This is a genomic window from Parabacteroides faecis (assembly GCF_014647375.1).
GTDB lineage: Bacteria > Bacteroidota > Bacteroidia > Bacteroidales > Tannerellaceae > Parabacteroides > Parabacteroides faecis.
This window is the reverse complement of the sequence record NZ_BMPB01000001.1, coordinates 1-230686: the sequence shown is the minus strand read 5'-3', so window position 1 is coordinate 230686 and position 230686 is coordinate 1. Positions and strand designations below refer to the sequence as shown.

The window sequence follows — 230686 nt, the reverse complement described above, 5'->3', positions numbered from 1 at the left end:
GTAGTCGGCTTCGCCCAACTGAAAGAAATCGACACCAACCTGAAATGGGAAACGAATACACAGACAAATATCGGTCTCGACCTGGGCTTGCTTAACAACGACCTGAACATTACGATGGATTATTTCATCCGTGACTCCAAAGACCTTCTGCTTTATCGCAACATGCGCCCGTCTACCGGACACGGACAGGTTTATACCAACGCCGGACATATCCAGAACAAAGGATTCGAGTTCAGTGTGTCCTATAACAAACGTTTCGGCGACTGGAACCTCGGTGCTACACTGACCGGCTCTACGTTGAAGAACAAAGTAATCGAAGTGGGCGACCCTATCTACAACAACCTCGATGCGAACGGCGATTTGATCACCGACGACGGCGATAACTGGACTAACCACTCTGTAACGATGGAAGGTCACGCAGTCGGTTCCTATTACGGTTATGTAGTGGAAGGTATCTTCCAGAACCAGGCCGAAGTAGATGCTGCGAATGCCCTGGCAAAGGAGAACGGATACGACGCTTACCAGGTAAATGCTACCACCGTGGGCGATTTTAAATACAAAGACCTGAACGGCGATGGTCATATCGACGGTGACGACCAGAAAGTATTGGGGAACGGTTTCCCGAAGCTGAACTATGGCCTCACCCTGAATGCCAGCTGGAAGAACTGGGACGCCATGATCTACATGTACGGTGTTGCCGGTATGAAGATCAACTCGTATGCCGCCATGAAAATGACGCAATTGTATAAGACGGGCGGTGGTGTACAGAACACATTGAAAGAATACATCAACAATGCCTGGAGCGAATCGAACACGAATACGATGTATCCGCGCATGACAATGAATGATAACAATACAAACATGAAAGCCTCCGATGCCTACGTGAAGAAAGGTGATTTCCTGAAAATAGCGAACATCCAGATCGGTTATACCTTCCCGAAACGTTGGTTGCAGCCGCTCCGCATGGACAATGCACGTATCTTCGCCTCTGTCGAGAACCTTGCATGCTTCTCCGGCTATAATAAATTCGGCGATCCGGAAGTCGGCAATGCAGCAGTCCTGCAAACCGGTTTCGACGGCGGCCGTTACCCCTATCCGCGTACATTCACATTTGGTTTGAGCGTACAATTCTAATTATTTAATCTTATAATTCGAGTCTTATGAAAAAAATAGTTATATCTGCCTTATCGTTACTCCTTTTGCTTACGACAAACAGCTGTAAGGATTATCTGGAAGTAGACCATTACGATATTTTGCCGGGCGACTTCATGTTTCAAAGTGAAGACAACGTGGAAGGTGGCCTGATCGGTTGTTACGATACCTTCTATCCCTCCAAAGAAGACAACGAGGCCGGTGCCGACGGTTCCATGTGGGGCTTTAAGCCACAATACATGCTGTCGAACCATCCGACCCTCGACACACAGGCAAGCGGTTGGGATAAAGCCTATTGTACGGAAGATTGGACCTCTTCCAGTTCCGAATTCCTCTCTTTATGGGTAGGCTGTTATAAGGCGATTTCCCGTTGCAACACCTTACTCGACGGCCTGGAAAGTATGGACAACGATCTTTTCAGCGAAGGCGAAGCCGGCAAGAAGAAGATCGAAGCGCAGGCACGTGCTATCCGTGCTTACAACTACCTGGCTCTGGCGAAAAACTTCGGACGTGTGCCCATGCTGATGGCTGGCGAGACGTATGTAAATACACCTTCCAAGCCGCGCCCGGATACGGAAGATGAAACATGGCAGGTGATTATCGACGACCTTGCATTTGGTGCTTCCGTTCTCGACTGGACACCGATCAATGGCGAATACGGACGTATAACAAAAGGTTTCTGTTTAGGTTATCAGGCCGAGGCCCTGATGTATCAGGAAAAATATGCCGAAGCTAAGACTTTGCTGAAAGAAATAATCGACAGCAACACCTATTCACTGGTTCCATGCTTCAGTTATTTGTATGATCCTGAAAAAGCATGGCAAACAGAAGACGTCTTTGCCACAGTGATGTGGACAGACAATGGTAATAACATGTCGGGTGTGCAAGGGTGGTCGCCAACGGAAGATCATTATATGACAGCATGCTATTGTGCCGCTTCGATGGAGTATAACGGTTGGGGTTCCTTATTTGTTTCCTGGGAATGTTACAACTCGTTTGAGGATGGCGACCGCCGCCGTGCTGCCTCTATGGTGGCTTTGGGAGAAACAAACCCCTGGACAGGGCAAACGATCGGTGCAAACGGTGCCCCGAATGTGAAGACTGGTTCCGAATATATGCCGAATATCTCCAGTTTGAAATACTGGCGCGCCAACTGCGACTATTGGACGACGATCAACCAGCCGTTTACCATGCACCTGCTGCGTTATGCCGCCATCTTGCTGAATTATGCAGAATGTAGCTTCCAGACCGGCGACGAAACAAGTGGTTGGGATGCGATCCGCCAGATACGCGAACGTGCCTGGGGTAACCATGAGGTCAGTCTGAGCGATGCTGAATATCCGATTCCGATGCAGACTGAAACAGTGGCAGTGCCTGACGCTAAAACCTATTACACGAAATACAAAGCGGAAAAAGGTTACTCTTCCGAAACCTGGATGGTTGCCGTCAATATGGAACGTCGCCATGAGTTCAATGCGGAATTTAGCCTGTTTTATGATTTGAAGCGTACCGGAATGATCGAGGAGTTTATCAACCTGGAATATCCGAAGGGAGTAGGTACTGCTCCGGGATCGGATGCTGCTTATCAGGACTGGCGCACTTATCGTACATTCGATTATAACAAGGATAAGATGCTTTATCCGATTCCTTATCAGGAAATCTTAACGAATGCGGAGATCGGACCGGAAGATCAGAATCCTGGTTATTGATTGTAAGTGTTTATTGTAGTTTAGTAGTAACTCTTCCCTTTGGAGAGGAGGCAGGGGTGTTAAAGTCTGTTGTAGGAAAGACCTATAACACCCCCTTTATTTCCTTTTGCGGAGGAAAAACGTTACTATCAAAATGACATTGCCCTATCGGGTAAATCAGATTACTATACCATGTATTTCAGATTACCTCACCGGGTAATATTTTTTAACGTATCAAAAAGACGGTAAAATAACTTGTTGCATTTCATTATGCTATTTGGGATTGATAGGTCTTTATTAAATCTTATTCACATGAAACGAACACTTATCGGCATATATTTACTGGCTTCTGTCTTCTCCTTGACGGCTCAGGAGTTCAAGCTCAATTCATCCGGATACTTCAACAACGGGGGAGTAGATGTAATGTCGTTCAACGATTTCTATCCCGAAGGCCATCAGGGAGGCGTCAGCCTTATCATGCATGGTAACCGGATCGCTACCAACGGTGATATCCGTCTCGAAGCAACACCGGGACAATGGCAGCCGGTGCCAAAACAACTGGATCGCATTGTAGATAATACTTCCAACACGATCATCACGCGACTTTCCTATCCCGATTCTTCCCGTCATATGACAGGTTTTAATCCGATGATCTACCCTGACCTCCAATTCAATTATACGGTCCGTGTAGAAGGGAAAGGCGGGAATATCGTAGTGACAGTCGACCTCGACGGACCTATCCCGGCAGACTTCGCAGGTAAGGTCGGTTTTAATCTCGAACTTTTTCCGGGCGATCTTTTCGGCAAACCCTGGATCATGGATGAACAGGACGGTATTTTTCCACAACAGCCTAACGGACCTACTTTAAATGTACGTTCCAATCATCAGCATACAGGTGATTACTGTTCTTTTACGAAAGAAAGCGGCCTCTTGGCTGACCGGAAACAGCTGGCGGGAGACGGTTCATCTTATAATCCCATCGTCGCCGACGATCTGATAGCCGAACCTTATGCGGTTGGACATTGTTTCACCGTCCGCCCTGACGATGCTTACAACAAATTTACCATCTTATCGGAAAACACAGAATTAAAATTATACGACGGACGTATGAACCATAATAACGGTTGGTTTGTCGTCCGCAGCGAAATTCCTGCCGGAGTGACGAAAGGCGCTGTCTGCTGGACTATCACTCCGAATGTAGTAAAAGATTGGCTGTATACGCCTGTTATCCAGACTTCACAGGTCGGTTACCACCCGGCGCAGCCGAAAGAGGCGATAATCGAGTTGGATAGCCGCGATAGCGCACGTCCTGAAGCTATATTATACCGTCTTACGGCAAAAGGAGAGGAGAAAATCCATGCCGTAGCCCCACAGCCGTGGGGAAACTTCCTGCGTTACAACTATCTTAAATTTGATTTCACGGACGTGAAGGAGGAAGGGCTTTACCGGATTCGTTACGGAAACTCGGTCTCTTCTGTTTTCCGCATCGCCCGGAATATCTATGAACGGGGCGTATGGCAGCCGGTCCTGGAATATTTTCTTCCGGTACAAATGTGCCACATGCGGGTGAACGAAAAATATCGGGTATGGCACGACTATTGTCATTTGGACGATGCCCGTATGGCTCCCGCCCTGAATCATATCGACGGATATACGCAGAATGCTTCTACTTTGACAAAGTATGCCCCGGGGGATATCGTTCCGGGATTAAATATCGGCGGATGGCATGACGCGGGTGATTTCGACCTGCGCGTAGAATCGCAAGCCGGTGAATCTTATATCCTGGCATTGGCTTATGAGGCTTTTCGCGAGGATTATGATGTCACCTCCATCGATCATCATAACCGGATTACCGAGATCCATCAGCCGGATGGTAAACCGGACCTGTTACAACAGGTCGAGAATGGTGCCTTAACCGTAGTGGGAGGCTATCGTGCCCTGGGCCGCCTGTATCGTGGAATTATTTGCACCGACCTGCGCCAGTATGTCATGCTGGGCGATGCCGGTGCCATGACCGACAATGTGATCGGTAATGCCGACGACCGCTGGGTATTCACCGAAGATAACCCTTCCCGCGAATTAAGCACTGCCGCCGCCCTGGCTACCGTCTCCCGTGTGTTGAAAGGCTTCAACGATACCCTGAGCGTACAATCTTTGCAGGCCGCCCGCGAATTGTTTGATCGGACTCGTGTGACCGATCGTTCGGAAATAAATAAGTTACAGGCTGCCGTAGAACTTTATCTGGCAACTCACGAGGATGGATACAAAAAATATATCCTTGGCCAACAGAAACTGATCGTTGATAACATCGCCCGTACAGGCTGGTTTATCGGACGCGCCGATCAGGCCATCAAGGATAAAAAATTTACAGAGAACATACGCAAGGCACTCGCCGCTTTCCGCCGTGAACTGGAAGAACAGAAAAAGGAAACCCCGTATGGCGTCCCTTATAAGCCGAGCATTTGGGGAGCAGGCTGGGATATCCAGTCGTTCGGCTATCAACAATATTTTCTCGTGCAGGCTTACCCTGACCTGTTCGGGCCGGAGTTGCTTTACAGCGCGCTCAACTTCGTGCTGGGTTGTCATCCGGGCAGCAATACCGCCTCCTTCGCTTCGGGTGTGGGAGCCAATTCGGCAACGGTAGCCTATGGATTGAACCGTGCAGATTGGTCTTATATCCCCGGTGGTGTGATCTCCGGGACTGCCATGATCCGTCCCGACTTCCCCGAACTGTTGACTTTCCCTTTCCTCTGGCAACAGACAGAATATGTGATGGGAGGAGGTTCCTCGCACTATATGTTCCTGGTACTCGCCGCCCGTCAGTTATTGGGAAATAAATAAAGGCTAACAAACAGATACCAACATATAAAAGAATACATATCATGAAGAACATATTGACAAGCATCGGCTTATTAGCATTGATACAATTCCACCCTCTTCAGGCGCAGGAATTCAAACTCGATCCTGCCGGTTATCTTCGTAATGAAGGTGTAGATGTAATGGCTTTCAGCGATGTCTATCCGGAGGGCAAACAAACCGGCGTAACTATTATTATGAACAACAACCGTGTGGCTGCCAGTGGCGATATCCGTCTGGAGACCTCTCAGGGGCAATGGCAACCGCTTCCCGTTCTGCGGAGCCGCCAGGTGAATGAGGCGGATAACAGTATAACTGTTACGTTAAGTTATCCCGATTCGTCCAGGCACATGACAGGTTTTAACCCGACCCTTTATCCGGATTTTGTATTCCAGTACACGATCCGTGTAGCAGGAGAGGGTGACAATGTCATCGTAACAGTCGATCTGGATACCCCCGTCCCTCAGAAATATGAAGGAAAAATAGGTTTTAACCTCGAGCTTTACCCGGGTTCCCTTCTGGGAAAACCCTGGATCATGGATCACAAGGCCGGTATTTTTCCTGCACAGGCGAATGGTCCGACAATCTCCTGCGAATCGAATACCCAATGGCTCGGTAACTTTAATCCGGAAGGAAAGGTCGACCTGAAACATCTTTTGGGTGACGGCACCTACAACCCGATGATTGCCGACGATATCATAGCCGCCCCTTATGCCCACGGTAAGAAATTCACCATGAATCCGGCTGATCCTTACAACAAAGTGACGGTCCGTTCAGAAATCGGAGACCTGATCCTCTATGACGGACGTATGAATCATAACAACGGCTGGTTCGTTCTGCGGACAGAGATACCGGCGGGCGTTTCCAGGAATGCGATCAAGTGGGTGATCACTCCGAATGTAGTAAAAGACTGGATGTATACGCCGGTAGTACAGACCTCGCAGGTCGGTTACCATCCGGATCAGCCGAAGATGGCTGTGATCGAACTGGATAGCCGTGATAAGCAGATCGGTGAACCGGCTCTTTATAAAATTACGGATGCAGGTGAAGAGCTTATCCTGGACGGACCGGTACAGGAATGGGGTAAATTCTTGCGGTACAACTATCTCCGTTTCGACTTTTCGTCTATCCGGGAAGAAGGTTTGTATCAGGTTCGTTACGGTGAATCCGTTTCTCCTGTATTCCGTATTGCCGAAGACGTTTATGAACGTGGCGTCTGGCAGCCGGAACTGGAGTACTTCCTGCCGATCCAGATGTGTCATATGCGGGTGAACGAAAAATACCGTGTCTGGCATGACCTTTGTCATATGGATGATGCCCGTATGGCTCCTGTGAACCTGAGCCATATCGACGGATATTCTTCAGGTGCGTCTACACTTACTAAATACCAGCCGGGTGATATCGTACCCGGTCTGACCATCGGTGGCTGGCATGATGCCGGTGACTATGACCTCCGCGTGGAATCGCAGGCGGGAGAGGCTTATATCCTGGCATTGGCGTATGAACATTTCGGTATCGATTACGACGCGACAACGATCGACCATCATAAAAGGGTTACCGAAATTCATCAGCCGGACGGCAAACCGGATTTATTGCAGCAGGTGGAGAACGGTGCATTGACCGTTGTGGCAGGTTATCGTGCTCTCGGACGTCTTTACCGCGGGATTATCTGTAACAGTGTCCGCCAGTATGTCCATCTGGGAGATGCCAGTGCCCACACCGACAATGTGACTGGAAATGAAGACGATCGTTGGGTATTCACAGAGGATAACCCGTATCGCGAACTGACGACTGCTGCCCAGTTGTCAGCAATCTCCCGGGTTTTGAAAAACTTTAACGATACATTGAGTACACAGGCATTGGATGCTGCGAAAGAACTGTACCGGATCACCCGGACTGATGAGCGGACCAAAGGAGCTAAAATACATGCGGCAGTCGAACTGTATCTGACAACCGGCGATAATTCCTATAAGGAATATGTGCTGGCCGAACAGGATTATATCGTTCAGCACATCGATCGTCTCGGCTGGTTTATCGGTCGTTTCGATAAAGCGGTGAATGATAAGAAATTCTCGCAGTCTATCCGTAAAGCATTGGTTACCGTTCGTGACCAGTATGAGAAAATGAAGTTGCAGACTCCATACGGCGTACCTGAAGATCGTGGAAACCTGAGTTCTGGTTCCTGGGATGTGCAGACGCTAGGCTATTATTACTGCTTCCTGCAGGATGCTTATCCTGATCTGTTCACTCCAGACTATATTTTCAATGCAATCAACTTTATCCTGGGCTGCCATCCGGGAAGTAACACGGTCTCTTTTGCTTCCGGTATCGGAGCGAATTCGGCAACAGTGGCTTATGGGGTGAATCGCGCCGATGGTTCTTATATACCGGGTGGAGTTACTCCGGGAACAGTCCTGATCCGTCCCGACCTGCCGGAACTGGTGCCGTATCCGTTCATCTGGCAGGAAGGTGAGTATTGTATGGGGGGCGAGGCTTCTTACTTTATGTATATGGTGTTGGCTGCCCGGAAGATACTAAATGAAAAATAGGATTGTAAAACGCATTTATTTCAATGAATATGAAACGAATATATTATCTTCTGTCAGCATTGCTGATCTCTTCTTCCATTTTTGCCGGTAATTACCGGAGCTTCAAAGTCTCGGTTTATACCCGTGCATATGAGGTAGAGAAGATGAAAGATCTTGCGTGGCTGGATTCCACCTGGAATATAATCTCTCAACAGGTAAAGGTCGATAAAATCTATTTGGAGACGCACCGTGACCTGTTGATCGTTCCCGATGAAACCCTGGAACAGGCAAAGAAGTACTTCCTTGATCGGGGAATCGAAGTGGGTGGCGGCATCACCTATACGATCAATGAAGCGAATAACTTTGAAACCTTCTGTTATTCCGATCCCGAACATCGGAAGATGGTACAGGAGATAGCTGAACATACAGCCAGGCATTTCGATGACTTTATCCTGGATGATTTCTTCTTTACCAGCTGTAAATCGGATATAGAAATCAAGGCCAAAGGCAGTCAGAGCTGGAGTGATTACCGCACTAAACTGATGACTGAAGCCGGTCAGACGTTGGTTCTGAAACCGGCAAAGAAAGTCAATCCGAATGTAAAGGTGATTATCAAATATCCGAACTGGTACGATCATTTCCAGGGATTGGGATTCGATCTGAAGAACGGTCCCCGGTTGTTTGACGGTGTATGGACCGGAACGGAAACCCGTGATCCGGGTAATGCACAGCATTTGCAAAATTACCTGAGCTATAACGTGGTTCGGTATTATGAGAATCTGCGCCCCGGTCATAACGGAGGTGGTTGGGTGGATGCCGGTGGTTCCGAACTGGGGATGGACCGGTATGCTGAACAACTTTGGCTGACCATGTTCGCCAAAGCCCCTGAAATGATCCTTTTTGCCTATAACCAACTGCTGGATGTAAAGATCAAACCGGAGCACCGTACTCCCTGGCAGGGACAAGGGACCAGTTTTAATTACGATGAGATGATGAAGCCGGTCAGATCAGCCGCCGGACAACAGGTGCAGCCAACTACGATTGCCCGTGCAGCCGGTGTGACTTTCGAACAAATAGATAAGTTTGTCCATAAGCTCGGGAAGCCGATCGGGATTAAGTCTTACAAACCTTATCATTCGCTGGGGGATGACTTTCTTCCGAATTATCTGGGAATGATCGGCCTGCCGATGGATATGTATCCCGAATTTCCGACAGATCAGCAAGTCGTTTTGCTGACTGAACAGGCTAAATATGATCCGGTGCTGCTTCCAAAGATGAAGGCCCAGTTACAGAAAGGCGGAGATATAGTGATTACCAGTAACCTGTTGAAAGCTATACCGGAACAGATCGCCGAGATTGCTGAATTGCGTTGTTCAGATCTGAAAGCATTGGTGAATGATTTCGGGTCTTTGGGTAAATCCGGTCGTGACCTGTTGATTCCTCAGGTTCGCTACCAGACAAACGATGCCTGGGAGCTGGCAAGTGCCGGGCGTCCTCTCAAAGGTGGTGTCAGTGGATATCCGATGTTGCTTCGGGCTCTTTATTCGAAAGGTAGTTTGTACGTGATCACTATTCCGGACGATATGGGAAGTCTATACGATCTTCCCGAAGGCGTACTGAATATATTCCGCCGGGTGATGAGCCAGGATCTGCCTGTGCGTATCGAGGCACCGTCCAAAGTGAGCCTGTTTCTTTATGATAACGGGACATTCATTGTGGAATCATTCAATGATGAGCCTGTCACGATCCGGGTGATCACAGATGAGGGAATAAAGCAACTGACTGATATCGTCGACGATTCCGTTGTGGTTCCGGTGAGTGAAGAAACTTCGTCCAAAAGGTTCCGCCTGACGCTTATGCCTCATTCGTACCGTGTATTCAAATATTAAAAACAGATAGATTATGAAAAATAAGAAATTATTTCTGTCATTAACTTTGGCTGCTTTGGGTGGATTACCTTTGCAGTCACAGGCACAGCTTCAGATTAATTCGGGTTCACAGTATCTGATGAACCAGGCGAAAGATATGAGCACCGATTTCGGTGATTTCACCAACATCTTTTTCTTTGCAGATGAATTGTCGTCATTTGATGTAGCAAAAGCCAGCGGTACCGTTCGATGGAAACGGTACACGCTGGAAAGCCGCCAGGCGTTCAATACAAATACAGTATTGCCTGTACCGCTGAAAATGCAGGATTTCCCCTTTACAGCTTATGTAAATGATCCCGAATTAAGATTCTCTATCGACTTTGTCTCTCCCCGTACGGTCCGTGTCCGGATGTTAACGACACCGGTGGAACCGAAGGATGAAACCTCCCTGATGCTTGCCAAAGAACCAGGCAAAGACAGCTCCTGGAAGGGAACAGAAACGGGGAATGCCGTGACATATGCAAATGCCAACGGCAGTATAACCATTGAAAAGAACCCGTGGCGTATCGTTTTGCGTGATGCGAAGGGCAAGATTATGACGCAGACCCGTACATTGCATGATAACGACTCGACCCAGGCTAAGATTGTCCCGTTCAATTTTATCAAACGCGGATCGGATAACAGCCGGAGCATTAATCCAGTATTCTCTCTGGCTCCGAACGAAAAGATTTTCGGTTGCGGTGAGTCTTTCGGCCCTCTGAATAAAGTGGGACAGAAAGTACACCTGTTTGTAACCGACCCCCAAGGACCCGAAACCGACCAGCAATATAAACCCATTCCTTTCTTTATGAGTAACCGCGGCTATGGTATGTTCATGCATACCTCCGCCCCGGTGACCTGCGACTTTGGTGCGACCAATATCAATGTCAATAAGCTATTCATGGGTGATGAGACAATGGACTTTTTCGTTTTCTTCGGAGAACCGAAAGATATTCTGAATGAATATACGGAGATTGTGGGTAAGCCGGGAATGCCGCCTCTGTGGTCGTTCGGAACCTGGATGAGCCGCATCACTTATTTCTCACAAAAAGACGGATACGACGTAGCAGAAAACCTGCGTAAGCATAAGATCCCCTCTGATGTGATTCACTTTGATACCGGCTGGTTTGAAACCGACTGGCAGTGCGATTACCAGTTTGCTCCGAACCGCTTCTCCGATCCGCAACTGATGTTGGATGATCTGAAAAAGAAAGGCTTCCATACTTGTTTGTGGCAGTTGCCTTATTTCACGCCGAAGAACCGTTTCTTTAGCGAGTTGATTGAAAAGGACCTGTATGTGAAGAATGGTAAAGGAGAACTTCCTTATGAAGATGTTGTATTGGATTTCTCCAATCCGAATACGGTTAAGTGGTACCAGGACAAACTGACCAACCTGATTAAGATGGGGGTAGGCGCTATCAAGGTCGATTTCGGTGAAGCCGCTCCGTTCAATGGCATTTATGCTTCCGGTAAAAGCGGGTTTTATGAGCATAATCTTTATCCGTTGAGATATAATAAGGCTGTTGCCGATATTATCAAGGAAGTACATGGCGAAAATATTATTTGGGCGCGTAGTGCCTGGGCAGGCTCACAGCGTTACCCGTTGCATTGGGGCGGTGATGCAGAGAATACAGATATGGGTATGTTGGGAACATTGCGTGGCGGTCTGTCCTTCGGTTTGAGCGGATTCTCTTTCTGGAGCCATGATATCGGAGGCTTTGTAACATCTACTCCGGAGGAACTCTATCGCCGCTGGTTGCCGATGGGATTCCTATGCTCTCACACCCGTGCACACGGTGCACCTCCTACAGAACCCTGGTTGTATAATGAAGGATTCCTGAAAGCTTTCCGTCAGAATGCGGAATTGAAATATAAACTGATGCCGTATGTCTATGCACAGGCAAAAGAATGTACGGAGAAAGGTCTTCCGATGATGCGTGCTCTCTTTGTGGAATACCCGCATGATGCCGGTGCATGGCTGGTTGAAGATGAATACTTGTTCGGTAGCCAGATGTTGGTCGCCCCGATGATGGAAAGCGGTTCCGAACGCGATGTCTATCTGCCGGAAGGTAAATGGATCGATTACCAGACCGGAAAAACGTATGCCGGAGGTTGGCATACTATTCAGACAGGAACAATACCTGCTGTGATCCTGGTTCGTGACGGTTCCGTATTGCCACATATCAAACTGGCACAAAATACAGATGAGATGGATTGGAGCCAGCTCGAACTGAAAGTCTATGCTTCCGATGCAACCGAAGCAACCGGACTGGTTTGCCTGCCGTCAGACAATCAGCTTCATCCGTTGACAGTCTCTGTAAAAGGGCATCAGGTGAAAGCCGACGGCCTGGAAGGAAAAGTGAAATTTAAAGTGACAGACTAATAAGATAGAATATGAAACAAGCGATTGTATGTCTTACCTTCGGAACGCTGTTGTTCTTTGCCTGCCATTCGGATGCTGTCCGGCAGACAGAGAATGGAATAATCGTCCCTATTACTTCCGGCGAGACAAAAGCCGTTAAACTGGAAGTGATTACCGACGATGTAATCCGGGTGATGGCATCGCCAACAGGCATATTTGAAGAAAGTGTAAATCTGATCAAAGACACGCACCAGTTACCTGTCCCTGCTTTTGAGATCACCCGGAACGGGGATACCATCACGCTTGGAACAGCTACTTTACAGGCCCGTCTATTACAGAGAACAGGCGAAGTCTGGTTCACGGATAAGGCAGGGAACCTGATCCTCCGTGAACAGAATGGAGGTGGGAAAGAATTCACCCCGGTACGGGTGGAAGGAACCAATGGTTATTCGTTTCGTCAGGTTTTTGAAAATGACGAAGAGGAAGGATTGTATGGTCTGGGACAACATCAGAGCGACGAGTTCAATTATAAAGGAAAAAACGAAGAACTGTTCCAGTACAATACGAAAGTAAGCGTTCCTTTTATCGTTTCCACCAAAGGGTATGGAATACTCTGGCATAACTATTCCCTGAGCCGTTTCGGGGATAAACGCCCCTATGCTGAACTGGGCGATGTCTTTAAACTGTATGATAAGGAAGGGCAGGCCGGTGCATTGACCGCTACTTATTATAAGGATCGGACCTCTTCGGTACAACCTTTGATCCGAAAAGAGGACAAAATCAATTATGAAGATCTGGTAACGATCAAGAATTTCCCGGAGAAATTTCCTTCCAATGAGGCTTATGCCACCTGGGAAGGAGAGATAGAACCAACAGAAAGTGGTGTACATCATTTCAAACTACATTATGCCGGATATACGAAAGTCTTTATCGATGGGAAAGAAGTGGTCGCCGAACGCTGGCGTACTGCCTGGAACCCGAACGATTATAAAACCAAAGTTCGTCTGGAAAAAGGAAAGCGTTATCCGATCCGGGTCGAATGGCTTCCGGATGGTGGTGTCTCTTATTTGGGATTGAAGGTGCTGAGTCCGTTACCCGAGGCCGAACAGAACCGTTTGGCATTCTGGAGCGAGATGGGTGATCAGATCGACTATTACTTTATCAACGGTAAAAATATGGATGAGGTGATCAGTGGATATCGTTCCGTAACCGGAAAAAGCCAGGTGATGCCTAAATGGGCCATGGGGTATTGGTTAAGCCGTGAGCGTTATAAAACACAGGATGAATTGCTGACCGCATTGAATGAATACCGGAAACGCCAGGTCCCATTGGATGTGATCGTTCAGGACTGGAGTTATTGGCCGGTAGATGCCTGGGGAAGCCATGAATTCGACAAGGAACGTTTCCCGGACCCTGCCGGAATGATCAGGGAGATACACGAGAAGGATGCCCGTTTCATGATCTCCGTATGGCCTAAATTTTATATGACGACAGAGCATTACAAGGAACTGGACCAACTGGGAGCTATGTATCAGCAAGCGATTAAAGACAGCATCCGCGACTGGATCTATCCGGGATATATCGGCTCATTCTATGACGCCTACAATCCGGAAGCACGTAAATTGTTCTGGAATCAGATGAATGAACATCTCTACAGCCTGGGTGTCGATGCCTGGTGGATGGATGCCTCCGAACCGAATGTACAGGACAATACGGATATGAATTACCGGAAGAAGTTGTGCGGACCGACTTATCTGGGCCCTTCTACCAAATATTTCAATGCCTATGCCCTGATGAATGCGGAGGCAATCTATGACGGACAGCGTGGCGTAAACCCGGATAACCGTGTTTTCCTGTTAACCCGTTCCGGTTTTGCCGGACAGCAGCGGTATTCGACAGCTACCTGGAGCGGTGATATCGGTACCCGTTGGGAAGATATGAAAGCTCAGATAAGTGCCGGTTTGAACTTTGCGATGTCGGGTGTCCCTTACTGGACGATGGATATCGGCGGATTCTGTGTGGAGAAACGTTATGAGCACGCGGAAGAAGGAAGCGAAGACCTGAACGAATGGCGCGAATTGAATACCCGTTGGTATCAGTTCGGTGCATTCTGCCCGTTGTTCCGTAGCCATGGTCAGTATCCGTGCCGGGAAATCTATAATATCGCACCGGAAGGAACACCTACCTACAAGTCAATGAAATATTATACCGAATTACGATATCGCCTGATGCCTTATATCTATAGCCTGGCAGGTATGACCTATTTCAATGACTATACGATCATGCGTGCCCTGGTGATGGATTATGCGGAAGATAAGAAGACCTATACTATTGATGACCAGTTTATGTTCGGTCCGGCCTTTATGGCTTGTCCGGTTCATCAGTACAAGAAACGGGACCGGGAGGTCTATTTCCCTGCCGGAGTCTGGTACGATTACTATACCGGTAAAAGTATGACCGGAGGAACTTCCCGCACTATAGCTGCTCCGTATGAACAAATGCCGTTATTTGTACGCGGCGGCTCCATTATCCCTGCAGGTAAACTGATCCAGTCGACTGCCGAAGAACAAAAGGACCTGACGGTCTACGTGTATACCGGTGCCGATGCCTCTTTCTCCTTATATGAGGATAATGGGGTGACTTATGCCTATGAAAAAGGTGAATACAGTACGATTCCGTTTTCTTATGAAGAATCAGGAAAGGAACTGACTATCGGAACCCGTTCCGGTTCTTTCCCTGAAATGGCTATGGAACGGAATATAAAAGTTATCTTTGTTACACCTGAATATCCGGCGGGAAAGGAAGTCTCTGCTGTATATAAAGGCGAACAGTTAACCATTTCGTTACCCTGATAAACTAACATGTATGAAACAATTAGCAATTGTATTCTTTAGTCTCTTGTTGGCGGCCTGTTCGGCCGACCGGCAGGGACGTGAGAGAACCTCCTTTAACAACGACTGGCTATTCTCGCTGACAGACAACCAGGCGGATCTTTCCGCTCCGGATGCCGACGATAGCGGCTGGAGGCAACTGAACCTTCCGCATGATTGGAGCATCGAAGCAGATTTCTCCAAAGAGAATCCGGCGACACCCGGGGGCGGAGCCTTGCCCGGTGGTATGGGCTGGTACAGGAAGCATTTCAAGATACCGGAAAGTGACCGGGGAAAGCAGGTCTATATCGACTTCGACGGTGTTTACCGTTGCAGTAAGGTATGGCTGAACGGTCATCTGCTGGGATTCCGTCCGAACGGATATATCTCGTTCCGTTATGATATGACTCCTTATTTGAAATACGGTCAGGAAGAGAATGTACTGGTTGTACAGGCTGACAACTCGCAGCAACCTAACTCACGCTGGTATTCGGGATCAGGTATCTACCGGAATGTCTGGTTGGTTAAAACCGGTCAGGTTCATGTGGATCAGTACGGAACGAATATTACAACTCCGGATGTCGCACAGGAGAGGGCGACGGTAGTGATTGAAACGACACTGAAGAATACTTATGCAGCTGTAGTTACTGCCGAGTTGACGACAATCATTAAAGCCCCTTCCGGAAAAGTTATTGCACATACCTCTCTTCCGGTCGAACTACCGGAGAACGGTAGCGATATTATTAAACAGACTCTTGAGGTAAAAGCCCCTGAATTGTGGGGAATAAAAAATCCCGCATTATATACTGCTGTAACTGAAGTAAGATCCGGAAATCAACTGACCGACCGATATGAAACAACCTTCGGTATCCGTACTTTCCGGTGGGATGAGGCAACCGGTTTTTATCTGAACGGAGAACCGACAAAGGTGTTGGGTGTTTGTCTGCATCATGACCTGGGATGCCTGGGTACGGCCGTTAATAAACGTGCGATCGAGCGTCAGTTGCAGATAATGAAAGATATGGGTGTCAATGCGATCCGTACCAGCCATAATCCACCGGCTCCCGAATTACTGGAACTATGCGACCGGATGGGACTGCTGGTACAGGATGAGTCGTTCGATATGTGGAGAAAACGAAAATCGCCTTACGATTATGCACAATACTTTGACGAATGGCATGAACGGGACCTGACCGACCAGATCAAGCGTGACCGTAACCATGCCTCCGTTTTCATGTGGAGTATCGGAAATGAGGTACTTGAACAATGGTCGCATGCGGATGCCGATACACTGAGCCTGCAGGAAGCGAACCTGATCCTGAATGCCGGTCATAAGATAGATCCGGCTTTGCTGGAGGATAGCACAATGAGTGTCCAGTCGTTGATCACGATCGCTTTGGCTGATATTGTCAGAAAGTTGGATACTACCCGTCCGGTAACTGCCGGGAATAACGGTGTAGATCCGGCCAACCATCTATTCCGTTCCGGTGCACTCGATGTGTATGGTTTCAACTACCATGAGAAAGACTATGCCCCTTTCCCACAGGTCTATCCGGGCAAGAAGCTGATCGTCAGTGAATCTACATCGGCTTTGATGACACGCGGTTATTACCAGATGCCATCCGACGAAATGTATATCTGGCCCGAATCATGGGACAAGCCTTTCGATCGTCCTGAACACCTTTGTTCTTCTTACGACAACTGCCATGTTCCCTGGGGATCGACCCATGAAGTAACCTGGCACGAGGTAAAACGTTTGCCGTATGCTTCCGGAATGTTTATCTGGACTGGTTTTGATTACCTGGGTGAGCCGACACCTTACTGGTGGCCGAGTCGCAGCAGTTTCTTTGGAGTCGTCGACCTGGCAGGATTCCCGAAAAACGTTTATTATATGTACCGGAGTGAATGGACTGACCAGCCGACCCTGCATCTGTTCCCGCATTGGAACTGGAAAGAGGGTGAAGAGGTAGATGTCTGGGCCTATTACAACCAGGCGGATGAGGTGGAACTATTCCTGAATGGTAAGAGTCTCGGCACGAAAAGTAAGAATGACAGTACCTACCATGTATCCTGGCGTGTTCCATTTACACCGGGTACGCTGAAAGCCGTATCGCGTAAAGCCGGAAAAGAAGTGCTGGCACAGGAAATCCATACTGCAGGCGAGGCTGCCGAGCTAGCATTACTCCCTGACCGTCGGGTTATTCAGGCAGATGGTACGGATCTCTCTTTTATAACCGTTGAAGTGAGGGACAAAGCCGGTAACCTGGTTCCCCGTGCCGATAACCTGATTCGTTTCTCGGTGGAAGGAGACGGGTTTATTGCCGGAACGGACAACGGTGATCAGAATGATCCCAACAGCCTGAAAAAACCGGAGAGGAATGCGTTTTACGGAAAAGCTCTTGTCGTTGTTCAAAACACAGGCAAAAAAGGGGTTATCCGTGTAAAAGCAACAGCTGCCGGACTACCGGATGCTGTCACTGAAATAGAAGTTGAATAAATAAGAAAACATGAAGAAATTAATGACTATGGCTGTGCTTTCCTTTTGTATGACCACTGGGGTATCGGGTACACAGCCTATAAATAAAGAGGATCAGCAGATAGAAAAACAGATCGAGAAGCTGATCCGTCGGATGACACTGGAAGAAAAAGTTAGTTTGTTACATGGAAATTCCAAGTTTTATGTCTCGGAAATCAAGCGTTTAGGTATTCCGGAATGGAGCCTGAGCGACGGTCCTCATGGGGTCCGTGCAGAGATTAACCGGCATGACTGGGGATATGCCAACTGGACTACCGATTCGTCGACCTATTTTCCGACAGGTACGGCTTTTGCGGCTGCCTGGAATCCGGAGCTTGCCTATTACCGTGGGGAAGTACTGGGTGAAGAAGCCCGCTGGCGTAAAAAAGACGTATTGCTCGGTCCCGGTGTGAATATTATCCGTAGCCCGTTGTGCGGACGTAACTTCGAATATATGAGCGAGGACCCTTATCTGAACTCTGTACTCGCCGTTCAGTATATCCAGGGACTGCAAAGCCGTGATGTCGCATGCAGCGTGAAGCATTTCGCTTTGAACAACCAGGAAACGGACCGTACCACTGTCGAGGTGGAATGTAGCGAACGTGCCCTCCGTGAAATCTATCTGCCTGCATTCAAAGCAGCAGTACAGGAAGGCGGTGCCCTGACCGTGATGGCCGCCTATAACAAATATAAAGGCGATTGGTGTGCAGAAAACAAATATCTGGCACGCGACATCCTTCGTGATGAATGGGGCTTTAAAGGAGTGTATGTGACCGATTGGGGGGCAGCCCACAGTACGGTAAAATCCGCTATTGCCGGTCTGGATCTGGAAATGGGGACCAATATTGAAAATTATGATGACTGGTATTTTGCCAATCCTCTGATAGAGGCGGTAAAGAAGGGTGAAGTGGCTGAAAGCCTGGTGGATGAAAAAGTAGGTAATGTACTCCGTGTCATGATCAAAACGAAAGTTCTGGACCCAAAGAAACGTTTTAACCGGGGTTCTATCAATACGCCGGAGCATCAGCAGGCTGCTTATCAGGCCGCTGCCGAAGCGATTGTGTTATTGAAGAATAAAGAAAACCTGCTGCCGTTGGATATCTCGTCGGTGAAAAGCATTGCTGTGATCGGCGATAATGCTACCCGTCGGCATTCGGATGGTGGACTGAGTTCCGAGATCAAGTCTTTGTATGAAGTCACTCCGCTGGAAGCAATCCGTATGAAACTGGGTGACCGTGTGAAAGTCAATTTTGCACAGGGATATGAAAAACTATCCACTTTTATCGAAGGAAGTAATAACGGGCAGAATGCCGGCAGTTTTACTGATGGAAATCAGGTAAACGAGAAGTTATTGAAGGAAGCAGTCGACGCAGCCCGCAACAGCGATGTGGCGATCGTTGTCGGAGGGTTAAATCATGATTATGATACGGAATCGGCAGATCGTCAATATATGGAATTGCCTTACGGTCAGGTGCAATTGATCCAGGAAGTGATCAAAGCCAATCCCAGAACGATCGTGGTGATCGTTGCCGGTTCGCCGGTGAATATGGCTGCTTTGGATATCTGTGCCCCGGCAATCCTTTGGGGATGGTATAACGGAATGGAAGGTGGAAATGCCTTGGTGGATGCCATTACCGGGAAGGTGAATCCCAGTGGCAAAATGCCTTTTACCACCCCTGTTACACTGGAACAATCTCCGGATATGGCTTTAGGTAATTTCCCCGGAAGAGATCTGAAAGTAAAATATGAAGAAGATATCCTGGTAGGTTATCGCTGGTATGACACGAAACGGTTACCGGTGGTCTATCCGTTCGGCTATGGTCTGTCTTATACTGACTTCTCTTTTGGAAATCTGGCTACCGACAAGAAAACGTATGGCCAGGGGGAAACGATCAAAGCCACTTTCACATTGACGAATACCGGAAAAAGAGATGGTGCCGAAGTTGCCCAACTCTACGTAAGCGATCCGGAATGTTCAGTCATGCGTCCGGTAAAAGAACTGAAAGGTTTCAGGAAAGTTTTTCTGAAAGCAGGTGAAAGTAAACAGGTAGAAATAGATATTCCGGTAAGTTCTTTGGCTTTTTACAGCGAAGCACAGAAACGATTCGTTGTAGAACCGGGTACTTTTGTCTTACATTTGGCTACCTCTGCAGAAAATATAAAGTCTGATATGTCTATCGAAATCCAGTAGTAAACTTTCCCTTCTGGAAGGGAGCAAGGGGTGTGTTATTGCTTTGTTATATAACTAGCTTTAACACACCCCTTATCCTTTTAATTCTTCTTCAGCGTGTAATCTGTAATTCCCAGCGCCTCATAAGCCTGAAGCAGTGCTTCGTCATTATCGGAAATCATCAGTAGCTTATCATTCTCCATCAGGACCGTATTCCCTTTAGGTATGAAATAACGTCCGTCACGCATGACCATTACCGCCAGCGTATGGTCGGGCAGGGTGAGTTCCATCAGTTTATTCCCATGCGTAAGTACTTCGGGAGTTACATCGATCTCGCTCATCGCGCTCTTGATACCTTCCGGCAGTTCGATACCGAATACATCCTTTCGTTCCGGTTCATCTATCATATCCAGCCATTTGGCAGCCTGTGTTACTGTTGTGCCCTGTATCAGCAGTGACAAGATCGTGATAAAGAATACCACGTTGAATATCAGCCCGGCATGCTCTACTCCTGCAATCAGCGGATAGGTGGCGAAGATAATCGGTACGGCTCCTCGAAGCCCTACCCACGAAATATATAGTTTCCCTTTGAAAGAGAAGTTCTTATATGGGAGCAGGCAGAGGAAAACACTGATCGGACGGGCGAAAATGATCATAAAGATACCGACCGTCAGACCGATGGGAGCTACCGGCAACAGTTCGTGCGGATTGACAAGTAATCCCAGCGTAAGGAACATCACGATCTGCCATAACCAGGCAAAACCGTCGAAGAAAGTACCGATACTCTTCTTGTGTACGATCTTCGCATTTCCGACTACCAGGCCAGCGATATATACAGCCAGGTAACCGTTCCCCTTGCAGAGCGAGGTAGCGGCGAAAGTAAAGAAGGCTGTTGCCAGCAACAGGATCGGATACAGCGACTCATTATCGATGTCAATTTTATTGATAATGATTACGGCCAGTTTTCCGAATAAGAATCCGGCTATGGCACCTACCGACAATTGGATCACCAACGACAAAGCAGCATCGGCCAGATTCATGCCGGCTGTCTGGATATAAGCGATCAACAGTAGGGTAAGCATATACGCCATCGGGTCGTTACTACCACTTTCCAACTCCAAGGTTGGTCGGAGACGCTCTTTCAGGTAGACTCCCTTGCTTCGCAGGATGGAGAATACGGAGGCCGAATCGGTTGACGACATAACGGCAGCCATCAGCAGGGACTCGGGGAGTGTGAGCGTTTCATAACCGGTCACGAGTTTGGACAGATAATAAATGAATCCCCCCGTAATGAACGTAGTTGCCAGTACACCGACTGTTGCCAGAATGACCCCTTGCGACGCAATGGGTTTTACCTCGGATATCTTCGTGTCCATACCACCTGAGAACAGGATGATACTCAACGCTAGCATACCGATGAACTGCGCAATATTTGGATTACTGAACTGGATTCCCAGCCCGTCGCTACCGAATAACATACCGACTCCCAGAAACAGCAACAATGCGGGAAGTCCGAAACGATAACCTGCCTTACCGGCGAAAATACTGAAAAAAAGAATGACGGAAGCAATCAACAAGATTCCCTCCGCATTGTGTAAGAGTTCTAAATCATGGAACATAAGCGGAAACGGTTTACTCAATTATCCTTCAAAATAACAAAAAAAATCTGAAACAACAATGGAATGAATGCCGAAATATATGGCTCATATACTGACTAATGAATATATTACGTATATTTGTCGGGATAAAATTAACACTATGCATAAAACACAATTATTCGCACTATTGTTCATCCTCCTGATAGGGACGGCATGTAACAAACAGCAGCATTTCATCTCTGACGATGCATTCAGAGCTGAAGTGGAGAAAGATTTCCAGGCCAAACAGGCGGCTTTGCCTGACGGAGATCTGTTCACAGTTTTCAATCAACAAATGACGCCGGAAGAAAAAGAGGCACTTACATTTCTGTATGCCTATATGCCGATAGGCGACATCACCGATTATGATGGAAAACTTTATCTGGATAATATCCGCAGTTCTTTCAAGGCAAAAGAAGAAATGCCCTGGGGCGACAGCATCCCTGAGGAGATCTTTCGCCATTTCGTTCTGCCTATCCGCGTGAACAACGAGAACCTGGATGAAAGCCGTATGGTCTTTTTCGATGAACTGAAAGATCGTGTGAAAGGCTTGTCTTTATATGATGCCGTGCTGGAAGTGAACCACTGGTGTCATGAAAAAGTAATTTATACGCCGTCGGATGCCCGTACAAGTTCTCCGCTGGCTTCTGTAAAGACTGCTTACGGACGTTGTGGTGAGGAGTCGACTTTTACGGTGGCAGCACTTCGCTCGGTAGGCATCCCTGCCCGCCAGGTATATACTCCGCGTTGGGCACATACCGACGACAACCATGCCTGGGTAGAAGCCTGGGTAAATGGTAAATGGTATTTCCTGGGTGCTTGCGAACCGGAACCGGTTCTGAACCTGGGATGGTTTAACGGCCCGGCTTATCGTGGTATGTTGATGCATACGAAAGTATTCGGTAAATATCATGGTCCGGAAGAAGTCATGCTTGAAACAGACGGTTATACAGAGATCAATGTGATCGACAACTATGCTCCGACAGGTAAAGCGATTGTTACTGTAGTGGATGAGGAAGGCAAGCCGGTATCCGGTGCCGATGTGGAATTCAAAATCTACAATTATGCCGAGTTTTATACTGTTGCCAATAAGAAAACAGATGCCGAAGGAAAGACATTCTTGACAGCCGGTAAAGGGGATATGTTCGTATGGGCAACCAAAGACGGCAAATTCGGTTTCGATAAAGTCTCCTTCGGTAAAGGCGATGCAACCATCAAGCTGGATAAGAAGCCTGGTGATGCCATCGGAGCTGTAGCCCTCGATGTTATTCCTCCGGTTGAAGGTTCTATCGCTGTCGAAGTAACTCCTGAACAAAAGGAAGCGAATGCAGCCCGCTTGTTGGAAGAGGATGCGATCCGTAATAAATACGTTGCCACTTTCTATACGGAAGAAAAGGCCGAAGCATTGGCAAAAGAGCTAGGACTCGATCCGTTGAAAACAGCTGATTTTATGATCGGTAGCCGTGGTAACTGGATGGAAATTGAGAAGTTCCTGCGTGAGAATAAAAATTATGGGAGAGCAATGGCCTTGTTGGATGTGATTTCTGCAAAAGACCTGAGAGATACTCCTGCCTCTGTTTTATCGGATCATTTGAACAATACGGTTGCTATTCTTACCGATTATATGCCTCCAAAAGAAAAAGAAGAATTTGGAGATATCTATGTACGTTATGTCATGAATCCTCGTGTTCAGAATGAGTTCCTGACTCCGTATAAGAAATTCTTTGCAGAGAATATCGATAAGGATTTATCGGATAAGGCTATCAATGATCCGATGGCATTGGTAGATTGGGTGAAGAAGAATATCACCATCAAGAACGAACTCAATTCACAGCGCATCCCGATTATGCCGATGGGTGTATTCAAATCGCGTGTGGCTGATACCGGATCGCGTGATATCTTCTTTGTAGCCGTTGCCCGTAGTCTGGGTATCCCCGCACGTATCGAACCGGTTGCCCGCAAGGTGCAATATTGGAAAGACGGCAACTGGATGGACGTGGATTTTGAAGCTGCTGTTCAGACGACGGCTAAACAGGGTAAGGTTGTCGCATCCTATGCTCCGATCAAAGCATTGCAGGATCCGAAATATTACAGCCATTTCACTATTGCTAAGATATTACCGGATGCTAAGTTGCAGACCCTGAACTTTGAACGCCGCGGCAATGTGGATATGGGTGTAGGCGACACCTGGAGCAGCATGTTGAAGACTCCGTTGAGCATGGACGAAGGTAACTATATGATGGTTACCGGAACCCGTATGGCTAACGGCAGCGTATTGGCTGAAGTTTCTTTCTTTAATGTGGAACCTGACAAGACGACCTCCACAAAACTGGAAATGCGTGAAAACACTGACGAAGTACAGGTGATCGGTAATTTCAATTCGGAAAACAAGTTCAAACGTGCCGACAACGGCGAAGAAACCAGCGTACTGGCAACGACAGGCCGTGGTTATTTCGTTGTCGCTATCCTGGGTGCCCGTCAGGAACCGACCAACCACGCTATGCGCGACATAGCAGCTGTGAAGAAAGACCTGGAAGAATGGGGCCGCAGTATGGTACTTCTGTTCCCGGACGAAAAGGGTTACCAGAACTTCGATCCGAAAGAGTTCGGCGATCTGCCTAGCACGATCACTTACGGTATCGATGCTGACAACCATATCCAGAAGGAGATTGCATCGGCCATGAAACTGGCAAATGCCAGCCAGCTCCCTATCTTTATCATTGCAGATACTTTCAACCGTGTTGTGTTCGTCTCTCAGGGATATACCATTGGTTTGGGTGAACAGTTGATGAAGGTGATACATAAGTTGTAAAATACTTCTGAAATAAATATCCGACCCCGGTTGTCAGTAGATGAACTATTGATAATCGGGGTTTTTGTGTTAGTGTATTTTTACATTTTTTGTACACATCAACTTTTTATAAGAATAATGAACCAAGGCTGTCGTTTCGAACGATGGCCTTTTTTGTGATTGAAAATACCTGTTTTTCTCCATGCAAACAGACTAAAATATCTCCATTTAACAATTCCTTTGGAATAGCTAAAATGAAGCATATTGATTAATAGTAAGTTATGAATCGTAGATAACCTATTTAACTCTAAATATAGATAGCTTGAATAATGGTTTAATGTGAAGTAATATAATTAATTACGAAGTCTAAGTAGTGACTAAAAGAAAGGTTCCTTTTTTCTCGCCAGCAAAGTTAGACATAAGTTTTAAACCTACAATTCTTTCCCATAATTTTTTTTCAATCCTATCCTCTTTCTTATCAATTGAATAGCAATTAGAGTACAAAAATCGGACTTCTTATTACCAAGACAAGATACTACCTGAAAAATGGCGAGAAAAAAGGAACGTTTAATCTAGTCATTTACTCTCAGAGGCGTTCCAAATCTAAGGTTAAAAGGCTTTTTAAGTAACACTATTATTAATATTAAACAAAAGATTATGAACAAAAAGTTTTCTACTTTGGTGGCCGGTATGTTACTGGCGACAACTGTTGGGACTGGTTATGCTCAGACTCAGGATGTGTATACTAAAGCTACGGCTCCTTCTATAGAAGCTGTATCTAAAGTTACAGATGGTAGAGCTTATCAGTTATCAGATGGTTATAATGTGCTGGTTATGCAGAAAGTAAAAGATCTGCAAGGCGGCGGTTTCCACTATGAATTGGCCTTTGTTCCTTATTTTCAGGCTAATATTGGAGAATCTCTTTGGACTGTAGAAAAAGATTCTAATGTAGACAAATCCAGAACTGCTTTTATTTTCAGAAACCTGGCTCATCACCTTACTTTGTCTTTCGATCCTGCAAAGGCGCAGGATTATAAAGGTGGAGCGTGGACTGCTTCCCATTTAGGCGGAAAGGATGTTTCATGGACATGGATGCTTGATGAGGCTGGTGAAAACCTGACAATCGCAAGAACTCCGGAAACATATATTCATGCAGACTCTATCATGACTTTGCTTCCTGCATCAGATGGTTCTGGTAAAGTGGCTGCTGTCAAGTATGCAACAAAAGATGTTCAGGAAAGAGTCGATTTTTTCAGAATCAAACCGGTAGTAGCTGGCCCGGTATGGTTAAGCAAGTATGATTTGAACAGTAAACTTCAGACTCAGGCTGATGACAAAGTAGCTTTCGCATTTGCAAAAGGTGTCTCCGATGGTATGCCTAACAAATGGGTAGAACAAGAATATGAAGCTGTTGATCCGAAGCCGGGTACATTGTCTTATGGTGAAGTGGCTGATGCCTATGAAGCTTATGAAAAAGCTTATGCTGTTTACGAAGCTAAGGTAAAACTGGTAGACGCCGCTTTGGAAGCATTAAATGATCAGAAAGAGGATTATGCTGTAACAGCGAAGATGCTGAAAGAAGAGAAAGGAAACTATAATGAATTGGTAAAACAATTACAGGAAATTAGCGTTTCTTTGCGGGGACATAGATATGACCTAGAAGATCTTAATAAAAGATTGCAGTCTATCGATGAATCCATAAAGAACAATGCAAACATCAATGATGATCTGAAGAAGAAGATTGAAGGTTTACATACAACTTTAGTCCACGCGGTAGATGCATTGGAAGAGGCTCAAGCTCTTGTTGATACTCGTAATGATGAGTTGAGTGCAGCTAATGAAGAGGTAATGGCTGCAACAGAGGCATGGAGCGTGGCATTGAGTAAGAAAAATGTTGCATATCAGAAAGATTTATTAGCAAAGAAGTATTTTGATGCAGTAAAGACAAATACAGATAACAAATTCGATTTAGTAACATTATCCCTTTTTAATACTGTATATCTTGATGATACAAAATCTTGGAATGATTTTTTTGCTCTTGTAGATATTGCGACTGAATCTGATAAAGAATTGTTCTTTGAACTTGCGAAAGAGTTATATGATAATGCAAAGACTGCTGGTATTGATGAAACAGTTGCTATAACATCTGATATCAATGATGTAAATACAGGTTTAGGAAAAGTAACGAACGATTATGTAACATCAGTAAATGACGCTTACAAGGTTACCGAACAAGAAGCTGAAGATGCTGCTTCGGAACTTGAAAAGTGTACGGTTGCTGTAAATGAGAGTGTCGCTAATAAAGCTGACGCAGAAGAGGCTTTAGAGACAGCTAAGGCTAAAGAGGAAAAGGCACGTACTGAATACATCACTGTAAGAAATAGTATTATTCATAATAACGAATTAGATAAGGACCTCTTAGCATTGTTAAATAAACTGGAAGATCAAAAATCTGAACTGGAGGCTACAATTGAAAAGGAAGAAAATGAGGAAGCTACCCTGAGAAAATCTTGTACTACTTCGATAGATAGAATTCTTGCCTTAAGCCAGGATCTTGAATTCGACAAGGGTGATGTTATTTATCACATGCATAAATGGGCCCTTGCTGATAGAGCTGCCGCTAAAGCTGCCCGTACTGCCCAGGGATTGTATGCAGTTTATGCTAATTTGAATGCTGTTAAAACTCCGTACTGGTTATCTCTAAAAGCTGATGATGGTAAATACCTGATGGTTGATACGGCTTATCTGTCTGAAGAAGTAGCTGGTATAAATCATCTGACATTCAATACAAGAGAATATAAGAAATTTGAAAATCCGAATGCACCGCTTGCTGCTCGTGATATTAATGGTCGTTTCAACTTCCGTTTCTTGTATTTCCCGACTCAGGACTCTTTACGTATCGAAGCTGACGGTTACAACCAGAAAGACGTTACAACAACTTATTGGAAAGACCGTGCAGACAGCGAGATCCGTTACAAGGCTTCTTACGCTCCGGGCTTCGAACAGAATTTAGTGAAAGTAGCTGTTCTGGGTAACCATCGTGAAGTAACGGTTGGTAGCTCTGAATATATCAAACGTCCGAATGCATTGGAATGGACAATCAATGACCGTATCGGTTTAAGTCTGGCTGGTCCTGTAAATGTTATTAATGTTCCTGCAGGTTTGTACTATCTGGATATTGTAAAAGCAAACACTCAGGAAAACGGTGCCCGTTTGATGTTGGATGTCGATAATTATTCATTGACGAAAGTGACTCCGGCAGATCAGGGTAAGATGGATTTTGCTCATCTTCCGGCTGCTAAATGGTATGTAGAAGCTACTCCGACAGACTTCGGTGGTTATCCGAATATTTACAATATGGAAACAGGTGAAAAACTGAACCTGGGTGCTTATACTGTAGAAGAAAAAGACGGTAAATATTATGTAACAATCAGCCAGTATATCTATCAGGGTTCTGTTGAAGAGAAAAATGATACATTCGTATTGAGTGTTGCTCCTGAAAGTGAAGAAGGTTATTACCGCACAGCAACAGGAGATCCGAGAGCTCTCTTTACACTGGGTTATCTGAATATTTCTTCCGGATTGAATGTTGAAGTTGGTAATAAAACTATCAATAATGATTCTGTTTTAGTTGTATCTGCTGATTCTGAAGATAAATTCAGATTGCACAGAATTGGAGACAACAAAGAATATGGTTATGGTAATTCTCTGGAACGTGGTCTGTATCAGATCAGCCTTTATAATCCGAATAAGTTGAATCAACATAACAAATATGTACAGATCACAAATGTAGATGGAACAGAAATGATGGTAGTATCCAATGCCGCTTCTGCAACTAACTTCTATTTGAAAGAAGTGAATGATGTGGATGGTACTCACTATTATGCTTTGATTAATGCTGCTTGGGATAAGAAAGCCGGTGTGGTTGATGCAACAGGTTTGATCAAAGCTGAAGATATTACTGCTGAAACACGTACTTCTGCATTTGCTTTAGTCGTTGATTCAACTCGTTACTATCGTGAATTTACTAAAGAAGAACTGGGTGAAAAGAATATCTTGAAGTTCTATCGCACACGTTCAACTGATAAAGAATATCTGTATGCTTCTGAAGCTGCTGAATTGAATTTGTTGGCAGTGGAAGGTAAGGGCGATAACGCCGAAGCTTTGGCTGAAATGACAGTAATACCGACAACAGAAACAGGTGTATTGATGCCTCAGTACTTTATTGCTCGTAATGTAACGGAACAGAAAGGCTCTGTTAAATGGTGTGGTGAAGATCATACTTCATTAGCTGATTCTTTGTCTTGCGATCATACCCATGTAACTCCTGATACACTCTTTGGTAACTTCTTGGTTAACTTGAAGATCGATGCTAAATATAACAAGTATAACTGGGAGAACAAGTATACTCGTCTGGCATTCCTGAAAGGGTATGTTGTGAAAGAAGAAGGTACTATGCCGGGTACAGGTAACTATACTAAATTGTTTGTTGATGGCAAACAGGTTACTATTGCTGAAAACAAGCATAATGCTGCTAAGTTTGAATTCCGTTTGATCAATGATGATGAAGCTCAAGATTTCTTGATCGAATCTGAATCTTGGAAGAATGACAATGCATTTGCCGGTGCTGCTCGTCCTATGACTGAAGGCGGTTGGTTGAAAGTCCAGAACGGTGTTCCTGTAATTGTAAAAGACAACTTTGAAAACTTCGATGCTTCATCTGCTGATATCTACAATGTAGAATCTTCAGAAGGTTCATCTGTCGCTAACGAAGATATCACAACTTCTACTATCACTGTAATTGCATCTAACGGTGCTGTAATCGTTAAGGGTGCAGAAGGTAAGAAAGTTGTTATCAACAACGTCCTTGGTCAGACAATCGCTAACACAGTAGTTACTTCAAGCGAAGCTACAATTGCGGTTCCTGCCGGAGTAGTTTATGTGAAAGTTGAAGGTGAAGCAGCAGTACCTGCTATCGTAAAATAAGAAATTATTTATAATCAATAAATTTAAATTGACTGTGTGCCGTAGGGGTGGGGTTCACCCACCTCCATGACAAGTACCCTGCGACAGGCGAACAAGCGGTCGATATTAATACTAAAGTAATGAAATAAAGTTCTTCTGTTCTAGCTCTGTGAAGAGCGAAAACAGGCAAAACAAGCCCCGGAAGAGATATCTTTCGGGGTTTCGTTGTGTGGACCTTATCACTGCCTTCGGGCATAAAATAAATAATATGGACAAAAACAACAACAACCTACAGCGCTCCTTTCATTGGATGCGTTGGTCGGCGAGATCGAACGTCTGCGCCGGATGAGAGTAGAGATCGCCTATAGCCCCTATATCAGTGAGCAGAATGGCGATAACCGCGAGCAGTACCGCCGTAACCTGATCTCGATAGGAGAAGAAATAGTCCGCCTGATGGATATGTATGATTGGGTAGGAAAGGAGGCGGCATGAATCGAGTGATGTTTTTATTTCTGACTATAATATAAAACAACAACATTATGAACAAACTAAGACAAATCTTGCAATTTATTAAAGCTCTGCTGGGCTTTTTGTTGAATCTGAAAAAGAAGGAAACAAATGACGAAGAACGAAGAAGTGGTTGTACCGGGCAATCAGCCCGAAGTGGCTTGTGTGTTATCTGGTGATACTGGATGTGATGGCTTTGTGGACGGACCGTACGGAAATCGTCCTAGCTTGCATCGGGGCCTTGTTGACACTCTCGGGGTACGGAAACGGTTCAAAGGAGAGCGGCGAAAGCAGTTCAGAGGAGAATTCGGACAGTCACTAACCGTTCTTGCCGGATATGCGTTGATGGTGTATGCGGCGGGCAGACCCCGCCCCTACATTCATTTCTGATAAATACTGAACCAGTTGCTATTTTCATTGGCACATTGCCTCATAGGCATATTGGCACATTCTTTATCGTCTGCGACGTACGCTGCGTACCGGAGAGGATTTCTCGGCTTTCGGAGCTTTTGTCTTGATGGTCTTTTCTTTGGTTTCTTTCGCTTTCTCGGTGGTTGCGCCTCTCTGTCCGCGAGCGGAGGCCTTGCTGGCCTTCTTAGCTGCTTTCGGATCTTCTACCTGGGTAGTGTCGGGCTGGAACCAGAGTGACTTTTCAAAGGCAACCAACTGGCCTTCGATACGATCCTGCTCTTTCTTTATTGAATCCGGAGTCGGACAATATGCCTGCAACGGTAGGTTCATCAGATTCTGTGTCTTGAAAATATCACCTTCGAACATACGGCGGCGGAAATAATCGTCGAGTGTGAAGGTCATCGCGTTGTTGATGTTCGACGTCATGATGAACGCTGTATTGATATACGGGCGGATATTTTCGTAAGGGATCCAGAACATCGGCATCGTCAGCTCTCCGACATCACCGGAAGTGGTCATGATCGGGCAGATAGCCAGTGTCTTTACGTCGAATACGGAATTGTTCTGGTCGAAATACCAGGCTTCCTTCACGTAATAAGAACGGACATATTCGGAAGGTATATCGCTTTCGTTGATAACGAACGTCGTTCCCTGATTACCTTGTCCGGCTATTTCTTCGTAGTAGATACCGAAGCTGTCGAGCATCTTTTTCAGGTCGATCTTGTTACCTTCGCTGAAATCTTCGTAACCGTCTTCGTACTGGTACGCATCTATTTTGCCTTCACTGATCAGACTGAAGATGATGGAGAAAAGGTTCATCTGTCCGTTCATCGGTGTGACGGGATAATAAAGCGGGGCATTCTTTTCTTTCATCAGGTCGATCTGACGATAGATGACACGCATCCAGCGGGCGTTTCCCACTTCCTGTGTCATACGCTCGTTCATATCCTGTGCCCGTACGGTCAGTTCGGGCATACCGGTGTCTTTTTTATCGTTTGCCCGTTCTCCGCGGGAGGCTTGCGGGGTTCTTCTTGCCCGTTGCTGGGTGTTCTCCGATTCTTCCTGTGCCTGCATGGAGGTAGCAGTGAAGAACAGGGCGCTTGCAATTGCCAGTATGTAATAAAAACGTTTCATATTTTATATCCTTATTTGGGACAGTTCGCAAACCGCCCCTACATTTAATTTACAATGACTTCGATCGGTGTAAGGGTACGTTCCAGACCGTCGGGACCTTTGGCCACCACGCCTCTGATGTAAAAACGTTTGCCTCTTGTCAGACGACGGATCCTCTCCTTCTGACCGTCGGAGAAGCGGGGACCCTGTGATACTTCAGGGATCGCATTTCCCATCGAGTCGAAGAAGATCAATTCGAAACGTAATACATCGAATTTGATATTCAATATGTCGTCGTCGATAGCAGCCTGCAGGACTTCGGTGTCGACCAGGTTACGCTTGGTCATGTTTCCACCGCGGAATTTACGCATGTTGCCATTCTGATCCTTATATTCGATATACGGCATCGGGTCGGGCAGGGCACGTACGCGAAACGTATTCTTTGCCATTTCCACACTGCGGCCGTCAGCCATACGGGCGCTTACCGATATGACGGCATCGGTTCCAACTTTCGACGGACGGGCTTCCCAGATGTCGCCTTTGCGTGTCAGGGTTCCGTTGGTCATGCTGGCCGTGATGTTTCCGCTCGGTACACCCGGTACGGCGATACGCATATCGTTGGCGATACCGGCATATAATACGTTCATCAGCAACGGTGCTACGGTAGCACTCGGCTCCGTAACGAAGTATTCGCTTTCAAACTCCTGGTGCATCACGCTGCCGTCGTTGTTCGGCATCTCGATATATCCCTTGACGGGATAAGTACCCGGAGCACCGGCAATGGCTGTAAACTGGCCGCGGCTGTCTGCTGGCAATTCCTTACCGTTGACAAACACGGTCGGACGTTTCGTCGAATCGACGGCAGACAGGACGATGTTCGCCTTGTACTGTCCTCCGCGCATAACGATCTGGCTTTCCGGGATGACCTGTGCGGTCATCTGGTTCACACGGTAGTCACCTACGTCGACGCTGTTCAGCAGGTTGTTCAATACTTCGCCTTCTGCATAACGGATATCGCTCTGCAACTTGGTCAGCAATGTCACAGCGGCTGCGACCGGCATATTTTCAAACAACGCCTCTTCCCAGGTACGGGTATTGATACCGGCTTTGTGGGGAGGGGTTGTGCTCAGGCTCGCTTCCAGGATGCGGGTCTTGGCGCTATCTTCCACCATTTCACCCATCATGGTACGGTAAGAGTCGATGGCTTCGCGCAGCTTTTTACCTTCGCCGGTAACCGGGCCGAGCATGATGCGTGAAGCGGCTTCGAGGTCGTCTTTATGTTCGATCTTATTTACGTTGGCATCTTTACCGTCGGCAATCTCTGCGATACGTTCTTTCAGGTTCTGTACGTAGTTGTACAGGCTGTCGGAGGCATGCTTTACCTGTATACCTTTGTCGTACCATTCTTTTACCTTTTCGGGATTGGACTGGTAGTAGGTATTCAGTTCGCCGGCCACGATATCGTTACGATGCGTAGAATTGTCGATAGAAGTGCGCAAACTGTCTTCCACTAGCTCGAAACCGTCGAGTACCTCCGATGACACATTCAGTGCCATCATGGCGATGAACACCAGATACATCAGGTTGATCATCTTCTGACGGGGCGAGTTGGGATTATTAGCTATTCCGGACATCTTTCTTTTGTTTCGTTTGTTTGTTATCTACCGGCTTGTTGCTGGCCTGGATTATTTGTATACGGAGCCTGCTGCTGATATCCGTACGGTTGCTGGTACGGCTGCTGATAGGCAGTCTGCTGCTGGTAATTAGGCTGCTGGGGCTGCGAAGCCGGTTGCTGGTAGGCTGGGGCTGCACCCATGTTGACCGTCATCGCCTGTAGCAAACGGCTGTATACCTGGTTCAGTTCGGCCAGCTGACGGGTCATCTTTTCCGTTTCGTTGCGGAAAACAGAGCTGTCGGTTACCGAACCGTCGTACATTTCGCGGATGCGGTTCAGGCCGCCGTTGATATGTTCGATGGATTCGATCTGTGAACTGATACTTTTCAATTGTATTTCGTAGATTGTATTCAAGCCGGAAATATTACGGTTCAGCATTTCCATCTGCTGCACGTAACCGCGTGAGTTCTGGTTGATACCGTCTGAATTGTCCGTAATGCTCTTATAGGAATTAAGCAGCGTGTCGGATACGTTGGTCAGCGAGTTGGTCACATGGCTGAAACGTTCCATATTTTCCGACATACCCGACAGTTGTTCCAGGTATTTCTGGGTTGCTTCGGTCAGTTCTGCCATCTTTGAGATCTGTTCGGCGGCACCACTCAGTTTCTTGATGCTTTCGCTCAGGTTCTTTGTATCTTCTTCGCTGACATCGAGGTTACCCAGAACGGATGCTCCGCTCAGGTCGCCCGCAATACCTGCTCTCTTGGCAGCACCGACATTTATATTGATACCTCCGCCGGCATTGTCGTCTTCCATATTTTCCGACGAATTGATCAGGTTAGACATGCCTGTTCCGGCAAAGTCCGGGCGGTCCATCGGATTCTTCGATTTCAGGACGGGGAATACTTCTTCCCAGTGATATTCGTTTGAAGGATGTTCAAAGGCAGAGATAAAGAATACCAATGCTTCCACTGTCATGGCGATGAACAGGATCTGGTTACCGTACGGCAGGTGCAGCAATTTGAACATGGCACCTATAATAACGATAGATGCTCCCCAGCTGTAACAGAAGTTCAGTACTCTCTTTCCCATATCGCTGGAAAGGAACATCTCTATTCTGTTTTTATATCTTCTATATTTTCCCATAATGTTGTATGTTTCTTATATTATTTCTTTCCTTTTGAACGGGAGAAACCGATCTGTGTACGTGCGCAACGGAAACCGATATACGAACGTGTTTCGTTCTGATATTCGAATGTACGCATATCCGAGCGGATGAATTGTGCCACGTCTTTCCATGAACCGCCGCGTACGACTTTCTTCTTCATGGCATACGGGTCTTCTTTCGCTGCGTTGTAGCGCAGATCCGGGTTCATGTCGCTCATTTGGCTCGGTCCTGATTCGGAATACATGGTAGAAGTCCATTCTGCCACGTTACCAGCCATGTCATACAGGCCGAACTGGTTCGGGGCGAAAGAGCCTACACGTGAGGGGATCAGGTGACCGTCTTCCGTATAATTTCCTTTTCCGGGTTTGAAGTTCGCCATGAAACAACCTTTGGCATTCTGCAGTTCGTCGGTCGACCACGGGTATTTGTTCTCGTTCTTTCCGGCACGGGCGGCGTATTCCCATTCGCCTTCCGTCGGTAGACGGAACGGTTCGATAGCCTGTCCGGCAGGGAAGTTCAGCGATTGCTTGAACATATCGGTACGCCATACGCAGAATGCGGTAGCCTGTTCCCAGGAAACACCCACGACAGGATAATCGTCATATCCCGGGTGCTGGAAGTACATGCGCATGTATGGCTCGTTGTAAGCATTATTGAAGTCGTTCACCCAGCAGGTTTCATCCGGGTAAATGTTTACGATGCGGGTGTGAAGGAAGTCCCACGGACCGCTCAGCGGGCGGGTCAGGGTTTCGTTGATGATGTTGCCGTCGTCGTCGATATAGGCGGTATCCTTGGAGATCATGATCACCTCGTTCGGGTTTACCTGGATATCTGTGTTGCGGACACGTTCGCCCGGGTCCAGGCGGTTTTTGCGAAGGGCGGCTCCGGTATAGTCATACCATTCGTATTTGTAGACCATCTGCTTTTCGTCCAGACGTTTCTCGCCGGTGATCGGGTGTACGTAATAAACGCTTTCGATGGCGCGCAGCTCATCCTCGTTCGCCCGTTTCCAGGGGATCGGACGGCTCCAGTCCAGATGCGGGGTGACAGGTTCGCCATACCGGTCTTCGGTAATCTTGAACAGGTCGTTGCCACCGTAAGCCGGGTCTGCCAGGCGTTCGCGGATAATGGAGTCGCGCACCCAGTAGACGAACTGGCGGTATTTGGCGTTGGTTATTTCCGTTTCGTCCATCCAGAAAGCGTCAAACGAAACACCTTTTGTTTCAGGATTGATCCCCCACAAGGAGTCTTTGTCTGCCGGTCCCATCTCGAACGAACCTCTTTTGATCAGAACCATGCCATAAGGTGACGGTTCGTTAAAAGCCACAGATCTTACCCCGGTAACTTCTCCTCCCGCTCCGGAAAGGGATTTACCACATGAGGTAAGCAAGGCTACTGCCATAAGTACTAATAATACTTTTTTCATATACTATAATATACGTACACTTTTATGTCTGTTCTTTCCTGTTTTTGTCTTCTTCAACTTCAACTGGTAGCGCACCAACACTTCGTGGCTACCGGAACTCCCTTTTAACATGGCCGTGGTAGGGAAATCGTAAGCATATCCAACCTGCAATCTGCCGAATGTGGCTCCCAATAATACTACTACCGACTCGTTTATACGCCAGGAAAGACCTCCGTTAAACATTTTATTATAGACCATCCGTGCGGTGATATCCGCCTGGAAGGTTTGCATATCTGTCTTCAAGAAAACAGAAGGCTGTAATTCATACAACGGGTTCCTTAGCTGAATATTGTATCCGCCTGTCAAATTTAATCCCATAGGAATGTAATAATTTGTCGTTTCACCCAATGCCATTTCCGGGGCTGTCAGGTGAGTGGCTCCGAAACCCGCATAGAAATTCTTATGCGTGTAATAGATACCGGCATTTACATCGAGGGCCATCGCTTGTACCGAAGTGGTCGGCAGGGCCGGGTCGGATTCAGCAGGGGTATGGTCCGGGCTTTCGGGGATATGTATCTTTGTTCCGTCGAAACCGACGTTGTATATACCTCCCTGCAGTCCGATACTCAATGTCCCTCCGAACAATTTCTGCTTATAGGCGTATTGGAAAGCGACCTTCGTGAATTGGAACAATCCGATGCTCTCCGTGTTGACAACCAATCCGATACCATTGTTTAAGCTACCTAGTTTCAGCGGCATATCGGCAATGACAAAGAAGGAGGTACCCGCATTGGGTATGCCTATCCATTGCTGGCGGAAAAGACCGAGCATATTCAGGTCGCCGGTTGTTCCGGCATAGGCGGGGTTGTAATATCCCATTCCCAGGAAGTACTGGCTTAACTGCATATCAGATTGGGCCCGTACGCTCATCGTACAGGTAATCAATGCAATAATAAACAGGAAGACTCTCTTCATTTAACTATAACTAACGAGGTGAAAGATGTTTCACCCCTACAATAACGCGGCAAAAGTATATAAATTGTATTTTCCGCAAAAAAACAAACGAGGCAGGGGACTTCGCAAGCCCACTACCTCGCCTATATTTCAATACTTTGTGTTAAAGCACATCAATATTCCTCTTCGTTGAAGAAGAAGTCTTCTTTACTAGGATAGTCAGGCCAGATATCTTCCATGCATTCGTAAATCTCACCTTCGTCTTCCATCTCCTGCAAATTTTCTATTACTTCTAACGGCGCACCAGAACGTTGTGCATAGTCAATCAATTCATCCTTGGTTGCAGGCCAGGGCGCGTCTTCCAGCTTCGAAGCTAACTCTAATGTCCAATACATAGTTATCTAGTATTAACAACTGCCCGAAGGCAGTCAGGTTCTCAAATTTTCCGCAAAAATAAAACAATATTTCTTAGATGCAAGTATAATCCCAAATAATTTCTTTGCCATTATTTTTTATACATTCCTTCCGGGCCAGAACAAACAGATAATCAGAGAGTCTGTTTACAAAAATAAGAACAGGCTCTTCTACCGGATTTGTTTCGGCCAAACGGTATATCTGGCGTTCCGCGCGACGGCAGACGGTACGGCAGACATGTGCCAGTGAAGCGGAACGGCTGCCACCGGGCAAAATGAAGTTCTTCATCGGAGGCAGTTCGTTGTCGAGACGGTCGATCTCCCGTTCGATGCGTGCGATGCTTTCGGGAGTAACCTTGCTTTCTATTTTCAGTTCGGTCGTCTCCTGGTCGGTTGCTAGGTAAGATCCGATGGTGAACAGCTTATGCTGGATGAAAGAGAGGAAGTCGATATCCGCCTGGTCATCGAGTGCCGTGATAAGCAGGCCGATGAATGAGTTCAGTTCGTCGATCGTTCCGTAACTTTCGATGCGCTGGTGCGCTTTCGATACCCGCTGGCCTCCTACGAGGGAGGTCTTTCCCTTGTCGCCGCCACCGGTATAAATAAGGCTTTTTTTCATATACTTCTTTTTTTATTCAATATTCTTAATATAGTGTCGTTGGTAGGGGCGGTTCGCGAACCGCCCTTACAGTACCGCCGTTAGAAGTAGACTATATAGTCTCGCTTGTGCAATTTCTTGTTAAAGAATACGATACCCATCGAATAGAGGTCTATCGTTACCGTCACCTCGGGATGGGCGCATACTTCTTTCCAGAACTCCCTCATCTTACGGCTTGCCTTGATTCCTTCAAAAACAAAGATCGTATCGTTATGGATATGCTTTGTACATTCATTAAACAACCAAACGTTGTTATGTTGTTCATATAATGTATTAAAAAATACAAAATCGACTTTCCCCATGTCTTCCAATGCCTGGGGGAGCAGCTCTTTATACGTTCCTGTGCGCAGGTCCACCGGGTTGCGTGCCGCTTTATCGAAAGCGATCCGGGCGATGGAGGCAAACTCCGGGATATTCTCAAGGGCAATACATTTCAGTCCGGGGGCGTAGGAGGTCAGATAAAGGGTGGATAACCCCATCGACGGTCCCAGTTGAAGTATGTTTTGCGACTTGAAATAGTTCGCCAGGCGGAAAAGCAAAGCACCGTGTTTGGGTTTGATCGCTTCGCGCTCCACAATCTCTCCGATCGTACGGCGGCGTATCCCTTTCTGCTGTCGGTCCGGATAGGTGATGATATTGTCGCGGAAAAGCAGTTGTTTCCGGATCAGTTCTATATCATAAAAGCTATAATAGGAACAGCGTTCTTCTATCACCTTTGTTATCAGGTTGAAGACGAAAGGCGAATGTACTCCGTAACCGCGGCGGTAACGGATGCCCCGGTATAAAAGTACACTTTTTCGTAAGGTATTAGCTTTGGGAATGATTTGCATTTCTCTTTTCGTATTTGTCACACAAAAGTAAGATATTCTTATTTATTGGCAATAATTAGCATCTACAGATTCATGTCGGAAACAAAATATCTATATATTTGTCGCCGGATTTAGGTTTATTTTGCAGTAATATAAGAGTTTGTGAAGGCAGAAAGAAGAAAGCGTATTTTTCTGGCATGGTTGTTATTCATGGCCATGCTTCCATTCTTTGTCGCGAAGATCACGCACCGGCATGATCCCGACGAGGTGGTTTGCTGTTCTTCCGGCCCGCATGAGACGGATAGCCATTCGCAGAATCCGGATCACTGTCTGCTCTGTAATTTGCTCCTTTCTCCTTTCCTTTCAACCGATTCATTCGATTTACATTTTATATTGACGCTCAATCCCGTTGGGCGGATCGATTACCCGGATGAGAAAGTCTATCTGCTTTCTTACTCACATTACCTGCGTGCGCCGCCTGCCGCCTGATACATATCTTATCCAATTAATTTTTCAAATTAAAACAGATTGTATTTATGCGTATCGGAATGATTCCGGGTATGCTGGTGGTATGCTGTACAGGTACCCTTCATGCCCAAGAACCCGATTCACTCCGTAATGTGTCGCTTTCCGAGATCGTGGTTACTGAAAACTATCAGTATCTGCGGAACAGGAATACGACGCTTCATCTGGATGTGGTAGGGAAAGAATTTCTAAAAGAGCATTTTTCCGGCAATCTGATGCAGACCTTGGAACAACTACCCGGTGTCCATTCTATGGATATAGGTTCCGGCTTTTCCAAGCCGGTGATCCGGGGTATGGGATTCAACAGGGTGTCGGTGACGGAGAACGGAATCAAGCAGGAAGGCCAGCAATGGGGTGCCGATCACGGGCTTGAGATAGATGCTTTTAATGTCGAACAGGTCAATATACGAAAAGGGCCGGCTTCGTTGCTTTACGGAAGTGATGCGATGGGCGGTGTGGTGGAGATCACGCAGGCAGCTCCTCCGTTTGACGACCAGGTGTTCGGCGAGGTGAGTTTGCTCGGCAAATCGGTGAACGGTTTGTTCGGCGGCTCTGTGATGCTGGGTGTTAAAAAGGACCGTTGGTTCACGAAGCTGCGCTTTTCGGAGCAGCATTTCGGTGATTACCGGATACCGGCGGATACGATCGTTTACCTGACTCAGAAAATGCCTGTGCATGACCGCAGGCTGAAGAATACGGCGGGGTTCGAACGTAATGCCAGTTTGTTTACCCAATACCGGAAAGGGGCGTATATGAGTGATTATATGGTGAGCAACGCTTATCAGAAGGTCGGATTCTTTCCGGGTGCCCATGGTATCCCCGACCCGTCGCGGGTAGAGGATGACGGGAGTGCACGGAATATCGGGTTGCCTTATAGTACTGTCAATCATTTGAAGGTGACGACCCATCAAGAATATGCCTGGGAGAATATCCTAGCTCAGTGGGACCTGGGGTACCAGAATAATCACCGGGAGGAATGGAGCCTGTTTCATACACATTACGGTTCGCAGCCCGTCCCTGAAACGGACCCGGACAAGGAGCTGGCTTTTGTCCTGAATACCTTTAGTTCGGGTATGAAGGCACGGTTTACCGGGTCTTCTGTCTGGGATCACCGTATGGGGTGGGATGTGCAGTACCAACGGAATACGATTTCCGGTTATTCCTTTCTTTTGCCGGAGTATAGCCGTTTCACGACAGGGATAAGCTGGCTGACGACCTGGAAGCCGGATGAAATGCTGTCTGTCAGCGGAGGTTTACGGTATGACTTCGGTAAAACGGATATCCGTTCGTTTACGGACCCCTATCTGGAAACGTATCTTCGTGAGCAAGGGTATAGCGAAGAGATCGTGGAGAAAAGCAAGACGCGTAGTTATCCGGTCAAACGGGACTTCGGTGATTTCTCCGGGTCGCTGGGGATCGTATGGGCTCCGGCAAAAGCGCATTTACTGAAGGCGAATGTCGGTCACAGTTTCCGGCTGTCGGGTGCGAATGAGTTGGCATCCAACGGGGTACATCATGGTACGTTCCGGCATGAGCAAGGTGATCCTGACCTGGGGTCGGAGCGGGGATGGCAGCTGGATGTTGCCTATTCTTTCTTCGGCACTATCTTTTCCGTCACGGTATCTCCTTTTGCCAGCTGGTTCAGCAATTATATTTACCTGAAACCGACAGGGGAGTGGTCCGTCCTTCCCCATGCCGGACAGATTTACCGTTATACAGGGGCGGAAGCCTTGTTTGCCGGAGGAGAGATCTCGGCAAAAGTAGATCTTCCCTTGTATTTCAGTTATGAATTGGGAGGTGAATATGTCTATACTTATAACTTGGACGAGCATATACCATTGAGTTTTTCTCCGCCGGGTTCTTTGCGGAATACGCTTTCCTGGGAGAAAAAGAGGATGCGCTTCTATGTGGAACACCAGTATATTGCCGACCAGAACAGGGTTGCCCGGAATGAAGATCCGACACCGGGGGCGCAGTTGTTTCACCTGGGGGCCGGTTTCCGTATCTCTGTCGGCCGGACGGATGTGGAGCTGACACTGTCTGCCCGGAATCTGTTCAATACGAAATATTACAATCATCTGAGTTTTTACAGGAAGGTGGAGATCCCGGAACCGGGACGCAACTTCCAGTTATTAATAAAAATACCATTTAAAAAGTTATTCTAATGAAAACAACGTTTTATTTATCGATAGTTATTGTCCTGATGTCCTCCGTTTTGCTCGTGTCTTGTTCCGATGATGAGAAACAAGGAGATACCACGAAGCCTGTCATCACGCTGAATGCACCGGCAGAAGGTGCTGCCCTGCAGCCGGGCAGCCATATTCATTTCGATATGGATCTGGAGGACGATGTGATGCTGGGCTCTTATAAGGTTGAGATACATAATAACTTCGACGGCCATACCCATACGAAGGCGGAAGCGGGAGAAACGACTCCGTTCGCTTATAACAATTCGTGGGATGTATCGGATAAAAAGAGCACCCATATCCATCATCACGAGATCGAGATACCTGCCAATGCAACCGAAGGTAATTATCATTTCATGGTATATTGTACGGATGCGGCCGGGAACGAGTCGTATGTGGCGAGAAACATTGTGCTGAGTAAAGACGGGGAGACCGGGGAGCATTAATAGTTTATAGTCTGAAATATCAGCAATATAAAAAGAGGTTATCCGGTTAATTCGGGATAACCTCTTGCTCTTTATTTATGGAAGATACTGCTTTTCTGTATACATCTTTGATACTGACAGGCTTGCCACCTTGGCGTATGCTTTCATTGGCTGCTTCCATGAATGTGTATATCTCGATTGTTTCTTCTTTCTCTACGGGAGCAATGCCGGTTCTGAAAAAAGTAAGGATAGATTTTAATAATTCCTCATATCCCTCATATCCTCCTGCCTGCGTTACTTCTTTTTCACAGAAAACAGTTCCACCGTATGTATGAGCACTGTTCCTTACGCCTCTGAATGTTCCGATACGTCCGTCTTCCCAAACCCCTACAACCAGGTCGGAATCTGTATTTGAAGTGCAGGAAACAGATTGACATCCCTTTCCCATAAGTGTGTACAATATTTCAACTCCGTGTATTCCGTACCAGAAGAAACCGGCATGTGAAGGTTCGTTTATGCAAGGGGAATAACAATCGGCACCTACGACTTTCCCTTCCGGCCCGTTTCCGCCTCTCAAAAGTTGGTTACGAGAAGAAAAACGTAGTGCAGAAGAAGAAAATACGGGAACTTGCTTTTCTTCTGCTAATTTGTAGATCGCCAATACATCAGAAAGACCGGCTGCTACAGGCTTATCGATGAATAGTGCTTTTTTACTGTTTATCACTTCGGTTGCCTGTTCAAGATGTAAGGTACCGTCGTTGGTTTCCAACAGTACGCAATCCACTTGTTGTAGCAGTTCTGCAATCGACGAAGATATCCGTACACCGTGCTTTTTAGCGGTTTCAGTATAGCCAGCTATGCGTGCTATACTGGATTCGATAGTCCGGGAGCCATACGGATAGGCAGCGACTACTTTGAAACCTACATAATCAGGATCAGGTTGTTCACTGTTTATCAGTTTGATAAAAGCATCGGCATGTGATGTATCCAGGCCGATGATACCCAGCCGTACCGTTTTCTGAGCCTGGTTATCGAAACAGACGAACAGAGGAATGATCAGTAGTATTAGAATCTTGTATCTCATAGGTTGTTCTTATTTGGTTGTCGACTGTTTTAAAAACTGGCTTTCTCCGGCTCCGGCGCCACATAGGTCAGTATCTGGCCGCTTAGTTGCAGGAGAGATATCTCGCATAGCTTGGTGGAGTATTCTGCGATGGATTGCCTTTCTTCTGCTTCCAGCAAGCTTATCTGGGCTTCACGCAGTTCGATACCGGATAATTCTCCCAGTTTATAGCGGTCGATCGCGATACGGTGATTTTCCAGGGCAACGACGACATTGGCTTTTTCCAGGTTCCACAGGCCCAGGTTGTTTTGGTAAGCCATCCACAGGTTGCTCATGTCGGCACGCAGGCCCAGTTCGAGTTCCTGTTTCTTCAACTGGCTGTTTTCGATCTGGATACGGGCGTTGCGGCGTTCACGTCGGCGGTTCAGACCGTCGAACAGATTCAGGCCGACTGTCAGTCCGTAGTTTAGCCCCAGACGTTGCTGCAGGTCGGTTGTTCCGACTTCATACCAGTTAGCGGTGTAGCCGTAACCGGCATTTAGTTTTACATACGGGTAGTCACGGCTTTTCACCTTTTTGTAATCCAGTTCGGAGAGTGACTGGTTTTTTTGGGCGATCAACAGAGAGGCGTTCGATGCCAGGGTACTTTGCCAGAGATCTATTTCGTCCAGAAAGATGTTCGGACGTATTACTGAATCTTTCAAGGCGATCTGTTCGTCTATATTATCAAGCGCCATGAGTTCGTTCAGCCGGATACGGGAAGTATGAACTACTTCCAGCTGGTTCAGGACATTTGAACTGTCGGCATTGAAGTCGACCTGTGCCTGTTGCAGGTCCATACGTGATCCGGAACCGATGTGGTAACGCTCTTCCGCAATACGTACACGCTCACGGGAGAGGTCGAGAGAAGAACGCAGGTTGCGCAATCGGATATGCTGGCGGATCAGGTTGTAATATTCGCCTGAAAGCGTTGCGACAAAATCTTCAATCGTCAGGCGCGTATCCAGCTCACCCATCCGCTTCAATTCTTTAAGACGTGCATATTCTGCCTGGATGCCGAAGCCGTCGAACACGGTCCAGTTCACGTTCAGTCCGATGTCGCCCGTCTCGTTTTTGACACCGTTTTGCTTCTCGGTTGTACCGTCGGCTAATTTGTTACGGTTGTTGTTGACCGAGCCGCTGAATCCGCCGCTCATATCTACCGTCGGCAGATAACCGGCATTACCCAGTGTCGCGTTATTGTTACTGATCAGTTGCTCGTTACGTATGATACGGATGGAATAGTTCCGTTCCAATCCGGTTTCGATGCATTGTTTCAGGCTGTATACTTCCTGTGCCTTGACACTCAGGGTAGCAGAAACAGCCAGTATCATTAATAAGACCTTTTTCATATCTTTTTTGCTCTGTCTGTTGAAATAAAACTATACATGGCCGGAACGATAAACAGGGTAAGGAATGTTGAAACCAACATACCGCCTACTACGGCAATACCCATCGCAATACGTCCCTGTGCACCTTCACCGCTTGCATATACCAGCGGAACCAATCCGAGAATGGTGGATACACTGGTCATCAGGATCGGGCGCAGACGCTGTGTAGAAGCCGAACGGATTGCTTCCGCCATACTCAATCCCGCTTCCTGGCGCTGGTTGGCGAACTCCACGATCAGGATACCGTTCTTCGCCACGAGACCGATCAGCATGATAATACCGATCTGACTGAATATATTCATTGTAATACCCGAGTAGCTCATAAATATCAAAGCTCCGGCAATGGCAAGCGGTACGGTGAACATCACCACAAACGGGTCTTTGAAACTCTCGAACTGGGCGGCAAGTACCAGGTAGATCATTAACAAGGCGAGGATCATGGCGAACATCAGGCTGGAAGAACTTTCGCGGAACTCTTTCGATTCGCCGGAAAGAGCTGTGCGGAAACTTCCGTCCAGTGTCTCAGCCGCGATACGGTCCATTTCGTCCAGGCCGTCGCCGATCGTATATCCTTTGTTCAGACCACTGGATACCGTTGCCGAAACAAAACGGTTGTAGCGGTATAACTGGGGCGGTGCCACGTCCTCAAGCAGGGTGACGAGGTTATCCAGCTGGATCATTGAGCCGTTGTCACTTCGCACATAGATCGACTTCAGATCGAGCGGTGTGTTACGTTGCTGGCGGTTGATCTCGCCCAATATCTGATATTGTTTGCCATTCATATAAAAATACCCCATACGCTGTCCACTCAATGCATATTGTAATGTCTGGGCGATATTACGCGTACTGACTCCCAGGGAGGAAGCCTTGTCGCGGTCGATCTCGATGCGTGTTTCCGGCTTGGTGAATTTCAGGTTCACATCCGCCATCTGAAAGACAGGGCTTTCATTTACTTTTTGCATGAATTCAGGCAGGTGTTCCGCCAGCTTTTCCAGGCTGGGCGCCTGTAGCACATATTGCACAGGCATACCTCCGCGTCGTCCGCCGAAAGTAGACTGTTGCTGGACAAAGGCACGTGCCTGCGTTTCTTTTCGTACGGCAGCCGAGAGTTTTTCTGCTATTTCCATCTGTGAACGCTCGCGCTCTTTGATATCCGGAAGGATCACGCTGATATTGGCATTACTACTGGATGCACGGTTTGTCAGGAACTTACGCTCCGGCGCAATGGAGTCGGCAAGTTCTGCAATCCGGTCGGAATAATCGCGGATAAACTCGAAAGTGGCCCCTTCCTGGGCACGCATATTGATGGAGATGGAAGAGCGGTCTTCCAGCGGTGAAAGTTCAGAACGGATCGTGTTCCAGAAATAGCCGATCGAACCGAACATAATGATCACGATAGGGATAGCCCACCATTTATGGCTCAGGAAATAGTTGAGCGACCAGGCATAAATATTGTTCAACCCTTCGAAGAAAGGCTCGGTTTTTACATACAACCAGTTCTTCTTTTCCCGCCTGCGAAGTAACTTAGTAGCGAGCATCGGGGTAAAGGTTAGGGCAACAAATGAAGAAATCGTCACGGAGCCGGCGATCACGATACTGAACTCCTTGAACAAACGTCCGGTCATCCCTTCCATAAATACGATTGGGAGGAATACCGAAACCAACGTCACGGTCGTTGAGATTACTGCAAAGAAAATTTCTTTCGAACCTTCTATACCTGCCTCTTTCGGATTCATGCCTTGTTCGATACGGACATAGATGTTTTCTGCCACCACGATTGCGTCGTCCACCACCAGTCCTACCGAGAGTACGACTGCCAGCATGGTCAATACGTTGATGGAAAAACCGGAGATATACATGACAAAGAAGGCACCGACCAGCGATACGGGGATAACCACGCAAGGAACCAGCGTAACGCGCCAGTCGCGCAGGAACAGGAAGATGATCAATACCACGAGTGCCAATGCCACATAGATCGTTTCTTCCACTTCGGCAATGGATGCGCGGATGAAACGGGTATTATCATAGATCATTTCGATCGATACATCTTCCGGTAAGTCCTTTTTCAACTGTTCGATACGGTTGTAAGCCTCGTCGGCAATCTCGATATGATTGGCACCCGGCTGGGGCACGATTACACAGATTACCATCGGTTCTCCGTTTTTACGCAGGATACTGCGCAAGTCTTCCGGTGCCAGTTCTGCGCGTCCGACATCTTTGAAGCGGACGATATTATTGGCATCTTCCTTAACGATCAGGTCATCGAACTCTTTCGCTGTATGCATCAGGCCCAGGGTACGGATAGACAGGTCGATCGTATTTCCTTCGATGCTACCGGAGGGTAATTCCACGTTTTCCGCATCTACTGCGTTTTTTACATCCAAAGGGGTAACACCATAACCTGCCATCTTGATCGGGTCGAGCCACAAGCGCATGGAGTAACGTTTTTGTCCCCATATATCTACACCGCTCACATTCGAGATCGTCTGTAAGCGTTCTTTTACGGTTAGTTCAGCTATTTCACTCAACTCCATCAACGAGCGCCGGTTACTTTGTACACCGATTTGCATGATAGGGGTAGCATCGGCATCCGCTTTTGCTACGGTAGGCGGGTCACAGTCGCGCGGCAGATACCGTTGGGCGCGCGAAACCTTGTCGCGCACGTCATTGGCTGCCGTTTCCATATCCACCGACAGTTCGAACTCTACGGTGATACGGCTGCTACCCTGGCTACTGACACTACTTAGTGAACGGATACCCGGGATACCGTTGATGTTTTGTTCCAGCGGTTCCGTGATCTGGTTCATGATAACTTCGGCATTCGCTCCCGGATAGGACACGTTTACCGAAATAATAGGCTGGTCCACACTGGGGAACTCGCGAACCCCCAGGAACTTGTAGCCGATCATACCGAACAGCAGGATGATAAGCATCATTACCGTCGAAAGAACCGGCCTGTTTATACTGGTTTCCGATATATTTGCCATAGGGGAGTTTAATACAGATTATCAATAGTTACATTCATGCCGGTACGGAGCTGCATCACACCGGAAGTTATCAGTGTGTCGCCGGGTTGTATACCTTTGAGCACCTGTACGTGGCTTTCGGTACGCAAACCGATCTCGATCTCTGCCGGGTCGGCTACCCCGTTCTTGTAGAGGTAAACGACATTCTTTCCCATTTCCGGGATCAACGCTTCGCTCGGGATAGCCAATGCGTCTTTGATCTCGCGTTTGGTGATCTCGACGGATGTGTAACGTCCGGGGAAAATCGCTTCGTTCGTGTTCGGATAGGTAGCGCGTACTTTCAGGGTACGGGTGGTCATGTCCATTTTACTCTCGACCGCATATACTTTTGCATTATAGTTGCGCATGATACCGTTCGAGTCTTCTAGGCGGAAGACGATCATTGTCCCGTTACTCACATCATTCGCATATCTTTCAGGGATGGAGAACTCGATTTTCAACGGAGATATTTTGGTCAGCTTGGTAATGACGGTGGTAGGAGACACGTAAGCACCTTCACTGACTGAACGCAGGCCGATGATGCCGTCGAAAGGGGCACGCAGTTCGGTTTGCAGGATATTGGCTTTCACCAGGTCGATATCGGCCATCAGCTTTTCGTATTCGGTAGTCACCTGTTCATAGGCTTCCTGGCTGACCGCATCTTTCTCCAGCAAAGTGCGCTGGCGGTATACCCGGTCTTTTGCCAGAGGGATCTGGGCTTCCAGTTTCCTGAGCTGGGCTTGTAAGGGTTTATCATTGATCTTGGCCAGCAGGTCACCGGCTTTTACATGTGTTCCCTCGGTGAAATAGATATTCACCACTTTTCCGGACGATTCGAAGGATAAGTCTACTTCTTCGTCGGGAATGATACTGCCTGTACTGATTACTTTATCGGTCAGCGATTGGAATTTCAACACTTCGGCGTTGATGTTCAGCACCTGCTTACGTACGCTTGTTCCCGGTGCGGGAGCCACATTGGAATCCTTGCCGGATGCTGTCAACTGGTTCTTAATCTGTGGATAAGCAATCATTCCTGCAATCATCAGAAAAATTGCGGCGGTAACGCCCCACTTCACTCTCTTCGTCATATTTTCAATGGTATCTACTTTAAAAACTTATCAATAGGCATGTAAATATACACAACTCAACCGAGATATAGACAAGAGAGATAAAAAAAGGTTTAATCAGTGTGGATAAATATCTGTTTTTTGCATGAGATATAATTCCAGATAGCCCTATAGTCTCCCTTGATATAGCATAGTAGTCTAAGCAATGGTAGCACAGTAGTGCTGACGGGATAACACTATAGTACTATCGGTCACACCTATCGTTTTTACCACCTACAGGAACTTTTTTACAATCACCCTTCAGCTTTCAGTTCTCTATCACACTTTTATTTTCAATGGATTTGGTCTGAAGGCTCCAGTAAAAAAGAAATAAACTCAGACCTTTAGTCCGACAAATAAGCGTACATATTTCTTCGTGCTGATGCCTATGTTTTTCCGAACAAGTAGGCAGTGAACAAATAACGGATGTTTATTCTTTCGAAGGTGCTGGGGCTGCTTTTTCAGGCGGGTGTACCATTTGCTGACCTTTCAGTGTTACTTATTAAATATCAAATGTTTAAAAGGGATGAAGCCTGAAACGATGATTATAAAAACTCTCTGAGGAAAGCAATCGACACAAATATCGGGGGTGTTGTGGTTATCCCCAGAGAATATCGAGTGATTCGGAGATCGGATGAGTCGTTTTTGATGCGATTAACGATAGTTAACAATCGCTTTTCAAAAAACACCTTTTACCCAACGAGTGCTAATCGGCCTGAAAATGAGTAGGGATCGGGGTTTTGGCGGGTAGGCATCCATTTTAGACGAATAAGCATCGAGTTAAATATTTGCGAGGGTGATAATTTATATACGCTTTGAAATATAAGGCTAGAATGGTTATTGTAATGACTAAAAAAAACGTTCCTTTTTTCTCGCCAGCAAAGTTAGATATAAGTTTTAAACCTACAATTCTTTCTCATAATTTTTTTTCAATCCTATCCTCTTTCTTATCAATTGAATAGCAATTAGAGTACAAAAATAGTACTTCTTATTACCAAGGCAAAATACTACCTAAAAAATGACGAGAAAAAAGGAACGTTTTCTCTAGTCATTATTATAGAATCAATCAAATTTGAGACATATAAATAAAGTATTAATTAAAAAAGAATTCGTATGCGAAACTTTACTAAAACAAAAGTGCTAACTATTAGTGCTATGTTAGTTTTGGGCACAGCATCGGTATTTGGACAGGTAGAAAATGCTCCTGCATGGGCTGCCACCGAATATGCGGGTTTGACTGCTGCTCAAAAACCTATTTTGTATGAAGCCGAAGGCAATGACGTTCTACCGGGTTTCCCTGGTAAGGCTTTAAAAACTGTAGATGGAAAGAAAGTTTGGGGTAATGGTGTTTATTTCCGTGCTTTTAATAAGGACGTAGATGATGTATATTATCCTAATATTACCGAAAAGCCGACAAACAATTATACCACTACTACGGTATGGCAAAGTGGTACTGACTCTTTAGGAATCTTCTTGGGTGACAGTCAGAGTGGTGAGTTGATGTTCGATTTGTCAACTAAGTATATGACAAATGTACGTGAACTGAAAGTTAAGTTAAGTGCTGAGAACTTCGGTTTGGCTGCAACTTCTTCTGCAGATTGGCATATTAAAGTTGCTGTATTTGATTTGGAAGGTAATCCAGTAAAGAGAAGTGAAATATTGAAAAATGGTTCTGCTTCTGCTGATGCTGAATTTAAATCTGACGGTGCAATCTTTAAAACAGGAGCTGCTGATGTAGAAGATAAAGTAATCAATTTGTTCGATGTTGTAACTGATCCGATTACTGATGCAAGGATGTTTATTGAAGGTTCTTTGGATAACAAGTTGATCCAGGTGACCTTGTGGTCTGATTTTGTTGAAATTAAGGATGTAGAAGAGACTGCTTCTAAGAGCCATTTTGCTCCGGCATTGGTTGTTAGTGGTTTCCAGATGAATTTCGACGAACCGACTTTGGCTTTGACTGCTGATGTAACATCTTTCGAAGCTGGTTTAGGCTTAATTAGCTGTACAAATGGTACTTTGGCGTTGAGCGCAGAAAATGTTAAATTACCTGCTAAAACAACTGCTGAAAATGCTTTTGTATGGACAAACGTAACAAATAACAACGATGTTGTTCGTGCTGAATTTGAAAAAGAATCAGATGGCGCTAAGTTGGAAGATAAAGTAACATATGATTTCCAACCGAAATCAATCGCTACTTTCTCTGGAAAATATGCTGCTAAGTTACCAGAAACAGATGTATTGAATCCTATCCGTTTGTCTGCTGAAACAGGATTAATTTCTGCAAACTCTGTTCCTGAATTAGCTTTCGCTAAAGATCATATCTTTTTCAATGAAAATTGCCAGACACAAGAAGTAGAAGTTGTGGGTAAGAATATTCCTGATCAGAAAACATATCCGATGGATTTCTTGGCATATGAAAAGATGACTTCTGATCAGTGGACTTCATATGGTAAAGTGAAAATAACTGACGGTATTAAATATTCTTCATGTGGTGTAATAGAAGAAGGTTCTAAATTGACTTTAGCGTTGAGAGAATGGACTAACGACATCACTCGTGAAGAAGCATGGAAAATCGCAGTGAATGCAGACTACAAACCGTTAGGTTTTGATGCTTATGGAAAATTCGGCTGGACATTGGCTGCTGCTAGAGTTGGCGCATTGTGGCTGACTTATGAAGGCGAAAACTTTGACGGTACAGTAGGTCGTTATACTGCCGACAATGTATTCTTTGCTCCTTATAATAAGAAAGATGCATTGGATAACTCTCGTTATGCTTCACGTGTTAAGAAATTGGTGTTGCATGGTAGCGAATTGAAACCTACAGGAAATGACGGTATCGCTAAAGTTCGTATAACTTTGCAGAATCTGAATCTTAGTGGAAATAATGAGAATGCTACAGATAACCAGGAATTCCGCTTCAAATTGAGTGAAGATGCTGCTTGGGTAAACAACAATACGGATACATTGGAAATCAGCATCAATACATTGGACGATGCTAAGATGAAACAGTTCCGTGAAGAAGGTCTTCCTATTTATGTACAGTTCGTTCCGAATAAGGATGGTTTCCTAGATCCTGAAAAAGCAAATGTTAAGGAATGGAATCCTGATACATATGAATTACAAGTTTGGGCTGTAGGTGTTGAGTCTGAAAGCAATTGCCCGTTATGTGGTGTTGGTGTAGTAGCAGGTTTATATGGTGATACTCGTGCTAATTTGTGGAGTAATATCAATAACTTGAGTCTCATTGAAGAAATGCACAACTCTTATCGTCCTTCATTTGGTACAAATTTACCGAACTTAGTATATCCTGAATTCCAGAAATACTTTGGTAAAGTATATCAGGATGAATGTGATTACGTAAACCCATTGGCAGTAGACTCATTCTACGTAGCTGGTTACAACTTGGAAAAAGTAGTTAATGTAACTCGTAAAGCGAATGTAAGCGCATATCCGAATGCATTTACTTATGTAATCAAGGATATGTTGAATGATGGTGCAGCCGTTGATAAACTGACTCCGAACCAATATGGTGAAGTGTTAGGTTTAGTGGTTGTAACATTCAACCAGGCTACTAAAAACGGAGCTATGCATAGAGCTGAAGATTTGTTCACTGTTAAGTCTAACGAAAATGTAATGACTTGGACAGACGGTGAGTTGAATCCGTTAGAACAGTTTAATTATATGCACTATGTAAACGAAGGTGGAGTATATGGTTTCATTTACAAACCGGAAATTACAATCACTCCTGCGGGAGACATTACTGCTAATGTAGATGAAGAAGCTAATGTGAATGTAGTTATTGAAGGTAAAGAATTCAACCCGCTGACTGCAACAGAAGCTATTAAGGTTTCTTTGGGTACAGTAAATTATGATAACCCATTTACTTTGACAGCTCCGGCAAATGTGAAGGTTGATGTGAACGGTTCTTTCACTACTACTGCTACTGTTAAGTATGCTCCGACCGCTGCTACAGCATGTGCAAAAGAAAATGTATTGATCGTAGAGGCTAACTGCTTAACGAATGATTTGGCAATTGCTGGAGAACCGACTGTTGGAGATGAACTTCCTGTATTGCAACCGATGGTACACGGTGATATCGACGGTGCAACAGCTGTCTTGAAATGGGAAGGTATTCCGGGTGCTGACTATTATGTAGTACAGGTAGGTCACTTGGCTCCGAAGAATACATCTAAGAATGTCTTCATGTCTGAAGTATTGGCTAAGAGTAAAGGTTCTAACCAAAATAACGATATTTTGTCTGTAGAGTTGTTCAACGGTACAGGTAAAGTAATCAATCCTAAAATGATTGTTAACTATTATCTGAAAGTAGTTCGTACAGATAAAGCTGGTGACGAAGAAGTATATTATGGTCACTTCAAGAATACAACTATCAATACATTCAATCTGCAAGGCGGTTGGACAAACAGTGCTGTGATCATCAGTGAATTCCGCGATAAGAAGGGTACAGATGAAAACGCAGGTAACCTTGTAAACATCACAATTAGCGATCAGTATCGTTATAATGTATATCTGATGGAAGGTGAAAATCAGATTGACGTCTTCACATTCGGTGAAGCTGGTGCTCACTTAGCTCGTAAGGCTTATAATGGTATGCCTGAAAACCAGGGTGAATTCAACATCACTGACTGGGAAACTATCAATACTTCTTTAGTTGATGGCAACGGTAATGCTTCTTATTGGTGGGAAGGTCCTGAAAACGTAGAGTTCAACTTGGTTGATGGTGCAGAATCTGTAAAAATTCATGCTGGTAACGAAGCTAACTATACGAAGGATGGCAAATACTTAACTGTAAATGTTAAGAACATGAAGCCGAATAGCTTATATGATGTAACAGTTACTGCTTATCATCCTTGTCTGTTTGCTGATGGTAAAACTTTGTTAGCACAAGAATTCATTCCTACTTCTCAGTTCGTTGGTGATAATGTAGGTGAAATTGAAATCGAAGTTGGCAAAGAAGGTACTATTACAGCTAACGATGAAATCAATGCTTCTGCTGTGAAGGTTGTTGCTGGCGAAGGTCAGATCACAATTGTTGGTGCAGCAGGTAAGAGAGTAGCTATCAACAATCTGCTGGGTCAGACAATTGCTAATACTGTTATCACTTCTGATGACGCTGTTATCAAAGCTCCTGCAGGTGTAGTTGTAGTAGCTGTTGAAGGAGAAACAACAGTTAAAGCTATCGTAAAATAAGACATTTATAATCAATAAATTAGAGTTGACTGCGTGATTCCGTAAGGAATCAATTACCCTGCGACAGGCGAACAAGCGGTCAGTATTAATACTAAAGTAATGAAATAAAGTTCTTCTGTTCTAGCTCTGTGAAGAGCGAAGACAGGCAAAACAAAGCCCCGGCGGAATTTTCTGTCGGGGCTTTCGTTATAGGATAGGAAAACAGAACAGGATCACTGGAAGTGAAACGACACTCCTTTACGGAGTAAATATCATAATATGATGAACGAAGATTTGATCAAAAAATGTTTCCAACCCAAGAGATACAGGATGATTTCCTGGTTACCAGTACAATATCAACCCCGCAACCCCTGCCAATACAATCATCAGGATGGGGTGAACTTTGAACTTCCAGGTAAGGATAAAGGCGGCACCAAAGATCAGGAAACTTTTGTAATCGATGAAGTTTTCTTTGTTCATCAGCATTAATGCGGCAGCGGCTATCAGTCCTACAGTTGCAGGTCGTAAGCCTGTGAAAGCGGCAACGACATATTTATTGTTCTTGAACTTGGCGAAGAAATAAGAGATGACCAATACGAGTATGAACGACGGCAGACACACGGCAAATGTGGTCAGGCACGAACCGAGAACAGCCATGAACGGTGAATATCCGGCGTTGTGAATGGCGGTGTAACCGATATAAGTCGCACTGTTGATCCCGATGGGGCCTGGCGTCATCTGTGAGATGGCCACGATATCCGTAAATTCCTGTAGAGAAATCCATTTATAACGGTCTACAACATCTGCCTGTATCAGTGAGAGCATGGCATATCCGCCACCAAAACCGAAGATTCCGATCTTCAGATAGACATAAAGTAACTGAAACCAGATCATATCAATTTTTCTTTATCTTTAAACCATACACTAATCCTCCGGCAATAGCTACCAGAATGATCCATACCGGCGAAACTCCTCCCATCCAGATAAGCAACGCGGCAGCAACAGGGATCAGCATCGAAACATAAGTCAATTTGATGGAACGTGCCGTAGTGATACACGGTACGGCGATCAACGCCACGACGGCTGGGCGTAAACCTTTAAATATCTTCTCCACCCATTCGTTATCCTGAACTTGGGTAAAGAACGTGGCAATCAGCAGGATGATCAGGAAAGACGGCAGGATCGTACCGAGGGCACAGACTACGCTTCCCATACTTTTCTTCAGTTTATAGCCGACGAAGATGGAGATATTTACAGCGAAGATCCCCGGTAATGACTGTGCGACGGAGAACAAATCTATGAAATCTTCTTTTGATAACCAGCCGCGGTCCACTACCTCCCGCTGTATCAACGGCAACATGGCATATCCGCCGCCTATTGTACCCACACCTATTTTTAGGAAAGTTAGAAAGAGCGTCAAATACATAATTTTTCTTTTTGAAAATCGGTGACAAAGATAGGGAATATTTTTTAGTTGACAGTTGACAAGTGACAGTTGACAGTTATTATCAGATGTGAGTCTATTCAGATCGCATTAGGGGACGCAGAATACGCAGATGCTCGCAGACTTTTTATTTTCTTTAAAACAAATATATTATCTGCGTTTATCTGCGCTCGTCTGCGTCATCTGCGTTCCTTAATACAAACTGGATATATAGCTCATATCTTCCTAAATTGGCACATGGACATATTGCCACATTGACTCAAATCTTTCTATGTATAATCGCGAAGCCTAACTGTCCACTGTCACTTGTCAATTGTCAACTGCTTAGTCGAGCCAGGGAGACGGATTGAGTTTGGTCTTCTCTTTCCAAAGCTGGAAATGCAGGATCGTGGCATTGCCGTTTTCCGTATCGGTAAAAATCTTGCCGATAGCCTGGCGGGTGCTGACCTTGTCGCCGGCTTTTACATATACCTGGCTCAGATTACTGTAAACGGTCAGGTAGTTACCGTGACGTATGATGACAGAGTTGTTGTAGCCCGGAACAACGAACACGCGGGTCACTTCGCCATTGAATACAGTACGGGCATCAGCTCCCGGAGTAGTCTGAATGTCGATACCGCTATTGTTGGTACGTACATATTTTAATTCCTGATGTTGCTGTTCGCCGAAAGTGCCGACAATGGTGTAACGTCCTGCAACAGGGAATGGCAGGCGGCCACGGTTACCGGCAAAGTCGTCGGAAAGTTTTTTCTCCGCCCTGGTCATGGCATAGCCGCCTTTGGTTTCGGCAACACGTTCTTCCTGTACAGGCTCTTTGACCGGCTCTTTGCCTTCCGCTTTCGCTTTTTCACGGGCACGGCGCTCACGTTCGCGGGCAGCCTTTGCTTCTGCTTCGGCACGGGCTATTTCCTCGGCTATCTGTTTTTCGATCTGACGGTTCAGCGCGTTGGCTTGTTGTTGTTTCTTACGGAGTTCCTCTTTCAGTTCCTTTTGTTTCTTGCTGAGTTGCTGCACTTCGGCTTTCTGGCTGGTTTCCTCGGTCTGCAGTTTCTGGCTTTCCTGTTCGCGGGTGCCCAGCAGTGCATTCTTTTCGGAACGTGTTTTTTCCAGTTCTTTCTGTTTGAGGGTTATCTCGGTTTGTTTGTCGATGATCTCGGTGGCCTGCAACTTTTGCCAGTCGGCATATTCGCGCAGATAACGCATGCGGCGCATGGATTGGGCGAAATTATCGGCAGAGAGAATAAAGAGCAGCTTGTCTTGCGAGCTACGCCGTTTATACATGCTTTGCACGGACTTGCCGTAGTTATTCCGTTTTCCGTCCAGTTCCTTTTCCAGTTTTGTGATTTCGCGGCGGGATGCGGTGATCTGGTTGTCCAGTTCGCTTACCTCCTGGTTAAGCAGGCTGATCACTTTCTTTCGGGAGAGGATCTGCTGTGAAAGAAGATTCAGACGGTTGAGAGAGTTCTGCGCCGTCTGGGTCGTTTCCTGCAATAGCTGGTTTGTCATCTCGATTTCGGCCAGCGCCTTTTTTCGCTGTTCTTCAAGCTGTCTCACCCGGGCGGACTTCTGGCCGAAGGCGGTCAGGGCAGATAACGTGAATATGACAAACCAAATATACTTCATCTCTATTTCTGACTGTTACTGATTGACTTTATGATCTGTGCAAAGGTAATACGTTTATATTTAGCCGGAATGGAAAAGTCCAGGTTTACCGGTATATTTGTCTGTATGCGGGAGAAGCGGAAAGCGATCCCTCCCTGTGAGGAGCCGTTTGCCAGGACTTGTACGTCCATCAGCATCGGGAACGGTTGTCCTTCTGTCAGGCGAAAATCTGTATAATCCCATTGCAGAGCGTATTGTTCGGACGGGTCGGTGATATAGGTGGAAAGTAACTTCTCTTCACCGTCGGCAAAGAATGTATAAAGCAATCCGATAGAATCCTTGATCTTGATCTCTGCGGTCGAACCTTCCTGGTTCAGCTTGAAGCGTTTGAACTGTTTCGGCTCGATATATTGTTTTCCGGGCAGGAAGATATGATTGGTGAACAATGCCTGCAGGTTATAGAAGTTGAACTCGATCGGGGTCTGTCCTTTCAGATCGGCGTAGCGTTCGGCTACATATCGTTTATTCATGCGGTCTACTACTTTTATGCTGTCGACTGTAAATTCGGCACGGAAAACCTCGATACCCAGAAACGGTTGGACTGATAACTGAAATGCACTGTCTTTGACCATCTTCAGGTCCACACGTGAACTCATGTTATTTTTAGTGCCCTTCAGTTCCGCATTCAGACGGGCGGTCATCGTATTGAACTGAAAAGAATGCTCTTCCATCGCTTCAAAGAACTCGTCGTGTGCTTTGGTACTTCCGGAGGCTACTGTTCCGACTTTCTTGGATGATTTACAGCCGGACAGGATCAGCAAGAAACACAGGATCACAAGAGCTGGCAGTTGTACTCGCTTTATTAACGGGGTTCTCATTTGGCTTCCTCCTCTTCGATATATTTACCTTCTATGATTTTACGGTCGAGTGTCTCGCTTTCTTTTCCCATTTCACGGGCTTTCTTCCATTGAGCTATGGCACCGTCCTTATCTCCTGTCATAAACAGGATATCCCCGTAATGGTCTACCAGTTCCGCACTTTTGGTCGTATCTTTTTCCAGTGCGCTTTCGATGTATATCTTGGCAAGGGTATAGTTACCCTGTACGAAGAAAATCCAGGCGTATGTATCCAGGTAAGTTGCATTGTCCGGTTCGAGCTTGATACATTGTGCGCTCATACGTTCTGCCTTTTTCAGGTCCTTTTTATCCAGGGACAGGAAGTAAGCATAGTTGTTGAGGACAACGATGTTGTTGTCGTTATATTTCAGAGCCTCGTCGTATGCTTTGTATGTCTGGTCCATCTGTTTCATCTGATAGTAGATATCGCCGATCTGACCGTAGAAGTCCGACTTTAACCGCGGATTCTCCGCCGGGATAATGTTGATACCTGCATAATAGGTGTTCAGAGCCTCCTGATATTTTTCCTGCTGATAATAGGCAATACCCAGGTAGAAATAATATTCGGGGGCATCCGGGAATAGTTCCTGGCATTTGGTACAGATACGGATTACTTCAGGGATATCTTCGGCTTTCAGCGACATGTTCAGCAATTGCTGCCAGGCTGCTGCATTCTCTGGCTCCATCTCTGTGACGAGTTGGAACTGGAAACGGGCTTCGTCTGTTTTACCCTGCGCGATCAGAAGACTGCCGTACATCTGTTTCAGGTCGGTATCTTCGGGATGCTGCTCCAGCAAAGTCTGGAACAAGGTATTGGCACTATCCGTCCCTTTCTGCGTCTGTTGCAGTTTCAGGATATAACGGGAGAGGATGGCGACTTTGGTCTCTACATCCAGCTTCTCGTTGATCAAGGCATTGCGTATCTGAGTTTCGGCAGCATCTTTATTGCCGGTCGCTTCGTAATAGTTGGCCATGGATACGATGTAATAGGGGTTACCCGGATCGATCTCATGGGCTTTGTCATAATAAGAACGGGCTTTTACCGTGTCGTTCTTTTCCAGGTGCAGGTCTCCGAGGATGATCTGGTAGCGTGCCTCCATCGGATATTTGGCTGCCAGTTTCTCTATTTCTTTGAAGGCGGCATCCGATTGCTCCAGTTGGGTGTATAGTTTATATTTCTGCATGGAAAGAGCTTCGTTCATGCCGATGGACGATTCGAGGGCATTATAAGCATCGATCGCTTTGCCGATCTCACCTTCCTGGGTCAGGGCTTCTGCCAGGTAGTAATTCAGTTCGGTCTTTCCGGGAAAGGCTTTCACCAGTTTCTCGTATTCTGCAGCAGCTTCTCCGTACATACCCAGGTTGCGGCTGATTGTAGCCAAAGCCATCCGGTAAGTGAAGTTGTCTGTGCTGTTATCCACTGCACGCTGTAACATATCGACTGCCTTTTCCGGGCGGTTCATCTGCACGTAGAACGATGAAAGTTCGTACAGTACAGGAGATGCCGTAGAGTCGATGGCGAGACAGTAGTTGAATGCATCAAAAGCGGCATCGAATTTTCCGGCAGTCTTCAGGTTCAGTCCTTCGAAGAAGAAATAGTCGAATTTTCTCCGTTCAGCATCATTTAATTCTTTAGCCTTAGTGGGAGTTTCTTTCCGGGTCTCTTCTGCATGCAGCGAATTGATCCCGGTAAGCAGGAAGAGTGAAAAGAGTATCCCGTATATTACTTGTTTCAGCATATATTCGTTTTCTATATTTTATCACGTATCTAATTTTATACGATAATCATATACGGTCATCGTATAAAGGAGTATACGACAGTCGTATAGTAGTATCACATACGATGTCCGTTTATTCTTTCCCGGTATGTCCGAAGCCACCGGCGCCGCGTTCGGTATCGTCGAGCACTTCCACCGGTTTCCAGTTTACCTGGTTGAAAGTAGCGATCACCATCTGGCAGATACGTTCTCCGTCATTTACGGTAAAAGGCTCGGAGGAAAGGTTGACCAGGATAATACCGATCTCACCGCGATAATCTGCATCAATCGTTCCCGGTGTGTTCAGTAGAGTGATACCATGTTTCAAGGCCAGGCCGCTGCGGGGGCGCATCTGTGCTTCGTATCCTTCCGGCAAAGCAATATATAATCCTGTCGGGATCAATTTGCGTTCCAATGGTTTCAGCACTACAGGCTCTGTCAGGTTTGCACGAATATCCATGCCTGCAGACAATTCTGTCGCATAGGCAGGGAGTGGGTGATGGGATTTATTAATTATCTTTACTTCCATTATTATATCTTGATTTTGAGGGACGAAGATAGTACAAATATCAGTTCTGCCAGTCTCCGTTCTCTTTTATTAACTGAACTAAACGTTCTACAGCATCTTCTTCGGGGATGTTTTTCAACACGCATTCTTTACCTTTGTACAGGCTGATCTGTCCGCGTCCGGCACCGACATAGCCGTAATCGGCATCTGCCATTTCTCCGGGACCGTTTACAATACAACCCATGATGCCGATCTTCAGCCCTTTCAGGTGTGAGGTAGCTTCTTTGATGCGGGCAATGGTCGTTTGCAGGTCGTAGAGTGTACGTCCGCAACTCGGGCAGGAGATATATTCTGTTTTACTGATGCGTGAACGGGTTGCCTGCAGGATACCGAACATGTAACTGTCGATGCATGAAGCTTCGATCCTCTGATTATGAATCATGATGCCGTCGCCGAAACCGTCCAGCAGCAATGTGCCGAAATCGGCAGCCGCTTTTAGCTGTAAGGTCTCCTTGTCTGTCTCGTGATAGTCGCGGTGCAGGACGACAGGGATATCGCAACCGGCAACCAGCAGTTTGTGCATGGCGGCACGTTGTGATCCGACACCGTTCCGGTGGTGGGTACTCAGGACTACCACGGCTGTTTTATCTTGTTTCAGTATCTCCAGTGTCTGATCTGTCAGGTCATTGTAGGTCAGGCGGATGAATTTCAGCGGAGAGTTGAACTCTTTCATCTCTTCTATTTCGGAAGCGATGAAATAAGGGTATGCGTTGGGACGTTCTTTCCAGAAATGGGCATCTACCAGCAGGCGGAATGTGTCCGGAAGATTGTCCGGGTCTTCCTTGCCGATGTAAATATAGTCGGGCAGGGAAGAGTAGTCAAATTCAAAATCGCCGTTACTTCGGTCAGAGATAACGACAGGAGGAAAATTACCTCCGATAGCTTCTGTCACGCGGCTGATTCGGCGTGTGGCTGTTACCGGGTCGTATCCGGGGGCGGGAGAGGCAGCGATCGGCCTGTGCTCCCGACGTTCCAATATGTAATCGACCAGTTTGCGGGCGACAGGTATTTCTGCCTCGGGATCTTCGCTGAGGGATACGCGGATGGTATCGCCTATTCCGTCGGTCAGCAGGGTACCGATGCCGACAGCGCTTTTGATGCGGCCGTCTTCGCCGTCACCGGCTTCGGTCACTCCCAGATGAAGCGGATAGTGCATGTTTTCTGCGTCCATGGTACGGACGAGCAGGCGTACGGTACGTACCATGACTACCGTATTGGAGGCTTTGATGGAAATCACCACGTCCGGGAAATTCTCATCCCGGCAGATACGCAGGAATTCCATGCAGGAGGCTACCATTCCTTCAGGGGTATCACCATACCGGCTCATGATACGGTCGGATAGTGAACCATGATTTACGCCAATGCGGATGGCGGTTCCGTGTTTTTTACAAATCTCCAGGAAAGGGACAAAACGGTCGCGTATCTTCTGTAATTCGGCGGCATATTCTTCGTCGGTATATTCCAGAAGGTCAAATGTTTTTACTTTATCAACATAGTTCCCGGGGTTGATGCGTACTTTTTCCACCTCTTCGGCTGCGGCGTCGGCAGCCCTGGGGTTGAAATGGATATCGGCAACAAGAGGAGTGGTGTATCCCTGCGTTCTCAGCTCTTTCCGGATCTCGCCCAGATTACGGGCTTCCCGTTCACCCTGTGCGGTGAAACGTACATATTCGGCTCCGGCATCGATCATACGGATGGCCTGGCGGACGGATGCTTCGGTATCCATGGTGGATACATTGGCCATAGATTGGATACGTATCGGGTTCTCACCTCCCAGCGGAGTGTTTCCTATATTGACAACAGATGATTTACGGCGACTGTAATTAAAAAAATGTTCCATTTTTCCAGTTGGCAAGTGACAGTTGACAGTTGACAGTTCCGGCAGCGTGAAATCTGTCAACTGTCACTTGTCAACTGTCGACTAATTAATTCGTTTTGTATTTAAAAGATACTTTTGCTAACTCTTCGTTTGCTTTTACGATCTTTTTCTTCAGATTTTCCTTGTAGTCGGCCAGCTTACCCTGAAGTTGTTCGTCTCCAACAGCAAGCATCTGAACTGCCAGGATTCCGGCGTTTAGTGCTCCGTTGATACCGACTGTGGCAACAGGTATTCCCGGAGGCATCTGTACGATAGCCAACAAGGCATCCATGCCGTCGAGTGTAGAGTTGATGGGAACACCGATTACCGGAAGGGTAGTCATAGAAGCGATCACTCCGCATAAATGCGCTGCCATACCGGCCGCAGCAATAATAACTTTGATACCGCGGTCTTTGGCTCCTTTGGCAAAAGCTTCTACTTCTGCCGGGGTACGGTGTGCAGACAACGCATGGATTTCGAACGGGATCTCCATCTCGTCCAGCAATTTGGCCGCTTTTTCCATTACGGGCAGGTCGGAAGTACTGCCCATGATAATACTTACTACAGGTGTCATTTATTTTGCGATCAATTGTTCGTATTCAGCAGCAGACAACAAGTCGTCCAGTTCAGAAGGATCGGAGATGGAGATCTTGATCAACCAGCCGTTTCCGTAAACGTCTTCGTTCACCAGTTCGGGTTTGTCGTCCAGTTCAGAGTTGCCCTGGATCACTTCTCCGCTTACCGGCATGAACAGGTCGGAAACAGTCTTTACAGCTTCGATAGTACCGAAAACTTCTTCTCTGGCAACTACTTCGCCTTCTGTAGTGATGTCTACATAAACGATTTCGCCCAATTCGCTCTGAGCGTAGTCAGTGATACCAACATAGGCAACGGCGCCGTCAACACGAATCCATTCGTGATCTTTTGTGTACTTTAAATCAGCAGGAAAGTTCATAACTTTAGTGTTTTTATTAGATGAATAAATAGATATAACTCAATAATGAGGCTACAAAGGTACATATAAAACCGAGACAAAAGCCGGCATATACCTGCATAGGAGTATGCCTTTTCAAAAAGATACGCGAAGTACCGACCAGCCCGGCTGCCAGGAGTATGATGATGAATCCCCAGTAAGGATTTATCAGGTGGATGCGGGCAACCCCCATGATACCCCCTAAAAGTCCTCCGATACCCAGGGTATGGGCACTGATCTTCCAGTAAAAGTTAATGCACAGCGAGAGGATCAAAGCGACACAGGCACCCATCAGCAACGACAGGAACCAGAAAGGGATCATCATTTTGTACATATAAAAGATACAGACCATTATGGAGGTGATAATGATCAGGTAAGGAACGACCCGTTCTTTGCGGTCCGTCAGTTCCAGGTCGCCGGCGGCTCCGTTGCGGACCATCAGGAAGATGAAAAGACCCGGTACGACAGCAGTCGAGAGGAATGCTCCGCCAACCAGGAACATTTTCATGGTGGGCGGGTAGATCGCCAGGTATGTGAATGACAATGCCAGTATGACTCCATACGTTACCATCAGTAACGGGTGGAACATTCCGGATATTATGTTTGAAAATAATCTCATAATGCTTCAAATTTAGATTTCTTTTCTAAGCCTTGCAACAGGAATATCGAGTTGTTCCCTGTATTTGGCCACTGTTCGGCGGGCGATTACGTAACCTTTCTCTTTCAGGATCGTGGTAAGTTCCTCGTCGGTAAGCGGTTTACGTTTATCCTCACTGTCTATATGTTCTTTCATGATCTTCTTCACCTCACGGGTGGATATTTCCTCGCCGCTGTCGGTCTGCATCGATTCGGAGAAGAAGAATTTCAGAGGGTAGATGCCGAAATTGGTTTGAACATACTTGCTGTTGCTAACCCTTGAAATGGTCGATATATCGTATCCTGCACGTTCGGCCACATCTTTCAGTATCATCGGGCGCAGCGTAGCATCGTCACCTGTCAGGAAAAAGTCCCGTTGCAGGAGGATGATCGCTTCCATAGTGCGTTGTAATGTCTCCTGACGCTGCCGGATGGCATCGATAAACCATTGGGCGGAGTCTAGTTTCTGTTTTACAAACTGTACGGCTTCACGCATCTTGGACGTCTGGTTGGCTTTATTGCCTGCATAGTCCTGAAACATTTCCGCATATTCACGGCTGATCCGCAGATCGGGAATGTCCCGGTTGTTCATGCTCAGGATCAGCTCGCCGTTTATAGCTTCGACCAGGAAATCCGGAATGACCTGGCTCATGGCTACTTCCATAGAACCACCCCAGCTGCTGCAAGGTTTAGGATCGAGAGCAATTATTTCGTGAATAGCCTTTTTAAGGATTGCCTCGCTGATGTTGAGACCACGCATGATCTTGTCGTAATGCTTGCGGGTGAACTCTTCAAAATATTCGGTGAGGATACGGATCGCCATATCTGTTCCCGGCGTCGGTTCTTTCCGGTCGAGTTGCAGCAATAAACATTCCTGCAGGTTACGGGCACCGACCCCGGCTGGGTCGAAATCTTGTATGATCGCGAGGACTTCTTCTATCTCTTTCTCATTCACGTCTTGCCCTGCTTGGAAGACCAGGTCGTCGGCAATGGCGGAGAGTTCGCGGCGCAGATAACCGTCATCGTCTATGTTGCCGATAATGTATTCGGCTATTTTTACTTCTTTTTCCGGTAGGTCGCGCAAACCGAGTTGCTGGAGTAGATATTCGTTCAGCGATTGGCTTACAGAGAAGGGAATGTCTTCTTTGCGTTCGGTTTTCTCACTTATCTCCCGGAGCTTGTAGTCCGGTATATCGTCTTCGCTCATATAATCTCCGAGCGAGAGGTCTGCCTCTGTTTCGTTTGTAGATATATCGTCAACTCCCTCGTCGTCAGTTCGTTCAAAGTCGTCTGCAATATCTTTCCCCTCCTCCAGTGCAGGGTTATCTTCTAATTCGTGCTTGATACGTTCTTCCAGCTCGATAGCGGGAAGTTCCAGAAGCCGGATTAGCTGGATCTGCTGTGGAGAGAGCTTTTGCTGTAACTTTTGTTGTAACTGTTGCTTCAACATATTTAAAATCGTCTACATTAGAACATGCAAATATAACTTTTTACGGTGAACCCTCTTATGATTAAAAGCATAATTGTTCTAAAGAATCCGTTTGCCGGACGATTCTGTGTGACTTTTAACATGTCAAATGATGAATTAGTCTCTTGAAATGCCTTAAAAATCAAAACTATTCAATATTTTTGCGTTTATAAAGTATCACCGTATGATGTCGACGCTAACAAAAAACAAATATAACCAATTGTCCAAAGAAGAACTAATACAATTATTGGAAGCACAAGACAATAGAGAGAAAGCGAATGCCGGAAATTCATTTACAGAAGCTTCAAATATCAAACGTATTATTTCCGAAGTACTTGTATTGCTGTTTAATGAGGAACAACAGCCGATAGAGAAAGCCATGAGTTTGCTGATGAACTTTTTCGATGCAGACTGGGGATATGTAGCCATCTTTGAAAAAGACGGGCGGACAGCCTATTTTCCCTGCGAGGTAATGAGTAGATGGGTGGAGGTTCCCAAAGAGAATCATTCGGAACTGACGGACGAAACGATCCCCTGGATCATGAAGACCGTGAAGAGTGGTCGTGATATTGTCATGTGCAGCATGGACGATCTGCCTCCTGAAGCGGAAGTGGATAAGAAGTTACTTGAATTTCAGGGACTAAAATCCATGCTGATGATTCCGCTCTCTTTTCATAATAGAATACAGGGATTCATCGGTTTTGACTCGGTGCGTGTGCAGCGTTCCTGGACGAGTACTGAAATGGAAGACCTGCATATTATAGCTAGTATCTTTTCTCTTATAATAGAGCGCAAGGAGACACAAGCCAGTCTGGAGGAATCCCGGAAACATCTGGCGGAACTCAGTACTAAATTCAAACAGTTCTTCAACAATCTGCCTATCGGGGTCGAATTGTATGACTCGGAAGGATATCTGATCGATATCAACGAAGCCGATGTTCGTATCTTCGGTTCTACACGTAAAGATCTTCTGGGTGTTAATCTGTTTGAGAATCCGGCTGTTCCTAAAAAGCTCCTGAAGAATGTCAGGAGCGGGCGGGCTTTCAGTTTTCCTCTGGTTTATGATTTCAGTATCATACAAAACAGTAGCTATTATCCGTCGGCTTTTGTCGACCAGATCAAATATCTGCAGGTGAAAGGGATCAGCCTGAACGATCCGGAGTTCGGACGGGTGGGATATCTGCTTATCATCTCTGATAATACGGATGTCCAGATCAAAGCGGAACAAACCAGAAACAATCTGGCTATATTGAAGGCCGTGCTTTTATCCGGACGTTCGATAGTCGGTGAGTATAGTGTGGAAGAAGATGAATTATATATCGATCCTGTGCTGAACGATCATTCCAGTCCGAATCATCTGTTCAATTACCTGAAAACACATAATTATCTGTCTATTCAGGAGTTGTGGAACCTGGGACGGTTCAGTGAAATTCCGACGAATAATATGGAGCCGCTTTTACAGGTCGTTCGCGGTGATATCGATAGCTGTAGTTTTGTCTGTAAAATGTTCGTTCAAGAAGTGCCGACCTGGATACGTATCAATGCACAGGCACATAAAATAAATAAGGATGGGCATCCCAGCAAAGTTGTTTGTTATATAACAGATATAACGGGCGAGAAACAACTGGAGGAGAAGTTGCAACAAGCTCGTGACGAATCACGCAGGAATGAACTGGAAATGCAAAAAGCACGTGAAGCGGATAAGTTGAAATCTACTTTCCTGGCCAATATGAGCCATGAGATCCGTACACCTCTGAATGCGATTGTCGGTTTTTCCGGTATTATTGCTGAAATGGACAATGTGGAAGAGAAAGAGGAATATGTGAAGATCATCAATAAAAACTGCGATCTCCTCCTTCGTCTGATAACGGATATCCTGGATTTCTCAAAGATCGAGTCCGGAGTAATGGACTATTCACTGGCGGATGTCAATATAAAGGAAATATGCAGTGAGCAATATAAGGTGCATTCCCTGAAAGTCCAGGAAGGTGTTACTATGGTCTGTGACCTGGATGCGTTGCCGGATAAAATACTCTATACGGATCCTAAGCGTGTAACTCAGGTAATATCCAATTTACTTTCGAATGCGATCAAGTTTACTGAACAAGGTTTTATAACCCTTTCATACAGTGTGAGAGAAGATCATGTGCTGTTTGAGATAAGTGATACCGGCATCGGTATTTCTCCGGCACATGTTGAAGCTATTTTCGAACGCTTTACCAAAATAAACTCTTTCAGGCAGGGAACGGGACTCGGGTTATCTATTTGTAAAACGATCGTTAAGGCCCTGCGTGGGGAGATCGGCGTAGATTCAACGCCTGGCAAAGGGTCAAAGTTCTGGTTTACTTTGCCTTGTAAATAAAAATAATAGCCGTAAGCTGGTATAACAGGAACATAATCAAAAGTTTTTTAATATATTTGTAGAGAACAGAAGTGTATTTTTTAGCGTAAACGCCGGGAACTGAAGACCAAATTTGAAAAAATGATTATGTTATGAAGAATGACCTATTGTATAAAAATCTTGTAGCGGCCATTAAAGAGAAGTTCCCGGAAAGAGGAAAACTGACAAATCACTTGGCCGATCTTTTGATGTTGGAAAAGGAAGCCGTCTACCGCAGGTTGCGGGGCGATGTGCCTTTCACTATTTTTGAAATAGCGACTATTGCCGATAAGCTGGATATTTCGCTGGATCATATCATTGGTTGTGCCTCGGGTAAAAGCAGGCCGTTCCAGTTGAAAATGGTGAATTTCCTTAATCCGAGCGAAGAGGATTATGATATGCTTGAACATTTTGTCGATGAATTGAGATATCTCGGAGATGATCCCGATTCGGAAGTAGGAGGAGCTTTGAATATTCTTCCCCAGTCGCTGGTATTGGGATACAGGCATATTTATCAGTTCTATCTTTTTAAATGGATGTACCAGTGCGGCAGCGTTATGCCTGTTAAATTCAGCCAGATCGTATTGCCCGACCGGTTGTTGTTGATCAACAGCGAGATCATTATGGAGGCGCGCCAGGCCGCCAATGCTTATCATATCATGGATAGTATGACTTTTCTCTATCTGGTGAATGACATTAAATATTTTGCCAGCATTTACCTGATAACCCGTGAAGAGATAGCGGCTCTGAAAAAGGAACTGATGGTGTTTCTGGATGATATGGAGGCACTTGCAGCCAAAGGTTCCTGGACAGAAGGTAAGAATGTCCATTTCTTTGTCAGCAGTGTGAATTTTGAGACCAGCTACAGTTATGTGGAGACACAGCACTGCCACCTGACAATGATCAAATCTTTTACTTTGAACGACGCTACATCACCGGATGAAGCTATCTTCCAGCGAATGAAAAAATGGATGCAATCTCTGATCCGGACTTCTACTCTGATTTCAAGAAGTGGCGAGAAAGACCGCATCGTCTTTTTCGAAGAGCAACGCAGGATAGTGGATACGCTGTAGATGCGATGATGAAATCGGATAAAATCCTTCTTTTAATTGTTAAAATTAGCAGTTTTTATCTGTATTGTATGAAGTTTTGTGTTCGAAAACAATTTTTAGCTACAATGTCTGGATGGCTTAACATATATTGTCTGTAAAAGGCTTGACAAATGCTTGTTGTGAGTATATCTTTGCATTGTGGTTTTTTCATAATAGTATTAGATTTAAGGTTAACAAAGTTGGTTAGGGCTTGTCGGGAGACAGGCTTTAATTGTTTATAGACCTTTCCTTCTCTCCATGTTTCTGCTTTCCCCGTATCTTCTTTTTTCATCTGGTGTAACTGCTAGGTTGATAGTTATTGCAAAAGGGACAACCCTTTTTATTATTAACTATAAACCGAGTCAACCCTTTTTATAGATTGGACAGAAAGTAGTCAACTAAAATCATTAAACTACAACTGTTGGTGGATAGTTATTGCTTATTTACGATTGTTTCATCCTAGTGAAACACTTGTTCCATTATGTAGAAACAACTGTTTCACTAGGATGAAACAAAATCCGGCTTATATACTTTTACCATTGCTTCACCAGGTTTCTCCGGAATAAAAAAGCCCTTTCCGGATATGGAAAGGGCTTCTCTGGGAATGTCTGTATGTACTTATATTTTCTTTTCGATAACAGCCTGCACAACATTTAATATATAATCGCCTAGTTTTTCGGATTCACCGACAAGGTCCATATAATAAACACCGTCCTGATACTGGTATTTCTTGTTGTTGACATCTTCCATGTTATGGATCTTCAACTGATTACGATAATTGTTGATCTCGTTTTCAATGTTGTAAGATTGGTTGATATCGTCGTGTACGACTTCCGGCATGTGAAGGATTTCATTCATCCGTGTCAGAGCCTTTTCCAGCAGGGCAAACATCTGATCGATGTTATGGTTCTGTTCGTCGGTAAATTCGGATTTGCCTTCGTTGCGACGCTTGATGCCGCGTGCCAGATTGTTACAAGAGTCGGCAATACTTTCTATTTCCGTAACGGTACGAAGCATGATACGGATCTCTTCTTTACCTTCCGAACTCAGGCGGCCTTCGGCAACGAATGTCAGGTAATTGGCAATCTCGATTTCCATGCGGTCGCTGATGTTCTCGTATTTTTCAATACGGCTGAATATTTTCAGGAAGTTATCCTCGTTCTTTTCATAGAACAAGTCTTTGACCATACCGAACATACGTTGTGTGCGTTCGCCGAATACGGCAATTTCTTTTTTAGCCTGCATCAATGACAACTCGGAAGTCGACAGCATTCCTGACGGAATATATTTTAACTGGAATTCTTCCTCGTCGCTGACATTCTTTGGCTTGATAAGGGCAGAACAAACGTATACGTAGAATTTAACGAACCAGATCATGATGCATACGTTTGCTATATTAAATACGGTGTGGAACAAAGATAAACCGTATGAAACGGAAACCTGTAATGTCATTAATTGCTTCTGCAATGCCAACAGATGCGGATCAGTGATCTGCGCGCTGGAAGTGATCAGGGAGATCGTTTTCGGATCGAGGGTACTCAGGAACTGAGTCATTTCGTTCGGGTCGCCGGGGCCGTAGTTCGTAACGATCCATGAGATCATGCTAGTGAATGGATAAAACAATATCATAACCCAGCATACACCGAATACGTTAAACATCAGGTGTGCAATAGCTGCGCGGCGGGCGGATACATTGGCCGAAATGGCAGCGATATTAGCCGTAATGGTCGTTCCTATATTTTCTCCCAATACCATGGCTGCAGCCATTTCGAAAGGAATCCATCCCTGTGTACACATGATCAATGTGATGGCAACAGTCGCACTGGATGATTGAACAATAACCGTAAGAATAGTTCCTAAAAGGAGGAATATGAGAAGGGACGGATATCCCAATGAGGTATAATCTTGAAGGAAAGAGAGGATTTGGGGATTACTCTGCAGGTCAGGGACAGAAGATTTCAGATAAGACAGTCCCATGAACAGGAAAGCAAAACCCATTAAAAACTCACCCCAGGATTTTCGTTTACTTTTGCCGGAAAATATCAGCGGGATGCATAAAGCGATGATGGGCAGAGAGAAAACACTGATGTCGACTTTAAATCCGAAGAGGGAGATGATCCATGCTGTGACCGTCGTACCGACGTTGGCTCCCATGATGACGCTGATGGATTGGGTAAGTGTCAGAAGTCCTGCATTAACGAAACTGACAACCATCACTGTTGTGGCACTTGAAGATTGGATGAGTGCAGTTATCAGAATCCCGGTTAATACTCCGGTGAAGCGGTTTGTCGTCATTACTGAGAGAATGCCTCGAAGTTTGTCTCCCGCGACTTTCTGTAAACCTTCACTCATCACTTTCATTCCGTATAGGAACATACCTAATGCTCCTACAAGCGTAAGAAAATCAAAAAAAGAATAGTCCATTTATGTAAATTTAAGTGGATAAATATCCGATTAAAATGAATGTATGCATAATTATATTTTTTTCTCTATAACGGCCTGGACAACATTTAGTACATAATCCCCTAACTTTTCAGCTTCACTGACGATATCCATATAATATACACCATCCTGATACTGGTATTCCTTATTATTGATATCTTCTACATTATGTTGTTTCAGCAAGTTGCGATAATTATTTATTTCGTTCTCGATATTGTAAGACGGATTGATGTCATCGTGTGTCAATTCCGGCTTTTTCAATATGGAATTCATCTGTTGCAATGCCTTTGTCACCATTTCGAAAATCCGGTCGATACTGTGGTTCTGTTTGTCGGTAAAGACAGACTTTCCCTCGTTCCGGTGTTTAATGGTGCGCGCCAGGTTGTTACAGGAGTCGGCGATACTTTCTATTTCCGATACGGCACGGAGCATGATACGGATCTCTTCTTTACTTTCCGAACTAAGGCGTCCTTCGGCAACAAGCGTGAGATAGTTGGCTATCTCTATCTCCATATGGTCGCTGATGTTCTCGTATTTCTCTATCCGGTTATACGTTTTCATGAAGGCCTCTTCGTCTTTTTCATAAAACGCATCTTTTACCATGTTGAACATGCGTGTTGTCCGTTCGGCAAAAAGAGATATCTCCTTATTCGCCTGCAGAATAGACAATTCGGCTGTTGAAAGCAAACCTCCGGTGATATAATGCAGGCGATACTCTTCGTCCTCCGGTTTTGATTTGATGACAAAACAAACCAACCGCTCGATCGGTTTTATAAACCATATTAATATCAGTACATTGCATATGTTAAACGCGGTATGGAAAGCGGACAATGTGTAAGTGATCGCTATTTCTTTCGGCGTATTGGGAGCTATGTAATTGACAATATCTTTTACCATATCGATGAACGGATGGAAAATACAGAGTACCCAGATGATTCCGAAGAAGTTGAATATGAAGTGGGCAAATGCAGCCCTGCGTGCCTGTGCGTTACCGGTCAGTGCCGCAATGTTGGAGGTTACCGTTGTTCCGATATTTTCTCCCATCACCAGTGCGATACCCAGATATAGGTCGAGAACTCCGCTCGAACATAATATTAATGTAATGGCCATGACTGCCGCTGATGACTGGACTGCCATTGTGATAATGCTTCCGACCAGCAGGAACAGTAAAACAGAAAACATACCCCATTCCTTGCAAGTGGTTATGAATGAAATGATTGCCTGATTATGTTCCAGGTCCATATGCATGGCATTTTCCCTTAAAGTGGTCAGTCCCAAAAACATAAAAGCAAATCCAAAAATGAATTCGCCGAATGATTTGCGTCCGCTTTTCTTAGAAAATATTAAAGGGAGGGATAATGCAAACAGAGGATAGATGACATTGGTCATATTGAACTGGAAACCAAAGATCGACATAATCCAGGCGGTGATAGTCGTTCCTATATTGGCTCCCATGATAACGGAGATGGCCTGTGTTAAAGTCAGAAGACCGGCATTGACAAAACTTACGGTCATAACAGTGGTAGCGGTGGATGACTGTACGGCGGCTGTAACGAATGCTCCTGTGAGCAACCCGGTGAACCGATTCGTAGTCATGGCGCCTAGGATATTACGTAGTCGGTCCCCTGTAAGCTTCTGAAGACCTTCGCTCATCACTTTCATTCCGTACATTAACAGGGCAAGTGAACCAAGCAGTTTCAGTACGGTAAAAATTGTATTATCCATCAAAAAATAGTTATACCTGGAAGTATATCCGATTAATATTCCTAACTTTAGGCAGCAAAACTACAAATAATAACTGATATAATATGTCTGAAACAATCACAATTTATTGCAAAAATAACAATACCTATAAAGAGGTCCCTATTGGTTCTTCTTTATTAGATATTTATACGATGATCGGTGCGCCCTTGCGTTTCCGTCCGATGAATGCAAAAGTGAACAATAAAGTGGAAAGCTTGAATTTTCGCTGCTGGCATCCGAAAGATGTTGAGTTCGTGGACTATACACAACTTTCCGGGCTTCGTACGTATGTCCGTTCGTTGTGTCATATTTTTTCGAAAGCGGTGAATGACGTGTTGCCTTCCGCTACATTAAATTTGGAACATCCGATCTCGAAGGGTTACTACTGCGTGATCCATAACGGAAAGAAGATCGATATAGAAACGATCGACAAGATAAAGAAGCGTATGCGTGAAATTATCGATGCCGATCTGCCTTTCCTGCATAAAACGGTACGGACAGTGGATGCTACCGTCCTTTTTCGTGAACGCGGGATGAATGATAAGGCACGCCTGATTGAAACTGCCGGTATGCCGTATACTTCTTACTACGAGTTGGATGGCTATATCAATTTCTTTTATGGTTGCCTGACTCCTTCTACAGGTTATATCCAGTTGTTCGATATCGTTCCTTATTTTGACGGGGTGTTGCTCCAGATACCGAAAAGAAGCAATCCGCTGGAACTGGAACCGGCGATCAAACAGGATAAGATGTTCGAGGCTTACAAGCAGCATCTGACTTTACAGCGGACACTGGATCTGAATAATGTGGGTGATCTGAACCGTGCTCTCGAAAACGGACATACGTCTGAAGTGATCATGGTATCCGAAGCGATGCAGGAGAAACAGGTCGCTAAAATAGCAGAAGAGATTGCCGGCCGATATCAGGACGGGGTTCGTATCGTGTTGATATCGGGACCGTCTTCTTCCGGAAAAACGACTTTCTGTAAACGTCTGGAAGTACAGTTGATAACAAATCTGATCCACCCTGTCAGTATCTCGCTCGACGACTATTTCCTGAATCGGGAAGATACGCCGAAGGATGAGACCGGCGATTATGATTTTGAATCGCTTTATGCACTTGATCTACCTTATTTCAACAGTGAAATGAAAAAACTGTTGTCGGGAGAAGAGATTGAAGTGCCTAGCTTCAATTTTGAAACAGGTATGCGGGTCTATAAAGGTAAGAAACTGAAAATGCGTGAGAATTCCGTGTTGGTGATAGAGGGTATTCATGCATTGAATCCGGAACTTACTTCCATGATAGACGATAAATATAAGTATCGGGTGTACGTCTCTGTGCTGACTTCTATTTCTCTGGACAATCATAACTGGATACCGACGACCGATAATCGTTTGTTACGGCGTATTATCCGCGATTACCGTTTCCGTGGTTATTCAGCGAAGGATACGATTGCCCGCTGGCCGAGTGTGCGTCGGGGAGAAGATAAATGGATTTTCCCTTACCAGGAAAATGCGGATGCGATGTTCAACAGTGCTATGCTTTATGAGCTGGCTGCTTTGCGTAAGTTTGCCGAGCCGATTTTAGCAGAAGTACGTGAAGACGACGAAGAGAATGCGGAAGCTTATCGTTTGTTGCGCTTCCTGCGTTACTTCAATTATATTCCGGATGTCGGCCTGCCCGGAACTTCACTTTTGCGTGAGTTCCTGGGAGGCGGAAGTTTCCGTTATTGAGAAAAAGTCGACATTTTTATTGGGGGAAACTTTCGGGATAAAGTGACAAATAGTATAGTGCTTTCATACACATACTGTTGGGCTTTGTTGTCCGGATACATGGTAGCTTCTGCAGATTTTTCTCTTTCATTAAGAGTTCACCTACAATATCCAGTGCATTTATATCTTTGGGAAAAGAATATAAGTGCACTTGGCTTAAAAGTCGTTTGATATAATAACGATCTTCATTAGAGATTATATTTCGAATGAATTGAATGAAAGGGGAGGGAATATTGTTCTCTTTCTTTTTATGGAAACTTACACCAAAGGGCATAAAGTATGTATCAAAAAGGAATTTATTGTAAAGAGTTGAACCTACACGTAGTTTGTAAGGAATGGCATCCCACACTTGCTCGAAAGCATCATCCCATAAGGGAACTCTCCAGTCTAATCCCTGAAATTCATACAGACGTACGGAATTAATTATAAAATTTATTTGCCTGAATTGTATCCCCCAAAGATGGAAGGCTTGATAATAATCCTGTTCGCTACCTGTCGGATATGTCTTTTCTATATAGAGTTGCAAATTGTTGATCAGATCTTTTTTTTCTCTGGGCTTTAAAATATTAAGAGTGAAGTATTTATCGTATAAACTAGATGCGAGATTTTTCCTTTGGATATGCTGTGGCAAATGGCTTCCTCCGATTAGATCTCCTGAATGTCCGGGAATGACAACTGCTTTTTCCGGAATGATTTGTTTTTCCTTGAGTTCTTGAATGGCAAGAAAATCCTGTAAGTGAGGGATCGTATTTAGATTTCCGGCATAACGCATATATTCTTCGATGGTATTTGATTTTAATAGCCGTTCCCATTTCTCTTTTGTATATTCAACATAATACCAGGGGTATTCCAGTTGTTGGGCTACCATTTGGGAGACGTTGATTTCAGGACTTCCTTTGATTCCATAGGTATAGCATATTACGTTTGGTACATTAAATTGCCTACATAGACATGCAAGCAACCGGGAGTCGTAGCCACCGCTAAGAGGGAGGATGATTGTTGCATTTCCGATACTCTCCAGCATTCGGCAGAAAGCCGATTCTAATGCTTGTTTACTTCGTTTGAATATAATATCCGGTTGTGTTAACTGTTTTAATGATATGGGAGTATAGTAGTATTTAATGGCTATTTCTTTATCGATAACGATATAAGTGGATGCCGGTGTTATTTTGCAGTTGCTGAAAAGGGTAGAGCCAGCATTCATGTATCCTGCTGAAAGATAACTTAAAACAGCAGTCTTATCCCATTCACGGTCGGATAAGGATGTATAGGCTGTATCCCCCGTATCGGTTACGATATAATCATCTCCTGTTACCAGATAGAACAAAGGATAGCTGCGTATCTTGTCTGTAATGAGAATGGTCTGTTTCTCTTGTTGAAGAATAATACAGAATTGTCCGTTCAGATCGAATAATAGTTGCTCCAGATACATTTCATTCCAGGCTTTCTGTACTGTTTGAAACAATAGCTCCCCTTGCAGTAGTTCTTTCTGATAGAAAGCATACCCTTTTACATACCCTATCATTTTTTCCTGAGAGTGTGTACTCCAGGAATGGATCCGATTATTTTCAATTAGAATGTGTACCATATTTTTATACTCCAGCTCAATAAGACAATACTGATAAATATGAAAGCGAATCTCTTTTCTCTGGTGGTAATCCGGATACCGATCAATCGGTAAATAATGTATCCTTCAAGGCTCCATAATATAGTTCCGACCACACCATATAAGAGAATGGTCTGATGCGCAGCCAGCAAACTTCCGCCTGCAATGATTACCACGATTCTGGAAACAAATAAACAGATATTTAGTATCATCTCTGTTTTTTGTTTATCTAATGCGTCAAAAATCATTCCTAGAGGAGAAAAACAAAGGATTAACCAGATCCATGGAGATAGGTAAGCTGCATATAAACCGGTGGTACTCCACAGATTGCCTAAAAGGAATCCCAGCAGATGTTCTCCTCCCCAGATAAGGAACAGAGACATTGCTAGTCCGATAGGAAATGTTAGTTTTAAAAACTTGTGTGCCAGTTTTGCAGTGTCTTCCGGTGGCCAATCAGATGCTTTCTTATAGAATATTTGTCCTAAAGAATTACTGATCAGAGTGACCGGTAGATATAATAAAGTGATAGCCATGGAGAAACAGCCTATCTGATCCTTATTGAAATAGAATGCCATGAGAATCAATGGTAAATTTGTCGACAGTGAATTCAACAAAGCGCTCGGCATTTGAAAAAAAGGAAAATATCTGTATACATGGGCTAATTTGCACATGTATCGGAAAGAGAAACTTCGTCGTATATCCCGGATGATATGTATTTTCTTCACAAATGACCATATTCCGGCTATGGTTCCCAGTAAAGCACCTATGATCAGGCCACTTTCATAACGGAGTCCTCCCAGTATTATCCTGCTTCCGGCCTGTGAAAGACTACGCGATATAGATGAGCGCGCTATAGCATCATATTGCTCAGTCCTGTTGGCATATCCATTATATATTTGGATAAGACAGGTCATAAATACATAAAGAGGTAAATAATTCAAACCTGGAATAATAATCTCAGGCATTAAAAAACAGAGTAAATACAGAAGAAGAAAAAAACAGAAGCTTCCGGTAAAAGCCAGCAAAGTGGATAAAACCACCAAGTTTAATGCACCGACTTTTCTGGAAGGGCGGAGAATTGCCAACTCATATTTTCCAGATACTAAAACTATCAATATACCTGTGTAACTAACGAATATTCCCCAGTCACCATATGCTTTAGGGGAATATATGCGGGACAGTATTAGAGAGGCTGCAATCGGTATTAGTTGTGAAACGAATGAGCCTAATCCTAAGGTTACAACATGTCTGGTAATGTTTGACTGCTGTAATTTATCCAAGGTTATTCGTATCCTGTCTATCATAATTTATTATACGGTAATTAGTCCGTCCAGTAACCGCACATAGGTATCGATAGCCTCCCTTATTTCCATCAACCCGATGTATTCGTCTGCCGCATGCGAACGGGCGGAATTGCCCGGACCTATCTTGACGGATGGGAATGGCATAAGTGCCTGGTCACTGAGTGTAGGTGAACCGAATGGCTCTTTACCCATCAGGACTGCCCGCTGTACAAATGGGTGATTCAGCTCTGTCCGTGTTGAGTTCAGGCGGAAACTGCGTGCTTTTATTTCGCAACCTACTTGCTCTTTGATCAATTCAAACAGCTTCTCGTTAGGGTAAAATTCATTGGTGCGTATATCGACTGTAAATTCACAGCGATCGGGTACGACATTATGCTGTGTACCTGCATGAATGATCGTAACGCTCATCTTTACCGGTCCGAGGAAATCGCTTTTTTGCGGAAACTGATAGTTGTTGAACCATTCGATGTCCTTAATCGCCAGCGTGATTGCATTGATACCTTCATTCCGGGCGGCATGTCCTGCCTTGCCGGTCGAAACGCAGTCGAGAACCATCAATCCTTTTTCGGCTACAGCCGGTTGCATTCCGGTTGGTTCGCCGACAATGGCAAAGGAGACCGGAGGCAATTCGGGCAGAACGCTTTCCAGACCGTTTTTACCGGAAACTTCTTCTTCGCAGGAAGCCAGGAATATCAGGTTATACATTTGCTCCTTGCCGGCTAACACGGTAAAAGCTGTATACAAAGATACCACACTAGCTCCGGCATCATTACTTCCGAGACCGTAAAGTTTTTCATCCTCGCTCTCTTCCGGATTGAAAGGATCTTTTGTCCAGCCGGAAGCCGGTTTTACGGTATCGATATGTGAGTTCAGTAATAAGGTCGGTTTCTTCAGGTCGAATCCCGGAGAAACGATCCATAGATTATTCCCTTTACGATGAACCGAATGTCCGGCGGCCTGCCAGGTTTGTTGCAGGAAATCGGCTACAGCCGTTTCATCCCGGCTGAAAGAAGGACGACTGATCATCCCTTTTAAAGTATCTATTGCTTCGTAGTACATTTTTTATAGTTGACAGTTGACGGTTGACAAATGACAGTTGAAGCTACCTGCAGCATCTGATGCTTGCTCGTAACTGTCAACTGTCACTTGTCAACTGTTAACTAATTAATATCTTGTCCACCGTATCCCTGTCGCGTCCGAGTTGCTCTATCAGTTCGTCCAGCGAATTGAATTTGACATCTCCCCGTACATAATATATAAACGCAACAGTTATTTCATTATTATAGATATCTCCCGAGAAGTCCAGGATGTTTACTTCCAGTGTGATATTATCGCCGTTATCGAGCGTAGGACGATCGCCGATATAAAGCATACCTTTGTATCTTTTACCTTTCAGGTATACCCAGACAGCATATACCCCGATTCCCGGAACGATTTTAAAAGGTTCATCCACCTGTATATTGGCTGTCGGAAATCCGAGTTTACGCCCGACCTTATACCCATTAACGATTGTTCCCCGCAGTTGGTAGGGATAAGTCAGTAGCCGGGCAGCTTCTTCCACATGACAGTCGGTCAGCAACTTTCTGATCTCCGACGAACTGACTGCTGTACGGCCTTCGTCATAAGGAGAGGCTTTTATTACTTCCATCCCACAGGCAGCCCCGTAAACGACATATTGCTCGAAACCATCTTTGCGATCGCGTCCGAAACGATGATCGTAACCGATCAGCAATGCGTCTGTATGCAGTTTCTCAGCCAGTATGGAAGTGATAAATTCCTGTGCCGTCAAGCGAGATAGCTCTATAGTGAAATCGAGAACGATACAGTAATCGACGCCTGTAGTCGCCAGTTGCTCCAGTTTTTCTTCAAATGAATTCAGTAATTTCGGTTGATAGTCCGAATGTAATACGGCACGAGGATGTTCCGGAAAGGTTATGACTGCCGAAGGCTGGTTTTTAGCCTTTGCAATTCCTTTCAGTTCATTGATCAGGAACCGGTGTCCCAGATGGACCCCATCGAAGAAGCCGATAGTGGCGACCAGTCTTTTCCCTTTTAATAAATCCGTATCTCTGATAACGATCATTTTCTTTCTATTCATTCAATGGAATGGCAAAAGTACATAAAAACAACGAGGTATAATCACTCTTTGTTATCCGTAACATGCAAATTAGTTGTACATTTGGCCTGATTTATTAACAGACATCTCTGAATATTAGTTATGAAAAAAATCTTTTATCTTCTGATCTGTCAATTGTTAGCCGTAGCTTCCGTGTTTGCCGATGACGTGCAAACAGAGAAAAGAACGGTGATATTCACTCCTTCCGGCAACGGAAAAGTACATTTACTAGCTCCCGGCAACAGTGTATCCGAAACTGTTTCGTTCGAAAAGCAAGCCTATCCTGTCCGGAAATTCCTTCGTGTAATCGGAGGTGTGAAAATGCCGGCTCCTTTTGAGAAAAGGGGAGAAGAAATGTTCAGGCGATCGGAATTTTATATCGATGACAATCTGGACTCCGTCCATGTAAAGAAAGACAACTATTCCCTGTATTTTAAGGGAGAAGATAATAATTTCGAACGGCATGCCTATTACCGTATATCGGGTGATTTACTGAAACCCGGTGAACTGACGGTCACATTGCCGGTCGTAAAACGTCAAGATCTGTCCGTATCACCCGGTGGAGACTTCGGAGTGGAAATAGAATTATTTTACAAAAAACCGGGACGTTATAAAGACGATATTTACGATCGCCCGGATTCATTGCTTTATTTCCCTGTGCCCGAAGGTTCCGGTAAATACCAAAATGTAGTGCAGAAGTTTGTCCTTCCCGACAATGTAGCATGTGCCTTTTTACGTATCGGAGGAACTCATTTCAGTGGCGAATGCTGGGTGGAAGCTCCCCGGCTGATGCAGAATAAGAAACAGGTCTGCTCCATTCCTTTTGCGAAGTTTGCCGATAAAACAGATGATTATAATTACTGGACGGGATGTAACCTGTCCACCCGGAGTTGGCCGCGTTGGACGCTGGATTTCAACGGTACAACTGTTTATGAAGGAAACATTTTCGACCGGTCTTCCGATATAGCGGACTTTTATATCCTTTTGCCTGAATCCGTACAGGGAAAAGGGGATCTGAAACTGACTCTATTGAAAGAAGACAACCGTGCTGCTTATTCGTACGAACTCCGTTCTCTGGAACTTATCGAGGAGAGTGCCCGCGACTTTGAGGTCGTTTCAGTTCCTGATTATGTAACGGCAGGGGCGGCTTTCGGCGTTTTGCTGGAAACCAACAAACCGGATGTACGTTTAAAAGTACAGGCTCCGTCTTTCGTATTCCCGTCGTTCCAGGAGATAGAACTGAAAGAGACCGGTTTGCATGTTGTGGAATTTCGTGCCGGAGACTATGCTTCTGCCGTCCCGATGACTTTTGATGACGGAAGCCGGAAAGCGGAAGTGATGATTCGCCAGATAATAGAAAAAGAGCCGGATGAGGTATATATTTCTTCGGGTGATGAGATTTATATAGATAAGGAATATACGCCTTATGATTATTTCTTCAAATGGTATATTTCCAAACGCATTGGAAACTGGTATCAGTTCCGCCCGTCTTACCAGTGGAGTGGTTTCCGTGTTGCCCGTCCGGAAGTTATTCGTCATTATACCGGTTTGCTGAACAAGCTGCAGATTCCTTATGCCTGGCAGGTAGAAGGCCGTACATTGGCAGGAAAACGTATCAATCCGGATCTGGAGACACTGGCATCTCCTATGTTTCGCGGAAAACAGGCACATGAAAATGACGGTGGTTATTATTACTGGCAACATTTCCTGTATCAGGGAGTCTTCTCCGATATGGCTGCCCGTAACCGCCCTTATGGGGGTATCTTTGCCAAACATCGTCCTATCTACACCGATCATGGCGTATTTATTCATTATGACCCGTATGGGGTGAAGGATATGGCTGACGGTGCCCGTAAATTGGTTGAAAACTTCCGTTATTCAAAGGGGGAGAGCAGTCGTCATACCGGTCCGTCCACTATGTTCCGTTATTTATATCAGGCAGGTTATAACTGGCTGGGAGCCGAGCAGATGTATGGCCCGGAAGAAATTATCCTCTCTTCCCTGCGTGGTGCCTCACGTGCCTATAGTAAACAAAATTATGGAACGTTGCATGCCATGCAATGGGGATCAGGTCCTTTCACCGATCCGAAACACTCCCTGCGTTTATATATGTCACTGGCAGTAGCTTATATGCACGGTTCTTCCCATATGAACACCGAAGAGGCATTATGGCTGGACGAATATGCAAACGACCGTTACTCCCAGTCCGGCAAAGAACATCTGTATGCTCAGCACCGTGTGCTTGACTTTATAGAAACACATACCCGGCGCGGTGAACTGAAAAGTAACATTGCCGTTCTTCAGGGAAGAAATGATGCCTGGAAATCATTTGGCCGCGGCAGTCTCTGGTCACAGAAGGGAGATAAATGGGAATTTAACAAGGCGACGGAAAGTTTCGATTTGCTGAATGTTTTCTATCCGGATAATATTGTCGACGGTTGTGGTCCGAAAGGTTGGTTTACTTCTACCCCTTATGGTACAGTGGATATCTTACCTGTCGAAGCTCCGCAGGATGTGATGAATAAATACAAGGCAATGGTTTTCCTGGGCTGGAATAGTTTTGAGGAAGGCGATTTCCTCCGTATCCGCAACTATGTATTTAACGGCGGAACGTTGGTGCTGACCGCTGCTCACCTGAATGCCGAACTTCAACCGGACCAGCCTGTGAAGTTTCCGGTAAACGATGCGGTTATCCGTGAAATGTTAGGTGATAGTTATAAGTCATTGAGTGGAAAGACTGTTATTTCGTTTGGCAGTGGAAAGATTATCTATTTCCCGCAGACGGTATATCCGGCAGAAGCCTCTTTACGAAGCCAGTATGAGGCGACAATGCGTGAGTTAGCAACAGAAACAGTCGGTGAAGAACTCTCAAAAGGTTGGATCGAATCAGCTCCGTCTGTTGGTTTTACTGTCTGGGATAATAAGGATCGCCGTACTATTTATCTGTTGAACACCGACTGGCAAAGTGATGAGCAGCAACATCAGGCTACATTCGTTTGCAATGGCTGGAAATTCCCTGTCGATGTGAGACGTTATCATATCGAAACGATTCATTGTGCCGATGGTTTGGCAGTTTCTCCCGGTAGCAATACGACGGATATCTTACGTATTACAAAGGTTGATAATGGCTGGCAGGTAACAGTGCAGAATACGGAGAAAGATACGATACGTTGTTTTAATACGGAGACGGGAGAAACGAAAACAGTTACGCTGGATGAACCTTCCGTACATATAATAACTGTTGAATAGATTTTAATCGGAGTATATTTTAAGAGGATGTTGTAAAGCTTTATTTTTAATGCTTTTGCAACATCCTCTTTTTTTAGTGCTTTTATTGAGCTGATTTATTTGCTATCCGGCAATAGCTTCTGTAATTCTGTTTTTGCACTGTGTCCGGGAAAATCGTCATCGATTACATCCCCATCCCGGTTTAACATGACATAACGGGGTATACCGTTGAATCTGAACAACTGGCGCAAGTAGTTATATTCATCTTCAGACAAGCGGAACAAGTTATCCCCCATATCATTTTCCGAAATGAATTTATTGTAAGAGCTTTCCGGAGAACCACCTGTGTCCGTAATATATACAAAAGCAAGATCCGGACTGCCTTTGTATTTATCTCTTAGCGGCTGCATCTCTTTAATGCTATAAATGCAAGGGCCGCAGGTTGTAGCCCAAAAATCAACTAAGACAAACTTCCCTTTGTGCGGATTGACCATTTTGCGGAAAATATCTGTCGCTTTTCCTTCCGGAAGTTTATAGGCCTGTTTTTCTCCCTCCGGGAATTTTTTTGCATACATACGCATTGCTTCTTCTTTCAGGAAAGGTTCAGCGATGCTGCTGGTTAGCTGTCCGACCAGTAAAGTTCCTTCTTTAGGTGTGATCGAACTCAGGGCGTAATCCAATGAACGAACCTTGGCTATATCGAACAATAAACCGGGAGTGATTTGCAGATCATTTCGTAAAATAGAATCTTTACGTATCCATTCTTTACTAAGTACTTCGAACCTGTCTTCGGGTTTGAATGGCATATTGGCTTTATTGAAAGGTCCCATAAACTCATAACGGTTTATGAAACTACTGAATGAATTCGGGATCATTAAGTTTTTATCGTTACTATTAATCTGTGTAAGGAAGTCGTAATAATCGTCCGGAAGCGGTTGTTTCAGTATCTCGTTGGTAGAATCCCGGGCAGCATAATGAGTCCGCATCATCGCATAATCGAACAAAGCTCCGTAGAATGACAAAAGTATTTTATTTTTCAAAATTTGCTGTCCTTTAATTGATGTTGAGTTTTGTTTCAGTTTTAGTGCCAGCGAGTCATTTGCTTCTTGAAGAGCCTCCAATTGCTGTTGTTTGAAATCCGCAGGGGAAAGCGTCTTGAGTTGGTTTTCAAAATCCCTATAACTGAAGGTGTTTACTTTAATCCTGCAAAGTTCAGCATTTATCCTGGCTGAGGTACCTTTGTATACTATGTTTTTGAATTCATATCGGCGGTCGCGATACCGGTCTGCCATCAGAAAATCTTCCCAGTCGAGAGAAATGAATAAAGTTTCTCCGGGTTCGATATAAAACGGTACTGTTGTTCTTTTAAAAAAGATATAGCCTTCCCAAGGTTGATTCAGCGGAAAATCTGCTTCAAAGCGTCCGTCAGGATGAATTTGTACAACAGTCGGATAATCTTCGCGGGTCATAACATTATTAATATAGATTATACCCGTATTGAATCCGGCGCGACTATCATACCCTTTCAGAAAACCACGTAAGTGAGCTGTGTCTTTCCGGAAGAAATCGCTCCCATAATTAACTGACGGATCGGCTTCTGTAGCCAAATAGTTTTCCATATCTTTCCATGTTCCGTATATTCCTTCTTCTGTCTGTTTGTTTTTTTGTTTTTTCTTTTTTTCCAATGAGACTCCAAAAATAGAGCCTTCCCCTGTATCTGATTCCATATAATCGAATTTCTTCATTTTTTTATCGAGAGGCGGAAAGATCAAGGTAAATATCGAATCGCCGGAGTCGGGCATGAACGTTTGTTTACCGAATGTAGTACCTTCAATTCCGATGGGAAAATATTTCTTTCCGGAATCTGGATCTTTGATGTAAGAGGTACTGTCGAAAGTGATCCACCAATGGGGTATGAATTCACTGTGTATTTGTATCCGTGTGTTTTCTTTGTTTCGCTCTATTTGGGTAATCGTATTGATACCGGTACTCTTGAATTCATATTCAGGATTTTTTATGATGCGCTGGGCGAATGTAGTGTAGCTTATCCCCAGGAGTAAGAATAAAATGGTAGCTTGCTTTTTCATATAGGAGTGTTTTTAGTGTTAATCGTTGGTTGATTTATATGGATTAAAGATAAAATTTAATTTAATAAGCTGATACTGTAGATAGGTTCTTGTTTTCTATTTTATTCTATTTTATCATTTGTGTCAAGCTTTTATGACTATTTTAACTCCTTCTTATGCTATCCTTTGTATTTACTGACGTATGCCGGAGATGTGAAATGTGGAGTTTTTTTATTGATCAGTTTTTGTAAAATAATAAATAGCTATTAAATACTGTATTATGCTATCAAATAGTTAAAAAATAGCTTGTGATACTAATGTATGTGTGTTTTGAATTAACTGTTTTAGAGAATATTTGATTACAATATTTAACACATAGGCCTTTCTTCTCTGATTTTTCAGTTTGTTTAAAAGAAAATTCATCTCGTTTTAAACGAAAAAAATTTCCTTTTAAATGAACTGGGGATTTGTTTTAATAGAAAAATATGTTAAATAATATTTAAATGGAGCTTAGTCGTATGATTTTTTACCCCAATCTTATGTTTTTCGGCCTCTTTTTTACTCTGAAAGGTAGGCGAGATCATTCAAAAAGAGCCTTGCATTAATCTTCTGAGGATTAAAATTTAAGAATAAATGAGAACTGTTGTTTGAATTATCCTGTCTTAAAGTTTGTTTTATCTTCACCTTTATTGCAATACGATATATTTGAACTTCCGGAGAATCCTCTAAAATATGACTGTGTTTGGTCAAGCTCCATACCTTACCGTAAAAAAGCACTTGAAATATCATTTTGACATATCTGTTTTTTCTTTTGTTCGGTTTACTCTCTATCCGAAAATAGTTTTTCTATGAAAACTATAGTGTCAGTAGCTACTTGATATACCTTCTGAAAACGGAAGTATCTCTTTTTTCAAATCCGGTCTTTTTATATAATCCGTGGGCAGCAATCCTATCATTGCTTGATGTTAAGTCGACTTTCTCAATTCCCAATTTTTGGGCATGTTCCATCGCCGCCTCAATTAATAGTTTTCCGATTCCTTTTCCTCTGGCTGCATTATCGGTTACAACATCTTCAATCCATGCCTTTCTGGTAAGAGGTGTTGGATATATTGCAAGCGTTAAAGTGCCTAAAACTTTATTTTCATCTTCAGCAATAAATAGAGTTATAGAATCTGATTTAATTACATTTTCCAGATGCTTTTTATCTAAAATAAATACCGATGATGGAGACAGTTGAGGAAGAATATTCTGTAATCCTTCAATTACTTCGTCTGTGATTTGTTTAATGATTTTTATTTCCATTTTTTATAATTTATATTGTAATAAATATGATAGCAAATATAGAAAAAGATATATATATTTGACGATTATTTTATTAAAAAATTATTTTTATATACCCGAATTATGCGAATAAACTATCTGTATTCTATCCTGTATGTATTGTTTTTTTTGACGTCTTGTAATGAAAAAAAAGAAATTATTAATGGTAATATATCTTTGAAAATAGACGGACGAATGTATACGAATATCTCTATGATTGGAGATGATGTATTACCTTTTTATAGCGATTTTGTTGCATCTGATTATCTTGTAATGAGAGAAGGTGTTGCAAACGATTTTACTTTGAAAGACATGAGAAAGTCGAAACAAGTCGACAAAACTATTTATGAGCTGACCGGAATTTATCAGAAAAATGGGATTGAGATTGAAAAGATCGTAAATATAATGGCTCCTGACTCTTTTCCGGGAATGTTGTTGTTTACTATTAAGTATGTAAATAAGGGAGAAAAGGAACCTGTTGTTACAGCCTGGGTGAATCATGATTTGTATATGGATCGTGAAGAAGACTCTGAGCCGGTATGGTCGTTGCAATGTAGTTCGACAAGTTCCAGAGGCGACTGGGTTTTACCTGTTACCCCCGGATTTTATAAAAAAAATTATATGGGGATGAATAATTCCGATTATGGCGGTGGAATACCTGTCTGCGATCTGTGGCGGAAAGACGGTGGATTTGCTATAGGCGTTACTGACGATGTATTACGCTTAGTCAGTTTTCCGGTGAGCAGGCAGAAATATGAGAATAAAGCCAATGCCAAAGTTTTATATGAATATAGCTCTCCCATTGATTTTAAAAGGAATGATACAATATCGACTTATAATACATTTGTAAGTGTGCATACCGGCGATTTTTATAATCCTTTGCGTCAGTTCTCCAAATATATGCAATCTAAGGGTATGGAGTTTGCTGCTCCTGAGGAAGATGCTTTCGATGCAGTTTGGTGTGCCTGGGGATATGAACGTAATTTTACGATGGATGAAATAAAAGCCACGTTGCCCAAAGTGAAAGAATTAGGTTTTAAATGGGTGGATGTAGATGATGGTTTTCAGGTTGCAATTGGTGATTGGGATATGAATAAGCGTTTTCCGGGAGGCGATAAGGATATGAAAGCTTTAGTAGATTTAATTCATCGACATGGATTGAAAGCGAAATTATGGTGGGCGCCTTTAGCCGCAGATCCTAACTCCCAACTGCTGAAGGAAAGTTCCAAAATGAAATTGCTGACGAAAGAGAGGCTTCCGTGCATGATAACCTGGTGGAATTGTTTTTATCTATCGCCTGTAAATCCGTATACCGAGAAATATACGAACGAATTGGTTGAAAAGTTTATTGGGGACTGGGGATTCGACGGACTAAAGCTGGACGGACAGCATCTCAATTGTTGTCCTCCCGATTATAACCCCCGAAGCGGATTAGATTATCCGGAACAGGCCATCGAACAGTTGCCTGCTTTTTACAAAGGTATTTTTGAAACGGCACGGAAAATCAATCCAAATGCTGTTGTGCAAAACTGCCCTTGTGGCACTGCCATGAACTTTTTCAATATGCCGTATATGAATCAGGCTGTTTCTTCCGATCCGTTATCCAGTTGGCAGATCAGGCTGAAGGGAAAAGTCTACCGGGCTATCTTTGATAAAATAGCATATTATGCAGACCATGTGGAGTTGAGTGATAACGGAAACGATTTTCCTACCCAGATTGGAGTCGGAGCGGTAGTTGGCTCTAAATTTACTTATCCTAGAGATAATCCGGAGGTAAAGATCTCTTATTTGCTCACTCCGGAAAAAGAAGCCTGGTTTAAAAAGTGGGTTGGTATTTATAACGATAAGATGCTGTCAAAGGGTGAATATCTGAATTTATATGACTTGGGTTACGACAAGCCTGAAACGCATGTAATAGAAAAAGAAGGGAAGATGTATTATGCTTTTTATGCGGATGATTGGGATGGAGAGATTGTTTTAAAAGGTCTCGAAAATAAAAAGTATACAGTTTGTGAATATACCGATGATTCTTTGAAAAATTACCAGGTTGATGGTTCTGATCCGGTAATTAATATTTCCTTTAAAGGAAGCTATCTTATAGAAGTATATTAGCTCTGGTTTTGATTTATTTGATCTGAGTTATATTTTGTAATAATGGGTAGGTTTTTTGTATAAAGTCTACCCCTTATTTTTTTCATTCTTCTTACTTTGATTTATAATGGATCATGATTTTAGTACAAAAAAATATGATTTTGTTGTGAGTACTTTTTATCTGTCATTCGTTATATATTCATAGGAGTTGAATTTGTCAGAAAAAATCACTAATAGGAATACATGGAAAATAAATATATAAAATTAATCATTGATTATTTGGAAGGACACTCTAATAAAGATGAAATAAATGAATTTTATGAGTGGGTCAATAAAAGCGATTCGAATAAAGAATTTTTTTTCGATATTAAAATGTTGTATGATGCAAATAAATCTCCTAAAAATCTAGACAATATTGATGAAAGTTGGGAGCGTTTATTTAAGAAAAAAACAGGAAAGAAACCATATTATTTTAATTTTTGGTATAAATGGGCTAGCTATGCGGCAATAGTATTATTTGCTGTCATGTTTAGTACTGTTTTCTTTTTAACTATTCTGAAAGATGGAGAGGGAAAAGGATTAAATACACGTTATATCGGTGGTGACGGTTTGGAAGCAGATATTGTCGAACTTCCGGATGGAACTCGTGTCAGTCTCGGTTCAACAACTACTTTCCATTATGCGAAGGATTTTGGTGAAAAAAAACGAATTGTTTACTTGGAAGGAGAAGCCTTTTTTGATGTTGCCAAACAAAAAAATAAACCTTTTATTGTAAAAACCCGGGAACAGGATATAGAAGCTTTGGGTACAAAGTTTAATGTAATGGCTTATTCTATGGATTCATTAGTAATAACAACATTATTGGAAGGTTCTGTCCGGTTGACTTCTGCTCATTTGTCAGAAAAAATAACATTACATCCTAATGAACAGTTTACTTATAACCGTAATACGAAAGTAAGTTCTTTGCAAAAGGTTGATGCCCGGCAGTTTGTATCCTGGACTTCGGGATATTACTACTTCCCCGGACAAAGTCTGGAAGTCATCCTTGACAGGCTGAGCCATGTTTATGGAGTAAAGTTCACTGTATTGTCGGAAGATCTCTACAAAAAGACATTTACCGGGACTTTTTATCGCGGACAAAGTATAAAGGATATCATGGAAATTGTCAATCTATCTATTCCGATCAAATATGTAATAGATGATCGTCATGTAACTATTTTGGAAATATAACTAATTGTTAATCTTTAAATTGTGATAAATATGAGTGAGTAAAAAACGAAAAAAGAAGGGAAAATCTTGCAGGATCCTCCCTTCCGGAAATGTAATCCAATTAAACTTCCATGGGCTGGAATTAGTGTTTAATCTTCAAACAATCAAAAGTATGAATAATCAACGTATAGTTGTTTCCGTAAATCTGAAAAGAACTATAAAAATTATGAAATTAACCATGTTAATGCTGATCGTCTGTTTATCACAGGTGGTAGCTGCTACTTATGCACAAACAGCGAAACTGAATGTTTCCGCTGAAAATGAAACATTGGAAAATGTATTGAAACAAATAGAAAAACAATCTGAATTTCTGTTTTTCTATAATCTGGAAGAGATCAATAAAAATGAAAAGATCTCTATTGTCAAGCAAAATGCTAATATTCAGGATGTACTGGATGCTATTGTTGCTAAAACCGGTCTGAAATATGTGATTAAAGACCGTCATGTCGTTTTAACGACCAAATCCTCATCTCCAGTTGGTGCTGTAACACAACAGGGGCGTAAGGTTACAGGTATGGTAAGCGATGCCTTTGGTCCTATAACAGGGGCAAATATTATCCAAAAAGGTACGACGAATGGTACGACTACCGATATGAATGGCTATTATTCCATAGAGGTGCCGGATAATGCTGTCTTGCAGATTTCGTTTATCGGTTATATACCGCAGGATATAGCTGTAAGAGGACGGGGGACGATTGATGCATTGTTGAAAGAAGATACGCAGGCATTGGAGGAAGTAGTGGTAGTTGGCTATGGTACAATGAAAAAGAAAGACCTGACAGGTGCTGTCGCTTCTGTTAAAATGGACGATACGCCGGTTGGAACTGTTTCTACCATTAGTCATGCTTTGGCTGGTAAAGCGGCTGGTTTGCAGGTTAGTGCGGTCAGTGCGCAACCAGGTGGCGGATCCACTTTCCGTATCCGTGGGGCCGCTTCTGTTAATGCCAGTAATGATCCCTTGATTATTATAGACGGTTTTCCAATAAGTACGCCGAATGAAGACAAAATTAGTACTGGTAAATATTCGAGTGGGACAACGGATAATATCCTGGCTTCTATTAATCCGAACGATATCGAATCTATCGAGGTTTTAAAAGATGCAAGTTCCACAGCTATTTACGGTTCACGTGCCGGCAACGGTGTGATCATAATAACAACGAAAAAGGGGAAAACCGGTGCTCCTACGGTAACGTATTCTGGAACAGCCAGTGTTCAAACCCTTGCTAAGTCTTATGATATGTTGAATTCAAAAGATTTTATGACTGAGTCTAACCGTTATCAATACGAGCAATGGATGAAAGATAATAGTATTGGTATTTATGGAGGGAAAAGTGTGTCCGATGCATCGTCTGTTTATGTTCCCCGTTATACGGATTCCCAGATTGCTAATCCGGCCAATAATACAAACTGGTTTGATGAAATCACCTGTACAGGTTTTCAGACTCAACATAATGTCTCGATTAACGGTGGTACCGATATGACGAAGTATCTGGTTTCCGGCAACTTCTTCAAACAAAATGGTGTGGTGAAGAATAATGATATGGAACGTTTTACTGGTCGTATGAATTTGGAACAGGTTGTCAGCAAATATGTAAAAGTAGGTGTAAACCTGACTTTGTCAAGAAACCAGACCAATAATGTGCCTTTAGGTGCCGGACAGTATGAAAATGCCAGTATTATGGTTGCTGCCGCTCAGTACAATCCGGTTTTAGCAGTTAGGGATGAGAATGGTGAATATATCCTGAATGACGAAGCATCCTTTTTGCCTAATCCTGTTTCTTTGTTGGAAATAACTGATAAAACAACGAAAGAGAGATTATTGGCTACCTCTTTTGTAGAGGTGAAACCGATCAAGGAATTAACTTTAAAGGCTAATTTAGGGATCGATCGTAATTACCAGAAACGCAAAGTATATCTGCCTAAAACAACGCTTTACGGAGCTAAGACCGACGGACAGGCTAATATCGCGCAATATGATAAATCCGATTATCTGTTGGAACTGACAGCCAATTATGCAAAACAGTTTGGTGAACATAACCTGAATGCCTTGGCCGGATATTCTTTCCAACGTTTTACGGATGAGTCTTTATCGGCGGGTAACAGCCAGTTCCTGATTGATGGATTCTTATATAATAACCTGGGAGCAGGCGCTTACCCGAAACCAAGTGTGGGTTCTTCTGCTTCGAAAGATGAAATGGCATCATTCTTTGGACGTGTGAATTACTCTTTCAGAGATCGTTATTTATTAACAGCAACATTACGTGCCGATGGAGCTTCCAACTTTGCTAAAAATAACCGTTGGGGATATTTCCCGTCTGTGGCGGTCGGTTGGAGATTTACGGAAGAAGAATTTATGCGTCCATTGACGAATGTATTGTCTAACGGTAAGTTGCGTCTGAGCTTCGGGCAGACCGGTAACTCGAATATCGGTAACAAGGCGATCTCTTATTATAAAACCGGTAACAATAATGAGTTTGGGGATACGGAATCTGTAGGTGTTTACCTGGACCAGATGGGTAACCCTGATTTGAAATGGGAAACAACGACCGAATGGAACCTTGGCTTGGATTTGGGATTTTTTAATAACCGATTAAACGTAACCGCCGAATATTATCATAAAGTGATCTCAGACTTGCTGAGTGAACGCACTCTGTTATCTTACAATGAGGTCAGTAAAATAGCCGCTAATATCGGTGAAACGCAGAGCCAGGGTTTTGAATTGACTATTAATACTAAAAATATTGATACAAAAGACTTCAGTTGGAGTTCGGATCTTACATTCTCTTTATATCGCGATAAATGGAAAACCCGCGATGCGTCATGGAAACCGGCTGCCTATTCACAGTACAATGCTCCGCTTCGTTATTTTCATGGGTATATGTCTGACGGGTTGATTCAGGAAGGCGAAACTGTAGAGTGGATGAAAGGTGCTGTTCCCGGACAAGTAAAGATCAAAGACCTCGATGGTTATGTGTATAACGAGGACGGAACAATGAAAGTGGATAAACACGGTATTCCTGTAAAGAGTGGTAAACCGGACGGCAAGATCGACGAAGCCGATATGGTTATCTATGGTAGCAAAGACCCTGGCTATTTATTGGGGTTCAATAATTCGTTCCGTTACAAAAACTTTGACCTGAATGTTTATTTCTACGGACAGTTTGCCTTATGGAATATAGGTTCTTACAATGATTTGTGGCTGACAGGTGCCGATGGTATGACTGGTATCGTAAATATGTACCGTGGATATAATATGCCGGTTTCAGCAAAGGATGTTTGGGCTCATGATAATGCGACAGCAACCCGTCCGGGATATTTCCAGGATAAGAGTCCTATTTCTGAAGCAGGCACAAGCACGGGTAAGATCGGTGACTATTATCTGGAAAAGAGTTGGTTTATCCGTTGCCGTAACATCACTTTAGGATATACGATTCCGATGAAGCAGTCGAAGAAAATTTTATCTAATATACGTGTGTATGCAGATATCAACAATCCGTTCACGATCACTCCGTATAAAGGGCTTGACCTGGAAACAGACAACTCCGTATGGGCTTATCCGAACGTTAGAAGTTTCAGTCTGGGATTGGATATAACATTTTAATTAAAGTCTAAATCGAGTATAATATGAAAAAGTTATTATATATAATATCGGTATTGTTAGCTACCACTGCTTTCCTACCTTCTTGTACAAATCTGGAATCAGAAATGTATGATGTGATTAATCCGAATATCTTTCCGGTGAATGAAGCCGATGCGAATGCGTTGGTAACGGCCGCGGCTTATGCTCCGTTTCGTTCTAACTGGTACAGTGGTCTTTATTCTGCCGGATCCGGAGGCATACATGTGACGGCTGAACTGACTACCGATATCGGTTATTGTCAGTGGAATGACTCTTATTATCCTGATTTGTTGGAAGTGAATTTCACCCCTTCTTCTCAATGTCCGACGTCGCCGTACAAAGACTATATTGGTTATATAGGTAAAATGACGTTGACACTGGACCGTATTTCCGGTATCGATATGAAGGAAGAAACTAAAAAGCGGTTGGAGGCCGAAATTCTTTGCGGACGGGGATGGTTAGCTTATCTTCTGTATGATTTTTATGGACCGATCCAGATCCCGACTTTGGAACAATTGAGTAATCCGTTGGGTGAAGAGATTATTCCGCGTGTTTCCCGTGAAGAAATGGTTGCTTTTATTGAAAATGACCTGAATGCTGCGATTGCCGTATTACCGGCCAGCTATAAATCTTCGGACAGTAATTACGGACGCTTTACAAAGGGCTTGGCTTATACGGTACTCATGAAATTGTATATGCAGGAAAAAAACTGGACAAAGGCTGTTGAATGCGGACGTGAACTGATGAAACCGGAATACGGATATGAGTTGGTGAGGAATTACAAAGATATCTTTACATTGGAAAATGAAGGGAATGCGGAAACGATTTGGGCTGCCATTTGTAGTAGTAGTGTGAATAAGCAACTTTGGGTGGCGCATGTTCTTTCCAGCCAGTATCCGACAAAGAACGAGAGCATCCAGAAATGGGGTGGTTACCGTGTGCTGTGGGATTTCTATGAGACGTTCGATAAGAATGACAAGCGTTTAGAAGTGCTGGTTGGTGAATTTGTAGGAACGGACGGGAAACTTTACAATAAAGAAAATCCCGGGACGGTTTTGCAAACAGGTGCCATGCCGATTAAGTACGGAGAGGATCCGGCAGCTACGGGTGAAGAAAGCCAGATCGACTGGATCATTTATCGTTATGCTGATGTCATTACTTTATTATCTGAAGCAATTGTCCGTAATGGCAATGCCGTAACGCAGGAAGCTGTCGATTTATTGAATATGGTGCGTTCACGTGCTGGTATTTCTACATATAACTTTTCTGATATTAAAGGCGTCGACGATTTTCTGGATAAGGTTTTACTGGAGCGCGGTCATGAGCTTTGGTTTGAAGGTGCCCGCCGTACAGACTTGGTTCGTTACGGGAGATATATTGAATATGCCCGCAGATACAAAGGTTCTGTTACTGCACAGGACTATATGAACCTGATGCCTTTACCGCAGTCTGTAATAAACGAAAGTAGAGGGACAGTTATTCAGAATCCGGGCTATTAACAAGAAGGTTTTAGTAACTGAATAATTTATAGGGGGCTGTCTGACAAGTCGGAGACAGTCCCTTTTTTTATCAATAATCTTGTCGTTGTTTTTTTTATGTAAAAAGAGCGCTTACCCTATCGTATTAAAAAAATCATTAGTTAAAAAAGAACTCTTTCATGTGTCGTTTCGAGATTTTTAATATGTTTGCAATATGGATGTAAGAGATCAAACGACAGATTGCTATCAGCGCATATACCTTGAATATGCTCCAATGCTGCTTCGTTTTGCCGGAAAATTTGTGTCTGATTTCTTTGCAGAAGATATAGTCCATGATGTTTTCCTTAAATTGTGGGACAAGCAGGTTTTCCTTCTTCCTGATGATGATCTGAAAAGAATTCTTTATACTTCCGTTCGCAATGCCTGTATTGATCATTTGCGCCATGCAAATATAGAACAGGAAATACTTGATCACCGTTCTGTGCAGCTTAAATTAGATGAGTTGGACTATTTCGAGTCGTCCGACGAACTTTTTATGCGTAAAGATCTCCTGGCTTTTTTAATGAAGAAGGTCGAAGAGTTACCGGAACGCAGCCAGGAAATTTTTCGTCTTTCTTATATGAAGGGAATGAAAGCAGCTGAAATTGCCGATCAGTTGGGTTTGTCTGTTCGTACCGTTGAAAATCAGTTGTACCGTTCATTACTTTATTTACGTAAACATTGCTCTCATTTATTCTTTTATCTTTTTACCCTGATTTAAAGCGCTTTATTATTTTATTTTAAAAAAAGATTGTTTTCTTGTGAGTATTTTTTTTCCGCCATGCGTTATAAGTTCATAAAGGACTAAGTCACCGAAAGGTAACAAATCAAAAAAGATGTCATGGAAAACGAACATACAGAGTTGATTATAGGCTATTTGATGGGGAATCTTCCACCTGAAGAAATGACTCATTTTTATGGTTGGGTGAATGAGAGTGCTTCTAATAAGGAGTTGTTTTTTGAAATTAAGGCAATGTATGATGCCGGAATATCATTGGGAAAACCAATAGATACGGCTTCCAGCTGGCAACGTTTGCTTAATAGAAAGAAAAATTCACAGATACGCAGGTTCAAACTTTGGTACCAAATAAGTACTTATGCTGCTGTCGCTTTGCTGGCTGTAGCGATCAGTTCTGTTTATTTTTTATTCTTCCACGAGAGTGATAAAGGGTTATACTCTAGATATATAGGAGGGAATGGGCTGGAAGCGGATGTTGTAGAATTACCGGATGGTACACATGTTAGTCTTGGCTCAAAAACAACCTTTTATTATGACAAGGATTTTGGGAAAGATAAACGTGTCGTGTATCTGGAAGGAGAAGCCTATTTTGACGTTGCCAAACAAAAGAATAAACCTTTTATTGTAAAGACAAAAGAACAGGATATTGAAGCGCTTGGAACAAAGTTCAATGTGATGGCTTATCCGTTAGATTCGATGGTGATAACAACTTTATTAGAAGGATCGGTGCGTTTGACAACAGCGAATATTGCTCAGCAGACGATACTAAAACCAAATCAACAGTCTGTATATAACCGGAATTCCAAATTTGCTTATTTGCAGAAAGTAGATGCTTTGCAATTCACTTCATGGACCGCTGGTTATTATTATTTCCCGGAACAAAGTCTGGAAACCATACTTGAAAGAATGAGTCATGTGTATGGTATACAGTTCTCCATCAATTCGGAGAAATTAAAGAAAAAGACTTTCACCGGAACTTTTTATCGTGGGCAAAGTATCAAAGATATCATGGAGATTATTCGTTTATCCATGCCAATCCGCTACAGGATAAACAGTCAATATGTGATTATATCGGAAATATAACGGCCGTTCTAATTATAAAATCAGAAAAGCATATGGATACAAGTTAACCTGAAAAACAAGAAGGTAAAATCTTGCCGGATTTTATTATTCTGAAATGAGTGAATCAATTAAACTCCCATTGCCGTGGGATAGTGTTTAATCTTAAAACAATCAAATGTATGAATGATCAACGTATAGTTGTTTCTTTAAATCTGAAAAGGACTATAAATATTATGAAACTGACCGTGCTAATGCTCGCAGTATGCTTGTCACAAGTAGTTGCAGCGACTTATGCTCAAACGGCAAGGCTAAACGTCTCTGCTAAAAATGAAACACTGGAAAGTGTATTGAAACAGATAGAAAAGCAGTCGGAGTTTCTGTTTTTCTATAATCTCGAAGAAGTCAACAAAAACGAAAAGATTTCTATTAACAAGAAGAATGCCGATATTCAGGATGTATTGGATGCAATTGCAACTAAAACAGGTCTGAAATATGCGATTAAAGACCGGCATATTGTGCTTACTTCTAATGATACCCATGCAGTTAACACTGTGCAACAGGATCGTAAAATTAAAGGTAAAATTGTTGATATGAACAATGAGCCTGTTATCGGTGCAAATGTTGTTATAAAAGGAACAACCAACGGTACCGTTACCGATATAGAGGGTTACTTTGAAATCGATGCTCCTCTCAATGCAGAGATGTTAATAAGTTATATCGGTTATTTGCCTCAGGCTGTCAAAATTGGAAAAAACACTTCATATACAATTCAATTGAAGGAGGATACACAAGCCCTCGACGAAGTGGTAGTTGTAGGTTACGGAACGCAAAAGAAAGCAACATTGACAGGAGCTGTGGCTTCCATTAAAGGAGAAGAAATTGTTAAAGTAAGCCAACCTTCGATTCGCGCCAGTATGTTAGGTAAGGTTCCGGGTATCCGTTTCCAACAGACTAACGGTGAGCCGGGTAACGATGGAGGTACATTCGACATTCGTGGTTTCGGGGATGCTCTGACCATTGTAGACGGTGTGGAAAGACCTTTCTCGCAAATAGATCCAAACGAAATAGAATCTATCAATATATTGAAAGATGCCTCTGCATCCGTTTATGGTTTTAAAGGTGCAAATGGTGTCATCATTATTGAAACAAAGAAAGGTAATATCAGTAAACCCAAAATCAACTATAGCTATACAATAGGTTTGCAGAATCCGGTTAAAAACCTGGAGATGATGGATGCTTATCAATATGCATATTATCGTAATGAAGCATTGATGAATGCCGGCCAAGCGCCAAAATACACAGCGGAAGAGCTTGAAAAATATCGTACAGGTTCCGATCCTGTGAACTATCCGACTACGGATTGGTATAAAGAAGCCGTTAGAAAAGTGTCTCCAAAACAGCAGCATAACTTAAATATCAATGGTGGTTCTGAAAAAATCAGATACTTTTTCTCTCTTGGTTACCTGAATCAGGAAGGTATACTGAAATCTTCACAGGAATTCGACCGTTATAACTTCAGATCAAATATTGTAGCGGATATTACTCCGAAACTTAAAGCAGAAGTAGGTTTGGGTGGCCGTTTGGAAGATTACAAATATCCTTATTATCTGGGTGACGAAGGTGTCAAGGTCTTTTCTGCAATTAAGTCAAATGCTCCGAACGTCCCGGTTTATGCCAACAACAATCCGGCATATTACTATAATTCCGACAACAACGAATTGAATCCGATAGCCATGCTCGACCGTGAAGCAACCGGTTATAAGGATAAACGTTATCTCGAATTCAATGGTCAAATGTCTCTAAGCTATGAAATTATGAAAGGTTTTATAGCAAGAGCTTTCCTGGCTTACGACTACACAAGTGAAATGAAGAAAGAATTGAAGAAAGATTTCAAATCTTATACCTACGATCAGACACTGGATGTATACAATCCGATTACCAAAGTGGCACAAGGCGAATTGTATCAGAGAACACAGCCTTACTATAAAACTACTCAGCAGTATTCGTTAAGCTATAAGAATACTTTCGGAAAGAAACATAACGTAGAAGGTTTGTTGCTTTTTGAGTGGAAAGAAGTTAAAACAAACTGGTTTGACGCACGCCGTTATTTCAGCATGACTTCTGCTATACCTGAACTGGATAAGGGAGATAAGGATAATATGCAGAATTCAGGAAACTCATCCGTTGATAAATATGGAGGTTATGTAGGTCGTTTCAACTATGATTTTGCCGGTAAGTATATGGCTGAATTCAGTTTCCGTTATGATGGTTCTTTCAAGAACTCTCCTAACCACCGCTGGGGGTTCTTCCCTGCTGTATCCGCCGGTTGGAGACTATCTGAAGAACCGTTCATTAAAGATGCAGTTCCGGCTATGGACAATTTCAAAATCCGTGGCTCATGGGGTAAGATCGGAAACAACAATTCGTTGAATGCAAACAACTTTGTTAGCGGTTGGTTATATCCGTCAGGTAATTACATTTTCGGGGGTAACAACGGAGCATCTATTACTCAGGGACTTTCAGAAGCTAATCTGGCAAATATGAATATCTTCTGGTATAAAGTACAAACAACCAATATTGGTTTCGACGGCTCTTTCTGGAATGGAAAATTGAGTTTTGAATTTGACTATTTCTACCGTAAAACAACAGGGTTATATGCAACTCGTGAAACTTCATTACCGACAACAGCCGGTATTCCTCTTCCGCAGGAAAACCTGAACAGCAGCGATAACCGTGGTTTCGAATTAACCCTGGGGACAGCACAACGCATTGGTAATGTAGATTTCCGTATTAAAGGTAATGTTGCTTATTCCAGAGCAAAAGATTTATATAAAGAACAAGCTGCGCCGTTAAACCAATATAAGAACTGGCGTGATAATGGAAGTTACCGGTATACTAACAAAACATGGGGGTATGAAGCTATCGGTCAGTTCCAGTCTTATGAAGAAATCTATAAATCTCCTATTCAGGATGGTAAGGCGAATTCTTCTTTACGTCCGGGTGATATCAAATACCAGGATTTAAACGGTGATGGCATCATCGACGATAATGACCAGAAGGTTATCGGTAAGGGGGCATTTCCTGACCTGAACTTTGGGTTGAATCTGACATTTGCATGGAATAACTTCGATCTCGACATTCTGTTTCAGGGAGCTTCCAATTATACCCAGATGCTGAATGCTTGTAAAAATCCGTTCAGAGGTCCAGGTGAAGGGAACGGTTTTGAAATTTGGACGGACAGATGGCATAAAGCAGACTATGATGACCCATATAGCGAGTGGGTACCGGGTAAATTTCCTTCTTTGCGTATCGATAATAATGATAACAATTCAAGAAGTTCTACATACTGGACGACCAATGCTTATTATGTCCGTATGAAGAGTATCGAATTGGGATATTCTATTCCTAAATCATTACTGAGCAAGGTCGGGGTGGATAACCTGCGTGTATACTTCAATGCTTATAACCCGTTGACGATTACTAACGTGAAATATACGGACCCGGAAGCTGTGGAAGGATGGATGAGTTTTTATTATCCGCAATTAAAAGTTTATTCATTCGGTATTAATATTGGTTTTTAAAAAGAAGATATATGAAAAGATTAGTATATAGTTTTATTTTCGCATCCCTTGTCGGCATGTCTTCATGTAACGATTTCGATGTTCCTGTTACTGACAGGTTAACAGAAGAAGATGTATGGAAAGATGAAACGTTGGTTACAGGTGCACTTGCCAATTTATATGATAAATTACAGGTGGAACAAAATTCTGCTTATTTTGAAGGTTGGGATGTTTGGAATGTGAGTTTAACAACTGCTTCCGATGAAGGAACCGGAGCTTTTCAGGCGGGTGATCTTGGAACAGGCGATGTGGTAAGAGCTACATTTAACGACGAATGGTTTGGGCTTTGGGCAGATACTTATAAAAGTATCCGTGGTTGTAATGTTTTTCTTGAAAAGCTGGAAGCATCTGCTATGGAGGAAAAACTGAAGAATGCCTACAATGCAGAAGCACGTTTCTTGCGTGCATTCCATTATTTCAACCTGGTAAAACGATACGGTGGTGTACCTATCGTAACAGATGTACAAAGTTATACAGGCCCGGAAGATTTGCCAGCTTTGCAAGTACCGAGAGATAAAGAGCAGGCAGTTTGGGATTTCATTATCAACGAAGTCGATGAAATTACTTCCGAACTTCCGGTTTCAAGAGACGCAAACAGCCGTACTCGTATTACCCGTTACGGAGCTTTTGCCTTACAGTCCAGAGCAGCTTTATATGCAGCCTCCATCGCCAAGTATGGAGAAGTTCAATTAAATGGTATCGTTGGAGTCAACAACGGAGACGCCGATAAATACTGGAAAAAAGCCATCACCGCATCAGATAGTGTTATTAATTCCAATCAATATAGTTTATATAATAAGTATTCCGATAAAGTTGAAAATTATCAAAAAATGTTCCTTGAAAAGAGAGGATGTTCAGAGTTCATTTTCTATAGAGAATTTCAGGCTGTAGATAAAGGACATTCCTGGGACTTACTGAATGTCCCGTTTAGTTTTGTTCAGAATGGATATGGCTGCGGACAAAATCCTACTTTAGATTTAATTGAAGCATATGAATATAAAGATGGAACTTCCGGTAAACTGAAGTTGAAAGATAACTCTGGCAACTTCATTAAGTATGATTCACCGCTGGATCTGTTCAAGGATAAAGACCCGCGCCTGAGAGCTACATTTTATCTCCCGTTTGATAACTGTCGTGGTGGTATCGTTGAAATCAGAAGAGGTATTTATGACCCGTCTATTGCAGGAAATGACAAATTCGTTACTTCCGGCAATAAAGATGAATACTACAAAAACAGCCAGGTGAAAATCTTGGGTAAAGACGGTGTTTGGGATACGGGAGACGTTGGTAAGACCGGTTTCTATACAAAAAAGTTTTCGGATGAATCGATTACAAACATTGTTGGGAATTATTCTGAAGCACCCTGGCCTATCTTCCGTTTGGCAGAAATGTATCTGAACAAGGCTGAAGCCGCTATGGAATTAGGGAAAAGCGGCGAAGCTGAAGCTGCATTGAATGAAGTCAGAAGACGTGCCGACATACGTGAACTGAGTGGTGAGGTAACTCTGGAACGTATCCGCAACGAACGCCGTGTCGAACTGGCTTACGAAAATCATCGCCATTGGGATTTGAAAAGATGGAGAACTGCCCATATCGTATTGGCTGACTTTCCGACAAATGCTTTATACCCCTGGTTTGTATGGGGCGAAAATAAATACATCTTTACTACCGGTAAAGCTCCAAAACCCAATAAAGTGTTCCAGACAAGGAATTACTATGTAAAAATCAAGGACGATGACATGAGTAGTAATCCAATGTTAGGTCCTAATAATCCTGGTTTTTAATTAAAAAATATTCTAAATATGAAAAAAATTATATATAGCATATTATCCATTTTGCTTGGCTCCCTTTCCTTGGTTTCTTGTCAGGATGACAACTATGATGAACCCAATTCTGGAATCAAAGGTCGTTTTATTGATGCAGAGACATCGGAACTTGTCCCTATGCCGGTACAGGGAGACAATGGCGTAAGGTTGCGACTGTATGAAAAAGACCGTTTCTATTCTACAGACCGGGATCATTCGGAACTTCCGGTTTCTTTCTATGCAAAAATAGATGGAACCTATGAAAATAGCTGGGCGTTCAGTACGGATTATCTATTGACTTTTGAACAAACTAATTTCTATCCGGTCGATACAATAGATGTGTCTCTTCGAGGTGGAAGCATTACAGAAAAAGATATCTTAGTCACTCCTTATGCCCGTATTAGTGATGTAAGAGCTACTTTCGAGAACAAACAACTGAACGTGGCTTATAAGATTTCAAGAAGTAAAGCTGATTACAAGATTGAAAATACATTTCTAGCCTGGCATATCAGTCCGTATATAGATAAGGTTACCGGTAATTTTATGGATATGAATACTCTCGATCGTAAAGGAACGGATGATAATCAGTTATTAAACACAGAACTGACCCAATCTATTGACCTTACCAATAATGCGAACTTCAACAAAGAAGATAACAAAGCCATTATCTTGGGTCACGGAAGCCAGATCTTTGTCCGTATTGGTGTAACTACAAACGGCAAAGTGAACTACAGTACAGTTGTTCCCGTTAAAGTTACTATAGAAAAATAAACAGAAAGGTTTATAGGTTTTAGTTTATTCACTTACAAGAATATACACTCTCTGTGTATCCTATGGAAACATCGGATACCGGGGAGGTATATTTCTAAGTAAAACGATTTTCTATTATAAAAATAACATGAGAAAACAGTTATATACATTTTTCCTGTCTGTTGCAATACAGGTTTTATCTCTTTGGCCGGCTGTTTTACAGGCGCAGGATTATAGCGGGAAAGTAAATACTTTAATCGGAACTCAGGGGAATGGCTGGTCTTCGGGATATTTGTATCCGGGAGCTACTTATCCATTCGGGATGGTACAATTTACGCCTACTTATTTCTCAAAGCAACTGGGATTTGTTATCAACCAGTTGAGTGGGGCGGGTTGCGACCATATGGGTAATTTTCCGACTCTACCGTTATCCGGTGAACTGAGGACATCTCCGGACAGTATTATAAATCTGCGGGCATCTCTCACCAAAGAAAAAGGTACGGCAGGATATTATGCAACCTGTGTCAACGACAGTATACAGGCTGAATTAACGGTTACGGAAAGAACCGGAATGGCTAAATATTCTTTTTCAGCAAATGAAAATAGAGGAACGATTATTATAGGTGGTGGTGTAGCTGCAACGCCGATTCAGGTTGCTGCCATTTCAATAACTTCTCCTACTTCCTGCGAAGGTTATGCTGACGGGGGCGCTTTTTGCGGATTTCCTACTCCCTATAAAGTCTATTTCGTTGCAGAATTCGATGCTTCTTCCGTATCGTTAGGTGTATGGAAAAATGAACGCTTACTTCCCGGGGAGAAATTTGCGGAAGGTAAAAACTCCGGGGTTTATTTCACTTTCGACCTTAATAAGAAGAAAGAGGTTTTATATAAGATCGGAGTATCTTATGTTTCGGTCGAAAATGCAAGAGAAAATCTGAAAACAGAAAATCCGGCGTGGAACTTCTCCTCTGTAAAACAATCGGCAGCCAATAAATGGAATCAGTATTTGGGAAAAATTGAAGTAAAGGGAAATAATGAAGACCGTGTCTCACAATTCTATACGCATTTATACCATTCATTTATCCATCCCAACGTTTGTAGTGATGTGAACGGTGAATATATGGGTTCAGATAATAAAGTTTATAAATCCGAACGTAAATATTATACCTCTTTCAGTAATTGGGATACTTACCGCACACAAACTCAATTGATCGCCATGCTGGCTCCCAATGTTACTTCCGATATTGTCATGTCGCATCAGTTATTTGCCATTCGTTCAGGAGGTGGATTTCCCCGTTGGGTTCTGGCAAATATTGAGACTGGTATTATGCAAGGAGATCCTACACCTATTCTGATTGCGAATGCTTATGCTTTCGGTGCCAGAAATTACGATACACGCAGTATACTGAAAACGATGCGTTATGGAGCAGAAGTGCCGGGAGCCAATTCACAGGGTGTATTGACCCGTCCCGGTCTCGAACAGTATCTTGAAAAAGGGTATTATGATGCTTCTGCCATGCTGGAATATACCTCTTCCGATTTTGCGATTGGAAGATATGCGCTCCAGGCTTGCAACGATGAACCTGTCTGCAATTATTATACCAACCGTGCCATGAAATGGAAGAATTTGTATGATAAAGAAACTAATTGGCTCCGTTCCCGCAACGAAGATGGTTCCTGGAAGAAACAGGGTGACGATTGGCGTGAATCTACTTACAAAAATTATTTCTGGATGGTTCCTTACGATCTGAAAGGATTGCTTCAAATAATCGGAGGCAAACAAGAAGGAGAAAAACGTTTGGACGAATTATTTCACCGCCTGGATGCCAGTTATGGAGATGAATGGTTTGCTTCGGGTAATGAACCCAGTTTCCAGATTCCCTGGATTTATAATTGGGTGGGGGCACCTTATAAAGCACAGCATATCATCCGTAAAGTATTGGATGAACAGTACAATAGCCGTCCGGATGGACTTCCCGGAAATGATGATTTGGGTTCGATGGGGGCTTGGTATGTATTTGCCAATATCGGTCTTTTCCCTGAAATACCCGGAGTTGGAGGTTTTTCCATTAACAGTCCCTTTTTTCCTGAAATTATATTGCATTTGGCAGATGGGGATTTAGTGATAAAAGGTGGGGACGAAAGGAAAGAATATATACAGGCTTTGAAAGTAAACGGGAAAAGATCTGATTCGACTTGGATTGACTGGAATGACATTAAAAATGGCGGAATACTCGAATATTCGCTGTCCCCGAAACCGAATAAGGCATGGGGAACTTCAGTAACTCCACCTTCTTTTGGAAATTAAGCAGTCTATCCTGTCATAAGAAAGAAAAAATGATACAATTACACGAAGAAGGTCAAGAGTAGAGGCTTAATAACAGATATATATTATAATATTGTAAGTCTAAAAACAGTTGTGTGATAAATTGTATCTGTTATCTACTAATTAAATAAAAAAAAGATATCCATGAATAAAGGTATTATGATTATCTCTGTCGGCTTACTGCTGGCAATAGCATTCACTTCATGCGAAATGAAAAAGAAAAGTACAGAAACTGTCGCAGTAGACACTACAGACTGGTGTCTGGATGGTTTCGAACGCCCAGCCGGTAAGAATCCGATTATCTCTCCGCAGGGAAGTACAAAGTTTTACTGTCCGATGCGGGAAGACTCTGTTGCCTGGGAAGAAAGCGACACATTCAATCCGGCCGCAACTATTTACAAGAATGAAATTGTCGTTCTTTACCGTGCAGAGGATAATTCGGCACAGGGGATTGGTTCCAGAACATCTCGTTTAGGATATGCAACCTCTGTTGATGGGCTTAATTTTACAAGGAAAACTACCCCTGCATTCTACCCTGCGAAAGATTCGCAAGAAGCGAATGAGTGTCCTGGAGGAACGGAAGATCCACGTGTAGCAATGACTGAAGATGGTACATATGTATTACTATATACACAATGGAACCGAAAAGTACCCCGTCTTGCTGTTGCTACATCCAAAGATTTAGTAAACTGGACAAAACACGGGCCGGCATTTGGCAAAGCATATGAAGGTCGATTTTATGACGAACCGTCTAAATCTGCCTCTATCGTAACCACACTAAAGGGGAATAAACAAGTTATTACAAAGATCAATGGCAGATATTTCATGTATTGGGGAGAACAGAATGTATATGCTGCAACCTCCGATAATCTGACGGACTGGGAACCGCTTGTAGATAAAGATGGTAATTTGTTGAAGCTATTCTCTCCCCGTCCAGGTAAATTTGATAGCCATTTAACGGAATGTGGTCCTCCCGCCATCCTTACCAAGAAAGGCATTCTGTTATTATACAACGGGAAAAACAGAGCCGGAACCGAAGGGGACACCGCTTATCCAGCCAACTCTTATTGTGCAGGTCAGGTTTTGTTCGATCAGAAAGATCCGACAAAAGTAATAGCCCGCCTGGATAAACCATTCCTGCAACCTACGGATGATTTTGAAAAAAGTGGCCAGTACCCAGCAGGAACTGTTTTTATCGAAGGGCTGGTATATTATAAAAACAAATGGTATCTATATTACGGCTGTGCAGACTCATTTGTAGCTGTTGCAGTTTCCGACAAACAATTAGAATTTTAATGAAAATGAAACAATTAATAGTATTAATAGCTTCAGCTTTATTGGCTGTGCAATTTTTGTCTGCCCAAAAAGCTCCGGAACCGTTTAAAGCTGGCGACCGGGTGGTCTTCGTTGGAAATAGTATTACCGAAGGAGGACATTACCATTCTTATATCTGGTTATATTATATGACCCGTTTTCCGGATCAGCGTATGCAAATGTATAGTGCAGGTATCGGAGGGGACGCATCCTGGGATATGCTCAAGCGTCTGGAAGAAGATGCGTATGCAAAAAAGCCGACTGTTCTGACTTTGACGTTTGGGATGAATGACAGCGGTTATTATGAATACTTCCGGGATGATGCAGCTCAGTTTGTTGAAAAGCAACTACAAAGAGTGGATACCACGTTTCAGGCTATGCAGAAAATAATGAAAGGACATCCGGAAACGGAAGTGGTTTTGATAGGAGGTTCTCCTTACGATGAAACCTGGAAAAATGCGGATAATAAACCGTTCCCGAACAAAAATGAAACAATTCGGAAAATTATAGGCATGCAGATTGATGCTGCGAAGAAAAACAACTGGGCCTTCGTTGATTTCCATAACCCCATTTTACAAATCAACGCAGAACAACAAGCGAAGAATCCTGAGTTCACTTTAATGCAGGGAGACCGTATCCACCCGGATAACGATGGGAATATGCTGATGGCTTATTTCTTTCTTAAATCACAGGGACTTGCCGGAAAGTCAGTCGCTGAAATTTGTGTAAATGCTACAAACAAAAGAGTAGAAACGCAAAACAATTGTTACATTAGTAATGTGGAAAACCAAAACGGTAACCTCTCTTTTAGCTACCTGGCAAAAGCTTTGCCTTATCCTTTAGATACAGTACCACGTGGTTGGGGTAAAAAAAGGAGTCAGTCGATGGCTTCTCAATATGTGCCTCTTATACAGGATATTAATCAGGAAGTGTTGCGGGTTAAAGGTTTGAAAGGCAATTATACCCTGAAAATTGACGGAGAAGAAATGGCAACTTTTCCCGCGGGAGACCTGGCTAAAGGTATCAATATGGCGGAGTTGACCCAGACGCCCCAATATCAACAAGCAGTAAAAATCATGCATCTGAACGAAGAACGTTGGGAAATAGAAAAACGTTTTCGAGAATATGCCTGGACTGAATTTGCTATTTTGAAAGATAAAGGACTTCTGTTTGCCGATAATCATGTAGCGATGGATTCTATTCGAGCCAATCTGAATGCCAACATTTTCTTGCAGGGACATATTGATAATTTCACCAAAGCGATGCATCCTGAAATACGCGAAGCATGGAATAAAGAAATGGAGGTACTTGTAAACATGATTTATTCGATCGCTCAACCCAAAATCAGAAGAATTGAATTAATACAGATGTAAAAGTGAAAACAGACCAACAGTTAGTACCATGAGAAAGCAAATCGTATCATCACTTATTACCCTGATAGGGTTAGGAGGATTACATGCCCAGTCTGTCTATTTTGCCGACGGATATCACGGAGGTGTGTTCGGACATTACCCTAAATGGCAAACTGCATTCATGATGGATAAACTGAAAGAATATCCGGGCTGGCGGATTAATCTGGAATTGGAACCGGAAACATTTGACTCTGTTAAAGTTTGGGTACCGGATACATATAGAGAGTTTCAACAATTCCTGGCGAAAGAAGACGGACGGCTTATTGAATTCACTAACCCCACCTATTCACAACCTTATTGTTACAATATCTCGGGGGAAAGCCTGATACGGCAGTTTTCTTATGGTATGAACCTGTTGAGGGTTCATTTTCCTACACTTTCATTCCACACATATGCCGTGGAAGAGCCCTGCTTCACCAGTGCGTTGCCACAAATACTCCGTTTGTTTGGTTTCCGGTATGCTGTATTGAAGAACCCGGATACTTGCTATGGAGGATATATGATAGCTTACGGAGATGACTTAGTGAACTGGATCGGTCCGGACAATACTCAAATGCTGACCATTCCCCGTTATAGTGTGGAAAAACTGGAAGATAACTCCACTTGGCAGACAACCGCATGGAACAATTCCTCCAAATACCTGAATGCCTGTAAAGAAGGTGGTATAGCATATCCGATAGGTATGTGTTATCAGGATGCCGGATGGAAAAACGGACCTTGGCTCGGAGCCCCTGAAAAATCTTCCGGAACTTATACTCTATGGACTGATTATTTAAACAAGGTAACAGACAGACTTCCTGCTAAGGACTGGAGAGTCAGCCAGGAGGATGTGCTGGTTTCTTTGATGTGGGGAAGCCAGGTGCTCCAAAAGCTGTCGCAGGAAATACGAGTTACCGAACAAAAACTGATACAGACCGAAAAAATAGCTACTCTACAGAGGTTTTACGATCGGAAAGCCTGGGATAATAAAGCGCTCGACAGGGCATGGCGTAACTTATTGATGTCACAACATCACGATTGCTGGATTGTACCTTACAATAACATGGGAAGTACTGGAAAAACCTGGGCGGAGAACGTACGTTTATATACAACTGAAAGTAATAACATATGTGATCAGCTGATTGCTCCCCAACAAAGAGATGACTCAACGATACAAATATATAATACGGCTGGAATAAATCGTAAGGAGTTAGTCCATTGTAAATTAAATACTCCCTGGACTTCCATTCCATTTGTTGTGAAAAATATTTCTGGTAAAACGGTTCCTTATCAGAAAATATCAAAAAATGAAATCGTATTTATGGCGGATGTCCCCGCAATGGGATATACTTCTTTTTCCCTGAAAGAAGGTAAGGTTTCAAAGAGTAAAGAGATACAAACCAAAAGGTTAGCAAATAACCACTTACTTGTAGAGAATGATTTGTATCGGATAGAAATTGACCCGGAAAAAGGTGGTACAATCACATCTCTCTACAGTAAAAAAGAAAAGAAAGAATGGATAGACAATCAGGCAGGTTATGCTTTCAACGAGCTGCGTGGTAACTTTTATGAAGAAGGAGGCTTTTTATCTTCCTCCTCAACTCCGGCCAATGTATCTGTAGAAGTGGATGGGGCTCTGATAACGACTGTTTCCATCAAAGGGAAAATAGGACGACATCCGTTTACACAATATTTGACATTAAAGAAAGGAGACCCCCGGATTGATTGTCGTTTGATAATTAGTTGGCAAGGTAATACCAGGATTGGAGAACGGAAAGAAACCAGCAAAATGCAGGAATCTCGTAAGACTTATTATGATGATCGTTATAAATTACATCTGCTTTTCCCCGTTCTTCCGGGTCATAAGCAGGTTTACAAAAATGCACCCTTCGATGTCTGCGAAAGTAAATTGAAAAATACTTTTTTCAATCGTTGGGACAGTATAAAGAATAATGTCATCCTGAATTGGGTGGATTTGTACGACAAACAGAATGATCAGGCTTTCTGTCTATTTACAGACCATACAACCAGCTATTTGCATGGAGAAGACTATCCGTTGGGACTGACTGTCCAGTATTCTGGTGGAGGACTGTGGGGGCGGGATTATGCCATAAAGGAACAGACGGAAATCAATTACAGCTTTCTACCTCATAGAGGTATGTGGAATGAAGCCCATATATCTTTTGAAAATGCCAGAAGGGGAGAACCATTGGTTGCCTTGTATGCGACTTCGGATAAACCATCTGCTTCTTTATTAAGTATACCGGATAAGGATTTACTTTTGAGTACTGCTTATTACGACGGGGATAATTTGATTGTCCGTCTTTATAATGAGGGGACAAGCGGAATGAAATCCTTTATACTACCGTTTATTCCGGCTTCTGTTGAAGAAATAAATCTGGAAAATGAAAAGATAAAAGATTATTCTTACCGGAAAGATAAGAACCGGCAGATTTTGTCTTTTGATATTCCTCAATTCGGGATTAAGACATTCAGAATTAAACAATAATAAAAATAGACCTTCAGATGTATAAACTATTAGGTATTCTAGTCAGTACCGCATTGGTCGGTTGTAACTCTGTAGCCAACCAGGCGGAAATATCTTTGCATCTATCGGATTATGTCAACCCGTTTGTCGGGGCTAGTACGAATGTAGATGCGGCGGGAGCTTATCATGGGCTAGGAAAAACTTTTCCGGGGGCAACGACTCCTTATGGTATGGTTCAGGTAAGTCCCAACACGATTACCGGAGGAGATAACGGTTCAGGATATAGTTATGAACATAAGAGCATCGAAGGCTTTGCCTTCACCCAAATGAGTGGGGTTGGCTGGTTCGGGGATCTGGGAAACTTTCTGGTAATGCCTACTACCGGACCATTGAAAACTAATTCCGGTAAACCGGATAATCCGGATGCAGGTTACCGTTCCCGTTATGATAAAAAATCAGAACAGGCAAAAGCGGGATATTATTCGGTTCTTCTAAGCGATTATAATATTCGTACGGAAGCAACAGCCGCTCCACATAGCGGAATGCTTCGTTTTACTTTCCCTGCTGGTAAGCAGTCGCGTATCCAGATCGACCTGGCGCACCGTGTAGGCGGAACCTCTACCTGGCAGGAAGTGGAGGTGTTGGATAAACATACAATTGCCGGAAAAATGATATGTACGCCGGATGGCGGAGGCTGGGGTAATGGAGAAGGGAAAGCAAATTATACCGTATACTTTTATGCTCAGTTCTCCAAACCGTTAAAAAACTATGGAGTATGGAGTGCCGATATACCCGATGATCAACCCCGCAAAAGGGAAAACATAGAAAGTGATGCATATCAGCAATTGATTGCTGATGCAAAAATTATACCGGGCGTAAAAGAATTTAAAGGGAAACATCTGGGTTTTTACTCCGAGTTTGAAACGCAAAAGGATGAACAGATATTGTTGAAGGCAGGGATTTCTTTTACCAGCCCTGAAGGCGCTGAAAAGAATCTGAAAGCTGAAATACAGGATTGGGATTTTAGTCAGGTATATGATAATAGTCGTATTTTATGGGATAAGGCATTAGATAAAATTTCAGTAGAAGGTAAAAACGAAGAGCAAAAGACAATTTTCTATACTTCACTTTACCATACAATGATTGATCCCCGTATTTTTTCCGACGTAAATGGAGAATATCCGGGAGCAGATGGAAAAGTTTATATTTCCGATTCATTTACCAAACGGACTATATTCAGTGGATGGGATGTTTTCCGTAGCCAGATGCCTTTACAGACGATTATCAATCCACAATTAATTGATGATTTATTAAATTCATTAATTGTGTTAGCAGAACAAAGTGGAAAGGAATATTACGAACGTTGGGAATTATTGAATGCTTATAGCGGGTGTATGTTGGGTAATCCGGCCATTTCAGTATTGGCAGATGCTTATGCGAAAGGTATCCGGAAATATGATATAGAAAAGGCCTACCAATATGCCGTTAACTCTTCTGAAAAATTTGGGAACGGGGAACTGGGATATACACCAGACCCAATAGGAATATCCAAAACATTGGAATACGGATATACAGAATGGTGTCTGTCGGAATTGGCGCGTCAGCTCCGGAAAAAGGAGGACCAGGAGAAGTATCGTAAACGTTCGCAGGCATACCGCAACATCTATGATCCTGAAAAGAAAAGCTTTCGCCCCCGGCAAGAAGACGGCTCTTTTGTTGCATGGCCGAAAGAAGGATGTTTACAGGAATGGTATGGCTGCATGGAATGTAACGAATTACAACAAGGTTGGTTTGTTCCACATGATATCGAGGGTTTGGTTACCTTAAAAGGAGGAAGAGGCGTTGTGATTACAGATCTCGATAATATGTTTGAAAAAACACCTCCCGATTTTTTGTGGAACAGTTATTATAACCATGCAAATGAACCGGTACATCATGTTCCCCTCCTGTACAATCGTCTGGGAGAGCCCTGGAAAACTCAGAAATGGAGTCGTTTTATCTGCGAAAAAGCCTATAAAAATGCTGTCGAAGGATTAGTTGGAAATGAAGATGTTGGCCAAATGTCTGCCTGGTATGTATTGACTGCTTGCGGCATTCATCCAGTCTGCCCTGGAGAAACTCGTTTTGAAATTACAACGCCATTATTTGATCATATTGTCATACAGGTTGGGAAAGGTAAAACGTTTACAATTCAGGTGCGGAATAATTCACCTGAAAACGTGTACATCCAATCCGCACGGTTAAATGGCAAAACATATACAAAGTGCCACATCGACTATCAGGAAATAATAGCAGGAGGAGCTTTAGAAATAGAAGTAGGAGCTGCTCCTAATCAAGAATGGGGAATAAATTAGCAACAAATAACATAAACGATAAATATGAGAAAGATTATCAAACCATCATTATTAGCTGTAGGCTTATTGTTCAGCAGCTTTATGCAGGCTACTGTCAGCCTGCCGCATTTCTTCTCCGATAATATGGTACTTCAACGGGATATGCCTATTCATATCTGGGGAAAAGCGGATAAAAAAGAAACCGTTACTGTTTCATTCAACGGAACGAGTATAACGGCAAAAGCAGATCAGCATGGTCGCTGGCAGGTAGAACTACCCTCTATGAGATATGGAGGTCCTTTTAGTATGACGGTGAAAGGCCATGATAATACTATTGCATTAGATAATATTCTGATTGGAGATGTCTGGTTGTGTAGCGGGCAATCCAATATGGAATTTAATCTGAGTGGAGCACATAATGCGGAAGAGGCTATTCGACAGTCGGAAAATAAGCAAATCCGTTTACTTACAGTTCCTAAAACGATACAAACGAATGAGTGCGACGATATACAAGAAACTTCATGGGAAGAATGTAACCCATTGACAAGCCCTACATTCTCTGCTGTCGCTTATTTCTTCGGACAAGCTTTAGAGAAAGAGTTGGATGTCCCTGTCGGGTTAATCCATTCTTCCTGGGGAGGTACCGATATTGAAACCTGGACAAGTTGGGAGGCCGCTATGGAGAACCCTGTATACGCCTCTTATAAAGGTAAAACGTTGGAAAAAGCATTAGGTTATTCTATGCAAGATATCGAACGCTTCAAAAAGGCTCTGGAAAAAGATAAAGGATTGATCGAAAAATGGTATGCTCCTACTATGAAAACGACCGATTGGAAAAAGGTTCATATCCCATCTATCTGGTCCGGTGATTTGAAAAATGAAGATGGGGTAGTCTGGTTCAGAACAGAGATTGACTTGCCGGATGAAACTGCCGGCTTGGAAGGCCACATCCAGTTGGGGGGTATTGATGACGGAGATATTACCTATGTGAATGGTGTTGAGGTCGGAAGAACTGATTTCTGGTTTGCAAACAGAAACTACCACATTAAAGACGGTATATTGAAAAGTGGAAAAAACATAATTACCTTGCGTATGACAGATACAGGTACTATCGGTGGCATGTCTGCAAAAGATGAGGAGGTTTTTCTGGAAGTCGCTGGACGTAAATATCCTTTAGCGGGAGAATGGAGTTACAAACCATCTGTTCTTAGTTCATCCTATGGTTTTTCAAACACAGGTTCCGGACCTAACAGCTTTTCGTCTTTGCTTTACAATGGCATGATACGTCCCTTGGTCGGTTACAACATTAAAGGGGTAATTTGGTATCAAGGTGAAAATAACGCTGCTCATGCCTGGCAATATCGTTCATTGTTTCCGCTAATGATTAATGACTGGCGTAAACAATGGGGGTACGAGTTCCCTTTTATCTGGGTTCAGTTAGCTAACTTTATGGCTATAGAGGCACAACCTCAGGAAAGTGAATGGGCTGAGTTACGTGAAGCACAAAATATGACTTTACGCTTGCACAAAACCGGACAAGCTGTAATTACCGATATAGGGGAGGCTTTTGACATTCATCCAAGAAACAAACAGGATGTAGGTAAGCGGTTGGCTCAGAATGCCTTGAAAATTGCTTATGGGCAAGATGTTTTGGGAGCCGGTCCTGTATTTGAGTCAATGAAAAAGGAAGGAAATAAAATCATACTTTCTTTCTCCAATGTCGGTAAAGGATTATCGACCAGTGATAAAAATAGATATAGCTATATCAACGGTTTTACTATTGCCGGATCAGACCGGAAATTTGTATGGGCACAGGCCTATATACATGATGGGAAAGTTATTGTCTTCAACGATGAAATCAAAGAACCGGTCGCAGTCCGTTATGGATGGTCTAATAATCCGGCAGACAATAACCTGGTAAATAGTGACGGACTGCTCGCTTCTCCGTTTCGTACGGATTCATGGAAAGGTCTCACTGAAAAATAAACAGGTCATGTAATAATTAATAAAATCAAACTATACGAAATGAATAAAAACAACAAATCCAATATCAAAAGATTATTTACAGCACTCATATTGATTGCAGGAATAAGCATATCCTCGCAAGTATCGGCACAGAAAGATCTGGTAAAATATGTCAATACATTGCAAGGAACAAACTCTACTTATGAACTTAGCTGGGGAAATACCTATCCCACAACAGCCGTACCATATCCTATGCATGCCTGGTCGCCACAGACAGGTAAAAATGGAGACGGATGGAAATATAAATATACTGCTACTACTATACGTGGATTTCAGGAAACTCATCAATGTAGCCCGTGGGTGGGGGATTATGGCGTATTCTCTTTAATGCCGGTATTAGGAAAGCTGGTTGTTGGTGAAGAAGAACGTGCTTTATCTTTCAAACACGAAAATGAGGTAGGTAGTCCGCATTACTATAAGGTTAAATTTGATAATGGCATAACTACAGAAATGTCTCCGACAACTCGTTCTGTCCATTTTCGCTTTTCCTATCCTTCTACAGGTGATGCTTATGTAGTTCTGGATGGTTATACGAAAATGAGTGATGTAAAGATAGACCCGAAAAACAAACGAATTACCGGTTATGTGAACAATGGTGCATTTGTACCGAAAGAGTTCATGAACTATTTTGTTATCCAGTTCGATAAACCTTTTACGGCATACGGAACATGGAATAATAAAGACAATCAAACAGTAAGTGGTCAGTTAGCTGCTTCCGGTGCGGGTGTTGGTGCTTATGTCCAGTTCAAGCAAGGAGTAAAAGTGCAGGTTAAAGTTACCTCTTCTTATATTAGCCATGAACAGGCTATGGTTACGTTGCAACGTGAATTAGGGAATCACAAATCGCTGGAAGATACGAAAAAGGCTGCAAGGAACGAATGGAATACTTTGTTAAATCGTGTATTGGTAGAAGGTGGTACAGAAGAAGATATGACTACATTTTACTCTTGTATGTTCCGTGCCAATCTCTTCTCTCACAAATTCTATGAAGAAAAAGAGAATGGAGAACCTTACTATTTCAGCCCTTACGATTCTAAGATTCACGATGGATATATGTTCACAGACAACGGCTTTTGGGATACATTCCGTTCCCAGTTCCCTCTGACGAACATTCTCCATCCAACCATGCAAGGACGCTATATGCAAGCATTGCTTGACGCACAAGAACAATGTGGCTGGTTACCATCCTGGTCAGCACCCAGTGAAACCGGCGGTATGATTGGTAACCATGCTATTTCTTTGCTTGCCGATGCCTGGGCAAAAGGAATCAGAACTTTCGATCCTGAACAAGCTCTGAAAGCTTATGCACACGAAGCGATGAACAAAGGTCCTTGGGGGGGAGCCAACGGACGTTTTCTCTGGAAAGAATATTATCAGATCGGTTATATCCCTTATCCGGAATCCATGGGTTCAACAGCACAGACATTGGAATATGCCTATGATGATTTCTGTGGTTATCAGTTGGCTAAAATGACAGGAAACAAATTTTACCAGGATATATTCGGTAAACAAATGTATAATTACAAGAATGTATACGACCCTTCAGTCGGATTCATGCGCGGACGAAAGATTGACGGTTCCTGGGCCGATTTCGATCCGTACGAATGGGGCGGTCCATACTGTGAAGGAAATGCCTGGCATTACACCTGGTCTGTATTTCATGATGTAAAAGGGCTGATAGCTCTGATGGGGGGGGACGAAAAGTTTGTAGCAAAGATCGATTCTGTATTTTCTGTACCTAATACGATAAAATATGGTACTTATGGCACGAAAATACATGAAATGCTGGAGATGGAATTAGCAAAGATGGGACAGTACGCACAAGGGAATCAACCTATTCAACATATGATTTACCTCTATAATTATGCTGGTCAGCCATGGAAAACCCAATACTGGATTCGTCAGGTGATGGACCGTTTGTATAATGGGACGGAGAATGGTTATCCCGGCGATGAAGATCAGGGTGGCATGTCTTCCTGGTATGTACTAAGTGCTTTAGGTATTTACAGTGTTTGCCCGGGAACAGATGAATATGTATTAGGGAGTCCCAAATTCTCAAAGGCAACAATTACTTTGGAAAATGGAAATAAATTCATAATAGAGGCTAATAACAATAGTAAAGATAATGTCTATATCCGAAGTGCGAGCCTGAACGGCAATAATCATACGCGCAACTTTATCAAATATAGTGATATAACCAATGGCGGTGTTCTCAAATTGGAAATGAGCAACCAGCCGGAAAAGAACCGAGGTACTGCACTGAGCGACCGCCCTTTCTCTCTTTCACAAAAATAAAATCAATTCATTTATATGATAAAACATCTCTTTGGTTTTATCGGAATGTTGCTCCCGCTACTTTCAGCTGGGGCAACAGCCGATAAGCTATCACTTAATAGTGCCGCAGAAATAGCCGATTGGCGTGTTAAAGCACAAGTAGAAATAGGAAAAGACAGTATTTCCATCTATAAAGAAGGGTATGATATTTCCTCTTGGGTAAAAGCGATTGTTCCGGGAACAGTGTTCGGTTCGTATGTGGAAGTCGGACTGGAAAAAGATCCTAATTATGCAGATAATGCTTATAATGTGGATAAGTCCAAGTACGACCGAAATTTCTGGTACAGAACTGAATTTGCAACTTCTTCATTACCGGCTGGCGAAAAAATCTGGCTAAATTTTGAAGGGATAAATAGAAAGGCTGAGATATTCTTTAATGAAAACCGCATTGGAGAACTCGATGGTTTTATGGAGAGAGGTAAATTTGATATTACTGATTTGTTGAAGAAAGAAGGGAATAATGTTTTGGCTGTTCTGGTATACTGGCCGACTTTACCAATTCCAAACTATGCAAGTCCGACTTATATATCGAGTGCCAGCTGGGATTGGATGCCTTATGTCCCCGGATTATTAAGCGGCATAACGGATGATGTATATATTTCGACTTCCGGTCCGGTATCCTTAATCGATCCGTGGGTCCGGACAAAGGTCCCTAATCCGGATGAAGCAGACCTGTCATTGCAATTTGAATTAAAAAATCATACGGGAGAAAAGCAAAAAGGTATATTGAAAGGTGTTATTCAGCCTGGTGATATTAAATTCTCCCAGGAGTTTAATATTGATGCCGGTAAACAGCGGACATTTCAAATAGATAGTAAATGGTGCGAACAGCTGCATATAAACAAACCTGAACTCTGGTGGCCGAACGGATATGGAGAACCGAACTTATATACTTGTGATCTTCAATATGTCATAAATGATAAGGTCTCTGATCAACAGGAGTTTAGTTTCGGTATCCGGGAATATTCCTACGACGACGAAGGTGGTGTATTTCATCTGTCTGTAAATGGGACCCGTATTTATGTCAAAGGTGGAAACTGGGGCATGAGCGAATATATGCTTCGTTGCCGTGGGAAAGAATATGACCTGAAAGTCAAGTTACACAAAGATATGCACTATAATATGATACGCAACTGGATTGGCTCCACCACTGATGAGGAATTTTATGAGGCATGCGACAAATATGGTATTATGGTATGGGATGATTTTTGGTTAAATTCGCATCCGAATCTACCGGACGATGTATTTGCATTCAATAAAAATGCCGTAGAAAAAATCAAACGTTTGAGGAATCATCCTTGTATAGCCGTCTGGTGTGGAGATAATGAGGGAGTTCCTTTACCTCCGTTAAATGGCTGGTTAAAGGAAAACGTGGCAGTCTATGATGGTAACGACCGCTATTATCATGCTAATTCGCGCGAATTCGACTTGTCGGGTAGCGGTCCATGGACTAATGGAACACCTGATTGGTATTTCACTAAATATCCGGGAGGTTTTGGGGACCATGCGCAGAAAGGATGGGGATTCCGTACGGAAATAGGAACCGCTGTATTTACTACATTTGAAAGTTTCAAGAAATTCATACCGGAAGAGTATTGGTGGCCTAGAAATGAAATGTGGAATAAACATTTCTTCGGACCTTCTGCGGGAAATGCCAGCCCTGACAAATATTTCTCTACTGTAAATGAAAACTATGGCGATGCTACCGGTATAAAAGATTTCTGCCGGAAGGCACAACTTCTTAACCTCGAAGTAAACAAAGCGATGTATGAAGGCTGGCAGCATCATATGTGGGAAGATGCTTCCGGAATATTGACATGGATGAGCCAATCAGCTTACCCTTCATTCGTCTGGCAGACATATGATTACTATTATGATTTGAACGGCGCTTACTGGGGCGTGAAAAAAGCTTGTGAACCTTTGCATATCCAGTGGAGTCCGGTAGATAATTCAGTAAAAGTAATCAATAGTAGTTCTTACAATTATACAGGATTAAAAGCTATTGCCGAGATTTATAACCTGAATGGTTCGATGGTAAAAACATATAATCGGATAGCAGATATTAACTCTCCTTCCAATACGGCATCGCTCGCTTTTAATCTCTTGCTGCCAGCCGAAAAACAACAGTCGGACTTGTCCCTCGTCTATTTTATTAAATTGAAACTGACAGATAATAAGGGTATAGTTCTTTCGGATAATTTTTATTGGAAAGGGACTGAAAAAGGAGATTACCGGGCTCTGAATAACTTGCCTAAAGCAAAATTAGCGGTAAAATCAAAAAAACAAAAAAAGGGAGAAAAAAATATTATTCATGCAACTATAAAAAATGTTGGTTCTTCCATTGCATTCTGTGTCAGGGTCACTCCTGTCCGCTCAGGTGATGGGGAACGTATCCTTCCAATAATGATGAATGATAATTATTTCACTCTGTTGAAAGGTGAGACCAAAGATATTGATATCGAATTTGATACAACTCTATTAGAAAAGGGAAATTACCATTTACTTGTAGAAGCGTATAATGAGTAAAATGTATAATGAGAGTGATTGGATACCGAATCACTCTCATTTTGTATAGTACAGATTATTTTATCTTCTCAAACCAAGGCAACCTCTCCAAAGGAGCTTCCACCTCAATCGTTTTCGGTCCACGGAATTTTTTGCCTGTATCGTCTTTCCATTGTCCTTTGGGCAACATAACTTTGCGGGTATGTTCTTTGGTCAGGATCGGGGCTACCAAATACTTATCCCCCAGCATGAACTGGTCTTTGCAATCCACAAATCCCTGATGTGGAAATGCGTATTCCATATGGCGGAGGATCGGTTCGCCTGTCTGAGCTGATTGGCGGGCTTGTTCCAGAATGTAACTTCCCATCTTTTCATGTAAATGAGCATAATCACGGCAAATAGCCAGGTGTTTCTCATCGAGAATACGCCAGGGAGCTACAGAAAACTGCATCATAGGCATTAATGTATGGACCTGGCAGGAACGAACGATCAGTTCCTGATCCAGTTTGGTTTGATCGACACCCAAAAAAGAACCGAACTGGCCTCCGCCAATCATATCCGGACAAGCATAAGCATATCCCAATAAGCCGGCTGCAATCATGTCAGGAATAAGAAGCCCTACAGCATTCCAGGAATAATCCTTATCTCCTAAACGCTGGACCAAAGCCTGTCCTCCCATTTTCCAACCGGCACGGTATTCGTTAAACGGAAAATCCAATCCTATTTTCGCCCAGTATTCACACATATCGACCGATGTAGCTGCTTTATTATAAAACTCCAGACTCGGATCATTATAATGACCTATATCACCTGCATCGAATTTAAAACCATCGACACCGTATTTCTCCTGCATATTGCGTAACTGTTGCTTCAAATGTTCTGCCGCTCCCGGATTACTAAGATCGTAACAAGCGCTATACCCGTTCCACCAGGGGATTATCGCTGCTTGCTGGGTACCTTTTTTCTTGATCAGATATCCCTTTTGCTGCAATTCACGGAATTCGGGGCCATCCGGACTTACAAACGGACAGATCCATAACATAATGCGGAATCCGTCTTTGTGCAATTGGTCGATCATTCCTTTCGGATCGGGAAAACGTTCCGGCTTGAAGTCAAAATTTCCATAATGTTTCTGCCAGTTATCGTCTACCATAAAAACTCCTACCGGAAATTTGTTTTTCAATATGTTATCTGCATATTTCAGTATATCCTCCTGGTTCTGATTGTACATCAGTTCAATCCATGTATTATACTGTGGCATTGAGAAAAACAAAGAATCCGGTAATTGACCCGAAGGTGGAAAATACTTGGTTGAGGCAGCCAGATAAGCATCTCTTAATGTATTACCTGCCAATACAGGTTCCAAGCTTTCATACTCTGAAAAGATTTGTAAATTGCCATTCTCTATCTTGAAAGAGAATGGTTTTTCACTCCAGATATATCTTCCTTCAGAAGATAAAAGAAGAGGAACATTCTGATTGTTCAGGTTTTCAGAGGCAAGATCGAATAGACGGAGATTGTCTTTAAAAGGCATTTGAGATCCTAAGGCAACCATACCTCCCCACCATTTTTCACCTTCTAAAGATGCGATTTTTGATTCGTATTTGCTTCCGGCCCAACATGATAATGTGAAAAATACAGTCAGAAAGGATAGAAGAAGTGTTTTTCTTAAGTGCATAGCGTTATTATTAAAAGTTTTTATTCAAATACTTCCGCAAAGATACGTTTTACAGTTGGAATACAGTCTCCTTCCGGTTTCCAGGTATAAAAATTAGTTGCTTTTGTCCAAGGTTCTTCCAATGCATAAAAATCTATCTCTGCAGGATTATTCCCTTCCAGCTTTTGAAGTTGATGGTCAAACCAGGTTTTCCAGCGCATATAATAAAAGTCTTTCAGAATGCCATTCCATTCTTTGTGGGCATAATCCCGTAACCCTCCGTTATTTGCTGCATTCCGGTTTCCCCAGGTTGTGATCTGTACCCGGGCATTCCATTCATAAAGATCTTTTTCTTCCGGAGTATTACCAATGGAACGGGCTTGTCGAATCCAGTTACCGACTCTAAATTCCGGACGAGTCCCTAACAATTCGTCTTGTAACAGGAGTAATGCCAGAAAACGCTCTGTGGAAGCTCTATAAAGAGACTTATCACCGGAAATATAAGCCGCTTCGACCACTTTTTCAATCCGCCTTCCTTTTTCTGCAATTGCCTGGCGAGCGATATCTACCAGATCATATTCAAAGTTATTAATCCCTTTAAATTGATCAGCCACAGAAACCAGCATAGCTGCCGCATGTATCACATCTTCCGGATCGTAATAGTCCTCCATTTCCGACCAGCTGGATACCTGATACGGATGCTCGGAAGGGCGGGCACAGAAAATAGATTCATGAGTACCTTGCTGCACATTTTCGGACGGACAGTTATAGATAGAATTACTTAATAATATCCAGGCATCCTGTACCGTCTTGTTTGTTTTCCCATAACGGGCAAACGTATAATTCTTTATCCATTGGTCTTTATCAAATTTTTCTGCACGCCAGGGTAGTTCAGTAAGCAATTCGAACATGACAGGATTATTCTCACTTCCTTCCATGGTCATGCCGACACCTTTCAATGTTTTGCCAAAAGGACTTTTCTTGGCTTTGTAGAATTCATCGATCACATGGTTCATCTTTCCATGTAATCCGATGTTCCCTCCGTAATTCAACAGCATACAGTAAATCCAGTCATGTTGTCCGAACCCTTCTTTCCGATACCAGGTAGATTTAGGATCTCCCCATTGCGGACGGCTTTCTGAAAACAGGTCCAAAACAATCATATCACCGGCTTTCAGGTTCTCTATCATTTGAGAACGTGGGTTTGCCTGCCACGCCTGAGCGACCCAAACAGCTTTCGGATTATTTTTTTTCATTGCCTGCATGATTGCTTTTCCGGCAGCATCCAGGTTTACTCCGGCAACACTTCCTCCTTCATGGAACGGGTCCATGCTATAAAAGTTGGCTTTGCCGTAGAGCTTGTTCATTTCTTTATAGTAAAGCGAGGCTATTTCATGAAAACGGGGATCGGTCGGCAGCAAAAATGCCGGACGGCGGTAATCGCACCATAATCCCGGATCGGATACGTTCAATCCCAATTTTTCTTTGGCATTATGAGGAACCATGCCTGAATAACCCGGGAGCACGGGTTCAATGCCATATTCACGCATTCGTTTTAAAATGCGTTGCTGGAGAGCTATCTGTTGTTTATACCAATTATCCGAATTGGGGCCTCCCCACCCTTCCAGATTGTTCATCAACCACCAGGCTTGAAAACCGGGACCGGCAATAAACTCGTCGATCTCTTCTTTACTGTATCCTAATTTTTTAAGCACATTATACCAGACACCATCTGTCCCAACCATAGCAAGCGGCAGATTGATCCCATGCAGGGCCATCCAGTCAATTTCTTTTTCCCAACGCTCCCAATCCCAAAAGGCCATAGTGTACGAATAGGTACAATAATTAAAATCGTACCGATATTTCACTTCTGTTTCATGGCGTTCCTTTTGGGTGACGGCAGGCAAAATTTCTGGAAGCGTGGCCTGCATGCCATTCCAGGAAAGATGGATTCCGGCATAGTATTTTAAGTACCAGTTTAATCCCGTCGCAATATTTACCGGATTATTTCCACGGATAACGACTTTGTTTCCTTTCTGATCCAGTTCGAAGAAATCGACCGGAAAATTGACCTGTTCGATAAGAAATTTATCGGAAGCCCCTTTGTCTATACGCTCTAATAAAGCCTTTACTGGTGATGTGGCTTCGGCTATCACCGTGATGAACAGTAAGCATAAGAGATGAATTACTTTCATTGAATTAATTTTATTTAATAGTAATGATTAGCGTAGCTTTTTGTCCTTTCAGTAATGCCTCCGGTAGTCCTTTGATCCGACCGTCGACAATGACAGTTCCTTCTTTTTGAGTTTTCCCGAAGGCTTCGTCACTTAACGGTTCCCATTCGACAAATTGTTGTGTAATAGTACCATCGTTATAATGTACGTTGACAAATGAAGGAGTAAATAACAGCTCACGGGTAATGTGTCCGTCAATGTTTCGTAGAACGGCATCCCCTTCCGCTATCTGTAAACGGGCAGGTTCTATAGAAGCGATGCACAGGTTATTCTCCGGAACAGCATTATATCCTTCCGGTATTTTTTTATACATGCGTATATAATCGATATCGAAACTTTTAGGGTAAGGAACGGACGGATCATAAGTACCTGTCCAGCCATCTTTAGCTTTCCGATTATCATAGAAAGAAATGATCTGGATAAGCGGATAAGTAATTGCTGCTTTGTGTTTCATTACCTCTATACCGTCGACATAAACAGTGACACCTTCTGGTGTCCAGTCGAAGCCATATATATGGAACTCTTCTGCCAGTTTTTTATTGGCAAACCACGGATGTTTCGTATGATATTGAATGGTAGAATCTTTCCAGCTATGTACTGTAGCCCAAATACGATTAACATCAGTTCCCAATATTTCGAATATATCGATTTCACAACTTTGATTCGGATCGTCTTCGAAACCGATGAGCCACCAGGCACAATGAACACCTCCGCCGTCCTGCATCTTGGCACGCATTTCGTAATATCCGTACTGATTGATCTGAGTTGCTTCGGTTTTTATCTGGTGAAGTGCTTTTTTCTTTGGATCATAATGATGCAGTCCGGTGCGACTGGCACTCATGAAACCGGAAATATACATACCGTTATCAAATTCATTTTTTGAGTTCTTGTCAATGATAAGTCTGATAATACCATTCTTCATTTCATAAGTTGGGGTACAAACGGATCTGTCTTTAGGCCATGACGGCAAATACTCCGGAATCCATTTATCGGTATTAATTTCTTTACCATCAAATTCATCATGGAAAATTAAACGGTATCCTTCTTTTTCCAAAGGGTTGGGAGGATAGTCCTGGGCATTGGAAGGCAGTATATTACTTATAAAAAGTAAACCGGAGAGAAATGTATAAAACAAGTGTTTCATGATATTTAGTTTTTTGTCAGAGAAAAAAAGGCCGCAGTTAAAGCGGCCTTTTCTTAAAATGCAAATATAGTTTTTATTCTTCAAAGCAGCGAATTAATATCCGGGGTTCTGAATAATTTTACCTTTGCCTTCGTTGATAACAGCCTGAGGCAACGGGAATAATACGAATTCATCTTTCGTTGTCGTACAGCCACGGTCTCTCGCATTCTGGATAAACTGTCCGTGACGGATCAGGTCGGAACGGCGAACTCCTTCAAACCAGAGTTCATGTCCTCTTTCATCCAATACTTTCTGAAGGAAGTCATCCACACCCTTCACATCACCCATTACATATGGATTCAGTTTGGCACGAACACGGACCTGATTCAACAAATCCAGTGCTTCTGAAGTAACAGCGTTGCCTTTGCGGACAATTGCTTCTGAAAGCAGTGTCAGGACATCTGCATAACGATAAACAACCAGGTCGATCTGACTGCCGTCACCCGTAGACTCGGGATCTTCACCATATTTTACGGGAACTGCTCCCGAATAGAGATTTCCATGTTTTTGGATATCAGATTCTTCATTGAAAAGGACCCCGTCGGTACCTACGTATTCACCGACTAAAACAGTCAAGCGGTCATCGCCTTTTTCAAATGTGCGATAGAAAGGCCATGGCACTTTATAACCATCCCATTTCTGGATAGCAGTATTCTGTGTCGGATAGTTACCGGGTAAAGCATGGTCATGCCATAACTGCAGGTTCGTACCTCTTTCTTCCGTACAAGCAAAGATAATTTCTTTATTACCTTCGTTCTCGAGTGTAAAGATGTCTGCATAATTACTCATTAATCCGTAACCGTATTCAGCTTTCAACAGTTCACGACCACATTCTTCAGCTTTCGCCCAGTTCTTTTCATGCATATAGAATTTCATCAGAACAGTATATGCCAAACCTTTGTCGAAACGTCCGAATTGTGTTGTACGGGTCGGCAGGCCTTTCAGGGATTCGGTCAATTCTGTTTCGATGAACTTTGTCATTTCTTCCTGGGTTGCACGCGGTTCTATCACCTCATCCAACGGATTCTGTAAATCTTCTAAGGTCGGGATTGGAATAGGACCGTAGAAGTCATATAGTAAAAATGCCAGCCAACCACGGCCGAGATGAGTTTCCGACACCAGTAATGCTTTCTTTTCATCACTCATTTCTACATTAGAAATACGATCCAATGTTAATGTCATTGTACCCAGGTATTTCGCATAATCCGTATAATTAAGAGTAGTATAACTATGGTTCGGAGTCCAGTTGTGAGTTGTCAGTGGAATCCAGCTGTCGTTTACCCAGCAGCAGACTGCAATATCGGTTGACATATCTCCGATAACCTGGAAGCTATGAGCCGTACTGAACACACCGCTATATTCCGCGCTACGGAAAGGAGCATAAACACCTCCTACAACAAGGGCTTCTGCGTCTTTTTCATTTGTCGGGAAGAAGTCCGGATTGATCGCATCGTATCGCTCCGAATCCAAATTAGTACATGAGGCTAATGCGCAACAGCACATTACTGTATATAATAATTTTTTCATGACTTTATCTTTGTTTTTATCTGTTTATACTGATTAGAATGTAATATCCAAACCGAAACTATATGTGCGAACGTTCGGATAAGCCCATTGCAACTGTGCTGCATCGGTCTTGTCACTTGAGACATCGGTTTCAGGATCAAGACCTGTGTACGGAGTAATGATAAACGGATTGTTCACATCAAAGTAAACACGTACGTTCGACAAAATGTGTTTACTGGTCTTGAGCGGGATATTATAACCTAACGTAATATTACGGCAACGGATAAACCAGGTCTTTTCGTAATAATAATCACCTGTACCATATGCACTTTCTGTCTGGAAATAACCAGGCAGTGTACCATTCGGGTTTGCTGAACTCCAGATATCTTTGATGGAAGTCGGCTGGTTATAACCACGACGCAAGTCGTTTACGTTATTACTGATCCAAGTCTTCTTGTAACTGCCGGCAGATAATTTGTCGAACTGGCCGTAGAAATAGATATTGAAATCGAAGTTTTTATAACGTAATGTATTATTGAATCCCATTAAGTAGCCCGGGTCTTTACTTCCGTAAATCACCTTATCGGCATCATCCAGCTTGCCGTCAGGTTTACCTGTCTTCATCGGGATACCATGTTCGTCTACTTTGATAGAACCATCAGCTTCATATACATAACCATCGATGTCTTTAATCTTTACCTGTCCAGGCAATGCACCCGGCATATGGTCGATTGTTTCACCCGGCTGAACTAATCCATCTGACAGGTAACCGGAATAGTAACGCATCCAACCGTTATATTCGTCATACGCTTTCGGCTTCCAGTTCGGGTCGCGTTCTTTCCATTTGTCACGATACAAAGAGAAGGTCAGGTCAGAAGTCCATTCGAAATCTTTATTACGGATATTCGTTGTATTGATAGTCAATTCAAAACCCTGGCTTTGTGTTTTACCAACGTTTGCAATGATTTTGTTTACTTCGTTATAAGAAAGCAAAGTACGTTCATTCAGCAGATCCGAGATATTCTTATGATAATATTCAGCTGTTACATTGACACGTCCGTCCAGGAATCCCAAATCCAATCCAACGTTCCATTCGCGTGTTGTTTCCCAGGTCAGGGCACCATTACCCAACTGATCCAGATAAACACCGTTGATCATAGAACCTCCGAATATATTATTGCGGTCTTTAACTTTATAGTAGCTGTAAGCCACATCACCTACATTGGAGTTACCGGTTTCACCATAGCTTAAACGTAATTTACCATTGGACAGAACGTTTTTCAATGGTGACATAAAATCTTCTTCCAGGAATCTCCAACCGGCAGCAACAGATGGGAAAACACCCCAGCGGTTTCCTTCTGCAAAGTTGGAAGAACCATCTGTACGAATCGTGGCGGTCAATAGATAGCGATCTTTAAAAGAGTAGTTTACGCGTCCAAAGAAAGATGCCATGCGGGATTTTGTTGCACTAGAACCGACGGTCGGGCGTTTGGCGTTACCTGCTCCCAGGTTATTATATAAGAAACCGTCTGTAATGAAGTCATTGCTCTTACCTGACAACATTTCGTACGTAAACAACTGATATGAATGACCAGCTAATACACCAAAGTTATGTTCACCGATCTGTTTGGAGTAGTTGGCTGTCAATTCCATCAGGTAATCCGAGTTATCAGCCTGAGCTACATATGCAGAACCATTCTCTCTGGCTCCGTAAAGTGTGGTAGTCGGCATGTACTGTTTACGTTTCTGGTAGTTACGATCGATACCGAAGTTTGCTTTCAGCAGTAAATCCTGGATCGGACGGACTTCAAAGAATACATTTCCTAACAGACGTTCTTTTGTTGTCTTATCTGTAATATCCAGTAGAGATACAGGGTTCGGCAGGAAAGAAGCGTCGGAGTTCATCGAATAATCACCATTTTCGTCACGGATTGGTAATGCCGGATTGAATTGAGCGGCGGAAACCAGAATACCTGCATTTTCATTCTGTCCGTCTCCTAATGGAATATTGTCATATTCATTTCGTGAAACATTCAGATTCACACCCATTTTCACATATTTGCTCAATTTCTGATCCAGATTAACACGGGCAGAATAACGTTCCATTGCATTATTTTTGATCACACCGTCCTGTTTGAAATAGTTTCCGGAAATCAAATACTTTGTATTGTCGTTACCGCCTGTAATCGATAAGTTGTGTGAAGTCTGGAAACCCAAACGAGAGATCTCGTCAAACCAGTTTGTATTGTTTGCCGGATTGGCAATCTGGTCGGCCGTATAAGTCGGGACAAAAGGAGTTCCGATTTCAGATTCAGACTTTCCTCCATAAATACCGACACCGTTCGTACGTAACCACAACTCACGGTTATAGTTGTTTGTTGCCTGCATAAAACCGGAAGCATCCAGCATCTCATAAGACTTAGCGATATCCTGAACAGACACAGAACCGGAATACTGTACTTTAGCAGCTCCGCTTTTACCGCGTTTCGTCGTTACGATGATCACACCGTTACCGGCACGTGCACCATAGATAGCAGTTGAACTGGCATCTTTCAAAACTTCGATAGATTCGATATCATTCGGGTTGATAGAGCCCAGGATGTTGTCTTTGTTACCATCTTTATACTGGTTACCACTATCCAATCCATCCGGTGCACTTACCGGGAAGCCGTCGATAATGATCAATGGGTCGTTTCCTGCTTTATCGGAGGAAGCTGCACCACGGATACGAAAAGTAGACTGACCGCCCGGCTGTGCACTGATCGTACTTACCTGCAAACCGGCAGCTTTACCAGCCAAAGCATGGCTGACGGTAGAAACAGTTCCGACTGGGGTATCGTCCATCTTAACAGAGGCTACAGCACCTGTCAAGTCTTTTTTCTTCATCGTACCATAACCGACAACTACCACTTCTTCCAGAGCCTGTGTATCTTCTTTTAAAAGAATATTGATAACACTTTGGCCTTTTACTGCTACATCTTGCGGTGTATAACCGATAAAAGAAACGACTAATGTTGCATTGGCTGGTACGTCAATAGAGTATTTTCCATCGATATCAGTCGTTGTACCGTTGGTAGTTCCTTTCTGAATGACATTTGCACCGGCGACAGGTCCCATAGCATCACTAATCACACCTGTTACTTTCTGTGATTGCTGTGAGATGGCAGACATTGAAGCATGCTCTGTAGTCAGCACAATGTGACGGTCTTTAATAGTATATCTCAAGCCTGTCTTTGTAGCGATAGTTTCTAAGACATCCTGGATATTGGCATTTTTCTTACTGATAGAGATTTTTTCATTTTTGTTGATCTCTTCCAGATTATAGAAAAACAGGAACTCCGATTGTTTTTCTATCTGTTTCAGTACATTTTCTAATGTTTCTTCTTTAGCGGAAACATTCAGTTTTGTTGTTTGCGCATAAGTTGCGGCGACCATTTGCGACAGGCAAACGGTTAGCATTAACACGGTTAATTTCATAATTTTTATAGTTCTTTTCAGATTTACAGAAACAACTATATGTTGATTATTCATACTTTTGAATGTTTTAAGATTAAACATGATCCCACGGCAATGGGAGTTTAATTGATTCACACATTTTAGAAGAGAGAATCCGGCAAGATTTTCTCTTCTTTTTTCTTTTACCACTTTACTCACTCATATCCTTACATTTTTAAGATTAGCTATTATTTATATTTCAGAAACGGTTATATGATGATCGTCAATCTTGTATTTGATTGGAATGGAAAGGTTGATGATCTCCATAATATCTTTTATACTTTGTCCGCGGTAGAAAGTACCTGTAAAAGTTCGTTTATTCAGAGCATCAGATTCGACAGTGAACTGTACGCCGTAAACATGGCTCAAACGGTATAACATGGCTTCCAGACTTTGTTCCGGGAAATAGTAATATCCTGTTGTCCAGGCAGTGAATTGTTTGGCATCCACTTTTTTAATATCGGTCAGATGTGTATTTCTGTTATAGATAAATTGTTGATTCGGTCTTAATACGGTTTGATGGGAAATGTTGTCTGTTGTTAGGCGAACAACACCTTCCAGTAATGTAGTGGTAAGCAGGGAGTCGGAAGCGTAGGCAGTGACATTGAATTTAGTACCCAACGCTTCAATATTCTGTTCCTTCGTTTTTACGATAAAAGGTTTATCCTTTTGTTTGGCAACTACAAAATAGGCTTCTCCTTCCAAATAGACAGTTCTTTGCCTTTTGCCGTAGTCATTTTCATAATAGAATACGGTTTTTGATCCTAGACAGACCTGTGTTCCATCCGGAAGTTCGACGATGTCTGCATTCAGGCCATCCCCACCGATATATCGTGTAGCTATTTTATCTTCCTCTTTATTCAGAGTCAGAAATAACGAAGTAAGACAGACCGTGATGAAGGAAACAGCTGCGTAATTGCCAAACTGAAGCCATTTGATTTTTTTCTGCCGATTGTTTTTCTTTTTCAAAAGACGGTTCCAGCTTTTATCTATATCATCATGCATTTTATTGGAATGGCAGGCATCATAGATAGCCTTAGTTTCAAAGAATACTTTTTTGTTTTCAGCATTCTCATTCACCCAGGAATAGAAATCATTTATCCCTTGTTCATCCAATTGCCCTTGCAGATATTTTATGATCAATTCAAATGGTTCCTCTTTCATATAATTTCCTCGTTAGATATAAAGTGACTTAGTCCTTTATGAACTAAGGATAAAATGTTATCTTTGTCAATGTCAACGGAGAGGAGAGATGAAAAAACACGCAATAGCCACAATAGACTCGGATGTTTTGCTTCGTTTGAAGCTGGGAGATGAAAAAGCGTTTGAGGTTGTTTACTGGAAATATAGTTCCTGGGTGTTTAATTTTATCCAGTCTCTTCTATATGATAAATCCCTGGCTGAAGATCTGACGCAAACTGTTTTTCTGAAAATATGGGAGAAACGCACAAATATAGATCCTGAACTGGGGTTTGATTCCTATCTATTTGCTATTGCCCGGAATCTGGTATATAAAGAAACAGAAAATCGTCTGCAATCGGAACAAGTCAATATTACTTTGAAAGACCAGTCTATAGAGACCGAATCACTGATGGAAGAGAATATAGATGCAGACTCACTAAAGGAATATATTGATACATTGGTTGAACAACTTCCCCCTTCTAGAAAGGATATTTTCCATTTAAGCAGACGTCATCATCTGTCGAATAAAGAGATTGCAGCCCGTTTGTCTATTTCTGAAAAAACAGTTGAAACGCAATTGTATAGAGCGCTGCGTTTTATAAAACAAAAGCTTTCGGACGATACTAATTTGGCGATATTGATGCTTTTGATGATTAAAGGATGTTAAAGACATCCTTTTTTTATATCCCTTGTAAGGGAACAGTACGATTTTAGGATATACAATATAAAATAAAGATGATGGATAACACTAAGATATTATTACTGGATCGTTTTATGCGGGGAGAAACTTCGCCGGAAGAAGAACAACAGTTGTTGGCCTGGTTCCGGGAGGTTGATTCTCAGGAAGATATTTTGACTTTCTATCGCCAGCGCTGGCATGAATCTGCAACAAAGGAGATTTCCGAAGAGGTTCAGCTCCGGATGTTCAATCAGATAAGAGACCGGATAAATACAGATAAGATTGTACTGCAGAAGAACGATCGGAAACAGAACAGGAGACGTTTGCTTCGTTGGGGACAATATGCGGCAGCTGTTATTTTATGTGTAGTAGTCGGTATAACCTCTCATCTATATACTCGTCAGTCTATGGCGGAGGTTAAAGAGTATATGGTAGAAGCTGAAAAAGGACAACGGGCGAGTGTTACTTTACCGGATGGTACGAAAGTCTGGCTGAATTCTCATACACAAATAATATATAATAGTAATTATGGTGTGGAGGACCGGGTTGTCGATTTGCGTGGAGAAGCTTATTTCGAAGTCGCAAAAGATAAGGAACATCGTTTTATCGTAAAAGCCGGAGGACTGGATGTCGAAGCGTTGGGTACTACATTTAATGTAAAAGCCTATAAAGAAGATGACGGTGTTGTTGCCACATTGTTTTCCGGTAGTATTCGGGCAACGGCAGGAAAACACTCAACTGTATTGTCTCCTGCCCAACAGGTTGCTTTTAGCCGGAAAAGTGAAATATTGGTAGTTGATAGTCCGGAGAATATAGCTTATGCAAGCATGTGGAGGGATAATGAACTGGCATTTAAAGGGGAAACATTGAATGAGATTGCTATACGTTTGAACCGCTTGTATAATGTGCAGATCGAATTCAAGTCAGAAAAGATCAAACAGTACCGCTTCTCCGGTGTCATTAAAAATAATAGCCTGGATAACGTATTTGAGATCATCAGCCTGACATCCCCGATCATGTACGAATCACTTGGAGACACGATTCTCCTGAGTGAGAGAAAATAGAGTGAATTAACGGAGTATTGTTAACTTTAAATGAATTGCTTATGAGATAGATAAAGAGAATAAAAGAAAGGGACAACTTCTGATGAAAGCTGCCCCTTATACAAAGTTTTTTAGCTTAAATCGGAGTTTATAAATCATACTTATTACACAGTCAACTGGCGGGTTGACCGCGTGGGAATCTTTATATCCGATTTTAGCTTGTAAAGTTACTATTTATAATCCATTTACTATTAAAAAAACACTTAAAAATGAGTAACATCAAGCAGTTTTTAATACGGGCTTTTTTGTGTGGAATACTACTTGTTTCTTCAAGTATCGCAGCAATAAGCCAGATTTCCCTCACAATGAAGAACCGGCCGGTGCGTGAGGTAATCAAAGAAATAGAAAAAGTGAGTGATTATCGCTTCTTTTATAATGATGAGCTATCGGATTTGAATAAAATCATATCTATCGATGTAAAGAACGGTGATATTAAAGACATTATGGAACTGATTGCACGACAGGCTGCCGTTTCCTATGTCTTGAAAGCAAACCATCAGGTTGTCTTGTCTCTGGCAACAGTTAACCAACAGAAAGATGTTGTGAAAATAACAGGGAAGGTCATTGACGATCAGGGTGAAGGTGTTATTGGAGCCAATGTAATGGAGAAGGGTACGACAAACGGAACTATCACCAACATGGATGGGGAGTTTTCTTTGGAAGTTCCGAATAAAGCAACCCTACAAATTTCATATATAGGATTCAATACCCAGGAAATACCGGTGAATGGTCAAAAAACGTTTACGATCAGGATGACGGAAGATACTCAATCATTGGATGAAGTTGTTGTTGTCGGTTACGGAACACAGAAAAAATTGAATGTGACGGGTGCTGTTGCTACCTTAAAGAATGAAGAGCTGGTTAAAAGTCCGGTGGCAAGTACGACGAACGCTTTAGTCGGACGTCTGCCCGGATTAATAGCCAAGCAAAAAAGCGGGCAACCCGGTTTTGACGCTGCGGATATCAATATCCGTTCTTTCGGAAGCGCACTTGTCATCGTAGATGGCGTAGAACAATCGTTCAATAATATAGATGCAAATGAAATAGAATCAGTTTCTATATTGAAAGATGCATCTGCAGCTATTTATGGTGCCAGAGCAGGAAACGGCGTTATCCTGGTTACTACGAAACGCGGCCAGTCAGGTAAGCCGAATATCTCGTTTAACGGAACGTTGACCAGCCAAAGTTATACGAATTTCCCGGAACCGGTTAATGCCGGCCAATATGCAACTCTTTTCAGGGAGGCCCAGATCAATTCAGGTATCCCTGAGAATCAGACTAAATTTTCCGAAGAAGATATTGCAAAATATTTTGCAGGGAACGATCCTCAGTATCCTAGTACGAACTGGTACGATGAGATTATGAAAAAATCAGCACTTCAACAACAGTATAATCTGACGATCAGAGGTGGTACCGATGTTGTTAAGTATTATACTTTCTTAGGTTATCTCAGTCAGGATGGTATGTTTAAAGGAGGAAATACCGGTTACCGGAGATTCAACGTACGTTCGAATCTGGATGTAAATCTGACTTCCGACCTGACATTTTCTCTTGATCTTTCTGCGATTAAAGACGATGTCCGTCAATCTAACCGGCCTGCTTCCGAAGAGTGGTTCTGGATGGACTTTTTCGATAGTACGCCGACCTCTCATGCTTCATTTCCTGATCCGACAAAGGTTCCCCATATAGGTCCGGGACCGTTCAATGCCATAATAAATACACATGAAGATTTGGGTGGATATGATAAAACATATAAGAACACATTGAACGGAGCATTTACGGTTAATTACAAAGTGCGCCCTGTTCCGGGATTGAGTGCCAAGTTGAAGTTGAACTATCAGCAGGTCTCTTACGACCGGAAGAACTGGACGAAGCAAAATGATATCTGGGATTATGATTATGCAACGGATACTTATACTTTATATGGTAAGTCGATGCCGACATCCCTGAAACAGGAGTTTCATAAAAATCAGGTTATAACAGGTCAGTTCTCTTTGAATTATGATAGAGTGATTAACAAAGACCATGCAATAAATGGTTTGGCACTGGTTGAGATTATAGATTATAATAATGGAAACTTTTCGGCCTATAGGGAGAATTATGTGACAAGTGCGATCGACCAGTTATTTGCAGGGGGTACCATCAATCAACAGGCGAACGGTAGTGCTTCGGTATCCGGAAGAGCCAGTTTCGTTGCTCGTGCGAATTATGCTTATCAGGGAAAATATCTGTTGGAAGCCACGGCTCGTTACGATGGTTCTCCGAACTTCCCGAAGGATAAAAGATGGGGATTCTTCCCCAGCCTTTCTGCCGGTTGGCGTATGTCGGAAGAAGCTTTTATAAAGAATAACCTGACCTGGATCGATAATTTGAAATTACGTGCCGGTGTGAGCCAGACAGGCTTTGACTCCGTCGGTGCATTCCAGTATCTTACAGGGTATAAGTTTGAAGGCTATAATGTACTGGGAGGAAAAGAGGTACCCGGTTTGACAACTACTGGTATTGCCAATACAAATATATCCTGGGAAACGATGACATTATATAATGTAGGATTGGATTTATCCGTATTGAATAATAAATTGTATTCGGAGATCGATGTCTTTTATAGAAAGCGGGATGATATGTTAGGAACCCGTGTCGTGTCATTACCCAATACCTTTGGAGCGACTCTTCCGAGTGAGAATATCAATAGCCAGAGTACAAGAGGTTTTGAAGTCCTGATCGGTCACCGGGGTAATTTCGGGGAATTCTCTTATGACATCAGTGGAAATGTTTCCTGGTCACGCTCGAAATGGATCCATTATGATGAACCTGATTATACAGATCCGGATGACATCCGTCTGAAGAAAAAGTCCGGTCAATGGATCGATGTCTATAATGCCTATAAATCGGACGGTTTATTTACGAGCCAGGAAGAAATAGACAATCTGGGATATGATATGGATGGCATGGGGAACACCTCCCTTCGTCCGGGTGACATAAAGATACTCGATTTGAATAATGACGGAGAAGTAGACTGGCGGGATGCCAGCACTATTGGAAGCGGCGGTACTCCTCATATCATTTACGGTATCAATCTTAATATGAAATACAAAGGATTTGACCTGAGTGTCTTTGCACAGGGAGCTGCTGATTATTATGTGCAACTGCAATCCGGTAATATCAATATCGATGGCGTAAGAACTCCTTTCAAAGTTATCTGGAATGAACGTTGGACACCTGAGAATAATGATCGGAACGCAATTATCCCGCGACAAAAGATCGGTCAGACCACCAATAACTGGAATTCTGACTACTGGTATAAAAACGCATCTTATTTGCGTCTGAAAAATCTCACTTTGGGGTATACTTTTGATAAGGGCCTGATACGTAACTTAAGAATGGAGAATTTGCGTCTGTTTGTTGTCGGAACAAACTTATTTGCAATAAATCCGTTGCGTAAATACGGATTGGATCCGGAAACACCGGATGCAACCAGAGGTTGGTCATATCCTGTCACCAAATCAGTCTCTTTAGGATTAAATGTTACTTTTTAAATAGTACGGTTATGAAAGCAAAATATTTTATCTACTTATTACTTTTTTGTGGAAGTTTTTCCTGTGATATAATGGATAAGGCACCGTTGGATATCATATCCGAGGAGGCTGTATGGAACGATAAGGCTTTGATAAATTCATACATCAGCGGAGTCTACAGTGAATTGGATTTTCTGATCCGTGACGGTTCCGGTTATGAAGAGGTAGACCCTACTTCCGGATTATCAGACGAAGGACGTCAAGGGCGGGACTGGCATCCTCTGTATTCAACATGGAAAGCCGGTTTTCTGAATAAAGATGGCGGTTTATTGGAGCAATGGCGTTATGGAACCATTCGTAAAACGAATGAATTTCTTGAAAAGATAGAGACATCCGCAGCCGTATCGGAACCGGAAAAGAAAGTGTTGTCCGGTAAAATCCGTTTTGCCAGGGCGATTACCTATTTCTTCATGGTAAAAAGGTACGGTGGCATTCCTGTTATTACAAAGGCACAGGCGATAGATGCTCCGATGGAAGAATTGCTGGTTTCCAGGGATAAAGAGATCGATGTTTATGATTTCATTATAAATGAAATGGATGAGATCGCAAAAGATTTGCCGGAGAGTTATAGTAGCGATGAGGTCGGTTATCCGACTAAATATGCTGCACTGGCATTGAAGAGCAGGGCAGCCATGTATGCAGCCAGTATTGCAACCTGGGGTAAAGTTCAGATCGATGGTCTGGTAGGTATTCCGGCGAATGAGGCAGAACGTTTCTGGAAAGCCTCTTACGAGGCATCCAAAGAGATTATCGACTCGAATGTTTTTGCGTTATATAATCAGTTACCTAATGATAAGGCAGAGAATTTCAGAAAATTGTTCCTGGATGAGAATAATGTGGAAGTAATATTCTCTAAACAGTTGACAGGCGAACAAGTGGGTAGCAACTATGATTTGTTCATGTCTCCGTTCCAGTTCTGTCCCGGATGGGGAGGTAGTAATACGTCCGTTTATCTGGAAATGGTAGAGTCTTTTGAGAATATAGATGGAACGCCGGGAACTTTCGACAGGGCCTTGGCTCTGAGTCAGCCCTGGGATTTGAATGAATTCTTTAAGAATAAAGATCCCCGTTTCTTTGCTTCCGTTTATTATGAAGGAACTATCTGGAAAGGAGAAGCCGTAGAGAACTGGGGCGGTATTATCACGGAAAACGGGACCAAGGTTACAACAGGATTTTATCAGGGAAAACCTGCTCAGGGGCGTTCTTACTCTGCTGCGGGATATGCTGGAGGAGCAATTACCGGATTCAATGTCAAAAAATATTTGGATGATGGTTTGGTACCGGTAGATGCCGGCAAGACAAAAGTCGACTTTATCGTTTTCCGCTACGGGGAGATTCTGTTGAACTACGCGGAAGCAGCATTTGAGTTAGGTAAGAGTTCTGAAGCTTTGGATGCTGTAAACCAGATAAGGGGAAGAGCCGGTATCGCTTTGCTGACGAATATAACCCGTGATGCGATCCGCCATGAAAGAAAAGTGGAACTTGCTTTTGAAGACCAGCGCTGGTGGGATTTGAGACGTTGGCACACGGCAGTTGATGCCATAACCCGTAATTTCTCCGGTATTTATACATTCTATGATGTGAAAACCGGGAAGTTCAGGATTGAAATGAACGAGAATGCGATGGGGGGCGTACCTTCCGTATTTAAGGAAGAACACTATTATTTCCCGATTACTCCAGGTAGGATATCCAATAATCCGAACCTGGCTCCGGAGAATCCGGGTTATTAAAATTTATGGAGTATATGAGGGCGTACCGGGAATTGCTGTTCCCGGATGCCCTTTTATTGTCTGTTTTAATCAAATAAAAGAACATGAAAAGTCTGCAAAATATAATATATGTCTTGATTTTTGTAACGTTGACACTACCGCTCAACGCACAGGATAAGATAAAAACACGTTCTGAATCATTTTGGGGTGTTCATTTCGACCGTCACTCCCAGTTAACGGATGAACATCTGGGGAAAACATTGACCGGAGGAATGATCGACTCCATGTTAAAGGCCGTGCGGCCTGACTATATTCAGGTGGATAGCAAAGGGCATCCGGGAGTCTCTTCTTATCCGACGGCGGTCGGACAACAGGCTGCCGGATATGATAAAGATCCTCTGGCTTTGATCCGGGAGGTTACCTTCAAAAGAAATGTGGCATTGTATGTACATCATTCAGGAGTAATGGATATAAACTATGTACGGTTGTATCCGGAAGAGGGTAGAAGAGCACCGGACGGTAAACCGGATGGACAAAATACCAGCTTTTGGGGTAATTATGCCGACCGCTTATTGATCCCCCAGCTCAAGGAACTGGCATTGAAATATAAAGTGGATGGTGTATGGATCGACGGAGAAAGCTGGGCGGTTTATCCTGATTACCACCCGAAGGCTCAGGAGGAATTTAAACAGGTGACTGGCTTGAGTTATATGCCGACTGTGGCGGAAGACCCGAACTACAAGATACTGCTGGAATTCAACCGGAAGAAGTTTATAGCTTATATAGACCATTATACGGCAGAATTGAAAAAAGTAGCTCCGCAATTCCAGTTATGCTCGAATTGGGCTTTTAGTGCCTTGATGCCGGAACCGGTTCCGGCCGGAATAAAACTGGACTTCCTCTCCGGCGATTATGATCCGGATGATGCCTTGAACACTGCCAATTGGAATGCCCGTTGTTTAGCCGGACAAGGATTGCCTTACGACCTGATGGCATGGAGTTTTGTCCGTCATTCTGTTCCTAAAACAGCCTTACAGCTCTGTCAGGAAGCGGCAGCCGTAATCAGTCTGGGGGGCGGTTGCCAGATGTATTTCAGGCAAAACGAGGATATGTCTTTTCAACCTGCATCATTTGATATTATGCGGGAAGTTGCTGATTTTGTCTTGCCAAGAAGAGACTATTGTAAAGGAATAAAACCTATCCCGCAAATCGCCTTGTTCTATTCTACGGCAGGTTGGAAACAAAAGGTGAATGATATTTACAGACCTTTTGGTGTGAATGGGATTAGAGGTATTATGAATGCTCTTCTGGACGGTCAGCAGGCTGTTGAGGTTTTAATGACCCACCACATGGAAAAAAGGATGGAAGAATATCCGGTCATTGTTGTTCCCGAGTGGGAGGTTATGGAACCGGAAATGATCGCCAGGTTGAAGGAATATGTGAAAAAAGGAGGAAATCTACTCGTTATAGGTTCGGAGGCGACCGTTCTTTTTGACGATATATTAGGTGTGCAGGGAGTCGGTGAAAGAGGGGCATCCTGCCTGGGGTTTGATAACCGTTTTGTCGATATACAAGGTAAATTCCGTGAGATTCGTTGTGAGCAGGGAACAGAAGAACTTGCCCGGCTGTATCAGACGAATGATTTCCGTTTCCCATCGGGTAGTGCCGCAACGATTCATAAATACGGTAAAGGTAAAGTTGCCGGTGTTTATATGAATATCGGTGAATCTTATCTTTCAACGACTTCTCCTGTATTCAGGGACTTCCTGTCGGAGCTGATCGGCAACCTCTTCCCTGAACCTCTGGTTTCTGTGAAAGGTTCTCACCGGGTTCATGTGATCCCGTCGGAAAAGGACGGACGTATGTTGATCCAATTGGTCAATACATCCGGCGATCATGCAAACCGGAGTGTGAAGGGCATCGATGAGATACCTGAATTAAGAGATCTCAACGTCGTAGTCCGGTCGGAAGAAAGACCGAAGAAGGTATTGTTACAACCGGATGGACGGCCATTACGGTTCGATTACGTTGACGGGAAGGTTACTTTTGTAGTCCCTGACTTGAAAATACATGATATTGTGGAGATTATAAAATGAATGCACTATGAATAAATTAAATAAAAACGGATTATTCTCACTACTGTTGGTTACCTTGTTATTCTCCTGCCAAATGGAACAGTCTCAGTCTAATAATCAGTATGTGAATAAATTTATTGGAACCGGGCTGAACGGATGTGTCACTCCTGTCGCTTCTGTCCCGTTCGGAATGGTGCAGATAGGGGCTGATACACATGCGAACAGTTCAGGATATCATTATGACCATACGAGTCTGGTCGGCTTCAGCCATGTGCATAAAAGCGGCGGAGGCTGTGGCGACTTTCTGGATATTTTATTTCTGCCTCTTCCCCTGAACTATAAGACAGATAGCCTTACGGAGTTATATTCCCAGTATTATCAGGCCGATTTTTCCCATGAGAAAGAGTGGGCGGAACCCGGATATTACTCGGTTGATCTTTATAACGGCGATCTGAATGTGGAACTGACCGCTTCTTTACGTTGTGGACTGCAACGATATAAATATAAGTCTGCTGGTTCCGTCCCTGTTATTATAGATCTGGAATACGGCTCACAGGGAGCTTGTACAATCCAGCGTGAACACGATGTGGATACGGTCTTTTCTGCGTCTTTTGAAAAAGTAGATGATTATACGGTCCGCGGATACCGGTTGACTAACGGATGGGCTCCGGAACAACATGTTTATTTTTATACGACATTTTCTTCTCCGATAAAAGAGTGTCGGTTATTCCTGGATAACGAATGTGTAGAAGAGACCTCTGCCCTGAAAGGACGTAATGTGAAAGCGATCCTAACCTTTGAGAATCCGGAAAAGATACTGGATGTTAAAACCGGTATATCTGCAGTCGATATGAAGGGTGCTGAGGATAATCACCGGAAAGAAGCGGTGGATAAGGATTTCGATTCCTTGAAAAAAGAAGCGGCAGAGAGCTGGACGCCGGTATTGGGTCAGATAGAAGTCGAGACAAATGATTTGAAAAAGAAAGAGCTTTTTTACACCTCCTTACACAATGTAATGATGTATCCGATGCTTTTTTCTGATGTGGATAACCGGTTTCGTGGTTCCGACAGCCAGGTACATCAGACGGATGGCTTTGCCTATTATGGTGCAGTTATCGGATTATGGGATACGTTTCGTGCCGCTTGTCCTTTGATCGCTGTCTTGCGTCCTGACGTGATGGAGGATTATATCCGGACAGCTTTGGAACATTTCAGATATGCCGGGCAGTTACCTATCTGGACATTGGCAGGCGTTGAGACTTATCAGATGACGGGTATCCATTCCATGCCCCTGATAACTAATGCCTATATGAATGGTGTCAGGAACTTTGATACGGAACTGGCAATGCGGGCAATGGTCGAATCAGCCATGAAAGATACGTGCGGCTATTCGATGGGGTACTTTGTCGGGTTGGAGAATTATAAGAAATATGGCTACGTGCCCTGTGATATGGAAATGGAGTCGGTAGCCCGTACGTTAGAATATGCATTCGACGACTGGGCAATTGCCCGATTCGCCTCTCTGACAAATCATCCCGATATTAGTAAAGAGTTCCGGGCCCGCTCCCTGAATTATAAGAATGTGATCGATCCTGTCACTTTGCTTGCAAGGGGAAAGACTAAAGACGGTCTTTGGCATACACCTTTTTATCCTCTGCGCTCGGAACACCGGTCGGATGATTATTGCGAAGGGAATGCCTGGCAGTGGACATTCTTTGTCCCGCATGATATAGACGGGCTGTCCAAATTGATGGGTGGTAAAGAGGTGCTGGCATCTCGCCTGGATTCCTTATTTACGATGGATTCATCGCTGGAAGGAGAAACCGTATCCGGTGATATCAGCGGGCTGATCGGTCAATATGCACATGGCAATGAGCCGGGGCATCATACTATTTATATGTATAATGAGGTTGGGCAACCCCATAAGACACAGAAATATGTCAATGAGGTATTGACAACTCTTTATGATACGACTCCGACGGGAATCTGCGGGAATGAAGATACGGGGCAAATGAGTGCCTGGTATGTTTTCAGTTCGTTAGGTTTTTATCCGATGGACCCGGTATCCGGTCGTTACGAACTAGGTGCTCCTTTATTTGACCGGGCGGTGATAAACCTGTCGTCAGGCAGGCAGTTTGTCATAACAGCCGAGAATCTGTCCGATAAAAATATCTATGTAGAGAAAGTCTGGTTGAATGATCGTTCACTCGACCGGACATATATTACTTTCGATGAATTACTGAACGGGGGAACGCTCCGTTTTAAGATGACAGATAAAGTAGGGCTGTAAACAGGAAAGTCTGCTACTTACGGAATCTTTTGTCCTATGCTAAAGGTAGTGCCACCGTATTGGCACTCCAGTGTCACTACTATGGCACAACAATGCCAATAGGGTGGCACTGTTGTGCCATTATGATGTCATACGCTGTCACTCCCTCTTTTACAGTTAATCCTTTTATAGGAATAGTATTGTTCAAATCTCGGAAACAGTCAAAAGAACCACGCAAATTGAAAACTTCAACTCTTTTACTTCTGCTATTTTTGCTCATACTTAATCTAATAGACGGAAGAATATGAAACGTTATGGAAGTGTTATCGGCGTAAAGCCTGAAAAACTGGAAGAATATAAGCAATTGCATGCAGCCGTATGGCCGGCGGTGCTGGCCATGATCAGCGAGTGTAATATCCGCAATTACTCTATTTATTATAAAGACGGAATGTTGTACAGCTATTATGAATATATCGGAAATGATTATGAAAAAGATATGCAGCGAATGGCTGCCGATCCGGTCACACAAGAATGGTGGAAGCTCACCGATCCCTGCCAGCAACCGGTAGAGAACCGTGCTCCCGGAGAATGGTGGGCGGCTATGGAAGAGGTTTTCCATACAGACTGAATAACGTATAAATAGAATAGGCTTTAAATATTATTGAACATGAACGACATCATTATTAAACTTGGCGAATGCGTGGAATTCGGCAAGATCAGTCTTGCATCGCCCTATCCACCGGCAATGAAAGGACAACCGGGTGCTGACGAATTGACCCGGGAAGCATTGGAGAGCGGCTTATCTCCTCAATCGGTATTGAATGACGCCCTGATACCGGCAATGAACCGGGTAGGCAATAAGTTTACGGAAGGGAAGATATTCGTACCTCAAATGCTGTTATCGGCTAAAGCGATGAACAGTGCCATGAAGCATCTGAAGCCCTATTTTCAGAACGGAGAGATCAAACGGAAAGGTGTATTTGTTATCGGTACCGTTATGGGCGACTTGCACGATATCGGCAAGAACCTGACGGGTATGATGGTGGAAGGTTCCGGTTGGGAGGTGATCGACCTGGGGACAGATGTGCCGGCCGAGAAATATATCCAGGCATTGGACGAGCATCCCGGAGCTGTTTGCGGCATGTCTGCCTTGCTGACTACAACCATGAGCAATATGCAACCGATGATCGCCACTATCCGTGCAAAATATCCCGAGACCAAAGTGGTTGTCGGTGGCGCACCGTTAAATGCGGATTTTGCTCAGAGGATCGGGGCGGATGCTTATGCCCGTGATCCGCAGGATAATATCAACTGGTTGGAATTAATCGTAGCCTGTAACAGCGCCTCTTGTGCATATCGGAATATTAGAAGAAAAAACCAATAAGAGTTATGACATTTGAATTATTATTCGGAATCGGGCTGATAGCCATCGGGGCATTTTCGTCGGGAAGTTTTTCGATCCCTTTTGGTAAGACCCGTGACTGGGCTTGGGAAAACTATTGGCTGATATATAGTTTGTTTGCTTATATGATCGTACCGCTGGTGGCATGTTCTGTTTTTTGCCCGGGCTTTATGAATGTGCTGTCCGGTGTCCCGGCACAGACATTGGGATGGATCTTTTTACTGGGGATCATCTACGGTATTTGTAATCTTACTTTCGGACTTTCCCTGCGTTATCTGGGCCTTTCGTTAGGCTTCTCGCTTTCTCTGGGATTGATGATGATACTGGGAACGATCATTCCTCCGGCTATCGACGGGCGTTTGAATATTCTCTTGCAACAATCCGGAGGGACTATGTTGATAGCCGGTTTGCTGATTGCCGCAGTCGGCATTGCCTTGAGTGGATATGCCGGTTACCGGAAAGATAAAGGTGCCGGACCGGAAGCGAACCCGGAACTTAATTTCGGAAAAGGACTGGTGCTGGTTTTCTTTGTCGGAATAACCGGTGCTTCGCAAGCCCTGGGTATAGAACAGGGTACGGGTATTTCATCCGCTTTAGTCGCTTCGGGAATCGATCCGCTATTTCAGACGTTACCTGTCTTTTTCGTATTGTTCGGAGGTTCTTTTCTGGCGACTGCACTTTGGTGTTTGTTCCTGTCGAAAAAGAATAATAACCTGAAGGCTTTTGTAAAGACAAAGGATATCGCAGTGTCAAGCAACTACCTGTATTGCGGATTGGCGGGTTTTCTCTGGTTTGTCAACTTTATCTTTTACGGTATGGGGAAAAGCCGGATGGGGGAGTTCTCGTTTACGGCTTGGGGAATATTGATGTCGCTGACTATTGTCTTTGCTACCCTTTGGGGATTGTACCGGGGTGAATGGAAGGCTGCGGATACAAAGACAAAAGCATGGATGTATGCCGGACTGGTCGTATTGGTTGCTGCCTCTTTCATTATAGGAATGAGTGGAAGAGAGTGAGGATAATAAAAAATGAAAATTGAAAATTATGACTTCAAGAGAACGTGTTTTATCAGCTATAGCTCATAAAGAGCCCGACCGTGTTCCGGTCGATATGGGAGCAACTCCCAGTTCAGGTATTTCGGCAATTGCCTATTCCAATTTGCTGAAACAGTTGGGACGGACCGACTTACCGGTACAAATATACGATGTCGTACAGCAATTGGCACAACCGGATATGTCGTTGATCGATCAGTTTGGTATCGATGTCCTCGATATCGGCCGTACGTTTAATGTGAACGCGTCCGACTGGCAGGGGACAATACTGGCTAATGGCGATAAAGCTCTGTATCCCGCCTGGTTCAATCCCATAGAACAACCTAACGGTTCCTGGCATTGTTATGATTCCGACGGTAAACGCCTGTTGGCAATGATGCCGAAAGGTGCCACATTCTTTGACCAGTCCTATTTCCCTTATGTGGATGGCTATCCTGATAGTTATGACGGCCTGGATGAAGAGATGGGGCGTGTCCTGTGGTCGCGTTATGTGCACAGTCCCTGGGATCATGCTGCCGATGACGGTTTCTGGGAACAGTTGAGAACAAATGCTTTGCATTTGCGGGAGACAACGGATAAGGCGTTGATGATCGTTTGCGGTTGCAATCTTTTTGAATGGGGAACTTTCCTGCGCCGGATGGATAATTTCCTGATGGACCTGCTTTGTGATCCGGACCAGGTGGAACGCGTATTGGATGAGTTACTGGAACGTCACCTGGCAACACTTGAAAAGGTCTGTGCTTCGGTCGGTGATATAGTTGACATTATCCGTTTCGGGGATGATCTCGGGATGACAACCGGTCCGTTTATGGATCCGGATACTTATAAAACCCTTTTCAAACCCCGTCATAAACAGTTATGCGATTATGTAAAATCGCATAGTCAGATGCACACCTTTATCCATTCCTGTGGTTCTATCTCTTCATTGATGCCCCATATGATCGAGGCAGGGATCGAAGTCTTCAACCCTGTGCAAACAAATGCTATGGATATGTCTCCTGAATTTCTGAAAAAAGAGTTCGGACAGGATTGTACTTTCTGGGGTGGTGGTGTAGAAACCGTCGGTACACTGAACAACGGAACACCGGCTCAAGTGCGTGAACAAGTCCTGGAGCGTTTGGAGATCATGTCGTCCGGAGGTGGCTTTGTCTTTAATACCGTACACAATATACTACCGGATGTTCCGCCGGAAAATATTATCGCGATGTTTGATGCGGTAAAAGAATTTAATGGGAATATTTAGATTGTAGAAGCCTGAAGTTAAATAGGAAAAAACGTTTCTCATAATTTGTGGAACTAAAGGCTTCTTCCTACTTTTGTAAACCAATCTCTGGCATTTTAAGCTATGAGGTGATTTTATTTATTATGAGAAGCGTTTTTATGATATTATCCTAACATTGAAACTTCGACACTTTCATGCTCTTTGGATAGTAGACAGCGAACGCTCACATGCTTGTTTTTGTTATATCCCTATGTTTTTGCATATGGAAATATTCAAAATAAAAGGGTGTGAGCTGTTGTTTATATCAATGAGCAGGGCAGTCGAAGGCCTCAATGTTAGATATATCAGCAGTCCTCACGCCTCTTTTTATTTATTATCCAGTCAGAGGATTGATGGATTCAAATGTTTTCCTAAATTTGATGCCTCATATGGAAATGAATTGCAGTAAATCAGAAAATATTCTTTGGAAGAGTTTCAGAAACGGAGATAATGACAGTTTTGAACTCATCTATAAAAACTATGCAGATATTTTGTTTAGGTATGGTATTCAGTTCACCTCTAATGAGTCTCTGGTTAAAGATGCAATCCATGATGTTTATGTAAAACTATATAATGATAGACTACGTTTAAAAACGGAGGTTAATATCAAATTCTATTTATTTACTTGTTTGAAAAACCACCTGTATAATCTTTTAAAGCGGGAATTGTTTTTTGATAAAGTCGATCTGGAAGAAGGTGAATATCTGGATCCGTGTGCGGAAGAACAGGTTACAGTTACATTAAATCAGAAAGAATTACAACAAACAGTTCGAAAAGTTCTGAGTATGTTGACCGACCGGCAGCGGGAAATAATCTATTATCGTTATATGGAAGAACTTTCGATAGAAGAGATCGCTATTTTAATGGATATGAATTATCAATCGGTACAGAATTCCATACAACGTTCGATTAAAAAAATACGGGAGTCTTTTCCCGTCCTTGTTATTTTCTTCATTTTATACAAAAAAATGTATTCTTGCTGAGTATAAAATTTTCATTCGATTGTATTCTCCATAGGAAAACCTATTAGGTACAATTGAGAATGAAAGAAAAAGACTATACTGGTTATTCGGCAGAACAGTTGTTGGAAGATGATTTTTTTATGAAGTCATTTTTTCATCCGACTGATGAATCACAAGCTTTTTGGCAAGAACAAGCTCATAAAGATGAAGTTCTTGCTAAAGAAATTGTATATGTGAGAGTTATTCTTTGTTCTGTTCCTTACCGTAAATCCACTTTTTCTTCTGAGGATAAAGAATTTCTTTGGAAGCGTATTTCCAAAACAAATAATAAAAAACGATTACGTAAATATTGGTATTCTTCTGTTGCTGCAATATTTCTATTATTAATGGCAACGGGAAGTTTTTATTATGCTAAATATCATAAAAGCCCTGAATTGACTGCGATTGAAAGAGTGCAAAAACCTGAATGTCCGGTAGAAACAATCCAATTGATTTTGGCAGATGAAAAGAAAGTTACTATTGAAGATAATAATTCGCATTTACAGTATAATAAAGAGGGAGAGCTACATATTAATACTCAAAAGTTGAACACGTCACGTAAACCGCTGACAAACTCTAATAATAAAAGTGAGCTGGTTTACAATCAGTTGATCGTTCCGTCTTCAAAACGATCTTTCCTAGAGTTGGCTGATGGTTCAAAAATTTGGGTAAATGCAAATACACGAGTCGTCTATCCGGTTACATTCGATGAAAAACAACGGGAAATATATGTAGACGGTGAAGTCTATATGGAAGTTTATCCGGATAAGGAACGACCGTTCATTGTTAAATCAAAGAAGATGGATGTTCAGGTGTTAGGGACGAAATTTAATATTTCGACGTACGAATCCAATCAGGAAGTATCGGTTGTTCTGGTTTCAGGAAAGGTGAATGTACGGACTGATAATTCTATAGAAACAGTGTTGGATCCGTCTGATCGGCTCACTTATGAGAAGGGTACTACTGATATAAAAAAAGTGAATGTAGAGAATTATATATCCTGGAAGGATGGATTTTACACATTTGATAATGAATGCTTTTCAATCGTTTTGGATAAATTGTCTAATTATTATGGTAAAAAGATCACATATAGTGGTGCAGTAGGTTCTTTGCGTTGTTCCGGTTCCTTGAATCTGGATGAAGATATGATAAAAGTATTGACAGGCTTGGGATCGACGATGCCTATCGATTTTACAATAGAGAGAGAATATATATCAGTTATTGTTAAACCTCAAAAATAATATAATTATGAAGTAAAAGAAGAATGAAAAAACAGAACCGGATAATAGTGGGTATTATCCGGCCGTAATTTTGAAAGAAAGAATTTTAGCAGAATTCTTTCCAGTTAAATCAAAAATCAGTACAAATGTATGAAAAACAAACGAATAATTAACGTAGGAATACGTGAGTTTAGAAGATTATGGTGTATTGTAGTCGCATGTCTGGTTGCGACATCTTGTTGGGGCATGGAATTCTCTGTAAAATTGGCCTATTCACAAAAGACCCAGATATCCTTGAATCTTACCAACAGGACGCTAAAAGAAGTTTTCAGAGAGATTGAACGGAACAGTGAGTTCGTTATATTCTATTATGAAGGAGTGATTGATGCCGGTAAGCGAGTTGGAATTAGTGTAAAAGATCAAACAGTCGATAAAATATTGGATAGACTGTTTGAAGGAACTGATAATGCTTACAATATTGTAGACAAGCAAATTTATATTACGAAAAAAAATAAGAAAGAAGAAATAAAAACAAATCTTCCGGTTACTCTACAGCAAAAAAAGATTACTGGTAAAGTGGTCGATGATTTAGGGGAACCGTTGCCCGGAGTGGCCATCCAGGTGAAAGGTACACCGCGTGGTGTAACAACTGATATTGACGGCTCTTTTTCTATCGATGTAAAAGAAACGGATATATTAGTATTCAGTTATTTGGGAATGCAGGATCAGGAATTGGGTGTTGCTAATAAAAAACAGTTATTTGTAACTTTAAAAGAAAAGACCGATGAATTGGAAGAAGTTACTATTGTTGCGTTCGCTAAACAGAAAAAAGAAAGTGTGTTAGCTTCGGTAACGACTGTTAAACCCTCTGAGTTGAAAGTACCGAGTAGTAATCTTACTACAGCGCTTGCCGGTAGAATGTCCGGTATTATTTCGTATCAACGTAGCGGAGAACCAGGACAGGATAATGCCGATTTTTTTGTTCGTGGTGTTACGACGTTCGGTACAGGGAAGGCGAATCCGCTTATTTTGATCGATGGCGTTGAATTATCTTCAGAAGATCTGGCCCGTTTGAATACAGACGATATTGCTAGTTTTTCAATTATGAAAGATGCGAATGCTACGGCATTATATGGAGCACGTGGTGCAAATGGTGTCATATTGGTTACTACAAAAGAAGGTGTGGAAGGTAAGGCGAAATTTTCCGTCCGCTTTGAGAATTCTTTTTCTTCTCCGGCAAGTGAAGTGGAGTTGGCTGATCCGATCACCTATATGCAATTGCATAATGAGGCTATTAGAACACGTAATCCGCTGGGTATATTGCCTTATTCGAATGAAAAAATAGCAAATACGGGCAAAGGTCTTAATCCATATGTATATCCTGCTACTGATTGGAAAAAGACAATGTTCAAAAATTTCACGACTAACCAACGGCTTAATTTAAATATTAGCGGGGGCGGTAAAGTTGCTCGTTATTATGTAGCTGCATCCTACAATCAGGATAACGGTATACTTCGGGTTGATAAACGAAATAATTTTAATAGTAATATTGACCTGAAGAAATATCTGCTACGATCCAATGTAAATATAAATGTAACTCCTACGACAGAGTTGATTGTCCGTTTACATGGGACATTTGATGATTATACAGGACCAATAGATGGCGGTTCGGGTTTGTATAATAAGGTAATGAGAACGAATCCTGTCTTATTCCCAGCCTATTATCCTGCTGACAAAGCGAATAAATATTCTCAGCATATTTTGTTCGGTAATTATGATGGGGCGAAACATATCAACCCGTATGCCGATATGGTGAAAGGTTATAAAGACTATAGTAAAACACTGGTCTTGGCTCAATTGGAGTTGAAACAGGATTTGAGTTTTATTACAGAAGGTCTGTCTGTGAGAGGGTTATTTAACACATCCCGGTATTCCTATTTTGATGTATCACGCTATTATACGCCATTTTATTATAAGATCGGGATGTATGATAAACAGAATGACAACTATGTTCTTATGCCATTGAATGAGAAGGATGGAAAAGAATATCTTGATTATTCTGAAGGGAAAAAAGAGGTGAACAGTACGATCTATTTTGAAGCTGCAGCCCAGTATAACAGGACATTCAATAAGAAACATGCGACAAGTGCATTGCTGGTATTTACAACCCGGGAAGAATTAAAAGGGAATGCCGGCGATTTACAACTCTCTCTCCCTTACCGAAATGTAGGATTGGCAGGACGTCTTACCTATGGATACGATAACCGTTATTTTATTGAAGGTAACTTCGGTTATAACGGTTCTGAACGTTTCGCAGCTTCTGAACGTTACGGATTTTTCCCTTCGGTGGGAGCTGGTTACCTTATTTCTAATGAAAAGTTTTGGGAACCATTTAGCAAAGTTGTCAGTAAACTGAAATTAAAAGCAACTTACGGGCTTGTCGGTAATGATGCGATCGGTGAGGATAAGGACCGTTTCTTTTATCTGTCTAACGTGAATTTGGATAATGGCGACCGGGGATATACATTCGGTACTGATTTCGGATATTCATTAAACGGTATATCTATTTCCCGTTATGAGGATCCTTATATTACCTGGGAAAAAGCGTATAAGCAAAATTATGGTATTGAACTGGGGTTATTGGAGAAATTAGAGATTCAGGCTGATTATTTCCGTGAAAACAGAAAAAATATATTACAGAGCCGTTCTTCTATCCCTACGACAATGGGACTTCAGGCCAGTCCGCAATCAAACATCGGAGAAAGCTTCGGTTCGGGTATAGATATTTCCGTAGACTATTCGGAGTCTTTTAATAAAGATCTTTGGGCTTCGGTCAGAGGAAACTTTACGTATGCAACCAGTGAATTTCGGGTGTATGAAGAACCTGATTATGCAAAAGCTCCCTGGCGTTCACATATTGGCCAGAGTCTCGGTCAACAATGGGGGTTGATCGCGGAACGTCTTTTTGTCGATGATGAAGACGTAAAAAATTCTCCAGTACAACAATATGGTGAATATAAGGCCGGTGATATCAAGTATAAGGACATTAACCGGGACGGAATTATTGACGATCAGGATAAAGTACCTATCGGCTATCCTACTACTCCTGAAATTATTTATGGTTTCGGTTTCTCCCTGGGGTATAAAAACTTTGATTTGTCCGCATTCTTCCAAGGGTCTGCCCGCTCTTCGTTTTGGATCGACACGAAAAACTTGTCTCCTTTTGCTGATACGGATGACGACGGTAATGTCGTTTCTCAAAATGCATTACTGGATAAAATTGCAAAAAGTCATTGGTCGGAAGATAATCGTGATCCTTATGCTTTTTGGCCTCGTTTGTCTGACTATGTTGTCAACAATAATAACCAGAGAAGTACCTGGTTCATGCGTAACGGTTCATTTCTCCGTTTAAAATCAGCTGAGTTAGGATATACTGTACCCAAAGAGATTACCCGTAAGATTCATATAGGAATGATCCGTGTTTATGTCAGTGGAACCAATCTGCTTACATTCAGTAAGTTCAAGTTGTGGGATCCGGAAATGGCAGGTAACGGATTGGGATATCCTGTTCAGCGGGTTATAAATTTAGGTATTAATGTTAGTTTATAATACATGTAAAATATGAAAATAATTAATGCATTATTGCTCTTTATAAGCTTAACCACATTAAGTTCATGCAGTGATTATCTGGATGTGGTTCCTGATAATATTCCTACAATTGACCATGCGTTCAATAATCGGGTTAACGCGGAAAAATATTTGTTTACTTGTTATTCTTACTTGCCTAATCCGGTTGATCCTAATGCAAATGAAGCATTATTGGGAGGATATGAAAGTTGGATCGCTCCGGAAGGATGGTGGTATTTTGATAATAGTAATAATCTATATGCCTGGAAATTAGCAAGAGACGGTCAGAATTCGAACGATCCTCTATTAAACTCCTGGGATGGAGGAAATGGTGCCGGTAATTTGTTTATTGCTATACGTGATTGTAATATTTTCCTTGAAAATATAGACAAACCGGTCGATCTGGAAGAATATGAGAAAGTCAGATGGGTATCTGAAGTCAAATTCTTAAAAGCTTATTATCATTTTTATTTATTGAGAAAGTATGGACCGATTCCAATCGTGGATGAAAATCTACCTGTTTCTTCTACCCCGGAAGAGGTACGCGTATATCGTGAACCTGTAGACGATGTTGTCAAATACATAGCAGATTTGTTAGATGATTGTTTGGAAGATCTTCCCGATGATATCCAAAATCAGACACAGGAAATGGGACGAATTACCAAATCTGCCGCATTGGCATTAAAAGCCAAAGCCTTGACTTTATGTGCCAGTCCCATTTTTAATGGCAACCCTTTCTATACGAATATAAAAGATAATAAAGGACGCAACCTATTTTCAACATCTTATGATCCTGCAAAGTGGACTGTAGCTGCCGAAGCAATAAAGCAAGCGATCGATTTTGCAGAAAGCCATGGTGCAGGCCTTTATTATTATCAAGGATTTGATCCGATTAGTGACTCTACTCGTATAAAATTAAATGTACGCGGTGCTGTTACGGAAAGATGGAATAAGGAAATTCTATGGGGTTCCACAAAGAATGATAATTTTCTGCAACAAGTGGCTGCCGTAAGGTTACAAAATGCCCCGGCTTCTGCCCCTGTTATTTCTATGATGTCGCCGACTATCCAGGTTGCTGAGCGTTTTTATAGTAACCATGGTGTACCTATTGAGGAAGATAAAACATGGGACTATGCCAACCGTTATAAAACAGGTATTGTATCGCAAGAGGAACGTTATTATCTGAAAGAAGGTTATGAAACTGCTAATCTTCATATGAAACGTGAACCGAGGTTTTATGCATCGTTAAGTTTCGATGGTTGTATCATTTATGGTAATGGTGTTGTTGGTGATCAGGACTATTCGAAACTGAATTATGCCCAGATGAAAAAAGGACAGACTGGTGGTATGACAGCTGCTGAGAAATATTCGGCTTCCGGCTATCTTCCCAAGAAACTGGTGGGAGTGGAAAGTGTTATTAATGGGAGTAACTGGACTTCCAAACGTTATTCTTTTCCGGTAATCCGTTTGGCCGATCTTTACCTGATGTATGCTGAAGCATTGAATGAGTCGAAAAGCACTCCCGATAACGACGTTTATTTTTGGATTGACGAAGTAAGGAAACGTGCCGGACTGGAAGGGGTGAAAGAAAGTTGGACTAAGTATTCAACCAATTCATCTAAAGTGAATACAAAAGAAGGCATGCGTGAGATTATACATCGTGAACGCATGATCGAACTTTCTTTTGAGGGCGAACCTTATTGGGATCTGCTGCGTTGGAAAGAAGCGGAAAGTGAATTTAAGAAGCCGATTACAGGATGGAATGTGAAAGGTGAAAATACGACTGAATACTATGAAGTGAAAGTTCTGACTCAACCTCAATTCAGTATTAAGAATTATCTTTTCCCGATCAAACAAAACTCGCTGGATGTCAATCCTAATCTTATCCAGAATTTTGGCTGGGGAACTTCGAATTAATTTGATCACTAAATTTAAAAGATTCAAGAATGAAACGTTTATTATATATTGTTACTACCTTCTTGTTGGTCGTTTTGTTTAACGGCTGTAAGGAAGAGTTTGTGGGACAGCCTGCCACTGATAACGTTGCTCCCGGGTCGATCAGGAATCCTAGGGTAGAGAATTTGCCTGGCGGAGCTGAAATAACTTATGATTTACCGCAAGATGATGATCTACTGTGTGTAAAAGCTTATTATACAATTAATGGAGTGGAAAAAAATACAACTTCGTCTATGTATACTAATTCATTAGTGGTAGAAGGGTTTGGTTCGACAGATCCACAAACAATTAAATTATGCTGTGTAGACCGCAGTAACAATCAATCCGACCCGGTAGAAGTCACTATTAATCCGACAACACCTCCGGTTGAGTTGGTTTTTCAGTCAATGACTATGGAAAAAGGATTTGGCGGCGTACAGTTGAAATGGAAAAATGAAAATAAATCGGATTTGACGATTTATGTGCTTGCAGCTGATTCTGTCGGCGATCTGAATGTGGCGGATGTTGTTTATACCAGTGCGACTGAAGGCAAATATTCTTTGCACGGATTTGATGATTCCAAGCGTGAATATGCAACTGTGATCCGTGACCGTTGGGATAATTATTCAGATACATTGAAAGGTTTCTTTACTCCTTATTTTGAAATGAAACTGGATAAGTCGAAGTTTAACCGCCAGATTCTGATGGGTGATAATGAGACAAACCTCGGTGGTTGGGAATTCAACAAAATGTTTGACGACATTGTCGGTGACCAGGGATTCCATACCAGTTCAGGTAAAACACCCATGTATTTTACTATTGATTTAGGAGTGACTGCCAAATTAAGCCGTTATACATTATGGCCTAGAATCGGTTATGAATTTAAGCATCATAATTTGAAAAGATGGAAGATTTATGGTACCACAAGTTTAAAGCTTGATAACCATGAAAACAGTTATTGGGTACAGGGAGGATTTAAAAATGATTGGAATTATATGATGGATTGTTATAGTTTCAAACCTTCGGGTGAAGACGGCCCTATAACTAATGAAGATGTAGAATATGCAGCACAAGGATTTGAATTTGAATTCCCCTTGGATTCTCCCCCTATCCGCTATATCCGGTTCGAAGTAGAGTCGACCTGGAGTGGAGGTGATATGATGCACATTTCGGAAATTTCTTTCTGGGGTGAAATAAAAGAATGAACTATCCAATTAAATAAGAATTATGAATAGAAATATTATTTTATACTGCTTTTCATTTTTATTCCTGCTTGCCTGCGATGGAATGAATGATAATATTAAGGAATATTTGGACCGGGGAGAAATAAATTATATCGGGCGAGCGGATTCCGCTACTGCTATGGGAGGAATCAATCGGATCAAATTTATGTGGAAAATAAATACGGATCCGCGTATTACTTCAGGTAAAATTTATTGGAATGATAAACAGGATTCGATTAGTTTCCCAATTGACAGAGGCTTAATAGATAAAGACGGTTATTTCACTCATATTTTGGATGATATGCCGGAAGGTACGTTTATTTTTAATTTGTATCATGTCGGGATGGATAATAGTTTATCTATAGGATATGAAATACCAGGTACTATTTACGGGGATATTTATAAATCGACTTTAAGTCCCAGAAAAATTAAGAGAGTGGAAGCATTGGCGGATAAAGTCAATTTGTATTGGGGTGATGCCGGAAGTTCTTCGGGTATTTTATTTACTTATACGAATAAAACCGGGGAGAAGAAAACAATTGATATTCCGGCTTCGGAGACCGTGACTGTGATTGACGATTATGTATTAGGGGGTGAGTACTATTACAAAACAATGTTTTTACCTGAAAAAGATGCATTGGATCAGTTTGAACTGGATTCTCCTGTCGATAAGTTTCCGACCTATTATGTCGGAGATGGTTCTTTGGATGATAATTTCCCTGAATATCCGAAATTGGACAGAACAGTTTGGAAAATAATTGATTTTTCTTCGGAAGAACCGACAGGTGAAGGAGCCAATGGTCGTGCAGCTTTGATTATAGATAATGATCCTTCAACGTTTTGGCATAGTGAATGGGAGGCTACTACGGCTCAGTTACCGCATTATATTTCGATTGATATGAATACGGTAAAAAACGTAAAATGTATAACTATCGCTAAAAGGCAGAGTAATACGGATTTGAAGACCGCTCATATTGAAATCAGTACGGATAACCATAGTTGGGAAATTGTCGGAAAAGTGGAATTTGAAAAAACGGAAAATCCGAATGCCAGGACGATTGTATTGGGAGAAACGAAGAAGGCCCGATACATGAAGTTAGTCATTACGGAAAGTCATCGTTCTCCGTCTGCTTCTATATCAGAGGTATATGTGTTAGGAACAGAGTGATGTAAAAAGCGAAGGAGATGCCGTTAAGGTATCTCCTTGTTTGTATTATAAAAGAAAAGGTCACCTAACTATCCGGAATTTTCCGTACTTTTGTCTTCTAATTTAAAGAACAGACAAAAGCAATGAAATATCTCATAAAAAGCCCGGAAGGAGCTATCCGGGCTTCCGTACAACTTCCTGCTTCCAAAAGCATCAGTAACCGTGCATTGATATTGAATGCCCTGAGTTATAGTCCTTATGATATACAGAACCTTTCCGACTGTGATGATACGGAGGTGATGGTTAGGGCGCTGAACTCCGATAGTCGTGATTTCGATATAAAGGCTGCCGGGACCGCCATGCGCTTCCTTACTGCTTTCCTTTCTAAAATAGTGGGTGAATGGACGATCACAGGAACGGAGCGGATGAAAAACCGCCCGATCAAACTGCTGGTCGATGCACTCAACTCATTAGGTGCCCGCATTGAATATATCGAGAAGGAAGGTTATCCACCTTTGCGTATTTTCGGAAGCGCTTTGCAGGGAGGTGAGATATCGTTGGCAGGAGGCGTCAGTTCGCAGTATATTTCGGCTCTGTTGATGGTTGCACCTCTGATGGAGAATGGATTGATATTAAATCTGGAAGGAAATATTATCTCCCGCCCTTATATCGATCTGACGTTACAATTGATGGAACAGTTCGGGGTGAAAGCAACCTGGAACGGACAGACTATCAGGATACTTCCCCAGGAATATAAACCGATCCGTTTTACCGTGGAGTCGGATTGGAGTGCCGCCTCTTACTGGTATTCCATTATGGCTTTGTCGAAAAATGCCGAAATAGAGCTACTCGGTCTTTTCAAAAACAGCTTGCAGGGCGATGCCGCCGGTGCGAAACTGTTTGCGCAACTGGGTGTCGGAACGGTCTTCACAGATCGGGGTGTCCGGTTGAAACATACCGGTAATGTGACAAAGAAGCTACTCTATAATTTCGTCAATGAACCGGATTTGGCTCAAACCTTTGTTGTCTGTTGCGTGTTACTAAATATCCCCTTCCGTTTCACCGGACTTCAGAGTCTGAAGATAAAAGAAACCGACCGTATCGAAGCACTGAAAACAGAACTTCGCAAACTGGGTTATCTGCTAACTGACAGTAATGACAGTATCCTGGAGTGGAACGGGGAACGGTGCGAACCGGAAATGGACCCGGTTATTGCGACCTATGAAGACCACCGTATGGCAATGGCATTTGCCCCGGCTGCACTGATTTTGCCGCAGGGATTAAAAATAGCCGAGCCGGAAGTGGTGACGAAGAGTTATCCTGCTTATTGGGAGGACTTAAAGCAGGCAGGGTTTGATATAACTGAAATTTAATAATATAACAGACAGTCCAGGCATTTGTAATTATCAACTGTCAACTGTCAACTGTCAACTAATATGTGGTATATTATCATTGGTGTTATCGTGCTGGGCGTTATTGCAGCCATAGCCGGTTATTTCAGGAATAAAAAATTGCAGCAGATGCTGGAACGCGGGGAGATCAGCGAGATACCTGAAGCGCGTGAAATTCCCGAAGAATGTTGCGGCCAGCATGAGACCTGTGAGCGTGACAGTCTGTTGGCTGCCGTCAGCAAAGAGATCGAATATTACGATGACGAGGAACTGGATCGTTTCCGGGGACTGGAGGGAGATGAGTATGAAGAGGATGCCGTCGATGAATTCCGCGAAGTGCTTTATACCTTGCAGTCGGAAGAGGTGGCCGGATGGCTCCGTAGCCTGCAGCTTCGTGGCGTGAACCTGCCGGATGCACTGAAGGATGAAGCATTCCTTATTGTCGGTGAGAGAAGAATACATTAAACGGTAGAGAACGTCGACAAGTGTTCGACATAAATATTGTTTCTCCCTAATGAAACACTTGTTTCTATACGGTGAAACAGTTGTTTCTTACTGGTGAAACTTTCTGCACCTCGTACTGGATATAAAGAAAAGATTGCACAAATAAGACGAACCATCATACGGAATGAATATGGATTTATTACAATATACTTTTTTTCAACATGCCTTGCTGGGCAGCTTGCTAACTGCCATCACCTGCGGTATTGTTGGGACATACGTTGTCGCACGTCGGCTGGTATTTATTAGCGGCGGTATAACACATGCCTCTTTCGGAGGTCTGGGACTTGGTTTTTACCTGGGGACGAATCCCATCCTGATGGCGATGCTCTTTTCTGTCCTGTCCGCTTTTGGGGTGGAGTGGGCGAGCAAGACGCAGAACGTTCGGGAAGACTCGGCAATTGCCGGTGTCTGGGCGTTAGGTATGGCGTTGGGGGTTATTTTTATTTTCCTTACCCCCGGCTATTCGCCGAACCTCTCTGCTTATTTGTTCGGTAATATTCTGACGATCTCTATGACCGACATCATCTGGGTGGCTGCATTAGCTGTTGTTCTGATCGCGGTCTTTTCCCTTTACCTGCGTGAAATTGTTTATGTCGCTTTCGACAGTGACTTTGCCAAGACGCAGCATATCCATGTCAAATGGATCGAGTATATGATGATGTTCTTCATTGCACTGACCATCGTACTCTCTATCCGCCTGGTCGGTATTATGTTATTAATGAGCTTGCTGACCTTACCGCAAATAACGGTTAATTTGTTTACCTCCGACTTTAAAAAGATCATCTGGGGAAGTATCGGTCTTGGTTTCCTGAGCTGTGTGACCGGTTTGGTCCTTTCCTATTTCCTGAACGTGCCTTCGGGGGCTTTCATAATTCTGGTGCTGGTAATGATCTTTTTGATCCTTAAAGCTGTATTATTCTTTACGAAAAGGCAATAAAACAGTCTCTTTCCAGTTTATTATATGATAAAGAGCGCACATTATACGTGAAGAAAGGTTTTTACTATATAATTTCATTGTTCGTGGTACTCTTGCTTTGGTCGTGCAGTACGAAGAAAAACACCAAGGCAAGCCGGTTCTACCATTCTTTTACATCCCGTTACAACATCTATTTTAACGGAAAGACTTCTTTTGATGAAGCCTTGAACTCCATGCAGACCGGGTATAAGGAAAGCTATTCCGAAATGATCCACATGTATCCGATCAGTGCGCAACCTAAAGACAAGAAAGAGACCGGCGGCCCTTTCGACCGTGCTATCGAGAAAGGCAATAAAGCCATCAAACTCCACTCGATCAAAGCGAAACCGGCCAAAAAACCGGGTTGGCGTAACGATCCCAAACAACGCGCTTTCCAGGAAAAAGAAGAATACAATCCTTTCCTGAAGAAATGCTGGTTGCTGATCGGACAGGGGCAATTCTATAATGCCGACTTCCTGCAGGCATCTGCAACCTTCTCCTATATTGCCCGCCATTATGCACAAGACGAAGAAGTAGTAGCTGAGGCCCGTTTGTGGCAGGCTCGCTGTTATTCGGAGATGGACTGGTTCTATGAGTCCGAAGATATTTTGGGAAAATTGAATACCAACGGGATTCCCCGGAAAAATCTGAATCAGTATGCCGCAGTTTATGCCGATTATCTGGTAAAAAGTAAACAGTACGATGAGGCCGTCCCCTATTTTAAGACAGCCATCAAAGCAGAAAAGAATAAGCTCCAGCGCACCCGCATGAAATATCTGTTAGGGCAAATTTATGCTGCACAGGATCAGGACGGACTGGCTTATAAAATGTTTAACGAAGTAGCTAAAGCCAGCCCTCCTTACGAACTGGAATTTGCCGCCCGTATCCGTCAGACGGAAGTCTTTTCAGGCGCTAACTATCAGAAAGTTGTCAAGATGCTTCACCGGATGGCGAAGAACGATAAGAATAAAGACTATCTGGACCAGGTGTATTACGCGTTGGGAAATGTCTATCTGAACAGGGAAGATACGGCGAATGCGATAAAGAATTATGAACTGGGCGTTGAGAAAAGTACTCAGAATGGACTGGAAAAAGCGATTTGCCAGATTAAACTGGGGGATCTTTATTTTACCATGCGCGATTATATAAAGGCCCAGCCTTGTTTCAGCGGGGCTTTGTCGGGTATCCAGAAAGAATATAAAGACTTTAAACGTGTTTCGAAACTGTCTGCAGTTCTTGATGAATTGGTTGTACATGTAGAAGCCGTTCATCTGCAGGATAGTTTGCAGACATTGGCAAAGATGCCGGAAACAGAACGGTTGGCAGCCATCGATAAAATCATCGAGCAGGTTAAAAAGGAGGAAGAAGAAGCGAAGGCTTTGGCAGAAAAGGAGGCTTACCTGGCTGATCAGGCAGCCAAAGGAACCGGTATAAACCGCCCGGGTACGGAAACAGGAGGAATTGTTCTTCCGACTTCATCGGGTGGTGCAGCTTTCTATTTCTATAATCCGTCGACGGTATCGCAGGGGAAGGCTCAGTTCCAACGTAAATGGGGACGCCGTACGCTGGAAGATAACTGGCGGCGACGTAAAAAAGAAATGTCGACGTTTGACGAAGAGCCTTTGGATGAGACGGAAATGGCCGAGGGTGAAGCCGGTGTTGTCGGACCGGACGGACAACCTTTGCCTGCCGATTCTCTGGAAGCCGGTTTGCCGGAAGTCGCTTCCGATGACCCGAAATCACGCGAATATTATTTGCAGCAATTGCCTTTTACCCAGGAAGAAGTGGATGCTTCGAATATAATTATCGAAGACGGTTTATATAACATGGCTATGATCTATAAAGATAAACTGGAAGATCTGCCTTTGTCGATCGAAGCATTTGAAGAGTTGGAACGCCGTTTCCCGGATAATTCGCATCGTCTGGAAAGTTATTATCAGGTTTATCTGATGGCTCTTCGTACAGGTAATACGGCTTTGGCTGCCGAGTATAAGGCAAAAATGATCAATGCCTTCCCGAATGAAGATTATACGATTGCCATTTCCGATCCGAATTATGAATATAATATACGTATGATGGATTCCGTCCAGGATTCTATCTATCAGGCGACTTATAATAGTTATCTGGCGAGCGATACCGTTAGTGTACGCCGGAATTTCCGCAATGTCAGTGCCAAATATCCGCTGGCAACCCTGATGCCTAAGTTCATGTTCCTGGATGCGTTGACTTACGTGCAGGCTGGTGATGCCGAAGGTTTCAAGGCAGCACTGAAGGCGTTGGTAGAGAAATATCCTACTGCCGATGTGACGGAGCTGGCCGGTGAAATGTTGAAAGGAATCCTTCGTGGCCGTACTTTGATGCAGGGCAGTATAACAGGTATGACCTGGAACCTGCGGTTCGGCCTGGGTGAAGACGGATCGTTGTCTGCCGCAGACTCGGCCCGTACATTTACTGCCGAAGCAAATACTCCGTACCGTATGATCCTGATGTATCCGGCCGGAAGTGTGGATAAGAACCAGCTGTTGTTTGCGGTGGCTGCCTATAACTTTGCCAACTTTATGGTGAAGGAGTTCGATCTCGCCTTTGAAGAAGCAGGTCCGATGTCTATGTTGAATATTAGCGGATTCACCGGTATTGAAGAGATCCTGCAATATTATAAGATGATTTACGGTAAAGATGGTTATGCCCAGGCTTTGGATAAGAATGTGGCTATCCTTCCGATCTCTGAAGACAACTACGAAACGTTGATGCGTGGGAAGACCTTGGAAGAATATATCAGCTTCTTTGAAGAAAACTTCGGAGAGAAAGCACCGGAACTGGCTACACGCTGGAAGAATCGTATGCTGGTAGAAGAAGAAAAGCAAAAGGAAGCAGAGGCTGAAGCTGCTGAAACCGGTATGGAATCTCCGGATGAAGAGCAACCGGAAGCAATAGAACAACCGGAAGGTGAAACCCCGTCGAAAGAAATTAAATCGGTACGTAAGAAAGAAACGCCGGTAGAAGAAACAGAAAAGGCCGCAGAACAACCTGCTACAAAAGATTCTATTCCGGAAACCGCTGTTCCGGATACGGTAGTCAGCGTTCCTGTTCCGGAAATTAAAGCTCCGGCAGATACGGTTTCCGTACAACCTTCGGTTCCTGATACGACGATAATATCCGCTTCTCAGGATACTGTCCCTGCTGTTCAGGCTCCGGAAGAACGAAAAGAACTTACATTGAAAGAGATAGAAGCTATCCGCAAACGTGAAGCTGAGGAAGAGGCTGCCCGTAAGGAAGAAGCCCGCAAGGAATTCGAAGCACAGCAGAAAGCCGAAAAAGAATTGCAGGAGCAGAAAGCGAAAGAACGTGCCGAACTGTTGAAGAAACAGGAAGAAGAAGAAAAAGCTCTTCTGAAAGCGAAAGTCGATCGTGAAAAACAGCTCGAACAGGAACGTAAGGACAAACTGAAACAGGCAGAGGCCGACCGTAAAGCAAAGATGAAAGCTCGCGAAGAACTGCGTAAACAGAAAGAACGTGAGTATAAAGAAAGGCTTAAACAAAAGGAAAAAGAGCGTAAGCAGAAAGAAAAAGCATATAAGGAAACACTGAAAGCAAAAGAGAAAGCCCGCCGTGAGGCCCGGAAAGCAAAGGAGGCGGCAGCGGCAGCACGCAAGAGATGATGATAAAAGTATCTCACTCTGTTTTTGATTTTGTGTATCTTTTAGAAAAGAATATATTTGTAGTCAAAACAGGTGTGACTCAATGGCAAATGTTGTATCATTGGTAGAAAGGTTAAAGAGAGGAGATCGTGCTGCATTTAATGAAATATATGAATTGCATTATCTTTCTGTGCGCTTTTATGCCGACCTGATGCTGGATGCCGATGATGCGGAAGATGTTGTGCAGGATGTTTTTTTGAATCTTTGGTTGCATAGGGAAGGGTTGGACGATACACTTTCCATCCGGGGATATTTACTCCGTTCCGTATATAATTCCGCGTTGAATATATTAAAGAAGAGGAAGCATGCGAATGATTATTACTCTTCCTGCGAAAAAGAGATAGAGGAGATGGGTTATGATTATTATGATCCGGACTCTTGCGACATCATTCGACGGCTTTACAATGAGGATTTGAGGGCCGATCTGCAGGCAGCGATCGAAAGCCTTCCTGTCCGTTGCCGCGAAGTCTTTGTGTTGAGCTATTTGCAGGATATGCCCAGTAAGGAGATTAGCCGTAAGCTGGGGATTTCTTTAAGTACAGTCGATAATCATATCTATTCGGCTTTAAAGCAATTGAGGGATAAGCTGGGAGGATATAAGGCAGGACTGACTCTCCTGTTTTTATTTTTGTCGAATGGTGGAAAAAATCTATTTTGAATAGGTATTTTGAGCTTCATCGTTGTATAATATATATAAACGGTATAACATGATGGATGAAACTATAGTTTACAGATATCTTTCGGGAACTGCCACAGAAGAAGAAAAGCTACAATTGTTGGATTGGCTGAAAACTTCTCCTGAGAATAAGGCTGCTTTTTTCGATCTCAAAGCTATTTGGCATGCAAAACATAGTATCTCCCCGGATAATAGAACTTCGGACCAACTGAAAGATTCATTATCTGTCATTAATGAACGGATAGACCGTTTCGTTCCGATAAATAAAAAAACGGTTAATCATTTATGGAAACGCTGGGCAGTCGCTGCCGCTATTATCCTGTTGGGTTTCATCTCGATCTCAATATTATATAAGGTGCCGAAAGTCACTCCGGATACCGATATTGTCTATGTCAACCAGTCTCCGGATTCTGTGAGAAAGGTTTTCCTGCCGGATGGGACGTTGGTCTGGTTAAACACCCACTCCAGTTTAACCTGTCCTTCGGAATTTACAGGCGATCAACGTCTGGTAGAATTGCAGGGAGAGGCCTTTTTTGAAGTCGTAAAAGATACTTTGCATCCGTTTGTCGTGAAAACCAAAGCAATGATGGTAAAGGTTGTCGGAACATCTTTTTGTATAACGACCTCACCTGACGGGGCAATAAGTAAAACCACGTTACAATCCGGTTCTGTACAACTGCTCCGTGCCGACGGGAAAAAACTGGTAACTTTGAAACCGGGTCAACAAGCAGTCTGTTCGGAGGAAACAGATAGAATCGAAGTCCGCCATGTCAATGTGGATGAATATATCTCCTGGCGCTTTGATTTGATAACTATGTCGGGCGTTAAAGTATTCTCTATAATTGAGAGCATAGAAAGCCTGTACGGTGTTAATATAAAAATGGATACCACAGCGATAAAAGACAATCGTTATAACTTCTCTTTCAGAAAACATAAAGGTGCTTCCGATGCACTTCGCCGTCTTTCTTATATGACGGGGATACCCGTAGATACTATTCGTTAAGTCTTTGTAGCCTCTTCTCACCCTCTTGTATTGCATTATTTAAAAATTAAATCAAAAAAATACATTTTTGGCTAGGTAGTTTTATTTCATTAGTTGTAATTAATATATAAGGAAAAGGAACGAATTGATATTTATAAGTGTGATTGTATTTAGCTAATTGCTTTTCCGGTGCTTAAAAGTTTCATTCTGTGAATGGAATTATCGTGGGAAGAGTTATGTGTGTTATGTTAATTTTTAAAATGGTAAAGTATGAAAAAGAGAGCTATTAGTCGATCTTCTGTAATGCATTGGTGTGTTGGGGCCTCTTTGTGTTGTTTAATGATCGCTCCTGTGCAGACAACTTTTGCTGCTGCAAATCTGAATCAGAAATTCAGCGTAGAGCTTTCATTGACGAATGCAACACTAAAGAATGTTGTTGAATCATTGAAAAAGCAAACCGACATTGTTTTTGCTTATGACCTCGCCCTGGAAGGTATGAAAGTGAATAATATTTCGGTAAAGGCCGAACAGGAAGAGATCGGGGCAATACTTGATATGGTTTTTAAAGGGACAGGTATTGCATATAGGATAGATGATCATATAGTGGTTTTGTATTCTTCTTCCAGTAAGAGAATAGCGCAGGTTGCCAATGTCAAACAACAGGCAAGAAAGATCAGTGGCATCGTGAAGGATGCTTCGGGGGAACCTGTAATAGGTGCGAATGTTGTCGTGAAAGGCACGACTATCGGTATGATCACGGGAGTCGACGGTGATTTTGAACTGGAAGTTCCCAAAAATGCCGTGTTGCAGGTAAGTTATATCGGTTATATCCCGCAGGAAGTAGCCGTCGGAAGTAAAACATCATTGAATATTATCCTGAGTGAAGATACACAGAATCTGGATGAAATTGTAGTAGTGGCTTATGGTACCAGCAAGAAATCGGCTTTTACCGGTTCGGCAGCCAGTATCGATAACACGAAACTGCAGACCCCCAGTGCCTCTTTCGATAAATCTTTGCAGGGACAGGTGGCCGGTTTGCAGGTAATGTCTTCTTCCGGTCAGCCGGGATCGACATCTTCTTTCCGTATCCGTGGTTCCGGTTCTCTGAATGCATCGAACGAACCTTTGTACGTAGTGGACGGTGTGCCTATTTCTGCCAATACGAAATATAGCAAGCTGGCGGATGATAACGATAACTCATCCAGTATACTTGCCACGTTGAACTCACAGGATATCGAATCGATCACCGTATTGAAAGATGCAGCGGCAGCTTCTTTGTATGGTTCGCGTGCAGCTAACGGTGTTGTCCTGATCACGACAAAAAATGGAAAATCAGGTAAAGCCTCTGTTTCATTCAATGCACAATTCGGCTTTTCATCCGTACCGAAGGCCTATGATATGATGAGTTCGGCCGAATTTTATCGTACTAAATGGCAATCCCATTATGATCAGAAACTGGCTGCCGGAATGAGTGCGGCAGATGCTGCTTCGTCGGCCAATACGTTTGCACAGGGAGCGATCACATTCAATCCATATAATGTAGATCAGCCGATCGATGCAAACGGGAATCTGGTTAGCGGTGCCCGTATTATCGTGGATACCGACTGGCAGGACGAGATTTTCAAGACTGCACTGACACAGGATTATAATGTGAACGTAACAGGTGGAAACGATAAAAGCAACTATTTCTTTTCTGCCGGTTATTACGATCAGGACGGTGTGACTCCTTCTGCTTCATATAAAAGATATTCCGGTAAAGGAAATATATCTTCACAGGTGACATCCTGGTTGAAAGCCGGCATGAACGTAACCTTCTCTCATTCTGTCCAGAATATGGAAGTAGGCGGCGGTGCAGGAGCAAGCCCTCTTTATAATGCATTGCTTTTCCCTAACGGAGTACCGGTTTATCTGACCGACCGCGATGGAAATCCGATCCTGGATGCTTCCGGTAATAAACAGTATAATTTTACCAATCCGACTTCTCTGGACTTTAACCCGATAGCTATTCCGCAGATGGATATGAACAGGAGTAAGAACTATCGTTTCCTGGCTTCGGCATTTTTGGATTTTCAATTATACAAAGGACTGAATTTCAAGACTGTGTTTTCTCCTGACTATATCCATTATTCAGAAGCTAAATACTGGAATAAAGAACATGGTAACGGACCTGCCTATAACGGACGTGCAGACCGTTATAATACGACAGATGTGATGTACACATCGACCAATACCTTGAATTATTCGATTCAGTTTGCAAAAGTTCATAATTTGAATGCGATGGTCGGTTTCGAGTATTGGCAAAGTGATTATGAGAGAGTAGAGGCAGGTGTTACCTCCTTCCCTTTGAACGGTATGCATGAATTGAGTTCCGGAGCTTCTGCTTTGAGCCCACAATCCAAAACGACTAAAGAGACGTTGATCTCTTATCTGGGACGTATCGAATATACTTATAATGACCGATATAATTTCTCCGTCAGTTTGCGTAGTGACGGTTCTTCCGTCTTCGGACAGGATAATAAATGGGGAACATTCTGGAGTGCCGGTGCTTCCTGGAGAATAGAACAGGAGAACTTTATGAAAGATCTCACCTGGCTGGATCAGTTGAAGTTGCGTTTAAGTTATGGTACTTCCGGTAATAATCAGGGATTGGAACGTTACCAGTCTTTAGGCTTATGGGATACGGGTGCCGATTATATTTACGGAACTTCTTCCGGTACAGGACATACCCAGTTAGCCAACCCGCATCTGAGATGGGAAAAGCAGGCAATGTTCAATATGGGTGTCGATTTCCGTTTTATGAACCGTTTTTACGGATCCTTCGAATATTTCCACAAGAGTTCAAAGGATTTGCTTTATAAATATCCGCTTGCTGCTTCAAACGGTTTCGAATCGATCATGATGAATATGGCGAAGGTTTCCAATTATGGTGTGGAACTAACTTTGGGTGCTTATATTTTCAGAGATACGCCTGTCAAATGGAGCGTTGACCTGAACCTGTCTTCTATACGTGATGAGATTAAAGACCTGGTGGGAGACGATCAGATTATTTCAGACACGAAGAAAATCTGGTCGAAAGGATATAGCCAGTATGAATTCTATATGCCGACATGGGTAGGCGTCGATCCGGCTAATGGCGATCCGTTATGGGTGAAAGTCGATGCAAACGGTAACCGTGGTACAACCAATGTGTACAGTCAGGCCACTTATGAAAAACAAGGACGTGCCACTCCAGATTTTTATGGAGGTTTGAATACGAATCTTTCTTATAAAGGTTTCGATTTGTCTTTGTTGTTCGCTTATAGCTGGGGCGGTATGGTTTACGATGCACTGTATTCACAAATCATGCATGATGGAAATCAGGCAGGTGCGCAGATGCATAAAGATGAGTTGTCGGCCTGGACACCGACCAATACCATTACGAATGTGCCGAAATATGTCAACAACAATACAAATTCTTCTGACGGTGTTTCTACCCGTTATCTGTATGATGCGACAAACATTAAACTGAAGAATATCACACTGTCTTATACATTGCCTTCCAATCTGGGAACCGTATCGAATGTATTGAGAGGCGCTAGGGTTTTCGTTAGCGCGGATAATCTCTTCACCTGGTTCAAAGATGATTGGAAAGGATATTCCGATATCGATATTTTCGGAGTCGGCGGATATAATGCATTAACGGCCATTCCTGTTCCCAGAACATTTACGATGGGCTTTAATCTGAATTTCTAATTATAAATGAATAATTAAAAAGAATCGAATATGAAAATAAAATATATATTGCTCGGTATAGCTTTCCCGTTATTCTATTCCTGTTCAAATGATATGTTGGATCAGGAGCCTTCCACTTCCGTATCGGATGACGCGATCATGACAGACGTAGCCGCAGCAAAGACCGCATTAATGGGGGCTTATGCCCAACTGGGAGATTATCGGTATCATACGTTGGCTACGGTAACCTCTGACCTGATGGGAGAGGATTTGACAATGACCAGCGGCGCTTATGGTTTTTCTACCTATAACTGGCTTGTTTTCTCTTATCAATATGCACAAACACCGGTAGATGATCCCTGGTGGACCGGCTATTGCGCTTATATCTGGCGCTTTGCTTATAAATCGATCGATCAGGCCAATACGATTATCGCCAGTGCGGAAACATTAAAACCTGAAGGTACGGAGAAAGAGGATATGATTGCCCAGGCCTACGGTTTACGTGCTTATAACTTTTTGGTGTTGACCCAGTTGTTTGCTCGTGCCTATACGGATCAACCGGATTCGAAGGGAATCCTGTTACGTCTCGAACCGGGTTCCAGTGATGAAACACAAAACGTACCGCGTACAACGGTAAAAGAAGCCTATCAACAAATCCTGTCGGACTTGACATATGCATACGAACATTGTACGGGAACGGATGCCCAGTATGTAAATCAGAAAGGTGTCGCTTTGTTGTTGGCCCGTACTTATCTGAATATGGGTGACTATACGAATGCTGAAAAATATGCAACCCTTGCTGCCGGTTCTTATACCGGTGAAAATCTGATGTCGCAAACGGAATATCGTGCCGGTTTTAAAGATCATAATAAAGAATGGTTATGGTTTTTCAATTTTACATCTAACACTTGTAATCTGTATGCTTCCATTCCTTCTTTTTATTGGTACTGTACGGATTTCCAGGGATATGAATATGGAGCAAAAATAGATCCGAAAGATGTAGAAAGTAAGGCGACCAATATGTTGAAAGGATATAGTACGGTACGTGCCAGTGCTTCTTTCCGTGATATGTTTGAAGATACCGACAGCCGTAAGTTATTCCCGGGATATGTTTATGAAGAGGATGGCTATTTTATCAGTAAATTCGGACATCGTGCAAATATCGGAGATGCCGAATATCCTTTCTGCCGTATCGGAGAAGCCTATTTGATAAAGGCTGAAGCCGAGTTGCAGGCCGGTAATGCAGCAGAAGCCAAAAAGGTGCTTAATACTTTGCAGGAAATGCGCGGAGCCACTCCGACCGATGCGACTTTAGACGATATCTGGAAAGAAAGAAGAAAAGAATTATACGGCGAAGGGTTCGCTCTGAATGATATGAAACGTTTACACAAACCGTTGAAACGTACCGGTCCCGATCAATGGGCCGGCGTGAAGGAACTGCCGGCGAACAGCCCGCGCTTCATGTTGCCGATACCGAATACGGAAATGTTTTATAACAAGAAGCTGACAGCTGAAGATCAGAATGAATATTGGAGAAATTAGTAAACACACTTTTTTATTATGAATAAACTAATAGTAGCTTTGATGCTGACGATGGCCTGTATGGCCTCGTCAGCTCAACAGAAGGCCTCCGACCTGGTATTGAAATTCCAGGGGAGGAATGTGGACATTGCTCCTTTCTTTGAAGACTTCCCTTATTCTCAGTTTTCATTGAGTGATGACGGGCAGAAGTTATTCTTTTTTAAAACCTCCAACCAGAATAAGTTGCAGTGGTTGGATATAACAAAGGAAAACGACTTGTCGAAGGCAACCGATGTTGTCGATCTCGACTTCTCTAAACGTAATTGCTGGCAACCTGTCTATAATGAGAAAGACGGGAATGTCTATTGGATCGGGGATGAGAACAACGAGGAGATCATCAATATCTACCGGAGCAATCTTCTTTCCCCTAAACCGGAAAAACTGACAAGTGTACCTTATATTTATGCCTGGGATTTTAACCCGGATAAAACAAAGATCGCTTATGTGGCGAGACTTGCCCAGAATGAAAAAAGACTGGATGAATTGCGTATTCTCGACCTGAAGACCGGTGCAGATGAATTGGTTTGCCAGGATAAACCGGATTTTCGTTATACCTGGGGCGATGTAAGCTGGCAACCGGACGGAAAAGGTTTGATGCTGCTGGCTTTGAAAGATGCCGACCGTACCTATGCAAATATTATTTATATCGATACGGAAACCAAACAGACAACAGTTCTGACCGACCCTTCCAAACCGGGTAGTTATGCAGGAACCTCTGTAATGGATAAATGGATATCCGGTGATGAATGTTTCTTCTTCTCCGATCAGGATGGATATAAGAACCTGTATCGTTTTGACCGCCGGACGATGAAAGCGAGCCAGGTGACTCATTTTACATCTGATATAGAAGATGCCCGTTTTGTAACGATCAAGAATGAGAAATATTTGTTCGTCTTGCAAAGTAACCCGATAGAAACATCATTGATGTTGATGGATATCAAAACCGGCAAGATGTTATACAAACAATCCTCCGATCTGTCTTTGTCTATCGGTGCGGTTCAGGGCGATCAGGTAAGTCTGCTGGCAAATTCTACTTCAGTAGTATTCCAGATTGTGAAGGCGGAGGTCGGTAAAAAAAGCATGAAGCTCTCTGTTGTATTCGATTTACCCGAGGCACTGAAAGATAAACTGGTTCACTCGGATGTGGAACGTCTTTCTATCCCGACTTTCGATGTGGATCCGGCTACCGGAAAAACACGTATGTTGCATGCTTATCTTTATAAGCCGAAGAATCCTCTTCCAAAAGGGAAGGAATTGATTATGATCGAATCTTTCTACGGTGGTGAGAACAGATATAATACGGAATATGAAATTTTCAATGCAGCAGGTATTACGGTTCTTAGCCCTTCTCCACGCGGTAGTGCAGGTTTCGGCCGTGATTTTGCAGCTATGAATGATAAAGATCTGGGTGGAAACGAGATCATCGATATTATTTATTGTGCGGATTATATCTCGAAAAAACTGGATGTTCCCGCGGAACGTATCGGAGTCTTTGGAATGAGCCACGGAGGGTATGCCACGATGCGTCTGGTCACATTCCCCGGCGAAGTAAATGGAAATAAAGCCTCTTTTAAATTCGGTTTTGGAATTGAGACAGCCGGTTTCTGTGATATTATTTACCAACATATGCATTCCAATATCCCTGACTGGACAGCTCTTGAGGCAGGTGATCCGGTGAAGGATGCAGCCCGGTTGATTGACCGTTCTCCTTTGTATCATGCAGAGAAACTGACCGGTCCTTTACTGTTGTTACATGGAAATCATGATAACCGTGTGGATATCGAAGGTTCGCGTTTGCTGGACCGTAAACTGACACATCTGAACCTCCCTCACCGCTATGTGGAATTCGAAGGGTTGGGACATGGTATAAAAGGTGTCGATAATAACCGGAAATTTTATTATGAATGTTTCCGCTTCCTGGATGAAATAGAGAGCGGGAAATAATAGCACTATAAGTTACTGTATGATAGTATAAAATAGAATTAAGTAAAAAGAGACTGTCTCAACAAAAATGAGATAGTCTCTTTTTGTTTTTATATCGTTCTTATGGAAATGGATTTTTAAAGGGAGGAGAGGACGTTTTTCTGAATATTAGTTCTATGAGAACTATTTCATATTAAATAATCTATCACATTATGAAAACAAAATTATATAAAAAATAATGTTAGAGCAAAACGTAAGCTAATAATATAACATTTGTTAACCATAAATTATCGTCATCATTCTTATAAACAGGGTTTGTATATTTCCACATACTCCTTGATTTTACTTATTGATCTAATATATAGCCAGTTATTTGTATGCCATAGTTCTCATAGAACTGCGGTGATTAAATGATTTATTCATTATACAATTCTTAGACCTATATTTATTTATTAACCTTAAATTGGTAAGTGTGATGATTAGATTGCGAAAGATGCATGGCGATAAATGCCATCTGTTTCAGAAAATTCAGTGCACAAAGCCGGGAATATATTCATATGGATGGATATTACCGGTATTTTTATTAACAATTGCGTGGGTACCATCCGGGGAACTAAAAGCCGAAATCTCCCCTGTGGCATCAAATGTTCAACAAACGTCAAAGTTCAAAGGGAAAATCTCTGATGCGGGGGGAGAGCCTTTACCTGGTGCGACAGTACAGATAAAAGGCAGTACGAAAGGAGTTATTGCCGATATGGATGGTAACTTTGAATTTGATGATTGTCCTCTTAACAGCACCCTGGTTGTTTCGTATATCGGTATGGAAACCAAGGAAATTAAGTATACCGGGCAGAAAATCCTGAATGTCGTACTGGAATCGAAGGCGGACGAGCTGGAAGAAGTAACGGTCGTTGCTTTTGCCAAACAGAAAAAAGAAAGTGTGGTATCCGCCATTACGACAGTGAAACCGACGGAGTTAAAAATCCCGAGCAGTAACCTGACAACGGCTTTTGCCGGTCGTGTTGCCGGATTGATCTCCTATCAGACAAGTGGTGAGCCGGGACAGGATAACGCCAGTTTCTTTATCCGTGGTATTACGACTTTTGGTGCTGAGGCAAAGAAAGATCCGCTTATCCTGATCGACGGTATTGAATTGAGTACGGATGACCTGGCCCGTTTGAATACAGATGATATTGCCAGCTTTTCGATCATGAAAGATGCTACAGCTACGGCATTATACGGTGCACGCGGAGCGAATGGCGTAATCTCCGTTACAACGAAAGAAGGTAGAGAAGGAAAAGTAACCATTAACGCCCGTGTGGAAAACTCATTCTCATCTCCGACCAAAAAAATCGGCCTGACCAATCCTGTTACTTATATGCGGATGCAGAATGAAGCGATTAAAACCCGTGACCCACTGGGATTGGCTTTATATTCTGAAGAAAAAATAACGATGACCGAACGTGGATTATATCCCGATATCTTCCCGACAACGGACTGGTATGATACCATGTTCAACGATGTGATCTCCAACCAGCGTGCCAATCTGAGCCTTAGCGGTGGTGGAACGGTTGCCCGTTATTATGTGGCTGCCAATGTGTCGAAAGACAATGGTAACATGAAAGTCGATAAAAGAAATAATTTTAATTCCAATATCAGCCTGATGAAATATTCGATCCGTTCGAATATCAATATCAACCTGACAAAAACGACGGAGTTGGTATTGCGTATGAGCGGAACGTTCGATGAATATACAGGACCTATCGGCGGCGGTTCTTTCATGTACAAGGAAGTGATGATGGCCAATCCCGTATTGTTCAAACCTTATTATGAACCGGATGAACAGTACGCATATTCCAAGCATATCTTATTCGGTAACTATGGTGCCGGTAATTATGTAAACCCGTATGCACAGGCTTTGAAGGGATATAATGATTACAGTAAGAATACGATGCTGGTTCAGTTCGAGGGTAAGCAGAAGTTGGATATGTTGACCGAAGGGCTTGCTATCCGTGCAAAGATTAATATAGACCGCTATTCCGAATATTCGGTAAACCGTGCTTATGATCCTTTCTTCTATAACATATCATCTTATAACCTGCTGGATAGTTCGTATAAATTGAATCGTTTGAATCCGAGTACCGGTACGGAGTGGATTAATTATAACCCGGGAAACAGATATGTAAATACGAACTTCTACTTGGAAGGAGCAGCGGAATACACCCGTAATTTTGACAAACATGGAGTAAATGGCTTGCTGGTTTATACGATGCAAAGTAAAAAGACCGGTATAGCCGATAACCTCCAATTATCTTTACCAGGTCGTAATATCGGTTTGGCCGGACGTGCAGCCTATAATTATGACGGACGTTATTTCGGTGAATTTGTTTTTGGATACAATGGTTCGGAACGTTTCTCCAAAAATAACCGTTGGGGGTTCTTCCCTTCTGTAGCCGGCGGCTGGATGCTCTCGAAAGAAAGCTTTTTCGAACCTTTGAAAAATGTGTTCGATCAGTTTAAATTCAAGGCATCTTATGGATTGACAGGGCAGGATCAGATTGGGGATGGCAATGACCGGTTCTATTATCTGTCGCAAGTGACTTTGAATAGCGACAAACGGAATGTGAATTGGGGTACTCAATTGAATTATAATCCGGGAGGAATTATTGTAGACCGCTATGCCAATGATGAAATCGGATGGGAAAAATCCTATAAGCTGAATGTGGGAGCGGAGATGCGTACGGTATTCGGACTTTCGGCTAATATTGAATATTTTACGGAACGACGGGAAAATATTTTGCTGAACCGTATCATTCCGAATACAATGGGTATCATTCCTGATGTAAAGGCTAATTTGGGAAAGGCAAAAGGAAAAGGTGTGGATATGGAACTGAACTATGAGAAGAGTTTCAATAAAGATTTATGGATCACAGGGCGCGGAACATTAACCTACGCAACGAGCGAAGCGGTAGAATGGGAAGAGCCGGATTACAGCGAGACTCCCTGGTTGTCGAAAGTAGGAAAATCGTTGACCCAAACCTGGGGATATATAGCAGAACGTCTGTTTGTGGATGAAGAGGAGGTAAGGAATTCTCCCACCCAATTCGGTGAATATATGGCCGGTGATATCAAATATCGTGATGTAAACGGTGACGGCAAAATCTCGGAATTGGATAAAGTGCCTATCGGTTATCCGACGACGCCGGAGATCAACTATGGTTTCGGTCTGTCAGTAGGTTATAAAGGTGTAGATGCTTCTTTCTTTTTCCAGGGATCGGGACGTCAGTCTTTCTGGCTGGATCTTAAAAAGATTACTCCGTTCTTGGATGGAGATGCGGGAGATAACGATCAGGATAATTTGTTGGGACAAAATGCTGTACTGGACGTGATAGCCAATAGCTATTGGTCTGAAAACAACAGGAACCCTTATGCTTTCTGGCCCCGTCTGGCTAATCAAACAGTTGAAAATAACAATCAGACAAGTACCTGGTTTATGCAGGATGCTACTTTCCTCCGGTTGAAATCGGTTGAAATCGGCTATACCGTGCCAAGAGATTTGGTGAAGAAGTTCAAGGTTCAGAACTTACGTTTTTATGTGAGCGGAACCAACTTGCTTTGCTGGAGCAAATTCAAACTATGGGATCCTGAAATGGCGGGTAACGGATTAGGTTATCCTGTTCAGCGTGTGATCAATGTGGGACTTAATTTAGGATTCTAATTTAATAAAACGGAAAATATGAAATCGATATATCAATATTTAATATATATATGCACTGCTTTTTCAATAGCCTCCTGTAACTATCTGGATGTTGTCCCGGACAATGTTCCGACATTGGATAATGCTTTCTCAGACCGGTATACAGCTGAACAATATCTGGCTACCTGTTATTGGGGAATGCCTAAGTCGGCCGGATGGAATGAAAATCCGGGAATATTCGGATCGCTGGAAATGATCTTCAATAAAGAAGGAAGTACAGAGAATGGTATGAAATTCGGATTGGGTACCGATAGTCCGACCAGTGCTTTGATCAATTATTGGGGCGGCACAGGCGACATGATCCGTTCTTTGTATGCAGGTATTCGTGAGTGTAATACCTTTATGGAAGGTATTGTCGGTGTAAAAGATCTGAACCAGTACGAGATCAGGCGTATGATTGCAGAAGTGAAACTGATCAAAGCCTATATGCACTTCTACCTGCTGACCTATTACGGACCGATCTGTCCGTTGCGTGAAAATATACCGGTGAACGAATCGACGCAAGGTGTCAGGGTATATCGTGAAAAAGTCGATGATTGCTTTTCCTATATCCTGGAATTACTGGATGAGGTAATAGAAGGCGATCCGCTTCCTCTGGTGATTGAAAACCAGACAAGTGAATTAGGCCGTTTTGCTCGTCCGGCAGCTTATATGCTGAAAGCAAAAGTTTTGACCTATTGGGCCAGTCCGTTGTATAACGGGAATACGGATTACAACAGTTTCCGTAATCATAACGGAGAACCGTTCTTTAATCAGACGTATGATGAGACACGTTGGCAAAAAGCAGCGGAGGCTTGTAAAGAAGCAGTCAATATTTGTGAAAGTGCCGGTATCCGTCTATACCAGACTTCCGATTATGTGGCTACTAAAACTCTTTCGGATGAAACCCGGTTGGTGCAGACTCTGCGTGGTTCTGTAAGTGATCGCTGGAATTGTGAGCTGGTATGGGGAAATTCTTCTTATCCACTGAATGACGGTCTGCAGGGACAGTGTATTTGTTATCTGGAACAGGCAACCTCTCTGAGTTATGGGACACGTATGAGTGTTTCGATGGCAACGGTCGAACAGTTCTATTCCAAGAACGGTGTACCTATCGAAGAAGATAAAAATTATGATTATTCGAACCGTTTCAATGTACGGACCGGAGACGAGGATCATAAATATTATATCCAGAAGGGTGAGCAGACTGCGGCTATGAACTTTGACCGTGAACCTCGTTTTTATTCGACATTAGGTTTTGACCGTGGTAAATGGTATGGAAACTCATATAAAAATGTGCCGGATGACGATGCAGAATGTCTGTATCCCAAAAACCGGTTCGGTGAATTTTCATCGGTAGCCAATCCGGGTAATTATAATGCGACAGGTTATTGGCCGAAGAAGCTGGTTTCGATCAACTCCAGTTTCCGTAATGCCAATGATATCAGCTGGGAAAACTTTGCTTTCCCGGATATGCGTTTTGCCGACCTTCTCTTACTATGCGCCGAAGCTTTGAATGAGTCGAAAGATGCTCCCGATGCGGAAGTTTATAAGTATATAGATATGGTACGCGAACGTGCCGGTTTGAAAGGGGTGGTAGAAAGCTGGCAGAAATATTCGAACCAGGCTAGTAAACCGTCGACCAAAGCAGGGATGCGTGAAATCATCCAGCGTGAACGTAAGATCGAACTGGCTTGTGAAGGTGTTTATTATTGGGACAGCCGCCGCTGGAAAACAGCCCAGAAAGAGCAGAACCGTCTGATACAGGGTTGGAATGTCAATGCCAAAGAGGTTGTGGATTATTATACTTTGACTACGGTCTATACGCAGTCATTTACTTATAAAAACTATTTTGCCCCGATACCAGAATCTGATATTGTGAATAATCCGCAATTGGTACAGAATCCGGGGTGGTAATTAATAATGTAATACAGAATTATGAAAACGAAATATTATTTCAGTATGCTGACTTCGGTTCTATTGCTTTGCTCTTGTTCGGAAAAGACACTGGAACCTATAACCGGAAGTCTGGGAAAACCCGGAGTGGTGACCGATGTAAATGTGGAACCGATAGCCGGTGGTGCCGTCGTTTCTTACCGCATTCCCAATTCGGAGGATATCCTGGCTGTAAAAGCCGTTTATACGCTTACGAATGGAAAAGAGACGGAAAGAGTCGCTTCTTTTTATGAGAATAAGATCAAAATAGAAGGGTATAACGATACCATCCCGAATAAGGCGAATATTTATGTGATCAATCGTGCTCAGGAATTGTCGGATCCTGTGGAAGTGACTTTTACTCCGTTGGAGTCTTCTTTGAGCAAAGCCATCAAGACAATATCGATCGTACAGGATTTTGGCGGTGCCCAATATAACTGGCGGAATGAAGACAAAGCTCCCTTGACGATGGAGTTTCTTGCACAGGATTCCCTGGGGCAAATGCAGACTATGCGTATTATGACTTCGGAAGCTGATTCGAACCGTTATAGCTTGCGCGGCTATAAAGCCGAGCCTCGTTATTTCGGGATGATCATGCGGGATAACTTTGACAACGCTTCCGATACTATTTTCCCTTCGGAAGGTCAGATAACACCGCTTTTCGAAGAAAAACTGAATAAAAAGAAAATGGTCGTTATGAAGTTGGGATCTGATGCCAGCTTTACGAACTGGGAGGGGATGGACAGCTATCTGATCGACGACGACCATGATACTTTCGGCCATTCGGCATCCAATTCCATGCCTGCCGCATTTACCATCGATCTGGGATGTATAGCGAAACCCAGCCGTGTCGTGATGTTCCAGCGTAAATATTCCGATTCGTATTATAACTGGGGAAATCCGTTGGATTTCGAGGTGTATGTGTTCAAAGGAACAGGAACACCTTCTCAGAGCGGTGACTGGAGTGAATGGGAAAAAGTGATGGATTGCCTGATTGTCAAACCTTCCGGATCTCCGAGTGGAACAGTAACGGATGAAGATGTTACAGCTGCTGAAGAAGGGCATGAGTTTGCTTTTGAGTTATCACAGGAACCGATACGTTATATCCGCATTAGTATATTGAATACTTGGGGTGGTTCTTCCTTCTGTCACCCCGCTGATGTAGATATATATGGGGAAGTGGTTGAATAGTATAAATTAAAAAGGAATATATAAACCATGAAAAGAATATATAGTTTATTAGTATTTATTGCATGCACTCTCCTGATTACTTCCTGTGAAGATTTTATGGATGTGCATAAAGAATATATTGAAGGCGGAGAGATCATTTATGCTCCTAAACCGGATTCAATAGCGTTTATTGCGGGAAAAGAGCGTATTCTGTTTTTTTGCAGGGCATATAATTCTCCGAACGTGAAATCGGTGAATCTGTATTGGAACGACGGATTGGATTCGTTGCTTATTCCGGTATCCTTTAATTCAAGTTATGACAGCATCGAGGTCGTATTGGATAACATGGAAGAGAAGTCATATACATTCACAGTACAACTGGTGGATAATTTCGACCATCGTTCTTTGTCTGTAACGGACTTCGGAACTTCCTATGGTAAGAATTATCTGGCAACGCTAATGGACCGTCGTATAAAAAATATCTCGCTTACGGACAAGGGGGCGTCGGTGGAATGGTATTCCGCTGCGGAAGGCTTATTGGCCAATGAGGTCAGATACATAAAAAATGATGGTACGGAAAGTATTATCCGGATGCCGTCGGAAGAATATACAACATTCTGTCCGGATGCCAAGGCGGGTGAAGAGTTTGAGTTTCGTTCTTTATTCATTCCGGAAGAAGAGTCGATCGATACTTTCTATACGGCATGGAGTAAGTATGACGAGGCTTTTCCTGCCGAATACAAGTTCGACCGTAGCGGCTGGACGGTAACTGTTTCCGATGAAACAGCCAGCGACGGTGGTGGAAAGGACGCGATCATTGACGGAAAACTGGATACCTGGTGGCACTCCAATTATACGGATGGTGATACGCCTCTGCCGCATTGGGCTGTTATAGATATGGAATCACCGAAAGAAATGTCGAAAATAGAAGTTTATCGCCGTTCCGGTACCACCGATACGAAAAGTGTTGAAATTTATGTAGGAAATAGTCCGGATGCCAATGCTACAGATTGGGTTCAGTTGGTAACCGGAGTGTTCGGTGATGGTGATAGTTTGGAATTACCCATTCCCGGATCCATAGATACAAGCCAGGGCCGTTATCTTAAAATTCTCTTGCCAGATAGTAACCGTGAACCTTTTACTAACATTGCAGAAGTGTATATTTATGGCAAGTGATCGTTTTTCATAGTACTAATTTAAGTATTGAAGTACGCCAAAAGAATAATCGATTGGCGTACTTCTTTTATTGTATTAGAATCCGAAATACTCTTTCGCATTCTGATAGCTGATATCTTCTACCATCTTGCCGATGAAAGGAATTTCAGAAACAGGCAATTCGCCGTTTTCTACCTCCTTACCCAGCATATTGCAAAGGATACGGCGGAAATATTCGTGACGCGGATAAGACAGGAAACTGCGTGAATCGGTCAACATGCCGACAAAGCGGCTCAATAAGCCTAGGTCGGAAAGTGTATTCATCTGAGCTTCCATACCGTGTATCTGATCGAGGAACCACCAGCCTGCACCATACTGCATCTTGCCCGGTTGTGAGCCGTCATTGAAGCTGTAAGCTGTAGTCATCATGACAGCGCTGTCTTTCGGATTCAGGTTGTAGAAGATCGACTTCGCCAACATTCCTTCTTCTTCCAGGCGGCTCAGGAAATGGATCATCGGAACCGCAACCGGTGCATCGTCGATCGCATCGTATCCGGTATCAGGACCTAACAGTTTGAACATACGGGCATTGTTGTTGCGCGTCGGACCGATGTGGAACTGCTGTACCCAGTCGGTTTTTGCATCCATAACAGCCAGCTCATACAGGATGGCAGAACGGAATTTATCCACTTCTTCAGCCGTTAAAGCTTTGTTCATACGTGCTTTCATGAAGATCGCTTCGATTTCGGCATTCGTATACGGTGCGGCATAGAACGTGGTCAGACCGTGGTCGGACACGCGACAGCCTTCGGCAGCAAAATAATCGTGACGTTTCTGCAAAGCACCCAGCAGATCCTTGAAAGAAAGGATTGTCGTGTCGGATGCCGCTTCCAGTTTACCAAGATATTCGTTGTAGGCAACCGTATTGTCGATCGCCATCGCTTTATCCGGACGCCAGGTAGGAAGAACTTTGGTCTTCAACGAGGTGTTGCGGATGGCTTTGTGATATTCCAGCGAATCGACCGGATCGTCGGTCGTACAGACTACCTCTACATTCATGCGCTCCATGATGGCTTGTGCACGGAATTCCGGGGTTTGCAGTTTGGCGGTACATTCGTCGTATATTTCGCGTGCCGTGGAAGGATTCAACACCTTGTCGACACCGAATATGCGGCTCAGTTCCAGATGAGTCCAGTGGTAAAGCGGGTTACGCATCGCATGTTGCAGCGTGTCTGCCCATTTCTGGAATTTCTCAAAAGCCGGTTTATTGCCGGTAATATATTCTTCGGGAACACCGTTTGCACGCATGGCACGCCATTTGTAATGGTCTCCGCCCAGCCAAATCTCTGTCAGGTCGGCAAATTGATAATTGTCGGCTATTTGTTGCGGGATCAAATGACAGTGATAGTCGATGATCGGCATTTTCTCTGCATGCTCGTGGTACAGCTTTTGTGCTGTCTCCGTCTGTAGCAGGAAATCTGAATCAAGAAATGGTTTCATAACTTAACGGTATTTTTTGATGATCTCTAATGCATTGACACAAAGGTCTGTGATTGCTTTCCAGTCTTTCGCTGCGATCGCTTCTTTCGGGAATAGTTTGGAACCCATACCTACACAGGTAACGCCGGCTTTGAACCAGCCTGACAGGTTCTCTTCTGTCGGTTCTACAGCTCCGGTTGCCATGATCAGCGACCAGGGCATCGGCGCTTTCATATTTTTTACGAAGGAAGGACCGCCTACGTTTCCGGCAGGGAAAACCTTGCACAGGTCGCATCCTACTTCCTGGGCAAAACCGATCTCGGAAACAGAACCGCATCCTGGAGTATAAGGAACCAGACGGCGGTTACATACTTTTGCAATTTCCGGATTGAACAACGGACCTACCACGAAGTTTGCTCCCAGTTGCAGGAACAATGCGGCAGTAGCCGGATCGACGATTGAACCGATACCCAGGATCATTTCCGGACATTCTTTTGCTGCATATTTTACCAGTTCGGCAAATACTTCGTGCGCAAAATCACCACGGTTTGTAAATTCGAATGCACGGACACCGCCATCGTAACAAGCTTTCACTACTTGTTTCGCTGTTTCTATATCACTATTGTAGTAAACAGGTACCATGCCGGTGCTGATCATCGCATTCAATACCTGTAATTTATTAAATCTGGCCATAATTATGTATATTCTTAATTATATTACTGTCAACTGTCAATTTTCAACTATCTTGAAACGCGTCCTGACCCGTCGCCTTCCATCAGTTTTTCCACTTCGTCGACGGTAACCTGGTTGAAGTCGCCGTAGATGGTATGTTTCAGGCAGGAAGCGGCAACAGCAAAGTCGAGTGCTTTCTGGTCGTCAGTCGTATAAGTAAGCAGACCGTAGATCAGGCCGCCCATGAAAGAGTCACCGCCACCGACACGGTCGACGATGTGGGTAATATCGTAACGGCGAGACTGATACAGTTTACCATCCGCATATAAAACGCCTCCCCATGTATTGTGGTTGGCGTTGATAGAACCGCGCAAGGTGATGATCACTTTCTTTGCGCGTGGGAATTTAGCCATCAGTTGTGTACATACCGATTCAAATTCGGCTGCATTCACCTGGCCTTCAGTCTGTGCCACATCGAAACCTTCCGGCTTGATACCGAATACCTTTTCCGCATCTTCCTCGTTGCCCAGGATCACATCGCAACCGGCAACCAGTTCGGGCATTACTTCAGAAGCCTTCTTTCCGTATTTCCAGAGATTTTTGCGGTAGTTCAGGTCGCAGGATACAGGTACGCCCAGTTTATTGGCAGCCTGAATCGCTTCCAGACAGGCATCGGCAGCACCTTGTGAGATAGCCGGAGTGATACCGGTCCAGTGGAACCAGGAAGCATCTTTCAGTACTTCTTCCCAGTTGATCATTCCCGGTTCTATTTCAGCGATAGAAGAATGAGCACGGTCGTAAACAACTTTACTGGCGCGGGCTACGGCTCCTGTTTCCAGGAAATAGATACCCAGACGGTCGCCTCCGTAAACGATGTGAGAGGTTCCGACACCATATTTACGTAAATCCATTACGCAGGCACGTGCAATATCATTTTTCGGCAAACGAGTAACGAACTCAGTGTCGATTCCATAATTTGCCAACGATACGGCAACGTTTGCTTCGCCACCTCCGAAGGTAGCATTCAGTTGATTTGTCTGATTGAAACGGAGATAATCTGGTGTGGCCAGTCTAAGCATTATCTCTCCAAAGGTGATTACTTTTTTATCCATGGCATAAACTTTTATATTCCAGTGCAAAAGTAGTAGATTATATTTAATATCCTACAATGTGTGTGCGAAAACATTTGCACAAAATGGAATTAAAACAGGCATGTCTTGTTTATATTCTGCGCTAAGAACGATTTCCCTTTCCTGTTCCTTATATTGAATGGCTATAGCGGCTTTATTTGTAAAATACTATCGGAGTGTGAGTGTTTTACTCTTTGATGCAATGAGAAAAAAGGCGGAACGTTCTGTTATATCCTTGCATCTTCATCGAAATATGGAGATTTGTTCATATATTTGTTTCACTCTTAAAATAAGATAATAATATGAATACGGAAAATGTAAAGGATAGGAATGTTCATCAGGGTGTTAATGTCAGAAGGATACGTCGGTATGAGGGTATGAAACAGGAAACGCTGGCCAATGAATTGGGCGTCAACCAACAATGTGTTTCCCGACTGGAACAGCAGCCTGTAATAAAAAAAGAATATATGGATAAAATTGCGGCTATCCTGAAAGTTACACCGGAAGTTATTGAAAATATGGAAGAAGCACCAATTTCTGTAATTTTTGAGAATAATAAATTCGAAAGTGGAAGTAATAATAATGCTATAGGCTGTAATAACGGTGAAATAAATGACAATAGGCAAATTCATCCTGTAGAACAAATTCTCGAACTTACCAAAGAGAACGCCTCCTTATACGAACGTATGATGGCTAATGAAAAAGAGAAAGTAGCCTTATTAGAGAAGTTATTGAACGAGAAGAAATAAATAGAAAAATGTAATATCATCTATCATACTATCATTATTCTGTGTAAGTGATATATAATCAGTTTGTTATTTTATGATAGTTCCCGTTTTTAACTATCATTCAACTATCATAGGACTATCATTGCCTATTTTGAAAGTTGAATAGACAGTGTCTTTTCTTGAATGATTATATAGTTAAAAGTCAGAGATATAATAATTAATGTTGTTTGACACCCGGGTCTCAATATCCTCGACACCCGGGTGTGAGCATCGTCGGGATGGGGGTGTGAAAAGGGCTAAGACGGGCATCCCGGCAACAAAAAGCAACTACTTTCATGAAAATAGATTATAGTTTCCGGATAAAAAAGTAAGAGGAAGATTCGAATGGAAGTAGGGTATCCGCTAACGGGATGCGTTTTTTAATGAGTGGGATGAGGCGTTATGATATAAAAAAGGGCCGAATGTGTCTATTCATCCATGAAAGATGTATATCTTTGTGAATTACGTAACACATAAAACACTTAATTATGAAAAATTCAGATCCGAAAGCCATGGCAGAGAATGAAAGAAAAGAATTGCAGGACCGGTATATCCGTTTCGATTGGGCCATCAAACGTTTATTGCGTCAGAAGGCCAACTTCGATGTGCTTAACGGCTTCCTGACTGTCATGCTGCGGGAAGAGGTCAGTATCCTTGAAATTCTCGAAAGCGAGAGCAACCAGGAAAGTGCCGACGACAAATTCAATCGTGTCGATATCAAAGCCTTGAACAGTAAAGGAGAGGTTATCATCGTTGAAATCCAGAACACTCGCGAAGTTCATTATCTCGAACGCATTCTTTACGGTGTAGCCAAAGCCATCACCGAGCATATCTCGCTGGGTGAAGGTTATCAGAAAGTGAAGAAAGTGTACTCCATCAGTATCCTTTATTTTGACCTCGGTGTAGGTACGGATTATTTCTATCATGGGCAGAATCATTTCACAGGTGTGCATACCGGCGACCGTCTGCGAATCAACATGCGTGACCGTGATGCCGTCATCACCCGCCTGCCGGCTGAGATCTTCCCCGAGTACATCCTGATTCGTGTAAACGAGTTCGACAAAGTTGCCTCGACACCTCTGGACGAATGGATCAAATACCTGAAAGACGGTACGATCCGTCCCGATACGACAACGCCGGGCCTTCGTGAAGCACGTGAAAAGCTGAAATACTATTCGATGTCTTCGCAGGAACGTCATGCGTATGACGAACACCTGAATGTGATCATGATCCAGAACGACGTGCTCGATACCGCCAAATGGGAAGGCCGGATCGAGGGGCTTGCCGAAGGAAAAGCGGAAGCCTTACACCAGACAGCTGCCAATATGAAATGTATGGGTATGAAAATTACCGACATTGCAAAATGTACGGGATTGCCGGTTGAGGAGATAGAGAAGCTATAGAATGTGAAATATTTTTCAGTTGACAGTTGACAAGTGATAGTTACTTCGGCTTTCGGTAGATTTATTTATCTGGCATGAAGTTTAACTGTCATTTGTCAACTGTCAACTTTTGAAATGAATATTATTTGTAATTGATCCAGGTCAGTTTATGCCATATGCCTTCCAGTGGTCCTTGTTTATGTCCCTTCAACCACCATTTACAGAAACTAACCTGCAACAGGAACAAAACGAAACCGATCAGCAGACTGACTGTGTATCCGCAATAAGGAGCCAGGTATAATCCGAACGGGAAATAGATGATAGCTCCCAGAATAGACTGAGAGATATAGTTTGTCAGACTCATTTTTCCGTAAAAACGCAAGCCTGAAGTCAGTTTCTTGAATGATTCTTTCTGATAAAGCAGGACGAAAGAGGAAACCAATACGGCTGTGAAAGCAAATTTCTGCCACATATCCAGGATGACACCGACTGTTTGTTTTATCATAACGGCGTCGCTGTTATCATACAGCGTCACTTTTAGCTGGTAAAGCGGGCAGAACAGGATCGCAGAGACGATAAGCGCCTTTACCCAGAAACGGGTGTTGTTGTCGGAAGTAACGAACAGTTGCTTTCTGCCGATCAGTAATCCCAGCATAAATAACCCGGCTGTTTGCAGGAAGCGTCCGGCACCGATCGCCCAGAACAAACTGGCTTTCTGTCCCAACGTAATATTGCCCCAGATGAATTTCCAGAAATTACCTTCTTTGGTATATTCGGCAACTTCCTTATACATATCGCCGACCCCCAGATTCGGTAAGGTATATTCCGAATTGAACAGGCTGGCGATGTAATGGAACCATTCGACAGGTTGCAGCAACAGGATGATCGCAGTGATCAGCACGGCTTTGTCGCTCCATTTGCGGACGAGGAAGAGGAATAGTCCGACTACGCAGAATAGTAATAACACATCTCCTGCCGGGAAAAAGGCTGCGTTCAGCGTTGCGAAAATGGTCAGCAAAAGCAAGCGCCAGAGGAAACGGTATCCGAAGTCTTTCCCTTTTATCTGTTGGTTGGTATATTGAATGTAAAATGTGAAGCCGAATAGCAACGAAAAAATAGCATACGCTTTCCCCGCAAAAAGTGAGAAGGTAACACTGAACACGCCTTCGTCCAGGATATTCAGCCATTCCGGTTGACTGGCAGGGTCGGGATATACCGGGAAGATAAAGTGTTCCAGATTATGAACAAGAATAATTGCTAATACAGCAAAACCGCGCAGGGCGTCTACCACCTCGATGCGGGGAATTTTAGAAAGAGTTTGCATATCGATTGTTTTTCATTGATTGATAGATTCACGGCAAATATAGGTATAAATTGGAAAAATGCTGTCGAAATGTACGGTCTTTGTTCCATAATGTTTACTATCTTTAGATAATCTTTGTTGTTGAATTTACCATAGGATAATTTTTATCCGGTTCCGACCTGCTAATTTTGCACTGCAAAATAGAAATATCAAGTTATGAAGCAATTTATTTTTCTGTTTCTGGCGATAGTGCTGGAGGTGGTAGGAACAAGTGGGTTGAAAGCATCTGCTCAATTTACAAAGCTAGTGCCGTCGGTGATCACGGTAATTGCTTATGTTTGTGCTTTTTATTTTCTGGGATTGACGCTGAAGACGCTTCCTGTGGGAATTGCTTACGCGATTTGGTCGGGAGTAGGGGTTGTTCTGATTTCCCTTATCGGACTCCTCTTTTTCAAACAGTCTCTGGATTTGCCGGCAGTGGTCGGACTGGGGCTGATTATAGCCGGGGTTATAATCATTAATATATTTTCAAAGTCGGTTTCTCATTAGGATATGTAACATTGTATGAAATATTTTATAACTTGGCTGCGGTTTATTTATCTGATATATTAATTCTTTACATAATGAAACGCAGACTTCCTTTATATTTAGTACTTTTTCTTTTACTGACGACTTTGCTGATTTCCTGTAGTGGGCTTGAAAGAGAAAAAGATACGCTTAAACTGGATAAAACTTCCATGACTATCAATCAGGAAGGAGGAAATGAGTATCTGACTCTTATAAGCAACGGTCCGTGGCAGGTACAGGATGTCCCTGACTGGATTTCGATGGACAGAACGTCGGGTGACTATTCGGACGGTATTACGTTAGAGGTGGCAGAAAATCCGGAAAATGGTCGTCGAAAGGCCTCTTTGCTATTTATCCGGGGAAAAGCCAGCGAGGCATTGGAGGTCGAACAGTTGGGGCTGGATGAGGTCGCTCCTTTTATAGAATTGGATACTTACATGCTGAATTCAAGCAGCTTGGTTAGCAGTTTCCGGGTAAAACTGACTACCAACCGCCCCTGGAAATTGTACTTTGCTCCGGATTGGATCACTGTTACACCTTCTTCCGGCGATCAATCGACCGAGATAACGGTTTCCATAGCCGAAAATCGTAATTTGGAGGGGAGGGAGTCGGTTGTTGTATTTCAGGGTGAATCTGAAAATAAGCCGTTGAAGATTAGTCAACAGGGACTTGGTGATATGGCCATATCGCCGGGATTATTTATCTTCCATTTTGAGCGGATGAAGTATGATTTAAAATTAAATCAGTTGGAAGGATGGGCTAATTATTTGTTTATTAATCCTTCTATACAAGATGATATCTACCTGGGTAATCTTGTTTGTCCAACAGCTCGGTCCAATACATATATACCCGGCTTTTCCGGATATACATACAATCCGATAACCGTTTCGACATCTTCACCGGCCGTTTCCGAAGTCATGAAAACCTATCTTCCTTCGTTGTCGGAACAGGAAGTTTTTGCCCGGCAGATCGCAGAACAAATAACCAACGGGGAAGGTGGAGCTATTATTGAAAGTTTAAAAGGATCGTCATTTTATAATCATAAGCAATTGCATGTGATCGGCATGATTAATCTGGGTGTGAAGCTGGATGAACTTGTGTCAGGAGCATCTTATATGGAAAAAGATATGCCCCGGAAGTACGGACTTATTTATTCTTTCAAACGAACATTCTTTAGCTTGGATATGGATATTCCTGAAAAACTGATACAGGAGGAATTAAAAGAGGCAGATAGGGAAAAAGGAGCGGCATATGTTTCGTCGGTTACTTACGGCAGGGTCGGTTTGCTGATTGTCGAGTCGGATGCAGATCCGGGAGAGGTACAAGCGGTTATAGATAAGCTGATGGGAAATAAACCTTTATCGCAGCAGGAGACAGAACTGCTTTCAGTAACAGATATTTACTATGTTTATTTCGATAAAGACAAGAACGTACAAATCGAAAAAGGCGGTCAAGAGGTTGTAACTGCTTATAAAGAAGCTATACGTATAGGAACAGATGGTATTTATCCCGTCGAATTTAGTTTGGCTAATTATATGGATAATTCCCCTTATACGTTTTCGTTCGTTTATATGCCGGGGAAATAAAATATGCAGATGACACGGATTAACTTGTCTGATCCGTGTCATCTGCATGCCATTTAAGTCTGACTAGCATGTTCTGTATTTACATATATCGTCTACGGATACGACCGTCATGTCATGTAATGTGGCAAAGCGAATGATTTCGGGAAGTCGGGCCATCGTTCCGTCCTCGTTGGTTAATTCACATAAAACGGCTGTATCGCCCAATCCGGCAAGTTTGACCAGGTCGACGCTTCCTTCCGTATGTCCTCTTCTTTCCAGCACTCCGTTCTCTTTGGCCTGCAGGGGAAAAACGTGTCCCGGGTGTGACAGGTCTTCCGGTTTTGCATCAGGTGCAATGGCTGTTTTGATCGTTTGTATCCTGTCGGCTGCCGATACGCCGGTGGTAACTCCCTCTCTGGCTTCTATCGAGATGGTGAATGCGGTCTGATTCTTACTTGTGTTCTCTCCTACCATCTGACGTAATCCGAGTGAGTCGCATTTTTCAGGGGTGAGGCAGAGACAGACGATACCACTGCATTCGCGTATCATTAATGCCATATCTTTTACCGTCATTTTTTCTGCGGAGTAAATAATGTCGCCTTCATTTTCCCTATTCTCGTCATCGACAAGTAGAATTCCCTTGCCTGCCTGTAAGTAACTGATTGCTTTTTCTACACGTGCTTTGTAATCGATGCCGAAATCTTTGATCGTTTTCATTTTCAAACCCTGTTTTTAAGTAGTTGTTTATAATTAAGGTATTACAACAGGGCTGGAAGGTATTACATATAACATTCTCCTACATATATAAATATATAGGCAGATATTATATTATACATTATAATGTCTTCTTCTCTCATCCAGACTTTAACTGTCGGTTCCGGAATTACACCAGATCAGTCCCCTGTGATACAGAGGAGTCGCGGACTGTCACCGCCGGTAGGGAATTACGCCCTGCCCCGAAGAATACTCACCACAAAAGTAACAAGAATTAGGAAATGTGAGAATATGAAACGGTTAAAAATGTTTGAATTCTGATTTAAGTATCGATTTGATAATGGAAGAATATTTTGCCGAAGCTATTTTACTGATACTTACATGGTCCCCTTGAATGTTGATGTTTGTGTGGAATGAGAGGCATTGTGAAAATATCTCTAGTTCTGAAAGAACTCTGTTTAGTCGAGACAAATATATTAAAATATTTACTTAAACATGATTTAATTATATAAAAATGTGGTGGCATGGTCCAATTTTAACAAATGGAATAGGTGTATGTGCAGAATACTCTAAAAATAAATCAAGAAATTGATACCATACCTTACAATTTATAAGCTCAATGGAATGAAGCTGGTACCCTGTATATAAATATGTCGATGTAGGGACAGAGTTCTTTCAGAACTAGATAAAAAACAACAAGCAAATGAGAATAAAAAGTACGCCAAATTTCATAGTATGAGAATGAATATAAGTGATCATACGCAGGACTGACGCCCTTTTTATAAAAGATGTATTCTTTAAATTATAACTTTATGTTGAAAAAAACTAAATTAGTAAGTCTAATGCTACTGGCGGGAGTTTTAACTGTTCCCGTAGGAGTTTCTGCGGATATAACGCCGGAGAGACCGTCAGTAAGTCTGGCCCAACAAAATGGGAAGGTCACATGTGTGGTAGAGGATTCATTCGGCCCTGTGGTCGGAGCTTCAGTTATTATTAAAGGAACAACCAACGGAAATGTGACCGACATGGATGGTAAGGTTGTACTGGAAGATGTAAAGAAAGGAGATGTTATCCAGATTTCATACATCGGATATGCAACACAGGAAATTACGTATACAGGACAACCTTCAGTCTCTGTAAAACTAAAGGAAGACTCACAAGCTTTGGAGGAAGTGGTGGTCGTAGGATACGGCACACAGAAAAAAGAGAATTTGACCGGTGCTGTAGCGCAGGTTGCAGGCGATGTTTTGGAAAACCGTCCTATTACGAATGTGGGACAAGGGCTGCAGGGGGTTGTACCCAACTTGAATGTAACGATGAGTAAAGGAGGGGCTCCGGGAAGTAGCTCTGATTTTAATATTCGTGGTAATAACTCTATTAATGGCGGTAGCCCACTGGTGCTGGTAGATAATGTCCAAATGGATGCTAACCTTGTTAATCCGGATGATATTGCCTCTATTTCTGTTTTAAAGGATGCTGCATCTGCCGCTATCTATGGCGCTCGTGCTGCTTATGGCGTTATCCTGATTACGACAAAGAAAGGTAAGAGTGAACAAAAGCCTCAGATTTCCGTATCTGCAAGCGGTTATTGGCAAAGTCCGGCATTAAGGATGCATAATATTAACTCTCTGGATTATTTGGAAATGAGAGATATTGCAGCAGCAAATAGTGGAATGAGTTCTTTGATCACTCCGGGACAGTTGGATTACGTAAAGGCTTATATGAATGGCTCTTACAAATATCCGGAATATTTCGATCAATCACAAGATCAAAGTAGATGGCTTTATTGTGGTAACACAGACTGGTTTAATGAGCTGTACAAAACAAGCTTTTCACAACAATACAACGTTAATATCAGTGGTGGAGATTCAAAAACCACGTATTATGGTTCAGTTGGTTTTGCAGACCAGAATGGTATTTTGAAAACTGCTGATGATAGTTACAAGAAATTTAATGCCACATTGAATCTTTCTTCGCAATTGACAAAATGGCTGCAGGTAAGTGCTAAAATCACAGACAACTATTCTACGGAGGATCACCCTATTACTAACTCTACGGCAGGAATTGATGCTTATGGTGGTATGTTGAAAAATGACTTAAGTCCGTTGATGCCTGTACGTTTCGGGCATACCGGCAGACTGGTTTACAGTCCTGGTGCGGCTGCTATTAATGATTCCGGTTTAGGTATCCAGACTTCAGGCGATTATGTTTATGAAGATGAGGGTGTTAATAACTACTCCGGGCAGAATGGAAACACGAATCCTGCTGCTGTCGGAGATTTAGGAGGCTATACGAAATATAAGGTCAACGATATATGGTTAACTGGTGCCGTGAAGCTTACTCCGTTAGAAGGGTTGGTTATTAATGCAGATTATACATATAATATATATAGCAAGAATTCTTCAGAGGTTCAGCGGACATTTACTGATTATACAGCAGTTGCCGGAACCGAAGCTCTTTATGGTTGGACAAAGCCGAGTTATGCCAATTATACGACCAATGAAGATTATTACTATGCTTTCAACGCATTTGCAGAATATACCAAATCATTCTTGGATAATACGCATAATTTCAAAATTATGGCTGGTTATAACCAGGAGAAAAAGTCTAACAAAAAATATAATGCTAAGCGCACAAACCTGATTGTTGAAGACATTCCTGACTTGGATTTGGCTACAGGCGAACAGAGTATGTCTTCAGAAGATACCTATTGGGCTATTAATGGTTTCTTCTTCCGTCTTAACTACAACTATAAACAACGTTATCTGCTTGAAGTAAACGGACGTTATGACGGTTCATCCAAGTTTGCGAAAGATCATCGTTATGCTTTCTTTCCATCTGTTTCTGCTGCATGGCGTATTTCAGAAGAAAACTTCTGGCAACCGTTGAAAGGTTGGTGGAATGACATGAAGATTCGTGGATCTTACGGTTCACTAGGTAATCAGGTTATGGGTGATTTGGGCAATTTCCCTTATTTAGCAACTTATGGAACAAATTCATCTTATAATTATTTGATCAACGGTTCCAAACCCGTTATTGTAAAAGCTCCGGGACTTGTTGCTTCTGATTTTACCTGGGAGACTGTTACTCAAATGGACTTTGGTTTTGATGCTTCATTTTTAAGTAATCGTTTGACCGGATCATTTGACTGGTACCGTCGTAATACGAAAGATATGTTGGTAGCAGGAGCAACTTTACCCGCAACGCTGGGAGCGAGTGTTCCTAAAAGCAATTCTGCTGATATGAAGACGATTGGATGGGAACTTTCTTTAGGTTGGAACGACCGGTTAGAAAACGGACTCTCTTATTGGGTAAAAGGTGTTTTATCTGACTATCAGGCAACAATTACCAAATATGCTGGAAATGATGCTGGTTTCTATTCACAGAGCGATGATGATGGTAAGTATTATGTAGGACAGAAGATCGGCGAAATCTGGGGGTATCATTCAAATGGTCTTTTCCAATCGGATGCTGAAGCAGCTGCAGCAGACCAAAGTGAGCTTTATGCAGGTAAATGGGGTGCCGGTGATGTAAAATACGAAGATTTGGATGGTGATGGTAAAATAACAAAAGGTGAGGAAACAATCTATAATCCCGGTGATAAGAGTATTATAGGAAATAAAACACCTCGTTATCAGTTTGGTCTTACTGTCGGGTTTGATTATAAGAATTTTGATTTTGAAATGTTCTGGCAAGGAACAGGAAAGCGTGATTATATGCTGAGTGGCGCTCAGTTCTGGGGTTTCACCAGCCAGTGGGATGTTCCGTATACTCCGGCTTTGGATTATTGGACTGAGACGAATACGAACGCTTATTTCCCAAGACCGGGATGGCAAAATGGCGGTAACAGGGTGACAAGCGATCGTTATTTGCAAAGTGCAGCTTATGGACGTTTGAAGAATTTGACGGTAGGTTATACAATCCCGAAGAATCTGACAGCCAAATGGGGTATTTCTCGTCTGAGGTTATATGTAACAGGAGAAAACTTGCTGACTATCACTCCGCTGAATGATGCATTCGACCCTGAGACTCTGGGTGGTTTGACATACCCGATTAACAGAAAAGTTGCAATTGGATTAAATTTAACACTGTAAAAACAAGAGAAGACAATGAAAACTATATATATTTTATTAGGATTAAGTCTTGGATTATTGGGAGGATTTACGGCTTGTGACGTGACGGATCTCAATCCTAAAGACAGTATTACTGATAATAGCTATTGGAATACGGTAAGTGACCTGGAAAATTATGCCAAAGGCTTTTACATGAATTTGACAGGAAAGGGATTAAGGTCAGACGGAACTGAAAATCTGGATGATTTAACGGCTCTTGATGAAAGATGTGACAATCGTTTAACCGCTTCTCCCGACCAGTGGCTGTTTAATGAATGGGTTATACCTTCTGAAGCAAATTTCGATTCAAAATGGTACTGGAATAATATTCGCAACCTGAACTATTTTATGACTCGTTATCAACGGGTAAATGCTTCTGAATCTGAAGTGAATCCGGTTGTTGCCGTAGTCCGCTTTTTCCGTGCTTTTGACTATTTTGATAAGATTAAAACATTTGGAGATGTTCCCTGGTATGATAAGGATCTGACAACTGCAGATACCGATGAATTGTATAAGGCACGTGACGACCGTGACTTGGTATTGGGGAAAATTATCGAAGATCTGGAATTTGCAATCGAATGGCTGCCGGAGAAAAGCGCGGCAGAGGTAGGTGCTTTACATAAGGATGCTGCCCGTACATTCTTGGCTCGTGTTTGTTTGCATTACGGTACGTATAAAAAATATCATAATGTTTCGACTTCGCCTACATCTCAGGAGTTATTGCAAAAAGCAGCAACTCTCGCTAAAGAGGTTATGGATAGTGGACTTTATGATATTGTACAAGGGTCGGATGCCGGAGCAAACCAATCTGCGTTTGCCAATTATCCTTTGTATTATGCCAACCAGTTTACACAGGAGGATTTAGCAAGCAATAAAGAATGTATTTTGGCCCGTGTTTTTGAAACCGATGTATTGACTCACAATCTTGCTCGTGGTGGAGGTGCCGGTCTTTCTAAAGATTTTGCAGAATCGTTCCTTTGCACGGACGGTTTACCTATTGCAAACAGTCAGGCGTATAAAGGTGATGAAACACTGGATGATGAAATGACAAATCGCGATCCTCGTATGTATCAGATTATAGACAGTAAGTTCCGTCCATATACAGTGAAAAGTAATGGTATGCGTGTGGTAAATTCCGGTATCAATGATAAGAAAGAATTCAGTGGCTCTGAAGAACCGGGGGCTACTGTTCATTCTGCACCGGGATTGACAGGTACATCTACAGGCTATTCACCTATTAAACTGGTTTCGGCAAGTCAGAGTCAGCAGGATGCTGTTAAGACTTCTTCTTATGATTGGTTTGTTTTCCGCTATGCCGAAATCCTGTTGATTTACGCTGAAGCAAAATGTGAATTGAGCGAGTGTACACAAGCTGTTTTAGATGAAACGATCAATAAATTGCGTGACCGTGTTAATATGAAACATCTGACTGTCTCTCCGGTTGCTGATCTGGATCCGGTTGATTACGGATATTCAATAACTCCGCTGTTGTATGAAATTCGTCGTGAACGTCGTATCGAGTTGGCATTAGAAGGTTTCCGTTATGACGATATTATGCGTTGGAATGCGATGAAATTGTTTGAAAATCCCAAAACATATCTGGGTATGCGTGTCACGGATAAAGTAAAAGAATTATATCAACCTGAAGTATTCGAAGGAGCAACAGCTCGTGATTTACTCGAATATAATGGTAAAACTTATATCCGCATGTATTCAGGGAAAAGTCTGAGCGAAGCGGGTCGTAAATGGACTACGAATGATAAGCGTTTATATTATCCGGTTCCGACAAGCCAGATTACATTATCTGCTAGTTACGGTTCTCTTCTGAAGCAGAATCCGGGCTGGGAATAACAGGTCGTTATTAACTGATAAAAACAGGGGATGGGAACATATCTGTCCCCTGTTCTTATTATTTCCTTATTATGAAATTATCCAATATGAAATATAAGAACCTGACATCCGGATTTATCTTGTTCTTTTTGCAAGTTATAGTCTTATTTTATGTATTCCGTTTCCTGTATCCTTTTAAGGAACAATTTCAAATGTTTCAGTTTACGGGACAGTATGCTGCTGCAACATGGAAGCAAGCTGGTGGTGTGGCTCTTTATCTCTCGGAATTTCTTTCACAGTTTTATATTATTATAGGGATAGGTCCCGTTATTACAGCCTTTCTTCTGACTTTGGTCGCTATAGTCTCTTCATTGATTCTGAAAAAAATAAGTATTCGGAATGATTTGCCTGTTGTTTTCTTTCTTCCCTGGCTCTCTTTGCTGATCATGCACCTCGATTACGACTATCTGGAACAGGGAACGATAGCTTATTTGTTTTTGTTACTTTTTTTATGGATATATGTAAACTTATCCCCTCGTATCCGACTTGTTTACGGTCTATGTATAATACCTCTCCTTTATCTGATCGCCGGACCGATTACTCATTTATTTGCTGTTTCCGCTTTTCTTTTTGAGTTTCTGACCAATGGAACAAAGAAATATATTTGTATCATTTATCTGCCGGTTGCAGTTATTTCTGCTGTTGCCGGTTGTTATTCAGGATATAGTCCGAATATCGTTATGGCTTTTTTACCGGATGCTTATTATAATCCGCAAGTCCATAATTCACTAATTTGTTATTCCTGGTATGCCCTTCCGGCAGCCATGTTATTGGCTGCTTTTTTGAAAAAGTATAACTCTCCCGTATCTTTTAAAGGGAAATGTCGGTGGGAAGGTTTTCAATGGGCGATTATTTTTTTATTAGGTTATGAAAGTGTCATCCATTTCGGAAAAATAGATGCTCTCGACCAGTTTCAGCAAGACTATTATGTCCGTACCGGGCAATGGGATAAGATCATAGTTGGTTTTGACCAAACAGTTTTGTCAAAAAGGCGTATGTGTAATTTGAATCTGGCACTAGCGCAGACGGGACAATTATCGGAACGATTATTCGATTATCCGCAGGGAGGGATAGAGACATTGATGTTACGTTGGGATCAGTCGGTGTTCACGGCTGAATTACATAGTGATCTGTATTATTGTATGGGGATTATCAGTACTTCCCAGAAATTTGCTTTTGAGGCGTTGGTCAGTTCCCGCCCTTCTGGTAATCCACGGATGTTGAAGAGACTGGTGGAAACAAATATTATAACAGGAGCTTATCCGGTAGCGGAAAAATATATCCGGCTGCTCGAAAATACCTGGCATTATAAAGAGTGGGCTTCTTCTTACCGTCGTTTTCTGCAGAACGACCAGGCGGTAGAACAAGATCCTGTTTTAGGGTTAAAGCGTCGTTGTTGGAAGGCTGAGGCTGCTATTCCTGAATTATATACAGATCCGGTCAGTACGTTGACACATCTTGTGCCGGCTTGTCCGGATAATAAAAGTGGTTTGCAATATCTGACATCATTCCTGTTACTGAATAAAGATATCGGTACATATATGGTTTTGCAGGAATCTCTTTTCAGGACTCCGGCCTGGCCTGAAATGACTGATAGCCAGCAGGAGGCTGTTGTGATTTGTCGTCCTGACGATCTGCATTTCTGGCTGGAACATGGAGTGAGTGTAAAAGTAAGGAATCAGGCGCTGGCTTTTATGCAGAAAGTAAAAGAGGGAACCCGTTTCGGACAGAACCCGGCAGTAGTATTGGCTCCCGAGTATGGAAAGACTTACTGGTTTTATTATATGTTTAATACAATGGATAAATGAAACAATTGTTATATTTTCTGTTTGCTATATTGTTATCAGGAGGATGTTCTCCTGATCGGCCGCCTGTCGCTTCCGTTCAAATCGATGAGCTACCACCCGTTTATCCGGATTATGTAGATGTGACAATTCCTGCGACAATGGCTCCGCTTAATTTTTCTGTCCGGGGATTTGGGAAGGTCTGTACGGTTTTTCAGACGGAAGGATATACATTTTCTGTATGTACGTCGGATGGATCGCTTTCTATCCCGGAGGAGAAGTGGAAGAAACTGCTGGCTGTGGGCAAAGGAAAACAGGTTGATATCTCTGTGTTGGTGGAAGACGAGGGTAAATGGAAAGCCTTTCGTACTTTTCATATAGATGTGTCGACAGATCCTATCGATTCGTATATTGCTTATCGCTTGATTGATCCGGGTTATCAGTTGTGGGGTAGTATGGGTATCTATCAGCGAGAACTCAACTCTTTCAAACAAGAGGCTATTCTGGAAAACCGCCTGACGGATAGTAATTGTATGAACTGTCATTCGTTCTGTAACCAGGATCCGGATAAAATGTTGCTCCATATTCGTGCTAAATATGGGTGCACAGTGTTAATCGACGGGGAGAAAATAGAGACATTGGATACGAAGACTGAAAATACTATATCACCGCTGGTTTATCCGTCATGGCACCCGTCTGGAAAATATATCGCTTTTTCTGTTAACAATACGACTCAGGATACGCATCCGGTCCATCGGACGGAGGTTTATGACAAAGCTTCCGATGTTGTTGTCTATGATGTGGAAAAACAGACGATTCTGACAACCGGACTTTTATTTTCAAAGAATCGTTTTGAGACATTTCCTACTTTTTCACCGAATGGGAAATCTCTTTATTTCTGTTCAGCCCCGGCTGTGAAGGTTCCGGGAGGATTAAAAGAGCTTCGTTACAGTCTTTGCCGTATTTCGTTCGATCCGGAAAGGGGGATATTCGGATCTGCGGTCGATACGATTTATCATGCGGAAACAGAACAGCGAAGTATCTTGTTCCCCCGCGTTTCTCCGGATGGAAAGTATCTGCTTTGTACGACTACCTCTTACGGAACATTTCCGATCTGGCATAAAGATGCAGATCTTTGTATGTTCGATCTGGCAACAGGCGAACAGATTTCAACAGAGGAAGCGAACAGTCCGGATACGGATAGTTATCATTCCTGGTCGTCCAACAGTAAGTGGGTTGTATTTAGTAGCCGACGGTTGGATGGATTGTATACGCGTCCTTTTATTGCCCATGTCGATGAAGGCGGTATCCTTTCGAAACCGTTTCTTTTACCACAGGAATCTGCCGATTATTATACATGCCTTACCAAGTCGTATAATATTCCGGAATTTGTCAAAGGGAAAGTAAAAATGAATATGTACCGGTTCGCATCCCGGATCAAGGAAGGTAAGAACCGGAAGGTCTCTTTTAGAAGAGTATCAACATAATTGATGGTGATAGCAAGTGCCTGTGAAGGTACTTGCTGTTTTTTTATTACTTTTGTGCAGATCTGTAAAATTACTTATTATGAGTCATAACTGTAACAAATGCCCTTTGAGGGCAAGGCATGATAAAAAGCCACAATCTCTGCTGGGGCGTTTCTGGCGTTGGCATATCGATTTTTGTCCGGGATGGAAAGCTTATTTCACTTCCTTAAACATTGAAGAGCAACAAACTTTACGTGATAAGTATAATTTCACGAAATACCGTTGAATAAGATTACAAACGAATTAGATAATAAGAGACAACTAAAAAAGAAATGCCACTCAATAGAATAACAAACATTCGTTTGTGGAGCCAGCAATTGGTAAAACCAGAGTTTAAGGATCCAAAGGAATTGGTTGCCTGGATGGGAGCTGTTCAGGCACAAGATTATAGAATGGTCAGATGGGCACTTGGTGTCCGGTTGAAATCCGGTTCGTTGAAGACTGTTGAGGATGCCTTTCAGAAAGGAGAGATCCTTCGTACCCATGTGATGCGTCCGACGTGGCATATGGTTACTTCCGACGATATTCGTTGGATGTTGAAGTTGTCTTCGCAGCGGATCATAACGGCATGTAATACGTTTGCCAAAGGGAACGGAATAAATATATCGGAAGAGCTTTATTCCAAAGCGAATGATCATTTTATAAAGGTATTGGCAGGGAATAATCATTTGACTAAACAGGAGTTGGGTGAAGAGATGGTAAATTCCGGTATTATCTCTGATGCTGAAGGGATAGGATATCTGCTGACGCGGGCAGAACAGGAAGCTATTGTCTGTAGCGGAGCGGACAAAGGAGGGAAAGCTACTTATGCTTTGCTAGCCGAACGTGCTCCTATGGCTAAAGAATTACCACGGGAAGAGTCGATTGCTTTATTGGCAAGAAGATACTTCTGTAGTCATTCGCCAGCCAGCCTGAATGATTTCATCTGGTGGTCGGGGTTGTCGGCGACGGAGGCACGCCAGGCGATCGGACTTATCGATTCGGAATTGATCAAGGATAAATTTGCTTCACAGGAGTTATTTGTTCATCAGCTTTGGGATAAGCGAATCAAGAGTAATGAGGTTCTGCATTTTCTACCTTCTTTTGACGAGTATCTGATCAGTTATAAAGACCGGACAGCTGCGATGGATAAAGAGCATCATCCGAAAGCCTTTAATAACTACGGAACTTTTTATCCTGTGATCTTACATAACGGAAAGATTGTCGGAAACTGGAAAAAAATGATAAAGAAAGGTGATATCAAATGTGAAACTTCTTTCTTTGTCGACTGTCCGGATCTGGATAAGGAGTTACTGGAAAAGGCTGAATGCAGGTATAGAGATTTCTATAAAAGATAGTTTTAGCGGAGCCTGGCGATTAATTTATATCTTTACTTTTCGCTAGGACTGCAAAATCAATTTCTAATCAGGTCAGATATGAAACTTACGGTATTAGTTGATAATAATACATATATAGATCAGTATTACTTAGGGGAACCGGCAGTTTGCTATTATATAGAAGATGGCGAAACCCGTTTATTGCTCGATACAGGTTATTCGGATATTTTCATCCGTAATGCGGAAGCGTTGGGTATCGATCTGACACAGGTCTCTGTCATTACTTTTTCCCACGGGCATAACGATCATACCCGCGGATTGCAATACTGGTCAGGAGAGATAGGGACTAATGTACATATCGTAGCACATCCTGATACTTTTAAGGAACGGAAATGTGGAGAACTCTCAATAGGTTCTCCCTTATCTGAAGCCGGTTTAAGAGAGAATTTCAGACTAACCCTGTCGAGCGAACCGATGAAGATAAGCGATCATATCACTTTCTTGGGTGAGATCCCGTCTTTAAATGATTTTGAACCTCGTAAATCTTTTGGCACTTTGGTAGACGGACCGGCTTGTTCGGAAGACTTTGTCGCGGATGATACAGCCTTGGTATATAACAATGGGAACGGTTTATTTATTATTACCGGTTGCTCTCATAGCGGTATTTGTAATATTATAGAATATGCAAAGTCTGTTTGTAATGAAAAGCGTATAATCGGTGTGATCGGAGGTTTTCATCTTTTTGAGGTGTCGGAACAGTTGCGACAGACGATTGCTTATTTCCAAATGAACCATATCGAAGAGCTATATCCTTGCCATTGTGTGTCTTTTGCTGCAAAAGCCGAGATCCATCGACATATTCCTATCCATGAAGTTGGAGTCGGGTTAGTTATTGATGTTAAGTATCAACCGAAGATTCGGACTGTGGGTGGTGTTATCCAAAAGGTAACATTGGAAGACCTGCCGGATATCATAGATTTGCAAAAGAAGGCTTTTACGGAAGTAGCATTATGGATGAATAATTTTGATTTACCGCCTTTACACCAGACAATTGATGAACTGAGGAATGAATATGAAAAAAGTATTATCCTGAAATATCTGTCAGACGAAGGAGTGATAGTCGGTTCGGTTCGTGCCCATATGGATAAAGATCATATTTGTCATGTCGGAAAACTGATTGTGCATCCCGATTATCAGAATCAGGGAATTGGGTACGCTTTGATGTGTGAGATAGAGAAATATGTTCCTCATTGTGATAAATATCTGTTGTTTACAGGCGAAGAGACACCGAATACAAAATACCTGTATGAGAAAGTAGGGTATGTTGTTGTCGACAAACAGGAGATGGCAGGACTGGCTATGTTTATTATGGAAAAGAAGAATAAAGCGATGTTATGATATACCTGTCATAATACAGGTTTTTCAAGGTCTTCCGGAACAAACACATTTCCTGAGAAATTTTAACTGAGAAAGAATGCCGTTACCTCCTCCTGCATCTACTAGTAAAACAGCGTTGTTTTGTTTCAGGGCAAAGCAGGTATTATAACATCGGGTAACGGTTGCATTGCCTGTTCCCAGTACGATCAATTCTGTATTTTGCATAAATTTATCTTTCAGTTAGTAGGTGCAAAGATAAAAAAAAGATAAAATCCGTGCAGTCTTTTCTATGTTGGTGTATCATAACTATATTAGTGCTGTAATACATGGATAAACGGGAGCTGGTTGATTTGTGCAAAAAGGGTGATGAGCAGGCGCTGGACTTACTCTATAAAACTTATTCGGGGAAAATGATGGGGATATGCCTCCATTATGTGTCCGACAGACAAATCGCACAGGACCTGCTTCATGACGGCTTCATTGTTATCTTCACGTCTATCGTTTCGTTGCGTGATCCGGAGAGGCTGGAGAGTTGGATGGGAGTTGTTATGAAAAATATTTCTCTCCGTTATCTTAACCAGAATAATGCAGCAAACATTATTCCCTTGTCAGAGGTGTCCGAAGAAGATGAACCGGCGGAAAGTTCTTTTGACGCCGATTTTGTATCGTATGACCAGATAATGGGGTTGGTGGAGAACTTGCCTGAAGGTTATTCGAAAGTGTTTAAACTGGCGGTATTGGAAGGGTTACCCCATAAAGAGATCGGTGATTTGCTGAATATCGCTCCCCACTCATCGTCTTCACAATTATATCGCGCGAAATCTTTGTTGAAAAAGATGCTCGGTGAGTATCGTTTACTTCTGGTTTTACTGTTGCTACTCCTTGTACCGCTGTTCTACAAATATGTGTATCGGTGGCCACGACAGCAAAAACTGCCACCTAAGGACCTGGTACAACAGGCGGAAACAAACAAAAAGGAAGGAGATAAGCAGATCGATTCTCCGGAACCGGTCGTTCTCTCTGGTAAGGTTGAGCGTCCGCAACTTTCGGAGATGCTTATTGCCCCGACGTCGGGGCATGCGGTAAAGATGTCATCCCTGCTGTTTCCGGAAGAGATCACTGTGGATGTACGACCAGCTGTAAAGCCTTTATTTATCAACGAATTGCCTCGTAAGATCGTTTTCAGTCCGTATCCGTCAAAAGAGCTTGTCTCTATGCGGCAGAGTAGGAAGTCGAATAAATGGAAGTTTATGCTGGCCGGATCGTTGGGACCACAACTGGCTCAGAATCTCTACAAACTGATTGCTACTCCTCATTCCGGCAGTGAAGGAAATCCGGATCTTCCTCAGCAAGTAAGCACATGGGAAGATTATTACACCTATCTGCATACCCGTTATCAGGAAGGAGCTTTAGGCGATTCACTTACGCTGATGCAGATCGCTGAGGGGAATCGGGGTAAAATTGTAGAACATCAGCACCATGATGCTCCTATAACCATTGGACTTTCTGTAAACAAAAAGCTGAACGAGCGCTGGAGCTTTGAAACAGGATTACAATATACTTTCCTGAAATCTGATTTTATCACTGGCGAAGACTACCGTATCCAGGAAACGCAAAAGCTCCATTACATCGGTCTTCCCCTTCGTGTTTCTTATCGTTGGGGGCATTTCAGGAAGCTCTCGTTCTACTCGACAGCCGGTGTCCAGGTCGATATTCCGTTGAAAGGAACGCTCCGTACTTCACATGTAACGGATAGTGTCCCCATCGACATAAGCCGTCAGTCATTGGCTGTGCCTCTGCAATGGTCGGTCAATGCCAGTGCAGGTGTACAATATCATTTTACACCTCATATCAGTTTCTATGTAGAACCGACTCTCAATTATTATATTCCCGACGGAAGCGGGCTACGTACTATCCGAAGGGAGCATCCGGTGACATTCACCGTTCCTGTCGGCTTGCGTTTCAGTTGGTAGAAAGAACGATATCTTAGTAAAAAACGTTTTAGGCATGCAGTCTTTCCCCTGAACCATTATCATATTAATAGATAATAAAACAGAAAAGATGCAGGAACGACATATCAACCGTGAGCGTTATTTTGAAGAACAGGCACGGACTTCTAAAAAATATTATATTCCGTATATAGAAGAAATAATAGGAGATCTTCCGGATAAAGTGCTGGAAGTAGGTTGTGGAGAAGGAGGTAATTTGCTCCCTTTTGCCGAACAGGGTTGTGAAATTGTCGGAGTGGATATTGCTACTTTGCGAATCGAGCAGGCCCGGACTTTCTTCTCCCGAAAGAATCAAAAGGGACTATTTATAGCCTCTGATATTTTTCAGTTAAGAGACTTGAGAAAACATTTTCCTCTTATTCTGATACACGACGTGATTGAACATATCGGGGATAAATCTCAATTCCTGTCCGATATGAAAAGTTATCTGGTCTCTGATGGGATACTCTTTGTCGCTTTTCCCGCCTGGCAGATGCCGTTCGGTGGACATCAGCAGATTGCAGAAGGGAGAATTATTTCACATTTGCCTTTTATACATTTACTTCCTGAGATTCTCTATCGATGGCTGATGATACTATGTGGTGAAAAAGAAGATACAATAAAAGAACTATTGAGTATCAAGGAAACGAAATGTACCATTGAAATGTTTCGTAACGTTGTGCGACAGGCCGGGTACCGGATTATCGATCAACAATTGTATTTTATAAATCCGCATTACGAGACTAAGTTCGGGTTATCACCGAGGAAGTTGGGTAAACTTATTTCTTCTGTCCCGTATCTAAGGAATTTTTTTAGTACGAGTTGCTTTTATATATTAAGAAAAGCTGGTTTGTAGATGAGCCGGGAACGTCATGCTAAATACGGTTTTCTCTCCCGGTTCCGAGTTCACAGTAAGTTCTCCGCCGTGAAGCTGCATGATGCGTCGGGATAACGGAAGTCCTATGCCGCTTCCCTCTTTCTTGGTAGAATAGAACGGAGTGAATATATCATCCAGCCGGTCCTGCGGAATACCATCTCCGTTATCGGTTACTTGTATGAATGAACAGGCTGCTCCTTTTTCTGCTTCAACCTTGATCTCCGGCTGCGGATTATTTGCCGTTGCCTGCAGGGCATTGCGGATCAGGTTGATCAATGCCAATGTTATCAAATTGGGATCGAGTGGAATCTCTACATTCTCCGATGAAATATAGCGGACATTCTCACTGCCCGGTTCCGAGTTCAATAATCGGTTGAGTTTATCGAACAGAGTACAGATCTTTACTTTGCTCTTGACCGGATCGGGTAAATGTGTTAACCGGTGATACGCATTCAGAAATGTGTTCAGTTGCTGTACCTGCTGGTTGATGGTTTGCAGGCCGTCGATCATTCCTTCTTTCCCATATTCATCGCTGTATTTGATCAGATCGGCAGACAAAGAGGCTATCGGTGTAATGGAATTTCTTATCTCATGTGTCAATACCCGGATGATACTCTCGTAATAAAAACGGCGTTCTTCCAGTTCGGTATGATTGTTTTCGAATTGCGTTATAATCCGGTTCATTTCCTGAAACAACTTGTTCAGGAACTTGTCATCATTCTTTTCCGTGAAGTGAGCATTGAAATCGTTATTATTGATTGCGCTGAAGAAGCTTTCCAGTTGTCGATCGGTTTTCTCCATTTTCCTCACCAGCATGATCGCCAGGGCTATAATTATGCAGATACAGACAAAAGTAAAAAAAAGAGAAGTCAGGCTGACCAAAAGCCATGCTCCTATAACCGAGAATAACACAATTCCTGTTATCCCGCCAACAATAGTCCGGTGTAGTCTGCGATTCAGCATATTTCTCGTTACAAATGTATAATTAAAATCTGTACAAAAAATGTAAAGCCTCCAGGTTTTAGCCGGACGTGTCATTTATAAATGAACCATTGGGGAAAATGTCTAAAAATTAGACGATTTAGACCTGCTTCAAGTAAAGTAGCGTTTTTTTGTTGGCAGGCAGGCGGAGACAGATTAGTTTTGGCAAAAAATAAGCGTATCATGAAGAATATCTCATTCAAAATAATCTTCCGGAGCTGGTGGCGTAACAAAACATTTACTGTTATCTCCATCCTCAGTCTTGCTGTTGGTATTGCTTGTACCAATCTGTTGGCAGCTTTTGTTATTCATGAGTATAATATAGAGTCGGAGAATCCGAACAAGGACAAAATGGTTGTGGTTAAACAGACCATTTCGGGAGCAGGAATGACGGCTTTTAATACTGTATCGCAGGATATTACTTCTCAATTACTCGAACATGTTTCGGAACTGGATAGAGTATGTCGTATTCATCCTTACTTCATGGTAAGCTACTGTAAGGTAGGAGAGAACTTTTTCAAAGACATTAAGGTGATAGAGTCGGATAGTTCTTTTCTTTCGTTTTTTCCTCAGGAAATAATAAGGGGGAGTTTTAAAGATGCCGAGCTTGGTCCGGATCGGGTAATCCTGTCAGAATCTTTTTCCAAACGTTTGTTCGGAGGGAGTGATCCGATAGGAGAAACAGTTCAGATGCTATTCGGACCTGGTGATTTTGGAGATGAAAAAGGTTTATTGACTTTTACCATTTCTGCAGTTGTAAAGGATAACAGCCAGGCTGCTTTAGGCTTTGATGCTTTGTTTTTTGATAACCCCTCGTCAGGATTGAACTTCTTTCTGCTTAAGAATAATGTATCTGTACCTGACTTGCAGGCTAAAACAGCGAATCTGATCCTTCAAAGAAATGATGGGAGGGATTTTAAGAATGAGTTTCTCACTATCAGGCAGGCTTGTTTTGATACGGTTTCGATCCCATCGTCTCTGAAGAAGCCAAATACGACTTTACTGTTTATTGCTCTTTTTTCAGCTATTCTGATCTTGGTTATTGCCTGCTTCAATTATATAAACCTAAGTTTTTCCCGTGTTTTTAAGCAATTATACTCCATGCACGTGCAAAAGTTGATGGGAGCAGGAAGTGGACAATTAAGTATGCAATTGTTTGCCGATACATTTATGACCGTAGGTTTCGGTTTTCTGATTGCACAATTGATACAGTTTGATCTGTTGGGGTTAATGAATTGCATCATGTCTATTCAGGTTCCGGTCAACTTCTTGTATAGCAACCAGATGTTGCCGGTTACGTTCGGATTTATTCTTCTGTTGGCATGTATCCCGGCTTTGTATATGAGTAGGCGCTTGCCGGAAATGTCGATTTCTATGTATAACAACTTTTACCGGGGAAAAGCCAGACGACGGATCATCACTTCATTGGCCGTTGCACAGTTTGCGATCTCGTTCATCCTGATAATCGGAAACTTTTCCGTACGGCAGCAGATATCGCTTTTATATGGTAAAGCTGAAAATTATAAAAATATTTATACTTTTTCGGTGGGTGATAATAAGACTTCCATGCTACGGTTGAAAGAAAATATCTCTCTTATTCCGGGCATACAGGCTGCGACATTGAGCAACGAGACGTATGAATGGCCTATCAGTGACTTTGCAGCAGATGGAAGTTATGAATCTTATACTTCTGAAGATGGAGGAGAGGAAATAATGGAAGTGATGGGGTATAAGCTATTGCAAGGTTTACCCTGGAAAGAGGCTGTAAAGCGATATCCGCATCCGATCTATCTGAACCAAACGTGGGCTCAAAGTCTGTTCCCCGATGGAGAGATTCCTGTAGGCGGTCTTGTAAAAGAGTATGAACCCAGGTTGAAGGATTGTCCTCCTTTCGGTGACGATTATGTGATTGCCGGGGTAGTTGAGGATTATTTTAAACTTAATATATCTAATAGTCTTGAAACGCCTATTGATAAGGGAATCATCAGTTATGCCAGGGATGGTGTTCGCTTAAGTGTCCGTATCGATCCGGGGAATATTTCTGCAATAAAGCAAATCTATGGAGAATGGAATAAGTTATATCCCGGGAAGTATTTGGAACATGAGAGCTTGTATAATAAAGTATTAGGCAATAACAAAAAACTTTTTGAGTTATCCGACTTATTAATGATGTATTCCGTTATCAGTATCCTGCTTACCTGTTTCGGACTTTTCGGAATGGCATTGTATGCTATCGAACAACGGACAAAAGAGATCGGCATACGGAAAGTGAATGGTTCGACCACATGGCAGATTATGAAGTTGCTCAACAGTCAGTTTATTATATGGATCGGAATCGCATTTGCCATTGCTGCCCCTGTTACCTGGTGGTTGATCGGCGAATGGATGAAAAGCATTGTTTATCGGGCTGATTTTAGCATCTGGACATATATTCTCTCTTTGTTTATTGTGCTAGGTATCACATTGTTGACTGTAAGCTGGCATAGTTTCAGAGCCGCATCTGGGAATCCGGTAAAGGCTTTGAAGGATGAGTGAAGGGGTTTGATGCGGTATGAGTATGTAGTGGATATTAATCTGGATTGTATTGACGGCATTTGTTTATGTAGCTATTGCAATCCCACACATTCCAGTATTCAAGAAGACACTGATGGAAAATTGATTTTTAATACGCTCCTCTTCTTGTATTTTTCTTAAACGTTCATTATCCTCTCTTTCTTCTGATAATTCCAAGCAGTTGAAAAGATTTATTTATTCCAATATCTATAGATGGATATATCAAGAGACTGCGCAATTTGATAAAACTCACACTGGGTAATGGAGATTTTACTCATATTTCTCGCTTAACTATCGGTGGTATAGGATTTTAGATCCTTTTGGCTTTTTTGCCTCGAAAAAAGTACCGTTATTGAGAATCCGTTTTCTTACATATTAATGTTGTATTTGGGTCTGCACAATAGATAGTATTAGTGTCAAGATTACGGTAGATAGCTCTTTCCTTTAGTTGCCAGTTGATCTTATAATTTGAGGTGAAATAAGACTTTCCTTCGGCTTTTACAGTAACTCTTTCGTCAAATATGTCTGCAACTGCATCTCCCATTAATACGAGTTTAGAGTTTCCTGTTGCTTTGACTCTTGCACGGCACATTGCCCGTACAGACGTATTGTGATAACATTCTACCCATGACTCACTATCTGCCCTCACGCATGACTCATCAAAAGCCGAAATATTAGTATTTCCAAATGCATGAACAGAAGCATTATTATGAGCCTCTATAGTCGCATAGGCATAGGCTCTTATGACTGAATTATCAAAAGCTGAACCGTATGCGTTATCTGCTAAATTTGCATGGGCATAACCTCTTATAATGGCTGTTGCCGAACCACCGATCTCTATAGGGGTAGGATCTTTTTCTTGTTCTATTTTTGATTTTGAGATTAATACATACCCTTTCTCGACTTCTGTATTAAAGTAAATATTATGCTCTTTGAACTCGATAGGGGCAAGGTTTATTATTTTACCATCCAAAATTTCTTTTTCACAAAAGGTATAAAACTGTTCTTTAATCAGTGGGCAAAGACTACGGAAATCTTTTACGTCTTCCAAGTTTATATTGCCCCAATCGGGGTGATTGTTTTTCTTCAGACCTAAATCAGGACAATCTTTATCATACCAATTGTCTAACAAGAGCTTTTTAACTTTCTTGAATAATAGAGTTGAGTACATAACATTATATTGGGTTTACAGTTACTTGTGGCAAAAGTATAAATTATCTCGGGATTAAATAAAAAACACCAGACATTTTGTTTGATATTCGGTAGTTTGTCTCTTAGGCAAGTTTTATTCAGCATATATGCTTTTTTAGGAGTAAATATATCTTTAAGCCTGTCTTTTTCGCATAACAAGTAAAAGCAACAAATGCAATTAATAATATAATAGACAATATTTACATGATTAAAGTCAATTTGCTACAAAGATAACACAAGGGGATTCTTTATCTGCTAAAAGAAAAAAATCAAGAGAGTAAATTTATTTAAAATATAAAGACCTGCAAACAATTAAAGTATATATTGTTCTTGTTGTGGCTATTCAGCATACTTTTGTTATGCCTTATAGAATTAAAAAGCCTGATAATCATCATGATTATCAGGCTTTTTTTGAGTACCCAGAGCCGGGATCGAACCGGCATGGAAGTGAATCCACTGGTGTTTGAGACCAGCGCGTCTACCAATTCCGCCATCTGGGCATTTGTTTTTTTCTAATGCGTTGCAAAGGTACGCATATTTTTTATTTGTGCAAGCATTCAGCGCTTTTTTTTCAAATAATATATACGGAAAGGCTAATAATACTTTATAGGAGAATAAATCCCGGATTATTTCGTTAACTTTGTAAGAGTATAATTAAAAAACAACCTGTATATCATGAAAGATAATTATTGCGTTATCATGGGTGGAGGGATTGGCAGTCGCTTCTGGCCTTTTAGCAGAGAAAGTTATCCAAAACAATTTCTTGATTTTTTCGGAACCGGACGTTCCCTGTTGCAAATGACTTTCGATCGTTTTTCCAAGATCATCCCGATTGAAAATATTTTTATTGTAACGAATGAAACTTACGCAGACCTGATCAAGGAACAATTACCCGAATTGAAGGAAGATCAGATCCTGTTGGAACCGGCTCGTAGAAATACGGCTCCCTGTATTGCATACGCAGCCTACCATATAAAAGCATGTAATCCGAATGCCAATATCGTTGTTGCTCCTTCCGATCATCTGATACTGAAAGAAGATGTTTTTCTGAAAGATGTTCAGAAAGGGTTGGACTTTGTAAAGAATAATAACGCACTGGTTACGTTGGGTATCAAACCGAGCCGTCCGGAAACAGGTTATGGCTATATTCAAAGCAGTGATTCCATGTTAGGTGAGTTTACCAAGGTTAAGACCTTTACGGAAAAGCCAAACCTGGAATTGGCAAAAGTCTTTTATGAAAGTGGAGAGTTTTTCTGGAACTCTGGCCTGTTCCTGTGGAATGTAAATGCGATACTGGATGCATTTGCCAAATATCTTCCTGATATTGCCGTTCGTTTTGATTTGGGAAAAGACAAATTCAATACTGAAAACGAACGTGACTTTATACGTGAGAATTTCCCTTATTGCCTGAAGATATCTATCGATTACGGAATCATGGAAAAGGCTGATAACGTTTATATGTTGTGTACGGATTTCGGTTGGGCTGATCTGGGGACCTGGGGGTCGTTGTTCGATCTGGCACCGAAAGATGAAAACAATAATGCTGTATTGAAGAACAGTAATGCATTGCTCTATGAAAGTTCAGGAAATGTGATTGCCGTGGGTAATTCAAAAAGACTGGCTGTCATCCAGGGAGTAGAGGACTGTATCGTTGCTGAATCAGGAAATGTATTGCTTATCTGTAAGAAAAATGACGAACAGCGTATCAAGCAGTTTGTGGCGGATGCGCAGATAAAATACGGGAAAGAGTTTAATTAAACCATTTCTTCCCAAGATAATGTACGGGATACCAGGCGGCCATAAATCCAATGGCCGCTACCGTAATAAACGCCGTAAGTAAATCTGTAAATATTACACGTACGGGATAAGCATCTATAATAAACGCACCTGCAGTCTGTCCCAGTTTGATAATACCGTATGTCTGTTGTAAAAGACATAATACCAAACCGATCACAATTCCTATCAATGCCCCGAAACCAGAAATCATCCAGCCTTCGAATAAGAATATACGGCGAATAAGACTATCGCTGGCACCCATGTTCCGAAGGGTACGCACATCGTCTTTTTTCTCGATCATCAGCATGGACAAGGAGCCTACCACGTTAAATAAAGCAATAGTAAGTATAAATGAAAGAATCAGGAATGTCATCCATTTTTCCACCTGCATCATTTTAAATGAGGCTTCCTGTTGTTCATAACGATCCTGTACGGTGAACTGATCGCCTAAAATAGCTTTTATCTGTTTTCTGACCGAAGATATATCCGCACCGTCTGCAAGTTTCAGTTCGATGGAGCTAACCTCCTTGTCATACTTGAGCAATTGGCGTACCAATGAAAGAGGAAGTATCATATATCCCTCGTCATATACCTGTTGGTTAATCAGGAATACGCCGCCTATATAGGCATATTCCTGGTTGAAAGAAGAGGCCGGATTGGATAAATTGACCTTCTCATCTCGTTTGGGGACATATATTTCCAGAGGAGAAGCAAATCCCGGTTTAGCACCCAGCTTGGAGGATAGTCCGACGCCCAATGTCGCATAATCTGCGACTTCATCTTTCAGGATAAAACTACCGTCTATCAGTATGCTGTCGATCTGTGTCAGATGACTGAAATTGTCATCTACTCCCTTGATAATGGCTATATCCTGTCGGTCGTGATAACGAACCAGTGCATTATCCTGCAGAACTTCTCCGAAATAGGCAATATCCGGTAATTGTTTTACCTTCTGAAATTCAGCCGTAGTCGGATCGAATACTTTACCGGTACGAGGGCTTATCTTCAACTCCGGATCGAAACTGCTGAACATTCCTGCCACCAGGTCGTTGAATCCGTTAAAGACCGACAGCGCGCAAACGACAGCGATCGTGGCAATGACCACGCCGCAAACACATACCATCGAAATAATATTGATGGCATTGTGGGATTTCTTCGAAAAGAGGTACCGCCGGGCTATATAAAACGGAACATTCAAAGCTTGATTCTCTTATTTCTGCAACAGTTTGTCAATATTTTCAATATAATCCAGCGAGTCGTCGATGAAGAAACTCAGTTCCGGAATGATGCGGACCTGTTTCCCTATTCGTTTTCCTAATTCGAAACGGATGGATTTAGTGTTTGTGCGGATCGCTTCAAGCAGTTCCTGCCCTTTTTCGGAAGGGAATATGCTCAGGTAGGCTTTGGCAACACCCAGATCGGGGCTGACACGCACGGCACTTACAGAAATCAGCGTACCCGGCATAGCCTGGGTCTGTTTCTGGAAAATGTCGCCTAATTCTTTCTGGATCAGACGACCTATCTTATTCAGTCTTGTACTTTCCATATTGTTATCAATTTATTTTTTCCATATCATAGTAAGACCATCACGAAGCGGAAGGATCACTTTCTCCACCCGGGGGTCTTCCTTTATTTTATCATTAAAACTAAGTATCCCGATGGTTTGTTTATCTGACGGATGAGGTTTTTCCAAAACTTTGCCATCCCACAGGGTGTTATCCGCCAGAATCAGGCCTCCCGGGCGCACTTTGGGAAATACCAGATCGTAATAATCGGAATATAAACGTTTGTCGGCATCAATGAAAACCAGGTCGAATGTCTCATCCAGTTCCGGTATGATCTCCATCGCATTGCCGATATGTAATTTTATTTTATCCTTATGAGGAGAGCGGGAGAGGTATTTCATAATAAAATCTTCCATCTCGTCGTTGATCTCCAGCGTGTGGATTAAAGCGTCATCTTCGGTCCCTTCAGCCATGCAAAGTGTGGCATAGCCCGTATATGTACCGATCTCCAGTACACGGCGGGGGCGAAGCATACGGCAAAACATTTTCAGTATACGTCCCTGCAGATGTCCGGACAACATACGCGGACGCAGCAAGTTTACATTGGCATCCCGGTTCAGTGAGGATAACAATGCACCTTCTTCGTCGCTATGAGAGAGAATGTATTCGTCTAATGTCATTTAATAAAGAATGTTTATGCCTCAAATATACAAAAAAAGATGTAGCAAAAGAATTCTTTGTCATGACGGATTCGCTCCGGGAAGACAAAAGGAACTTTTGCAACACCTTTTTCGGCTTTATTTTATTTATTCTTTAAAGGTCGGAAGGGAGTATTTACTTCCTGCATCCAGGACTTTTCCTACGTTATTGATTTCGAGGAAAGTTGTGCCTCCGCCTTCACCGAAGCTGCCGCTCAGGTAAGCAACCATGTCGTTGCGTGTGATACGTCCGCTCTTAATCAGTTCGTTCAACGCACTGTAGAAATATCCGCGGCGACTGTCATCCCACGGCTGATAAACAGCCCATACGCCGTATGACAAAGAAAGCATACGGGTCACACGTGAGTTGTAACAGATAGCAAATACTGTAGATGTACCACGGAATGCAGCCAGGTAACGGGCTGTACGTCCGGTATGGCTGTCAGTAATGATTGCTTTTACATGCAATTTATTGGACGATTTCACTGCTTGTTTTGCCAGGAATGAAGTAACATCCAGGTCGTTTCCTTCGATGGGAACACGGATATCGTTTGCAGCCAGTTTAGTCTTTTCTGCTTCACGGGCAACCTTTGTCATGGTTTGTACTGCTTCCAGCGGATATTTGCCGTAAGCCGTTTCGCCGCTAAGCATCAATGCGTCTGTGCGATAATAGATTGCATTGGCGATGTCGGTCACTTCCGCACGGGTAGGACGCGGGTTCTTGATCATGGAGTGAAGCATCTGGGTTGCAACGATCACCGGCTTTTTCACTTCCACGCATTTGCGGATCAGTACGCGCTGGATTCCCGGAATCTTTTCAGCGGGAACTTCGATACCCAGGTCACCACGAGCGATCATGATACCATACGCTACTTCCAGGATTTCGTCGATGTTGTCGACCCCTTCCTGGTTCTCGATCTTGGCAATGATCTTGATCGGACTTTTATGTTCGTCGAGGATATGTTGTATATCCAATACGTCTTGTTTATTTCTTACGAAAGAATGTGCGATGAAATCGAGATCATTCTCAATAGCCCAAAGGATATTCTTGCGGTCTTTGTCTGTCAATGAAGGGAGATTGATGCGTACACCGGGAACATTTACGCTCTTGCGGCTTCCTAATATAGCATCATTTTCTACTTCGCAGACCATGTAGTCGTCGTGTTTCTCGATCACCTTCAATTCCAGATCTCCGTCGTCGATCAGGACATCACTGCCGATAGTCAGGTCACCGACAAAGTTTTTGTATGAAACATATATACAATCATGGGTAGTCTCTTTATCCGGGTCACCCATTATTTTAACTGTCTCTCCGGTTGTGAAAGGTATTGGCGCGCTGGCCATTGTAGTACGGACTTCCGGTCCTTTGGTGTCCATCAATATACCGATGCGGTCAGATACTTCGCGTACGTTTGTGACAACACGGTTCAAACCTTCTTCCATCATGTGAGCCGTATTCAGGCGCACAACATTCATTCCTGCGTTGTATAATGAGCGGACAAATTCCACATCACAACGTTGATCAGAAATAGTAGCAACAATCTTCGTATGCTTTAACATATACCTTAAAATATTATAACCTATTATTTACCACTTTTGTAGTTGACAGTTGACAAGTGACAGTTGACAGTTTTTAACCGTCTGAACCAGTCGTTGCCGGACGTCAATTTTTAATAACCTTTTCTTTATGCTTTTTTGAGTCAACTGTCACTTGTTAACCGTCGACTGTATAAACGCTTCGAGCGCTAACCGGTATGAATCCAGACCGAATCCGAGGATAACTCCTTTACAGGCAGCCGATATCATCGATACATGACGGAACGATTCGCGTGCATGTACGTTCGAGATATGTACTTCTATTACCGGGGTGGTCACTGATTTTATGGCATCGTGTAATGCGATGGATGTATGTGTATATGCTCCCGCATTCATTATGATACCATCGTATTCAAAACCCACTTCATGGATTTTGTTTATCATCTCGCCTTCTATATTACTCTGAAAGTATGCTATTTCGCATTGAGGATACCGGGCGCGTAACTCGTCCAGGTAACCTTCGAAAGAAGCATTACCGTATACTGTTGGCTCACGTTTGCCCAACAGGTTAAGATTAGGACCGTTAATAATCTGAATCTTCTTCATTTGCTGTAACTTTATTACCTTTGCACCACCTTGTACGGGCTGAAAATATCCGGCAAAGGTAGTGATTTTATTTGACACATACATAATGACCTGTGTACAATGCAACAAGGAAAAGATATAATCAGCAAATATAAGACCTGGCTCCGGCTGGAAAAGTCTCTATCTGCCAATTCGATAGATGCTTACCTGACTGATCTTGATAAACTGACCCGTTTTATAGAAAGCGAAGGGAAAGAGTACGCAGATATCACCTATCAGGATTTACAGCAGTTCGTTGCCCAACTGCGTGATATCGGTATACACCCGCGTTCGCAAGCCCGTATTATATCCGGTATAAAGTCATTTTACCGTTTCATGCTGCTGGACGACTATATAACAGTTGATCCGACGGAATTGTTGGAGTCGCCGAAGATTGGATTGAAACTTCCTGAGGTGCTGACAGTCAGTGAAATAAATGATATACTGGATTCTATCGATCTTTCTCTGCCGGAAGGACAGCGTAACCGGGCCATGCTGGAGGTTTTATACAGTTGCGGCTTACGTGTTTCGGAGTTGATCACCTTACGTTATTCGGATGTTTATTTCGATGAAGGATTTATCAAGGTGGAAGGGAAAGGAAGCAAGCAGAGGCTGGTTCCGATTTCCGACACGGCTATCCGTGAGATAAAGAACTATCTGTTGGACCGTAATGGGATGGTAGTGAAGAAAGGGTTTGAAGATATTCTGTTTTTGAGCCGGCGGGGAACTGCCTTGTCACGTATCATGGTCTTTCATATTATCAAGCAGCAGACGGAGATGGCGGGGGTTCATAAAAATGTCAGCCCTCATACATTCAGACATTCTTTTGCAACCCATTTGTTGGAAGGGGGAGCTAATCTTCGCGCCATCCAGGACATGTTGGGACATGAAAAGATAACGACTACAGAAATATATACCCATATCGACCGGCAGTTCCTGCGTAAAGAAATACTGGAACATCATCCCCGGAGTCGTCCCCGGGAATGACTTCTTTTGTATTTATCCTTCCGGGTTACAGATACGGTTCATCCTTCCGATCAGTTCGTCTCCGAGTGCCCGCTTGGTGCTGATATGTTCTTTTACGGCTGTGACGAATGGGTTTTGTTCGAATGCTCCGCGCACGACTTCGAAGTCTTCTTCTTTTTCTTTGCGGGTGCCGTCTACACCGAAGCCGGTCATCGAGGTGAGGGAGAATTCCTTTTTAGCATCCTTATAGAGGAGTTCGTCGAGGCCGATAACGGATGATTTCCATATTTCAACTAGTTCGATGATTTTCTCAGCTGTGATTTCGTTCAGCCGGATGCCGTAATATTCTTCTATCTTCCGGTACGCCCATGTCCACTCCATGTCATAGTATGACTGGTGCGTCAGATGGAAAAAGGCTTCTGCCATCTCCAGCGTATTTATTTGGCCGTTCTCGATATGCTCAATCAAACCGTCCAGTTGATCTTTGGGCAGGATCAACCCGGAGAGATCGACCCATTCTCCGGCTCCTTCGGCGGTGGTTGGAACCAGTTGTCTGCGAACCTCTTCAATGCTGCTGAATTGAGTACCTTCCAGTCTCTTGATAAGCGAATTACCCAGGAACTTGTTGATAGCCATCCTGTAGAACTTCAGTGCATTTTGCAGGGAAGAACCTTTGATGCGGGTATTCTGGTAATAATATATTTCCGAAGTCTCGCCGACAAGGGTTTGCAGGTTAGTCAGGATATCGACAGCCTTTAGCATTTTCTGGATGGTATACGGACTTAACAGATTGTAGTTGATCATATCCAGTCTGTTCGGGTCGGTCCGCTTGTCGCGCTTCGGCCATTTCTGGGCGTCGCGGATCGTACCGACACTCCGCAGGTTCACACCCGGCACCAGATAAGTCTCGTCATCTTTCTCGATCAGATAGGAGAAAGGCATGTCGGAAGTATCGCTATGATGGTGATGCCGTCCCATGACCAAAGAGAATGCGCCGATACGTGCCGGCCAGAGAATGTATGAATCGCTGGTCGTTTTGGAACCTCTTTCCACGATACCCTGGTGGATAGGCCCCAGTTTGTACATGTGGTTGCTCTGGTTTGAACCGCTTCCGGCATTCAGAAATGAATACATGCCCGCGATCAGCAAGCTGCTTTTATGCATGGATACGGTGAACGGACCGGCAAAGATGGCGCAGGCTTCCCCGTTCTCAAAAGAACAGTTACTGAACAACAGGGAATCGTGAGCCGAAAAGTTATGTGTTACGTGGCATGCCTGCCCGATAAAACAACGGATGATTTTTGCCGCATCGGCAATTACCGCACCTGACGAGATGATGAAATCCTGGGCGATAACGCTGTCGCCGATATATACAGGGGCCTTTTCATTACTGTTCACCGTCCCGTTCTCCAGGCGTGTACAGTTCTCTATAGTTACATGTTTACCGATATTGATATTCCGGATCGTTCCGGTATTGATTATTTTGGAGTTCTCTCCGATTATCCCGTAATCGGAAGTAATCTTTCGGGTGTAACCGGCAATCAATTCCTGTAACCGTTCGATCAGTTTCGGGCGGTGGCGATAAAGTGCGATCACATAAGCCATCGGAGCCGAAAGCCAGTCGTAGATAGGCACCTCGCGTCCTCCGGTTTCATTCAGTACCGAAACCAGTACGTTATTACCGAATGAACTTTGCCCGTCTACGACGATCACATTGACATTCTCTATAAAACAATTGTCCTGGATGCGGTAGTTGGCAATATAATTGTGGGTATTCTCGATCAATACATTATCACCCAGCATACAGTTGTGCAATGTCGTATTTTTGAGTCCGCTATGCTTCCTTACTCCACCCGGTAAAGTAAATTCTTTTTCAAAAGCTCCCAGGATGACTGTACCTGAGAAGCGTACATTATATATATACTTTGTCTCGAAAACAACCGGGACTATCACATTTTCCCAGTTTTCTGCATGGCAACCCTGAGATTGCAGAAGCGCAATCTCTTCAGGCCGCAGGTTTCTGATTTTTTCCATTGGTCAACTTGTTTATATTCTTCCTGCCTTATTCCTCTATTCCTCGTCGTATTGCTGGAAGAGGAAATCATTGTATGGGAAACGGGTGATATGTATCTGTTTTACCCGTTCGTATAATAATGCTTTCAGTGCATCTATATTCGTCCGTTCCTTGGCTGAGATAAAGATGCAGTTGTCCTGTAACTTATTCATCCAGGTACGTTTCAGCTCGTCCAGGTCGATGTTTTCGCGTGTTCGCGGAGTCAGGTCGTCTTCATCTTTCGGAACAAAGGTGAAGGCATCGATTTTATTGAATACCATGATCATAGGCTTCTCTGTTTTATCAATCTCGGCCAGCGTCTTGTTCACCACTTCGATCTGTTCTTCAAAAGTCGGGTGGGAGATATCTACCACATGGACCAACAGATCGGCTTCACGTACCTCGTCGAGTGTCGACTTGAACGATTCTACCAGTTCGGTGGGCAGTTTGCGGATAAAACCGACCGTGTCTGATAACAGGAACGGCAGGTTATCGACGATCACCTTTCTGACCGTGGTATCGAGTGTAGCAAACAGTTTGTTTTCGGCAAACACATCGCTTTTGCTCAGTTGGTTCATCAGCGTAGATTTACCGACGTTGGTATAGCCGACCAATGCGACACGGACCATCTTGCCACGGTTCTTTCGCTGTACGCTTTTCTGTTTGTCGATATCCACCAGGTCACGTTTCAGCTTGGCTATCTTATCCAGGATGATACGTTTATCGGTCTCCAGCTGGGTTTCACCCGGTCCTCGCATACCTACGCCACCGCGCTGCCGCTCCAGGTGAGTCCACAAACGGGTCAGGCGCGGAAGCATATATTTATATTGTGCCAGTTCGACCTGCGTCTTTGCGTTGGCTGTCTGGGCGCGGCTGGCGAATATGTCGAGTATCAGGCTGGTACGGTCGAGTATTTTCACCTGAAGTTCTTTCTCAATATTACGAAGCTGTTTAGGTGAGAGTTCGTCGTCGAAAATAACCAGTCCGATTTCATTCTCGATCACGTATTCTTTTATCTCCTGTAATTTCCCGGTTCCGACAAAGGTGACGGGATTCGGATAGTCCAGTTTCTGATAAAACTTTTTGACAGCATCAGCCCCGGCCGTATCGGCCAGGAATGCCAATTCGTCCAGATATTCTTTTACTTTCTGTTCGTTTTGCTCGGGGGTAATCAAACCAACGAGTACCGCTTTTTCTGTCAGTGCTTCTGATATAATAAATTCTTTCATGCAGCAAAGATAATCATTTCAATTATTTCTTTATATTTGCAAACACAATAACGATCAAAATAGTTTAGCTATGAAAAAGAAACATTTACGTGTGTTCCGACACATGGTTGTCGGTCTTTTCTGTTTAATGGTGCCATTCGCTTTCCAGGCACAGGTAACAAATCCCGAAACATGGAGTACTTTTGTACAAAGTGATGCTAATCCGTCAGTGATAGATACGTTCCGCTGGCAGTTGTTCACGCAGGCAGAACGTAATAACTGGAAGTATATTCTGAAAAACGGTGCGACCGTTTCTGAAGGTCAGCAGGGGTTGAAGATGCCGTTGTCTTCCTCTGTTGCTTTTGAAAAATATTCACTGTCTTGTTATGAAGAAGTGCACATGGTTGTAGGAGTTACGGTTCATTCATTGGTTCCGGGTGATACTTTGTACGCTGTATTCAGTAATAATTTAGGTATAAATAAAAGAGGAGCTTTATGTCCTTTCCCTTCTAAAAGTACTCATTATTCTATAGGTCTCAAGAATGGTCCGTACTATCTTGAATTGTTGGCTTCTGACCCTGGCGGTACTTCTGAAAACGGTTATTTTCAGATCGACAGCGTTTACAGCTACGGAACGATCTGTCAATACTCTCTTTTTTCAGGTCAGGGAAACTGGAACGATACACTTCGTTGGTCGCATCTTCCGCCTTTACGTTATCGAAGCGCTTTGATCGGTGGTGATGTAGAAGTTGATTCTGTTATACAATGTAAACAGGTATCACTGAGTGGTGGTAGTTTACATATTACAGAGAAAGGGCATCTTGTTGCAGATGAGCTTATCCTTTACCGGACTGATTTTCCACTGACAAACACTGACAAAGCACTGACATCTGCTGACAATCTACTGGCGGTTGTCGGTAAACTCTCTATTACCAAGCAGTTATCTGTTTGTTACACTTTCCCGGAAAAAGGCAAATGGTATTTCCTCTCTTTTCCTTTCGATGTGAGTATAAAAGGTATCGATAAGCGTTTTCAACTGAAAGATGGAAGTTTTTCCGGAAAAGGCAATTATTTATATGTGCAGGTTTATGATGGTGATAAACGTGCCCGTAATAAAAAAGCAACCGGTAACTGGACGGTACTTTCTCCGGCTGTCTCTGCCGATGAACTTGTCTTTGAAAAAGGAAAAGGTTATCTGGTTTCTTTAGATGCCGCTGCGTCTGATAATACGTTGACCTTTTCTGTCAGTTCTGATAATATTCCTGCTGACTTTGGCAAAACGTCAACTATTCCTGTTCGTGTTTCTTCCGTTGTTGATATCGATGAGGCGCACTACGGCTGGTATCTTTGCGGAAATCCTTTGCCGTCTCCATTATCATTGTCGCAAATCGCTTCCGATCCCGCACTGGACGGGAATATTTATCTTTATGACGGAACGGATTATAAATCCTATCCGATTGGCAGTGATTATGTTCTTCCCCCTTTCGCCGCTTTCTTTGTAAAAGCCTCGTCTGACACGGAGATAGACCTTACTTCCGGCGTATTATCGGAAAATGCTGTCCGTCTGAAAACCGGGTATACGCTGTCTTCGTCCGGCGTGGAACCAGGCGGGGTTATTGTCCATTCTTCCCGCTTGCAGGAAGAAACGAAGGACTGTATGATAAGAGGAAAAGAGTTATACTTGTCCGGTCTTTCTGTCGGTGGCCTGGTTCAGGTCGTTGACTTTATGGGGCGTATCGTTTACCATCATTCTGTTTCACCAGGCTCTTCTGTCCTTTCTTTGCCTTTGCCTGCAGGTTTTTATATAATTAATATTGTTACGGATAGTTATCGTGCCCAACACAAATGCGTTCTGACCCAATGAAAAAATAAACTATCTTGTATCTTTGCCTGTTCAAAAGTGAAAAAGAGAATCCGTTATGAAAAGAATTAATATTACAACCGGTGTCCTGCTTGTTTATCTGATTGTTATGAGCGTATGGGGATGGCCCGGGAAGCAACCTGATCCGGACTGGGTACAGTATCTCTCGGTGATGGGAGTTTCCCTGTTCGTAATCTTCCTGCTACGCTATTTGCAGATCAAACGCATGAAGATGCGGGATAAGTGGAAAGAAGAGAACGGAAAAAAATAATATCCTCGACTATCTGTTTGTCCGGGTGTCTGCCGGTATTGTTTTTCTGCCCGCATAATCTGTTGTCGACAGTGTCGAAAGCTTTGCCGACAGTGTCAACAATATTGCCGACAGTGTCGATTATTTTGCCGACGCTGTCGGTAACAACTTTCCTGCCGGATAAAATAAATATATGGTCATACTGATCTTTAACACTTATTATCCCTTTTTTATTTGCAGATATACGATATTTTCGTAGATTTGCGATACAATCGTAAATTGATAAGAATCATGGAAAAATTGACAATGCAGGAAGAAGAAGTAATGCGCTTGATTTGGCAGATTGGTCCTTGTTTCGTTAAAGATATATTGGCGAAATATGCAGACCCGAAACCGCCCTATACAACGCTCGCTTCTATTGTAAAGAATCTGGAACGTAAGAAGTATGTAAAGAACAAACGCTATGGCAATACGTATGAGTACACACCGATGATACCGGAAAGTGAATACAAGCGTACTTTTATGAGCGGTGTTGTTCGTAACTACTTCGAGGACTCGTACAAGGAAATGGTCTCTTTCTTTGCTAAAGATCAGAAGATTTCGGCAGATGATCTGAAAGATATCATCGACCTGATAGAAAAAGGAAAAGAATAAACCTTTAAACACCTTATTACCATGACACCGGAATTTGCCTACTTTTTGAAGGTGAATGTAGCCTTTGTACTCTTTTACGCCTTCTACCGTCTGCTCTTTTACAAAGATACGTTCTTTAAATTGCGTCGGGTTTCACTCCTTGCTTTCTTTGGACTGGCATTGCTTTACCCGCTGCTGAATATCCAGGATTGGGTGAAGGAACAGGAGCCGATGACGGAAGTGATCATGATGTATTCGGCAATGATGCCGGAAGTGACGATCACTCCCGAAACAGTTGTCAAAACAGACTGGAAAGATATGCTTCTTTCGGCAAGTTCTTATATTTATTGGGGTGTCGTGGCTCTTTTATTCGTCCGCTTCTTTGTGCAGTTGACCAGCATCCTGCTGCTGGCTTACCGCAGTAAGCGGACCATTATTCACGGTGTCGAGGTTTACCGACTGGATAAACCCGCCGGCCCCTTTTCGTTCTTCCAAATGATATTCATACATCCGGAAAGCCATTCGGATAAAGAGATAGATGAGATACTTACACACGAATGCACCCATGTGTTCCAATGGCATTCGGTAGATGTGATGATTTGCGAGCTGATTACCGTCATATGCTGGGTGAATCCTTTTGCGTGGCTTTTGAAGCGCGAGGTACGCCATAATCTGGAATATTTGGCAGACAATACCGTTATCCAATCCGGATACGACTGCAAGAGCTATCAGTATCACCTGTTAGGACTTGCCCATCATTATCAGGCTGCAGCAACATTATATAATAGTTTTAACGTATTACATCTAAAAAACAGAATTAGTATGATGAACAAAAAAAGATCTCACGGGATCGGAAGAACAAAATACCTGATATTTATTCCCCTGGCAGCCTTTCTGATGCTGCTGAGCAACATCGAGGCGGTTGCCCGTATTACAAAGGAAATAGCTGCCGATGCTGTTGCCGAAGTAAAAGAGGCTACCGAGGTGAGAGTCACCCAAGGGGATAACGTGAAAGTGACAGGTCAGGTGATTGACGATTTTAACGCGCCGGTAATCGGTGCGTCAGTGATAATCAAAGGAACCAATGTCGGTACTATTACAGATACCAAAGGTAACTTTGCTCTTGAAACAACAAAGGATGCCGTCCTTAGTTTTTCTTTCCCCGGAATGAAGTCGAAAGAGGTATCGGTAAAGGATGTGTTGGGTAACCTGAAGGTACAGTTGTATTCGGATGGAAGTACACAAAGGAATCAACCGGTTCCTGCGACTGTTCCGGCTACTCCTCAGAAGCCGAGAGATCCTTCGGATCAGGTTTTTACGGTAGTAGAAGTCATGCCGGAATTTCCGGGTGGACAAGGTGCTTTGTTGCAATTCCTGGCAAGGAGTGTTAAATATCCGGTAATCGCTCAGGAAAATGGTATCCAGGGGCGTGTGACGGCTTCTTTTATAGTAGAAAAAGATGGCTCTATCTCTGATATAGAAGTAATTCGTGGCGTAGATCCGTCGCTTGATAAGGAGGCTGTCAGGGTTCTGTCTCAAATGCCTAACTGGAAACCGGGAACCCAGCGTGGTAAAGAGGTTGCCGTTAAATATACGGTTCCGGTGACTTTCCGTCTGCAGGGAAATGATAATAACAAACCTGCTCCCAGCGGAGATCAGAAGGAGGATGATAACGGAATAATTGTTGTCGGTTATGGTGAGCAAAAAGCAACAGAATCGGTCGATGCTTCCAACCAGGTATTTGTAATGGTAGAGAAAATGCCGCAGTTCCCCGGTGGAGAGGATGCTCTCAGTCGCTTTATTGCAAAAACAGTACAGTATCCGATAGCTGCCCAGCAAAACGGCATCCAGGGACGTGTTACTTGTTCGTTCATTATCAATCCGGATGGAAGTATCAGCGATGCGGAAGTGACCCAGGGAGTCGATCCCTCTCTCGATAAAGAGGCTTTACGTGTGATCAATCAAATGCCTAAGTGGACTCCGGGCATGCAGCGCGGAAAGGCTGTAAAAGTAAAATATACGACGCCTGTAACATTCAGATTGCAGTAATTACTTAATACATAAGAGTAGATGATGCACAAATATACTGTTTTGCTTCTTCTCAGTGTCCTGCCCTTCATAGGGCAGGCACAGAGTTTATTGCTTCAGGAACTGGTGAATAAGAAGAAATTTCCCGAAGTGATTGCCCGGGCCGATAGTCTTACTCCGGCAGATTCTGCCGATTATGTTACTATGTCGGCTATCGGCCAGGCTTACGAAGGAATGTTGGAGTATGATAAAGCCTACCTGTATTATCAGCATTGTCTGCAAATGGATACGACAAATGCGGATGCTTTCACATCCGTTGCCCGGGTGGCAATGAATCTGGGAAAAGCATCTGTAGCCAAAGACTGTTTTCTGAAAGTGCTGGAAACAGATAGTACTGACTTTTATGCCAATTATCAGCTGGCCCGCTTATATTCGCAGGTCGGCGATTACGAGAATGCCGTGTTACAGTTCAACGTTTTGCGCGATCAGGATACGACAAAGATAAATCCTGTTATCTACCGGAATATAGCTGATTGCTATATGAAGATGAATGCCATACCGGCAGCTACGATCTGCTACTATCAGGCCTATAATGTGAACCGTGAAAATGCCGGACTGGCCAGTGCGCTGGTAAATTGCCTGTACCGGTTGGGCGGACCGAATGTGCTGGACGGATTGGCAGTCTGCGATACGGCATTGTATTATAACCCCGGAAATCAATCGTTACGCCGCAGTAAGGCAATGGGATTCTATATGAATAAGCAGTATGCCACAGCCGATACTTTATATGGCGATCTGCTGGCAGAAAGCGATACTTCTTTTTTGACATTGAAATATGGGGGTGCTTCGCGTTATCTGGCAGGGCGTGCCATGGATGCGATCGACCTGTTGGAATGGGCTTACCAGAAAGATACGACGGATGTGGAAACGACTCTGTTACTAGGTGCCGCTTTGGGTAAGACATACGACCGTAAACGTGCTTTCCAATTGTTCGATAAGGCGGAACAGTTGATGCAACCGAACGAGGCTCTGGTCAATCTGTTGCTGAATTCCCGCGCTGAGACCTTGTGGAAAGACGGCAAGCCGCGAGAGGCCGAGAAACTGTTGTATAAAGAATGGCTTGCCAATAAGGACCGTTTGGACCTGTTGTTCCGTATCGAGCAGAAGTTTTCAAACTGGGGACCGAGTTATGAAGATGCGGAAGAGGAAAGGGATCGTGCTTTATTTATCAAGGTCACCTTCCTGAAAGAATGTTTCCTGACCGGAAAGACGTTGAAAGGATTCCATGTATACCGTCCTTTATTACAATATATGTATGAAGATGCTTTCTTCCAAAAGAAAGAAGAGTTGAGATTGATTGCTCCGGATGGAAAAAGAAGCAAACTGTCGGTGGATGAACTGAAGTCTATCATCGACCGCTTGCCCGAAACTCCAGAAGCTGAAAAGAAACTTCAGGAGCAGATGGAAAAAAACTTCAAACAGAGAAAGAAAGCGGTGAATCCCAAGCTGGAGCCTATCGATGAGAACTCCGAAGCTTTTAAAGCAGGAATGCGGGCGGCTCAGAAATCTGCTGAAGAACAAGGATCGAAAGAAAAGAAGTCGGAATAATAAAATAGAATGGATATGACTAAGTTGATCAGGATGGTAGGTACGTTGTTATTTACCCTTACCTTTTGTATCTTTACATTACAGGCTCAGGAACTTTCCTTGCAAGAGTTGGTGAACAGAAAACAATTTCCGGAAGTACTTACCCGTGTAGATAGCCTGACAGCGGCAGATTCTGCGAGTTATGCAACCATGTCGGCTATCGGACAGGCGTATGAGGGCATGTTCCGGTATAAGGAAGCATACCGGTGTTTTCAACATTGTCTGTCGATGGATACAACAAATGTGGATGCGTTGAATGCACTTGCCCGTGCTGCTATTAATTATGGTAAGATTGCAGAAGCGGAACGTTGTTACGGAAAGGTGCTGGAAGCAGACAGCCTCAACTTTTATGCAAACAATCAGTTGGCACGCCTTCACTATCAACTTGGGGATTATGATAAAGCGATGGACTACTATCGTACGCTTACTTCTTATGAGAGTGATAATCCCACCATTCTGGCGGGTCTGGCCGACTGTCATATGAAAAAAGGCGGTATGAACATGTTGATCGCTTTGGAATTATATGCCCGTGCCATGGAAATCAATCCTGAGAATATCCGTGTCGCTTCTTCGCTGATCAATGCCTTGCTTTGGCAAGGAGATGGAAAAGGGGCATTGCAAGTCTGTGATACCGCTTTGTTTTATAACCCGGATAACCGGCAGATACGGCAGAGCCAGGGAATGGCCTTATATATGACAAAAAACTATCTGAAGGCAGATACCGTTTACAGCAATCTGCTGGCAGAGGGCGATTCTTCTTTTATCAATCTGAAATATGCCGGTGCTTCCCGTTATATGTCCGGTCATGCACTGGATGCGGTGGAACCTTTGGAACTCGCTTTCGGGATCGATTCGACGGATGTGGAAACGATTCTGTTGTACGGAGGTACATTGGGTAAGACTTATGACCGGCAACGGGCCTATGAATTGTTCGACAGGGCGGAAGAATGTATGAAGCCGAAGAAGTTTTTTGTCAATTTACTGGCGACTTTCAGGGGGAGTGCTCTGGAGCGGGACGGCCGTTTCAATGAAGCTGAAAAGGTGTATTATGAAGCCTGGAAAAAGGATCCGACACAGCTGAACCTGTTGTATGAGATCAATAAACATTACTGGCTAAGGGATTCGGAGATGTTTGATGATGAGAAGCGGTTGCAGAAAGCTCTTTTCAGCAAATATATCTATATGACTGAATTGATGAAGAAAAATGAACCGAAAGAAAACCTGTTCGGCTTCCGTTATTTCCTGGAAGATTTATACAAGGAGGCTTTCTTCCGGGATATGAAAGAGTTGACCATGCTGGCTCCTGACGGAAGGAAGAGCAAACTGTCTATGGCTGACCTGCAGGGGTTGATCAATCAGCTTCCGGAGCCTTCAGACCAGGAGAAGAAACGTCGTGAACAAATGAAAGCAGCTATGAAAGAATACGAGAAAAAACATCAGAAGGAAATAGCTGCCAGAGATTCGGCGAAAGAAATTAAAATAGAAGGGAAAGCCGTCAAATAGGAATGGATGGCAAAACCGGAATCATACGGTATTAATCATTAAATCAGTACGGATATGGGAAAAAGTATCAGAATCACAGGAGTATGGTTGCTCGTATTGGCATTCTATATGCCGCTTATGGCACAAAAGAATATCGCTTTTGCGGATGGTGTAAATAAGCAGAAAGAGCTAAACTTGAGTGATGTAGCCTCCGGTGTGAGATACATCCCGTTGGAAACGACTACGGAGTCATTGCTGGATAAAGATATTCTGGATGTGACCTTTACTGCTGATTATCTGTTTGTCTGCGATTATGTTAATCTGTTCCAGTTTACGCCGGAAGGTAAATTTGTCCGTAAGATAGGAAAGGCGGGGGAAGGTCCGGGGGAATATACCCAGTCCATCATGGCTGTCACTTACGATGAAGATGCGAAGCAGATCTTTATGTCCGATTTCAGAAAAGGAAAGGTACTGGTTTATTCTTTTGACGGTAAATATTTGTATGATATTGAGACACAACGCGGCTCGATGACTACTTATAGGGATAAAACCGGTAATCTGTTCGGAGTAACCAATGAATACCTCTACTCGAAGGATAAAAGGGGAAAAGAACTGTTCGTATATAATACCAAAGGAAAGGAATTGTATAGCTTCCACTTCAGACCGGAAGAGGGAATCCGTTATCCGGGAATTATCTTCACGTATGGCATTCTCTACGACCATCAGGGAAGTACTTATTATAAGAATCCTTTGGAGACGACCATCTTTCGTTTGGAAGGGAAGAAAAGAATCCCGGTTTATAAACTGGATCTTTCCCAATATGAGAAATTGTCGGGCGAGAGTGATGCCGTCATCGTTGTTGACAAGAAAGCGAATACGGGAACCAACCTCCCCAATAAAGCTGCTGAGAAGAAGTTCAATTTCTTCAATATCGTGGAGACGGATCATGGAATGGGAATCGAGTATGCTCAGGAAAATGAACGTCGTTTTGCCTGGTATGACAAAGAAAATGGAACCCTTTGCCGTGTCCGTTCCCCGAAAGCCCAATGGGATGGCTTTACCGAGGATATGGAAGGCGGTTGTGCTATCTTTCCCCGTTTTATCAGGAATAATAAGATGATTGCCGTGTTGTCAGCCTCCATTCTTCTGGAGAAAGTAAAACCAGCTGATGCCAAAGGCTCTCTGGAAAAACTCCTGCCTGATCTGGTAGAAGATGATAATCAGGTGTTGGTAGTCGCTCAATTGAAATAAGAAGAACAATATGAATATGGGTAAACAGATTCGGATGACGAGTATATTACTGCTCGCTCTTATCTTTTGTATTCCCTGCATGGGGCAAAAGAAAAAGCTGGACACGGGTACGGCGGAGTACCTGAAAAAGGTGTTGGAAAAACTGGATGAGGTAAGTTCGGCAACTTATTATGAAGATGTGAAGGCGTGGGAACCGGGTGATACCATTCCGGTAGTGGCAGAGCGTCTATTCTGTAAAGAATATACAAATCCGAAAGATACTACTATCGGAAGTAGTTTCGTTATATTGAAAGGAACGGACACTACCCGTTTCGAATTTGGCTATAATGGTGAAGTGAATGTAACCACCTATCATGACAAGAAAGGGATCATGATCGATGATTTTACGCATAGGGATTTGCCATTCAGACTCGTATCACCTCCGTTTTTTAATTATACCAAAAGTATTGTTAACTATATCCTGGAGACGACCGATAGTATCTCGACCGATTTGAAAGAGTTCGACGATTACCGTTATTTGAAACTGGTTATCCATGAAGACAGGCAGGTCGAGTTCTTCGGAAAGGCTTATTATATTCCCAAGCCTCCGTTCGATTTTGGAGATCCTACTTCTGTCTATGAGCTATGGATCGGTAAATCAGATGACTTACCTTATAAATATCGGCGGGAAATGTCGCATAGCATTTCTTCTTCAGACTGTGTGGATGCGGAACTAAACAAGATCTCGATTTCCGATTTCGACCTGTTCAGCTATTTCCCGGAAGGTTATGAGATTAGGCGATATGGGGAAGTGAGGGATACGACGCGAAAGTCGGATCTCGTTGGTAAGAAAGCTCCGGATTGGGCATTGAAAGACGCTAATGAGAAGACAGTCTCGTTGTCTGATTATGACAAAAGCAAAGTGTTGGTCATTCAGTTGACGGGAATCGGTTGTGGACCGTGCATGGCATCCATCCCTTTTCTGAATAAGTTGAAAAAGGATTATAATACGGAAGATGTCGAAGTGGTTGCCATAGAAACATGGGTGCGGAAAGGACATGCCCTTCAGAATTATGTCGGCAGGCATAAAATAGGGTATACTTTTTTAGCTGCCAACGATGATGTCGTCGAGGCTTTTCAAACCAGAAGGGCAGTCCCTTTCTTTTTCATCCTCGATGGTCAGCGGATAATCAGAAAAGTCATACAGGGGTATAGTGCAGATACAACGGACGAGGAGATTATTGGCATTATCAATGAATTACTATCGAAATAAGCGGGATAATCAATCAGATACGGTTATGAATAAGATCTATATATCTTTTATATTTTCTGCCAGTCTGCTCCTGGCGGCTTGTGGAGGAAAGAAATCCGGTGAAGAAGCCCTTTCGGAAACAGTCTTTGATCCGGGATATCCGGTAACGATTTCTTTTGTGAAAGGTATTGAGACGGAGCAGGAAGTCTTGTTGAGTGAAATTGCCGAAAAGGTAAAGATTGTTCCGTTGGAAACGAAACCCGAATGTTTGGTGGCCAAAGTATCTCAAGGAATGATACAGATGGTGGATCATAATCTGTTCATTCCGTGCAGCGAAGGGCTATTGCAATTTACAGATGACGGTAAGTTTGTCCGCTCGGTAGTCAAACGGGGGCAAGGACCAGGTGAATATAGCATAATCCGATTTATAGCGGCTAACGACAGACTGAAACAGATTTATATAATGGATAATGGAAGGATTCTTACCTATACAGTAGACGGCAACTATGCAGGGGAGTCTAAAATGCCTTTCTGCTGGCAGTTTACCTTGTTGGGAGATAGTACGTATGTCGGCTACTTCTATAATAATACAGGTCAGAAGAAAGACCGGCTTGTCTTGGTTAACCGGCAGGGGGAGACATTGAAAACTTTCCCTCAATACGATCAGTTTACGATTGCCAATGGGTTGAATTATTATTTGTGGGGACGCTATGACCGTTATGTTTATTCTTTTAAGGAAGAAGCCTGTTGTAAAGAATATTATAATGATACGGTCTTTACGGTTACTTCGGAGCAACTTCAGCCTCGCTACATTCTCGATTTGGGAAAGTATAAGATACCGAAAGAAAGACGTTTTGAGCTTTTGGAGGGAAACTGGCAAGCCTATTCTGAGCCTGCACAAGCTTATCTGCGGCCGGATTTCCACGAAACTTCCCAATGGGTGTTTCTCCCCTATACCTCCTGGGATGTTACTAACAAAGATGAGTCGCCTCGTCTGGCTCTGTATGATAAGAAGAAAAGAACTTGCTATAAGGTGAAAAACAACCGGATCAAGAATGATATGCAAGGCAGTTTACCTTTTTATCCGGAAACGCGCATTGCAGATGATGTATTGCTTTATTATCTGGAAGCATCCGAAGTACTGGAATTGGCGGAAGAAGATCCTTCTATTCTTGAATATGAACAATTGAAAAATCTGAAGGAGGATGATAATCCGGTATTGATGATTGTTTATTTGAAGTGAGATGGTAAAATATTTTCAATTGATCGTATTATTTCTGTTAATGATTGGTTGTGACAACAAACAATCGTTTCCGGTTCGTCTTCATTATGAAGAGACAGAATCTCCGGCAAGTATTCAAAAAATAAAGTTATCCGGCGAATTACAAGGACTGGCGTATAATATTCGGATGGCACACTACAGGGATGGGGTTGTTTCCTATAAAATATTAAATGGGCAACCCTTTGTGATTGAGGATACGGTGTTGTCGATTCGTATTGAAGCCGAACCGCTTCATGCACACGAAGTACGTTTTACTATTGAAGGGGAAAAAATAGTAGAGGAAAGAGTGGAAGTGGAGGATGTCTTACACAGTATCTTATTGGAAACATATTCTGCTGTCCCTTATTTCTCTAAGGATACAATCCCTCTTATCGGATATACGAGTGGTGCTTTATATGAGACTATGGTTGACGGTGAGTTAAGGCAGGGCGGCAGCTATTGTGATGTCCGTAATGCTAAACGGTCACCGAAGGAATGGCATAACGTGTTCGATATGAAAGAGTACATATGGTTTGATCTGATTATTGAGTGAGATGATGAAGATTGAACTCTTATCCCATTGCCCCGTTTTTATTTCGGTTTCGGAGGCTGTAATTTAAACTGTGTCAGCAAAGCAAACAAATAAAGTATTAACTTTGCTAACA

Annotated in this window: 145 protein-coding genes, 1 tRNA gene, 2 pseudogenes and 1 riboswitch (1 of these 149 cut by a window edge); of the genes and pseudogenes, 93 read left to right on the top strand and 55 right to left on the bottom strand. The window is 43.0% G+C overall.

Translation table 11 applies throughout. The features are described from left to right. From IEY67_RS00740 to IEY67_RS00700, 9 genes are all read left to right on the top strand, one after another. On the top strand, positions 1–1134 hold the 3' portion of the coding sequence (locus IEY67_RS00740; protein WP_229800916.1) for a SusC/RagA family TonB-linked outer membrane protein. 2091 nt of this gene lie to the left of the window's left edge; 1134 of the gene's 3225 nt are visible here — the last part of the coding sequence; its start codon lies off the left edge, out of view; its stop codon occupies positions 1132–1134. A gap of 26 nt (positions 1135–1160) precedes the next feature. Beyond that, positions 1161–2861 (top strand): RagB/SusD family nutrient uptake outer membrane protein, encoded by a 1701-nt coding sequence (locus tag IEY67_RS00735; protein ID WP_122362232.1) that lies wholly within the window; start codon positions 1161–1163, stop codon positions 2859–2861. Between the two features lie 291 nt (positions 2862–3152). Then, positions 3153–5681 (top strand): glycoside hydrolase family 9 protein, encoded by a 2529-nt coding sequence (locus IEY67_RS00730; RefSeq protein WP_183670441.1) that lies wholly within the window; start codon positions 3153–3155, stop codon positions 5679–5681. A 41-nt stretch (positions 5682–5722) separates the two neighbouring features. Beyond that, positions 5723–8245 (top strand): glycoside hydrolase family 9 protein, encoded by a 2523-nt coding sequence (locus IEY67_RS00725; RefSeq protein WP_183670442.1) that lies wholly within the window; start codon positions 5723–5725, stop codon positions 8243–8245. Positions 8246–8274: 29 nt separating this feature from the next. Further along, the gene (locus tag IEY67_RS00720) at positions 8275–10113 is read left to right on the top strand and encodes a putative glycosyl hydrolase (RefSeq protein WP_229800915.1); all 1839 of its coding nucleotides are present in this window, start codon (positions 8275–8277) and stop codon (positions 10111–10113) included. 13 nt (positions 10114–10126) lie between these two features. Next, positions 10127–12514 (top strand): glycoside hydrolase family 31 protein, encoded by a 2388-nt coding sequence (locus IEY67_RS00715; protein WP_183670443.1) that lies wholly within the window; start codon positions 10127–10129, stop codon positions 12512–12514. A gap of 11 nt (positions 12515–12525) precedes the next feature. Continuing rightward, complete coding sequence (locus IEY67_RS00710) at positions 12526–15345, top strand: TIM-barrel domain-containing protein (protein WP_183670444.1); 2820 nt, start codon at positions 12526–12528, stop codon at positions 15343–15345. A gap of 13 nt (positions 15346–15358) precedes the next feature. Then, entirely contained in the window at positions 15359–17860 is a 2502-nt protein-coding gene (locus IEY67_RS00705; protein WP_183670445.1) for a glycoside hydrolase family 2 TIM barrel-domain containing protein, read from the top strand. Between the two features lie 10 nt (positions 17861–17870). Beyond that, positions 17871–20069, top strand: coding sequence for a glycoside hydrolase family 3 C-terminal domain-containing protein (locus IEY67_RS00700; protein WP_183670446.1), 2199 nt, complete (start codon positions 17871–17873; stop codon positions 20067–20069). A gap of 80 nt (positions 20070–20149) precedes the next feature. Here the strand turns inward: IEY67_RS00700 and IEY67_RS00695 are convergent, their stop codons facing one another. Then, positions 20150–21667 carry a potassium/proton antiporter gene (locus tag IEY67_RS00695; RefSeq protein ID WP_122375661.1) on the bottom strand — a complete coding sequence of 506 codons (1518 nt, stop codon included), beginning with the start codon at positions 21665–21667 and terminating at the stop codon, positions 20150–20152. A gap of 139 nt (positions 21668–21806) precedes the next feature. Here IEY67_RS00695 and IEY67_RS00690 point away from each other — a divergent pair, with 139 nt between their 5' ends. From IEY67_RS00690 to IEY67_RS25105, 4 genes and pseudogenes are all read left to right on the top strand, one after another. Further along, entirely contained in the window at positions 21807–24497 is a 2691-nt protein-coding gene (locus tag IEY67_RS00690; RefSeq protein ID WP_183670447.1) for a transglutaminase family protein, read from the top strand. A gap of 636 nt (positions 24498–25133) precedes the next feature. After that, complete coding sequence (locus tag IEY67_RS00685; RefSeq protein WP_183670448.1) at positions 25134–29462, top strand: DUF6383 domain-containing protein; 4329 nt, start codon at positions 25134–25136, stop codon at positions 29460–29462. A 333-nt stretch (positions 29463–29795) separates the two neighbouring features. Beyond that, positions 29796–29933: pseudogene (locus IEY67_RS00680) on the top strand (glucosaminidase); the annotation flags it as partial. 47 nt (positions 29934–29980) lie between these two features. Then, positions 29981–30127, top strand: a complete 147-nt coding sequence (locus tag IEY67_RS25105) for a hypothetical protein (protein WP_229800914.1) — start codon at positions 29981–29983, stop codon at positions 30125–30127. Positions 30128–30401: 274 nt separating this feature from the next. Here IEY67_RS25105 and porN read toward each other — a convergent pair whose 3' ends face one another. The 8 genes from porN to IEY67_RS00635 all read right to left on the bottom strand — a co-directional run bounded on the left by porN (position 30402) and on the right by IEY67_RS00635 (position 38515). Next, positions 30402–31493, bottom strand: coding sequence for a type IX secretion system ring subunit PorN/GldN (porN, locus tag IEY67_RS00670; RefSeq protein WP_183670450.1), 1092 nt, complete (start codon positions 31491–31493; stop codon positions 30402–30404). Positions 31494–31537: 44 nt separating this feature from the next. Further along, complete coding sequence (gene porM, locus IEY67_RS00665; protein ID WP_183670453.1) at positions 31538–33106, bottom strand: type IX secretion system motor protein PorM/GldM; 1569 nt, start codon at positions 33104–33106, stop codon at positions 31538–31540. Positions 33107–33129: 23 nt separating this feature from the next. After that, the gene (gene porL / locus IEY67_RS00660) at positions 33130–34233 is read right to left on the bottom strand and encodes a type IX secretion system motor protein PorL/GldL (RefSeq protein ID WP_229800913.1); all 1104 of its coding nucleotides are present in this window, start codon (positions 34231–34233) and stop codon (positions 33130–33132) included. Between the two features lie 20 nt (positions 34234–34253). After that, entirely contained in the window at positions 34254–35681 is a 1428-nt protein-coding gene (gene porK / locus IEY67_RS00655; RefSeq protein WP_122375666.1) for a T9SS ring complex lipoprotein PorK/GldK, read from the bottom strand. Between the two features lie 3 nt (positions 35682–35684). Beyond that, positions 35685–36635 (bottom strand): PorP/SprF family type IX secretion system membrane protein, encoded by a 951-nt coding sequence (locus IEY67_RS00650; RefSeq protein ID WP_122375667.1) that lies wholly within the window; start codon positions 36633–36635, stop codon positions 35685–35687. A 152-nt stretch (positions 36636–36787) separates the two neighbouring features. Then, entirely contained in the window at positions 36788–37009 is a 222-nt protein-coding gene (locus tag IEY67_RS00645; protein ID WP_005633363.1) for a DUF2795 domain-containing protein, read from the bottom strand. A 73-nt stretch (positions 37010–37082) separates the two neighbouring features. Further along, positions 37083–37646 carry a cob(I)yrinic acid a,c-diamide adenosyltransferase gene (locus IEY67_RS00640; RefSeq protein ID WP_122353149.1) on the bottom strand — a complete coding sequence of 188 codons (564 nt, stop codon included), beginning with the start codon at positions 37644–37646 and terminating at the stop codon, positions 37083–37085. Between the two features lie 80 nt (positions 37647–37726). Next, positions 37727–38515, bottom strand: a complete 789-nt coding sequence (locus IEY67_RS00635) for an O-methyltransferase (RefSeq protein ID WP_122353148.1) — start codon at positions 38513–38515, stop codon at positions 37727–37729. 141 nt (positions 38516–38656) lie between these two features. Between IEY67_RS00635 and IEY67_RS00630 the strand changes: the two genes are divergently transcribed. Genes IEY67_RS00630 through IEY67_RS00620 form a run of 3 tightly spaced genes read left to right on the top strand, consistent with a single transcriptional unit; the run spans position 38657 to position 41651 of the window. After that, positions 38657–38983, top strand: a complete 327-nt coding sequence (locus tag IEY67_RS00630; protein ID WP_147382555.1) for a hypothetical protein — start codon at positions 38657–38659, stop codon at positions 38981–38983. Positions 38984–39030: 47 nt separating this feature from the next. Further along, complete coding sequence (locus IEY67_RS00625) at positions 39031–41184, top strand: TonB-dependent receptor (RefSeq protein ID WP_183670455.1); 2154 nt, start codon at positions 39031–39033, stop codon at positions 41182–41184. Further along, positions 41184–41651: a DUF4625 domain-containing protein gene (locus tag IEY67_RS00620; RefSeq protein ID WP_183670457.1), complete on the top strand. Its 468-nt coding sequence runs from the start codon at positions 41184–41186 to the stop codon at positions 41649–41651. The genes IEY67_RS00625 and IEY67_RS00620 overlap by 1 nt, the downstream gene beginning before the upstream one ends. A gap of 46 nt (positions 41652–41697) precedes the next feature. Here the strand turns inward: IEY67_RS00620 and IEY67_RS00615 are convergent, their stop codons facing one another. From IEY67_RS00615 to IEY67_RS00600, 4 genes are read right to left on the bottom strand one after another with little or no spacing between them, the layout of a single operon-like run. Then, on the bottom strand, positions 41698–42714 hold the full coding sequence (locus IEY67_RS00615) for a Gfo/Idh/MocA family protein (RefSeq protein WP_183670458.1): 1017 nt from the start codon (positions 42712–42714) through the stop codon (positions 41698–41700). A 29-nt stretch (positions 42715–42743) separates the two neighbouring features. Further along, positions 42744–44084, bottom strand: a complete 1341-nt coding sequence (locus IEY67_RS00610) for a TolC family protein (protein ID WP_183670460.1) — start codon at positions 44082–44084, stop codon at positions 42744–42746. Then, positions 44081–47110 carry an efflux RND transporter permease subunit gene (locus tag IEY67_RS00605; RefSeq protein WP_183670462.1) on the bottom strand — a complete coding sequence of 1010 codons (3030 nt, stop codon included), beginning with the start codon at positions 47108–47110 and terminating at the stop codon, positions 44081–44083. Before IEY67_RS00605 ends, IEY67_RS00610 begins: the two co-directional genes overlap by 4 nt. An 8-nt stretch (positions 47111–47118) precedes the next feature. Then, entirely contained in the window at positions 47119–48216 is a 1098-nt protein-coding gene (locus IEY67_RS00600; protein ID WP_183670464.1) for an efflux RND transporter periplasmic adaptor subunit, read from the bottom strand. A 1131-nt stretch (positions 48217–49347) separates the two neighbouring features. Here IEY67_RS00600 and IEY67_RS00595 point away from each other — a divergent pair. After that, positions 49348–53448 carry a DUF6383 domain-containing protein gene (locus tag IEY67_RS00595; protein WP_122375676.1) on the top strand — a complete coding sequence of 1367 codons (4101 nt, stop codon included), beginning with the start codon at positions 49348–49350 and terminating at the stop codon, positions 53446–53448. A 321-nt stretch (positions 53449–53769) separates the two neighbouring features. On the opposite strand, the gene IEY67_RS00590 is transcribed toward IEY67_RS00595, so the two are convergent. From IEY67_RS00590 to rpoN, 11 genes are all read right to left on the bottom strand, one after another. Then, on the bottom strand, positions 53770–54321 hold the full coding sequence (locus tag IEY67_RS00590) for a chromate transporter (RefSeq protein WP_183670466.1): 552 nt from the start codon (positions 54319–54321) through the stop codon (positions 53770–53772). Between the two features lies 1 nt (position 54322). Further along, a complete protein-coding gene (locus tag IEY67_RS00585) occupies positions 54323–54853 on the bottom strand; it encodes a chromate transporter (protein WP_122353140.1) in 531 nt (176 codons plus the stop codon). Between the two features lie 342 nt (positions 54854–55195). Next, positions 55196–56494: a murein hydrolase activator EnvC family protein gene (locus IEY67_RS00580; RefSeq protein ID WP_122353139.1), complete on the bottom strand. Its 1299-nt coding sequence runs from the start codon at positions 56492–56494 to the stop codon at positions 55196–55198. 2 nt (positions 56495–56496) lie between these two features. Further along, a complete protein-coding gene (gene lolB1, locus IEY67_RS00575; RefSeq protein WP_183670468.1) occupies positions 56497–57351 on the bottom strand; it encodes a lipoprotein insertase outer membrane protein LolB1 in 855 nt (284 codons plus the stop codon). Continuing rightward, positions 57348–59108 carry a tetratricopeptide repeat protein gene (locus IEY67_RS00570; protein WP_122353138.1) on the bottom strand — a complete coding sequence of 587 codons (1761 nt, stop codon included), beginning with the start codon at positions 59106–59108 and terminating at the stop codon, positions 57348–57350. The genes lolB1 and IEY67_RS00570 overlap by 4 nt, the downstream gene beginning before the upstream one ends. Positions 59109–59220: 112 nt before the next feature. After that, a complete protein-coding gene (dut, locus tag IEY67_RS00565; RefSeq protein WP_183670470.1) occupies positions 59221–59655 on the bottom strand; it encodes a dUTP diphosphatase in 435 nt (144 codons plus the stop codon). 40 nt (positions 59656–59695) lie between these two features. Next, complete coding sequence (locus IEY67_RS00560) at positions 59696–61534, bottom strand: 4-hydroxy-3-methylbut-2-en-1-yl diphosphate synthase (RefSeq protein WP_183670472.1); 1839 nt, start codon at positions 61532–61534, stop codon at positions 59696–59698. Between the two features lie 85 nt (positions 61535–61619). Then, the gene (gene purE / locus IEY67_RS00555) at positions 61620–62126 is read right to left on the bottom strand and encodes a 5-(carboxyamino)imidazole ribonucleotide mutase (protein ID WP_122353135.1); all 507 of its coding nucleotides are present in this window, start codon (positions 62124–62126) and stop codon (positions 61620–61622) included. Continuing rightward, a complete protein-coding gene (gene gcvH / locus IEY67_RS00550; protein WP_122353134.1) occupies positions 62127–62507 on the bottom strand; it encodes a glycine cleavage system protein GcvH in 381 nt (126 codons plus the stop codon). A 16-nt stretch (positions 62508–62523) separates the two neighbouring features. Then, on the bottom strand, positions 62524–63144 hold the full coding sequence (locus IEY67_RS00545; protein ID WP_122353133.1) for a phosphatase PAP2 family protein: 621 nt from the start codon (positions 63142–63144) through the stop codon (positions 62524–62526). A 12-nt stretch (positions 63145–63156) separates the two neighbouring features. Next, complete coding sequence (gene rpoN / locus IEY67_RS00540; protein ID WP_122375680.1) at positions 63157–64611, bottom strand: RNA polymerase factor sigma-54; 1455 nt, start codon at positions 64609–64611, stop codon at positions 63157–63159. Positions 64612–64813: 202 nt separating this feature from the next. Between rpoN and IEY67_RS00535 the strand changes: the two genes are divergently transcribed. Together IEY67_RS00535 and IEY67_RS00530 are read left to right on the top strand one after the other, a co-directional pair. Further along, positions 64814–66991: a sensor histidine kinase gene (locus IEY67_RS00535; protein WP_183670474.1), complete on the top strand. Its 2178-nt coding sequence runs from the start codon at positions 64814–64816 to the stop codon at positions 66989–66991. Positions 66992–67122: 131 nt separating this feature from the next. Further along, entirely contained in the window at positions 67123–68082 is a 960-nt protein-coding gene (locus IEY67_RS00530; RefSeq protein WP_122353130.1) for a helix-turn-helix domain-containing protein, read from the top strand. 55 nt (positions 68083–68137) lie between these two features. Here IEY67_RS00530 and IEY67_RS00525 read toward each other — a convergent pair whose 3' ends face one another. The 3 genes from IEY67_RS00525 to IEY67_RS00515 form a co-directional block, all read right to left on the bottom strand. Next, on the bottom strand, positions 68138–68392 hold the full coding sequence (locus IEY67_RS00525; protein WP_183670616.1) for a hypothetical protein: 255 nt from the start codon (positions 68390–68392) through the stop codon (positions 68138–68140). Positions 68393–68718: 326 nt separating this feature from the next. Continuing rightward, positions 68719–70524, bottom strand: a complete 1806-nt coding sequence (locus tag IEY67_RS00520; RefSeq protein WP_122375231.1) for a Na/Pi cotransporter family protein — start codon at positions 70522–70524, stop codon at positions 68719–68721. A gap of 51 nt (positions 70525–70575) precedes the next feature. Further along, the gene (locus IEY67_RS00515) at positions 70576–72267 is read right to left on the bottom strand and encodes a Na/Pi cotransporter family protein (protein ID WP_122375230.1); all 1692 of its coding nucleotides are present in this window, start codon (positions 72265–72267) and stop codon (positions 70576–70578) included. Between the two features lie 83 nt (positions 72268–72350). On the opposite strand from IEY67_RS00515, the gene IEY67_RS00510 reads away from it, so the two are divergent. Next, complete coding sequence (locus IEY67_RS00510; protein WP_122375229.1) at positions 72351–74018, top strand: nucleoside kinase; 1668 nt, start codon at positions 72351–72353, stop codon at positions 74016–74018. Between the two features lie 16 nt (positions 74019–74034). Here IEY67_RS00510 and IEY67_RS00505 read toward each other — a convergent pair whose 3' ends face one another. From IEY67_RS00505 to ribF, 4 genes are all read right to left on the bottom strand, one after another. Further along, positions 74035–75645, bottom strand: a complete 1611-nt coding sequence (locus IEY67_RS00505; RefSeq protein ID WP_183670476.1) for an asparagine synthase C-terminal domain-containing protein — start codon at positions 75643–75645, stop codon at positions 74035–74037. Beyond that, positions 75630–76967, bottom strand: a complete 1338-nt coding sequence (locus IEY67_RS00500) for a lipopolysaccharide biosynthesis protein (protein ID WP_122353124.1) — start codon at positions 76965–76967, stop codon at positions 75630–75632. Before IEY67_RS00500 ends, IEY67_RS00505 begins: the two co-directional genes overlap by 16 nt. 6 nt (positions 76968–76973) lie before the next feature. Next, positions 76974–78026: a M20 family metallo-hydrolase gene (locus IEY67_RS00495; protein WP_183670478.1), complete on the bottom strand. Its 1053-nt coding sequence runs from the start codon at positions 78024–78026 to the stop codon at positions 76974–76976. Positions 78027–78123: 97 nt separating this feature from the next. Beyond that, a complete protein-coding gene (ribF, locus tag IEY67_RS00490) occupies positions 78124–79050 on the bottom strand; it encodes a riboflavin biosynthesis protein RibF (protein ID WP_183670480.1) in 927 nt (308 codons plus the stop codon). A gap of 135 nt (positions 79051–79185) precedes the next feature. On the opposite strand from ribF, the gene IEY67_RS00485 reads away from it, so the two are divergent. Beyond that, positions 79186–82332 carry a hypothetical protein gene (locus IEY67_RS00485; protein WP_183670482.1) on the top strand — a complete coding sequence of 1049 codons (3147 nt, stop codon included), beginning with the start codon at positions 79186–79188 and terminating at the stop codon, positions 82330–82332. Positions 82333–82427: 95 nt separating this feature from the next. On the opposite strand, the gene IEY67_RS00480 is transcribed toward IEY67_RS00485, so the two are convergent. Together IEY67_RS00480 and IEY67_RS00475 are read right to left on the bottom strand one after the other, a co-directional pair. Continuing rightward, the gene (locus tag IEY67_RS00480; RefSeq protein ID WP_183670483.1) at positions 82428–84398 is read right to left on the bottom strand and encodes a TlpA family protein disulfide reductase; all 1971 of its coding nucleotides are present in this window, start codon (positions 84396–84398) and stop codon (positions 82428–82430) included. Between the two features lie 849 nt (positions 84399–85247). Further along, complete coding sequence (locus IEY67_RS00475; RefSeq protein ID WP_122353119.1) at positions 85248–85679, bottom strand: GNAT family N-acetyltransferase; 432 nt, start codon at positions 85677–85679, stop codon at positions 85248–85250. Between the two features lie 213 nt (positions 85680–85892). Between IEY67_RS00475 and IEY67_RS00470 the strand changes: the two genes are divergently transcribed. The 17 genes from IEY67_RS00470 (at position 85893) to IEY67_RS00390 (ending at position 118906) form a co-directional block, all read left to right on the top strand. Further along, positions 85893–87809, top strand: a complete 1917-nt coding sequence (locus IEY67_RS00470; RefSeq protein WP_183670484.1) for a glycoside hydrolase family 36 protein — start codon at positions 85893–85895, stop codon at positions 87807–87809. Positions 87810–88031: 222 nt separating this feature from the next. Continuing rightward, positions 88032–89018, top strand: a complete 987-nt coding sequence (locus IEY67_RS00465) for a FecR family protein (protein ID WP_122355198.1) — start codon at positions 88032–88034, stop codon at positions 89016–89018. Positions 89019–89169: 151 nt separating this feature from the next. Next, positions 89170–92658, top strand: coding sequence for a TonB-dependent receptor (locus tag IEY67_RS00460; protein WP_183670485.1), 3489 nt, complete (start codon positions 89170–89172; stop codon positions 92656–92658). Between the two features lie 23 nt (positions 92659–92681). Then, on the top strand, positions 92682–94175 hold the full coding sequence (locus IEY67_RS00455; RefSeq protein WP_183670486.1) for a RagB/SusD family nutrient uptake outer membrane protein: 1494 nt from the start codon (positions 92682–92684) through the stop codon (positions 94173–94175). A 193-nt stretch (positions 94176–94368) separates the two neighbouring features. After that, complete coding sequence (locus IEY67_RS00450) at positions 94369–94914, top strand: RNA polymerase sigma-70 factor (protein WP_122355192.1); 546 nt, start codon at positions 94369–94371, stop codon at positions 94912–94914. A gap of 120 nt (positions 94915–95034) precedes the next feature. Beyond that, positions 95035–96015, top strand: coding sequence for a FecR family protein (locus IEY67_RS00445; RefSeq protein WP_183670487.1), 981 nt, complete (start codon positions 95035–95037; stop codon positions 96013–96015). Between the two features lie 158 nt (positions 96016–96173). After that, on the top strand, positions 96174–99575 hold the full coding sequence (locus IEY67_RS00440; protein ID WP_229800912.1) for a TonB-dependent receptor: 3402 nt from the start codon (positions 96174–96176) through the stop codon (positions 99573–99575). An 11-nt stretch (positions 99576–99586) separates the two neighbouring features. Then, positions 99587–101398, top strand: a complete 1812-nt coding sequence (locus tag IEY67_RS00435; protein WP_122375214.1) for a RagB/SusD family nutrient uptake outer membrane protein — start codon at positions 99587–99589, stop codon at positions 101396–101398. An 18-nt stretch (positions 101399–101416) separates the two neighbouring features. Then, positions 101417–102190 carry a DUF3823 domain-containing protein gene (locus tag IEY67_RS00430; RefSeq protein ID WP_122375213.1) on the top strand — a complete coding sequence of 258 codons (774 nt, stop codon included), beginning with the start codon at positions 101417–101419 and terminating at the stop codon, positions 102188–102190. Between the two features lie 127 nt (positions 102191–102317). Next, positions 102318–104477, top strand: coding sequence for a GH92 family glycosyl hydrolase (locus tag IEY67_RS00425; RefSeq protein ID WP_183670488.1), 2160 nt, complete (start codon positions 102318–102320; stop codon positions 104475–104477). 162 nt (positions 104478–104639) lie between these two features. Next, positions 104640–105791, top strand: coding sequence for a beta-1,2-mannosidase (locus tag IEY67_RS00420; protein WP_122375211.1), 1152 nt, complete (start codon positions 104640–104642; stop codon positions 105789–105791). Between the two features lie 5 nt (positions 105792–105796). Next, entirely contained in the window at positions 105797–107182 is a 1386-nt protein-coding gene (locus IEY67_RS00415) for an SGNH/GDSL hydrolase family protein (protein ID WP_122375245.1), read from the top strand. A gap of 28 nt (positions 107183–107210) precedes the next feature. Continuing rightward, the gene (locus IEY67_RS00410; protein ID WP_183670490.1) at positions 107211–109709 is read left to right on the top strand and encodes a glycoside hydrolase family 38 C-terminal domain-containing protein; all 2499 of its coding nucleotides are present in this window, start codon (positions 107211–107213) and stop codon (positions 109707–109709) included. 17 nt (positions 109710–109726) lie between these two features. Then, positions 109727–112042 (top strand): GH92 family glycosyl hydrolase, encoded by a 2316-nt coding sequence (locus IEY67_RS00405; protein ID WP_183670492.1) that lies wholly within the window; start codon positions 109727–109729, stop codon positions 112040–112042. 24 nt (positions 112043–112066) lie between these two features. Continuing rightward, positions 112067–114007, top strand: coding sequence for a sialate O-acetylesterase (locus IEY67_RS00400; protein WP_183670494.1), 1941 nt, complete (start codon positions 112067–112069; stop codon positions 114005–114007). Positions 114008–114046: 39 nt separating this feature from the next. After that, entirely contained in the window at positions 114047–116341 is a 2295-nt protein-coding gene (locus IEY67_RS00395; RefSeq protein ID WP_183670496.1) for a GH92 family glycosyl hydrolase, read from the top strand. A 15-nt stretch (positions 116342–116356) separates the two neighbouring features. Further along, positions 116357–118906 (top strand): glycoside hydrolase family 2 protein, encoded by a 2550-nt coding sequence (locus tag IEY67_RS00390; RefSeq protein WP_122375206.1) that lies wholly within the window; start codon positions 116357–116359, stop codon positions 118904–118906. Positions 118907–118961: 55 nt separating this feature from the next. Here the strand turns inward: IEY67_RS00390 and IEY67_RS00385 are convergent, their stop codons facing one another. The 6 genes from IEY67_RS00385 to IEY67_RS00360 all read right to left on the bottom strand — a co-directional run bounded on the left by IEY67_RS00385 (position 118962) and on the right by IEY67_RS00360 (position 130124). Then, positions 118962–120563, bottom strand: a complete 1602-nt coding sequence (locus tag IEY67_RS00385; protein WP_183670498.1) for a glycoside hydrolase family 31 protein — start codon at positions 120561–120563, stop codon at positions 118962–118964. A 20-nt stretch (positions 120564–120583) separates the two neighbouring features. Beyond that, positions 120584–122737, bottom strand: a complete 2154-nt coding sequence (locus IEY67_RS00380) for an alpha-N-acetylglucosaminidase (RefSeq protein WP_183670500.1) — start codon at positions 122735–122737, stop codon at positions 120584–120586. A gap of 10 nt (positions 122738–122747) precedes the next feature. Next, positions 122748–123920: a family 16 glycosylhydrolase gene (locus tag IEY67_RS00375; protein WP_183670502.1), complete on the bottom strand. Its 1173-nt coding sequence runs from the start codon at positions 123918–123920 to the stop codon at positions 122748–122750. Between the two features lie 93 nt (positions 123921–124013). Continuing rightward, a complete protein-coding gene (locus tag IEY67_RS00370; protein WP_122375202.1) occupies positions 124014–125486 on the bottom strand; it encodes a RagB/SusD family nutrient uptake outer membrane protein in 1473 nt (490 codons plus the stop codon). A 33-nt stretch (positions 125487–125519) separates the two neighbouring features. Beyond that, positions 125520–128996, bottom strand: coding sequence for a TonB-dependent receptor (locus IEY67_RS00365; protein ID WP_122375244.1), 3477 nt, complete (start codon positions 128994–128996; stop codon positions 125520–125522). A 156-nt stretch (positions 128997–129152) separates the two neighbouring features. After that, the gene (locus tag IEY67_RS00360; protein WP_183670503.1) at positions 129153–130124 is read right to left on the bottom strand and encodes a FecR family protein; all 972 of its coding nucleotides are present in this window, start codon (positions 130122–130124) and stop codon (positions 129153–129155) included. Between the two features lie 88 nt (positions 130125–130212). Between IEY67_RS00360 and IEY67_RS00355 the strand changes: the two genes are divergently transcribed. From IEY67_RS00355 to IEY67_RS00215, 29 genes are all read left to right on the top strand, one after another. Then, entirely contained in the window at positions 130213–130809 is a 597-nt protein-coding gene (locus IEY67_RS00355; RefSeq protein ID WP_183670505.1) for an RNA polymerase sigma-70 factor, read from the top strand. Positions 130810–130877: 68 nt separating this feature from the next. Then, a complete protein-coding gene (locus IEY67_RS00350; protein ID WP_183670507.1) occupies positions 130878–131885 on the top strand; it encodes a FecR family protein in 1008 nt (335 codons plus the stop codon). Positions 131886–132133: 248 nt separating this feature from the next. Then, positions 132134–135460 carry a TonB-dependent receptor gene (locus IEY67_RS00345; RefSeq protein WP_122375198.1) on the top strand — a complete coding sequence of 1109 codons (3327 nt, stop codon included), beginning with the start codon at positions 132134–132136 and terminating at the stop codon, positions 135458–135460. A gap of 11 nt (positions 135461–135471) precedes the next feature. Then, complete coding sequence (locus tag IEY67_RS00340; protein ID WP_122375197.1) at positions 135472–137229, top strand: RagB/SusD family nutrient uptake outer membrane protein; 1758 nt, start codon at positions 135472–135474, stop codon at positions 137227–137229. A gap of 83 nt (positions 137230–137312) precedes the next feature. Further along, the gene (locus IEY67_RS00335; RefSeq protein ID WP_183670509.1) at positions 137313–139304 is read left to right on the top strand and encodes a beta-galactosidase trimerization domain-containing protein; all 1992 of its coding nucleotides are present in this window, start codon (positions 137313–137315) and stop codon (positions 139302–139304) included. 7 nt (positions 139305–139311) lie between these two features. Continuing rightward, on the top strand, positions 139312–141573 hold the full coding sequence (locus IEY67_RS00330; RefSeq protein WP_183670511.1) for a GH92 family glycosyl hydrolase: 2262 nt from the start codon (positions 139312–139314) through the stop codon (positions 141571–141573). Between the two features lie 283 nt (positions 141574–141856). Beyond that, positions 141857–142180, top strand: a complete 324-nt coding sequence (locus IEY67_RS00325; protein WP_122375194.1) for an L-rhamnose mutarotase — start codon at positions 141857–141859, stop codon at positions 142178–142180. A 39-nt stretch (positions 142181–142219) separates the two neighbouring features. Continuing rightward, positions 142220–142936, top strand: coding sequence for a cobalamin B12-binding domain-containing protein (locus tag IEY67_RS00320; RefSeq protein ID WP_183670513.1), 717 nt, complete (start codon positions 142220–142222; stop codon positions 142934–142936). A 5-nt stretch (positions 142937–142941) separates the two neighbouring features. Beyond that, entirely contained in the window at positions 142942–143970 is a 1029-nt protein-coding gene (locus tag IEY67_RS00315; protein WP_183670515.1) for an L-rhamnose/proton symporter RhaT, read from the top strand. A 28-nt stretch (positions 143971–143998) separates the two neighbouring features. Next, on the top strand, positions 143999–145249 hold the full coding sequence (locus tag IEY67_RS00310; RefSeq protein WP_183670517.1) for a uroporphyrinogen decarboxylase family protein: 1251 nt from the start codon (positions 143999–144001) through the stop codon (positions 145247–145249). Positions 145250–145656: 407 nt separating this feature from the next. Then, complete coding sequence (locus IEY67_RS00305; protein ID WP_158607085.1) at positions 145657–146250, top strand: RNA polymerase sigma factor; 594 nt, start codon at positions 145657–145659, stop codon at positions 146248–146250. Between the two features lie 59 nt (positions 146251–146309). Beyond that, entirely contained in the window at positions 146310–147509 is a 1200-nt protein-coding gene (locus IEY67_RS00300; protein ID WP_183670519.1) for a FecR family protein, read from the top strand. 129 nt (positions 147510–147638) lie between these two features. Continuing rightward, a complete protein-coding gene (locus tag IEY67_RS00295) occupies positions 147639–151097 on the top strand; it encodes a TonB-dependent receptor (protein WP_229800911.1) in 3459 nt (1152 codons plus the stop codon). A 12-nt stretch (positions 151098–151109) separates the two neighbouring features. Further along, positions 151110–153032, top strand: a complete 1923-nt coding sequence (locus IEY67_RS00290) for a RagB/SusD family nutrient uptake outer membrane protein (protein ID WP_183670522.1) — start codon at positions 151110–151112, stop codon at positions 153030–153032. A 29-nt stretch (positions 153033–153061) separates the two neighbouring features. After that, positions 153062–154255 (top strand): DUF5000 domain-containing lipoprotein, encoded by a 1194-nt coding sequence (locus IEY67_RS00285; RefSeq protein WP_122355132.1) that lies wholly within the window; start codon positions 153062–153064, stop codon positions 154253–154255. A gap of 22 nt (positions 154256–154277) precedes the next feature. Continuing rightward, entirely contained in the window at positions 154278–155441 is a 1164-nt protein-coding gene (locus tag IEY67_RS00280; RefSeq protein WP_183670524.1) for a DUF4998 domain-containing protein, read from the top strand. Positions 155442–155563: 122 nt separating this feature from the next. Continuing rightward, entirely contained in the window at positions 155564–156793 is a 1230-nt protein-coding gene (locus IEY67_RS00275; protein ID WP_183670526.1) for a 3-phosphoshikimate 1-carboxyvinyltransferase, read from the top strand. Positions 156794–156856: 63 nt separating this feature from the next. Beyond that, positions 156857–157276 carry a phospholipase gene (locus tag IEY67_RS00270; RefSeq protein ID WP_122355126.1) on the top strand — a complete coding sequence of 140 codons (420 nt, stop codon included), beginning with the start codon at positions 156857–156859 and terminating at the stop codon, positions 157274–157276. A gap of 169 nt (positions 157277–157445) precedes the next feature. Next, complete coding sequence (locus tag IEY67_RS00265) at positions 157446–158252, top strand: metal ABC transporter permease (protein WP_122355202.1); 807 nt, start codon at positions 157446–157448, stop codon at positions 158250–158252. A 47-nt stretch (positions 158253–158299) separates the two neighbouring features. Continuing rightward, entirely contained in the window at positions 158300–161929 is a 3630-nt protein-coding gene (gene porW / locus IEY67_RS00260; protein WP_183670528.1) for a type IX secretion system periplasmic lipoprotein PorW/SprE, read from the top strand. 82 nt (positions 161930–162011) lie between these two features. Beyond that, on the top strand, positions 162012–162626 hold the full coding sequence (locus IEY67_RS00255; RefSeq protein ID WP_122355094.1) for an RNA polymerase sigma factor: 615 nt from the start codon (positions 162012–162014) through the stop codon (positions 162624–162626). Positions 162627–162678: 52 nt separating this feature from the next. Then, the gene (locus IEY67_RS00250; RefSeq protein ID WP_183670530.1) at positions 162679–163647 is read left to right on the top strand and encodes a FecR family protein; all 969 of its coding nucleotides are present in this window, start codon (positions 162679–162681) and stop codon (positions 163645–163647) included. 249 nt (positions 163648–163896) lie between these two features. After that, complete coding sequence (locus IEY67_RS00245; protein ID WP_229800910.1) at positions 163897–167358, top strand: TonB-dependent receptor; 3462 nt, start codon at positions 163897–163899, stop codon at positions 167356–167358. A gap of 30 nt (positions 167359–167388) precedes the next feature. Next, complete coding sequence (locus IEY67_RS00240) at positions 167389–168879, top strand: RagB/SusD family nutrient uptake outer membrane protein (RefSeq protein WP_122355090.1); 1491 nt, start codon at positions 167389–167391, stop codon at positions 168877–168879. A gap of 18 nt (positions 168880–168897) precedes the next feature. After that, on the top strand, positions 168898–170862 hold the full coding sequence (locus tag IEY67_RS00235) for an alpha/beta hydrolase family protein (RefSeq protein ID WP_183670532.1): 1965 nt from the start codon (positions 168898–168900) through the stop codon (positions 170860–170862). Between the two features lie 454 nt (positions 170863–171316). After that, positions 171317–174559: a SusC/RagA family TonB-linked outer membrane protein gene (locus IEY67_RS00230; protein WP_183670534.1), complete on the top strand. Its 3243-nt coding sequence runs from the start codon at positions 171317–171319 to the stop codon at positions 174557–174559. A gap of 18 nt (positions 174560–174577) precedes the next feature. Further along, a complete protein-coding gene (locus IEY67_RS00225; RefSeq protein WP_122375182.1) occupies positions 174578–176494 on the top strand; it encodes a RagB/SusD family nutrient uptake outer membrane protein in 1917 nt (638 codons plus the stop codon). Positions 176495–176515: 21 nt separating this feature from the next. Then, positions 176516–177703, top strand: a complete 1188-nt coding sequence (locus tag IEY67_RS00220; RefSeq protein ID WP_122375181.1) for a DUF5000 domain-containing lipoprotein — start codon at positions 176516–176518, stop codon at positions 177701–177703. Between the two features lie 27 nt (positions 177704–177730). Then, positions 177731–178858: a DUF4998 domain-containing protein gene (locus tag IEY67_RS00215; protein ID WP_183670536.1), complete on the top strand. Its 1128-nt coding sequence runs from the start codon at positions 177731–177733 to the stop codon at positions 178856–178858. Positions 178859–178933: 75 nt separating this feature from the next. Here the strand turns inward: IEY67_RS00215 and uxaC are convergent, their stop codons facing one another. Genes uxaC through IEY67_RS00200 form a run of 3 tightly spaced genes read right to left on the bottom strand, consistent with a single transcriptional unit; the run spans position 178934 to position 182100 of the window. Beyond that, positions 178934–180337, bottom strand: coding sequence for a glucuronate isomerase (uxaC, locus tag IEY67_RS00210; protein WP_183670538.1), 1404 nt, complete (start codon positions 180335–180337; stop codon positions 178934–178936). Positions 180338–180340: 3 nt separating this feature from the next. Beyond that, a complete protein-coding gene (locus IEY67_RS00205; RefSeq protein WP_122355076.1) occupies positions 180341–181009 on the bottom strand; it encodes a bifunctional 4-hydroxy-2-oxoglutarate aldolase/2-dehydro-3-deoxy-phosphogluconate aldolase in 669 nt (222 codons plus the stop codon). 47 nt (positions 181010–181056) lie between these two features. Further along, the gene (locus IEY67_RS00200) at positions 181057–182100 is read right to left on the bottom strand and encodes a sugar kinase (RefSeq protein WP_122355074.1); all 1044 of its coding nucleotides are present in this window, start codon (positions 182098–182100) and stop codon (positions 181057–181059) included. Positions 182101–182420: 320 nt separating this feature from the next. Between IEY67_RS00200 and IEY67_RS00195 the strand changes: the two genes are divergently transcribed. Both IEY67_RS00195 and IEY67_RS00190 read left to right on the top strand, forming a co-directional pair. Continuing rightward, positions 182421–182867 carry a helix-turn-helix transcriptional regulator gene (locus tag IEY67_RS00195; protein WP_183670540.1) on the top strand — a complete coding sequence of 149 codons (447 nt, stop codon included), beginning with the start codon at positions 182421–182423 and terminating at the stop codon, positions 182865–182867. Positions 182868–183373: 506 nt separating this feature from the next. Then, positions 183374–184288 carry an Rpn family recombination-promoting nuclease/putative transposase gene (locus IEY67_RS00190; protein ID WP_122375177.1) on the top strand — a complete coding sequence of 305 codons (915 nt, stop codon included), beginning with the start codon at positions 183374–183376 and terminating at the stop codon, positions 184286–184288. A gap of 121 nt (positions 184289–184409) precedes the next feature. On the opposite strand, the gene IEY67_RS00185 is transcribed toward IEY67_RS00190, so the two are convergent. Further along, entirely contained in the window at positions 184410–185591 is a 1182-nt protein-coding gene (locus IEY67_RS00185; protein ID WP_122375176.1) for a DUF418 domain-containing protein, read from the bottom strand. A 195-nt stretch (positions 185592–185786) separates the two neighbouring features. Between IEY67_RS00185 and IEY67_RS00180 the strand changes: the two genes are divergently transcribed. Next, positions 185787–186119 carry a DMT family transporter gene (locus IEY67_RS00180; RefSeq protein WP_183670542.1) on the top strand — a complete coding sequence of 111 codons (333 nt, stop codon included), beginning with the start codon at positions 185787–185789 and terminating at the stop codon, positions 186117–186119. A gap of 74 nt (positions 186120–186193) precedes the next feature. Next, positions 186194–187723: a BACON domain-containing protein gene (locus IEY67_RS00175; protein WP_183670544.1), complete on the top strand. Its 1530-nt coding sequence runs from the start codon at positions 186194–186196 to the stop codon at positions 187721–187723. Positions 187724–187786: 63 nt separating this feature from the next. On the opposite strand, the gene ribB is transcribed toward IEY67_RS00175, so the two are convergent. Beyond that, complete coding sequence (gene ribB, locus IEY67_RS00170) at positions 187787–188419, bottom strand: 3,4-dihydroxy-2-butanone-4-phosphate synthase (protein ID WP_183670546.1); 633 nt, start codon at positions 188417–188419, stop codon at positions 187787–187789. Positions 188420–188543: 124 nt separating this feature from the next. Further along, a riboswitch (FMN riboswitch) is annotated at positions 188544–188670 on the bottom strand. Positions 188671–189228: 558 nt separating this feature from the next. Here ribB and IEY67_RS00165 point away from each other — a divergent pair. The 7 genes from IEY67_RS00165 (at position 189229) to IEY67_RS00135 (ending at position 200442) form a co-directional block, all read left to right on the top strand. Further along, positions 189229–192510 (top strand): SusC/RagA family TonB-linked outer membrane protein, encoded by a 3282-nt coding sequence (locus tag IEY67_RS00165; RefSeq protein ID WP_183670548.1) that lies wholly within the window; start codon positions 189229–189231, stop codon positions 192508–192510. A 15-nt stretch (positions 192511–192525) separates the two neighbouring features. Then, positions 192526–194379: a RagB/SusD family nutrient uptake outer membrane protein gene (locus IEY67_RS00160; protein WP_183670551.1), complete on the top strand. Its 1854-nt coding sequence runs from the start codon at positions 192526–192528 to the stop codon at positions 194377–194379. 71 nt (positions 194380–194450) lie between these two features. Beyond that, complete coding sequence (locus tag IEY67_RS00155; protein ID WP_229800908.1) at positions 194451–196226, top strand: DUF6057 family protein; 1776 nt, start codon at positions 194451–194453, stop codon at positions 196224–196226. Beyond that, entirely contained in the window at positions 196223–197689 is a 1467-nt protein-coding gene (locus IEY67_RS00150; RefSeq protein WP_183670555.1) for a TolB family protein, read from the top strand. The genes IEY67_RS00155 and IEY67_RS00150 overlap by 4 nt, the downstream gene beginning before the upstream one ends. A gap of 79 nt (positions 197690–197768) precedes the next feature. Then, on the top strand, positions 197769–197954 hold the full coding sequence (locus tag IEY67_RS00145) for a hypothetical protein (protein ID WP_122351995.1): 186 nt from the start codon (positions 197769–197771) through the stop codon (positions 197952–197954). 46 nt (positions 197955–198000) lie between these two features. Beyond that, positions 198001–199065 (top strand): winged helix DNA-binding domain-containing protein, encoded by a 1065-nt coding sequence (locus tag IEY67_RS00140; RefSeq protein WP_183670557.1) that lies wholly within the window; start codon positions 198001–198003, stop codon positions 199063–199065. A 78-nt stretch (positions 199066–199143) separates the two neighbouring features. Next, the gene (locus tag IEY67_RS00135; RefSeq protein WP_183670559.1) at positions 199144–200442 is read left to right on the top strand and encodes a GNAT family N-acetyltransferase; all 1299 of its coding nucleotides are present in this window, start codon (positions 199144–199146) and stop codon (positions 200440–200442) included. A gap of 60 nt (positions 200443–200502) precedes the next feature. Here IEY67_RS00135 and IEY67_RS00130 read toward each other — a convergent pair. Continuing rightward, positions 200503–200646 (bottom strand): annotated as a pseudogene (locus tag IEY67_RS00130) (MBL fold metallo-hydrolase); the annotation flags it as partial. A gap of 101 nt (positions 200647–200747) precedes the next feature. Here IEY67_RS00130 and IEY67_RS00125 point away from each other — a divergent pair. Next, positions 200748–202394 carry a sigma-70 family RNA polymerase sigma factor gene (locus tag IEY67_RS00125; protein ID WP_183670561.1) on the top strand — a complete coding sequence of 549 codons (1647 nt, stop codon included), beginning with the start codon at positions 200748–200750 and terminating at the stop codon, positions 202392–202394. A gap of 88 nt (positions 202395–202482) precedes the next feature. Beyond that, positions 202483–203265, top strand: a complete 783-nt coding sequence (locus IEY67_RS00120; protein ID WP_122375167.1) for a class I SAM-dependent methyltransferase — start codon at positions 202483–202485, stop codon at positions 203263–203265. On the opposite strand, the gene IEY67_RS00115 is transcribed toward IEY67_RS00120, so the two are convergent. Then, positions 203245–204249 (bottom strand): sensor histidine kinase, encoded by a 1005-nt coding sequence (locus IEY67_RS00115; RefSeq protein ID WP_183670563.1) that lies wholly within the window; start codon positions 204247–204249, stop codon positions 203245–203247. The genes IEY67_RS00120 and IEY67_RS00115 overlap by 21 nt on opposite strands. A 201-nt stretch (positions 204250–204450) precedes the next feature. Between IEY67_RS00115 and IEY67_RS00110 the strand changes: the two genes are divergently transcribed. After that, positions 204451–206802 (top strand): ABC transporter permease, encoded by a 2352-nt coding sequence (locus tag IEY67_RS00110; protein WP_183670565.1) that lies wholly within the window; start codon positions 204451–204453, stop codon positions 206800–206802. A 367-nt stretch (positions 206803–207169) separates the two neighbouring features. Here the strand turns inward: IEY67_RS00110 and IEY67_RS00105 are convergent, their stop codons facing one another. Next, a complete protein-coding gene (locus tag IEY67_RS00105; RefSeq protein ID WP_183670567.1) occupies positions 207170–207991 on the bottom strand; it encodes a hypothetical protein in 822 nt (273 codons plus the stop codon). 436 nt (positions 207992–208427) lie between these two features. Further along, positions 208428–208511, bottom strand: a tRNA-Leu gene (locus IEY67_RS00100). A gap of 175 nt (positions 208512–208686) precedes the next feature. On the opposite strand from IEY67_RS00100, the gene IEY67_RS00095 reads away from it, so the two are divergent. Continuing rightward, positions 208687–209769: a mannose-1-phosphate guanylyltransferase gene (locus IEY67_RS00095; RefSeq protein ID WP_122351982.1), complete on the top strand. Its 1083-nt coding sequence runs from the start codon at positions 208687–208689 to the stop codon at positions 209767–209769. On the opposite strand, the gene IEY67_RS00090 is transcribed toward IEY67_RS00095, so the two are convergent. From IEY67_RS00090 to aroQ, 5 genes are all read right to left on the bottom strand, one after another. Beyond that, the gene (locus IEY67_RS00090; RefSeq protein WP_183670569.1) at positions 209762–210985 is read right to left on the bottom strand and encodes an ABC transporter permease; all 1224 of its coding nucleotides are present in this window, start codon (positions 210983–210985) and stop codon (positions 209762–209764) included. The two genes, IEY67_RS00095 and IEY67_RS00090, sit on opposite strands and share 8 nt — an antisense overlap. Positions 210986–210997: 12 nt before the next feature. Beyond that, a complete protein-coding gene (gene rbfA / locus IEY67_RS00085; RefSeq protein ID WP_122351980.1) occupies positions 210998–211333 on the bottom strand; it encodes a 30S ribosome-binding factor RbfA in 336 nt (111 codons plus the stop codon). 12 nt (positions 211334–211345) lie between these two features. Next, positions 211346–211972 (bottom strand): O-methyltransferase, encoded by a 627-nt coding sequence (locus IEY67_RS00080; protein WP_122351979.1) that lies wholly within the window; start codon positions 211970–211972, stop codon positions 211346–211348. A gap of 126 nt (positions 211973–212098) precedes the next feature. Beyond that, complete coding sequence (gene pyk / locus IEY67_RS00075; RefSeq protein ID WP_122351978.1) at positions 212099–213550, bottom strand: pyruvate kinase; 1452 nt, start codon at positions 213548–213550, stop codon at positions 212099–212101. A 147-nt stretch (positions 213551–213697) separates the two neighbouring features. Further along, a complete protein-coding gene (gene aroQ / locus IEY67_RS00070) occupies positions 213698–214132 on the bottom strand; it encodes a type II 3-dehydroquinate dehydratase (protein ID WP_122352017.1) in 435 nt (144 codons plus the stop codon). Positions 214133–214231: 99 nt separating this feature from the next. Between aroQ and xerD the strand changes: the two genes are divergently transcribed. After that, positions 214232–215137: a site-specific tyrosine recombinase XerD gene (gene xerD / locus IEY67_RS00065; RefSeq protein ID WP_183670571.1), complete on the top strand. Its 906-nt coding sequence runs from the start codon at positions 214232–214234 to the stop codon at positions 215135–215137. A gap of 12 nt (positions 215138–215149) precedes the next feature. Here xerD and IEY67_RS00060 read toward each other — a convergent pair whose 3' ends face one another. Further along, positions 215150–217150: a DUF4954 family protein gene (locus IEY67_RS00060; protein ID WP_183670573.1), complete on the bottom strand. Its 2001-nt coding sequence runs from the start codon at positions 217148–217150 to the stop codon at positions 215150–215152. Positions 217151–217186: 36 nt separating this feature from the next. Further along, positions 217187–218398: a GTPase HflX gene (gene hflX, locus IEY67_RS00055; protein ID WP_122351975.1), complete on the bottom strand. Its 1212-nt coding sequence runs from the start codon at positions 218396–218398 to the stop codon at positions 217187–217189. A 70-nt stretch (positions 218399–218468) separates the two neighbouring features. Here hflX and IEY67_RS00050 point away from each other — a divergent pair, with 70 nt between their 5' ends. The 10 genes from IEY67_RS00050 (at position 218469) to IEY67_RS00005 (ending at position 230574) form a co-directional block, all read left to right on the top strand. Then, on the top strand, positions 218469–220241 hold the full coding sequence (locus IEY67_RS00050) for a T9SS type A sorting domain-containing protein (protein WP_183670575.1): 1773 nt from the start codon (positions 218469–218471) through the stop codon (positions 220239–220241). 55 nt (positions 220242–220296) lie between these two features. Then, positions 220297–220509, top strand: coding sequence for a hypothetical protein (locus IEY67_RS00045; protein ID WP_122351973.1), 213 nt, complete (start codon positions 220297–220299; stop codon positions 220507–220509). A 270-nt stretch (positions 220510–220779) separates the two neighbouring features. Continuing rightward, positions 220780–221142: a BlaI/MecI/CopY family transcriptional regulator gene (locus tag IEY67_RS00040; protein ID WP_122351972.1), complete on the top strand. Its 363-nt coding sequence runs from the start codon at positions 220780–220782 to the stop codon at positions 221140–221142. A 21-nt stretch (positions 221143–221163) separates the two neighbouring features. Next, positions 221164–223170, top strand: coding sequence for a M56 family metallopeptidase (locus tag IEY67_RS00035; protein ID WP_183670577.1), 2007 nt, complete (start codon positions 221164–221166; stop codon positions 223168–223170). A gap of 21 nt (positions 223171–223191) precedes the next feature. Beyond that, a complete protein-coding gene (locus IEY67_RS00030) occupies positions 223192–224757 on the top strand; it encodes a tetratricopeptide repeat protein (RefSeq protein WP_122351970.1) in 1566 nt (521 codons plus the stop codon). A gap of 15 nt (positions 224758–224772) precedes the next feature. After that, positions 224773–226299: a tetratricopeptide repeat protein gene (locus IEY67_RS00025; protein ID WP_229800907.1), complete on the top strand. Its 1527-nt coding sequence runs from the start codon at positions 224773–224775 to the stop codon at positions 226297–226299. A 54-nt stretch (positions 226300–226353) separates the two neighbouring features. Next, a complete protein-coding gene (locus IEY67_RS00020; protein ID WP_122351967.1) occupies positions 226354–227529 on the top strand; it encodes a DUF4934 domain-containing protein in 1176 nt (391 codons plus the stop codon). Positions 227530–227563: 34 nt separating this feature from the next. Beyond that, entirely contained in the window at positions 227564–228781 is a 1218-nt protein-coding gene (locus IEY67_RS00015; RefSeq protein WP_373292229.1) for a TlpA family protein disulfide reductase, read from the top strand. Positions 228782–228806: 25 nt separating this feature from the next. Next, complete coding sequence (locus IEY67_RS00010) at positions 228807–230003, top strand: DUF4934 domain-containing protein (protein WP_183670581.1); 1197 nt, start codon at positions 228807–228809, stop codon at positions 230001–230003. Position 230004: 1 nt separating this feature from the next. Beyond that, positions 230005–230574: a hypothetical protein gene (locus IEY67_RS00005; RefSeq protein WP_122375160.1), complete on the top strand. Its 570-nt coding sequence runs from the start codon at positions 230005–230007 to the stop codon at positions 230572–230574. Positions 230575–230686: the final 112 nt, after the last annotated feature.

Bases quoted from the DNA above. Each gene is read 5' to 3' on its own strand.
- IEY67_RS00735 (WP_122362232.1), top strand. From the start codon at position 1,161: ATGAAAAAAATAGTTATATCTGCCTTATCGTTACTCCTTTTGCTTACG.
- IEY67_RS00730 (WP_183670441.1), top strand. From the start codon at position 3,153: ATGAAACGAACACTTATCGGCATATATTTACTGGCTTCTGTCTTCTCC.
- IEY67_RS00725 (WP_183670442.1), top strand. From the start codon at position 5,723: ATGAAGAACATATTGACAAGCATCGGCTTATTAGCATTGATACAATTC.
- IEY67_RS00720 (WP_229800915.1), top strand. From the start codon at position 8,275: ATGAAACGAATATATTATCTTCTGTCAGCATTGCTGATCTCTTCTTCC.
- IEY67_RS00715 (WP_183670443.1), top strand. From the start codon at position 10,127: ATGAAAAATAAGAAATTATTTCTGTCATTAACTTTGGCTGCTTTGGGT.
- IEY67_RS00710 (WP_183670444.1), top strand. From the start codon at position 12,526: ATGAAACAAGCGATTGTATGTCTTACCTTCGGAACGCTGTTGTTCTTT.
- IEY67_RS00705 (WP_183670445.1), top strand. From the start codon at position 15,359: ATGAAACAATTAGCAATTGTATTCTTTAGTCTCTTGTTGGCGGCCTGT.
- IEY67_RS00700 (WP_183670446.1), top strand. From the start codon at position 17,871: ATGAAGAAATTAATGACTATGGCTGTGCTTTCCTTTTGTATGACCACT.
- IEY67_RS00695 (WP_122375661.1), bottom strand. From the start codon at position 21,667: ATGTTCCATGATTTAGAACTCTTACACAATGCGGAGGGAATCTTGTTG.
- IEY67_RS00690 (WP_183670447.1), top strand. From the start codon at position 21,807: ATGCATAAAACACAATTATTCGCACTATTGTTCATCCTCCTGATAGGG.
- IEY67_RS00685 (WP_183670448.1), top strand. From the start codon at position 25,134: ATGAACAAAAAGTTTTCTACTTTGGTGGCCGGTATGTTACTGGCGACA.
- IEY67_RS25105 (WP_229800914.1), top strand. From the start codon at position 29,981: ATGAACAAACTAAGACAAATCTTGCAATTTATTAAAGCTCTGCTGGGC.
- porN (WP_183670450.1), bottom strand. From the start codon at position 31,493: ATGAAACGTTTTTATTACATACTGGCAATTGCAAGCGCCCTGTTCTTC.
- porM (WP_183670453.1), bottom strand. From the start codon at position 33,106: ATGTCCGGAATAGCTAATAATCCCAACTCGCCCCGTCAGAAGATGATC.
- porL (WP_229800913.1), bottom strand. From the start codon at position 34,233: ATGGGAAAATATAGAAGATATAAAAACAGAATAGAGATGTTCCTTTCC.
- porK (WP_122375666.1), bottom strand. From the start codon at position 35,681: ATGAAAAAAGTATTATTAGTACTTATGGCAGTAGCCTTGCTTACCTCA.
- IEY67_RS00650 (WP_122375667.1), bottom strand. From the start codon at position 36,635: ATGAAGAGAGTCTTCCTGTTTATTATTGCATTGATTACCTGTACGATG.
- IEY67_RS00645 (WP_005633363.1), bottom strand. From the start codon at position 37,009: ATGTATTGGACATTAGAGTTAGCTTCGAAGCTGGAAGACGCGCCCTGG.
- IEY67_RS00640 (WP_122353149.1), bottom strand. From the start codon at position 37,646: ATGAAAAAAAGCCTTATTTATACCGGTGGCGGCGACAAGGGAAAGACC.
- IEY67_RS00635 (WP_122353148.1), bottom strand. From the start codon at position 38,515: ATGCAAATCATTCCCAAAGCTAATACCTTACGAAAAAGTGTACTTTTA.
- IEY67_RS00625 (WP_183670455.1), top strand. From the start codon at position 39,031: ATGCGTATCGGAATGATTCCGGGTATGCTGGTGGTATGCTGTACAGGT.
- IEY67_RS00620 (WP_183670457.1), top strand. From the start codon at position 41,184: ATGAAAACAACGTTTTATTTATCGATAGTTATTGTCCTGATGTCCTCC.
- IEY67_RS00615 (WP_183670458.1), bottom strand. From the start codon at position 42,714: ATGAGATACAAGATTCTAATACTACTGATCATTCCTCTGTTCGTCTGT.
- IEY67_RS00610 (WP_183670460.1), bottom strand. From the start codon at position 44,084: ATGAAAAAGGTCTTATTAATGATACTGGCTGTTTCTGCTACCCTGAGT.
- IEY67_RS00605 (WP_183670462.1), bottom strand. From the start codon at position 47,110: ATGGCAAATATATCGGAAACCAGTATAAACAGGCCGGTTCTTTCGACG.
- IEY67_RS00600 (WP_183670464.1), bottom strand. From the start codon at position 48,216: ATGACGAAGAGAGTGAAGTGGGGCGTTACCGCCGCAATTTTTCTGATG.
- IEY67_RS00595 (WP_122375676.1), top strand. From the start codon at position 49,348: ATGCGAAACTTTACTAAAACAAAAGTGCTAACTATTAGTGCTATGTTA.
- IEY67_RS00590 (WP_183670466.1), bottom strand. From the start codon at position 54,321: ATGATCTGGTTTCAGTTACTTTATGTCTATCTGAAGATCGGAATCTTC.
- IEY67_RS00585 (WP_122353140.1), bottom strand. From the start codon at position 54,853: ATGTATTTGACGCTCTTTCTAACTTTCCTAAAAATAGGTGTGGGTACA.
- IEY67_RS00580 (WP_122353139.1), bottom strand. From the start codon at position 56,494: ATGAAGTATATTTGGTTTGTCATATTCACGTTATCTGCCCTGACCGCC.
- lolB1 (WP_183670468.1), bottom strand. From the start codon at position 57,351: ATGAGAACCCCGTTAATAAAGCGAGTACAACTGCCAGCTCTTGTGATC.
- IEY67_RS00570 (WP_122353138.1), bottom strand. From the start codon at position 59,108: ATGCTGAAACAAGTAATATACGGGATACTCTTTTCACTCTTCCTGCTT.
- dut (WP_183670470.1), bottom strand. From the start codon at position 59,655: ATGGAAGTAAAGATAATTAATAAATCCCATCACCCACTCCCTGCCTAT.
- IEY67_RS00560 (WP_183670472.1), bottom strand. From the start codon at position 61,534: ATGGAACATTTTTTTAATTACAGTCGCCGTAAATCATCTGTTGTCAAT.
- purE (WP_122353135.1), bottom strand. From the start codon at position 62,126: ATGACACCTGTAGTAAGTATTATCATGGGCAGTACTTCCGACCTGCCC.
- gcvH (WP_122353134.1), bottom strand. From the start codon at position 62,507: ATGAACTTTCCTGCTGATTTAAAGTACACAAAAGATCACGAATGGATT.
- IEY67_RS00545 (WP_122353133.1), bottom strand. From the start codon at position 63,144: ATGAGATTATTTTCAAACATAATATCCGGAATGTTCCACCCGTTACTG.
- rpoN (WP_122375680.1), bottom strand. From the start codon at position 64,611: ATGTTGAAGCAACAGTTACAACAAAAGTTACAGCAAAAGCTCTCTCCA.
- IEY67_RS00535 (WP_183670474.1), top strand. From the start codon at position 64,814: ATGATGTCGACGCTAACAAAAAACAAATATAACCAATTGTCCAAAGAA.
- IEY67_RS00530 (WP_122353130.1), top strand. From the start codon at position 67,123: ATGAAGAATGACCTATTGTATAAAAATCTTGTAGCGGCCATTAAAGAG.
- IEY67_RS00525 (WP_183670616.1), bottom strand. From the start codon at position 68,392: ATGAAAAAAGAAGATACGGGGAAAGCAGAAACATGGAGAGAAGGAAAG.
- IEY67_RS00520 (WP_122375231.1), bottom strand. From the start codon at position 70,524: ATGGACTATTCTTTTTTTGATTTTCTTACGCTTGTAGGAGCATTAGGT.
- IEY67_RS00515 (WP_122375230.1), bottom strand. From the start codon at position 72,267: ATGGATAATACAATTTTTACCGTACTGAAACTGCTTGGTTCACTTGCC.
- IEY67_RS00510 (WP_122375229.1), top strand. From the start codon at position 72,351: ATGTCTGAAACAATCACAATTTATTGCAAAAATAACAATACCTATAAA.
- IEY67_RS00505 (WP_183670476.1), bottom strand. From the start codon at position 75,645: ATGGTACACATTCTAATTGAAAATAATCGGATCCATTCCTGGAGTACA.
- IEY67_RS00500 (WP_122353124.1), bottom strand. From the start codon at position 76,967: ATGATAGACAGGATACGAATAACCTTGGATAAATTACAGCAGTCAAAC.
- IEY67_RS00495 (WP_183670478.1), bottom strand. From the start codon at position 78,026: ATGTACTACGAAGCAATAGATACTTTAAAAGGGATGATCAGTCGTCCT.
- ribF (WP_183670480.1), bottom strand. From the start codon at position 79,050: ATGATCGTTATCAGAGATACGGATTTATTAAAAGGGAAAAGACTGGTC.
- IEY67_RS00485 (WP_183670482.1), top strand. From the start codon at position 79,186: ATGAAAAAAATCTTTTATCTTCTGATCTGTCAATTGTTAGCCGTAGCT.
- IEY67_RS00480 (WP_183670483.1), bottom strand. From the start codon at position 84,398: ATGAAAAAGCAAGCTACCATTTTATTCTTACTCCTGGGGATAAGCTAC.
- IEY67_RS00475 (WP_122353119.1), bottom strand. From the start codon at position 85,679: ATGGAAATAAAAATCATTAAACAAATCACAGACGAAGTAATTGAAGGA.
- IEY67_RS00470 (WP_183670484.1), top strand. From the start codon at position 85,893: ATGTATACGAATATCTCTATGATTGGAGATGATGTATTACCTTTTTAT.
- IEY67_RS00465 (WP_122355198.1), top strand. From the start codon at position 88,032: ATGGAAAATAAATATATAAAATTAATCATTGATTATTTGGAAGGACAC.
- IEY67_RS00460 (WP_183670485.1), top strand. From the start codon at position 89,170: ATGAATAATCAACGTATAGTTGTTTCCGTAAATCTGAAAAGAACTATA.
- IEY67_RS00455 (WP_183670486.1), top strand. From the start codon at position 92,682: ATGAAAAAGTTATTATATATAATATCGGTATTGTTAGCTACCACTGCT.
- IEY67_RS00450 (WP_122355192.1), top strand. From the start codon at position 94,369: ATGGATGTAAGAGATCAAACGACAGATTGCTATCAGCGCATATACCTT.
- IEY67_RS00445 (WP_183670487.1), top strand. From the start codon at position 95,035: ATGGAAAACGAACATACAGAGTTGATTATAGGCTATTTGATGGGGAAT.
- IEY67_RS00440 (WP_229800912.1), top strand. From the start codon at position 96,174: ATGAATGATCAACGTATAGTTGTTTCTTTAAATCTGAAAAGGACTATA.
- IEY67_RS00435 (WP_122375214.1), top strand. From the start codon at position 99,587: ATGAAAAGATTAGTATATAGTTTTATTTTCGCATCCCTTGTCGGCATG.
- IEY67_RS00430 (WP_122375213.1), top strand. From the start codon at position 101,417: ATGAAAAAAATTATATATAGCATATTATCCATTTTGCTTGGCTCCCTT.
- IEY67_RS00425 (WP_183670488.1), top strand. From the start codon at position 102,318: ATGAGAAAACAGTTATATACATTTTTCCTGTCTGTTGCAATACAGGTT.
- IEY67_RS00420 (WP_122375211.1), top strand. From the start codon at position 104,640: ATGAATAAAGGTATTATGATTATCTCTGTCGGCTTACTGCTGGCAATA.
- IEY67_RS00415 (WP_122375245.1), top strand. From the start codon at position 105,797: ATGAAACAATTAATAGTATTAATAGCTTCAGCTTTATTGGCTGTGCAA.
- IEY67_RS00410 (WP_183670490.1), top strand. From the start codon at position 107,211: ATGAGAAAGCAAATCGTATCATCACTTATTACCCTGATAGGGTTAGGA.
- IEY67_RS00405 (WP_183670492.1), top strand. From the start codon at position 109,727: ATGTATAAACTATTAGGTATTCTAGTCAGTACCGCATTGGTCGGTTGT.
- IEY67_RS00400 (WP_183670494.1), top strand. From the start codon at position 112,067: ATGAGAAAGATTATCAAACCATCATTATTAGCTGTAGGCTTATTGTTC.
- IEY67_RS00395 (WP_183670496.1), top strand. From the start codon at position 114,047: ATGAATAAAAACAACAAATCCAATATCAAAAGATTATTTACAGCACTC.
- IEY67_RS00390 (WP_122375206.1), top strand. From the start codon at position 116,357: ATGATAAAACATCTCTTTGGTTTTATCGGAATGTTGCTCCCGCTACTT.
- IEY67_RS00385 (WP_183670498.1), bottom strand. From the start codon at position 120,563: ATGCACTTAAGAAAAACACTTCTTCTATCCTTTCTGACTGTATTTTTC.
- IEY67_RS00380 (WP_183670500.1), bottom strand. From the start codon at position 122,737: ATGAAAGTAATTCATCTCTTATGCTTACTGTTCATCACGGTGATAGCC.
- IEY67_RS00375 (WP_183670502.1), bottom strand. From the start codon at position 123,920: ATGAAACACTTGTTTTATACATTTCTCTCCGGTTTACTTTTTATAAGT.
- IEY67_RS00370 (WP_122375202.1), bottom strand. From the start codon at position 125,486: ATGAAAAAATTATTATATACAGTAATGTGCTGTTGCGCATTAGCCTCA.
- IEY67_RS00365 (WP_122375244.1), bottom strand. From the start codon at position 128,996: ATGAATAATCAACATATAGTTGTTTCTGTAAATCTGAAAAGAACTATA.
- IEY67_RS00360 (WP_183670503.1), bottom strand. From the start codon at position 130,124: ATGAAAGAGGAACCATTTGAATTGATCATAAAATATCTGCAAGGGCAA.
- IEY67_RS00355 (WP_183670505.1), top strand. From the start codon at position 130,213: ATGAAAAAACACGCAATAGCCACAATAGACTCGGATGTTTTGCTTCGT.
- IEY67_RS00350 (WP_183670507.1), top strand. From the start codon at position 130,878: ATGATGGATAACACTAAGATATTATTACTGGATCGTTTTATGCGGGGA.
- IEY67_RS00345 (WP_122375198.1), top strand. From the start codon at position 132,134: ATGAGTAACATCAAGCAGTTTTTAATACGGGCTTTTTTGTGTGGAATA.
- IEY67_RS00340 (WP_122375197.1), top strand. From the start codon at position 135,472: ATGAAAGCAAAATATTTTATCTACTTATTACTTTTTTGTGGAAGTTTT.
- IEY67_RS00335 (WP_183670509.1), top strand. From the start codon at position 137,313: ATGAAAAGTCTGCAAAATATAATATATGTCTTGATTTTTGTAACGTTG.
- IEY67_RS00330 (WP_183670511.1), top strand. From the start codon at position 139,312: ATGAATAAATTAAATAAAAACGGATTATTCTCACTACTGTTGGTTACC.
- IEY67_RS00325 (WP_122375194.1), top strand. From the start codon at position 141,857: ATGAAACGTTATGGAAGTGTTATCGGCGTAAAGCCTGAAAAACTGGAA.
- IEY67_RS00320 (WP_183670513.1), top strand. From the start codon at position 142,220: ATGAACGACATCATTATTAAACTTGGCGAATGCGTGGAATTCGGCAAG.
- IEY67_RS00315 (WP_183670515.1), top strand. From the start codon at position 142,942: ATGACATTTGAATTATTATTCGGAATCGGGCTGATAGCCATCGGGGCA.
- IEY67_RS00310 (WP_183670517.1), top strand. From the start codon at position 143,999: ATGACTTCAAGAGAACGTGTTTTATCAGCTATAGCTCATAAAGAGCCC.
- IEY67_RS00305 (WP_158607085.1), top strand. From the start codon at position 145,657: ATGGAAATGAATTGCAGTAAATCAGAAAATATTCTTTGGAAGAGTTTC.
- IEY67_RS00300 (WP_183670519.1), top strand. From the start codon at position 146,310: ATGAAAGAAAAAGACTATACTGGTTATTCGGCAGAACAGTTGTTGGAA.
- IEY67_RS00295 (WP_229800911.1), top strand. From the start codon at position 147,639: ATGAAAAACAAACGAATAATTAACGTAGGAATACGTGAGTTTAGAAGA.
- IEY67_RS00290 (WP_183670522.1), top strand. From the start codon at position 151,110: ATGAAAATAATTAATGCATTATTGCTCTTTATAAGCTTAACCACATTA.
- IEY67_RS00285 (WP_122355132.1), top strand. From the start codon at position 153,062: ATGAAACGTTTATTATATATTGTTACTACCTTCTTGTTGGTCGTTTTG.
- IEY67_RS00280 (WP_183670524.1), top strand. From the start codon at position 154,278: ATGAATAGAAATATTATTTTATACTGCTTTTCATTTTTATTCCTGCTT.
- IEY67_RS00275 (WP_183670526.1), top strand. From the start codon at position 155,564: ATGAAATATCTCATAAAAAGCCCGGAAGGAGCTATCCGGGCTTCCGTA.
- IEY67_RS00270 (WP_122355126.1), top strand. From the start codon at position 156,857: ATGTGGTATATTATCATTGGTGTTATCGTGCTGGGCGTTATTGCAGCC.
- IEY67_RS00265 (WP_122355202.1), top strand. From the start codon at position 157,446: ATGGATTTATTACAATATACTTTTTTTCAACATGCCTTGCTGGGCAGC.
- IEY67_RS00255 (WP_122355094.1), top strand. From the start codon at position 162,012: ATGGCAAATGTTGTATCATTGGTAGAAAGGTTAAAGAGAGGAGATCGT.
- IEY67_RS00250 (WP_183670530.1), top strand. From the start codon at position 162,679: ATGGATGAAACTATAGTTTACAGATATCTTTCGGGAACTGCCACAGAA.
- IEY67_RS00245 (WP_229800910.1), top strand. From the start codon at position 163,897: ATGAAAAAGAGAGCTATTAGTCGATCTTCTGTAATGCATTGGTGTGTT.
- IEY67_RS00240 (WP_122355090.1), top strand. From the start codon at position 167,389: ATGAAAATAAAATATATATTGCTCGGTATAGCTTTCCCGTTATTCTAT.
- IEY67_RS00235 (WP_183670532.1), top strand. From the start codon at position 168,898: ATGAATAAACTAATAGTAGCTTTGATGCTGACGATGGCCTGTATGGCC.
- IEY67_RS00230 (WP_183670534.1), top strand. From the start codon at position 171,317: ATGATTAGATTGCGAAAGATGCATGGCGATAAATGCCATCTGTTTCAG.
- IEY67_RS00225 (WP_122375182.1), top strand. From the start codon at position 174,578: ATGAAATCGATATATCAATATTTAATATATATATGCACTGCTTTTTCA.
- IEY67_RS00220 (WP_122375181.1), top strand. From the start codon at position 176,516: ATGAAAACGAAATATTATTTCAGTATGCTGACTTCGGTTCTATTGCTT.
- IEY67_RS00215 (WP_183670536.1), top strand. From the start codon at position 177,731: ATGAAAAGAATATATAGTTTATTAGTATTTATTGCATGCACTCTCCTG.
- uxaC (WP_183670538.1), bottom strand. From the start codon at position 180,337: ATGAAACCATTTCTTGATTCAGATTTCCTGCTACAGACGGAGACAGCA.
- IEY67_RS00205 (WP_122355076.1), bottom strand. From the start codon at position 181,009: ATGGCCAGATTTAATAAATTACAGGTATTGAATGCGATGATCAGCACC.
- IEY67_RS00200 (WP_122355074.1), bottom strand. From the start codon at position 182,100: ATGGATAAAAAAGTAATCACCTTTGGAGAGATAATGCTTAGACTGGCC.
- IEY67_RS00195 (WP_183670540.1), top strand. From the start codon at position 182,421: ATGAATACGGAAAATGTAAAGGATAGGAATGTTCATCAGGGTGTTAAT.
- IEY67_RS00190 (WP_122375177.1), top strand. From the start codon at position 183,374: ATGAAAAATTCAGATCCGAAAGCCATGGCAGAGAATGAAAGAAAAGAA.
- IEY67_RS00185 (WP_122375176.1), bottom strand. From the start codon at position 185,591: ATGCAAACTCTTTCTAAAATTCCCCGCATCGAGGTGGTAGACGCCCTG.
- IEY67_RS00180 (WP_183670542.1), top strand. From the start codon at position 185,787: ATGAAGCAATTTATTTTTCTGTTTCTGGCGATAGTGCTGGAGGTGGTA.
- IEY67_RS00175 (WP_183670544.1), top strand. From the start codon at position 186,194: ATGAAACGCAGACTTCCTTTATATTTAGTACTTTTTCTTTTACTGACG.
- ribB (WP_183670546.1), bottom strand. From the start codon at position 188,419: ATGAAAACGATCAAAGATTTCGGCATCGATTACAAAGCACGTGTAGAA.
- IEY67_RS00165 (WP_183670548.1), top strand. From the start codon at position 189,229: ATGTTGAAAAAAACTAAATTAGTAAGTCTAATGCTACTGGCGGGAGTT.
- IEY67_RS00160 (WP_183670551.1), top strand. From the start codon at position 192,526: ATGAAAACTATATATATTTTATTAGGATTAAGTCTTGGATTATTGGGA.
- IEY67_RS00155 (WP_229800908.1), top strand. From the start codon at position 194,451: ATGAAATTATCCAATATGAAATATAAGAACCTGACATCCGGATTTATC.
- IEY67_RS00150 (WP_183670555.1), top strand. From the start codon at position 196,223: ATGAAACAATTGTTATATTTTCTGTTTGCTATATTGTTATCAGGAGGA.
- IEY67_RS00145 (WP_122351995.1), top strand. From the start codon at position 197,769: ATGAGTCATAACTGTAACAAATGCCCTTTGAGGGCAAGGCATGATAAA.
- IEY67_RS00140 (WP_183670557.1), top strand. From the start codon at position 198,001: ATGCCACTCAATAGAATAACAAACATTCGTTTGTGGAGCCAGCAATTG.
- IEY67_RS00135 (WP_183670559.1), top strand. From the start codon at position 199,144: ATGAAACTTACGGTATTAGTTGATAATAATACATATATAGATCAGTAT.
- IEY67_RS00125 (WP_183670561.1), top strand. From the start codon at position 200,748: ATGGATAAACGGGAGCTGGTTGATTTGTGCAAAAAGGGTGATGAGCAG.
- IEY67_RS00120 (WP_122375167.1), top strand. From the start codon at position 202,483: ATGCAGGAACGACATATCAACCGTGAGCGTTATTTTGAAGAACAGGCA.
- IEY67_RS00115 (WP_183670563.1), bottom strand. From the start codon at position 204,249: ATGCTGAATCGCAGACTACACCGGACTATTGTTGGCGGGATAACAGGA.
- IEY67_RS00110 (WP_183670565.1), top strand. From the start codon at position 204,451: ATGAAGAATATCTCATTCAAAATAATCTTCCGGAGCTGGTGGCGTAAC.
- IEY67_RS00105 (WP_183670567.1), bottom strand. From the start codon at position 207,991: ATGTACTCAACTCTATTATTCAAGAAAGTTAAAAAGCTCTTGTTAGAC.
- IEY67_RS00095 (WP_122351982.1), top strand. From the start codon at position 208,687: ATGAAAGATAATTATTGCGTTATCATGGGTGGAGGGATTGGCAGTCGC.
- rbfA (WP_122351980.1), bottom strand. From the start codon at position 211,333: ATGGAAAGTACAAGACTGAATAAGATAGGTCGTCTGATCCAGAAAGAA.
- IEY67_RS00080 (WP_122351979.1), bottom strand. From the start codon at position 211,972: ATGACATTAGACGAATACATTCTCTCTCATAGCGACGAAGAAGGTGCA.
- pyk (WP_122351978.1), bottom strand. From the start codon at position 213,550: ATGTTAAAGCATACGAAGATTGTTGCTACTATTTCTGATCAACGTTGT.
- aroQ (WP_122352017.1), bottom strand. From the start codon at position 214,132: ATGAAGAAGATTCAGATTATTAACGGTCCTAATCTTAACCTGTTGGGC.
- xerD (WP_183670571.1), top strand. From the start codon at position 214,232: ATGCAACAAGGAAAAGATATAATCAGCAAATATAAGACCTGGCTCCGG.
- IEY67_RS00060 (WP_183670573.1), bottom strand. From the start codon at position 217,150: ATGGAAAAAATCAGAAACCTGCGGCCTGAAGAGATTGCGCTTCTGCAA.
- hflX (WP_122351975.1), bottom strand. From the start codon at position 218,398: ATGAAAGAATTTATTATATCAGAAGCACTGACAGAAAAAGCGGTACTC.
- IEY67_RS00050 (WP_183670575.1), top strand. From the start codon at position 218,469: ATGAAAAAGAAACATTTACGTGTGTTCCGACACATGGTTGTCGGTCTT.
- IEY67_RS00045 (WP_122351973.1), top strand. From the start codon at position 220,297: ATGAAAAGAATTAATATTACAACCGGTGTCCTGCTTGTTTATCTGATT.
- IEY67_RS00040 (WP_122351972.1), top strand. From the start codon at position 220,780: ATGGAAAAATTGACAATGCAGGAAGAAGAAGTAATGCGCTTGATTTGG.
- IEY67_RS00035 (WP_183670577.1), top strand. From the start codon at position 221,164: ATGACACCGGAATTTGCCTACTTTTTGAAGGTGAATGTAGCCTTTGTA.
- IEY67_RS00030 (WP_122351970.1), top strand. From the start codon at position 223,192: ATGATGCACAAATATACTGTTTTGCTTCTTCTCAGTGTCCTGCCCTTC.
- IEY67_RS00025 (WP_229800907.1), top strand. From the start codon at position 224,773: ATGACTAAGTTGATCAGGATGGTAGGTACGTTGTTATTTACCCTTACC.
- IEY67_RS00020 (WP_122351967.1), top strand. From the start codon at position 226,354: ATGGGAAAAAGTATCAGAATCACAGGAGTATGGTTGCTCGTATTGGCA.
- IEY67_RS00015 (WP_373292229.1), top strand. From the start codon at position 227,564: ATGACGAGTATATTACTGCTCGCTCTTATCTTTTGTATTCCCTGCATG.
- IEY67_RS00010 (WP_183670581.1), top strand. From the start codon at position 228,807: ATGAATAAGATCTATATATCTTTTATATTTTCTGCCAGTCTGCTCCTG.
- IEY67_RS00005 (WP_122375160.1), top strand. From the start codon at position 230,005: ATGGTAAAATATTTTCAATTGATCGTATTATTTCTGTTAATGATTGGT.